The 198,661-nt window shown below is 62.3% G+C and carries 167 protein-coding genes, 1 tRNA gene and 1 riboswitch; of the genes, 99 read left to right on the plus strand and 69 right to left on the minus strand.

Features of this window, described 5'->3' with window-relative positions:
* Positions 1-44: 44 nt before the first annotated feature.
* From trpD to BV071_RS04020, 3 genes are read right to left on the minus strand one after another with little or no spacing between them, the layout of a single operon-like run.
* Entirely contained in the window at positions 45-1,091 is a 1,047-nt protein-coding gene (trpD, locus tag BV071_RS04010; protein WP_035602584.1) for an anthranilate phosphoribosyltransferase, read from the minus strand.
* 52 nt (positions 1,092-1,143) lie between these two features.
* Entirely contained in the window at positions 1,144-3,054 is a 1,911-nt protein-coding gene (locus tag BV071_RS04015) for a sodium:solute symporter family protein (RefSeq protein WP_265594053.1), read from the minus strand.
* Positions 3,055-3,114: 60 nt separating this feature from the next.
* Positions 3,115-3,696 (minus strand): thioredoxin family protein, encoded by a 582-nt coding sequence (locus BV071_RS04020; protein ID WP_035602586.1) that lies wholly within the window; start codon positions 3,694-3,696, stop codon positions 3,115-3,117.
* 211 nt (positions 3,697-3,907) lie between these two features.
* On the opposite strand from BV071_RS04020, the gene BV071_RS04025 reads away from it, so the two are divergent.
* Both BV071_RS04025 and moeB read left to right on the plus strand, forming a co-directional pair.
* Positions 3,908-5,365 carry a hypothetical protein gene (locus BV071_RS04025; RefSeq protein WP_265594054.1) on the plus strand — a complete coding sequence of 486 codons (1,458 nt, stop codon included), beginning with the start codon at positions 3,908-3,910 and terminating at the stop codon, positions 5,363-5,365.
* A gap of 49 nt (positions 5,366-5,414) precedes the next feature.
* Positions 5,415-6,548 carry a molybdopterin-synthase adenylyltransferase MoeB gene (gene moeB / locus BV071_RS04030; protein WP_035602593.1) on the plus strand — a complete coding sequence of 378 codons (1,134 nt, stop codon included), beginning with the start codon at positions 5,415-5,417 and terminating at the stop codon, positions 6,546-6,548.
* Here moeB and BV071_RS04035 read toward each other — a convergent pair.
* Positions 6,520-7,737, minus strand: a complete 1,218-nt coding sequence (locus tag BV071_RS04035; protein WP_075090838.1) for an FtsW/RodA/SpoVE family cell cycle protein — start codon at positions 7,735-7,737, stop codon at positions 6,520-6,522. The genes moeB and BV071_RS04035 overlap by 29 nt on opposite strands.
* A gap of 98 nt (positions 7,738-7,835) precedes the next feature.
* Between BV071_RS04035 and BV071_RS04040 the strand changes: the two genes are divergently transcribed.
* From BV071_RS04040 to BV071_RS04055, 4 genes are all read left to right on the plus strand, one after another.
* Positions 7,836-8,342 (plus strand): hypothetical protein, encoded by a 507-nt coding sequence (locus tag BV071_RS04040; protein WP_035602596.1) that lies wholly within the window; start codon positions 7,836-7,838, stop codon positions 8,340-8,342.
* A gap of 99 nt (positions 8,343-8,441) precedes the next feature.
* Positions 8,442-8,696 (plus strand): 30S ribosomal protein S16, encoded by a 255-nt coding sequence (gene rpsP, locus BV071_RS04045; RefSeq protein ID WP_035602599.1) that lies wholly within the window; start codon positions 8,442-8,444, stop codon positions 8,694-8,696.
* Positions 8,697-8,783: 87 nt separating this feature from the next.
* Entirely contained in the window at positions 8,784-9,860 is a 1,077-nt protein-coding gene (gene prfA / locus BV071_RS04050) for a peptide chain release factor 1 (RefSeq protein WP_035602602.1), read from the plus strand.
* Between the two features lie 95 nt (positions 9,861-9,955).
* Entirely contained in the window at positions 9,956-10,375 is a 420-nt protein-coding gene (locus BV071_RS04055; RefSeq protein WP_035602605.1) for a hypothetical protein, read from the plus strand.
* Between the two features lie 157 nt (positions 10,376-10,532).
* On the opposite strand, the gene folE2 is transcribed toward BV071_RS04055, so the two are convergent.
* The 4 genes from folE2 to BV071_RS32465 form a co-directional block, all read right to left on the minus strand.
* On the minus strand, positions 10,533-11,315 hold the full coding sequence (gene folE2, locus BV071_RS04060; RefSeq protein ID WP_035602608.1) for a GTP cyclohydrolase FolE2: 783 nt from the start codon (positions 11,313-11,315) through the stop codon (positions 10,533-10,535).
* Positions 11,316-11,399: 84 nt separating this feature from the next.
* A complete protein-coding gene (rpsR, locus tag BV071_RS04065; RefSeq protein ID WP_265594081.1) occupies positions 11,400-11,585 on the minus strand; it encodes a 30S ribosomal protein S18 in 186 nt (61 codons plus the stop codon).
* A 68-nt stretch (positions 11,586-11,653) separates the two neighbouring features.
* Entirely contained in the window at positions 11,654-11,827 is a 174-nt protein-coding gene (gene rpmG / locus BV071_RS04070) for a 50S ribosomal protein L33 (protein WP_035602614.1), read from the minus strand.
* Between the two features lie 29 nt (positions 11,828-11,856).
* Entirely contained in the window at positions 11,857-12,495 is a 639-nt protein-coding gene (locus BV071_RS32465; protein WP_052572867.1) for a TraR/DksA C4-type zinc finger protein, read from the minus strand.
* A gap of 249 nt (positions 12,496-12,744) precedes the next feature.
* On the opposite strand from BV071_RS32465, the gene scpB reads away from it, so the two are divergent.
* The 3 genes from scpB to BV071_RS04090 all read left to right on the plus strand — a co-directional run bounded on the left by scpB (position 12,745) and on the right by BV071_RS04090 (position 15,432).
* Positions 12,745-13,446: an SMC-Scp complex subunit ScpB gene (scpB, locus tag BV071_RS04080; RefSeq protein WP_052572868.1), complete on the plus strand. Its 702-nt coding sequence runs from the start codon at positions 12,745-12,747 to the stop codon at positions 13,444-13,446.
* A 100-nt stretch (positions 13,447-13,546) separates the two neighbouring features.
* Complete coding sequence (pheA, locus tag BV071_RS04085; protein ID WP_035602616.1) at positions 13,547-14,617, plus strand: prephenate dehydratase; 1,071 nt, start codon at positions 13,547-13,549, stop codon at positions 14,615-14,617.
* 302 nt (positions 14,618-14,919) lie between these two features.
* Positions 14,920-15,432 carry a hypothetical protein gene (locus BV071_RS04090; RefSeq protein WP_035602619.1) on the plus strand — a complete coding sequence of 171 codons (513 nt, stop codon included), beginning with the start codon at positions 14,920-14,922 and terminating at the stop codon, positions 15,430-15,432.
* An 18-nt stretch (positions 15,433-15,450) separates the two neighbouring features.
* Here the strand turns inward: BV071_RS04090 and hisD are convergent, their stop codons facing one another.
* The 5 genes from hisD to cyoE are packed head-to-tail and all read right to left on the minus strand — an operon-like array spanning position 15,451 to position 19,960.
* Positions 15,451-16,734 (minus strand): histidinol dehydrogenase, encoded by a 1,284-nt coding sequence (gene hisD / locus BV071_RS04095; RefSeq protein WP_035602621.1) that lies wholly within the window; start codon positions 16,732-16,734, stop codon positions 15,451-15,453.
* Positions 16,735-16,753: 19 nt separating this feature from the next.
* Entirely contained in the window at positions 16,754-17,368 is a 615-nt protein-coding gene (locus BV071_RS04100) for a DUF420 domain-containing protein (RefSeq protein WP_052572869.1), read from the minus strand.
* A gap of 16 nt (positions 17,369-17,384) precedes the next feature.
* Positions 17,385-18,167, minus strand: coding sequence for an SCO family protein (locus BV071_RS32470; protein WP_052572870.1), 783 nt, complete (start codon positions 18,165-18,167; stop codon positions 17,385-17,387).
* Positions 18,164-18,928, minus strand: coding sequence for a hypothetical protein (locus BV071_RS04110; protein ID WP_035602624.1), 765 nt, complete (start codon positions 18,926-18,928; stop codon positions 18,164-18,166). Before BV071_RS04110 ends, BV071_RS32470 begins: the two co-directional genes overlap by 4 nt.
* A 27-nt stretch (positions 18,929-18,955) precedes the next feature.
* On the minus strand, positions 18,956-19,960 hold the full coding sequence (cyoE, locus tag BV071_RS04115) for a heme o synthase (protein WP_081885777.1): 1,005 nt from the start codon (positions 19,958-19,960) through the stop codon (positions 18,956-18,958).
* Between the two features lie 836 nt (positions 19,961-20,796).
* Between cyoE and BV071_RS04120 the strand changes: the two genes are divergently transcribed.
* The gene (locus BV071_RS04120; protein WP_035602627.1) at positions 20,797-25,248 is read left to right on the plus strand and encodes a hypothetical protein; all 4,452 of its coding nucleotides are present in this window, start codon (positions 20,797-20,799) and stop codon (positions 25,246-25,248) included.
* 268 nt (positions 25,249-25,516) lie between these two features.
* Here the strand turns inward: BV071_RS04120 and eno are convergent, their stop codons facing one another.
* The 4 genes from eno to BV071_RS04140 form a co-directional block, all read right to left on the minus strand.
* Complete coding sequence (gene eno, locus BV071_RS04125) at positions 25,517-26,812, minus strand: phosphopyruvate hydratase (protein ID WP_035602630.1); 1,296 nt, start codon at positions 26,810-26,812, stop codon at positions 25,517-25,519.
* Positions 26,813-26,997: 185 nt separating this feature from the next.
* Positions 26,998-28,833, minus strand: coding sequence for a GreA/GreB family elongation factor (locus tag BV071_RS32475; protein ID WP_052572871.1), 1,836 nt, complete (start codon positions 28,831-28,833; stop codon positions 26,998-27,000).
* 57 nt (positions 28,834-28,890) lie between these two features.
* Positions 28,891-30,000, minus strand: coding sequence for a PDZ domain-containing protein (locus tag BV071_RS04135; RefSeq protein WP_035602634.1), 1,110 nt, complete (start codon positions 29,998-30,000; stop codon positions 28,891-28,893).
* Positions 29,987-30,517 carry a sigma-70 family RNA polymerase sigma factor gene (locus tag BV071_RS04140; RefSeq protein ID WP_035602637.1) on the minus strand — a complete coding sequence of 177 codons (531 nt, stop codon included), beginning with the start codon at positions 30,515-30,517 and terminating at the stop codon, positions 29,987-29,989. Before BV071_RS04140 ends, BV071_RS04135 begins: the two co-directional genes overlap by 14 nt.
* A gap of 238 nt (positions 30,518-30,755) precedes the next feature.
* Between BV071_RS04140 and msrA the strand changes: the two genes are divergently transcribed.
* Together msrA and BV071_RS04150 are read left to right on the plus strand one after the other, a co-directional pair.
* Positions 30,756-31,286, plus strand: a complete 531-nt coding sequence (gene msrA, locus BV071_RS04145) for a peptide-methionine (S)-S-oxide reductase MsrA (protein ID WP_343123398.1) — start codon at positions 30,756-30,758, stop codon at positions 31,284-31,286.
* Between the two features lie 106 nt (positions 31,287-31,392).
* On the plus strand, positions 31,393-32,010 hold the full coding sequence (locus BV071_RS04150; protein ID WP_035602641.1) for a hypothetical protein: 618 nt from the start codon (positions 31,393-31,395) through the stop codon (positions 32,008-32,010).
* Positions 32,011-32,014: 4 nt separating this feature from the next.
* On the opposite strand, the gene BV071_RS04155 is transcribed toward BV071_RS04150, so the two are convergent.
* A complete protein-coding gene (locus BV071_RS04155; protein ID WP_052572872.1) occupies positions 32,015-33,499 on the minus strand; it encodes an extracellular solute-binding protein in 1,485 nt (494 codons plus the stop codon).
* A gap of 132 nt (positions 33,500-33,631) precedes the next feature.
* On the opposite strand from BV071_RS04155, the gene BV071_RS04160 reads away from it, so the two are divergent.
* From BV071_RS04160 to BV071_RS04175, 4 genes are all read left to right on the plus strand, one after another.
* Positions 33,632-34,576, plus strand: a complete 945-nt coding sequence (locus tag BV071_RS04160) for a glycerophosphodiester phosphodiesterase family protein (RefSeq protein ID WP_052572873.1) — start codon at positions 33,632-33,634, stop codon at positions 34,574-34,576.
* Between the two features lie 92 nt (positions 34,577-34,668).
* The gene (locus BV071_RS04165; RefSeq protein ID WP_081885778.1) at positions 34,669-35,853 is read left to right on the plus strand and encodes a substrate-binding domain-containing protein; all 1,185 of its coding nucleotides are present in this window, start codon (positions 34,669-34,671) and stop codon (positions 35,851-35,853) included.
* Between the two features lie 124 nt (positions 35,854-35,977).
* The gene (locus BV071_RS04170; RefSeq protein WP_035602645.1) at positions 35,978-38,368 is read left to right on the plus strand and encodes a hypothetical protein; all 2,391 of its coding nucleotides are present in this window, start codon (positions 35,978-35,980) and stop codon (positions 38,366-38,368) included.
* Positions 38,369-38,738: 370 nt separating this feature from the next.
* Positions 38,739-40,253, plus strand: coding sequence for an alpha-amylase (locus BV071_RS04175; RefSeq protein ID WP_035602947.1), 1,515 nt, complete (start codon positions 38,739-38,741; stop codon positions 40,251-40,253).
* Positions 40,254-40,271: 18 nt separating this feature from the next.
* On the opposite strand, the gene BV071_RS04180 is transcribed toward BV071_RS04175, so the two are convergent.
* Entirely contained in the window at positions 40,272-41,321 is a 1,050-nt protein-coding gene (locus tag BV071_RS04180) for a hypothetical protein (protein WP_035602647.1), read from the minus strand.
* A gap of 146 nt (positions 41,322-41,467) precedes the next feature.
* Here BV071_RS04180 and BV071_RS04185 point away from each other — a divergent pair, with 146 nt between their 5' ends.
* The 4 genes from BV071_RS04185 (at position 41,468) to BV071_RS04200 (ending at position 47,009) form a co-directional block, all read left to right on the plus strand.
* The gene (locus tag BV071_RS04185) at positions 41,468-42,001 is read left to right on the plus strand and encodes a sigma-70 family RNA polymerase sigma factor (RefSeq protein ID WP_035602649.1); all 534 of its coding nucleotides are present in this window, start codon (positions 41,468-41,470) and stop codon (positions 41,999-42,001) included.
* Positions 41,998-43,566, plus strand: a complete 1,569-nt coding sequence (locus BV071_RS04190) for a LamG-like jellyroll fold domain-containing protein (protein WP_035602652.1) — start codon at positions 41,998-42,000, stop codon at positions 43,564-43,566. Before BV071_RS04185 ends, BV071_RS04190 begins: the two co-directional genes overlap by 4 nt.
* A 164-nt stretch (positions 43,567-43,730) precedes the next feature.
* Positions 43,731-44,507: a LamG-like jellyroll fold domain-containing protein gene (locus BV071_RS04195; RefSeq protein WP_035602655.1), complete on the plus strand. Its 777-nt coding sequence runs from the start codon at positions 43,731-43,733 to the stop codon at positions 44,505-44,507.
* A 54-nt stretch (positions 44,508-44,561) separates the two neighbouring features.
* The gene (locus tag BV071_RS04200; RefSeq protein ID WP_035602657.1) at positions 44,562-47,009 is read left to right on the plus strand and encodes a LamG-like jellyroll fold domain-containing protein; all 2,448 of its coding nucleotides are present in this window, start codon (positions 44,562-44,564) and stop codon (positions 47,007-47,009) included.
* Between the two features lie 41 nt (positions 47,010-47,050).
* On the opposite strand, the gene BV071_RS04205 is transcribed toward BV071_RS04200, so the two are convergent.
* Both BV071_RS04205 and BV071_RS04210 read right to left on the minus strand, forming a co-directional pair.
* Positions 47,051-47,743 (minus strand): NAD-dependent deacylase, encoded by a 693-nt coding sequence (locus tag BV071_RS04205; RefSeq protein WP_035602660.1) that lies wholly within the window; start codon positions 47,741-47,743, stop codon positions 47,051-47,053.
* Positions 47,744-47,755: 12 nt separating this feature from the next.
* The gene (locus tag BV071_RS04210; RefSeq protein WP_035602664.1) at positions 47,756-48,871 is read right to left on the minus strand and encodes an aldo/keto reductase; all 1,116 of its coding nucleotides are present in this window, start codon (positions 48,869-48,871) and stop codon (positions 47,756-47,758) included.
* A gap of 290 nt (positions 48,872-49,161) precedes the next feature.
* On the opposite strand from BV071_RS04210, the gene BV071_RS04215 reads away from it, so the two are divergent.
* From BV071_RS04215 to BV071_RS04290, 17 genes are all read left to right on the plus strand, one after another.
* Positions 49,162-49,959 (plus strand): hypothetical protein, encoded by a 798-nt coding sequence (locus tag BV071_RS04215; protein ID WP_035602667.1) that lies wholly within the window; start codon positions 49,162-49,164, stop codon positions 49,957-49,959.
* 3 nt (positions 49,960-49,962) lie between these two features.
* A complete protein-coding gene (locus BV071_RS04220; RefSeq protein WP_035602950.1) occupies positions 49,963-50,832 on the plus strand; it encodes a mechanosensitive ion channel family protein in 870 nt (289 codons plus the stop codon).
* Between the two features lie 107 nt (positions 50,833-50,939).
* A complete protein-coding gene (locus BV071_RS04225) occupies positions 50,940-53,363 on the plus strand; it encodes a ligase-associated DNA damage response DEXH box helicase (RefSeq protein ID WP_035602669.1) in 2,424 nt (807 codons plus the stop codon).
* Entirely contained in the window at positions 53,360-54,010 is a 651-nt protein-coding gene (gene pdeM, locus BV071_RS04230; RefSeq protein ID WP_052572875.1) for a ligase-associated DNA damage response endonuclease PdeM, read from the plus strand. Before BV071_RS04225 ends, pdeM begins: the two co-directional genes overlap by 4 nt.
* Before the next feature lie 109 nt (positions 54,011-54,119).
* Positions 54,120-56,930 carry a PSD1 and planctomycete cytochrome C domain-containing protein gene (locus tag BV071_RS04235; RefSeq protein WP_075090839.1) on the plus strand — a complete coding sequence of 937 codons (2,811 nt, stop codon included), beginning with the start codon at positions 54,120-54,122 and terminating at the stop codon, positions 56,928-56,930.
* Between the two features lie 204 nt (positions 56,931-57,134).
* Positions 57,135-57,437: a hypothetical protein gene (locus BV071_RS04240; protein ID WP_265594055.1), complete on the plus strand. Its 303-nt coding sequence runs from the start codon at positions 57,135-57,137 to the stop codon at positions 57,435-57,437.
* A 101-nt stretch (positions 57,438-57,538) separates the two neighbouring features.
* A complete protein-coding gene (locus BV071_RS04245) occupies positions 57,539-57,778 on the plus strand; it encodes a hypothetical protein (protein WP_265594056.1) in 240 nt (79 codons plus the stop codon).
* Positions 57,775-57,918, plus strand: coding sequence for a hypothetical protein (locus BV071_RS35150; protein ID WP_265594057.1), 144 nt, complete (start codon positions 57,775-57,777; stop codon positions 57,916-57,918). The genes BV071_RS04245 and BV071_RS35150 overlap by 4 nt, the downstream gene beginning before the upstream one ends.
* 76 nt (positions 57,919-57,994) lie before the next feature.
* Positions 57,995-60,595: a c-type cytochrome domain-containing protein gene (locus BV071_RS32480; protein WP_052572876.1), complete on the plus strand. Its 2,601-nt coding sequence runs from the start codon at positions 57,995-57,997 to the stop codon at positions 60,593-60,595.
* Between the two features lie 88 nt (positions 60,596-60,683).
* Complete coding sequence (locus BV071_RS04255) at positions 60,684-61,508, plus strand: alpha/beta hydrolase (RefSeq protein ID WP_052572877.1); 825 nt, start codon at positions 60,684-60,686, stop codon at positions 61,506-61,508.
* An 85-nt stretch (positions 61,509-61,593) separates the two neighbouring features.
* A complete protein-coding gene (locus tag BV071_RS04260) occupies positions 61,594-62,112 on the plus strand; it encodes a hypothetical protein (RefSeq protein ID WP_035602675.1) in 519 nt (172 codons plus the stop codon).
* 11 nt (positions 62,113-62,123) lie between these two features.
* Complete coding sequence (locus BV071_RS04265; RefSeq protein ID WP_265594058.1) at positions 62,124-62,672, plus strand: hypothetical protein; 549 nt, start codon at positions 62,124-62,126, stop codon at positions 62,670-62,672.
* Positions 62,673-62,769: 97 nt separating this feature from the next.
* Positions 62,770-62,884: riboswitch (TPP riboswitch) on the plus strand.
* 86 nt (positions 62,885-62,970) lie between these two features.
* Positions 62,971-64,956 (plus strand): phosphomethylpyrimidine synthase ThiC, encoded by a 1,986-nt coding sequence (gene thiC / locus BV071_RS04270; protein WP_035602681.1) that lies wholly within the window; start codon positions 62,971-62,973, stop codon positions 64,954-64,956.
* Between the two features lie 56 nt (positions 64,957-65,012).
* Positions 65,013-66,461, plus strand: a complete 1,449-nt coding sequence (locus BV071_RS04275; RefSeq protein WP_035602684.1) for an ATP-binding protein — start codon at positions 65,013-65,015, stop codon at positions 66,459-66,461.
* A gap of 43 nt (positions 66,462-66,504) precedes the next feature.
* Complete coding sequence (locus tag BV071_RS04280; protein WP_035602687.1) at positions 66,505-67,707, plus strand: hypothetical protein; 1,203 nt, start codon at positions 66,505-66,507, stop codon at positions 67,705-67,707.
* A 130-nt stretch (positions 67,708-67,837) separates the two neighbouring features.
* Positions 67,838-68,392: a zeta toxin family protein gene (locus tag BV071_RS04285; protein ID WP_035602689.1), complete on the plus strand. Its 555-nt coding sequence runs from the start codon at positions 67,838-67,840 to the stop codon at positions 68,390-68,392.
* A gap of 1 nt (position 68,393) precedes the next feature.
* Positions 68,394-68,576 (plus strand): hypothetical protein, encoded by a 183-nt coding sequence (locus BV071_RS04290; RefSeq protein WP_035602692.1) that lies wholly within the window; start codon positions 68,394-68,396, stop codon positions 68,574-68,576.
* A 93-nt stretch (positions 68,577-68,669) separates the two neighbouring features.
* Here BV071_RS04290 and BV071_RS04295 read toward each other — a convergent pair whose 3' ends face one another.
* Positions 68,670-69,257: a hypothetical protein gene (locus BV071_RS04295; RefSeq protein ID WP_265594059.1), complete on the minus strand. Its 588-nt coding sequence runs from the start codon at positions 69,255-69,257 to the stop codon at positions 68,670-68,672.
* Positions 69,258-69,521: 264 nt separating this feature from the next.
* Here BV071_RS04295 and BV071_RS04300 point away from each other — a divergent pair, with 264 nt between their 5' ends.
* From BV071_RS04300 to BV071_RS04315, 4 genes are all read left to right on the plus strand, one after another.
* Complete coding sequence (locus tag BV071_RS04300) at positions 69,522-70,763, plus strand: RNA polymerase sigma factor (protein WP_035602962.1); 1,242 nt, start codon at positions 69,522-69,524, stop codon at positions 70,761-70,763.
* A gap of 212 nt (positions 70,764-70,975) precedes the next feature.
* Positions 70,976-71,365 (plus strand): YciI family protein, encoded by a 390-nt coding sequence (locus tag BV071_RS04305; protein WP_035602965.1) that lies wholly within the window; start codon positions 70,976-70,978, stop codon positions 71,363-71,365.
* A gap of 36 nt (positions 71,366-71,401) precedes the next feature.
* On the plus strand, positions 71,402-71,800 hold the full coding sequence (locus BV071_RS04310; protein ID WP_035602698.1) for a YciI family protein: 399 nt from the start codon (positions 71,402-71,404) through the stop codon (positions 71,798-71,800).
* A gap of 38 nt (positions 71,801-71,838) precedes the next feature.
* Positions 71,839-72,231, plus strand: a complete 393-nt coding sequence (locus tag BV071_RS04315; RefSeq protein ID WP_035602710.1) for a YciI family protein — start codon at positions 71,839-71,841, stop codon at positions 72,229-72,231.
* 45 nt (positions 72,232-72,276) lie between these two features.
* Here BV071_RS04315 and BV071_RS04320 read toward each other — a convergent pair whose 3' ends face one another.
* Together BV071_RS04320 and BV071_RS04325 are read right to left on the minus strand one after the other, a co-directional pair.
* Entirely contained in the window at positions 72,277-73,014 is a 738-nt protein-coding gene (locus tag BV071_RS04320) for a hypothetical protein (RefSeq protein WP_035602713.1), read from the minus strand.
* A 107-nt stretch (positions 73,015-73,121) separates the two neighbouring features.
* Positions 73,122-73,358 carry a thioredoxin gene (locus tag BV071_RS04325; RefSeq protein ID WP_035602969.1) on the minus strand — a complete coding sequence of 79 codons (237 nt, stop codon included), beginning with the start codon at positions 73,356-73,358 and terminating at the stop codon, positions 73,122-73,124.
* Between the two features lie 165 nt (positions 73,359-73,523).
* On the opposite strand from BV071_RS04325, the gene BV071_RS04330 reads away from it, so the two are divergent.
* The 3 genes from BV071_RS04330 to BV071_RS04340 are packed head-to-tail and all read left to right on the plus strand — an operon-like array spanning position 73,524 to position 75,630.
* The gene (locus BV071_RS04330) at positions 73,524-73,865 is read left to right on the plus strand and encodes a helix-turn-helix domain-containing protein (protein ID WP_052572878.1); all 342 of its coding nucleotides are present in this window, start codon (positions 73,524-73,526) and stop codon (positions 73,863-73,865) included.
* Entirely contained in the window at positions 73,862-74,581 is a 720-nt protein-coding gene (locus BV071_RS04335; RefSeq protein ID WP_052572879.1) for an MOSC domain-containing protein, read from the plus strand. The genes BV071_RS04330 and BV071_RS04335 overlap by 4 nt, the downstream gene beginning before the upstream one ends.
* A gap of 38 nt (positions 74,582-74,619) precedes the next feature.
* Positions 74,620-75,630: an arabinan endo-1,5-alpha-L-arabinosidase gene (locus BV071_RS04340; RefSeq protein WP_035602715.1), complete on the plus strand. Its 1,011-nt coding sequence runs from the start codon at positions 74,620-74,622 to the stop codon at positions 75,628-75,630.
* A 16-nt stretch (positions 75,631-75,646) separates the two neighbouring features.
* On the opposite strand, the gene BV071_RS04345 is transcribed toward BV071_RS04340, so the two are convergent.
* The 3 genes from BV071_RS04345 to BV071_RS04355 all read right to left on the minus strand — a co-directional run bounded on the left by BV071_RS04345 (position 75,647) and on the right by BV071_RS04355 (position 79,971).
* Entirely contained in the window at positions 75,647-78,715 is a 3,069-nt protein-coding gene (locus BV071_RS04345; protein WP_052572880.1) for a hypothetical protein, read from the minus strand.
* A gap of 99 nt (positions 78,716-78,814) precedes the next feature.
* Complete coding sequence (locus BV071_RS04350; protein WP_035602717.1) at positions 78,815-79,285, minus strand: SRPBCC family protein; 471 nt, start codon at positions 79,283-79,285, stop codon at positions 78,815-78,817.
* Between the two features lie 104 nt (positions 79,286-79,389).
* Positions 79,390-79,971, minus strand: coding sequence for a 2'-5' RNA ligase family protein (locus BV071_RS04355; protein ID WP_035602720.1), 582 nt, complete (start codon positions 79,969-79,971; stop codon positions 79,390-79,392).
* A 115-nt stretch (positions 79,972-80,086) separates the two neighbouring features.
* On the opposite strand from BV071_RS04355, the gene BV071_RS04360 reads away from it, so the two are divergent.
* Positions 80,087-80,884 carry a hypothetical protein gene (locus tag BV071_RS04360; RefSeq protein ID WP_035602723.1) on the plus strand — a complete coding sequence of 266 codons (798 nt, stop codon included), beginning with the start codon at positions 80,087-80,089 and terminating at the stop codon, positions 80,882-80,884.
* Positions 80,885-81,109: 225 nt separating this feature from the next.
* Positions 81,110-84,028, plus strand: a complete 2,919-nt coding sequence (locus BV071_RS04365; protein WP_081885783.1) for a choice-of-anchor tandem repeat GloVer-containing protein — start codon at positions 81,110-81,112, stop codon at positions 84,026-84,028.
* Between the two features lie 76 nt (positions 84,029-84,104).
* Here BV071_RS04365 and BV071_RS04370 read toward each other — a convergent pair whose 3' ends face one another.
* The 3 genes from BV071_RS04370 to BV071_RS04380 form a co-directional block, all read right to left on the minus strand.
* The gene (locus BV071_RS04370; protein WP_035602729.1) at positions 84,105-84,446 is read right to left on the minus strand and encodes a zinc ribbon domain-containing protein YjdM; all 342 of its coding nucleotides are present in this window, start codon (positions 84,444-84,446) and stop codon (positions 84,105-84,107) included.
* Between the two features lie 33 nt (positions 84,447-84,479).
* The gene (locus BV071_RS04375) at positions 84,480-85,388 is read right to left on the minus strand and encodes a methyltransferase (protein WP_265594061.1); all 909 of its coding nucleotides are present in this window, start codon (positions 85,386-85,388) and stop codon (positions 84,480-84,482) included.
* A 62-nt stretch (positions 85,389-85,450) separates the two neighbouring features.
* On the minus strand, positions 85,451-85,942 hold the full coding sequence (locus tag BV071_RS04380; protein ID WP_035602979.1) for an LURP-one-related family protein: 492 nt from the start codon (positions 85,940-85,942) through the stop codon (positions 85,451-85,453).
* A gap of 149 nt (positions 85,943-86,091) precedes the next feature.
* On the opposite strand from BV071_RS04380, the gene BV071_RS04385 reads away from it, so the two are divergent.
* Complete coding sequence (locus BV071_RS04385; RefSeq protein WP_052572883.1) at positions 86,092-87,693, plus strand: glucan biosynthesis protein; 1,602 nt, start codon at positions 86,092-86,094, stop codon at positions 87,691-87,693.
* 58 nt (positions 87,694-87,751) lie between these two features.
* Here BV071_RS04385 and BV071_RS04390 read toward each other — a convergent pair whose 3' ends face one another.
* From BV071_RS04390 to BV071_RS04405, 5 genes are all read right to left on the minus strand, one after another.
* On the minus strand, positions 87,752-88,390 hold the full coding sequence (locus BV071_RS04390) for an HD domain-containing protein (RefSeq protein WP_035602732.1): 639 nt from the start codon (positions 88,388-88,390) through the stop codon (positions 87,752-87,754).
* A 57-nt stretch (positions 88,391-88,447) separates the two neighbouring features.
* Complete coding sequence (locus BV071_RS34685; RefSeq protein ID WP_052572884.1) at positions 88,448-88,786, minus strand: helix-turn-helix domain-containing protein; 339 nt, start codon at positions 88,784-88,786, stop codon at positions 88,448-88,450.
* A gap of 3 nt (positions 88,787-88,789) precedes the next feature.
* Positions 88,790-89,479: an AraC family transcriptional regulator gene (locus tag BV071_RS34690; protein WP_265594062.1), complete on the minus strand. Its 690-nt coding sequence runs from the start codon at positions 89,477-89,479 to the stop codon at positions 88,790-88,792.
* 63 nt (positions 89,480-89,542) lie between these two features.
* Entirely contained in the window at positions 89,543-92,047 is a 2,505-nt protein-coding gene (locus BV071_RS04400; RefSeq protein ID WP_265594063.1) for a choice-of-anchor tandem repeat NxxGxxAF-containing protein, read from the minus strand.
* 157 nt (positions 92,048-92,204) lie between these two features.
* Positions 92,205-92,816, minus strand: coding sequence for a lipocalin family protein (locus BV071_RS04405; RefSeq protein WP_052572886.1), 612 nt, complete (start codon positions 92,814-92,816; stop codon positions 92,205-92,207).
* Positions 92,817-93,069: 253 nt separating this feature from the next.
* On the opposite strand from BV071_RS04405, the gene BV071_RS32490 reads away from it, so the two are divergent.
* Positions 93,070-94,980 (plus strand): right-handed parallel beta-helix repeat-containing protein, encoded by a 1,911-nt coding sequence (locus BV071_RS32490; protein WP_265594064.1) that lies wholly within the window; start codon positions 93,070-93,072, stop codon positions 94,978-94,980.
* Positions 94,981-94,982: 2 nt separating this feature from the next.
* Here the strand turns inward: BV071_RS32490 and BV071_RS04415 are convergent, their stop codons facing one another.
* The gene (locus tag BV071_RS04415) at positions 94,983-95,678 is read right to left on the minus strand and encodes a pseudouridine synthase (protein ID WP_052572888.1); all 696 of its coding nucleotides are present in this window, start codon (positions 95,676-95,678) and stop codon (positions 94,983-94,985) included.
* A 40-nt stretch (positions 95,679-95,718) separates the two neighbouring features.
* Positions 95,719-96,165, minus strand: a complete 447-nt coding sequence (locus tag BV071_RS04420) for a VOC family protein (RefSeq protein WP_052572889.1) — start codon at positions 96,163-96,165, stop codon at positions 95,719-95,721.
* Between the two features lie 101 nt (positions 96,166-96,266).
* Between BV071_RS04420 and BV071_RS04425 the strand changes: the two genes are divergently transcribed.
* The 3 genes from BV071_RS04425 to BV071_RS04435 are packed head-to-tail and all read left to right on the plus strand — an operon-like array spanning position 96,267 to position 99,010.
* A complete protein-coding gene (locus tag BV071_RS04425; RefSeq protein ID WP_052572890.1) occupies positions 96,267-97,400 on the plus strand; it encodes a serine hydrolase domain-containing protein in 1,134 nt (377 codons plus the stop codon).
* A gap of 12 nt (positions 97,401-97,412) precedes the next feature.
* The gene (locus BV071_RS04430; RefSeq protein ID WP_035602738.1) at positions 97,413-98,456 is read left to right on the plus strand and encodes a hypothetical protein; all 1,044 of its coding nucleotides are present in this window, start codon (positions 97,413-97,415) and stop codon (positions 98,454-98,456) included.
* Between the two features lie 8 nt (positions 98,457-98,464).
* Complete coding sequence (locus tag BV071_RS04435) at positions 98,465-99,010, plus strand: YcxB family protein (RefSeq protein ID WP_035602741.1); 546 nt, start codon at positions 98,465-98,467, stop codon at positions 99,008-99,010.
* On the opposite strand, the gene BV071_RS04440 is transcribed toward BV071_RS04435, so the two are convergent.
* From BV071_RS04440 to BV071_RS04455, 4 genes are all read right to left on the minus strand, one after another.
* A complete protein-coding gene (locus BV071_RS04440; RefSeq protein ID WP_035602744.1) occupies positions 99,002-99,571 on the minus strand; it encodes a sugar O-acetyltransferase in 570 nt (189 codons plus the stop codon). The genes BV071_RS04435 and BV071_RS04440 overlap by 9 nt on opposite strands.
* Positions 99,572-99,624: 53 nt before the next feature.
* Complete coding sequence (locus tag BV071_RS36060) at positions 99,625-100,152, minus strand: SDR family oxidoreductase (RefSeq protein WP_035602747.1); 528 nt, start codon at positions 100,150-100,152, stop codon at positions 99,625-99,627.
* A 30-nt stretch (positions 100,153-100,182) separates the two neighbouring features.
* Entirely contained in the window at positions 100,183-102,279 is a 2,097-nt protein-coding gene (locus tag BV071_RS32495) for a PQQ-dependent sugar dehydrogenase (RefSeq protein WP_052572891.1), read from the minus strand.
* An 89-nt stretch (positions 102,280-102,368) separates the two neighbouring features.
* Entirely contained in the window at positions 102,369-103,604 is a 1,236-nt protein-coding gene (locus BV071_RS04455; protein ID WP_035602750.1) for a tetracycline resistance MFS efflux pump, read from the minus strand.
* Between the two features lie 89 nt (positions 103,605-103,693).
* Between BV071_RS04455 and blaOXA the strand changes: the two genes are divergently transcribed.
* A complete protein-coding gene (blaOXA, locus tag BV071_RS04460; RefSeq protein ID WP_035602753.1) occupies positions 103,694-104,497 on the plus strand; it encodes a class D beta-lactamase in 804 nt (267 codons plus the stop codon).
* 113 nt (positions 104,498-104,610) lie between these two features.
* Here blaOXA and BV071_RS04465 read toward each other — a convergent pair whose 3' ends face one another.
* Positions 104,611-104,835, minus strand: coding sequence for a hypothetical protein (locus tag BV071_RS04465; RefSeq protein WP_035602756.1), 225 nt, complete (start codon positions 104,833-104,835; stop codon positions 104,611-104,613).
* Between the two features lie 310 nt (positions 104,836-105,145).
* Positions 105,146-106,609: a PLP-dependent transferase gene (locus BV071_RS04470; RefSeq protein WP_265594065.1), complete on the minus strand. Its 1,464-nt coding sequence runs from the start codon at positions 106,607-106,609 to the stop codon at positions 105,146-105,148.
* A gap of 281 nt (positions 106,610-106,890) precedes the next feature.
* On the opposite strand from BV071_RS04470, the gene BV071_RS04475 reads away from it, so the two are divergent.
* The 6 genes from BV071_RS04475 (at position 106,891) to BV071_RS04500 (ending at position 120,458) form a co-directional block, all read left to right on the plus strand.
* Positions 106,891-110,337, plus strand: a complete 3,447-nt coding sequence (locus BV071_RS04475) for a hypothetical protein (protein WP_265594066.1) — start codon at positions 106,891-106,893, stop codon at positions 110,335-110,337.
* 73 nt (positions 110,338-110,410) lie between these two features.
* Positions 110,411-111,154, plus strand: a complete 744-nt coding sequence (locus BV071_RS04480) for a hypothetical protein (RefSeq protein ID WP_265594067.1) — start codon at positions 110,411-110,413, stop codon at positions 111,152-111,154.
* A 191-nt stretch (positions 111,155-111,345) separates the two neighbouring features.
* Complete coding sequence (locus tag BV071_RS32500; protein WP_052572892.1) at positions 111,346-112,917, plus strand: S8 family serine peptidase; 1,572 nt, start codon at positions 111,346-111,348, stop codon at positions 112,915-112,917.
* Complete coding sequence (locus BV071_RS04490; RefSeq protein WP_265594068.1) at positions 112,889-113,689, plus strand: hypothetical protein; 801 nt, start codon at positions 112,889-112,891, stop codon at positions 113,687-113,689. Before BV071_RS32500 ends, BV071_RS04490 begins: the two co-directional genes overlap by 29 nt.
* A gap of 114 nt (positions 113,690-113,803) precedes the next feature.
* Positions 113,804-116,590: a hypothetical protein gene (locus BV071_RS04495; RefSeq protein ID WP_035602764.1), complete on the plus strand. Its 2,787-nt coding sequence runs from the start codon at positions 113,804-113,806 to the stop codon at positions 116,588-116,590.
* Positions 116,591-116,930: 340 nt separating this feature from the next.
* Positions 116,931-120,458, plus strand: a complete 3,528-nt coding sequence (locus BV071_RS04500) for a hypothetical protein (RefSeq protein ID WP_265594069.1) — start codon at positions 116,931-116,933, stop codon at positions 120,456-120,458.
* 44 nt (positions 120,459-120,502) lie between these two features.
* On the opposite strand, the gene BV071_RS04505 is transcribed toward BV071_RS04500, so the two are convergent.
* Both BV071_RS04505 and BV071_RS04510 read right to left on the minus strand, forming a co-directional pair.
* Positions 120,503-121,426, minus strand: coding sequence for a squalene/phytoene synthase family protein (locus BV071_RS04505; RefSeq protein WP_052572893.1), 924 nt, complete (start codon positions 121,424-121,426; stop codon positions 120,503-120,505).
* 123 nt (positions 121,427-121,549) lie between these two features.
* Positions 121,550-124,093 (minus strand): hypothetical protein, encoded by a 2,544-nt coding sequence (locus BV071_RS04510; protein WP_035602767.1) that lies wholly within the window; start codon positions 124,091-124,093, stop codon positions 121,550-121,552.
* Positions 124,094-124,217: 124 nt separating this feature from the next.
* On the opposite strand from BV071_RS04510, the gene BV071_RS04515 reads away from it, so the two are divergent.
* Positions 124,218-125,549, plus strand: a complete 1,332-nt coding sequence (locus BV071_RS04515; RefSeq protein ID WP_035602769.1) for a DUF1501 domain-containing protein — start codon at positions 124,218-124,220, stop codon at positions 125,547-125,549.
* Positions 125,550-125,583: 34 nt separating this feature from the next.
* Entirely contained in the window at positions 125,584-127,998 is a 2,415-nt protein-coding gene (locus BV071_RS04520; RefSeq protein ID WP_035602772.1) for a hypothetical protein, read from the plus strand.
* Between the two features lie 174 nt (positions 127,999-128,172).
* Here the strand turns inward: BV071_RS04520 and BV071_RS04525 are convergent, their stop codons facing one another.
* The 4 genes from BV071_RS04525 to BV071_RS04540 all read right to left on the minus strand — a co-directional run bounded on the left by BV071_RS04525 (position 128,173) and on the right by BV071_RS04540 (position 134,062).
* Positions 128,173-129,738 carry a porin gene (locus tag BV071_RS04525; RefSeq protein ID WP_265594070.1) on the minus strand — a complete coding sequence of 522 codons (1,566 nt, stop codon included), beginning with the start codon at positions 129,736-129,738 and terminating at the stop codon, positions 128,173-128,175.
* A 32-nt stretch (positions 129,739-129,770) separates the two neighbouring features.
* Positions 129,771-130,538, minus strand: coding sequence for a DUF4956 domain-containing protein (locus BV071_RS04530; RefSeq protein WP_081885789.1), 768 nt, complete (start codon positions 130,536-130,538; stop codon positions 129,771-129,773).
* 44 nt (positions 130,539-130,582) lie between these two features.
* Positions 130,583-131,518, minus strand: coding sequence for a polyphosphate polymerase domain-containing protein (locus BV071_RS04535; protein ID WP_035602780.1), 936 nt, complete (start codon positions 131,516-131,518; stop codon positions 130,583-130,585).
* A 663-nt stretch (positions 131,519-132,181) separates the two neighbouring features.
* The gene (locus tag BV071_RS04540; RefSeq protein ID WP_035602783.1) at positions 132,182-134,062 is read right to left on the minus strand and encodes an ABC transporter ATP-binding protein; all 1,881 of its coding nucleotides are present in this window, start codon (positions 134,060-134,062) and stop codon (positions 132,182-132,184) included.
* Positions 134,063-134,335: 273 nt separating this feature from the next.
* Here BV071_RS04540 and BV071_RS04545 point away from each other — a divergent pair, with 273 nt between their 5' ends.
* Positions 134,336-134,737, plus strand: a complete 402-nt coding sequence (locus BV071_RS04545; protein WP_035602795.1) for a DUF2721 domain-containing protein — start codon at positions 134,336-134,338, stop codon at positions 134,735-134,737.
* A gap of 71 nt (positions 134,738-134,808) precedes the next feature.
* On the opposite strand, the gene BV071_RS04550 is transcribed toward BV071_RS04545, so the two are convergent.
* On the minus strand, positions 134,809-135,948 hold the full coding sequence (locus BV071_RS04550; RefSeq protein ID WP_052572896.1) for a glycoside hydrolase family 16 protein: 1,140 nt from the start codon (positions 135,946-135,948) through the stop codon (positions 134,809-134,811).
* Between the two features lie 85 nt (positions 135,949-136,033).
* On the opposite strand from BV071_RS04550, the gene BV071_RS04555 reads away from it, so the two are divergent.
* From BV071_RS04555 to BV071_RS04570, 4 genes are all read left to right on the plus strand, one after another.
* Complete coding sequence (locus tag BV071_RS04555; protein WP_265594071.1) at positions 136,034-137,002, plus strand: sugar phosphate isomerase/epimerase; 969 nt, start codon at positions 136,034-136,036, stop codon at positions 137,000-137,002.
* 90 nt (positions 137,003-137,092) lie between these two features.
* Positions 137,093-137,938 carry a PEP-CTERM sorting domain-containing protein gene (locus BV071_RS04560; RefSeq protein ID WP_035602800.1) on the plus strand — a complete coding sequence of 282 codons (846 nt, stop codon included), beginning with the start codon at positions 137,093-137,095 and terminating at the stop codon, positions 137,936-137,938.
* 78 nt (positions 137,939-138,016) lie between these two features.
* A complete protein-coding gene (locus tag BV071_RS04565; RefSeq protein ID WP_035602803.1) occupies positions 138,017-139,180 on the plus strand; it encodes a PQQ-dependent sugar dehydrogenase in 1,164 nt (387 codons plus the stop codon).
* Between the two features lie 314 nt (positions 139,181-139,494).
* Complete coding sequence (locus tag BV071_RS04570) at positions 139,495-141,261, plus strand: alkaline phosphatase (RefSeq protein WP_035602806.1); 1,767 nt, start codon at positions 139,495-139,497, stop codon at positions 141,259-141,261.
* Positions 141,262-141,355: 94 nt separating this feature from the next.
* Here the strand turns inward: BV071_RS04570 and BV071_RS04575 are convergent, their stop codons facing one another.
* Complete coding sequence (locus BV071_RS04575) at positions 141,356-141,694, minus strand: YegP family protein (RefSeq protein WP_035602809.1); 339 nt, start codon at positions 141,692-141,694, stop codon at positions 141,356-141,358.
* A gap of 178 nt (positions 141,695-141,872) precedes the next feature.
* Between BV071_RS04575 and BV071_RS04580 the strand changes: the two genes are divergently transcribed.
* From BV071_RS04580 to BV071_RS04615, 8 genes are read left to right on the plus strand one after another with little or no spacing between them, the layout of a single operon-like run.
* Positions 141,873-142,889, plus strand: a complete 1,017-nt coding sequence (locus BV071_RS04580; protein ID WP_052572897.1) for an AAA family ATPase — start codon at positions 141,873-141,875, stop codon at positions 142,887-142,889.
* Positions 142,890-142,898: 9 nt separating this feature from the next.
* Positions 142,899-144,716, plus strand: coding sequence for a hypothetical protein (locus BV071_RS04585; RefSeq protein WP_035602811.1), 1,818 nt, complete (start codon positions 142,899-142,901; stop codon positions 144,714-144,716).
* Positions 144,717-144,759: 43 nt separating this feature from the next.
* Entirely contained in the window at positions 144,760-145,788 is a 1,029-nt protein-coding gene (locus BV071_RS04590) for an ABC transporter ATP-binding protein (RefSeq protein WP_075090840.1), read from the plus strand.
* A gap of 3 nt (positions 145,789-145,791) precedes the next feature.
* Positions 145,792-147,366, plus strand: a complete 1,575-nt coding sequence (locus BV071_RS04595) for a hypothetical protein (protein WP_035602813.1) — start codon at positions 145,792-145,794, stop codon at positions 147,364-147,366.
* On the plus strand, positions 147,363-148,244 hold the full coding sequence (locus tag BV071_RS04600; RefSeq protein WP_052572898.1) for a DUF58 domain-containing protein: 882 nt from the start codon (positions 147,363-147,365) through the stop codon (positions 148,242-148,244). The genes BV071_RS04595 and BV071_RS04600 overlap by 4 nt, the downstream gene beginning before the upstream one ends.
* Before the next feature lie 18 nt (positions 148,245-148,262).
* Positions 148,263-150,101, plus strand: coding sequence for a BatA domain-containing protein (locus BV071_RS04605; protein WP_035602822.1), 1,839 nt, complete (start codon positions 148,263-148,265; stop codon positions 150,099-150,101).
* Entirely contained in the window at positions 150,098-150,508 is a 411-nt protein-coding gene (locus BV071_RS04610) for a hypothetical protein (RefSeq protein WP_035602824.1), read from the plus strand. The genes BV071_RS04605 and BV071_RS04610 overlap by 4 nt, the downstream gene beginning before the upstream one ends.
* Before the next feature lie 10 nt (positions 150,509-150,518).
* A complete protein-coding gene (locus tag BV071_RS04615; protein ID WP_052572899.1) occupies positions 150,519-153,236 on the plus strand; it encodes a VWA domain-containing protein in 2,718 nt (905 codons plus the stop codon).
* A 24-nt stretch (positions 153,237-153,260) separates the two neighbouring features.
* Here BV071_RS04615 and BV071_RS04620 read toward each other — a convergent pair whose 3' ends face one another.
* The 5 genes from BV071_RS04620 to BV071_RS04640 form a co-directional block, all read right to left on the minus strand.
* A complete protein-coding gene (locus tag BV071_RS04620; protein ID WP_035602826.1) occupies positions 153,261-154,154 on the minus strand; it encodes a carbohydrate kinase in 894 nt (297 codons plus the stop codon).
* A gap of 113 nt (positions 154,155-154,267) precedes the next feature.
* On the minus strand, positions 154,268-158,014 hold the full coding sequence (locus BV071_RS04625; protein ID WP_035602829.1) for an immunoglobulin domain-containing protein: 3,747 nt from the start codon (positions 158,012-158,014) through the stop codon (positions 154,268-154,270).
* Positions 158,015-158,249: 235 nt separating this feature from the next.
* Positions 158,250-159,941: a putative manganese-dependent inorganic diphosphatase gene (locus BV071_RS04630; protein WP_035602830.1), complete on the minus strand. Its 1,692-nt coding sequence runs from the start codon at positions 159,939-159,941 to the stop codon at positions 158,250-158,252.
* 33 nt (positions 159,942-159,974) lie between these two features.
* On the minus strand, positions 159,975-161,726 hold the full coding sequence (gene argS / locus BV071_RS04635) for an arginine--tRNA ligase (RefSeq protein WP_035602833.1): 1,752 nt from the start codon (positions 161,724-161,726) through the stop codon (positions 159,975-159,977).
* Between the two features lie 99 nt (positions 161,727-161,825).
* Complete coding sequence (locus BV071_RS04640; protein WP_035602835.1) at positions 161,826-162,311, minus strand: PTS sugar transporter subunit IIA; 486 nt, start codon at positions 162,309-162,311, stop codon at positions 161,826-161,828.
* A 219-nt stretch (positions 162,312-162,530) separates the two neighbouring features.
* On the opposite strand from BV071_RS04640, the gene BV071_RS04645 reads away from it, so the two are divergent.
* The 3 genes from BV071_RS04645 to ligA all read left to right on the plus strand — a co-directional run bounded on the left by BV071_RS04645 (position 162,531) and on the right by ligA (position 166,356).
* Positions 162,531-162,944: a hypothetical protein gene (locus BV071_RS04645; RefSeq protein ID WP_265594072.1), complete on the plus strand. Its 414-nt coding sequence runs from the start codon at positions 162,531-162,533 to the stop codon at positions 162,942-162,944.
* Positions 162,945-163,018: 74 nt separating this feature from the next.
* Positions 163,019-163,984 (plus strand): hypothetical protein, encoded by a 966-nt coding sequence (locus BV071_RS04650; protein ID WP_265594073.1) that lies wholly within the window; start codon positions 163,019-163,021, stop codon positions 163,982-163,984.
* A 95-nt stretch (positions 163,985-164,079) separates the two neighbouring features.
* On the plus strand, positions 164,080-166,356 hold the full coding sequence (ligA, locus tag BV071_RS04655; protein WP_052572900.1) for an NAD-dependent DNA ligase LigA: 2,277 nt from the start codon (positions 164,080-164,082) through the stop codon (positions 166,354-166,356).
* Here ligA and BV071_RS04660 read toward each other — a convergent pair whose 3' ends face one another.
* From BV071_RS04660 to BV071_RS04680, 5 genes are all read right to left on the minus strand, one after another.
* On the minus strand, positions 166,357-166,659 hold the full coding sequence (locus BV071_RS04660; RefSeq protein WP_035602841.1) for a hypothetical protein: 303 nt from the start codon (positions 166,657-166,659) through the stop codon (positions 166,357-166,359). It abuts the gene before it with no gap.
* Positions 166,659-168,320, minus strand: a complete 1,662-nt coding sequence (locus tag BV071_RS04665; protein WP_035602842.1) for a c-type cytochrome domain-containing protein — start codon at positions 168,318-168,320, stop codon at positions 166,659-166,661. The genes BV071_RS04660 and BV071_RS04665 overlap by 1 nt, the downstream gene beginning before the upstream one ends.
* Positions 168,321-168,377: 57 nt before the next feature.
* A complete protein-coding gene (locus BV071_RS04670) occupies positions 168,378-168,602 on the minus strand; it encodes a hypothetical protein (RefSeq protein WP_035602844.1) in 225 nt (74 codons plus the stop codon).
* A gap of 75 nt (positions 168,603-168,677) precedes the next feature.
* Complete coding sequence (locus tag BV071_RS04675) at positions 168,678-169,673, minus strand: alpha/beta fold hydrolase (RefSeq protein WP_035602846.1); 996 nt, start codon at positions 169,671-169,673, stop codon at positions 168,678-168,680.
* Between the two features lie 37 nt (positions 169,674-169,710).
* Positions 169,711-170,268 (minus strand): macro domain-containing protein, encoded by a 558-nt coding sequence (locus BV071_RS04680; protein WP_052572901.1) that lies wholly within the window; start codon positions 170,266-170,268, stop codon positions 169,711-169,713.
* A gap of 80 nt (positions 170,269-170,348) precedes the next feature.
* On the opposite strand from BV071_RS04680, the gene BV071_RS04685 reads away from it, so the two are divergent.
* Complete coding sequence (locus BV071_RS04685; RefSeq protein WP_035602851.1) at positions 170,349-170,627, plus strand: hypothetical protein; 279 nt, start codon at positions 170,349-170,351, stop codon at positions 170,625-170,627.
* Positions 170,628-170,641: 14 nt separating this feature from the next.
* On the opposite strand, the gene BV071_RS34185 is transcribed toward BV071_RS04685, so the two are convergent.
* The 3 genes from BV071_RS34185 to BV071_RS04700 all read right to left on the minus strand — a co-directional run bounded on the left by BV071_RS34185 (position 170,642) and on the right by BV071_RS04700 (position 173,097).
* Complete coding sequence (locus tag BV071_RS34185) at positions 170,642-171,004, minus strand: VOC family protein (protein WP_265594074.1); 363 nt, start codon at positions 171,002-171,004, stop codon at positions 170,642-170,644.
* Positions 171,005-171,122: 118 nt separating this feature from the next.
* A tRNA-Asn gene (locus BV071_RS04695) sits at positions 171,123-171,197 on the minus strand.
* A gap of 115 nt (positions 171,198-171,312) precedes the next feature.
* Entirely contained in the window at positions 171,313-173,097 is a 1,785-nt protein-coding gene (locus tag BV071_RS04700) for a hypothetical protein (protein WP_035602855.1), read from the minus strand.
* Between the two features lie 264 nt (positions 173,098-173,361).
* Here BV071_RS04700 and rplM point away from each other — a divergent pair, with 264 nt between their 5' ends.
* From rplM to BV071_RS04740, 8 genes are all read left to right on the plus strand, one after another.
* The gene (gene rplM, locus BV071_RS04705; protein ID WP_035602857.1) at positions 173,362-173,793 is read left to right on the plus strand and encodes a 50S ribosomal protein L13; all 432 of its coding nucleotides are present in this window, start codon (positions 173,362-173,364) and stop codon (positions 173,791-173,793) included.
* A gap of 33 nt (positions 173,794-173,826) precedes the next feature.
* A complete protein-coding gene (rpsI, locus tag BV071_RS04710) occupies positions 173,827-174,222 on the plus strand; it encodes a 30S ribosomal protein S9 (RefSeq protein WP_035602858.1) in 396 nt (131 codons plus the stop codon).
* Between the two features lie 267 nt (positions 174,223-174,489).
* Entirely contained in the window at positions 174,490-175,251 is a 762-nt protein-coding gene (locus tag BV071_RS04715) for an exodeoxyribonuclease III (RefSeq protein WP_035602860.1), read from the plus strand.
* A gap of 68 nt (positions 175,252-175,319) precedes the next feature.
* Complete coding sequence (locus tag BV071_RS04720; RefSeq protein ID WP_265594075.1) at positions 175,320-175,664, plus strand: hypothetical protein; 345 nt, start codon at positions 175,320-175,322, stop codon at positions 175,662-175,664.
* Positions 175,665-175,752: 88 nt separating this feature from the next.
* Positions 175,753-176,127 (plus strand): GntR family transcriptional regulator, encoded by a 375-nt coding sequence (locus BV071_RS32505; RefSeq protein ID WP_052572902.1) that lies wholly within the window; start codon positions 175,753-175,755, stop codon positions 176,125-176,127.
* Positions 176,124-177,035 (plus strand): ABC transporter ATP-binding protein, encoded by a 912-nt coding sequence (locus tag BV071_RS04730; RefSeq protein ID WP_035602868.1) that lies wholly within the window; start codon positions 176,124-176,126, stop codon positions 177,033-177,035. The genes BV071_RS32505 and BV071_RS04730 overlap by 4 nt, the downstream gene beginning before the upstream one ends.
* Before the next feature lie 12 nt (positions 177,036-177,047).
* Positions 177,048-179,627, plus strand: a complete 2,580-nt coding sequence (locus BV071_RS04735) for a hypothetical protein (protein ID WP_035602872.1) — start codon at positions 177,048-177,050, stop codon at positions 179,625-179,627.
* Between the two features lie 40 nt (positions 179,628-179,667).
* A complete protein-coding gene (locus BV071_RS04740; protein ID WP_035602875.1) occupies positions 179,668-181,581 on the plus strand; it encodes a hypothetical protein in 1,914 nt (637 codons plus the stop codon).
* Positions 181,582-181,640: 59 nt separating this feature from the next.
* Here BV071_RS04740 and frr read toward each other — a convergent pair whose 3' ends face one another.
* From frr to BV071_RS04755, 3 genes are all read right to left on the minus strand, one after another.
* The gene (frr, locus tag BV071_RS04745; RefSeq protein WP_035602878.1) at positions 181,641-182,207 is read right to left on the minus strand and encodes a ribosome recycling factor; all 567 of its coding nucleotides are present in this window, start codon (positions 182,205-182,207) and stop codon (positions 181,641-181,643) included.
* 49 nt (positions 182,208-182,256) lie between these two features.
* Entirely contained in the window at positions 182,257-183,012 is a 756-nt protein-coding gene (gene pyrH, locus BV071_RS04750) for a UMP kinase (RefSeq protein ID WP_035602880.1), read from the minus strand.
* 111 nt (positions 183,013-183,123) lie between these two features.
* Entirely contained in the window at positions 183,124-183,663 is a 540-nt protein-coding gene (locus tag BV071_RS04755) for a hypothetical protein (protein WP_035602883.1), read from the minus strand.
* 118 nt (positions 183,664-183,781) lie between these two features.
* Here BV071_RS04755 and BV071_RS04760 point away from each other — a divergent pair, with 118 nt between their 5' ends.
* Positions 183,782-184,033 (plus strand): hypothetical protein, encoded by a 252-nt coding sequence (locus BV071_RS04760; protein ID WP_265594076.1) that lies wholly within the window; start codon positions 183,782-183,784, stop codon positions 184,031-184,033.
* Between the two features lie 105 nt (positions 184,034-184,138).
* Here the strand turns inward: BV071_RS04760 and BV071_RS04765 are convergent, their stop codons facing one another.
* A complete protein-coding gene (locus BV071_RS04765; protein ID WP_265594077.1) occupies positions 184,139-184,498 on the minus strand; it encodes an arsenate reductase family protein in 360 nt (119 codons plus the stop codon).
* Between BV071_RS04765 and BV071_RS35170 the strand changes: the two genes are divergently transcribed.
* Together BV071_RS35170 and BV071_RS04775 are read left to right on the plus strand one after the other, a co-directional pair.
* Positions 184,497-185,021 carry a hypothetical protein gene (locus BV071_RS35170; protein WP_265594078.1) on the plus strand — a complete coding sequence of 175 codons (525 nt, stop codon included), beginning with the start codon at positions 184,497-184,499 and terminating at the stop codon, positions 185,019-185,021. The two genes, BV071_RS04765 and BV071_RS35170, sit on opposite strands and share 2 nt — an antisense overlap.
* Positions 185,022-185,245: 224 nt before the next feature.
* Entirely contained in the window at positions 185,246-185,704 is a 459-nt protein-coding gene (locus BV071_RS04775; RefSeq protein ID WP_035602889.1) for a hypothetical protein, read from the plus strand.
* A 20-nt stretch (positions 185,705-185,724) separates the two neighbouring features.
* On the opposite strand, the gene BV071_RS04780 is transcribed toward BV071_RS04775, so the two are convergent.
* Entirely contained in the window at positions 185,725-186,507 is a 783-nt protein-coding gene (locus tag BV071_RS04780; RefSeq protein ID WP_052572904.1) for a hypothetical protein, read from the minus strand.
* 243 nt (positions 186,508-186,750) lie between these two features.
* On the opposite strand from BV071_RS04780, the gene BV071_RS32515 reads away from it, so the two are divergent.
* From BV071_RS32515 to BV071_RS04835, 11 genes are all read left to right on the plus strand, one after another.
* Positions 186,751-187,404 (plus strand): DUF6304 family protein, encoded by a 654-nt coding sequence (locus BV071_RS32515; protein ID WP_265594079.1) that lies wholly within the window; start codon positions 186,751-186,753, stop codon positions 187,402-187,404.
* Between the two features lie 70 nt (positions 187,405-187,474).
* On the plus strand, positions 187,475-188,152 hold the full coding sequence (locus tag BV071_RS04790; protein ID WP_035602895.1) for a hypothetical protein: 678 nt from the start codon (positions 187,475-187,477) through the stop codon (positions 188,150-188,152).
* A gap of 135 nt (positions 188,153-188,287) precedes the next feature.
* Positions 188,288-188,689, plus strand: coding sequence for a hypothetical protein (locus BV071_RS04795; protein ID WP_035602897.1), 402 nt, complete (start codon positions 188,288-188,290; stop codon positions 188,687-188,689).
* 89 nt (positions 188,690-188,778) lie between these two features.
* Complete coding sequence (locus tag BV071_RS04800; protein ID WP_035602899.1) at positions 188,779-189,051, plus strand: hypothetical protein; 273 nt, start codon at positions 188,779-188,781, stop codon at positions 189,049-189,051.
* Positions 189,052-189,111: 60 nt separating this feature from the next.
* The gene (locus BV071_RS04805) at positions 189,112-189,723 is read left to right on the plus strand and encodes an MBL fold metallo-hydrolase (RefSeq protein ID WP_035602901.1); all 612 of its coding nucleotides are present in this window, start codon (positions 189,112-189,114) and stop codon (positions 189,721-189,723) included.
* Between the two features lie 121 nt (positions 189,724-189,844).
* Complete coding sequence (locus tag BV071_RS04810) at positions 189,845-192,496, plus strand: hypothetical protein (RefSeq protein ID WP_035602904.1); 2,652 nt, start codon at positions 189,845-189,847, stop codon at positions 192,494-192,496.
* A complete protein-coding gene (locus BV071_RS04815) occupies positions 192,493-193,143 on the plus strand; it encodes a hypothetical protein (protein WP_035602906.1) in 651 nt (216 codons plus the stop codon). Before BV071_RS04810 ends, BV071_RS04815 begins: the two co-directional genes overlap by 4 nt.
* Complete coding sequence (locus BV071_RS04820) at positions 193,143-194,171, plus strand: prenyltransferase/squalene oxidase repeat-containing protein (protein ID WP_265594080.1); 1,029 nt, start codon at positions 193,143-193,145, stop codon at positions 194,169-194,171. The genes BV071_RS04815 and BV071_RS04820 overlap by 1 nt, the downstream gene beginning before the upstream one ends.
* Positions 194,168-195,745 carry a hypothetical protein gene (locus tag BV071_RS04825; RefSeq protein WP_035602911.1) on the plus strand — a complete coding sequence of 526 codons (1,578 nt, stop codon included), beginning with the start codon at positions 194,168-194,170 and terminating at the stop codon, positions 195,743-195,745. Before BV071_RS04820 ends, BV071_RS04825 begins: the two co-directional genes overlap by 4 nt.
* A gap of 46 nt (positions 195,746-195,791) precedes the next feature.
* Entirely contained in the window at positions 195,792-197,117 is a 1,326-nt protein-coding gene (locus BV071_RS04830; protein WP_035602913.1) for a hypothetical protein, read from the plus strand.
* Positions 197,114-198,529 (plus strand): hypothetical protein, encoded by a 1,416-nt coding sequence (locus BV071_RS04835; protein ID WP_035602915.1) that lies wholly within the window; start codon positions 197,114-197,116, stop codon positions 198,527-198,529. The genes BV071_RS04830 and BV071_RS04835 overlap by 4 nt, the downstream gene beginning before the upstream one ends.
* Positions 198,530-198,661 lie beyond the last annotated feature (132 nt).

Raw genomic sequence — 198,661 nt, forward strand, 5'->3', positions numbered from 1 at the left:
TAAAACTACAGACAAACAGCCTACATGAAAGCCCGAGCTTCCGCTCAGCGCTTCGCCGCATCCTGCAACAAGCGCAGCCGATCCAGCGCGCTGCCATCATTGATCAGCTTGCGCGAGATCTCGATGCCATCGCCCACATCATCGGCGAGACCACAGCACGCGATCGCGGCACCGGCATTCAGCAGCACCATGTCGCGCTTCGGTCCGGTTTCCTTGCCGGAGAGAATCGCTTCCAGGATCGCCGCATTCACCTCGGCATCGCCGCCTTGCAGCTCCTCGACCTCGGCATGCTTCATGCCGAAGTCGCGCGGGCGCACTTCTTCGTCTTCCAAATCCTGATAGGCGCCGGCTTTGCAGATGCGGGTGGAGCCCAAGAGGCTCAATTCATCGACCGAGCGGCCATCACCGGTGGTACCATGCACCACCCATGCGCTCTCGCGTCCGAGACGCTGGAGGATCTCCGCGAAGGCCGGGCACATCTCACGCTCGACCACACCCACCAATTGGCACTGCGGCTTGGCCGGATTCATCAGCGGCCCGATCTTGTTGAAGATCGTGCGCACACCTTTTTCCGCGAGCTGTTTGCGGACACTCGCGACCGCCTTGAAGGCCGGATGATAGGCCGGCGCGAAGAGGAAACCGACGCCCGCCTTCTCCAAGCAGTCGCGGAAGCCCTCCGCAGGCAGATCAATGCGGATGCCCAGCGACTCCAGCACATCGGCACCACCGCTCTTGGAGGTGATGCCGCGGTTTCCGTGCTTGAGCACCACCGCGCCAGTCGCCGCCACCACGAACATCGCCGTGGTGGAGACATTGAAGAGATTCAACTTATCGCCACCGGTCCCGCAGACGTCGATCGTCGGGCCCTCGAGGTCCAACAGTCCGACGTGCGGGTCCACCGCGTGCTCCAGGAAGGCCTCGACGAAGCCAGCGATCTCGGCCGGTGTCTCGCCCTTGCGGGACAGATTCTCCAGCAGCGAGGCCTTTTTTTCGTCCGGAGCGTTCGGGTCGAGCAAGAGCTCGGCTGCAACCTGGATCTCCCGCGGTGAAAGTTCCTCTTTCCGTTCCAGATGGTGAATCAGCGCGTCCATGGTTCCCGCGGGTCTGCCCAACCCGGCGGGTATCCTATACCCCCGCAATCCATCATGTCCAGAGCTTGCGGATCACTTGGAGCAAGACGATGCCGCTCACCACAAAGACCCCGGTCAGAATCCATGCCATCGTCATTTCCCCGTAGAGGAACTTGCCGATCGCGAAAAGCGAGGACCAGATCACCGTGCAACCGGAAACCCAGCCGAGGGTGGCGAGGCCCATGTGGTCGCCGGATTCCTTCACGGTGCTCTCCGGCACGCCCGCCTCGCGGCGGATGGCATCCCAGCCGGGACCGGCGGGCTGCACTTTTTTGAAGAAGGACAGCAGGGTTGCGCGGTCGGTTTGAGGAGCGACGAAGGCGGCGACGAGCCAAGTGACGGAAGTCAGGGAAACACCAATGATGATTTCCTTGGCGAAGCCCATTTCCAGTCCGTTCTTCTTGGCGATGAAGAAACCGACCGCAATCAGGAAGGAGCTGATCATGGCGACGATCTCGCACCAAGCGTTGATGCGCCACCAGAACCAGCGCAGCATGTAGAGCAGGCCGGTGCCGGCTCCAATCTGGAGCAGGATCTGGAAGGCCTCTTGCGCCGAGGACATCACCGTGCTGAGCAAGGCTGCGATGACGTAGAGTAGCAGCGTGCAGATGCGGCCTACGCCCACGTAGTGCTTCTCGCTGCCCGTAGGATTGATGAAGCGGCGATAGAAATCATGAACCAGGTAGGAAGCGCCCCAGTTCAGGTGCGTTAGAATGGTCGAGGAATTGGCCGCGATCAGGCCGCCGACCATCAGGCCCATGAAGCCCACGGGCAGGAATTTCAGCATCGCCGGGAAGGCGCTGTCATGGCCGATCAGCCCCTGATCGGCAGTCGGGAAAGCTGCCTTAATCGAAGCGAGGTCCGGATAGATGATGATCGAGCAGAGCGCGGTGATGATCCACGGCCACGGGCGCAGCACGTAGTGAGCGATATTGAAGAACAAGGTGCCACCGAGGGAGTCCTTTTCCGACTTCGAAGCCAGCATCCGCTGGGCGATGTAGCTGCCGCCGCCAGGCTCCGCACCGGGATACCAGTTGGCCCACCAGCCGATGGCGATCGGGACGATGAAGATCATCAGCGCGAGGCTCCACATGTCGAAGTTCGGCAGGATATTGAGGATCGGCTGGCCGCTGCCATCGATGGCACTCATCACCGGTTGCGCTCCCGCCTCCGCGGGCATCACCACCTGCTGCTTGCTCAGAGTGGAGACCAGCTCCTGAAGCCCTGCAAAGGCGGTCTCCCCCACCCCCGTGCGCTTGGCCACTTCCCTGAGCGAGAAGTAGGCAGCGGCGAAAACGGCGGTCATCTTGATGAAGAACTGCACCATGTCGATGATCAGCACGCCCCACAGACCGGAGTGGGCGGCGAAGACGACGTTGAGCACGCCGCAGATCACGATGGTCTGCCAATAGGGCATGTCGAAGAGGATGTTGGCGATCTTGCAGGCCGCCAGCGTCACCATGCCCATGATGAAGCAGTTGAAGAACAGGCCCAGATAGACGGCGCGGAAACCCCGCACCACCGAGGCCGCCTTGCCGGAATAGCGGAGCTCGTAGAACTCAAGGTCGGTCATGACCCCCGAGCGACGCCACAGGCGGGCGAAGAAGAACACCGTCGAAACCCCGGTCAGCACGAAAGCCCACCACTGCCAGTTGCCGGCCACGCCGAATTTCCGCACCTGCTCCGTCACCCAGTTCGGCGTGTCCGACGAGAAGGTGGTCGCCACCATCGAAAGACCAGCGAGCCACCATGGTACCGATCGACCGGAAGCGAAGAACTCGGACGTGCTCTCCCCCGATTTCTTTCCGACAAACAAGGCCGGGACGAAGCAAACCAAGATCGAGGCGATGATGATCACCCAGTCGAGCGTCTTCAGCTCGATAGCTGCAAGGAGCGCTGGGTTCAGGAGGAAAGCGTGAGCCATGTGTGACAGGCTTGTTAGCCGAGCCGTCCCCGGCCCGGCAATGGTAAAAAGCGAAAGGTTTCAGGCAAAATACGGCGGTTCGCTGCCAGCCCGCCACTTGATGTTACAGCCACTGCTGGGAAATGGCCGGGCCGGAGGCTCCTTGCCTGCCAGCATATCGGTCACCGCAGCGCGCAAATCGTCACCGGTCGGTGTCTGGCCGCTTTTCGGCCGGGTGCCGTCGAATTGCCCCGCGTAGTAGAGCCGCAGCTCGCGGTCGAAGAGGAAGAAGTCCGGCGTGCAGGCGGCCCCGTAGGCCTTCGCCACCTCCTGCGTCTCGTCGAAGAGGTAGGGAAAGTCCCAGCAGTGCTCTGCCGCGAAGGTCGCCATTCGCTCCGGCGCGTCCTGGGGGTATTTCTCGATGTCATTCGAGCTGATCGCCACCGTATTCACCCCGTGGGACTCGATCTCCGCAGCCAAGGAGCCCAGCGCAGCGGCCAAATGGATCACATAGGGACAGTGATTGCAGGCGAAGACCACCAGCAGCCCCTCATGCCCCCGCAACCCGTGCAAGTCATGCATGCTCTCATCCGGCGCGGGCAATTGGAACTCGGGCGCGGCATCGCCGGGGCGGAGGGTAAAGGTGGAATGGACTTCTGCCATGACATTCCCTTTCCGGATTGAGCGGACGGGTCAAGACAAAGCCCCTCCGGGAATTTTTCCTCGTGCCTGCCTCCGACCAATCGCCTTTACCCGAAGATGTTAAATATTAAGCTCCGGCGCTCACCCGCACCCTAACATGTCAATCTCCTCTCCGCCGGCGGATCGCCGGAGCGCTTGTAACGCGCACCCTCTTGCCAAGCGCACCTTGTCGATGTTGCTGACATTCCTCTCGATCGCACTGTCACTGACTGGGAAATCCGCGCCGCCTCCGCCGGCGGCTCCACCGTTTCTGGTCGGAGGAATAAGCGCGACACCGATTGTAGTTCAGCCAGGCAGCAAACCGCTAGTAGCTTGGACTATCACGCTGCCGGAGAATGCAAACTCCGCCGTCTACACGTTTTACATCCGGCAGAAGCAATTGTGGAGCGGTTTTAACTGGGACTTTCCGGTAGAGCGCGAGGGAAAGACCCTATCCCCGCTCTCCCTCGATGTGACCGGCTCCACCTTTGAATTGCGGGCGGTCAAGGCAACCACGCCGCCTACCGAATACCTGTTAGACACCACCACCGTTGGAGCCTATCTACCCCTTGCTGCGGTGAGCATCCGCACGGAGGATCCCTATCCCACGGTGCGGAGAACCCGCGCGGACCGGCCGATTTTCGTGGATATCGATATCCATAACCTCATTTCCGATCCCGAGGTTCCGGAAACCTTGAAGGGGGTCACGCTGCAACGGCACGTGCAATCTTATGGCGCGAGCGGCACGGGAAATCCGCTCAACCGAGAGCTGGCCACTCTTCTTTCCCAAAGCAACATCACGTCCAACGGCGTGACAACCTTGTCCATTCCGGCGACTTTGATCCCAGGCGCGGACCCCAGTAAGGTGCGCGGCGAAGAGCGCTTCACCATCCTTTCCTTGGAGGGCTATCAGTCTGCCCCGGCCATCATCGACTCTCAGTTCGTCCAAGTGTGGCCGGTGGCCAATGGCAGCATCAGCGGATTTACCGCAGGTCAGAACCTCGGCGCGAACCTGCCGCAGCTTACCTTTCAACTGACCGACCTCTATCCCAGCTCCACGACCTGGGCACAGGTTTACAAGGGCACGCCAAAGCTCAACTTCACGGGCACCACGATTCCCGGCTCCAGCGTCGTGATCAATGGCGCCGTCCCGGTCAATCGCAGCATCATCCTCAGCAACTATGACTCGGTCTTCAATTCGGATGGCCTCTGGACCATGGAACTGCTCACCAAGACGCCCTTCGGCACGGATCGTCTGGCCTACGTGAGCTTCAATGTGCAACGCGGCATGACACTTGAGGCCTGGCGGCAAGTTCAATTCGGCGGTGTTCCCTACGGGACCTCGGATGAGGATGACTACGACGGCGACGGAATCGCCAACCTCATCGAGTTCGCCTTCGGCCTGGATCCGAAGCAAAATAGCGCCGGTCAGTTGCCCGTGCCGGAGCGCATCGGGGACCAGCTCACCATCCGCTTCACCCCGCCCGCAGGGATCAGCGGCGTTCTCCACGGCGTGGAATGGAGCAGCACGCTCGCGACTGACAGCTGGCTGCCACTGACGAATACCGGCGTGTCGCCCGAGCAGGTCTATAGCCTGCCCGTAAGCACCACTCCGCAGATCTTCCTGCGACTGACGGCCACGACGCCGTAGAACTCCTATCGGTTGCCATCGGCGTGGGGCCCGCTATTTTCACGGCGCGATGCCTGAGCTGCCTGAGCTGTCCACCGAAGAAATCCGCCGCTATGCCCGCCACCTTTCCGTGCCGGGCGTCGGAGTCGAAGGCCAGCGCAAGCTGAAGGCCTCCTCGGTGCTGATGATCGGCACCGGCGGCCTGGGCTCTCCCGCAGCTCTCTACTTAGCCGCAGCAGGCGTCGGCCGGATCGGCCTGATCGATCCGGATACGGTGGACCGCTCGAATCTTCAGCGGCAGATCCTGCACGGCGAATCCTGGGTCGGTAAGTCCAAGCTCGAGAGCGCTGCCGCCCGGATCCGCGAGGTGAACCCACACGTCGTCCTCGATCTGCACCCGGTCCGCTTCACCCCGGAGAACGCGCTCGATCTCGTCTCCCGCTACGACGTGGTGCTGGACGGCTGCGACAACTTCCCCACCCGCTTCCTTTCGAATGACGCCTGCTTCTTCCTGAAGAAGCCTTGTGTCTACGGCTCGATCTTCCGCTTCGATGGCCAGGTGACCGTCTTCGCCCCGCACCTCGACGGCCCCTGTTACCGCTGCATGCTCCCGGGTCTGCCAGCCCCCGGTTCAGCCCCCTCTTGTGAAGAAGCGGGCGTGCTCGGGGTGCTGCCCGGGGTGATCGGCTCGCTGCAAGCCATGGAGACGATCAAGCTCATGCTGGGCATCGGCGAGCCGCCCCTGGGCAAGCTCCTTTGCTACGACGCGCTGGCCACCAGCTTCCGGACCTTGCGTTTGCGGCGCGATCCGGCTTGCCGCCTGTGCGGGGATGCCCCATCGATCCGCTCCGTGAGCAATACCGAGACCACCGCCAGCGCCTCCTGCGAGCTGCCCGACCAAGACATCGCCGAAATCAGCGCCGCCGATCTGGCCACCCGTATCGACGCCGGAGAAGACCTTTTCATCGTCGATGTCCGCCAGCCGGAGGAGGAAGCGGAAGGCACCATCCCTGGTGCCCGCCTGATCCCTTTGGCCACCTTGTCGCAACGTCTTGCGGAGATCCCGGCCGACCGCGAAGTGCTGGTCCATTGCCGTTCCGGCGGCCGCTCCTCCCGCGCGGTGAAATTCCTGCGCGAGGCCGGCGTGCCCCGCGCGGTGAATGTCGCCGGTGGCATCAACGCATGGAACGCGCTGGACCGATGATCACCGGCGCGGCTGCCGGTTCTTCCTCGACCACGCGCCCGGCATCGCGGTGCACCCAGACACTTTGCACCAGGCCGAGCAGGAACATACAAATCACCACGAAGGTGCCGGAGTAGCTGATCAGTGGCAGCGGAATCCCGGTAATCGGCATCAGCAGCACACACATGCCGATGTTCTCGAAAATGTGCGCGAAGAGGATCGAGACCGCACCCCCGACCAGCAGTCGCCCCAGCGGATCCCGGGCATAGGTGCCGATGAAAAGACATAGCACCAGCAATAGAGCGAAGGAGCTCAGCAGCAGCAGACTGCCGCGGAAGCCCTGCTCCTCCGCGATCACCGCGAAAATGTAGTCATTGTGGGCCGTTTTCTGGGGAATGAAGCCCTTGGCATGGAGAGACCCCCGGCTGACATCCGCCATCCAGCCGGTGCCCAGCCAACCGGCCTTGCCGACGGCCACGGAAACACGGTGGGCGGCGTAGCCTTCGGCAAGGATGTCCACCTTCTCCTCATGGCCATGCAGCATGTTGAGGTAGGTCTCAATACGCTCGGGACCGCGCTTTGAGACCGCTGGCAGGGCGATAAAGTAGGCGATGGGAACCAACGCCACCCCCAGCAAGGCAAGGCTCGACAGGTAACGGAACGGAACCCCAGCAACCAGCAGCGAGACACCGGCCAAGGGCAGCCACACAATCGCGGAGCCCATGTCGCCCATCTTCATCACCACCAGGAAGGAAATTCCGGAAATCACTCCGATGATCGCGGTCTTGAGAAAAGGTTCCTCCAGGAGCCAGCCGATCTTGGGAATCAGGCGACCGAGACGAGGCAGATCCTGCAGCAGCCACGCGGTAAGCAAAAGCCCCCCAGCCAGAACGATCTGGGCCGGCTGGAAAGAAAAGGAGCCGAAGTCGACCTGTGCGACGTCGTTGACCTTCGTCATCAAGCCCAAGCCCACAATCCAAACGGGCAGTCCGACCCAGCGATACCAGCGGTAGTCGATGAGGGCGGTGCTGAAGTAGATGACCGAGCCGACCAAGATCCACATCCTTTGCCGCTCGGCATACCAAGCCCCGCCGTTTGGCAGGTGCCGGGCCGCGCTTTCGATACAGAAAACCCCGAAGGCCAGCAGGCCATACATGGTCAGGATCAACGGCCAGTTCAGGCCGAGTAATTTCCGGAAAAGCGGGGTCATTGGGCGACGTGCCGGATCATAGCGGGATCGCCCGAACTGACAAGCCGGGTCCCGCAAGCTTCTTGCGAATCTCCTGAAACCCCGCAAAGCTTCGCCTCATGCGCCGCCGTTTGGTCCCTATTGTCATCCTGCTCATCGTTGCCGCCGCCTTCGCCTGGTGGTGGAATCGGCCGGAGCGAGTCATCGCCCGGCGGGTGGCGAGCCTGTTCGAGGCTGCGAATATCCCGGGGGATATGAGCCCCATCGGCCGCGGCACCCGCGGCGAGGCCCTGGTGCCCTTTCTGACCAAGAAGATCAGCTTCAAGGGGCCAAACGCCGCCTCTCTCGGCGACGAAGACGAGCCCAAGACCCGGGAAGAAGTCTCCAGCCTCTATAGCTGGGTGGCCACCGCCTGCCGCAGTGCCACCGTCCAGGACCTGAAAGTGGAGGACGTGACCGTCTCCGGAGACGAAGCCACGGTGAACGCCACCATCGACGCCCTGATCGAGATGCCGAACCAAGAGCGGCCGGTCGACGGGATCCAGCATTTGGAGATGACTTGGGCGAAGGAGGAAGGAAAATGGAAGATGTCCGGGGCCAAATGGCGGGAGACTCCCAGAAATTGATGAAATTGGCCGGAGATTCTGCTTGGCAAGACACGGAGGCTCGTTCAGCTTCCCCGCCCCGCCACCCGGCGGAGTCTTTTCTCGAACGAATTCACGCACATGGCCGTCGCACTACGCCTCAACCGCCAGGGAACCAAGGACCGTCCCTACTACAAGATCGTTGCCGTCGACAGCCGCAAGCGCCGCGATGGTCGTTACATTGAGCAAGTCGGCACCTACGATCCGGGCAAGGAAGGCGTCAACTACACCGTTGACCTCGAAAAGGCCGACAAGTGGGTTGGCGTCGGCGCTCAGGTCTCCGAGACCGTGAACAGCATCATCCGCAAGGCCCGCACTGCAGCCTCCAAGGCTTAGTTCGCCAGCCCCTGATCTTTTTACGGCCGCAGCTCTCTCGGAGCTGCGGCTTTTTCGTACCCTCATCCCCCGCTCCATTCTTCATCCATGGACTACTCCGCCCTGATCGCCCAACGCCGCCGCCGTGCAGGCGAGATCGACGATATGATGGCGGACGCTTCCTTCTTCAATAATCCGAAGAAGGCCGGTGAGATCGTGCGCGAGCACCGCCGGATCAAGGAGACCCTTGAGCTGTGGGATCGACTGGAAACCGCCAAGCGCCAGCTCGAGGAGAACGAGGAACTGTCCCGCGGCGATGACGCCGAACTGGCGGAGATCGCGAAGGAGGAAATCCCCGCCCTGCTGGTGGAGATCCCCAAACTCACCGAGGAGATCCAGTACGCACTGCTCCCTGCTGATCCGAACGAGGATCGCGACGCGATCGTCGAAATCCGCGCAGGAGCCGGTGGCGATGAGGCCTCGCTCTTCGCCGCGGAACTACTGCGACTCTACCAGCGCTACGCGGAAGGCCGCGGCTGGAAGACCGAGCACCTTTCCAGCAGCCCTTCCGAAGTCGGCGGCTTCAAGGAAGTCTTCCTGCGGGTGACTGGCGATGAAGTCTTTCGCATTTTGAAGTACGAGTCAGGTGTGCACCGCGTGCAACGCGTGCCCGCCACCGAGACCCAAGGGCGCATTCACACCTCCACCGTGACCGTCGCCGTCATGCCTGAGGCGGAAGAAGTCGACGTCGAACTCAAGCCCGACGACCTGCGGATCGAAGTCTGCCGCGCGGGCGGCGCCGGTGGCCAGCACGTGAACCGGACCGAATCCGCAGTGCAGGTCTTCCACCTTCCCACCGGTCTCTATGTCCGCTGCGAAGATGGCCGCTCTCAAGGCCAGAACAAGGAGCGCGCCCTCCAGATCATGCGCTCACGGCTGTATGAGATGAAGCTGCGCGAGGAACAGGAGAAGCACAGCGCACACCGTCGTGCACAGATCGGCTCCGGCGACCGCTCCGAAAAGATCCGCACTTACAACTTCCCGCAAAGCCGGATCACGGATCACCGCATCGGCTTCACCTCCCACAATCTCTCGGGCGTGATGGCCGGGGATTTGAGCGAGCTTACCGGCGAACTGCAGAAGGCCGAGATGGCGGAGAGATTGAGCGAGGCGGGGGTGAAGTAAACGTTCAAGGGATCGTTTCCTTCGATGCTTCAACCAATGGAATCGATTGGAGGAAGTAGGCCCTCCGGAGCAGCATCATTGGTGCAAACAGCACCATGCCTGAGCAGCAGCCAGCAAAGCAGAAGCAACGCAAATTGGGACGTCTCGAATGGGCGATCATTCTGCTGCTTGCCATGGCCTTACTCCCTTGGAACTGGCTGACAGGTCCACATCGAAAATCTCTGATCCTACCTCGCGGCGAATTCAATACATCCTTCCCTGAGGGCCTTTACCCCAACCGAACGAAAGAGATCGAAGCTTGGTTTCGGAAGAAGCTTCCAGAAGGGACCTCAAAGAGCGATGCTGACACGATCCTTGCCCAGAGCTTCTCCAAAGCGATCACCAGCGGGAACCAGATTTCCATTGATGAAAGCAGCTCCCTAGGGGGCGGATATTACACCAAAATAACTCTCGTCTTCGATGCCCATGGCCGCCTCCAAGATGTGAAGGTGGAGCAGCATTGGGCCTACATGTGAATCCGCTGAGTTAGGGGCGATGAGTTCACGCCAGAAGCTGCGTTACCCAGCACTTCGGGCTGGGCTTCCATGAGTCGTCCTCTTCGGACCGAAAAGCATCGCGATACGCGCCGTTAGAGCAGCTTCGTCCGCACACGGCGTGTGCGGACCACCTCTGCTACCTCGGCTTCTCAATCACCGCATACGCGTTGTGATTGTGGATCGACTCGAAGTTCTCCGCCTCGACCTTGTACCACACGATGTCTTCGTGGGCGTTCGAGCGTGAAGCGACGTTGCGCACCAGGTCCTCCACGAAGACCGGGTTGTCGTAGGCACGCTCGGTCACGGCCTTTTCATCCGGCCGCTTGAGCAAGCTGTAGAGCTCGCAGCTTGCGGAGCGCTCGACCAACTGCACGAGATCCTCGATCCACACCGGCTCTTTGCAGCGCACGGAGTAGGTCACCACGCCACGCTGATTGTGCGCACCACGGTCACTGATCTGCTTGGAGCAAGGGCAGAGCGTCGCCACGGGAACCATCACGGTCACCACGAAATCCCAAGGGCCATCCTTGGTGGCTTCGACCTCAAAGCGCACCTCATAATCCATCAAGCCGACGCGCCCCGTGACCGGTGCCGGCTTCGAGCGGAAAAAGGGAAACTGGAATTCCACGTGCGCCTTCCGCGCATCCAGACGCTTCAGCAACTCACGCGGCAGGTTCGCCATGGTCCGCACATCAATGCAGGAGCCGTGGGAATTCAGCACTTCCACGAAGCGGCTCATGTGCGTGCCCTTGTAGTGGTGCGGCAGGTCCACCGCCAAGGCCACGGTCGCGACCGTGCGCTGGGTGGTACCCCCCTTGTCACTGACCTCCACAGGGAAGCGCAGGCCCTTCACGCCCACGCGATCGATCGCCAGGTTGCGATCATCCCGCTCATTCTGCGTATCCTTGAGTTCCTTCATCGCCGTTCTTGGAAACGACAGAAGCCCGCCCGGGATTCGGGCAGGCTTCCGTTAAAGCTTAGCTTACAGATAAACCCGTGCCGCTCAGGACATCAGGTTGACCGCGCGGGAGCGCTTGATGGAGCGCGTGATCTTGCGGTGCAGCTTGGCGGAAACGCCGGTCACACGGCGTGGCAGAATCTTGCCGGTCTCAGAAGTGAACTTCGAGAGCAGGTCGGGATTCTTGTAATTCACGTCACCGGCCGGAATATCGTGCCGGCGGGTGGTCATCTTGCGGTTCGACTTGCGGAAGCGAATCCGGCGCTCGACGGTCTTTGGTTCGGACATGGGAAGCTAGATTAGCGGAGTTCGCGGTGCACGGTGCGGCGTTGCAGGGAAGGATTGAACTTTACCTTCTCCAGACGGCCCGGTGTACGCAGGCTCTTCTTATTGCGCGTCGTCACGTAGCGCGAGGGCGGCTTGCCCAGCGCACGAGCTTCCGTGCATTCGATGATAATAATTTCGCGTGGCATTAGCGGGAAGTTGGGGCGCGAACGCTAATTTAGTCGTCGTCCTCGTCAAGCGAAACCGTCTCGGAATCGTCATCATCTTGATAATTTCCACCAGCGAAGCCGACTTCATTGGACGGACGGAAGCGGCGATTGCCGTATTCCTTCTCCCACTGGGCCTGGCATTCCACCGTCAGGCGGGCGAAGGGAATCGCCTCCAAGCGCGCCTGCGGGATGCTCTTGCCGGACATTTCGCAGACGCCGTAAACGCCGCGGTCAATGCGGCGCAGGGCCTGCTCGATCTCGTAAAGGGCGTCCTGTTCCTTGGCCAATACGCTCAAGGCGAAGTCGCGGTCGTAGGCATCGCTGCCGGCATCCCCTTGGTGCATGCCGCTGCCGGAGGCCTCGCTGCCTTCCGGGGCATTGCGAATCTCACCGGTCATGCCGGACATGGCGTCCACCAGCTCATCGCGCAGATCCAGCAGGCGCTGCTTCTGCTTGAGGGCGAAACCGCTGACCTTGACCGGGCCGGAGGGAACTTGGACCACGGCCGGGACTTCCTCTTCGACCTCGGGCTTGGCCTTGGCGGCAGGCGCAGGCTTCTTGGCCTCGGCTTTCGGGGCTGCGGCGGCGGGCTTCTTCTCGACTTTAGCGGGAGCCGCCTTCTTCGCGGGTTGCTTTTTCTCGGCCATGATAGGGATTACTGCTGGGGTCAGAAAGCTTTGGGTATCCGGATTGCTTCCGGAGTGCGGAATTTCGGGCGCGGTCGATTAGCGCCTTAGGGGTAGCTCTGCAAGGTGAAAGTTCACCCGGCTCCCCATATCTTCAACGACGGAATTCACGTAGGGCCAATTTCAAACGCAGAATTCCGGACATTGGCTTTTCCTGCCTTTCGGCACGCTTGAAATGGCAGGCGGGCCGCCTAAGCTCCGCCGCCCGCCATGGAACTTCCCTCGATTGTCGAAGCCCTGCTAACCGGTTCTGACGAACCCTTGCCCGCCGAGGAGCTCGCCCGCCTGATCCGCGCCCGGGTTGCGGAAGCGGAGGACTCCCGTGCCCGTAAGATCGAGGAAGGCGAAACCCCGGAAGAGCTGCCGGAATGGCTCACCAGTATGGCCGCCATTTCCGCGGAGCCCGTGATCGTGGCCATCGCCAAGCTCAACCACGACTATGAGACCACCGGCCGTGCCTTCGTCCTGATGGAGCGGGCCAAGGGCTGGAAGCTCTTCACCCGTCCGGCTTACGGCGAGTTCGTCCGCCAGCTCTTCCCCGGCCGCAAGCCGGAGCGTCTCAGCGGCCCGGCGATGGAAACCCTGGCGATCATCGCCTACCGCCAGCCCATCACCAAGGGCGCCATCGAGGCGGTCCGCGGCGTAGCCTGCGACGGCATGCTCCAAAAGCTGCTCGACCGCGAACTGGTCCGCATCGGCGGCCGTGCCGAGCTGCCCGGACGTCCCCTGCTCTACGAGACCACCGAGCTCTTCTACGAGCACTTCGGAATCCGTAGCATCGACGATCTGCCGAACGCCACCGAGCTGCGCCGCGTGAAGCTGCCTGAGGCACCCGCGGAAAGCACCGCGGCCGCTGAGTCCCAACTGGCCCTCAGCGCAACGGATGCAAAGCCGGCGGAAAATGCCGAATGACGAATTTCCGAATGTCGAATTGCTTCTAACAGTCCTCCCGCTCTCTCTTTTCCACACTTCATTCGGAATTCAGACCTTCTGAATTCGTCATTGGCATCCCATGAATCTCGACGACATCCGCAAGCAGATCGACGAAATCGACGGCAAGCTGCTATCCCTTCTCTCTGACCGCGCGGAACTCGTCCATCAGGTCGGCTTGGTCAAGAAACGCGACGGCCTGCAGATCTACGCACCTGAGCGCGAAGAAGCGCTGCTGCGCCGCCTGATCGAGCGCAACCAGGGCCGCCTGCCGGAGAAGTCGATCCGCGCGATCTACCGCGAGATCATGTCCGCGGCACTGGCCTTGGAGGATGACCTGAAGATCGCCTACCTCGGCCCCGAGGGCTCCTGGACCCATCAAGCGGCCATCAAGAAATTCGGTCACTCGGTCGCCTACACCCCGCTCCACAACTTCTCGGAAGTCTTCGACCACGTCGCCCGCCGCCGTGCCGACTATGGCGTGGTGCCGATCGAGAATTCCACTGAAGGTGCCGTCTCCCACACTCTCGATCTCTTCGTCGATTCCCCGCTCCAGATCTGTGCCCAGATCCTCCTTCGCATCGAAAACAGCCTGATGGCCTCGATCCCGCGCGAGCAGATCAAGACTCTCTACTCCCACCCGCAGGCCCTCGCCCAGTGCCGCGGCTGGATCTTGAAGCACTTCCCCGACGCCGACCTCGTCGAAGTCTCTTCCACCACCCGCGCCGCACAGCTCGCCAAGGAGTATGCCGAGCAGGGCGCGGCCGCCATTGGCAGCCCGCTCGGCGCCGAAATCTACGGCCTCAACGTGCTTGAGGAATCGATCCAGGACCGCGCCACCAATACCACGCGCTTCCTGGTGATCGGCGAGAAGACCTGCCCGCCAACCGGCAAGGACCGCACCTCGATCCTCTTCGCGATCCACGACCGACCCGGCTCGCTGGTCCGAGCGCTGCAAGCCTTCGATCAATTCCACGTCAACATGTCGAAGATCGAATCCCGCCCCTCCAAGCGGAAGGACTGGGAATACATCTTCTACGTCGACCTCTCCGGCCACTGCGAGGATGCGGAGGTCCGCAACGGCATCGAAGAACTCGAGAAGCATTGCTCGATGGTGAAGCTGCTGGGGTCATATCCGGATGCGGGGGAGTGAGCGCTTCCCCCAAAGTTACCCCTCTCCGATCCCGAAGGGATCACAGCGCGAGTAGCCGGGGGTTGAGCGCAGCGACACCTCCGGTAGGGTCTGCCTAGAGACGTCGATCCCGTAGGGATTGCAGCGGTCCACGCATCACCTCTCGGTGCCCGGCCCAAGATGTAAGTCCTGTGATTTCATCATCCAAAGAATTGAGGCCCATTCCCCGGGGCTAGGCTCCCCGGATCGAAGACCCGGCTCCATCGCAAGCAAATCCGTGTCCCAGCGGCTTTCTACGATGTCCAGCCATGAGCTCATCATCCATGAGAACCCTGATTTCCTGCCTTCTCCTTTCCCTTCTTTCCATCGCCCACGCCAGGTTCGCGCCCAGCTATACCTTCGAGGAACTGATGCAACGCTCCGATCTGGTGGTGATCATCGAGCATGAAAGCACCCGCCAAACGGATGAGCGCGACGAGGAACGCTACGGCAGCGGCCGTTTGACCACCGCCAAGATCCTCACCACGCTCAAAGGCGAGAGCAAGGAGACCAAGATTTCCATCCGCCACATCTACTACCCCAGAAATCCCAACTCACCCAACTCCGTCGAGTTCCCCGACACCAAGGAGCAGGTTCCTCTCTCAAGAGGAACCAAGACTACCTACGCCAATCCTCCCTGGCGTTATCTGGCATTTCTCAAGAAGGGGCCGGATGGAACCTACGTCCCTTCGGTCGATGCCTACGATTCCGCGCTCTGCTTCCTGAGCCTGGTTGACTCCGGCATCGTCGCTTGGTTGGCCGAGCCTCCGCCGAAGGCAGAGGACAAGGGAAAGTGAAGCTCTGGCGTAAGCAGACTACCTCTCGACCCGGATCGCCGTGGACCTTCCGTGCGCATCCAAGCCTTCGATCCGCGCGAACTCCTGCACCACCGGCAGTGACTTCCGCACCGCCTTCTTGTCGAGCTTCACGATGCTGGTGCGGCGCTGGAATTGATCCGCGCGCAGGCCGGAGAAGGAACGACCGCTGCCCCCGGTCGGCAAGGTGTGGCTCGGTCCGGCGAGGAAGTCGCCGACCGCCACTGGCGAGTCGTTGCCGAGATAGATCGCACCCGCGGTGCGGATCTGCGGCAGCCACTTCTTCTCCTCCGCGCAGATGAGGGACACGTGCTCCGCGGCGAAGTCATTCGAGATCTGCACCGCCTCGGCCATGCTCTTCACCTGCAAGAGGAAGGTCCCCTGCTTGAGCACCTCCTTGAGATACTTGGCGCGGCTCAAGGTCTGAAGTTGCTGGTCGATCGCCTTCACCACCTTGCCGAGCAGCGCCTTCGAGTCGGTCACGAAACCGATCACGCTATCGCCACCGTGCTCCGCCTGCGCGAGCAGGTCCGCGGCAATATAGTCGGCATTCCCGGTCTTGTCCGCGATGATCAGGATCTCGCTGGGTCCCGGCAACAGGTCGATCGACACCGCGCCGAAGAGCTGGCGCTTGGCCTCGACCACGAAGCGGTTGCCCGGTCCGAAGAGCCGGTCCACCGGACGCACGGTCTTGGTGCCCAGTGACAGCGCGGCAATCGCCTGCGCGCCACCGATCTTCAAAATCTCGGTCACGCCTGACGCCTTGAGCGCATAGAGCAGCTCGGGGTTGATCGTGCCATCCGCACCACAGGGCGTGGCCGCGATGATCTCCGGCACGCCGGCGGCACGGGCAAAGCCGGCCGTCATCAACGCGGTCGAGACCAGCGGAGCCTTGCCACCGGGCACATAGATACCCACGCGGTCGAAAGGCTGGAAGCGCTCCCCCACCCTCGCGCCTTCGGCATTGGTCATCGACCAATCCTTGCGCAGCCCGCGCTTCGCGAAGGCGGTGATGTTCTTCAAGCTCGCCGCCACTGCCTTGCGGGTGGACGGCGAGACCTTCACCGCGGCCAGTTCCTCCGCCGTGACGAAGAGCTGCTTCTCCTTCAGCACCGCATTGTCGAAGCGCTTGGCATAGGCCACCAGCGCCTTGTCCCCCTGCGAGGCCACTTCCGCGATGATCTCCGCCACCAGATCGCGCACGTCATGCGTCGGCAGCGCGCGGCGGTTCAGGCGCTTGACGAAGGACTCGTAGTCGGCGTCGCGATAGCTGAGGATCTTCATGAGAGGAAGCGGAAGTACGTCACTGATAGTACGGCTTGAGCATCAGGTAGCAGATCGGTCCCGTGACCGCCACGTAAAGCCACAGCGGAAAAACCCACTTGGCTAGCCGGCGGTGTGCGGAAAAGCGGTTCGTCCAAGCCGAGATGAAGGTGAAAAGGATGAAGGGCAAGCTGATCCCCGCCAGCGAAATGTGGGTGATCAGCAGGATCAGATAAACCGCCCGCTTGCCGCCGACTGCCGCCTTTTCCGCGGCGTCCACGATGCGGTCACCGTTCACGTCGCCGTAAAGCGTTTCACTCGTAGTGAAATGATAGGCCACGTAGCAGAGCAGGAAGAGCACCGAGAGCCCCATCGCCACCAGGATTGCCTTCCGGTGCAGGCTGATCTTGCCCTGCTTCACGGCGACCAGTGCCACCAGCAGCGAAACTGCCACCAGTGAGTTCAGCACGGCGTGCACCGGCGGCAGGAAGGCGAAGGACCAGCCCGCCGGCAACGGGATCTGCAGATTCGGCTGCCGCATCAGGCCGACCAAACCAAGCACCACCGCGGTGAGAATCCACGCGACGATCCCCAGCTTCTTCGACAGCGCTTCCTGCGGCGCGCGGGACAGCCACTCTTTCCTTTCGTCGCTCATCGCAGACATCCCACGCTTAGCGATTATCCCCCGCCACGGGCGCTCCGGCCGCTTCCTGCTGCACGGTATCGGCATCAGTATGCGCGGTCTCGTTCTTCTCAAGCTCCGCCTTGATGCGGTCCATCATATCTTTCTTGAGGCGCTCGTAGAGCTCCGGATCCTGCTTGCGCCCCTCATCGGAGGCCGCGTCGTAGAGCGGCCACTTGCCGATCACGTTCCACTCGCGATCCACCAGCATGATGCCCATGTCGTGCGCAAAGCGTCCATTCACCTGCTGGTCCACCGGATCCTTGCGCAGGCGCACGCCCATGAAACCAAGCTGCTTCTCCAGATAGTCATGCGTCTCCTTCTCATCCGGATGACTCATGAACCACCACTTCTCCGGATCGGCGCCCAAGACCTTCCCGTAATCCTGGAAAACCTCCCGAGTGTCGTTCTTCGGGTCCACCGAGATATTCACCATGTGGAAATCCGGGTGATCCTTGAAGGCGTGGTAAATCTCCGAGAGGTCCTTGCCATTGCGGATCCCGCAGTGCGGGCAGACCGCCAGGAACTCCGTGACCACCCACACCTTGCCCTTCAGGTCGGAAAGCTTCACTTCCTTGCCGGTCTGGTTCACGCCGCTGAGATCGTTCTTGATCTGGAAGAACTGCATCTCCTTCGGCGTGCCCACCTCCGTGAAATTCGGCACCGGTTGCTCCGGCACCTGCTTGCCGAGGTAGATCATCCCCCCGATGAAAGCGGCGGAGATCACGGCGACGCTGCCGTAGATCATGGCGATTTTACCGCGGTCGTTCATGGCTTGGTAACAGGTTTGGCGAGGAGGCCATCGATGACCTCCGTGAGCAGGTTCTCCAAATCGCGGGACACGCGGTTCGGGTCATCGGCGGGCGAGTGCTGGGCATCCCAGCTCGCCGCCTTTTCAAAGTTGAAGGGCGGATTGTTCCTCCGGGTCTCGCCCGCTTGGGTCGTGCCCTTGCGGATGTGGCGGTCGCGGTCGATCACCACCAGAGTCCCGTCATAGATCCATTCTCCGTCTTTGACATACGGGATGGTCTCCATCTTCAGGACGTTCTTCAGGAACTTGTGCACGCTTTCCTCGCGCGTCGCGGCCAGCCACCACTGCGGCAGCTCCGCGCCCAGTTCCTTGGCCTGGATGCCGAGCTTCTCGGGCGTCTCGTGATCGGGATCGATCGTCAGGCAGACGATGTGGAAATCGGGATTGCCCGCATAGTGCTTGGACAGCCGCTTGAGCACCTCGCGCGTCTGCGGCCAGCCCTCCGGCTTGCTGAAAAGCACCGGCGCGATCACATACACCTGCCCCTCCATGTCAGCCAGCGAGCCCTCGCTGCCGTCCTGCCGCCAGACCTTGAGGTTCTTCTCGATCCTGCCAACGTAAGATGGCGTGGCGTCCTTCGCGGCGTTTTTCGCAGCCTTGTTATAGGCCATCAGGATCAGCGCCCCGCCCAAAACGATGAGCGCGATCAGGATCAGCGCCGTATTCCGCAACTTGCGCGGATCACGCACGGCGGGTTCAAGCTTCTCGGCAGACGTACTCATGGGTGAGCAAAGGCGGCGGACCCTAGACTAGGCCCACGCGATGGCAAGCAATCCAAGCTCCAAGGGCAAATACAGCAGGGTGAAAAAGAAAAGCTGCCGGAACGAGGTCCGCAGGCCATCGCGCATGAAACGGATGCCCAGGGCCGCCATCAGGAGGCCCGCCAGAACCCCGCCACCGAGCGCGATATCGCCCTTCCAGCCGGGCGTCCAGCCCGCCAGCCAAGGCCAGACCGGGAGCGCCGCCAGCCCCAGCGCGAAAATCGCCGCCAGGAAGCCGCTCCGGCGCCCGCTCACGTCGCCGTCCGACCACATTTTATACCCGGCACCCTCGTATTCCTCCCGGCAGAGCCAGTTGATCGCCACGAAATGCGGGAGCTGCCACAGGAAGAGCAGCGAGAAAAGGAACCATGCCGGCCCATCCAGTTGCCCCCCGGCCGCCGTCCAGCCGATCATCGGCGGGATCGCCCCGGGGATCGCCCCCACCAGCGTATTGGTGCTGCTGAAGCGCTTCAGCGGCGTGTAGACGAAGACGTAAACCGCCACCGTGGCCGCAGCCAGCCAAGCTGGGACGGTGCCGACCTTCGCCGCAAGATGGATGATCCCGGCTGCGGAGAGGACCCAGCCGATCGCAAAGGCGACAAAAGGATCCATTCGCCGCGAGGGCAGCGGGCGGTTGGCCGTCCGCTTCATCCGCGCATCCAGATCCACTTCCATCACCTGATTGAAGGCCGCCGACCCGAAGGCCGCCGCGGCGGTCCCGAGCAAGGTTTGGAGCACCATCAGGAAATCGAAATGCCGCCCGCCGGAACGCGCCGCCAGCAGGAAGCCAAAGAAAGTCGTAATCAGGACGAAGACGTTTAGCCGCATCTTCGTCAGCACCAACAGGTCACGGCGCAGGCCGGGTGCTGCCTCAGCTTCCGCAACGGGACTCTCCGCCCCACCCGCCTCCGGCACGGCTGCAGGCGAGCTCGTCACCAGCGGGCCTGTTGGCGGCGGCGGTGGCGGGACTTCTTTGGGCAAATCGTCGTTCATCCGGAACGGCGGAAAGAGAGCGCCGAACGCCGAGCAAGGCACGGAAAATATCTAGCGGCGCTTTGCCCCGGGCCATGGCAGGCCGATTCCGCTCGGGGTGCCGCGAGCTTCGTTAGGCTCCCGGACGCTTCCGTCTCAGCAAGGAGCTGACACCTGTGAGCGACAATATGGCAAAAGACGATGCCTCCGGAACGGTATATTGGATCGCCAGCGTGGGGGCCGGGCCGCCGGGATAGTAGTGATCGCGGCTATAAAATTTCCTTCCATACCCAAATGAGTTCTGGCCGACAATGAATCCCGCATACCCATTGCCACCATTCACAAGTGCCTGGACAAAGGAAGTGACGTCAAAGTCGTCGGCGTATTTGCCACGATGGGCAGGTCGCCGAAATCCGACAGCGTGATTCGACAATCTTCGGCATATCCCGCAACGCTTTGGCCCGAGAACGGCCCGGGTTGCCGAGCGAGGCCTTCATTAGCGGTCATCTGGAGGATGAATGGTTAGATAAAGCGAGGCTCAGATATTTATGTAACCATTGTCTCGCTTCGAGACCATGGCATCATCACCCATTTGGTTCCACTACGGTGAACTGGCCTTTGTATCTCCTACGATCCGGGTCGGTGCGATGTAAAATCTACCTGATAATCAGGAAGCCATAAGTCGCCGACACAAATCTTGGCAAAGAGGTCCACGGTGCTAGGCTGGGCCCAAAATGAATATCGCTCCGAAATTTCCGGATTCGGCCTCTTCCCGGGGCGCTACGGTGGTTTCAGGAGCTTCTCTCAAACGTAAATTCCCAGCAGTCGCTGGAGTTCTACGGAGCTGGCTTGGTTTCATGGCCGCGCTGTCTTTTTGCTGCCTGATCCCATCGGCGGCGGGGCAGGTCCGCGCGCAGAAACGGATTGGCACCGCGGAGGAGTTTCTTTCGCCCACCTATCACCGGTATGCCACCAATGCCATAGGCGGTCTTACCGACGTAGGGGACGTTTATGCATACACCGCCTACGACTTGCCCCCGGGAGGGACCGGCATCACGGCTCTAGCGTGGCGCTGGACCCTCGATGACGGGGCCATCTACACGACGCCATCGGCAACCTACAGCACTCCCCTGTCAGCGCATGACCAGACCCCTTATCCTTATGCCAATGCCAGGCAGCATGGGATCGGGTTCTATTCCGTTGAGCCTGGCGGCCAGGCGCTGGCCTTTTCCTCGGACGACCGGACTGAGAGTCCCGGAGTGACGGGCCCTTTGAGCATGGACCCGATCACCACCAGTCGGACCACTGTCTGGACCGGCGGCCCGACAGGCTGGCTGTCTTTTGTAAATAACCCGGCATCCGCCTCCAATGGGCTGGAGTTTGACTTGGAAACCCACGACTATGACCGCATTTACCCCGGCGGGAATATTCTCGGGAACTCCCGGCGACAGCATGCGAAGGTCGTCAATTATGCGAGCAATGGCTCGTATTGGGAATGGCAGGCTCTCTCGCCGGTGCAACTGGTGGACTTCCTCTTGCCCTCCGCAGTCGGCACCCGCCAGTATTATGCGGGGCCTTCCGGCTACCCGGACGACCGGCTGATTGAGGCGGATATCAATCGGACCGGCAAAACCGTCGGCTTGGCGATGCGCTTGCTTCCTGACAATAGCGGGAAGCTGGAATGGAAGGGCGTCTATTGGCCAGTCCCGGGAAGTCCGTTTCTGATTGATCAGATCATCGGCATCCAAGCCTATCCGCAGCACATCACGGCTGCCGGGGAGATTTGCGGCGTTTTGCCTTCGCTCACCGGAGGTGTTGGCGGCGAGGGCAACCTGCGGGATGGTCGGCTCTTCGTCTGGCTGCCCAAAGCAAAATGGGGACTTCCCGCTGGACTCAACTGGCTCTCTCCCGCCGGAAGCCAGGCGCAATTTATCTGTGCGAACGACCGGGGCCTGCTCTTTTACCAGATCACCAGCCCCGCCGGGTCCACGGTGTATTACCAATGGTCGAGCGGGTCTCTGAGACAGTGGAGTTTCACTTCGACGACATGGTCGACCCTAATTCCGATCGGCCCTGTGAACAACAAGGGCGCGGTTGTCTGCGTGGGGCAGCGCGTGGATGACGGAACCGACGACTACGTGCTCAGCTACCCGGTGATCGATGTGGACCTTACCGTCGAACCCAAAGAGGTTGAAGTGGGAGATGAGTTTGAATTGGTCGCCACGGTGCAGAGCCGCTCCCAATACGATGTGCTGGGATTTGGGCAGACGGCCGTGCCAGAGATTTCCGGAGACCGGAATGCGACCATCAATGGCACTCCCACGCCCACTGCTCCGCGGACCCTGCCCGCAGGTGGCACGATGACGTACCGATGGCGGTGCCGAGCCACTCACTCTGGGGAGGCTCGCTTTTCCGCGGAACTCAAAGGGACGCCTTCCAATGACGCCACCACCGTCTACCGGACCCTCAACATGACTTCCGATGCGGTTACCATCAAGAAGCCGGAAATCATCGTCAACCTGGCCACGGATGAAGGCGATGCCGATGTGAGCGACGAGTGCGCCGATATCGATCTGCAAAAGACCGGGCGGCAGACCACGCTGCGGTCCGCCTTGCAATATGCCGCGACGACTCCGGCGGCCGACCGGGTCATCAAGTTTGACATTCCTGGCGGCACCGCACGCAGCGTGAAGATCCAATCGCCACTGCCGCAACTGCCGGACGAATGCGAAATCAATGGCAAGAACCCATCGGGTTCGATTACCGGGATCGATGGGAGCCTGCTGGCGAGGGGGCTGACCCTATTGACGGGCCAGTCAAAAAGCAAAGTGCGCAACCTTGCCTTCAATTCGCAGCCTTTGCGGAATAACACGGGCCTTTATTTTCTTGGTCCGGACAATGAGGTCACGGGCTGCCGCTTCGGTCAAAACGAGGACGGGGAACCGATATCACTGGATATCGCCATCCGTTGCGAGACCGGGCCCCAGCATCTCGGAGGAACGGGAGTTGGTGATGGCAATGAATTTCTCGACGGAACGTCGGGGATCATCCTCCAGCGGGCCGACCTCGGAGTGATCCATGGCATTGTCATTGAAGGCAACCATTTTGGCCGCAGCTCCCTTTCCTCAAAGTCAGGACCCGACAATGGAATCTTCCTGGGCAACGTGGCCGACTCCCGAATCGGCGGGCTGACAGTTAGTGCGCGCAACTACTTCATCGGATGCGGGAATGCGGGGATCGTGCTCGTCGGTCCCGGCGCGGCGGGAAATGATATTCAGGGCAATTGGTTTGGGCTCAAGGATGATGGCAACCTGCCCGATCTGGCAGCCTTCAATGGCAACGGTATCGGCCTTGGTTTCGGCGCGCATCACAACCGCATCGGAGGCTCCGGGGATTCCGCACGCAACATCATTTCCGGTTCGGAGGAGTGCGGGGTTGTTGTGACCCTCGGGGCACATGACAACATCATATCGGGAAACTGGATCGGTCTTAACAATTCCGGAGTGGGCGAGGGAGCGTCGAACAATGGCGTCGGGATCCAGCTCTTGGCCGGCTACAGCAACCGCATCGGCGGCTCTGGCACGGGCGAACGCAATGTCATCTCGGACAACCGGCTCACAGCCATCCAAGTGGGTCGCGATCCGAGGCAGACCTACAAAGATCCGGTCCAGAATCCTGGAAATGAGATCTGCCTGGATACCTCCATTCAGGGAAACTGGATCGGCACCGACCGTTCCGGCGCACAACCTGTGCCCAACGGCCGGAGTTGGAATGGCGGCGGCAGTGCGATCCAGGTGCTCAATTTCGCCAGCGGCACCGTCATCGGCGGCGAGGTACTTTCGAAGCGGAACGTGATCAGCGGAAACTTCGGCACCGGTATCGCTATAGCCGGAGACACGGGCACCACCACGGCGATCCTCGGCAACCGCATCGGCACTGCCGTGGACGGCCTTTCAGGGATTCCCAACCAGCAGGCAGGCATCGTGCTGCAAGGTTCATCTTCCATCACCATCGGCGGATTGAACCCGGGACAGGGCAACGAAATTGCCTATAACAAAGGACCAGGCATCGATTTCACGCGGATGAAAGCGCCGGCACCGGGCGTAATTCTGGCGGGCAATCTCATCTATGACAATGGCAGCTCCAAGAGCATTGTCCTGGCTTCAGGACACACGGCCAATGACGAGGGCGATGGAGATTCAGGACCAAACGGATTGCAGAATTGGCCGATACCGGTGGCGGCGGTCAATCAAGCATCCAACACGCTGATCGCCTTTGATCTCTCCAGTTTCGCCCGTGGAGTGCAGGTCCGCGTCGACGCCTACGCGGCCTCGGGAGGTGGCGGGAAATCCATCATCGGCACCAAGTCGGTCATCACCGGCTCCGATCCGGCGGATCGGTATGTGATCACGGGCACGCTTCAGTTTGCCGGAGCCCCAATCACACTGATGGCCACCACGCAGGATGGATCCTCCGAATTTTCTCCTTCCTTCAAGGTTGTATCAGGCTTGGATAGTGACGGCGATGGATTGCCGGATGCACTGGAAAGACAGGTGCCCATCACTTCCGGTAACGGTCCACGCGGTGTCCCTACCTTGGGCGACCGGAATGGCGACACCATCGCCGATGAAACCCAGGCCAATGTCGCATCGATCCAGGTGCCGGATGAAGGCGCGTGGATCACCATCGTTGCTCCCGCAGGCTTCCCGATCACGGGTGTTACCGGCCTCCGGAATATTGATGTGCCCAGCCTCCCGGCAGAAAATATGGTACAGCCAGGGGCCGTGCGGTTCACGCTGGGCGGAAACACCGGCATCTCCCAGCCCATGACATTGATCGTCCCGTCATGGGCCGAAAGCACCAAAATCTGGCTTCGCAATGGCGCGGCCTGGCAAGAACTCACCGGAGTGGTGGTGCAGCCTACCGGCAGCCTGACGGCCTTGGCCTTCACTCTGCCTCCCCGCGCTCCTGGCAGCCTCTGGCTGCTGGCAATCGGGCATGCCATTCCCAATCTTCCCCTACCCACACTTACCCTGCTGCCTCCCCAACTCCGGCCGGTCGAACGCGGCATCCCCACATCCTCCCTGAACCTGACTGGTGAGGGAGGCGCGGCCGATCCTCCCGTGTTAGACCTCGTGCAACCGCTTACCGTCAGCCGCCCTCCGGGTTCCAGCCTATGGACGCTGCAGACCTCTTCCGATATGATGGAATGGGAGAACATTCCATCTCCGGACCCGGCGGCGGCGGAATACCAACTGACCTGGCCACTGAACGCCGGTTCGAGGTTCTTCCGGTGGTTCGTGCCGTAAGGATTGATCCCGTGACCATATGGTCTGGATAATCTTTCGCACGCTGCCTTGGTCTCGCTCTGTGAGTGACTGGTCTTTTCGATTTCCGCGATGCCCGCGCAGATCACAACTCCCAGCTCAAGATCATAGGGGAGATATTCAAGAATCTGGCAGGGGTTAAGCCCTACCATTGCGAGGTGCCGGATTCTGATACGGGTTTCTTCCATACAAAAAGCCTCCCGGTCACCCGGGAGGCTTCTTGAAAGCAGGCGATGTTAGAACCGCGCGATTAGCGCAGCACCTTCATCTTACCGACACCGTAGACGGCGTCGTCGCCCAGCTCTTCCTCGATGCGGAGGAGCTGGTTGTATTTCGCGATTCTGTCCGAGCGGCTCATGGAGCCGGTCTTGATCTGGCCGCAGTTGGTGGCCACCGCGATGTCGGCGATGGTGTTGTCTTCGGTTTCACCGGAGCGGTGCGAGAGCACGGCGGTGTAGCCGTTCTCCTTGGCCATTTCCACGGCGTCGAAGGTCTCGGTCAGCGAACCGATCTGGTTCACCTTCACGAGGATCGAGTTGGCGGTCTGGGTGGTGATACCCTTCCAGAGGAACTCGACGTTGGTGACGAAGAGGTCGTCGCCGACGAGCTGGGTCTTGGCACCGAGCTTGTCGGTCAGGATCTTCCAGCCGGCCCAGTCGTTCTCCGCACAACCGTCTTCGATCGAGATGATCGGGTACTTGGCTTGCAGGCCGGCGTAGTAGGCGACGATTTCCTCGGCGCTCTTCACCGACTTGTCGGACTTTTTGAAGACGTAGGCGTTCTGCTTGGCATCCCAGAATTCGGATGCGGCGACGTCAAGCGCGATGGCGATGTCCTCGCCGAGCTTGTAGCCAGCCTTCTCGACCGCTTGGGCGATCACGGCGAGCGCGTCATCCGCAGAGGCGAGGTTCGGGGCGAAGCCGCCTTCGTCACCCACGGCGGTGGAAAGGCCACGGTCGTGTAGCACCTTCTTCAGCGAGTGGAAGATCTCCGCGCCATAGCGCAGGCCTTCGCGGAAGGTCGGCGCGCCGATCGGCATGATCATGAATTCCTGGAAGTCGATCGGGGCGTCCGAGTGGGCACCACCGTTGATGATGTTCATCATCGGCACCGGCAGGACCTTCGCGTTCGGGCCGCCGAGGTACTTGTAGAGCGGGATGTCGAGCTGGATTGCGGCGGCCTTGGCGGCAGCCATCGAGACGGCAAGGATCGCGTTGGCACCGATCGACGACTTGTTCTTGGTGCCGTCGATGGCGATCATCGCGGCGTCGATCGCGGCTTGCTCGGTGGCCTTCAGGCCGCAGAGCGCGGGGGCCAGCTTGCTGTTCACGTTGTCGACGGCGGTAAGCACGCCCTTGCCGAGGTAGCGGCCCTTGTCGCCGTCGCGGAGTTCGCAGGCTTCGTGCTCGCCGGTGGAAGCACCGCTGGGGACCGCGGCGCGGCCGACGGCACCGCCTTCAAGGTGAACGTCGACTTCGACGGTGGGATTACCGCGGGAGTCGATGACCTCGCGGCCGCGGATTTCAACGATGGTAGTGTAGTCCATATAGGGAGAAAAGTTCCAGATTCTAAGTAACGGGTTCGGCGGGTGCCGCGGCGGCGGGCCGGAAGATTGAAAGGCCAACCCGAAGTTTCAAATGCCAAAATCGACATGATGACTCCAGACTCCGGATTTCCGCGGCAATTCCTCGGAATCCGGAGTTTGGAAGGGGCGTATCCCCGCGGGAGATCTCAGGGATTCACCGCCACAATCGATTGCACCGTGTAGCTGTGCATGACCTCGGTCGCCGGGTCGCGGACCTGGACGCTGTCGCCCTGCTTCTTGTGGAGCAGCGCGGCACCGAGTTCGGAGAGGTAGGAAAGCTCGGCCTTCTCCGGATCGGAGTCCCAGGCACCCAGCACGGTGTAGGTGGCTTTCTTGCCCTCTTCGGTGACCAGCGCGACGATGGTGCCGACGTTCACCGCGGAAGTATCGGCGCCCTTGAAATCAGAGCCACGAGCGCGGGAGATGTCCCGTTGAAGCTCGGACTTGCGGTTGTTGAGATACTTCTGCTGATCCTTCGCCGACTTATACTCAAAGTTCTCGCGCAGATCGCCATACTCCTTGGCAATTTGGATATCCTTCGTATTCTGAGGGATACGGACCCGAATGATGTCGTCCAACTCGGCCTTCTTCCTCTCAAGGCTGGGCCATGAGACGAGCAGTTCCTGCTCCTTCTTGGCACCGTGACCGGCGACCAGCTCGCCGGTTTCCGGGCGCGCCTTGATCACCCGGGCGAGCAAAGACTTGCGGTCGAGATCGCTGAAGACCGGGCACTCCATCAGGCGGCGGCCGAAGTTGCGCGCCTCGTTGACGTCCATATGGGAGACGATGTCGCCTAGCAGATTCTTGTCTTCCGAAAGCAGGGTCTGCAGGCGGGTCGTCTTGCGCGGACCGTCGCTGAGATGGTCGGTTTCCAGCAGATTCAGGGTGCAGGCACCCACTTCGCCACTGAAGACATTGGCAGCTGCGCCATTGCGCTCGCGGCAGACCCAGATCAGCGCGTCGGTGCCGAGCGAACGGCGGGCCAGCGCGGACACGAGATGGGCCTCGAGCCTCTCGACCTTGCCCTTTTCGTCCAGCAACTTGGCGATCTCCGCGACCCCGCGGGAGCCCACCTTGTCGAAGATGTGCGTAAGAACGTCCACCCAGCGGTCGCCGAAGGCGGTGGGAAATTGCTCGTAGATGGCCCGCTGGCGGCCGGCAGAAAGCGCGGTCAGGGCATCCGACAGGCGATTTTCCTCCGAAGCCAACAGATCCGACAGCCGCAGCGATTCGGGCGGCAGCTCGATATCCTTGAAGGCCTTGATCAGCTCGTCGCGGGCGGAAAGTAGCTCCAAGGCTGGCCCAAGCGCGATCCGCACACTCTTGGCGGCAGAATCATTGATCCCCGAAAGCAAGCGCTGAAGGGCCTGCGGATTCTGTTTGAAGAGAGCTAGATCAACCGTGATCGCCTCCAGCGCCTTCGACATCGTCTTCAGGTCACGGGCTTGTTCGAAGTCCCCGACCAGCGCATCGGCCGGACTCAGGTCACCGGCGCGCAAGGACAGCGGCTCAGTGCGGCGGGTCGGCACGATCACGCGCTTGCTGTCACGCAGCGCGCGCTTGGCCGCGTCCCACCACTTGCGGAAATCATTCGCGGGCACCACGGCTCCAGTCAATTCGCGCTCCAGCGCGTCCACCGACATGGTGCCGCCGTGGCTCTCCAGCAGGTGGATCACCAGACCGACCGAGTCGGACTTCGCCAGGGCCCGCAGTTCTTCGAGTTGTTCGACCTTCTTGGCGCGGAAGTCACCGGCATCGAGAGGTTCGGTTCGCTGGATCGCGAACTGCAGGTCCATCACCTGGCCGCTGCTTTGTTCGAAGTCGATGGTGACCTTCTTGCCGGGTAGATCCCACTCCACGATCTTACCCGCCCCCCATGCCTTGTGCAGACAGAATTTTCCGGGGGCGAGTTGGTCGAGACGCCCCGCGACGGCTTGATTGATTCTTCCGGCGTCGAGCAGTTTCGCCAAATCAGGATGCATGCCGGGGAAAAATGAGAAGCGGGGCCGAAAAACGCAAGGCCCTTCCCGACCATTTCCTCACTTGTCGCCAATGTCTTGGCGAACTGGCAGCGACCGCGGGCGTGGCAAGCGGGAGTTATTCTCCCTTACCACATGAGTCAGACCGCGTTCCAGAGCCTCAACACGGGCCTGCCAGACGTCGGGAACCAAGAAGCCTCCCCTTTCGTCGCGGACCAAGCCTTCGTAAATCAGGGATCCGGAGTCCGAGACGATCCTTACTTCCGAGACGCCGCCGGCCTGCCAGAGGATCGCCTTGCCATCGGGCCTTTCGATCTCCGCGTGATCCTTACGGATCACCTTCATCGGCATATCCAGTTCCCCGTCCTTCGAGCGGGCAGAACCCAAGGCGAGGGTGTAGGCGCGCAATTCGTCGGGGAAGGCTCCCGCCACTACCGGCACGTCGAGGGCCTTGCCCGAACGGTAAATGCCGAGTTTCACCTCCTCCCCCTCTTGGTGGAGCTGAAGGAGAGTCAGGAACTGGGCCTTGTTGGCGAGCCACTGGTCGCCGATCTTCCAAAGGATGTCATTGGGCTTCACGCCCGCCTTGCCGTAGGGCCCTTCCGCCTCGACCGAGGTCACCAGGAAGCCGAATCCACGCGGCAGCTCCGGGACTTGGGCGCGGACCGCCTCATTCAGATCCCCCATCGCGAGGCCGAGCCCCTTGGTATCCGGACCGGAGCTGGCGACTACAGGCAGCTTGGCCTCTTCTTCCGGGGTATCATGCCCTTCGCCACGGCAGGTGACGACCACTTCGTAATCGGTTTTGAGATCCCGCACCCGGGCCTGATTGACGAAGGTGCTCGCCAAGGAAAGCACACCCGGCTCCTCCATCGGGGCGATCGGATTCGGAGAAACCGCCAGCGGGCCCAACACCGGACCTCTTTCGCCCGGTTGCGGCCCCGACGGAATCTGGAAGGCCATAGCCAGCACGGCAGCGGCACCCACCCCCAGCCCACCGATCCAGCCCCAAGGGAGGCGGCGGCTTGCGGGCATTTCCATTTCCAGCAGCGGGGCATTTCCCGCGGCCAGGTTGTCGATCAGGTCGTCCAGCGAGCGCTGGCCCTTCTCGCTGATAGCGGAGGGGACTAGAGCGGCGAGGGCCTTTTCGATATCCTCAGGCGATTCCATGTCGTTCTTCCTTCAATCGGCGCATGTCTTGCGCCAGTTGTTCGAGCGCGTAGCGGTAGCGCGACGCGGCAGTGTTCTGGGAGATGGCGAGGGCTTCGGAAATCTGTGCGAACGTGAGACCACCCCAGATCTTCATGGTGACCACTTCGCGGAGCTTCGGGCTGAGTTTCTGGACGGCATCGCGCAGGCGCACGGCGTCCTCGTCGTCCTCCACCGCCGGGTCCAGCCAGACGTCGGTGAAGTCATTCAGGTAGATGATGGATTCCTCCCGCTTGCGGCGGCGGCTTTCCGACCGGTGGTGGTTCAGGCCGCAGAAACGGATGGTGGAGAAGGCCAGCGGCAGGTCGGGGACTCCCCCGCCCTTGTCCTGCTGGTAGTTCCAGAGCCGCAGGACCGCCTCTTGGACCAAGTCCTCGGCATCTTCCCGACTTGGGGCCCAGCCGCGAGCAAACAGGAGAAGCCGGGGACCGAACTCGGCCAACCAAGCTTTCCATGCCGCGGAGTTACAGACCTTCATCCGGTGAGAAAATGCCTTCCCGGCGCTCGTTTGTCTCCAAAATCTTCAATCACCCGCCCCTTTACGCCGGGCCGATCCCATCTATCCTCTACCGGCACCGGGGGAATACGCCTCGCGACTGCCCGCTCCCACCGTCATGAAACGCCGTAACCTGCTCGCCCTGTTATTCTTGCTCCCCACCATCGCGTCCTGCGAACCCGAGAAAACCATGTCTGAAGACGCCAAGAAGCCTGCCCCGATGCCTAAAGTCCCCGAAGGAGCCGAGACCATCACCCTCGGCGCCGGCTGTTTCTGGTGCGTGGAGGCCGCCTTCAAGCAGCTCGACGGCGTCTATTCCGCGACATCCGGCTACATGGGCGGCACCACCGCAAATCCCACCTACGAGCAGGTCTGTGGGGGCTCGACCGGCCATGCCGAGGTGGTACAGGTGGTCTTCGACCCCAAGAAGGTCACTGGCGAGAAGGTTCTCGGCTGGTTCTGGGAACTGCACGACCCGACTAGCCTGAACAAGCAGGGTGCCGACGAGGGCACCCAGTACCGCTCCGCAATTTTCTACCACACCGACGCCCAGAAGACTCTCGCCGAAGCCTCCAAAAAAGCGGCCCAAGAGCACTTCGAAAAGCCGATCGTAACCGAGATCGTGAAGGCTGGGACTTTTTACCCGGCAGAGAACTACCACCAGGACTTCTACTTCCTGAACAAGAACAAGAACGGCTACTGCCGGATGGTGATCGAGCCGAAGCTCAAGAAGCTAAAGCTGGATCACTGAGCTTGCCAGCTCTGGCGCTCCCGGATTTCCAAGCAGGCGGCTCGATTCGAGCCGCCTGTCTCATTTGATATTTGAGCTTTCGCGGCTGCGATTTCACCTTTCGTGCATGTCCAAGTACGCCGGTGAGCAAGTCCTAGTCGTCCCCCGCCCCCTTTTCGAGGTGATCGGCTCCTTCCAGGGGATCCGCACCCACGGCGTGGAGGAGGCCATGGCGAAGCTGCTGGACCCGGAAAACCACTTCTTCATGGACCGCGCGACGGCCGAGGCGGACCCGACCCACAAGCAACTCATTCCCTACTGCTTGATCCGTTGCGGGACCTCGATCCTGACCTACACCCGCGGCAAGTCCGGCGGCGAAGACCGTCTGCACGCGCAGCGCTCGGTGGGCGTGGGCGGTCACATCAACCCGGTGGACACTGGCAACGGCCGGACCGGTCCGGATGCCTACCAAGCCGCGGTCGAGCGCGAGCTGGATGAAGAATTGATTTTCGATACCGCCCACACCAATCGGATCGCCGCTCTCTTGAACGACGACAGCAACGAGGTGGGTCGGGTGCATCTCGGGATCGTCCATGTGATCGACGTGGAGAACACCCGCATCAGCGCGCGCGAGGATGCCTTGGCGAACCTGGAGTTCATCGAGCTCGCCGAACTTCAGGGACCACTGCTGCCCCACTTGGAGACCTGGTCGCAGCATGTGATCCGGGACATCGCGAATTTGTGAGGCATCAAGGCTGCTCCGCGAGATTCGAGGCCCGCTGATAGTTCGCGCGGAAGATCTCCGAAAGCCGGGTCATCTCCCGGCCCGCCGCCACGGTGTCCTTCTTCGTGAAGAGCGGTACGATCTCGTTCATGAGGTGCTCGTAGCTTAGCGATGAGACATCGGAAAAGGCCACGAGCGCGGCGCGATCTGCGTCACCTCCGCCGCCGCGGTTCATGGCGAGCCACGCGGCCCTGAGTTCCTCGTGGGGGTCCATGCACATGGCGCGGAAGGTGGCGGTAATGGCAGGCAGGGCCCCGCGGGTCAGCTCCTCCCGATAGACGAAGTCCGCAGCTCCCTCAAAGGGCATGGCATCGTGATCGGAGAAGCGCTGGAGATTCTCCGGGGTATAGAGATCCCGTCTCACCGGCAGGCGGCGGAGGGCGACGTGCTGCGGGCCGCCGGGTTCGCCGGGCCGGAGGTTCCAGAGCAGCTGCCCTTCATCGGAAAGGCAGAAGCGGACGAACTCCTGGGCGATATCCGCATGCGGCGCGCCCTTGAGCACCGCAACGGGATCCACGCTGACAGAACCACCACCCTTCGGGGCGACCCAACGGAAGCGAGGACCGGTCCGGGAACTACGCAGCTTTTCCTCGAATGAGCGGCCATAGTAATCGATGCAGACTCCCGCAGCCGCATCCCCTTGGGCAACATCGTAGGGCACCCGGTTGGCGGAGTCCGTGAAGTAGCGGGTATTCGCCGCGAGCTTCTGGAGCAGCTTGAGGCTGCGCTGCCAACCTTCCTCGCGGGCAACGGGGTTGTCGCCCCGTTCGCGGAGCACACGCTGCATCTGCTCCTGGATGATCATCTCCAGTACCCGAGCCACGGATCCGCTCTTGGTGGGATCGGCGAAGGCAACTTGGCCTGCATAGGCGGGATTCGCGAGATCTTCCCAGCGCTCCGGCGGCTGAACTCCCAGCCCTTCCAGCACACCGGGATTGTAACAAATCCCGAGCTGGAACAGGCAAACCCCGACCCAAGTACGGCCTTCATCGTAGTATCGTTCCCCGGTGAATGTCTTCGGGATTACTTCTTCCCGGAACCACGAGGGGTTTGACGCAAAGACATCCAGGACTTCCAGCCGCTCGCGCGAGGACTGGAGAAGAAACTCCGGAGTTCCGCCTCCAAAAAGGACGTCGATTCCGGCCTCTTGCTTGCCGAGGGCTGCGGAAGCGGCGTAGGCGCTATCAAGCACCTTGCGGATATCCGCCGCCCCGCCGGGAGTCCGCCAATCGATGTAGAGGGTGCGACCGGTCTGCTTCTTCCAATGCCGCGCGAAGGCTGCGCCGAACTCCGCACGGATGGTATTCGTGTGGGGAGTGATGACCACCAGGCGGTCATCGCTATTCCCCGCCCCTGCCCCGCTACTCTTGCGCTGCAAGAGGATGGGTCCGGTAACCACCGCCACCAGCAGCAGGAGGATGAAGGCGAGGCGGCGCATGCCGAGGGACATGCCACGAGAGCAGGAAACTTTCAACGGCTCCGCATCCACTGCCGCGGAAGAACTTCGCAGTGACAAAAACGCCAACAAGTGTGGCCGGTCTCGCCATGGAGAAATTCGCCCGTCCTACAGAGTATTCTTGGAATGAATCCGGGAGGCGACAGCTCGACCGTGGCCCTCACCTTCGGGTCCACGGCCCCGGGCGCTATTTCCGCTGACCAGGGCATCGCGCGGATCCTCGGGAGATTTCACGATGCGAATGATCCTCACGTGCTGGTGGTGGCCCACCGCGGCGGCTATCTGTCGGAACGCGGGGAGATCCTGCCGGAAAACTCGATGCCCGCGATCGAGCGATCGATCGCAGGAGGGGCGGAGATTCTGGAGATCGATGTGCGACCTACCCGGGACGGGCATCTGGTACTGATGCATGACAAGACGGTAACCCGCACCACCACCGGTCGCGGAGCGGTGGCATCCCTCAGCTTGACCGAGATCCGGGCCCTACACCTGCGTGACGCCGATGGCGTAGCCACCAGCCTGCGGGTTCCCACCTTTGCCGAGGTGATGCTGCGGGCTAAAGGCGAGGTAATGGTCAATCTGGACAAGCTGGATTTTACGAATCCTGCGGTACTGGGCGAAGCCATCCGGGTGCTCCAAGACACTGACACACTAGACCATGCGCTCTTCAAGGGCTCCGCCCCCGCGAGTGCCGTGAAGGAGGCACTCAGTTCCCGCCCCGAGATCATCCACTACATGCCGGTATTCACGGACACTACAGACAAGATGGTGCTGTCCGTCATGGAGACCCTGCGACCTCCAGCGGTGGAGCTGATTTTTTCCAAGGCCTCGACGCCCATGCTCGGTCCCGAGGTCCTGGCCAAGGCCCGGCAATATGGCTGCCGGATTTGGGTGAACTCGCTGTGGCCACACCTCAACGGCGGGCACCATGACGCCATGGCGATCCGCGGGAATCCGGACTTGGCCTGGGGCTGGATCATCGGCAAGGGTGCCAAAATCATCCAGACGGACTATCCGGCGGAGCTGGCGGCTTATCTCCAGCGCTTGGGCAAGCAGGGCCAGCAAGGGTGACGGAATCGTTGGATTCGCGGGATCTGCAAACTTGCGCGGACATCTAGGGACGTTAGGCTGGAAACGGGTCCTACGACCCTGACCCTATCGGCATGGCTGCCCATTCCCCCGCCCCCTCGTCTGCTCCTGCCGTGGCTCTCGCGCTGGGACGCAGGACCTATCCGCGGCTGGGGATGCGCCGTGGGGTGGAGCGCTTCATCCGCGAGCACGCGCCAGCCTGGACGCTGATCCGCAAGACGAACTACACCCATCTGGATTGGCACGAGGCGATGGAATCGCAGCCGGATGCGCTGCTCGGTTTCTTCGAGGAAGCCGGGCAATTCGAATGGGTGAAGGGACGGCCGGGACTGGTCGCGGTGAATATGCACCGGGTTCCCGGCTGCGTGGGTATCCCCGAGGTGCTGGTCGATGACATCGAAGTCGGACGGGAGGCGGCGCGCCACTTGATGGCAAAGGGTTTCCTGAAATTCGGCTACTGCACCCATCTGCCCGACAAGGGATTCTCGATCGACCGACTGGAAGGCTTCCGGAGCGAACTGGAGAAGGCGGGGTCCACGGTGAAATTGCTGGAAATGGAGTTCAGCGATCCGCCGCGCTGCCCGGGCTTGCAGGCGTGGGTCAGCAAGTCGGACGAGACCCGGCCCGCGGTCTTTTGCTGCGACGATGCCTGCGCGACACTCCTGATCACGTGCTGCCGGGACAGCGATCTGCAAGTGCCCGGCGATCTGGCGGTGCTGGGCGCGGGAGACGATGACTTCCACGTAGAGAATGACAGCGTTACCCTGTCCTCGGTGCGCATCGACTTCGCAGGAGTGGGTTACCAAGCGGCGGCTCTCTTGACCGTCCTGATGGCTGGGAAAGCGGCCCCGGAGGAAGCTCTCCGGATTCCGCCACAAGGAATCTCCGAGCGCTCCAGCACCGCGAGCGGGCCAGAGCCCCCGGCACTGCGCCGCCTCTTCCGCCTGCTAGAAGAGCGGCATGCCGATCCGCATTTCAATCCGGAGGTGGCCGCGAGCCTCTGCCATGTGTCTGCCCGCACGCTGCGCCGCTACCTTCAAGAGAGCGGTCGGCCCTCGCTGGTGGAGCTACTTCGAGAGCGGCGACTGGAGACGGCTATGCAACGGCTTCTGGTGACGGACGAGCCTGTGGAGCGGGTCGCGGAGCATGCGGGATTCCTCGACTACACCACCTTCTTCAGAGCCTTCCGCAAGCGCTACGGGGTGAGTCCAACCGACCAGAGGCGGGAGGCCGCCCGGCGCCGGGCCGCGGCGGAATAGCGCGGGGTGTCCGCGATTGCATGATTCCGCGGCCAGTGCCGCCATTCTCGGGAGATGGGCAAGGGCTAGCGTGCGCAGGCCACCGGCGAGCTTCCGCACTGCCGGTCCGCTTCCCCAAGAAACCATGAAAGCCCTACCCGCGATCGCCGTGCTCGGCGGACTCCAATTCCTCGCCTCCCCCACGGCGCTAGCCGCCGGCCAAATCGTCTACGCCTTCTCTCCGGGAGACTTGGCGCAGTGGACCCAAGTCACGATCCCCGGCGGCAACAGCCTCGACCGCCGCTTCTACGCCACCAGTAGTAATTTCGGCAACCGCATCACTTGGGGCGATCCCAACGGTAACATCGGCGGTCTGGTGGTGACTTCCGCGGACAACATCGACTCCCGCGACGGTGCTCACAATACCGCGGTGCTGCGCTCGCCCACCTTCACGCTCAACGGCACGAATCCCGCCGCGGATCTCGGGACCCTCGCCCCCACCGAGATCAGCTTCAAGCTGCTCGCCGGGATGGGCTCAACGACGGGTCCGGCCAGTTTCTCAAGTCTGCCGGCAGTTTCGGTGAACAACGTGAACAATGTCGCGTGGGTGGGCGTGGCCCTGCACCGGGTGACGGACGATGCCTACCTCAAGTGGGGCCGCCGGACTTCGACCGCGCAAGGCAATGCCTGGGAAACGGTCACATGGAACGCAGCCGCGCTATCGGCTGCGGTGGCCAGTGATCCTCCGGGCACCCTCTACACGCTGGACCTGATCGACGCAGCACATGGCTCATGGGGCTGGCTCGCGATGGACTCGCTCACGATGATCGATGCGAACACTCTGGTGAATGTCTCGGTCAAGCCGCTGGACACCGTGGGCGCGGAGAGCGGAGCCGACCAGAATCTCTCGGTCCGCTTCAGCCGCACCGGCAATGTCACTCCGGCGCTGGCCGTGAACTTCACGCTGCAAGGCACGGCGGCTGAGTCCGCCGATTTCGATGCGCTGCCGAACTACGTGGGACCCGACTATGTGGTGAACTTCCCCGCCGGGGTGAGCTCAGTGGATGTACCGCTGCACATCATCCCGAATTCAGACCCGCAGTTGGACCGCTTCGTCCGCTTCAAGATCCTTGAGTCTAACAACTACTCCATCGCCGGTGCCACCGCCGACCTGTATATCCAGGATCTGCCTGCTCCGGGCTGCATGATCGCCGTGAGCGGACCGCTCAGCACCGGCAACTACCTGCCGATCCCGAATCCCTTTACGGAAGGCGCGGCGGGCAGCCTGTTCTTCTACGGCGAGGCGACTTACTCCGCTGGCTATCTGACACTCGGCATCCGCGGGGTGCCGCAGGACAACTCGGTCAATGGTGGCGTCGATATCGGCCGGAACAATGCCTCGGCGGGCGCGGCGATCTTCGACTATCTCGACAACAAGGGTGGTGCGAGTGCCACGGCACGCGCTCCGGGCAGCCCCGAGATCGGGATCCAGCCCGGGATCCGCTGCACCCTGATCGGCGAGATCGAAATGCACGCGGACAAGACCGGAACCCTGCGCGGCTGGGTCTGGGACGGGACCAACGGCACGCTCGACTACTCGGCTCCAAACATCGTGACCACCTTCTCCAGCGGCTTCACCGGGCTGGGCGAGCAGATCTACCTGCGACTCGATGCGGTCGGCAACCCGGGCAATACTTGGACCAACGCCCGCGCGGCATGGGTGGAAGGATCGGACCCGGTGGCCCGGGAAGCGGCCTTCCATGCGCTCGATCCCGCGCGGCCCTTCCTCTACGTCGATTCACCGGCTGGCGCCGGGGAGTATGGCCCGAACCAGCAGCTGGTGTTCAATGTCTTCCGCTCCGGTGCACCGGATGGAGCCTTGGAAGTCCCGCTGCAATTCTCCGGCACGGCCTCTGCGGCAGATTTCACCGCAGCGTTTCCGACCTCAGCCTCCTTCGCCAGCGGCCAATCCTCGGTCCAGTTCGGGCTGCCGATCGCGAGCGACTCAATCTACGAGGGCAACGAAAGCCTCGGCGTGGATCTGCAGAATACGACGCAGTGGCTGCTGCCCCTGACGGCATCCCCGGCGGGAACGGTGAACGATCGCCCTTTCCAAGGTTGGATGGCCACCTACCTGCCCGGAAACACAGGCGGCGCTGAGGATGATGCTGATCATGACTTCAGCCCGAACATCCTCGAATACTTCTCCGGAAGCTTGCCGAGCGATCCCCTCAGCCGGACCTTCGTCCAGCTCGCACCGGGGCAGAACACGACGCTGCGCTTCCAGCGCGATCCCCGCGCCAGCGATGTGGTGAAGCGGGTACTGTGGTCCACGGATCTGACGACTTGGCATGAGTCCGGGGAATCGGAGGGAGCTCTCAACGTCACCATCACGGAAACCGTGGCAGGAGTCTCGGAAAGCGGAATCGAGACGGTGGATTCCGCGGCCAGCTTCACCGGTGGCACTCCGCAGCGGATCTTCCTGCGTCTCTCCGTGGACCTATCTCCTGCAAATACGGTCTCACTCGTTAAATAAGGTCAGCGAGCGAATCCTAGCGGGACTTGACCCGGAGCCCGGCAGGGCTCCGGGTCAAGATCCGCACAGCTCCGAACCGACAGGACATCGGCACAATCGATCAAGCTCGGGAGAAGATCATCAAAGGCTCGTCATTGGCATAACTCTAGGCACCACCTAGCGGAGTAAAGCCAGCACAGAATCTTGTCGCATCCGGCGTTAGATTCCGCTATCGCGACTGGTGATGAAGACTGCCTTCCACAAGCTCAGGACTCAATTCCGCGATGTCTCGCCGAAACAGGGGCAAGCGGTCGGCAATCTTCATCGCTGGCTTGAAGAGCACGCCGCGGATGTGGCCGCGACCAAACCGGCGGCGGAGTTCAATGGCACGATGCTGCAGGGCTTTCACTGGTATACCGACGGCGACGGACAGCACTGGAAGCGGCTCGCGGAACTTGCTCCTTCTCTGGCAGCGGCGCACTTCACCGGGATCTGGTTTCCGCCAGCCTCCAAGGCCATGGGCGGGACCAATGATGTCGGTTACGGGATCTACGATCTCTTCGATCTCGGTGAATTTGTCCAAGGCGCGAACCCGAAGCCGGGCGGCGAGACGCGGACCAAGTACGGGACCCGTGAGGAATACATCGCCGCGGTCCACGCCTGCCGCGAGCACGGCATCGAGGTATATGCCGACGTCGTCTTCAACCACAAGATGGGCGGCGAGTTCGAGGAAGAGTATGAGGCCATCCCCTTCGACCCCGCGGACCGCAACCGCGCCCTGGACGGGGTCAACCTGATCAAGTCCTATACCGGCTTCGATTTCCCGGATCGCAAGGGCAAGTATTCGACGATGAAGTGGCGCTGGCAGCACTTCGGATCCGTGGATTACAACAGCCTGCGGCCGGAGTTCCGGGCGATATGGAGGAAGAAGGACAAGCCCTTCGACGAGGAGGTAGACCTTGAGAACGGCAACTACGACTTCCTGATGGGCTGCGACCTGGACGTGGATCATCCGGAGGTCCGCGGCGAACTGAAGTATTGGGGCAAGTGGATGCTGGATACCGCGCCGATCTGCGGCTTCCGGCTGGATGCGATCAAGCACATCGAGAGCGACTTCTTCGAGGAATGGCTGGACGAATTGGAAACCTCCTCGGGGCGGGATCTCTTCTGCGTAGGCGAGTATTGGACCCCGCGCATCGACACGCTGGTCTGGTATATCGGGAACACCGGCGGCCAACTGAATCTCTTCGACGCGCCGCTGCAACAGCACTTCCACTTGGCGAGCCAAGCCGGCGGCAACTTCGACATGGGACGGATCCTCGATGGAACCCTGATGAAGGAGTCGCCCATGCATGCGGTGACGCTGGTGGAGAATCACGACACCCAACCGTTGCAGGCGCTGGAAGCGGTGGTCGACCCCTGGTTCAAGCCGCTGGCCTACGCGATCATCCTCCTACGCTCCGAGGGCTACCCCTGTGTTTTCTGGGCCGACTACTTCGGCGCGGACTACACCGGCAAGGGCCGCGACGGGAATGATTACCACATCGTGCTGGCGAGCCATAAGCGGATCATCGATCTGCTGATGCTCGCCCGCTGGCACTTCGCGCACGGCCCGCAGTACAGCTATCTCGACCACTTCAACACGATCGGCTGGACCCGACTCGGGACCGAGCAGCATCCACATGCCATGGCCGTGATCCTGAGCGACGGCCCCGAAGGCAGCAAGTGGATGGAGGTCGGCAAGCGGGACACGGACTTCATGGACATCACCGGGCATGTGAGCGGCAAGATCCGGAGTAATGGGGATGGATGGGCCGAGTTCCGCTGCAATGGCGGATCCGTATCGGTCTGGGTGGAGGATCACGCGGAGCTGGCGGGGATGATCGCCGCTTTGCCCGGAGATTGAGCGAGTCGGCATTCCCGGCTACCAGCGTCCTCTGAGCAAGCGTTGCTGAATGACAGCAAGAACCTGATCTCGTTCCGGAAATCCGACCTGCAAAAGAAAGGCGTCCAAAGTTGAGAGCACGGTGTTGCCCTCTTGCGGCACGAAAATCCACCCCCGGATGCGGTTTCCCTCCACTAGGAGATTCCCGTCGACCACAATCGCATGCTCGAAGATACGACCTTGGAACCCATAGCGCCGGCCTAGCTCGAAAACCGAATTGGAATCGAATTTCCCGGTCGTCCCGACCAAAGGATTGGCCGCGATCCTATCCTTGATCTCCTCGCCGCTGGTCTCGTGATCCAGAATCAAATGGAAACGAGCCGCGTGCATGAGCTGACTGGGTGTCGTGACATCGGAACTGGAAATATTCGGCGCAATCCCGACCGTCTTCCAGAGATCAATCACATCGATGGCGTGATGGGTGCCGATCACTGGATCGAGATGCCGGGCGACCACGCTCGCCGCAACCAAGCGCTGGTGAGCACCAATATCCTCACAGCGGCGCACGACCACCGTGTCGCCTTCGATCAAGCGTTCGAGGTTTTCTCCCGCGAAAGTCTTGAGGACCGCCGCCGTGCCATGGGTATTGCAGGAAACGATCTGGACGAACCTAGCCCCTCTAACAGCCGCGGTATTGATCCCCGTCATGAAAGGGATGCCAAATCCCTTCTCGCTTCCCTGTGCACAGGCACCGATCAGACGCGGCAGACGCTCGTAGTAATGCTTGAGGGAAAGTGCGGTTCCGTTCTCCGCGCAGTCAAAGACGTAGTCCACATGGGATTCGATCTCGGACAGGAGAGTCATTCCTGCGATCCGCTCCCTAGAACAAAGGACCGCGCCGCGCTCCCGCAGGATATCGAGATCAGGAAGTTGCCAGGGCTGCAGGCGATTCTTGAGCACCCACAGGGTCCCAATCCCCAACAGGTCGCGATATTCCAGCAGAAGGTTAATGAGTGTACTCGCAATGTTTCCGGTCCCAACCACTAGAATATTCATGAATCTCCGCAAAGGCGACGCCCACTCCCACATCCCCGAACGAGAACATGATGAAGTTCTAACGAAAATTCCGGGCCCTGATCGGGCGTTTGAAAGGGGCTGGCGCACTTGACACGAAAAAATCGCCCCCGGGCTGCTAACCTTCCGCCGATTCCGGTATTCTCCAAGGAAGCCCAACCATGGAGCCGGATCCGGACATTCCCTTCGTCAAGCTACTCACGGAGCACCAGAGCGTGATCTGCTCCTTCGTGATCTCGCTGCTGCCGGGGGCGCCGGGGGTGGACGATGTAATCCAGGAGACGAACGCACTCCTATGGACAAAGCGCAGTCAGTTCGAGATAGGCACGAATTTCCGGGCCTGGGCACTGACGATCGCGCGCTTCCAGGTGATGGTGCACCTGCGCCTGTTGAAGAAGCGACGCTGGGTGACCTTGGACGATGACGTGGCCGAGTTGCTGGCAGACGAACTGGAGGAGCAAACCGATCCCGAGCTTACCGAAAGCCGGATCGAGGCGCTGAGCGCCTGCCTCGGCAAGCTGCGGCCCGAGGATCGGGAACTGCTGATGCAGCGCTACTGGCGGAAGATCCGCCTGCAGGATTTCGCGGTCAGCAGCGGGCGCTCGCTGAGCGGACTGAAGGTCCAACTTTTCCGGCTGCGGGCCGCACTGAAACGCTGTATCGAGGACCGGGTCGGCCGGAAATGCCTGCCATGAGTCTTCGCCGTTCCATCCCCCGCCGCCGTCTGGAACAGGTCCTGCAGGACCTGGAAGACGGGGCCTTGAGTGCCGAGGACCACTGGTGGCTGATGTCGCAGTTGCGCGAGAGCCCGGAGGTCCGCCGCGCCTATCGCGAGCACATGGCCTTCGCCGCCGCGCTGCACGGCTCCGCCGAGGCATGGGCACCGGAACATGATTACGAGGAAAAGGTTTTCCAGATTCCCCCACCCCCGCTGTGGCAGCGGCTGCCACGCAAAGCGATCTACGCCGCGGCCGCGCTCATCGCGCTGCTGGCGGTGGCGGCGAGTTTCCTGGCGATCCGCTCCTCGCGCCTGCCTCCGGTGAAGGTGACCGCTGGTGCCGAGACCCTGTGGGAATACACCAGCGGCGGGATTGGCCGGGATGGCGAGTTCCTGCCGGGCACGCGGCTGCTGGTGGATCGCGGCAGCTTGGAAATCGTGACGCGGACCCGCACTCGCATGTTTGTGGAAGGACCCGCCACGCTTGAGATCACCGATCCCGCGCAGGTGAGCCTCTCCAGCGGCAAAGCTTGGTTCGAGTCACCCGATGGCAGCCAGGACCTCACGGTGAATACCGAGCGCCTGCGCGCGAATGGCGCGGGGGCGCGCTTCGGGGTGGCAGTTTCCACTGCTGGTGACCGGATCCAAGTGGAGGCTGGCAATCTCCGCGTTGAATCAAAGTCGCCGGGAATTCCCGTTACCACTCTCGGCCCCGGCCAGGCCGCTACCTCCGATCTAGTAGGTCGCTCGAAACCCGCGCCGGTGGATCCCGGCTTATTCCTGGATGAGCTCTCCAGAGAGCCTGCCTATATCCATTGGACCTTCGACGAGGAGAGCTCTGGCGGCTTCCCGGCGAAGTCTGCGGGGATTGAGGCGGCGCCAATCCGGATCACCGGAGTGAAGGGCAAGGCTGTCACGCCGCAGCTGACCCCAGGCGCCTTCGGGTCGGGTCTCGATCTAACAGGCGGAGACTGTTTTGCTGAAAGCGACTTTCCCGGCATCTCCGGCAGCGGGCCGCGAAGCGTAGCCCTGTGGATCAAGGGTCGGCCGATCCCGCGCCGGGTCAATGCAAAGCGCGTGGACTACACGCCCTCCGTGGTGATGTGGGGCGACCAGTCGATCAATGGCGGCAGCTGGACCTTCCGGGCCCACTGCGTCACCGGGATCATCGGCACGCAGTGGGGCTCCAATGGCCTGCTCACAGCGGGCAAGATCGGCACGATGAGCGTGCTGGACGGCCAGTGGCATCACATCGCCAGCGTTTTCACCGGTGAAGTTACCGAGACCGGCGAGGTGGAAGTCCGCCACTACATCGATGGTCAGCGCGTATTCACCACCACCGCGGCCATGGATATCGGGGTGGATACACGGCTCGGTAGCGAACCAGCCAACCGCTTGAGGGTCGCCTGCGATAACCAGATGCCCGACGGGCCGGGCAATGTGCCGGTGTCGGTCGACGAGTTGTTCATCTTCCGCAGTGCCTTGAGCGACGAGCAAATCAAGACCCTGTATCAGGAGAACCGCTTCATGCTGCGGGAGTGAGACGACGGGAAGGCAGATTTGAAATCTGAGATTTCAGATTCCAAATCGAAAGGCAGCTCTGCCCCCTCTACGGAGAGCGAAATTTTTTCGCGGAATCCTGCTAACCGATTTGCGGTTTCTGCATTCCCTAGCACCGGCATGCCCAAAGCCGGTTCTCAAACCCGATGAAACCCCTCTTTCCCGGCCTGGCGGCCTTGGCTTTGCTCGCACCGCTGCACGCGGCTGTCTATGCCCACTATTCCTTTGATAGCGACTACTCGGATTCATCTGGGAATGGCCGCAATGGAACCCTGACCGATGTCGGGACACTCGGAAACAGCGGCATTACCAGCACCGCTGGCGAATACGTGTTCGGCGGCGGCGCGGTGAATTTCAGCGCGGACCGCGACTATGTGGACGTGCCGGCCGGCGCTTTCGGTTCGGGCAATGCCTACACCATCTCCTTCTGGGCCAAGAAAACCGCGGGCGATACCGGCACTGCGGCGGACTATGACATGGTGATCGGCGACCGCTCCCAGACGGGCTTTTTCATCGCACTGAATGACGTGACCGGCACCGGCTTGCGCTGGCGCAGCTCGGACAGCACGACGGCCCGCCAAGCCGACTTCACAGTGGCGAAAGACTACGCGTGGCACCAGTACGCCATCGTGGCCTCCGGGACGACGATCAGCTTGTATGTGGATGGCCAGTTCTCCAGCAGCGCCACCGGCAAGATGACCGGCTTCCAGTGGAATACAATCGGCGAGGCCTACCCGAACACCAACGACTTCGATTTCAACGGCCAGATCGATGAGGTGTGGATTTTCAATGAAGCCCTCAGCGCTCCCGCGATCACGAGTCTCTATCAGACCAATACGGTGCCGGAGCCTTCCTCCCTACTGCTCTGCGCAGGAGGCCTCGCCGTGGCCTGCTGCCGCCGCTCCCGCAAACGCCGGATCTAACACTTGTTCCCTTTTTAAATCCAAAATCAAGCAACCCAAGCCCTGACTTCTTCCGTGACCCGCCATCTTCTCCTGCCTTTCGCTCCCCTGCTCCTTTCCATCCCCGCCACCGCCGGGGTGTATGCGCACTACTCCTTCGACACCGATTACTCCGACACCTCCGGGAATGCCCACAATGGCACCCTGGTAGACAACGGCACTGTGGGAAACAGCGGGATCACCAGCACCGCCGGTGACTTCAAGTTCGGAGCTGGCGCCATGAACTTCCACGCCGATCGCGACTACATCGACCTCGGCGCCACGAAGGCCTTCGGCTCCGGCACTCCCTATACCATCGCCTTCTGGGCAAAGAAGGCTCCCGGCGACACCGGCGATGCCGCGACTTGGGACATGGTGATCGGCGACCGCTCCCAGACGGGCTTTTTCATCGCGCTGAACGATTCGAGCGGCGCCGGCCTGCGCTGGCGCAGCGTGGACAGCACGGCGGCGCGACAGGCCGACTTCACGCTGACCAAGGACTACCTCTGGCACCACTACGCCATCGTCGGCTCCGGCACCACCATCACCCTGTATGTGGATGGGCAGCTCTCTGGCACTCCCGCCACCGGCAAGCAGACCGGCTTCCAGTTCAATACGATCGGCGAGGCTTACCCCACCAACGACTTCGACTTCAACGGCCAGCTTGACGAGGTGTGGATCTTTGATGAGGCGCTCAATGCCGCTGCGGTGAGCGCCCTCTTCCAATCGAATGATGCGACTGCCGTCCCGCCCTATTCCGGATTCCACTATCGCTTCGATGGCGACTTCAATGACAGCGGGACCGGCGCAAACAACGCCACCGCTGCGGGTAACGCCACCATCACCACCGAGCCGGCCCTGCTGGTGACCGGCCCCGGCTCACTCTTGCTCGACGGCACGGATGCTTCGCTGGTGTCCCTCCCCTCCGCCGGAACCTACACTTCCGCGCATCCGTGGTCGGCCGCCTGGTGGGCACGCCGCGACGCCATCGGCAGCAATCACGGCATGGTGATGGGCACCGCTGAAAACACCGCTGACTTCATCTGGCTGAATGATTCCTTCACCGGCCTGCGCTTCCGCTCGTCGGACAACATCAACTTCGACTTCACGGTGGCGAAGGACAGCGATCTCCATCATTACACTCTGGTGGCGGACGGTGCAGGCAGCCTCTCACTGTATGTGGACGGCCAGCCCAGCGAGACGCTGACGGGCAATACCTCATTCAATGTGGACAGCATCGGCAAGGCCTACCCGACAACCTCGTTGCATTACAATTTCCAAGGCACGCTGGATGAGGTCCACCTGATGCCGCAGGCCATGACCGATCTCCAGGTCGCCACCATGTATGCGCAGGAGCATCCGGCGGTCGATCCCGCTGCGGTGAGCAAGGTGCGGATCGTGCTACTCGCGGGACAATCGAATGCCGATGGCCGGGCCACGATCGCCGACCTGCCTGCCGCCTTCCAAGTGCCGCAGGCCGATGTGGACTTCTACTACAAGGTGGAGGGCGGCTCCGGCACGCTCACCACCCTGCGCCCCGGGCTCAGCGAGACTTCCCAATTCGGCCCGGAGATCGTGATGGGTAACCGGCTTGCGGATCTCTATGCAAGCGAAGCGGGAACCCGCGTCGCGATCATCAAGTATGCCAATGGCGGCACCGACCTGAAGACCCAGTGGAAAGCTGGCGGCAATGCCACCACCACGGGCGATGGCCCGGAGTACGTGACCTTCCAGCAAACTGTCACTGCCGGCCGCGCGGCGCTCGCGGCGAAATACCCGGGTGCCACGCTAGAGCTCGACTCAATCGTCTGGATGCAGGGCGAGAGTGATGCGGTCGCGGCTTCGGCGGGCTCCTACCAGACCAACCTCATCACCTTCATCGCGGATGTGCGGGCGACCTATGGCAGCACGCTACCTTTCGTGATCGCACGCCTCGGAAGCCAACAAACGGCACTGGATAGCACCTATCTGAATCAAGTGCGTGCGGCGCAGGATGCCGTGGCACTGGCCGATCCGCGAACCGCGATCTTCTCCACCGATGGCTTTGGCATGAACGGCGACGGCTTGCACTTCAATGCCAGCGGCCAGCAAGCGATGGGCAGCGCCTTTGCAGAAGAGGCTGCCTACTACGACTGGATGATCTCCACTTTCTCCGCCGCCGACATCAATGCCGGCCTCGGCGAACCGGATGCCGACCAGGACAAGGATGGACAAAGCAACCGGACCGAGTTCCTGGGTGCCAGCAATCCTACCTCCAGCGATTCGCGCTTCACTGCTTCTGTCACGCGCACGGGTGCCAGCACCGCCAGCATCCTGTATCCCTCCTCATCATCCCGCTTCTATGCGGTGGAGCAATGGTCGGAAGGCAGCGGCTTGTGGGAAACAGCCCTGCCTTACGCCAAGGGACAGGAAGGACAAACCACCCGGGCTTTCAACTCTTCCACCGCGGCGGGCATCTACCGCGTGATTTCCAAGCTGCCGTGAGTAGTGGTCAGGCAGGGTAGATGCCATATGGGTTCATGGCGCTACCCTGCCAGAAGCCGCCTGACCCACTCAGGAACTACCTCTGAGGCCGGCCCCCGCAGGCACTCTTCAAACTCTGCCGACTTTGCTGTTTCGACCGTATTGATTTCCACGGTGCGTGCGCCATAGACCTTCGCCTTGATGGCAAAACGGGAGGCTGGCTCAACCACGCCCGAGGTGCCGATGGCCGCGAAGATCCCGGTATTCTCCAAAACCGCCTGAATCTGCTCCAGCCCGTAAGGCACTTCACCGAACCAGACAACGTCGGGCCGCATGCCCATTTCTCGCCCGCATTTGGAGCAAAGATCCTCCGGACTTAGGTCTTCATTGCAGGACGTGACCCAATTGCACCAGAGGCAGCGCTTCTTGAGCAGCTCGCCGTGCATGTGGACCAGTCGCCGGCTGCCCGCACGCTCATGCAGGTCATCGACGTTCTGGGTGACTAACAGAAAGTCATCGCCGAGTTCCCGCTCCAGTTCGGCGAGAGCGAAGTGGGCGGCATTCGGCAGCACCGTGGCCAACTGCTGTCGGCGCTGGTTGTAAAAACGGTTCACCAAACCCGGATTGCGGCCGAAGCCGATCCGGGTGGCAACCTGATCCACCGAATGCCCTTCCCAGAGTCCGTTGGAATCACGGAAGGTCCTGATCCCCGATTCCGCGGAAATCCCCGCACCGGTTAGAACCACGACCTTCATCGCCCGGCTTGGTCACCAGTTGTCGCCCAACCCGCGACGGCCGGCGAGAGCCAGCAGGTCATCGCGCATGGGCCATTCGTCGGGGCGCTCGCTGACCTGGTGACGCTTGCTGGCGCCCTTCAGCATCATGCAGCCGGTGTTGTCGCCGATCTGGCTAACCGCCGCGGATTCTTCCGCGCTGAGGCGGATGTCCGGTACGGCCGCGAAGTCACGGATCTGATCTTCAATCGAGCGGGCTCCCTCGCCGGCTTCCTGGATGAAAGTTGGTACCACGCTCTCGACCGCGGGCTGGCTGAGATTCCACACTGAAGCGAACTGGATCAGCGAGAGACCGTGCTTTTCGGCAATCGGCTTCATGCGCTCGATCTTGTCCAAACCATGATCGACCCAGCCTTCGGCGCGGTAGGAACGGTGATCGCCGGGCTTGAACTGGTGGCCCTTCTTCATGTCGCCATGGAAGAGGCCGCCGTAGTCGGCCACGCGGGTCAGGACCTTCACTCCCTTCTCCGCACAGACTGGCAGCACGTGACAGGAGGGCCAGGGCTCGAGCGGGTTGAGAATCAGCATCGCCCAGTCGATGTCGTCGCCGTAGCGCTCAAGGCAGTCGATGATATCCAGCGAGAAGCCGTTCGCTGGTCCCGGTGCGAGGCCGAGGCGCTCGGCCATGCCTTCCGACTTGAGGGCGCGCAGGCCATCCCAGACCGCATCGCTGGTGTAGCCGGTCTGGTCCGGATTGTGGAGCATCAGCAGGTCGAAGCGGTCGGTGCGGCAGCGCTCGAGCGACTTCTCGCAAGCCTTTCGCAGGTAGTCCCGGTAGTGGCTCGGCTGGTGCAGCTCGGGATCGGTGAAACGGGGGTAGCCCTTCGCGCCTTGGCGCTGGCCTTCGTAGAAATCGTGGCCGAGCATCCCGACGAGGCTGTATTCCTCGCGCGGCTTGTCGGCGAGGGCCTGCCCGAGCAGTTCATCCGCCTTGCCATTGCCATAGACGTCCGCGGTCACATAGGTGCGGATGCCGGCGTCCCAAGCGGTGGCGATGCAGGAGAGGAAGCGGTCCTCGGGAAGCGTTTCGCCGAAGTGCATGAAGCGCCCGGCGCTCCAGGTGCCGTAAGCCGTGGTGGTCAGATCCATGCGGAAATCTCTAGAGCGCCCGGCCCGCCCGGTCAACCGGCTCGCAAAATCCGCGCGACATCCGGGAAAAAATGCCGAATTCCGAAAAGGCAGGGATTTGAACAGGAGAAAGACAAGAGAAAGACAGGAGGAAGAATGAAAAGACCCTCTCCCTTAAATCTCTTAGCCTCAAAACTCCTGCCTTTCTCTTGTCTTTCTCCTGTTAAAAATCTCTTGGATCAGCGCCCGGAAATCCGGGTCTTCGGCATTCGCTATTGCGCCCTGCCCCGCCTCCAAGGTCTCCTAGCCCCATGGCCGCCACGGAACGCTGGCACGAACGGACCCTGCAGGATGGCGAATGGCTGCGCGCCGATTTCGGCAACCTGACCCTCGTGGTCCTGAGCGTCTTGGAGGAATGGCGGGTGGCGGCGCTCTACGGCGAGCAGCGGCGGGTGCTGGACAACCTGAACATGCCCCCGGACGAGCTGCCCTGGCAGCGCTGGGACCGCGGGGTGAAGGACGTGAAGCTGCAATTCCGCCCGGTTTTCCCCGACCGCCCCGTAATCGTGCGGCCGCGCTCGGCGCTGCACCTCTCACCCCGGGCGAAAGCGAATTTCTTCGTCGGGATCCCCGCCTTCATCGAGCTGAATGCCCACAGCGAAGGGGAATACGTGCGGCTGCATGCCTGGCCGAGCGACCCGCCCTCAAATACTTGGCACGGCACGCCGATCTCCGGGACCCTGTGCTACTCGGTGAAAACCCGCGCACGGCGGCAGTTCATCCCCGATGACTGGCAGGAGCTGTCGATCATTTCCACGGTCGAGATCGCCAACAGCGGCACCCATACCCTGCCCTTCGAGCGGCTCTTCTTCGAGACCGGCCACCTGGCGGTCTTCGAGCACCTTGGCCGCCTGTGGTCGAACCACGCGCGAATCCGCACGGGCGACAAGGACGACTCGCTGAGCGGCGTGGTCTTCGGCCAGAAGCCCTTCGGCGATGCGGCCAATGCAGTGGAGCTGACCCCGCCACGGTTGGGCCGGGTGCGGCGCAGCATGCTGAAGGAGGCTTTTTCCACTTTCCTCGGGGTCAGCCACCCCCACCTCACCTGATTGATGCTGGAATACCTCAACAACTTGTTCTGGAGCAGTCCGGTCTTGCAGAGAGCGGCACGGGTGCTGGTGATCCTGATCACCGGGGTCCCGATCGTGATGCTGGTCTCGCGGATCATCGCGGGAATCCTGCGCCGGCGACTGGGCCAGCAAGGGGGGGATTTGCTGGCAAAAATCGCCCGCTACGGGGGCTATTTACTGGTCCTCATCGCCATCCTGGAGGAGTTCGGCTTCAATCTCGGGGCGGTTCTAGGCGCGGCGGGAATCGCCGGCGTGGCGATCGGCTTCGCCTCCCAGACCTCCCTCTCGAACCTGATCTCAGGACTCTTCATCGTCGGCGAGCGGCCCTTTGAGAAGGGCGACATCATTGAGGTGGGGGCCTTCACCGGCACGGTCGAGGAGATCGGGCTGATGGCCCTGACCTTGCGGACCTTCGACAACCGCTCGGTGCGGATCCCGAATGAGACCCTGGTGAAGACCAATGTGGTCACCGTGACCCGCTATCCAATCCGGCGGGTCGATCTCACGGTGGGGGTTTCCTACAATGAGGCGATTGACCGGGTGATGAAGATCTTGCGCGAGGTCGCCGAACTTCATCCGGCGGTGCTGGACGAGCCTGAAGCGATGATCGTTTTCAACGGCTTCGGCGAATCCTCGCTGAACTTCATGATCGGCGCCTGGACCATCAAGCAGGACGTGCTGAAGGTGAAGAACGAGCTGCCGCTGCGGATCAAGGAAGCCTTCGACCGCGAGGGAATCGAGATGCCCTTCCCACACCGGGTGTTGGGCGGCGGCAGGGCAATGGAACCGATCCCGGTGGTGGTGATGGCGGAGAAGAAGCCTGTGGAGGGCAAGCCGCCGGGAGCTGCTTGAGCCCGCATCTCACCTGGCAGGGAAGCCGCGCGGAGCCGATTTTGCGGATCTGCTAGCGCAAATCTCCCTTTGCGTCCCCTACCCGGCAGGACGATAAACAGGCGCCCATGCCCGCCGCGCCGCTCCAACCCTTCTTCAAGTCCAAGGGTTGGAAGCCATTCGCTTTCCAGAAGGAGGTGTGGGCGGCCTATGCGGCGGGGAAGTCGGGCCTGCTACATGCGCCGACCGGTCAGGGCAAGACCCTGGCGGTCTGGTTAGGTCCAGTGGCGGAAGCGCTGGAGGAAGAGACCAAGCCACACACCTGTGGAGTGATCTGGCTGACGCCACTGCGGGCGCTGGCGCAGGATACATTGCGGGCCTTGCGGGAGCCGCTGGAGGCGCTGGCACCGAGCTTGCAGGTGGAGGCGCGGACCGGAGACACGTCTGCGGCAGTTAGAGCGCGGCTGCGGAAATCGCTGCCTTTCGGGCTGGTGACCACGCCGGAGAGCCTGTCGCTGATGCTGACGCATGAAGACACGCGGGAGAAGCTGGCGGGCTTGAAGGCCGTGATCGTGGACGAATGGCACGAGCTGTTAGGCAGCAAGCGCGGGGTCCAGGCGGAGCTTTGCCTGGCTCGGCTGCGGGCGTGGTTCCCGGCGCTGAAGATCTGGGGCCTGTCCGCCACCTTGGGAAATCTCGACGAGGCCCGGGCGGTGCTACTCGGTTCCCCGACCCCGCCGGATGCGGTGACAGTGGCGGCGGATCTCAAGAAGGAGATCAAGGTCGAGACGATCATCCCGAAGGAAATCGACCGCTTTCCTTGGTCCGGGCACATCGGGACCCGGCTCGCGCCGCAGGTGCTCAAGCAGCTCGACAAGGCGCGGACGACGCTGGTTTTCACCAACACTCGATCCCAGACAGAAATCTGGTACCAAGAGCTGCTGAGCTTGCGGCCGGAGTGGGTGGAGCAGATCGCGATGCACCACGGCTCGCTGGACCCGGCAGAGCGGATCAAGGTCGAGCAGGGGCTGCGGGATGGATCGCTGCGCTGCGTGGTATGTACTTCCTCGCTGGACCTCGGGGTGGACTTCTCACCCGTAGACCAAGTGATCCAGATCGGCTCGCCGAAGGGGATCGCGCGGATGCTGCAGCGGGCCGGACGCTCCGGGCACCAACCAGGAAAGACCTCGAAGATTTTCGGGGTGCCGACCTTCGCGATGGAGCTGGTCGAGTTCGCGGCGGTCCGGGACGCGGCGGAGGTCCGCCACCTCGAGGCCCGTCGGCCGCTCCAGAAGCCGCTCGACGTGCTAGTCCAGCACCTCGTGACCTGTGCGATCGGGGAGCCCTTCGAGGCGGAGGCGATGCGCCGCGAGATCCAGTCGGCCCACGCCTTCCGCGAGCTGAGCGACCCGGAGTGGGACTGGGCGCTCAGCTTCATCTCCAGTGGTGGCAAGGCACTTGCCAACTACCCGCGCTATCAGAAGGCCCGGCTTGTGGAGGGCCGCTATACGGTGGACGACAAGCGCCTGATCCAGCAGCACCGGCTCTCGATTGGAACGATTTCCTCCGACCTTAACATCAGCGTCCGCTTCGCCAGTGGGCAGACTTTAGGGACCGTCGAAGAAGGATTCATCGGACGTTTGAAACCCGGCAGCGTATTCGTCTTTGCCGGTCGCAAATTGGAACTGCTTCGCCTGCGGGACAAGGTGGCAACCGTTCGAGCATCGAAGGGCGACGCCAAGGGGAACATCGCGGTCTGGGGTGGCAGCAAGATGCCGCTCTCCACCGAGCTATCCCACGCCACCGCCGCCCGGCTCCGTGGTGAGGGCAAGGCAGCCCCGGAAATGAAGGCGGTGGCCCCGATCCTAGCGATCCAGAAGCGCTGGTCCGAACTGCCGGATGACCGGACACTCCTGATCGAACATGCCCGCTCGCGAGGAGAAGAACACTTGTTTGTTTTTCCGATGGCCGGGCGAGTCGTGCACGAGGGTATCGGCGCGCTGATGACCCATCGGATGAATCTGAAGGACAGCGTGACGATCACGCAGAACGACTACGGCTTCTGCCTCACTGCCCGCCGCGGCTTGAATCTCGACGAGCAATCCATTCGTTTGAATCTATCGATTGAGAACTTGTTGGGAGACGTGATTGCCTGCCTCAATACCCACGAGCTGGCGCGTCGGCAGTTCCGGGAAGTCGCTCGGGTAGCGGGGTTGATCCTGCAGAACCTCCCGGGGCGGGCCCAGCGCGGACAGCGTGAAGTGCAGGCCAGTTCCAGACTCCTGTTTGAAGTGCTGGAGCGCTACGATCCGGGCAACCTCCTCCTTCTCCAGTCCGAGCGTGAAATTCTAGAGAGACAATTTGAGTTCAGTAGCTTGCATGCAGTTTTGGCGGATATGGAAACAAGGCCCATACACTTGATTGAAACTGAGCATCTCACTCCAATGGCCTTCCCCTTGTGGGCGGAGCGATTGTCGGCAACCTTGTCACCCGGCGACGCGGCCACGCGACTCGAACAAATGATTCAAGAGCTCAACCAAGCAGCGAAATGAACATCGAACTCGGCAATCAAACGCTTAGACTCATTCCTGGTGGCGGAGTCCTTCTGGAGGACTCCACCCTAATCGTAGCGGACCTTCACCTCGGAAAAGCCACTGCGTTTCAAGCAAAGGGATTGGCGATTCCGGAAGGCGACAGTGAGGCCGATTTGGATCGGCTGAGCGCCTTGGTGAAATGGCACCAGGCGACGAAGCTGATCGTGAACGGAGACCTGTTTCACTCCCCCGCCGGGCTTACAGATGAAATCCAACGTTTGCTGGAAACATTTCTAAACAAGCTCCAAATTCCGGTTCAACTGATCTTGGGAAACCATGAGGCCAAGCTTCCATTTATCCCCCACGGACTGAACCCAGTCGCCGCCACCGAGCAGGCCGGGCTCCATATCGTCCACGATCCGAAGGACGCTCCAGCAAACGTTTCAAGCATTACCGCCCACTGGCATCCGGTGGTGAGGATCGCGGATGGAAAGCGGACCACGTTGCGCCTACCCTGCTTCCTGCGCCGAGGGGAGATACTGGTGTTGCCGGCTTTCGGGTCCTTCACGGGCGGACAGGTTCTGGATGTGGAGCCGGGCGATACCTACTTCGTGAGCCCCGGGGAGGAGGTCGTGCAGGTGCCAAGCGAGCTAGTGAGAGGATGACCGAGCCCCCGGCCAAGCAAAGCTGGAGCACCGAAGGGCACCCGGGAGGCACCGCCGGGAACATTTCAGAAATGAAAAGCGTTTCACCATTGCGTCGTAGTGAGGTCCTATGCGTCTTGCGATTCCCTTCCCTTTCCGGCTCAGCCTTGCCGCCTTGGCACTTGCGGGAAATGGCTGGGCGGCGGACAGCACCAGCTTCGATGCCGCCCGGAAGGTGCTGGAGTCGAAGTGCCTGTCTTGCCACTGCCCGGAGAAGACCAAGGGCGAGCTGCTGATGACCACCCGGGAGCAGTTTCTGAAGGGGGGCGAGGGCGGCGCGGCGATCCAGTTGGAGAAGCCTGCGGAGTCGGAAGTCCTGAAGCGGATCAAGCTGGACGAGGACGACGACGACGTGATGCCCCCGAAGGACGGGCCGCTCAAGAGCGAGGAGATTGCCGCCATCGAGGCATGGCTGACGGCCGGCGCGCCATGGCCAGAGGGCGTGGTGATGGCACCGCGAGCCAAGACCGCCCTTCCCGATTGGGACGCGCCGGCAGATCCGGCGATCGGCGCGATCGAACCTTTCCCGAAGACCGTGACGCTGGAGACGGCGGCCGACTTCCACAAGGTGCTGGTGATGGCCCGCTTCAAGGATGCCGCGACCCAGGACGTCACCCGGCAGGTCAAGGCGAGCATCGCCGATCCTAGCGTGGCGAAGCTGGAGGGCACCCTGCTGAAGCCACTCAAGGACGGCAGCACGACCCTGAATCTGGAATACCGGGGCCTGAAGGCGGAGGTCGCGGTGATTGTGAAGGATGCCAACAAGCCGCGGCCGGTTTCCTTCCAGCTCGATGTAATGCCGGTACTAACCTCCTCCGGTTGCAATACCGGTTCCTGCCACGGCTCGGCACGGGGGAAGGACGGCTTCCACCTGAGTCTTTTCGGCTTCGACCCACAGGGCGATCACTTCCGCCTGACCCGCGAGAACCCGGGCCGGCGCGTGAATCTGGCACTGCCGGAGGAGTCGCTGATGATCACCAAGTCGACCGGCGGGGTGCCGCACACCGGCGGCAAGCTCTTTGAGAAAGGCAGCGCTCCCTACGAGACCCTTGTCGCATGGATCCGCGATGGGGCGGAGTATGACCAAGGTGAGATCGCCAAGCCCACGGGGGTGACAATCGAGCCGCCGCAGGTGGTGCTCAAGGGCGAGGGCCTGGAGACACCCTATACGGTCAGGGCGACTTACTCCGACGGCACGGACCGCGACGTGACCACGCTTTCGTCCTTCTCGACTTCGAACGACAACTCGGTTTCGGTGAACAAGCGTAGCGGTCTCGCGACATCGAAGAACCGGGGCGAGGCCTTCCTGTTAGGCCGCTTCATGACCTTCACGGAGGTCTCGCAGTCGATCGTGATTCCGAAGGAGTCGAACTACACCCGACCAGAGCTGCCAGAGTTCAACTACATCGACAAGCTGGTCTACGACAAGCTGCACAAGCTGCGGATCATCCCTGCCCCGCTCTGCGACGATGAGACCTTCCTGCGGCGCGTCTTCATTGACGTGGTCGGCAAGCTGCCCGAACCCTCCGAGCGCGAGCAATTCCTGACCAGCACGGATCCGAAAAAGCGAGAGCAACTGGTGGACGAACTGATCGCCCGCAAGGAATTTTCCGAAATGTGGGTGATGAAGTGGGCGGAGCTACTCCAGATCCGGACCTTCAACAATGGGGGCCAGCAAGTTTCCTACAAGGCGGCGCTAGGCTACTACAATTGGCTGCGCGACCGGATCGCCAGCAACATGCCCTTCAACCAGGTGGTGAAGGAGATCCTATCCTCCGAGGGCGGCACCTTCTCCAGCCCGCCGACGAATTTCTTCCAGATCGAGCAGGACACGCTGAAGCTGACGGAGAACGTGGCGCAGGTCTTCATGGGCACACGGATCCAGTGCGCGCAGTGCCACAACCATCCCTTCGACCGCTGGACGATGGATGACTACTATGGCTTCGCCTCCTTCTTCGCGCAGGTGAAGCGCAAGCCCGCCGAGGACCCCCGTGAGCGCATCGTCTTTGATGGTGGCGGTGAGGTGAATCATCTGGTCACAAAGCAGCCGGTAAAGCCGCGCTTCCTGGGAGCGAAGACGCCGGACGACTTCGGTAAGAAGACGCGGCGCGAGGCGGTGGCGGAGTGGCTGAGCTCGAATGACAATCCCTGGTTCGCGCGGAACGTCTCTAACATCGTGTGGTCACACTTCTTCGGGGTAGGCATCACCGATCCGGTGGATGACATGCGGATCTCGAACCCGCCCTCGAATCCCGAGCTACTGGCCGCCCTCTCCAGCAAGTTCGTGGAATACAACTACGACGTGCGCAAGCTCGTGCGGGACATCTGCACCAGCCGCACCTACCAACTCTCCAGCGCGGTGAATGAGACCAACGAGACCGATAGCCGGAACTTCTCGCGCTCCCTGGTGCGCCGGGTGCGGGCGGAGGTGCTGCTCGACTGCATCTCGCAGGTGACGCAGACGCCGAACAAGTTCAAGGGTCTGCCGCTGGGCTCGCGCGCGGTGCAGATCGCGGATGGCAACACCTCGAACTACTTCCTTACCACCTTCGGTCGTGCGACCCGCGCCACAGTCTGCTCCTGCGAGGTGAAGATGGAGCCGAACCTCTCGCAGGCGCTGCATCTCCTTAATGGCGACGCCACGCATAACCGGATCCAGCAGGGCAAGGTGGTGCAGGCACTGGCAGAACAGAAGAAGAGCCCGGAGGAGATCATCAAACTGCTCTACCTGAAGACCCTGAACCGCGATCCGGTGCCGGAGGAGCAGACGAAGCTGATGGAGGCGGTCAACGAGGGGAAAGACGACAAGGAGAAGCAGGCGATCCTGAATGATGTGTTCTGGGCGCTGCTGAACTCGAAAGAGTTCATCTTTAACCATTGATTTCCCGGGAACCCACCTTAAGTAGCACACGACAACGGATTTCCAGTTTCGTTCAAAAATTAATTTTAAAAGATTGTCTACCTACGCGATCGCGGGTAGAAGGTGTCCATGCTGTCCCACCCAGCCAATGGCGATGAATCCGCAGTCGCCGCGGAGGATTCGTTGGAGCCCAACACCCGGGCAAATCGCAGGCGACAAGCAACCGTGGAAGAACTTCTGTCCCGCCTTGACCGGGAGTTTTTCCGCAACTGGTTCATCGACGGTCCCCGACTGTTGCTGAAGGGCAAGTTCAGCCGCCGTGCAGCGGTCTTCATGATCGTCGCAGCCCTTCCGGCAATCGCGGCGACCCTGTTCCTCACGGTTCCGGGGATGCTATTCCCAACGCCAGCGCACAACGCGTTCTTCTATTTCTGGAAGGGCGTGAATAGCGATATGGCCTCACTCATCCCGGTCGGTATTGGTCTTATTTCCTCGGTGTTCAGCCTCCGGCTGCCACTGGGTTCCTGACTCCCCTTTTTAGAGTGTGTTTCTTGGCTAGCCCGGCATCCGAAAAGATGCCGGGCTTCGCCTATAATGAACACGCCCACACGAATCGCATCCGACTCCCCATGTCCCGGCTCTACCAGCTCGTGCGGCTGATCCGCGCCCTGCTTATCATTGCGATGGTGCCTGCACTCTACTTCGGGGGCTTCGTCGCGAGCTGGGAAATGACCACGAATGGCCGCATCGACCTGAATTCCAAGCACGGCAGCTGGGTGCGCGAACTCTATGCACCGCTCTTCCGCCTGGATATGAACTCGCCGGGCTTCCATGAGTTCGTGAAGACGTGTGCCCGGACATTCTCTTGAAGCCCGGCTCCCGCTGGTGGGACCTCGACGAGAACAAGGTACGCAAGGCGATCCTGCTCAACGAATCCTACGTGATGCAGTTCTGGATCGAGCCGTCCGGTAGCAAGGGGGCCACTGTCTATTTTCACCAAAGCGACTGAGCGCTGGATGCGCGGTCATCCAATTTCGTTTCATTCGCGCAAGAAACGTCACGCATGGTGACGTATTGGGTCCCGAATGCGCCGGAAGATCGCTGCCACGACCGTTTTCTGGGTATCCCAGGCGTTCATCCTGAACGCCGCGGACAAGGTCACCTATGACGACCATGTCCTGCCGCTATTCCAGCAGACCTGCCTGAATTGCCATAATCCGGACAAGACCAAGGGCGGGCTCGACCTTTCAACTTACGCGGGCGCGATGAAGGGTGGCTCCGGCGGGAAGATCGCGGAGCCGGGCGATGCCGGCTCGAAGCTGATCGTGGTGGTGATGCAGACGGGCGATCCGAAGATGCCGCCGGAGGGCGAGAAGCTCGGCGGCTCGCAGATCGAGATCCTGAAGGCGTGGATCGAGGGCGGGCTGCTGGAGAACAAGAGCTCCTCCGCGCGCAAGCCCTCGAAGCCGAAGTTCGATACCTCGATCGCCTCGGCCGCAGACCAGAAGCCGGATGGGCCACCGCCGCTGCCACAGGACGTTTTGTTAGAGCCGCCGGTGCATGCCGCGCGGGCCTCCTCCGTTCATGCGATGGCCACCTCGCCGTGGGCGCCGCTGCTGGCGGTCACGGGTCAGAAGCAGGTGCTGCTTTTCGATACCAACACGCTGGAGCTCGCCGGGGTGCTACCCTTCCCCGAGGGCGAGCCGGTGGCGCTGGCCTTCACGCCGAATGCGCGCTACCTGATCGTTGGAGGCGGCGTGCCGGGGAAGTCGGGGCTAACGGTGACCTTCGACGTGGTGACCGGTGAGCGCATGCTGGTGGCGGGCAAGGAATTCGACAGCGTGCTGGCGGCTGACTTGAAGCCGGATCTTTCCATGGTGGCAACCGGCTCCCCTTCCCGCCTGATCAAGGTTTGGAAGGCGGAGGACGGCTCGCAACTGCGCTCAATCAAGAAGCATACCGACTGGGTGACCGCACTGGACTTCTCACCGGACGGGATCCTGCTCGCCACCGGTGACCGCAACGGGGGTGTGTGGGTGTGGGAGGCAGACAGCGGGAATGAATACCAGACCTTGCGTGCCCACCAGGCGGCGATCACGGCAACTTCCTTCCGGGCGGACTCGAATCTGTTAGCCAGTGCCTCGGAGGATGGCACGGTGCGCTTCTGGGAGATGAGCGGTGGCAGCGAGGTGAAGAAGCTCGATGCCCACGGCGGTGGCGTGCTGGCCTTTGCCTGGGCGCGCGATGGCTCCTTCATTACCTCAGGCCGCGACAAGAAGGTGAAGCTGTGGAAGGCGGACTTCAACCTGCTGCGCGAGTACAAGGACCTGCCGGACTTGCCGGTGGCGGTGGCGATCGACTCGGAGGGCAAGCGAGCCTTCGCGGCGGACTATCGCGGACAGGTCAGCGTATGGGACATCGCGAGTGGGAATCCGGTGGGGAATTTCGATGCCAATCCGCCGTCGATCGAGGGGCGCTTGGCCAAGCTGCGCGAGGAGATCGCGGCGCATCCACAGGCGTTGGCTGCGTCGGAAGGCGCGGCGAATGCGTCGAAGCAAAAGCTGGAGGAGGCCCGCAAGCAACTCGCCGATGCGCAGGCCGCGATCCAACAAGCAAAGGATGCGCAGGCGAATGCCAACAAGCTCAAGCAAGAGAGCGAGCAGAAGCTGGCGCAGCTGAATGGCGAGCTTCCCGGCAAGAAGGATGCTGCCAATCAGGCACGCGCCAAGCTCGACGAGGCGACGAAGGAGGTTGAGGCCAAGAAGGCTCTGATCACCACGGTGAGCGAGAAGATCGCGGCGACTGCCAAGGAGCAGGAAGGAGCTGCAGCGGAGCTCAAGCGCCTCGAAGAGGAATTGGCGAAGGCGCGCAACGAGAAGCGCGATAATGCGATCGCCGGACTCGAGGCCGGGGTGAATGGGCAGCGTCCGAAGCTGGAGACGGCCACTGCGAATCTGGAAGCCTCGCGCTCCGAGAAGGGTCGCGAGGAAGGGGCGCTCGGTGAGCTGGAGAATCGCAAGAAGGCTGCCGGTGATGAGTTTGCGAAGCTGGACGGTGAAGCTGCTGCCCTGGCGAAGGAAGCGGAGACCCTGCCGAAGACGATTGCCGATGCAGGCAAGACGGCCGGCGAGGCGGAGGCCGCGATCAAGCAGCGTGAAGCCGGGCTGAAGCCCGCCGAGGACGCGATCCCGCCGGTGGAGAAGGCAGCGAATGATGCTGTGGCCCAACTGGAGCAGGTGAAGCAAAAGCTCGCGGCGCTGCAAGCCAGCGAGCTGCGCTGGGCCGCCGCGGAGATTAACACACAGGCGATCAAGGCCAAGGCCGAGGCTGATAAGCAAGGGGCCGAGGCAGAGGGGTTGACCGCGGATTTTGAGGCGCTCAAGAAGGCCGCAGAGGAGCAGCCCGCCGCTCTCAACGAGGCCCGCAAGCAAGCAGGCGAGCTGGAGGCGAAGCATGTGGAGCTGGCCAAGGCTGCACCGGCTCCGGAGCCAAATGCGCTCGCCGAATCTGAGAAGGCCGTGGCCGCAGGAAAGGCGAAGGTAGCGGAGCTGGAGAAGAAGATTGCCGCGACCAAGGCGGAGTTGCCGGAGATGAAGGCGAAGATGGAGCAGGCAGTGCCGGCGGCACAGGCGCTGAAGGCGAAGGCAGAGGAGCTGAAGGCGAAGTATCTGGCGGCGAAGAAGTAAGGCTGCTCCTTTCGGTGCATGGGGAGGCGTTTTACCGTGCTGCTTGCGGGCAATCTGATGGACTTGCCGGGAGCCCGCCCCGCGATCCATGCCCACGCTCCAGCGCCCCAATACCCCCCTCTACTACGAGACCGCAGGCGATTCCGGCCCGCCGGTGCTGCTGATCCAGGGCGTGGGCGTCACCGGTGAGGGCTGGCGGCGGCAGGTCGATGCGCTGAGCCGGAATCATCGCACCTTGGTTTTCGACAACCGCGGGATCGGCCGCAGCCAACTTTGCAGCGGGCCGATCTCGATCGAGGCAATGGCGGAGGATGCGCGGGCGCTGATGGATGAAGTCGGCTGGGAGTCCGCGCATGTGGTCGGGCATTCGATGGGCGGGCTGATGGCACAGCAGATGGCGATCGATGCGCCGAAGCGAGTCCGCAGCCTGGCCTTTGTGTGCTCCTTTGCGCGTGGCGAGGAAGTGTCCCGGCTCACGCCGCGGGTGCTGTGGCTCGGGATGCGGTCGCGGATCGGCACACGGGCGATGCGGCGGAATGCCTTTCTGGAGATGCTCTATTCACGCGACTGCCTTGCGGCATCGGACCGCGCGGAGTTGGCAGCGGAGACCGCCCGCTTGGTCGGCCGTGATCTGGCGGATAGCCCGCCGATCCTGATGCAGCAGCTCAAGGCCTGCGGGCAGCACCAGCTCTACCCACGCCTCGGCGAGCTGGCGGGGATTCCTTCGCTGGTGATCAGCGCGGAGTTCGACCCAATCGCACTGCCCGCCTATGGGCGGAATCTGGCGGAGGCGATCCCCGGCGCGGAGTTCTCGCTGCATGCAGGCATGGCGCACGGCAATCTGCTGGAAGACCCGACGTGGCTGAATGAGCGCCTCACCCGGCACTTCGACACGGAGGGGAGAAGCAGCTGAATTCCTCCAATCTTCACACAGTGTCCTTTATGAGCAGGCGCGACCGTGGTTCACTGCCGCCGCTTGTCAGGAGCGCCCGCCGTCCATGAAGCATACCGGAATCCGGATTCCCGCTTTGATTGCATCCTTCGCGCTGACCGCGGTGGCAGCCGCGGCCGAGCTGGCTGAGGATATCCCCATGGAAGATGACTCCGCGCCGGGGCTATTCATCCTCCTCTTGTTCGTCTTGGCCGTGCTCTTCGTGCTGGCAGTTGTGGGCATCATCCTTGGGATCATTTGCATTGCCGCCACCGCGTTGTTCGTGGGGCTCGGCATCCTCTCATCTTCGGCGCTCGTTGGGATTTTCAAGCGGCGCTTCTCGGCAGGATTCCGGGCGCTGCACTATCAGATCTCGGCTCTGATTGCCCTGCCTTTCGGCATCGGTGTCGTCTGGCTCGGCTCCGCATTGTTCGAGTTCCAGCTCCGGGAGCGTGACCTGCTGATCTACGGGGCGCTCGCTGGCATCTTGGCGGGTATCGGCCTGGCTGTGGTGCTCGACCGGCTGATCCAGCTCGCCTACCGGCGCTTGGTCCCGCAAGCTGCGCCCTTGAAGGCACTACCCTAGCCCGCCCGCCGATGAACCCGCCTGACGAATCCCAAAAACCCGCGCCACGCCGGATGGCCCCGCCGCCAGCGATCTCCGCCCGCAGTACGGTGAGCGCGCACGGCAGCGGACGCTGGCGCATCAACAAGCAGCGCCAGTTGGAGATCGAGTCCGGCACCGTCCTGCCGGACATCTGCATCTACGGCAGTGATCCGGGCACGCCGGGGCAAAAGATCGCCTTGGTCCTGCCCTTCGACCGTCGCGACGGGCAGCCGCCGGAGGAGGTGCGGCTCACCGCCTACCAATCGTCGCAGCACACGCGGAAACTGAGGCTGATCAAGCGCGTGCTCGCGTTCACCCTTTCCCCGCTGATTGGCTACTTGGTCTGGCATTTCCTGGAGCCCTCCCCGCGCTACGTGATTATTTCCACGCTTCTGCCCTTCGGCGCGCTGATGGCATGGGAGGAAGGCCGAGGCTTGGCCGTGAGCCCCGCCCGCGAGCCGGGCTGGTGGGCCGTGGCGGGAGTCCATCCGAAGGCCATCGCGCGCCTGAACAAGGAGGCCGGGCAGGATCCCGCCTGAGCTAGCAGCCCGCCCGCCCCCGGAAAAGCGCGCTGCGAGCCGCCCGCCGGGTGTCCCAATTCCCGCTTGGCAGGGGCCGCATCCCATTTAGACTGCACCGACACGACAGGAGAGTTCCACGATCGCGGAACTGAGAACGGCCGGCGCGCGGCGAAAATCCTCCGAACCTGAAGCGGATCGCACCGCCCTAGGAAGTTCGTCCCAGACCGACCCTCTTTCCTTCCGGCCGCGCCATCCCAGCGCGGCTTTTTCGTTTTCAAATCATCCACTCTCAACTTTCCACCATCAACCGCTTCCCATGATCTCGCCCGAAGAAACCACCGGTGCCGCTGCTTCCACGCACGACGAATCCCGCGCCCAGCTCCCCGCTTCCACCCGCGTCTACGTCCAGGGTGAGCTCTTCCCGGAAGTCCGCGTGCCGATGCGTGAGATCGCGTTGAACGACACCAAGGCCTTCAACGGCCGGATCGAGAAGAACGAGCCGGTGCGGGTCTATGATTGCTCCGGTCCCTGGGGCGATCCGGCGTTCACCGGCACTTCCGATGAAGGCCTTCCGGCGCTGCGCCGCGACTGGATCTTGGCGCGTGGCGACGTGGAGGAATACGAAGGCCGCAAGGTCCAACCGCAGGACAATGGCTACCTGACCGAGAAGCACGTCGAGTTCGCCTCGAAGTCGGAGCGCGCGAACAAGTTCGTGGAGTTCCCGGGGCTGACCTCGGACCGTCGCAAGCCGTTGCGGGCCACGGGCAAGCCGGTGACGCAGAAGTGGTATGCGGACAATGGCATCATCACGCCGGAGATGGAGTTCATCGCGATCCGCGAGAACATGCGCCGCGCGAAGATCGCGGACATGAAGGAGGACATCGTCCGCAATCACCTGGACAAGCAGCACGCGGGCAGCACGCAGCTTTCTAACAGCCCCTACACGCCATCCATCTTCCAGCGCTTCCCGCAGCGGATCCCGGCGGAGATCACGCCGGAGTTCGTGCGCAGCGAGGTGGCCGCGGGCCGCGCGATCATCCCGCTGAATGTGAACCACCCGGAGTGCGAGCCGATGATCATCGGCCGGAACTTCCTGGTAAAGATCAATGCGAACATCGGTAACTCCGCCGTGGCCTCTTCCATCGAGGAGGAAGTGGAAAAGATGCGCTGGGCCACCAAGTGGGGCGCGGACACGGTGATGGACCTCTCCACCGGCAAGAACATCCACGCCACCCGCGAGTGGATCTTGCGGAACTCGCCGGTGCCGATCGGCACGGTGCCGATCTATCAGGCGCTGGAGAAGGTGAACGGCAAGGCCGAGGACCTCACCTGGGAGCTTTATCGCGACACGCTGATCGAGCAGGCCGAGCAGGGCGTGGACTACTTCACCATCCATGCCGGCGTGCTGCTGCGCTTCGTGCCGCTCACCGCCAGCCGCATGACCGGCATCGTCAGCCGTGGCGGCTCGATCATGGCGAAGTGGTGCCTCGCGCATCACAAGGAGAACTTCCTCTACACCCACTGGGACGAGATCTGCGACATCTGCGCCGCCTACGACGTGAGCTTCTCGATCGGCGACGGCCTGCGCCCGGGCTCGATCGCGGATGCGAATGACAAGGCGCAGTTCGGCGAGCTGGAAGTGCAGGGCGAGCTGACCACCCGCGCCTGGGCGAAGGGTTGCCAGGTCATGAACGAAGGCCCCGGCCACGTGCCGATGCACATGATCGAGGAGAACATGGCCAAGCAGCTCGAGTGGTGCCACGAGGCACCCTTCTACACGCTGGGGCCATTGACCACCGACATCGCGCCGGGCTACGACCACATCACCAGCGGGATCGGTGCCGCCATGATCGGCTGGTATGGCTGCGCCATGCTCTGCTACGTCACGCCGAAGGAACACCTCGGCCTGCCGAACAAGAAGGACGTGAAGGACGGCGTGATCACCTACAAGCTCGCCGCCCACGCCGCGGACATCGCGAAGGGCCACCCCGGCGCGCAGTATCGCGACAACGCGCTGAGCAAGGCGCGCTTCGAGTTCCGCTGGGAGGATCAGTTCAACCTCGGCCTGGACCCCGTGACCGCGCGGGAGTTCCACGATGAGACCCTGCCGCAGGATGGCGCGAAGACCGCGCACTTCTGCTCCATGTGTGGACCGCACTTCTGCTCAATGAAGATCAGCGAGGATGTGAGGCAGTATGCCGCAGAGCAAGGGATCGCGGAGGAGGAGGCGATTGCGAAGGGGATGGAGGAGAAGTCGAAAGAGTTTGTGGAGAAGGGGGCAGAGGTTTACACGCCGGCGTAAGTTCAGAGATTGACTACCCTCAGCACATGGGAGAGGAATCCAACAATTCCTCTCCCATGCACAGTGAAGTAAACGAGATACGGAACAAGCGCCTCAATTCTCCGTGGCCTAAATATCTCCGTTCCGTTACGCTCTCTGGCCTGCGGGGCTGGCAGGGACAAGAGGTCAGATTCGAATTCCCTATCTGTGCAATCGTAGGCGAAAACGGCTCCGGAAAATCCACTATCTTGAAGGCTGCGGCCGCAGCCTATTCAAATAACAAGGATCCTAAAGCGGCCTTTTCACTCTCCGATTTCTTCTTTGATACTGCTTGGGAGAAGGTCTCAAACGCGGAGATCACCTACAAAGTCGTCCAAGGGGGCGATGAGAGAACCTTCAGCGTAAGGAAGCCCTCTGAGCGATGGCGCCTACCATCCAAAAGGCGCCCTTCTCGCGAAGTAATCTGGCAAGACATATCGAGAGTCCTCCCTCTTGATGCAACCGCAGGCTACGCGGCAATTGCCAAACGAAACAGCATCGAAGTGTCAGCGGAGACGCTTGATGTTACTTTTTCCAAGTATTATTCGTCGATCCTCGGACGCCAATACGCGAAGGTTCGGGTCGCAACGAGTGACGCAGGAAAGAACAAGTCAGTAGGGGTTGTTGAGCAGGGAGGCGTCGAATACTCCCAGTATCACCAAGGGGCCGGTGAAGATGCGACCCTCGACCTAATGCGAATTCTTCAGGATGCCCCCCAAACATCCTTGGTCATCATCGACGAGATCGAAGCGTCATTGCACCCAAGGGCACAACGAAGGCTCATCCACTTCCTCCTGTGGCTCACCCGCACAAAGCAAATCCAGGTAATTCTTTCAACTCACAGCAGTTTCATTCTGGAGGAACTGCCTGAAGAGGCTCGGATTTTCCTGTCCCGGGGGACATCTGGCATCGAAGTTCTCTATGGAGTTTCTCCAAACTATGCGCTGAGCCGAATCGACGCCCTGAACAAACCGGACTTGTATCTCTTTACGGAAGACAAAGAGGCGGCAACGCTTACCACGGAGATCCTTAGACACCAACGGATGGATCTCAATCGCGTTTGCCCCATGCCGGTTGGTCCTGCCAACATGGTAGTGGCGCTTGGACGTCTCGCCTCCGACAACAAGCTCCCGATTAACGCACGTGGGGTGTTGGATGCGGATCAAGCACAGTCCCCTGGTTGCATACTTCTCCCAGGGACGCTCCCACCAGAGCGGCAGGTATTTGCTGACATCCAGGCCTCTGCGCTCGACTCTCTGTCCGTTCGTCTCGCCTTACCCCGAAGCGATGTCGCGAACGCGATTTCCAGCGCGATGACCCTTACAGATCATCACGAATGGATTGCAGCGGCATCAGCCGAACTGCACCAAAGCACGTCCTACCTTTGGACAACAATGGCACAAGTTTGGATAGCGGAATGCGTTGACGCCTCTGAACTGGCCCGAATAGGGAATGATATCTCTTCGTCTCTTCCAACCTCTGCGTAGGTTTCCTCAAAAAAATCCTCCCATCAAACATTCCTCACACCACATGGCCAAAACCAACACGAAGTACTCCCCTATTCTCTTCGTTGAACTCGCCCGCCCGGACTTGACGAAGCCATCTCTCCTCGACGCCTCCAAGTCATGGCTGCTAACTGGCGTGTCGAGCTACCATGACTTCCAAATTTATGGATTTGGAGATCCCAGCATGACCAAGCACGAAAGCCTCGGAAGAATCTTCGGCGACCTTGAGCCAGATGCTGAAGGGAATTTCATTCTGGAACTCGGGGTCACGCTTCCAGACATCCTCCCCAATTTGGAAGGAAATCCAGATTATACGGTGGAGGTAGCCCTCTCAAACGGCGACTTGAGATTATTGTCCATCTCCAATCGAATGATTCTTCTTCATTACGAGCGAGACGGCAAACAGCTTCATGCAATATTTCCCAACGAAAAGCTGGATGCAGTGAAGCAATCGGAGACTTTCAAAATCCCTCCTGCCGCATCACCCCAGCATCTTCGAACTACTGTAACTTCCAGATTTAAAATATCAGGAACAGATGCTGAGGACGCCTTAGAAAGGAACATTGAAATCTCCATCTTCAATTTCATGGAGAGCCTAAACAAGCTTCGATCTTCAATACAAACGCTTCCATCTCAAGATCTCTCCATCCTCTCCACGCGCTACGAAAGCCAATCATTTCCGTATTTCTACATGATTGTTCAGGGGGATCCACCTACCAATCTTCAGCACGGAAAAATATCCACTCACATTGGGAGGGTTGCCTTAATGGCAAACCCAATACCTGCGGATGAGAGTGACCTACTTTTGAGCTACCTCAACGGCACTCGGACCATCGACCCTGTGATGGAGACGATGGGCGCGGCGAAATCCAGTCTTGATTCAGGCCTATTGAACCATGCCCTGCTCATGATGGTGATCGCCGCCGAAATGGCCACCTCTCGCTACGTTAAGCAAAAGCTATTGGAGCGCGGAGTATCAAAATCAAAGTGGGATGAATCCAAGACTGATGTAACCTACTCACAAATGCTGAATCTACACCTTTTCGCATTGGCTCCCGCCTCTCTGAAGCCACACAGATCGTTGGTTGGAGAGATGAACAAAGCCCGGACCTTGAGAAATAAGCTAATGCACGAAGGCGAATTCGCGTCCAGCAAGGAAGATGTGCAATTATTATTTTCACAAACAACCCGCTTCCTCGACTATATCAGTAAAATTTCTCAAATCTGATAGACGGTCGGGCCAAGGGAATACTCAGTGCCGGCTCCGGGGAAAGGGCGCAGGCATCACGAAAAGGCTAGAGACCGGAGAAGGGCAAAACGGTCTTTTGTATTCCCATCTGTAGTACTAGCCTGTCGCCATGACCCCACCCGTGCTCTACCTCTTCGCCGGCAGCAACGGCGCGGGGAAGACCACCTTCGCGCGGGCCTATCTCACGCCGCTTCCCGGGCCGCCGCGCTTCCTGAATGCGGATGAGATGGCAAGGGGCCTCTCCCCTTTCGATCCGACTTCCGTCGCGCGGAAGGCGGGCAAGCTCTTGCTGGCTGAGATCGAGGAATGCATCGCAGCCCGGCGTTCCTTCGGCTTGGAGAGCACGCTGAGCGGCCGCTCGCAGCTCGGGGTGATCGAGCGGGCCAAGGCCCGCGGCTATCAGGTCGAGATCCACTATCTCTGGATCCCCGCCCCGGAACTCGCAATGCGCCGGATCTCCCAGCGGGTCATCAAGGGCGGTCACCACGTCCCGGATGCCGATGTGATCCGGCGCTACCAGCGCAGCCTGGACAATTTCGTGAAGCTCTACGCGCCACTCGCGGATGCCTGGGTGCTGTGGGACAACACCCTCAGCCCGCCGGCATTGCTATTGGAGTCGCCCGGCGCTAGCTTGGAGCAGCTCAAGGCCCGCTTGATCCCATGATATGAAATCGGTCGATCCACGCCCGTCTCCTTCACAGGAGACCTTGCTCCAGGCCCTCACCCCGGGCCAGCGCGGCTTGCTCGCGGCGCAGGCGATGGCCAAGACGCTGGAGGAAGAGCAGAAGCGCTGGGGACTGCCGCTGCTGACCTGGAAGGACGGCGAAGTGGTGGAGCTGAAGTCCTGATTTTTTCCAATCCATTCCAAAACCCTAGGGAGTTGGAATGGATTGGAAAAATGGGAAGCCTCCTGAACCTGTCTGACCGGCACTTCCCCCTGCTCAGGACTTCGTCATCGAAACGGCGAGCGTCTGGGTGTTGCGCATCAAGACCCGCTCCCCGGTGTGGTGCTTGGTGAGATCGATATCCTCGCGGATATCGAACTTGCCGCTGGATCCGTCCGAGAACTTGAGGGTGGCCTTGCGCCGCTTCGCGTCGATGGCGGTGACGGTGGCGACATACTGCGAGGTGCCGCTCGCTTTGGCGCCGGGCTTGGCACCGCGGCGTGCTCGCTCCCCAGTGACATAGGCGATCTCGTCGAGCTTCTCCCCCGGCTTGGCCATGCGGATGAGGAGGGTCTCACGGAGGACGACAGCGAGGTGGTCACCCACGTGGATCTGATTGAAATTCGCGACACCGGAATCGGCCTCGACGACGAAGTTCTCGCCATGCTTGGAGACGAGGCCGACCTGGCGCTTCGAGTAATCAATCGCGGTGACGGTGGCATCGAGGCGGGTGGTCTGGACATACTCGCCTCCGGGCACGCCTTGCTCGACCTTGGCGGTGGTAGCGGTATCGGTGGTGAGGGTGGTACAGGCGGGTGTGGCCGCGATGACGGCACAGCACAGGATCATTCGGGCGACTTTCATGACTTGCGTTTGGGATGCTTGGCCGACCCGGTCCGGTTTCGAACAACCCGACGCCAAAGCGGCTCCTATATCCTCAGCTCAACTGGAGAGTCCGGGCAATCCCAAAACGAGTTGGCATGGCGTGGCCGAATTTTCCATTCCATTCCAACTCCCTAGGGTTTTGGAATGGATTGGAAAATCGCAGCCGGGCTTTTGCATTGAGTTCCGGGCGGGATCTCCCCTTCCCTTTCCCCAATGCCGGGGAATGAGATCGCCATCGAGGAAGTGCGGGAACGCTTGGAGACGATCTACCACGCGGAGTCCGGGCGGATCCTGGCGACGCTGATCCGCTTGCTGAACGGCGACTTCGACCGGGCGGAGGATGCGATGCAGGATGCCTTCGCCGCGGCGCTGGAGAAGTGGCCGCGGGATGGGGTGCCGGAGAATGCCCGCGCCTGGCTGGTGACGACGGGGCGCAACAAGGCGATCGATGCGCTGCGGCGGCGGGCGCGCTTCGATGCGGCGCAGGAGAAGATCGCGCAGGAGTTGGAGGCCGGTGAACGCGAGGAGCAAGCGGCGGACAAGGAGCACGTGGGGCTGGAGGACGACAGCCTGCGCCTGATCTTCACCTGCTGCCATCCGGCGCTGGCGCAGGAGGCCCGGGTGGCGCTGACCCTGCGCGAGGTCTGCGGGCTGAAGACGGAGGAGATTGCCCGCGCCTTCCTGAGCGCCACGCCGGCGCTCGCGCAACGGATCGTGCGGGCCAAGGCGAAGATCCGCGACGCGCGGATTCCCTATCAGGTGCCTGCGGCGGAGGAGCTGCCGGAGCGTCTGGCCACGGTGCTGCAAGTCGTCTATCTGGTCTTCAACGAAGGCTACTACGCATCCTCCGGGGCCTCGCTGACGCGGGCGGATCTCTCCGGCGAGGCGATCCGGCTGGGGCGGCTGCTGCTAGAGCTGCTGCCGGAGCCGGAGGTGATGGGCCTGCTCGCGCTGATGCTCTTGCAGGAATCGCGGCGCGCGGCGCGGAGCACGGAGGAGGGTGAGATGATCTTGTTAGAGGACCAGGACCGCGCGCTGTGGGATCGGGCGAAGATCGCGGAAGGGATCGGGCTGGTCGAGCGGGCCCTGGTGTCGCGGCGCTTCGGTCCCTACAGCCTGCAAGCGGCGATCGCGGCGGTGCATGCGGAAGCGCCCGATGCCGCCGCGACCGATTGGCCGCAGATCGTGGCGCTCTACAGTGCGCTGCTGGAAATGGAGCCCTCGCCGGTGGTGGAGCTGAACCGCGCCGTAGCCGTGGCGATGTTCGATGGACCGGCGGCCGGGCTGAGCTTGATCGATGCCATCCTCGCGCGTGGTGAGCTGGCGGACTACCACTGGGTGCACTCGGTCCGGGCGGATTTGTACCGGCGGCTGGGTAAGGTGGCAGAGGCTCGGGCGGCCTATGGAAAGGCGCTGGCGCTCACCCAGCAAGAGCCGGAGCGGAGGTTCTTGGAGAAGCGTCTGCGAGAGCTGGAAGAGATTTAACCACGGATGAACACGGATTCTCACGGATGAAAGGCAAAGGGAGAGACCCGGTGCCATTCTTCATCCGTGGTTCATTCCCCTGCCCGCCGCAGGGCTCAGGAAATAATTTTCGGAAAAAGTGGAGCTCGCTGTCGATTTCGGCGGCTCCCGGTCGATCAGCTTATGAGACGGACAAGATCCGCGCCACCGAAACCACCAAGCAAGCCACTGCCATGAGATTCCTGATGATGATGATTCCCCGCGTTTACCAGCCCTCCACCCCGGAGGCCGAGAGGGCCGGAGAAGGCTTCACTCCGCCGCGGGAGGGCGTGCAGGAGATGATGAAATTCAACGAGGAACTGGCGAAGGCCGGGATGCTGGTCTCGCTCGACGGGCTGCATCCCCTGCTCAAGGGCGCACGCGTGGACTTCGCCAAGGGCAAGGGCAATCCCACTGTCCTCGATGGCCCCTTCATCGAGGCGAAGGAGGTGGTCGGCGGCTTCTGGGTCCTGGAGGCGGACTCCAAGGAGCAGGTCGTGGAATGGGCGCGACGCTGCCCGGCCGAGGCCGGCGATGTGCTCGAGATCCGGCAGATCTTCGCGCTGGAAGACTTCGCCCACTGAGATTCAACCCACACTAACAGAAAGGAACAACGCACGATGAAATTCCTGATGCTCATGATTCCACACGGCTACCAGCCCGGCACCCCGCCTGAAGAGCGGATCGGTGAGGACTTCATTCCCAAGGGCGAAGACCTCGAGAAGATGAAGAAGATGGGGCAATTCAATGACGACCTCGCGAAGGCCGCCAAGATCCTGGATATCGACGGGCTGGCACCGCTGACCAAGGGTGCGCGGGTCAGCTTCAAGGGCGGCAGCCCGAGCGTGACCGATGGCCCCTTCATCGAATCGAAGGAAGTGATCGGTGGCTACTGGCTCTTTGAAATCGGCTCGCGGGAGGAAGCGATCGAGTGGGCCCGCCGCGTGCCCGCCGAGCCGGGCGACGTGGTGGAGCTGCGCCCGATCTTCGAGTTCCCGGAGGGCACCTTCGCGGAATGACCCCATACGAGCACCCCATCTTCTAACCGATCCTATCCATGAAATACATCTGCCTGGGCTACATCGCCCCTAACAAATTCGAATCCCTGTCCGAAACCGATCGCAACGCGATAGTGGACGAATGCTTGAGCTACGACGACGAGCTGCGCGCGAACGGCAACTTCGCCGGCGGCGATGCGCTGCAACCGCCGCAAACCGCCACGACCCTGCGCTGGGTGAATGGCAAGGTCTCCATCACCGATGGCCCCTACGCCGAAACGAAGGAGCAGATCGGCGGCATCCTCATCCTTGAGGCTCGCGATCTGAACCATGCGATCCAGATCATGTCGAAGCACCCCGGTGTGAAGGCCGGGCCCTTTGAGATCCGCCCGGCTGCGGACCTGAGCGAGATGATGCGAGAGAGCGAGGCAAGGCGTGGTGGGAAAGCGTGAGGGCGCTGTGGCGGGGGCAAGAATGTCCCCGCACATTATGCTGCCTCACACGATCTTCGCCTCGAAGAGATCCTTACTGCCCTCGCGCGGCTTCCCATCCAGCTCGAACCACCGGCTGTCGTGGTTGCGCTGCTCGTTGTAAGGCGGGGTGAAGATGTCCACCAGTTGCGTGACCTTCCGCGCGGTCAGCGTGTGGATGTTTCGCGCCTTGGCGGTGAGCGTGGACAGATCGTTCTTCTGCAGCACCGTTTGCCCCACATGGCGGAGCAGGCAATGCCCCGCCTTCAACTCCTCTCCCTCAGGCTTCTCGATGAGATCGTAATTGGCGGTCTCGATCTCGCCTGAGGCGCAGAGGATCATCCCAGTCATGCCGGGGTGATCGTGCGGCTTGATCACCTGGCCAACATCGAATTGCACCAGACAGAGGCTGAAATCGACGCGTGTCTCCAGGTATTGGAAGTCGACATCGCCTTGCTTGAGCCGCGCATCGAGCTGCTCCATTGCCTTGCTCATCACCGGATCCTCCATGTGCAGGCGGCGGGCGAGCTTGCCGATGGATGCGACGTAGTCTTCCTGGTTCCAGGCATCGAGGTGCTGCTTGGCGGCCTCCTTCGCCACCGCCTCCAGGAAGGCCTCCCAATGCATCGCGCCGTCTTCCGGCAGCCTGCCGTCTTGGGCATTCGCACGGGTCGCCAGGGAGCAGAGCGAGGGCAAGGCCATCATGACCCCGAGGAAGCTCGGCAGGCCCATGCTCAGGAATTCGCGGCGGTCGTAGTCGTCCATGATGGGTGCTTGGCGAGGAGAGTGGCACCCATTCTCAAAAGGCGACCGGAAAAGCGAGGATCTTTGTGGCCCCGCTTCGCCGGCTGGGAAACGGAGCCACAAATCGATCAGCCCAGCGCCTCGATCGCAGCGCCGAAGTTGATGTGGAAGGGCTGGCCGCCGAGGACCAGCGCGGGCACCGACTTCACTCCCGCAGCCTTGGCCTCGGGCAAGCGGGCGGTTTGCTCGCCGAGGTGGACGATCTCAAGCTCATAGCGTGCGGGATCCAGCGCTTGGGCGACGCCTTGTTCGGCCTCCACGCAGACAGGGCAACCGGCATGGTAGAAGATGGCGGACGTTTTCATGATATTCTCGTGCTGTTCGGTTTGATGTTCGCGCCTCCGCATTCGTTCGGAGCGCGCCGCCATCATCCTCCCCTTCCCCGATCGCCCAAGAGGCCACCTTTCTGCGGGGTAGGCACCAAAAGGTTCCCTCTCGACAGCTTGCCGTGTGGCGGGTTCCATTGGGACATGCCAGCGGGAAAGCCGAAGTTCATCCCCCTGAAGGAGCGGACCGCCTATCACCGCTTCGAGGACGTGATCGGCTGCAAGTGGAGTTCCTCCGTGGTCGCTGCGGTGGCGCAGGGCGTCAAGCGGCCCGGCGAGCTGGAGCGCTTCATTCCGGGCATCTCCACGAAGGTGCTGAATGAGCGCCTGCGCAAGCTGGTGGACTTCGGCGTACTGAGCCGCACCGAGCATGCGGGCCTGCCGGCTCGGGTGGACTACGATCTAACAGAAGCAGGCACCAAGCTCGCCGCCTTGCTGGAGCAAGTCCGGCAGCTGAACCTCGATCACCCCGCCTCGCCATCATGAATCCCACCACTGCCTCCGCGAAGGTGCTGGCGCTGCACATCGGCAGGGCCCTCCACATCGAATCCACCTCGACCGGCGAATGGTGGGACAAGCCCTGGGACACCGGCTTCTACAAGCAGCCGCAAACGGGTCCCTGCTGGCTCGGCTACGAAGGCTTCCGCAGCGATGAACAGGCGGACCGCAGATACCACGGTGGCTCGGAGAAGGCCGTGTGCGTGTATCCCGCCGAGCACTACCCCTATTGGCGCGAGGCCTTGGAGTATCCCGATCTCCCGCATGGTGCCTTTGGCGAGAATCTCACCATCGAAGGCTTGCCCGAGACCGAGATCTGCATCGGCGACCGCTTCTCACTCGGCGAGGCAGTGGTGCAAGTCTCCCAACCTCGCCAACCCTGCTGGAAGCTCGCCCGCCGCTGGCAGGTGAAGGACCTGCCCCTGCAAGTGGAGCGCACCGGTTTCACCGGCTACTACTTCCGCGTGCTCCACCATGGTCATGTCCGCCCCGGCGACACGCTCGAACTCACCCAGCGCCCCTTCTTCGAATGGACCATCGCGCGCTGCAATGAGGTGATGCATCACGGGAAGGGCGGTCCCGGCGCCGCACGGGCCTTGGCGGAGTGCCCGCTGCTATCGAGCAGTTGGAAGGATGGCCTGTGGATGCGGGCGGAGAAGATGGCTGCTGGATCGCCTGGCAAGCGGAGGGAGCAGCCGGGGTAGCCTTGCTTCCGAGCGGGCAAGCTGGCTATCTTAACCCCATGAGCCGGATCGCAAGCACTCTCCTAGCTGCCTGTAGCCTCAACGCCGTGGCTTTGGCCGACGGGCCTGACAAATCAGCCCCCGGCGGCCCGCTGGAAGCCACCGCCAGCCGCGGCGTCACCGCCCGCGATCCCTCCACCATCGTCCGCGATGGTGATACCTTCTGGTGCTTCTACACTGGCCGCGGCACGCCGTCGCTGAAGTCGAAGGATCTGGTCACTTGGGAGCGTGGGCAGCGGGTCTTCGACAAAGCGCCAGAGTGGATTGCCAAGGTGGTGCCAAAGAACGACGGCGTCTATTGGGCGCCGGATCTCCTGAAGGTGGGCGACCAGTGGTTCCTCTACTACTCGGTCTCCAGCTTCGGTGCGATGCACTCGGCCATCGGCCTGGCGACCAATCCCACGCTCAATTCAGATGACCCGGCCTTCAAGTGGACCGATCAGGGCGTGGTGGTGGAATCGCAAGATGGCGGCGACTTCAATACCATCGATCCCGCGATCTTCCACGACGATGATGGCAAGCTCTGGCTCGCTTTCGGATCGCAATGGAGCGGCCTGAAGCTGGTCGAACTCGATCCAAAGACCGGCAAGCGCCTCAAGCCGGATGAGCCGATGACGCCCATCGCCGCTGGCCAATCGATCGAGGCTCCCTGGATCTACAAGCGCAAGGGCTTCTACTACCTCTTCCTCAACCGCGGCAATTGCTGCGCGGGCGACAAGAGCACCTACCACATCAAGGTGGGCCGCAGCGAAAGCATCAAGGGGCCCTACATCGCCAAGGATGAGGCCCTGATGATCGATGGCGGCGGCACCATGGTACTGGACATGAAGATCGGCCCCCTCACCGGCCCCGGCCACGCCGGCATTGTCGAGAAGGATGGCAAGAGCTGGTTCTCCTGCCACTTCGAGGCCGATGACCGCATGGGCGGCAAGGCGACCTTGGGCGTGATGGCGATCCAGTGGAGCGAAGACGGCTGGCCGGATGTCCAGCCGCCGGACAAGGCCAAGTGAGCGAAGCACGGCGTCCTCACTGATTGGTCGTCACGCCGATCAGATTCGTGACGCCGACACCCGTGCTGAAGCTATCGATGCCACCGAGGCCATTGATGATGACCCGGTCATTCGCCACCTCCGGCAGGAGGATGCCGACGGTGGCAGGAAGCCCGGTGACGGTGACATTCGGTGCGCTGGCCGTGAGCGAGACGAAATCCGCGGCAGCGGTTCCGTTGAGTGTGATGACATCGACCGCCCCATCCCCCGCCGTTCCACCAGAGGCGGCAAGATCGGCGACTACGTTGATGAGATCGGTACCACTGAGATCGTTGACCGTCACGTTATCGGCCCCACCAAAGGCATTCAGGTCCAGTATTTCAACGTCGTTGAGATCCATCACGATATTCCCCACATTCCGCGTAAAGCGAGCCCGCGCCCCATTCGCGGAAGCATCGAAGTTCTCGGCAATATTTGAGCCGTTGAAGAGCAAGGTGTCGCTGCCATCCTGCCCCTCCACGATATCGCTGCCGTCGCCGGGATCCCATTGGCAGATATCGTCGCCGCTTCCCAAGAAGATCGTGTCGTTGCCTTGGTTGCCGTCGATGAAGTCCTTGTCGTCACCGCCGAGCAGCACATCACTGCCATTGCTGCCCAGGATCGTATCCGCACCCGACCCGCCGTCCACCGTGATGTGGATCAGGGCCGCAAGGTTTCCCGTAGCACTGAAGGAATCGTCACCGCCATTCGCATTCAGGACAAGCTCCTCAGTCGAGCCAATATCAAGGCTGAAGGGCGCAGGATCGATCCGGTCGAAGCGCACCCGTGTGCCATTGGCGGTGGTGGTGAAGCTCTCGGTACCGTTGCCTCCATTCACCTCCACGGTGTCGGTTCCCGGGCCGCCTTCATTGAGATCCGTGTCGTCGCCAGGATTCCAGATGAGGCGGTCGGTATCGGCCTCGCCGAAGACCTGATCGTCGGCATCGCCACCGGTCAGGGTGTCATTGCCCGCACCACCGAAGAGAAGATCCGTTCCCCCTTTGCCGAGGACCGAGTCGTTCCCGCTACCGCCAAAGAGCAAGTCACCGCCCGAGCCTCCCGTGAGGGTATCGTTCCCCGCCCCACCGAAGAGGAACGCAGCAGGCAAGGCCCCATTCGTTTCCACCACACTGAGAGTGTCGTTGCCTCCCTTGCCGAAAACGCGGATCAGCGAAGTGTTCGCGACAGTTGCCCCGGGGATGGCGATGCCGTTTGAAAAGATCGCCCCGGCAGTATTCCGCGAGATCGTGATCGTATTGTCTGCGGCATCACCAGAGACCGTCACGATCCCTGAAGTAATGTTAGGCCCATCCTCGATCAGGATATTGTCGCCCACCCCGCCATCGAGCGTATCCGTACCGCCATTTCCGATCAGCACGTCATCGTTGTCTCCGCCGAGAAGCGTATCCACCTCGGCACTGCCGAGCAGGATGTCGTTTCCAACTCCTCCATCCACCACCAGACGCGGCCCTCCCACCGGCACAGCAGAGGCATCCACCACATCCTCCCCCGCGAGCGTTTGGATCCGGACAGTATCGAGGGAAGCCTCGAAGCCATCCACTACCACCTGCGCCGCCAGCCCCGATACAACCAGGTCCCCTGAGGACAGGATTGCTGTGACGACATCGTCCGAAGCAGAGCCATTGATGATTACATTGTCCACCACGCCATCCCCCACCCCGCCCGTGGCCGCGAGATCGGCGATGACGGTCGTGAGATCGGTGCCAGTAAGGTCATTCACCGTGAGGCTGTCCGCTCCGCCGAGCGCATTGAGGTCGAGCGTTTCGATGTCATCGAGGTCCATCACAATATTCGCCACATCACGGGTGAAAATCACCCTGCCCCCATTGGCCGAGACCGTGAGGTTCTCCGCGATGTTGGAACCATTGAAGTGGAGGCTGTCATTCCCGCTCTGGCCTTCCACCGTGTCGCTGCCATCACCGGGATCCCACTGGCAGACATCCTCGCCCGCGCCCATGAAGATTGCATCGTTGCCCTGGTTACCATCGATGAAGTCGTTGTCATCGCCGCCCAGCAGCACATCCGCGCCATTGCTACCCAAGATCGTATCGGCACCCGCACCGCCATCCACGGTGATCTGGATCAGCGCGGCCAAGTTGCCCGCCGCGCTGAAGCTATCGTCGCCGCCATTGGCATTCAGCACCAGCTTTTCAGAGGTGCCAATATCGAGCGTGAAGGGCGCGGGAGTCACCCGATCGAAACGTACGCGGACTCCATTGGCGGTGACGGTGAAGGTTTCCGCCCCATTGCCCCCGTTGATCTCGATGGTGTCGATATCGGCATCGCCTTCGTTCAGGTCGTTGTCGTCCCCCGGATTCCAAATCAGGCGGTCGTTGTTGTTGCCGCCGGAGACCAGATCATCGCCATCGCCACCGGTGAGGAGGTCATTGCCATCCCCGCCGAGCAGATTGTCCACGCCACCCTTACCGAAGAGAGCATCATCACCCGTGCCGCCATCCAGCAGATCGGCGCCGGAGCTCCCGGTGAGGGTGTCATTACCAGCTTCGCCGAAGAGCCGTGCCGCTGGAAGAGCTCCCAGGGATTCATCCAGCGTGAGATGGTCATCGCCATCCCTGCCAAAGATATCGATGCGGGCAGTATTGGCCACAGTGGAGCTGCCACCGGTGATCGTCACAGCACCGCCATTCACTCGCAGATTCCCCGCCGCATCACGGCTGATGGTGATGACATTGTCCTGATCCCCGCCGGTGACGTTGAGAACTCCCGAGCTTGTCACGAAGACCGCGGTAATGACATCGGGCGGCGGCGGCTTGAGGCGGAAGAAGGCCTGCGGTTTCCCCGTGATGGGAACCGTGACATTGATCGCAGCGTTCGCGCCGCTGATCGGCGCGCCGGTATCCACCCAAGTCCCGAGGGCCGTATTGGTCTGCAGTTGGTAGGAAACCCCGGTCGTCCCGAACCAAGAGACCACCATATTCGCCCCCGTTCCCCTGCTGATCCCGAGTTGCGGATTGGCTGCGGCAGCACTGCCGGCACACAGCACGGCCAGGGTGAAAAGGAGGCTTGGGCGAATCGTCGGGTGCATACGGATTCTCGCGGCTGTCCCGCCTATTCCTACAGCACTCTATCCATTTTTCCAAGTGCCAAGAAAACAGTCGGACAGCCCGCTTGCCGCCACCAGATTTCAGCCGTGATCTGGGATCTCAGGCTCGGTCAGCAGGGTCAGGAGCTGCAGCGATTCCTGCCAGCCCATGTAGCAGGCTTCCACCGGGATCATGGCCGGGATGCCTTCCTGCACTACATTCAGCTCCGTGCCACAGAATACTTCACGGAGCTCGACAGTGGTAATCATGGTGCCGGGGAGATTCGGATCGTCGAACTTGTCATCATAGCGAAGCCGCTTGTTAGGTTCGAGTTCGAGATACTTCCCGCCAAAGGAGTGGCCATTGCCGGTGCTGAAGTTGGTGAAGGACATCTGGAAGGTACCACCGACTTTCACGTCCATGTGGTGAACCTTGCAGGTGAAGCCGTGCGGCGGCAGCCACTTGGCCATCGCATCGGGATCGGTGAAAGCGCGGTAAACCCGCTCCGGCTTGGCGCGGAGCACACGGTGAAGGCGGACGGTTCCAGTGGTAGCGTTGGTTTCGGAGGACATGGCGGCGGTTTTGGTTTGGTGAGACGGTGTTTCATCATAGCGACGGACGGCAGCCGCGCGTCTGGACATTTTCCGGCGAAAAACTTTTCAGGGCTACTTCCTTTTCACCACCCCTCCCCATTCAAAGCCCAGCGCCCCAACTCTTCATAGCGGGTCAGCCCATGGAAGCTCCGGAGCAGCACGATCTCACCAACGTCCCACGAGAGCACATCAATCGGCTGGAAAGAAACACGTTTGACCGAGTAGCCCGTCGTGAGATGGGGATTAAATTTCTCCCGCTTCACATTCAGGCCTACCGCCTTTGCTTCATCGAAGGCCTCGTTGTAGCAGGCCTCGAACCCCGGCTGTTTCTGATCGTTTGCCAAAACCAAGGGAGCGGAGCGTCCCGGAGGTTTGAAGAAATGCCCGATTTGGTTGAGATTCCCTTGAAAGGGCGAAGTGCGGGCCGATGCAATCGCACACACACGCTTCACCCATTCCATCCCGTCGCCTTGTAGGTCCACATAGAGCCCGAAATAGACCAGGGTAACGTGAAATTGGCTTATGGGCCGCGGCTTCCCGTCCAGGCCATGATCGAGGTAGACCTTCCTCGTAATTTCGTCCGCACCTTGAACAACCTCTTCACTCGGAAGAATAGCCGAGAAGATGGTGTCATCGGCCTCTGAACGTTTCGAGGAGCTGGGCATGGCAATTGGAGCGGGCTTGGGATAAACTAGAACACCGTCGTCAGATACTTCAACTGCTAGAACAGATCTGAAGGCAGCCATCCCAAAAGCTGACTTTCGCACCCATCCCTCACTCATGCCATCACCCGCCTACCGCTCTGCCAGCCGCCACACGGGAAAATGGCTCCTGATCTGCCTGCTCGGCCTGGCGGGAATGCTCGCGCTGATGTTCTTCCTGAGCTCCCACCCGGTCACCAAAGGGCTGGGCCTGTGGATTTTCGCAATCGCGGTCTGGCCGTTCTTCATCTCGCTCGCCATCGCGGTCTTCCTGATGAGGAAGCTCCACCGCGACCGCCGCCAAGGGATCGCAAACAAGCTCCGCACGCTCGGCTACCAAGTCACACTGGAACCAACTGCCGAGGAGAAATCCGCATTCTTTCAAGGCCTCGAGGTCTTCAAGAATGCTACCGATCTCCGCAACGGTCCCGGGTGCCTCTGCTGGATCGCCACCCGCAGCACCTCCGGGGGCTGCTGCTACCTCTGCGAATACGAGTTCGTCACCGGCTCCGGCAAATCCACCCAGGAACACTACCGCACCTTGGTGGTCCTGCCAAAGAAATGGCCGGATGCTACCGTCGGTTGGCCGAATGCCTTCTTCATGTGGCGCTTGGGCAAGATCGCCCGCAAGCTGATGCGCCGGCAGGAGAACAAGGACCCTACCTTCGCGGATCTGGCCAAGGAGTGGTCGATCGATGGCGATACCGCCACCGGACAACACTTCCTGACACCGGAGGTCCGCGCCCAGCTTACCTCCGCGCCTCGGGGCGAGATCTGGTGCATCGGCGGCGATGTCCTGTGCTGCTGCTACCAGAATCCGATGGATGCAGAGAGTATCGGCAAGCTGTTAGAGCGTGCAAGGAGCATCGCGGGATAAAGCTTCGGCAGACGCAGCCGATATCCTCCCTCAACTCATCCGCGAGGCATCGTGTCCACCCGCGCGCGGCACCATTTTCGCCACAATCGGCACCACCGCACCCAAACACCTCAGCCTCAAAGAGGATACACAAAACAACACTCCACACACCCCTAAAATATCGACAACTCAAAATCATTTTAGCATATCTCCCAGCGCTACCCTAACACCAATCATCTCATCTCCATGAAACTCTCCTCGTTTCGTCCGCTCGTCTTGATGACCGCAGTCTCCCTATCGGGCGCAGTCACAATCCTCCCTACAGCCCACGCCCTGCCGCGCCTCGAGGCCTTGCATGCCTTCGAGCTTCACGGCATCTACCCGGACGGAAGCCTAGTGTCCGACGCGGCAGGAAACCTCTACGGAACCTCCGGTTACGGCGCCTACGGTTCCGGCACCATTTTCAAGATCGCGACTGATGGAACGATCACCACCCTCCACCATTTCGCGGTCTTCGATGGCGAGCTTCCGGGGACCTACCTGACTCCAGGCGCGGACGGAAACTTCTACGGAACCGCCATGCGTGGCGGAGCAAGTGGCGGCGGGACGATCTACCGGATCACCCCGGAAGGTGAGTTCACAATGCTGCACGAATTCAGTGGCGGGGCCGATGGTTTCGGGCCTGGCTTGGCGCTGCTCCGATCGCAGCAAGATGGCAACTTCTACGGCTGCACGATTGAAGGCGGAGCGAATGGACTGGGCACCTTCTTCCAGATCACGCCTGACGGTGTCCTGACGACGCTGCATGACTGGAGCCACGACGCCGTCGGCTGGGGTTCCTTGACCAATCCTATCCAGGGAACTGATGGGAACTTCTACGGCATCAACCGGGAGAACTCCGCGGGAAGCCCCGTGGTCTACCAAGTCACGCCTTCCGGCAACGCAAGCGTGGTCGCGAATTTCGCGGGTCTTCCGAACATCGCCTACGCCCAGCCGCAGAGCCTCATGCAGGCCTCGGACGGGAATTTCTACGGCGTGAACTATATCGGTGGCATTGGGACAAGTTGGCACCTCTTCAAAGTCGAAGCGGGCACAGTCTCGCGGATTGCCGAATTCGATCCGACGGTAAACGACCTCCCCACCGGTTTGCTGGTCGAAGGACCGGATGGCATGCTCTATGGCACCACGGGATATGGTGGTGCTTTCGGCGTCGGCACGATCTACCGCTGCGGGAAGTCGGGAGGCCTGAGCACATTCGCGAATTTGAATTCAGAATCCGGCGGAGCGGCCCATCCCTTCGGTGGCGTGATCCCGCAGCCGGATGGGACCTTCCTGGGTCTCAGCCGCTTTGGTGGCGCATTCAATTGCGGTTCGGCATTCCGCGTGAGCGCGACCGGTGAGATCACCGTGATCAGCAGCTTCAAACCCCTGCCGGACAATCAGCCCGCCTCCAAGCTCTTGCAGGCGAGCGATGGCAGCTTCTACGGAAGCACCCGCAGCAACGGAGATTTCGGCAATGCGATTTTCAGGTTCACGCCGCAGGGAGACTTCAACCTTTTCCCGGGCTCGCCTATCGACACAAATCACATCTACATGCCCTACGACTCCGGCTTGATAGAGGGAGAGGACGGGACCATCTTCGGTTTCGACACCGCTGGCGGGGAACAGAACCAAGGCCAGATCTACACCCTTGATGAAGCCTATCAACGCGTGGACTTCCTCACTCTCGGAGAGGGCGTCGGTAACCGGCTCAACGGCCTCACCAAGGGCCCGGACGGCAACTTCTACGGCACCACCCAATATGGTGGCAGCTTCTATGGCGGCACCGTCTTCAAGCTCGACCCTGCTGGAAACTTCACGGTGATCGCGGAGTTCGACGGGGAAACGTCCTCCTACCCGGCACCCGGCCTGGTTTATGGCTCGGACGGCAGTCTCTATGGCACCACGATTCACGGCGGGGCCGAGCAAACTGGCACGGTGTTCAAGGTCAGCCCCGAGGGAGTGCTCACCACCTTGGCTGAGTTCGGCAATACCGAGGAGGGTAGCAGACACCCGTCGACCGGCTTGATCGAAGCCTCCGATGGCAACTTCTACGGGGTGACGCCCGAGGGAGGCCCGACCAGCACCGGCACGATCTTCAAGGTCACACCCTCCGGTGAGATTACCACCTTGCATGCGTTCAGCCCTGGCGCTGATGCCTATCCCGTGGGGCAACTGGTGGAAGCTCCGGATGGAGCGCTTTATGGTGCCACGCGCGGCCTTCAATCGACTTGGCAAGAGGTGGGCAGCCTGTTCAGGATCACCAAGAATGGCGAGTTCTCCACCGTGCTCCAGTTCGACGGAATCCATGGTGCAAGTCCCTTGGCGGGTCTGACGGCCGCCAGCGATGGCTGCCTCTATGGCACCACCTCCTTTGGCGGCGTGACGGAAGACGGCAAGCCCGCCGGCGGTGGCTCGATCTTCCGCATCCTCTTCGGCGCGGAAATCGAAACCGAAGCCGCAACGGAGATTGCCGCTAGCACCGCAACCCTCCATGCGAGCGTGAACCCCGGCGGCTACCCGACCACGGTCAGCTTCCAGTATGGCACCAGCCCCGATCTCTCCAGTTTCACCACCGTCTCGGCGGCGACCGTCCCGGCAGGAACCGAGCCGGTGAATGTCCAGGTGCCCCTCAGCGGATTGGCCCCGGAAACAACCTACTACTTCCGTGCAGTCGCGGTGAATGACGAGACACCGGCTGAGCAAAGCGGTGCTATCGCCAGCTTCGTGACCACCGGATCTCCCGATATCTCCGTGGAGACCGGCAACGGCCGGGTCTTGTCAAATGGGGCCATCCTCAGCTTCGGACTGGTCAGAATCGCCAGCCCCGAAACCCTCACGCTCACCATCCGCAATACCAGCGGCACCGCGCCCCTCACGGGAGTCGCTGCCACCCTTAGTGGCGGCGGAGCAGGGCACTTCGCCATCACGGGCCTGCCCGCCTCGACTGTTCCGGGGAGCTCCAGCACGAGCTGCGCGGTCCGCTTCGCGCCGACCTCACCCGGCCTGAAATCCGCGAAGCTGACCATCACCAGCAGCGATCCGGACGAAAGCCCGCTGGAAGTGAACGTCTACGGTATCGCCTTGCCGAAGCTCCTCGGCGGGCTGCTGAAAGCGGCTCATTGATTTGCAAAGCAGGCAGGGGTCCGGCGATCTGGAGCCCTGCCTCGCAGTCGCCTTTCAAGGCGGCCCTATCCTTGCCTCAGGCATTCACTTTCTTCACGAAGCACGCCTTCAAGCCGATCGCGAGTCCGTCCATCTTGCAGGAGATCTCGTGATCGCCATCCCCCAGGCGGATGGCATTCGACTTCGTGCCGATCTTCAGGGTCTGCGAGGAGCCCTTCAGCTTGAGATCCTTGATCATCGCAACGACATCCCCATTCGCGAGGACGTGACCGTAGGCGTCCTTGACCACGCGGTCGGCAGCGGGCTCATCGGCCAGGGATTCCTTCGGCCACTCGTGCCCACAGGTCAGGCACTCGTAGTGATCCGAGTGGACCAAAACTTCAGACGACTCACAGATGGGACAAACCGGGGTGCTCATGAGGAACTAGAAGAGACGATTGGAGGTGGGAACTCAAGCCATCCTTGGCGCTTCATGCCCGCCGTGCGCCGCGCCATCTTCGAAACCGAAACCGCGTCGCACCGCCGCCATCTGCGCAGTGAGGCGGCCGCTCTGCTCGCGGACCGTGAAAGGCTCTTCTACCTCCATCGCCACGTCCCCCACTTCATCCCGGTGCCGGCAAGCGTAGAGCGAGAACAGAGGCGGCAAGCTCTCACGTGGAACCACATCCCGCAGCTTCACCGTGGCGAGCCCAGCAGCCGCGATGCCGTCCAGCGCCCGTTGCTTCTGCGGAAAGGGAAAACACAGCACGAACCAACCGCCGGGCGCGAGATGCTTCACCGCCGCCTTCGCATAGTCGGAGACATCCCCGCGCAACTCGAAGCGCGCATGTGCCTTCTGCGAGTCCTGCGGTACCACCCCGGCATTCGCCGGGAAGTAGGGCGGACTCCCTGTCACCAGTGGAAACTTGCGGCCCAGCGCCAACTCGCGCAGATCCCCGTGCGAGCAATCCACCCGCTCCCGGATCCCGTTCGCATCCAGATTTGATTGCAGTAGCCGATAGCTGATCTCCTGCGCCTCGACACAAGTGAGCCGCGCCACTGGGCCCATTCCCCACAGCGTCAGCAGCCCCACCGTGCCGATCCCGGTCCCAAGATCCAGATGCTCCGTCACCGGCGGCGAAACCTGCAGCGCATACCAAGCCGTCAGCACATCATCGATCGAGTGTCGGTGCCCGGCCTTGCGCTGCGCGATCAACCAGCCCGCCGCGCCACCGGCATCGTCCATAAGGGCACTACCTCCCGCTAGACCACGCGGTCCCGTTAGAGCATCCAGCGTGATCTTCTCGCCGAGTTCGCTCTCCAGTTGCTGGCGTTCGGACAGCCAGCGGGCCATGGCGGGAGTTTCGTTCGGTGACGGCATCGACGGGCGGCGATCTTTCACGCCGTCTCGCCCATGGGAAAGACTGAAATGTCCGACTGCCCTCAGTGCTTCTTCTCATCGTGGCAGACCATATCGATCACCACCGTAATTGCCAGTAGCAGCACCGGATCTTCGCTACCCCCGATCTCGATCCCGTAGCTGTCGCTGAAGGTGAACCACTCCTTGCTCACCCGCCCGACCGTTTGCCCGGACCACTTCAGTAGATACTCGTGGTCGAAGAAGTCACCGTCGGCCTCGTAGTCCTCTTCGCTGCCCGGACCATCCACCGTGAACTTGCAGTAGAAGAAGGTGAAGTGCTCCTTGGCCACCTCCACCACATCCCGCCCCGGGCGGTGGATCTCATACTTCGGCCCCCAGGAGAGGAGGCGTTGCTCGATGTAGGCCACCTCCCTGCCCTCCATGTCATGGATCGAGAGTTTGTCGCCGAAGCTGAAGACGCGCCCGTCCACGATGTAGCAGTCCCTGCCCTCGTCGTCGCGGATGGTGAAATCTTCCCCGAAACTCCAGAATTTCTGCCTGAGGGCGTAGCGCATGGCCGGGGATGTTAGGCGGATCTTTCCAGCGGTCGATGGGAAGACTCGGCCGGAATCGTAATCGCAAGGACCGGCAAGACGTCGCAGATCCTTGCCACGCAGGCTGTTGGGTGCGACAAAGGCCCCGGCCTGCCGCCACTGCTCCACCCATGAAATCCCGTCGCCACCTTCTGAGCGCCTCCTTGCTGCTTGGCTCCGCCCTTTCCGCTTGCCTGCCGGCCGCCGCCGAAACCGACTTCGACCGCCTCTGCGCCAAGGCGCGCGATCTCGCCGCCAAGCCCTACGCGCCCCACGGCGCCAAGCTCGACGACTTCTGGGCGAAGCTTACCTACGACCAGCACCGTGACATCCGCTTCAAGATGGAGTCCGGCCTGTGGTGGGGCGAGGGCCCCTTCTCGATCGACTTCTTCCACCCCGGCTGGACCGCCAAGAAGACCGTCTCGCTCTACGAAGTGAACAACGGCGAGGCCAAGCATCTGGACTTCGACACCTCGCTCTTCGACTACGGCAAGAACAAGATCCCCGCGGGCACCCCGCCGCCTCCCGGCTACGCCGGCTGGCGCGCGCGCACTCACCTGAACTCGGAGAAGTACATGGACGAGTTCCTGGTCTTCCTCGGGGCCAGCTACTTCCGCGCGATCCCGAAGGACGCGCCCTACGGCCTGTCCGCCCGCGGCCTCTCGATCAACAGCGGCCTGCCCGGTGTGGCGGAGGAATTCCCGGACTTCAGCGAGTTCCACCTCGATCACCCGGAGAAGGACGCCAAGTCCCTGACCGCCACCGCCCTGCTGGAAGGCGAGAGCGTCGCGGGAGCTTACAAGTTTACCGTCACACCCGGTGTGGAAACGGTGATGGACGTGGAGGCGGAGCTGACCCTGCGCCGCCCGGTCCAGCAGCTTGGCCTCGCCCCTTTCTCCAGCATGTTCTGGTTCGGCGAGAATACCCACCCGCGGCCCTACGACTTCCGTCCCGAGGTCCACGATAGCGACGGCTTCCTGATGGAGCTTGGCAGCGGCAACCTGCACTACCGCCCGCTGGAACACACCAAGGACCAGTTCCGCCACTGTGTCTTCACCATGGAGAAGCCGCGTTCTTGGGCCCTCGTCCAGCGCGACCGCTCCTTCGCATCCTATCAGGATGTGGAAGCGGGCTACCACAATCGCCCGAGCGTGAAGGTCGAGCCCATATCCGGCTTCGACAACGGCAAGCTCCACCTCATCGAGATGCCGACCATCGATGAGACCAATGACAACGTGATCCTCGTCTGGGAGCCGACTCCCGCGCCCGAAGTCGGCAAGCCTTTCCGCGTCCATTACAAGCTCAAGTGGGTCCGCGACCTGCCACCCTCCGGTCTCTTCGCCGTGCGCGCCACTCGCGCCGGCAATCCCGTGCAGAAGCCGGACGAGGTGCTGATGAGCATCGACTTCGCCAAGCCGCTCAACCCGGAGAAGAAGGTCGGCGACCCGAAATGGGACGACGCCTCGAAGTTCAAGCCGGTCGTCACCGTGAACCAAGCCGGGGTCAAGCTCCTGCACGTGGGCCTCACCGACCTGAGCATGCCGAATGTCGATGACGTTCCCGCCGGCATCGGCCGCAGCGACCAGCTCCACATGCCGCAGGTTCTCCGCGCCTTCTTCGTGCTCGATCCTTCGAAGGACGTGAACGACATCGACATGACCTGCGAGCTCCAGGACGAGAATGGCAAGGTCGTCTCCGAGCGCTGGATCTACCTCTGGAAGCGGACCCACTAGGATCACGCGAAGGAAGGCAAAAGGGTCCGCACAGTCTCCCGTGCGGACCGGGCGGGGTTCATTCCGCCCAAGGCGAGTTCTCGATCATCTCGACGAAGTTCGGCCTCTTGTAGCCCGGCAAGAGGCGCTCGCAGACATCGGCCTTGATATTGCCATAGCAGGTGAATGGCTTGTGCGAGATGCCATCGAAGAAAGCGTGCACGATCTCCTGCTTGAAGTTCGGCCTCGGGAAGGCCGCCACGATTTCCTCGCGCTGCTCCCGTGAGAGCTCCTCGTAGCCGACACCTACGACGTCGAGTTTGACGCCATTCGCCAGCAAGGCCACCTCCGCTTTCTTCCACTTCGTGATCCCCGGAGTGGTGTGCAGCGCGATGGCATCCCAGGCAATGTCCGCGGTCTGCTCTGGAATGCCGTGCTGCTGGAGAAAGGCCCGGGCCGCATTCGCACCGTCCACCTCGAAGCGCTCATCCGCGCTGCTATAGGGCGACACTAGCCCAAGATCGTGGAAAACTGCGCTGATGTAGAGCAATTCCGGATCATACTTCATTTTCTCCCGCTTCCCACGCAGGGCGGCAAAGATGAAGACGCGGAGGGAGTGGTTGTAGAGCAGCTCCGTCCCATGCTCCCGCAGCAGCTCCGTGGCTTCGGCGGCCAGCTTGCTGTCGGGGATGACGATGTCGGCAATTCGATGATTCATGGCGGCGCCAGCTTGCCACCGCAGCGCCCGGATTCCCCACGACAGTGATCCGACGATTTACGCCATTCCCTTGGCGCGCCCCTTGTCGGACGAGCTGCTTCCCGCACCTGAAGAGCGGAAGCGCGAACGATACTCCAGCGGAGTCGAGTCCAGCAAGCGGTGGAAGCTGCGCCCCATCACATCTGCGCTTTTGAAGCCACAGGCACAGGCGATCTCTTCGATGCTTTCCGTTGAACGCTCCAGCTTGCGCCGCACCGCTTCGATCCGGACTTCCTCCACGTAGTGTGCCGGGGACTTCCCGATCTCGCGGGAGAAGACCCGCTGGAAATTCCGTTCGCTCATGGCGACGCGGGCAGCCAAGGCGGGAATCGAAAGATCCGCATCGAGATGATCCAAGATTCACATTTGCAGATCCCGCAGCGGCCGGCTCTCGGCAGCTTGCTGCTGGAGCGAGACACTGAATTGCGCCTGGTTTCCCGGCCGGCATAGGAAGACCACCAGCTTGCGCGCAACCTCCAGCGCGAGGTCCCGCCCGTGATCCTCCTCCAAAAGCGCAAGGCAGAGATCGATACCCGAAGTCACTCCTGCGGAGCTGTAAAACTTGTCCTCGCGAATCCAAATGGGTACGGGGTCCACCTTCACCGCAGGAAAGCGCGAGGCGAGCTCCTTCGCAAAAGCCCAATGCGTGGTCGCGCGACGGCCATCCAGCAGCCCGGCATGCGCGAGCATGAAAGCCCCCGTGCAAATCGATCCAACCCGCCGGGAAGCCTCTGCCTGCCGCCGCAACCACGAGAGGACCGCTGCAGTGGGCACCTGAGTCTCCACGCCCGCACCTCCAGGGACGAGCAAGGTGTCGATCTCCCCTTTCACTCGCGAGTAGTGTTTCCCACCCGCGAAGGAAAGCCCCTGCATCCCCGCGATATTCGGCTCCCTGGAGGTCGTCACGATCTCGATCTGATAACGTCGTTCAGATGGCAGCAACCGGTTCGCCGAAGCGAACACATCCACAATGCCCACCAGATCCAGCTCCCGCACCGGCGGCATCACCAGAAGCACCAGACGACGATTCGGGGCATCCTTGCGTTTCATCGCGCCCCGAGCTTGCAGGGTGGACCGCAGCTTGTCGACGCCGCTGCAGTCCACCACAGATTCTCAGCGGGCTACCGTGACGCGATAGTATCCTCGGCTTGCCGCTGCTTCGCGGTCCAAGCTGATCTCCTTCTCGCTGCCATCACCTGCGATCCCGGAGCGGACGGTTTCCCATGAGCCGGGCGCGAGATTCTCGCTGAACTCAATGCTGTAGTTGTGCCCCGCCAAACTCGCGAAACGGATCGTCACTTTGCTGGAGTCCACTTCACTCACTACCGCCGCGAAGCGGTCCGCCCCATTGTTTGGATCCGTGCCCGCAAGGTATTCATCCAAGTTGGTCCTGCCGTCGCCATCAGCATCGGAGCCAGCTGCGGATCCGCTCGCCGCATTCCCGGTGGCCAAGCCGAAATGTTCCACCATCCAGGAGTCCGGGATGCCGTCCGCATCACTGTCAGCAGTGCTGTCGATGCGCTGGAAATCCGCCAGAACTACCGAATGCTCCCGGTAGGAAATCGCAAAAGAGGCGAGCCCGCTGGCAACCTGCACTCGGGTTCCGTTCGGCAGATTGCCAAACTGGCCGGTGATCTGGCCGGTGGCGGTAAGGAAAGGGATCTCGGCCCCCGCAGACAGATCCTGGATCGCGCTGCCCAAGAGTTGGACGTCCAAGGTTCCCGACAGGATCGCATCGCCTTCAATCTCGAGGACATCGTATTGTCCTGCCGCTTGGCCTGAGATTTCCACCTTCAGGCTACCAGCTTGGCTTTGGCCGTAATTCCCAACGATTCGGATGCGCCCGGCAGAATTTCCCGGGGAAACCAGGGAAGCGTTCGTCACCTTACCCTCAATGCTCCCCACACCAGCGAGTTTTCCGCCTTTCGCCACGGTCACCCCGTCCACCGCCGTGAACTTACCCGATCGCAGGGTAAAACCCGTAAGACCCGCACCTTCCGACTCCGAGCCAACCGTCAGGCTGCCGACCGTGGTATCCGCCAGCGGACCTAAGACCTCGATAGGATCAGGTGGAATGATGTCCACGTGGTTGTAATCTGACGGCACCAGGCTCGCGGTCCAATTGAAGGCGTCTCCCCACTCGCCTCCAATCAAGCCACGCCACTCCAAGCGCGGGGCGAAGAGCAAGATACTCGGTCCATTCGCGCCGCCGGAGAGCGATGCCTGGTAGGCCACTTGATTGAAACCGTTGAAGGCCTTCGGATCGACCCCGATGCTCTGAACAGTCCGCCCGTCCACGGTATCGCCGGCCTGCACCACCTTGATGACATCGATGCCATCCGTGAGGTAGATTCCCTGGAGGGTTTGGTTGCCGTTCAAACTCGCAGCAAAAAGGATCGTGCCGCTGTCATTGATGACCGGGAACTCGAATCCGGTGAAGGTATTCCCACCGGGAGCCGTGCTGCCGTTCTTGAGCAACAGATTCTGTGTACCGGCCTTGTAAGTGAACAGTCCCGACACCGCGGTCCCGCCACTGCAATAACCGATGTAGGCAACCTTGCCATCACCGTTGACCGAACTCGATTGACTGAAGGAGCTGTAGGTCCCCGCCCCGGAAGGGGCTGTCTGGCCGCTCAAAGCCGCCGGACTCAGGTTCGCGCTATTGCTACCTGTAAAGATGCCCCAGCCCACCTGTGTCTTGGCGCTGTTGACCAAGTTCGAATAGACCGTGTAGTTCCCGCTGGAATGTGTGCCCAGGATAAGACCACCGCCGCCGAAGAAATCCGGAGTACCCGGTGCCGGCTGGAGTGACCGGAAAAGCTGAGTGATCGACCCGGCAGCCTCGCGGCGGTAGGCGGCATAGTTGTAGCCGGTGCCATAAGCCGAGTCCTTGATCCAGGCACCGAAATGCAACTGCTCAGCCCCTTTCAACTGAGGGCTGCTGTTGAGAGTATCGATCTTCGAGGTCTCGCCGGGTGCTGGCTGCTGCGTACGGGCCACCTCCACCAGACTTCCATCCGGCTGGCTGAGGTAGACTGCATTGGAGCCGATGAGCGCACTGCCCGTGTTTTTGATGGCAGCCCAGAAGCTCACCTGCCCCAAATCGTTGATCCTTGGTTCGCCGAAGCTATTGAACTGCCCAACGCCACCTGGAACAGTCTGATCTTCGATGGCCACGACCCGCAGATTCAGCGGCGAGCTCCCGGCAACCAAAGCATCCCTCAACACACCCCCGGCATCCCGGATATTCACAATCGTCACGGTTTCACCGGCGTTGTTGGTCGCAATCTTGCCAAGCATTCCTTCAATGGTCCCAAAGCCAGGGACCACTGTCCCTTGTTTCAGGATCACACTCGTGCCGCTATGCCGCACCGCATACAAGGTATCGACGCCCGACGTGACCGACTTGGCCCGGTACGCCAAGCCACGTTCCGAAAGCGCGAAAATGCTCGCCCCGTGCATTGTATCTTGGCCGTCCGGCGTCTGCCCGCCCGGGGTGGCAATGATGTAAGTCTTATCCCCGCTATCGTCGTCGGAAGTCGCCGTTGCTGAAAGTATCGACGTGGGCAGAGCAAGGAGAGGAGCAAGCCGGCGGAATCGTCTGGAGGAACGCTTCATATAGGTTTTTCCAAGTAATGCGGATGATAGACAATCAAATCCCCATGAAGCGAGGAAGAAGTTATGAAGAATTCCGCCACCAGGAGCCCCCTCCAAAAGAAGATCGGAATCTGCATCAGGACATTCAACATCAATACAAAACGACCTGCATTGCTCCTTATCGCTTGGTCTTGCCTGGCCGTGCCGATGCCACTTGCACCGTCGCACGCCCACGGCTATCGATCTTTGTGTGTCCATCGATCGCCAGCGCCGACATATCAAATCCCTGCGCCGTGGCGATTGCCTTCATCGACTCAAAGTCCTTCGCCGCGATTTTCGGCGAACGAGCCAGGAACCACAGACTGCGGCGGTCCGGCGTGCCGACCACCGCGCGGCTGTAGTCCGGACTCACATCAATAATCCAATAGTTCCCTTCTGCCGGAACCGGTACTGCCTTCGAATACCAGTTGTTCGGAAAACTCACCTTCAGCCGATTCGCCTTGGCGTCCACCGGCGTCGCTATGCCCTCGATGCTTCGCGATGAGCCATCGCCGCGCAGACAGGTATTCACCACGCGGATCGTGCCATCCTTGTTCCGCGAATAGTCTGCCGTCGCCGAAACACAGCCGGTCTGAAACCACTTCGGATAGCGCGCGATCTCATACCACTTGCCAGTGTAGCGCTTCAGGTCGACCTTGGCCTCCGTGGCCAAAGGCTTGGCTGGAGACGTGCTGGTAGTGCAGGAGGCAAACAGCAACGGTAGGCCGAGGAGCGGAAGAAGCGCTTTCATCCTATCACATTAGCCCGCATCTCCAAGGATGTCCAAATGGCATTCAAGCGGATAAATCTCTGCGCCGCTCGATCGCCTCATGGTACGACATTGCGAACCATGATCGGCCGCAATCGCCACTGGCTGAGATGAGGACCTCCCTGACAAGCAGGGCTAGACGAGCTTTTCTCGCCAAGGCCGCTTCTAGCTCTTAGCGTGCCGCCCCATGATTCCGCGGCCTCGTGATGTTACGACTCTTGCCATGATGGTCGCGATGCCTACGACTTGCGCCATCGCCGCAGAGCGCCATGTCGCGATTACCGGCAACGATTCAAACCCCGGCTCCGAAGAGGCTCCGTGGCGCAGCGTGCAAAAATCCGCCAGCTTGGCCCTACCCGGCGATGTCGTCAATATTCACGCTGGCACCTACTCGGAGCGCGTCACCCTGAGCAACCGCGGCAGCACTTCGGGAGCTCCCATCACCTTCCGCAAATTCCCCGGCGATCCTGGCGCGGTGGTGATCTCCCAGAACGGCGTCATCCCGCCGAGCGGCCTGAGCGCTGTCCTCAAAATCGAGAGCTCCAATCGCATCATTCTCCAAGACCTCGAGATCGCGAATTACAAAACCGGCGGCACCGCCGCCGAGCAACGCGCACAGCTCCCTGCTGGCATCTACATCAATGGCAGCTCCAGCGAGATCTCCCTCTCTGGCTGCAAGATCCACGACATCTGGCAAAGCAGTCCAACCCTGAACAATTTCAATGCGAATGCTTTCGGCATCGCAGTCTACGGCGATACCGCTTCCCCGATTGGCAAGGTCACCATCGACGGCTGCGAAGTCTACGCCCTCCGCACCGGTGCCAGCGAATCGGTCGTGCTGAACGGCAACGTCACCAATTTCACCGTGACCAATAACACGGTGCACGACTGCAACAACATCGGCATCGACTTCATCGGCTTTGAAGGCACCGCTCCCACCGAGGCCCTCGACCAAGCCCGCAATGGCATCTGTCGCGGCAATACGGTCTATCGCATCGATTCGAAATTCAACCCGGCCTACGGCGGCAACTTCACTACCGGCGGCGGCAATGGCACCCGCAGCGCGCCCGGCATCTATGTCGATGGTGGCCGGGATATCCTGATTGAGCGCAACCACGTCTACGACTGCAACTACGCCGTCTCCGCCGGCAGCGAGAACACCGGCAAGCTCGTGAGCAACGTGATCGTCCGGAACAACATCCTCCACCACTGCCATGTCGGCGGCATCGTGATCGGCGGCTCCGGGTCCACCAATGGCGGCATTACCAACTCCTCCTTCACCAACAACACGATCTACGACAACGACACCGTGGCTCAAGGTGGCGGCCAGTTCTCGATCCAGAACCACGTCAGCTCCGTCACCATCCGCCGCAACCTGATGGCCTCAACAGCGCAGTTTGCGCAATTCATCCTCAAGGACAACAACACCGGCAGCCTGGCATCCGGCGCGATCGACTGGAACCTCTACAAGATCCCCGCCAGCGGTGACATCGAGTTCATCTGGAATGGCAGCGCCAAGTCCACCTTCGCCGCCTGGCAGACAGCCTCCGGCGACTCACATTCGACTCTAACAAGTGCTGCACTCGACCTCTCTGCAGCCGCGCCCACAGTCGCATCCGGTCCCTCGGACTTCATGCTCACTGCCACATCCCCTGCCAAGGACAGCGGCGACAGCGCAGCCCAGCCCTTCACCCCGGCAGAGGGTGAGAAGGACTATGGCGGCCAGAGCCGTGTCGCCGGGGGCCGCGTGGACATCGGTGCCGATGAATACCTCTCCAATCTCCAGAGCTGGCGCGACCAACACTTCGCCTTGCCCGATGGTGGCATCGGCGCAGGCTCCACGGATGACCCGGACCACGACGGGACCATGAACCTGATCGAATATTCGCAGGGCATGGACCCCACGCTCACCGACCACTCCCTCCTCCCGGCAACATCCTTCAACACCGGAATGATGCGCTTCACCTACCGGAAGTCCGCGCCCGAGCTGACCTACACCGTGGAGGCCGCCAGCAAGCTCACCACCTGGTCCCCCGCCCTCCCCGCCGAGCAGACCGGCACCAACGGCAATTTCTTCCGCGACTTCCCGATCGACAGCGCCACGAAGTTCGTCCGCCTCAAAGTCAGCTCACCTGTGGCCTGGTGAGCTCAAGCCACCTCCAGCTCCAGGCTTGGAAAGCACCGGCAAAAGTCCGGATCCGCCGGTGCTTCGATCCGCAGCATCTCTCCGCTATACGGATGCTCCAGCTCCAGCGCCTTTGCCTGCAGCAGCATCCGGGTCCCGGTGCCCAGCAGTTCGCCGAGTTCATTGCAGCGTTCGGCACCCGCATAGCGGTAGTCCCCCACAATCGCATGCCCGGTCATCTGCAAGTGCCGCCGGATCTGGTGATAGCGTCCGGTATGCGGCTTGGCCTCTAGCAAGGACAGCTCCAGTCCCGGCATCGCGCCAAAGCTTCCTGCTCCGGCATGCAGTTGGCGCTCGAAGGCAGTCTCGGCATGCAGCAGAGGCTCCTCAGGTGACTTCCGCAGCGGTGTATCGCAGACCCATTGCAGCGGAGCCGCGCCTTCCACCACCGCCAGATAGCTCTTCTGCACCCGCCGCAGCTCGAAGATCTGCTGGATCAGCGCACAGGTCTTGCGATCCAGCGCGAAGAGCAGCACCCCTGAAGTCGGCCGGTCGAGGCGGTGCACCACATGGACCTCGTGGCCCACCTCATCGCGCACCCGCTTCATGGCAATCCACTCGGGCCCCTCCTCGTCCCTACCGGCATGCACGATCATCCCCGCCGGCTTGTCGATGGCCACGAGGTATTCGTCCCGGTAGAGGTAGCGCAGTGGCTGCATGTTGTAACACAAGGGAAATGCCCGCCCGCCGCACCTAAAGTCAATCTTTCCCATCCATCGGAATCGCCTCCAGGAGGCTTTCCCACAGCCCCGGCGTCGCTAGCTCGACCGCGTGCCCGTCCGGATCGCGGAAATACAGGCTTGTCGCCCCGCCCGGCCAGTTCACCCGGCTCTCCAGCGGAATTCCCAGCTCCGCCAGCCGTTGTTCCCACACCGCCACCGGAGAATCCCCGGTGCCGAAGCATACGTGAAGCGGCCCCGCGCCATCGTGGCCGATGATCGTGCCGAAGCCCACATCCACGCTGGCCACGGAACGACCGCGCAGGAAGAGCAGGAGCACCTGCTCCGGCTTGAGCTGGATCGCACAAAATCGCTCGTCCCGACGAACAATCCGCCCGCCGAGCAGCTCCAGGTAAAAGTCCACCGCCCGCGCCAGATCATCCACATACAGGGCGCTCTCCGTGATGCCGCTTGTTCTCGGGACCATCCGGCAATGCTGCGCCCACCAGTGTCTCCCGGCAAGCCCCCACCGAATTTGTATGATAGGTCTCGTCCGCTATCCACGTTGCACACGAATCCCGCGCTCCCATGCCTAACCTGAGCCGTCGCCACTGCCTCCAGACCCTGGGCCTGACCCTTTCGGCCGCCGCCCTCCCCCGCGTGCTGCATGCCGCCGACGAACCGGTCCGCCCGGAGAAGGGCGAGCGTGACGCTATCGCCGCGATCGCCAAAGCCTTCATGGAGAAATACGAGGTGCCCGGCCTCTCCGTCGCTTTCGCCCACCGTGAGAAGCCCGCCTACAGCGTCGGCTTCGGCATGGCGGACGTGGATGCAAATGAAGCCATGGCCCCGGTCCACCGCTTCCGCATCGCCAGTGTCTCCAAGCCGATCACCTCGGTGGCCCTCTTCACCTTGGTCGAGCAAGGCAAGCTCAAGCTCAGCGACAAGGTCCTCGGCGAAGGCGGCATCCTTCACGAAGATTACGGCAAGGACGCACCCCCGGATGTGGCGTCCATCACCATCCACCACCTGCTCACCCATACCTGCGGCGGCTGGGGCAACAACAAGAGCGACCCGATGTTCGAGCACAAGAACCTCGACCATCACGATCTGATCGTCCGCACGCTCAAGGACCATCCGCTCGAGCACGCCCCCGGCACCAACTACTCCTATTCAAACTTCGGCTACTGCCTTCTGGGCCGCACCATCGAGAAGCTCACGGGCAAAACCTACGCCCAGTTCGTCGAGAACAGTGTCCTCGCCAAGAGCGGCATCACCGACATGAAGATCGCTGGCGATACCCGCGAACAGCGGATCGAGAACGAGGTCGTCTACTACGGCCGCAGTGGCGAAAACCCCTATGGCATGAATATCCGCCGTATGGACTCTCATGGCGGTTGGCTGGCCAGCCCATCCGATCTAGTAGAGTTCCTGATCCACACCGCAAATTCCGGAGCTGGGAATGTGCTGCGAGATGAGACGGTGAAGACCATGCTCACCGCCGGGCCGCCGAACCCCGGCTATGCCTGCGGCTGGTGCGTGAATCCCGTGCCGAATCGCTGGCACAACGGCAGCCTCCCCGGCACCTCGACCATCGCGGTGCGCACTGCCAGTGGCATGTGCTGGGCCGGCTTCACCAATGCCCGCGGTGAGGGCATCGACGGCGCGCTCGACCGAATGATGTGGGACATGGCCAAGGCCGTCCCCGCTTGGAAAGCCTGACCGCTTGCTTTTATGTTCACTCGCACCCTCTGCGCCCTCGGCGCATCCATTTTCGCTGCCAGCGCCGCGCCGGAAGCTTACAAGGACTCCAAGCCCCAGCGCTACGACCTGAAGGCCCGCGCGAGCGAGATCGACCCCGCTGCCAAGGAGCACCCGGAGATCTCCTTCGTCTTCGGTGATGCCGCCAAGCCGCAGGACCTCGAGCACGCCTGCGTGGACACCCGCGTGCCGGACCAAGGCAAGCTGGTGATCTGGCTGATGGGTCACAACCAGGGCCTCTTCGAGCACGTCTCGGGCTACGGCCTGCACGCGATCCAAGTCCACTACGCCAATGGCTGGTTCGCCAAGCTCTACTCCGGCAAGCCGCCGGAGGATGATCTTTTCCTTTCGAAGATCCGCCTCGAAGCCGCCACCGGCGAGGACCTCAGCGACAAGGTCAGCATCCCCAAGGCCGACAGCATCATGGGCCGCTCCCTGGCCCTCGTAAAGTGGCTCGACAAGGAGCAACCCCAGGGCCACTGGAAACAGTTCCTGACAGCCGATGGCAAGGACCTGCAGTGGGACAAGGTCATCCTGTCCGGCATCTCCCACGGCTCCACCACCGCCGCGCGCATGGCCAAGCAGATCAAGGTCGACCGCGTGGTGATGTTCTCCGGCCCCCGCGACCAATACGAGGCCTGGCAGGCCCTGCCCTCCGCCACCCCGGCCAACCGCTTTTTCGGCTTCAGCCACGTGCTCGATGACGGCTGGAGCGGCGACCACTACTGCCGCTCCTGGCAGATGCTCAAGCTTCAGGACTACGGCCCGATCGTGAACGTGGAGAACACTCCCTTCCCCTACGGCAATACCCGCCGCCTGGTGACCGATGCCGACGTGAAGAACGATCCGAAGCGCGCCCACGGTGCCGTCGTTCCCGGCGGCAGCGCCCCGAAGGATGGTGCCGGCAAATACATCCACGAGGAGGTCTGGAAATATCTCTTCACCCACCCGGTGGAGGAGGTCGGCAAGCCCGTGCCGGTGGATCCGGATTGCACGATGGACCAGCGCGGGAAATAAGCTCTGCCGTGACTAGCGAGATCGGCAGTGCGCAGGACCTGGAAGCGGAGGTAAATATCACCCGCCGCGACCTATGCTACCTCAATTGGTATCTCGTGGTCCGCAACAAGGTAATCTGGATAACCGGCATCATCCTGAGCTTCGCGCTCGTCTGGAATGCCTTGGCCGGGCGCAACCCCAATCATGACGTGGTGAAGACGGTCATCACGATCCTCATCGGGGGAATTCTGCTGATCTCCTTCGTGATGGTCACAGCCGGCTTCAGTGTGCTCGCGGCGATGCTCAGGGCAGGCCGCAGCGCCGGAGTCCTGGGTCGCCACATCTTCCGGATCAGCGAGGAAGGCTTGCGTGAGACCACCGACGTGAACGATTCGCTGATGAACTGGAAGGGCCTCTTCGCGATCAAGGACATCGGCTCCTATCTCCTGGTCTACCAGACCCCGGCCATGGTCCACGTCCTGCCGCGGCGTTGCTTTGCCGATGGCGGGGACTACATGATCTTTGAGGCAGCCCTGCGGGAAAGGCTGCGGATCGCCCGTGGCGAGTCACGCTGAGGGTAGCTCTCGGATCACCCGCGCCGGCACTCCCGCCACGACCATATTGTCCGGCACATCCTTGGTCACCACCGCCCCGGCGGCGATCACGACATTGTTTCCGATCCTCACGCCCGGATTGATCACCGCGTGTCCGCCGATCCAGACATTGTCCCCAATTGTCACCGGCTTGCCGAATTCCAATCCGCTGATCCGGGTCGGAGCATCCAGCGGATGCCCTGCCGTGAAGATCGAGACCCGCGGTGCGATGAAGCAATTGTGCCCGATCCTCACCTCGCAGACGTCGAGGATGATCAGGTCGTAGTTCGAGTAAAAGTTATCCCCGAGGTGGATGTTGTAGCCGTAGTCACAGCGGAAGCTTGGCTCCACGAAGGCATTCGTCCCACAGGACCCTAGCAGCTCACGCAGCGCCGCGTCGCGTTCCGCCATCTGTTCCTCGCTCGTCGCATTGAAGCGCCGGCAAAGTGCCTTCGCCCGCTGGCGCTCGCCGAACAACTCCTCGCCGAACGCTAGGTAGAGCTCGCCGGCCAGCATCTTCTCTTTCTCCGAACGCGGATCCATGCCCGAGTCTCCACCGAGGCCGCAGCCAGATCAAGCCGCTCGCGTCCCACTCACTACTCTACGTAGATCATCTTCCGGGTCATCCCGCCATCGATCACAAACTCCGCCCCCGTGATGAAGCCCGCCTCAGCGGACAAGAGGAAGGCCGCCGCCGCCGCGATATCCTCCGGCACGCCTACCCGTCCCGCCGGGTGCTGCGCATGATCGGCCTTCTTCAGCTTCTTGCCACTGACATCAATCCACCCCGGCGAGATGCAGTTCACCCGCACCTCGGGCCCCATGCTGATCGCCAGCGAATGCGTGAGCGCGATCAAGCCACCCTCACCTACCCCGGCATTCGAGACAATCGCATCGATCCGGCCCAAGTTCTTGCGGGTGGCTGCAACCAACTCTTTCAAGTCCGCCTCCTGCCGCACATCGCATCGCACCGGATGAATCCCCGCAACCTTGCGCGGTGAATTCAGATCCGCGGCCACCACCTGCCAGCCATCCTTCGCCAGCCGCTTGGTGATGCCCTCGCCAATCCCATTCCCCGCGCCGGTCACGATCGCGACGCGCTTGCTCCTGCTCTTCGGTGCCATCCACCGACATCGCCCCGGGCAGCGGACCCGTCAAGGCGTCCGCGTCTTCAGAATGCCCGCATCGATATACTGCCCGCCGCCATTCTGGTGGCAGTGGATCGCCAGCACATTCCGTCCCGGCTTCAGCATCACATCGCCATCGAGCTTTTCCTCCACGTACTCGCGGGTCCAGCCGGTGCGGGTCAGCACGCGGGCACCATTGAGGAAGACATCCACGTCCTCGTCATGATGCATCCGCAGCCACAGGGTGCCCGGGGCCATCGCCACATCCGGCGAAACGTCGAACTGCCGCCGCAGCCAGATATCCCCGCTGCGCCAATTGCTGCGGATATTGCCGCCCGGCGTGCCACTGCTGCCAAAGCCACCGGCCGCCACGCCCCATCCCGAATCATCGAACTCGCTTGCCGGCCATTCTTCCGGCGGCTGGCTCTCCGTCATGTGCCACATCACTGGCGAGCGCTCAGAGGTCTCGGCGATCACCCGTTGTTCCAGAGGCTTCGGATCGACCTTGTCCAACAGCAGGCGATAGATCATCCCGTTGTCGAAACAGACCATCTGCATCTCGCCATCCGAACTGCAGGTGAAGCCATTGATCCGCGACTCAGCCCGCCCGATCTCCACGACCTGCTGCAACTGCCGGTCCTGCTGGCGCAGCGCCCAGATCCGGCGGCTCTCATTGTCGCCGAAGATGTACCAGCCCTCAAGCTGCGGCGCCTTGCTACCACGATAGACCTGCCCGCCGGTCACGGAGGCCCCATAGCGCCGCGAATAGCTCAGCACCGGCGGCACGTAGGTCTCCCCCGCCCTGCGATAGCGCTCTGAGAAGGGCGAATGCCCTTCGTAGACATTCCAGCCGAGGTTCTCCCCGCGCCTCACGATGTCCACTTCCTCGATCCGGTCCTGCCCCACATCGCCCACCCACAGGTCCTTGGTCTTGGCATCCCATGCCAGGCGGAAGGGCTCGCGGAATCCACTGGCCCAGATCTCGGGCAACGCGCCTTCTTTGCCGACGAAGGGATTGCCCGCCGGGATCGCATAGGCCTTGCCGTCCTCGCGATGATCCACGTCGATCCGCATCAGCTTCCCTAACAGCATCCCCATGTCCTGCCCGTGCCCCTGTGGGTCGCGCTGCGGGCCGGTATCGCCCATGCCGAAGTAAAGATAGCGATCCGGCCCGAAGCCGATGCTGCCGCCATTGTGATCCTGCGTGACCGAGCGGATCTTGATGATCTGCCGCGGCGCCGCACCACTGTCCTCATCGCGGTCTGCCAGCATCGTGCGTTCGTCGATGATCGTCGAGATCACCCCGTTCTCCACCGTCTGATACTTCAGGTAGTAGCGGCGGTTCTTCGCGAAGTCTGGATGAAAATCCATGCCTAACAGACCCGTCGCTCCACCCCGCCGCACCACCGGACTGATGTCGAGGAAGAGCCGCCGGCTTTCCTTGCCCGCAGCATCCCGCTCCACCTTCTGAATCCTTCCCGCATGCTCCAGCACCAGAGCTGCACCCATTCCCTTGCCTGGAATCCATGCCAGCCAAGTCGGATGATCAAAAGGCTCGGTGAACAAAGGCTCGATTCCCGCTTGCACCGCGGCCACCGGAATCACGCTCGGACTTCCCGGCTGCCCCGCATCCACCTTCACACGCAGAGATTCCAGATAAGCAATCAAATCCCGGAAGCGCTCGATGCCCATCGCCTGCCCGAGACCCGTCGGCATCAGCGACACCTCGTCCGTGCGTCGGCTCTGGATCTCGTCCGCGGGGATCCTCTGCAGCTTTCCATCCACCGACATCAGGCTGAGCTCCTGCGGGCTCACTGATTTGATCACACCGCTGAAGCTCTCCCCTTTGCCCGTGGTCACGCTCGTCATCCCATAGCCCACCGCCACCGTGGCCGAGGGCTCCAATACCGCTCTCACCAAGTCCCGCCGCTCGAACTTGTCCCCGATGCTCCCGAGATCAGGCCCCACCTTCGAGCCGCTGCCGTCCACCGTGTGGCAGGTCGAGCAAAGGCTCGCCGCATCGTTGAAAACCGCGCGGCCCCGCTCGGCATCCCCGCCCTGCGCCAGCGCCTGACGTCCGAATTCAGCAAGGTCAGCGGACTGCCCGCAGGCGACCCCGCTCAAAATTCCACCTACTGCCAACGCCGAAAGAAACAAGTTTGACACGTCAAACCCATCTCCCCGAGCCGCCCTCACTGCAAGCCGGAAGCCCGTCAGGCATCTGCCACTTCCGCAGCGCGTGCCGGCCGCAAATGCAGGGCCCGCCACGCAAAGCCCGCTGCCAGCAGCGACACCACCGCCGCCCCGAAGAAAGGCAGCCCCGGCACGTGCACCGACCGCTCCTTGGCGATCGACCACGAGAACAAGGCCGTCCACAGGATCGGCGCGAGAATCCCGGCGACACTTGTGATGCTGTTCAAGGCGCCTTGCACCGCTCCCTGCTCATCCGCCGGCACCTGCTTCGAGATCAGCGATTGCACCGCCGGCGAGCCGATCCCCGCCAGCGAGCCTATCAGGATGATGCAATAGACCATCCATCCATACGGGGCCAAGCCGTAGCAGCACATCGCCACCGCCATCGCCAGCAGGCCCACAAACACGCCAGTGCGTTCCCCGATCTTCTTCAGCACCCGTCCCGCAAGGCCCCCCTGCACCAGCGCCGCCATGAAACCCACCAAGGCCAGCGACCAACCGACCTGCTTGCTCTCCCAGCCATAGCGCGAGCCGGTATAGAGCACCCACAGGGCTGGATAGATATTCCCCGCCACGGTGGTCAGGAAATGCGTGCCCGACAGCCCCAGCACGATCGGCCAGCGCGCCAAGGACCTGAGTGCCTTGATCGGATGCGCACTCGACCAAGTAAAGGGGCGCCGGTTCTCCTTGGCCAGCGACTCGGGCAGCACGAAGGCACCATAGAGCCAGTTCAGCAGTGTGATCGTAGCCGAAACCAGGAAGGGCGTGCGCAGCCCATGCGAGCCTAACAGACCACCCACCGCCGGACCGAAGATGAAGCCGAGGCCGAAAGCCGCGCCGATGATCCCGAAGCCCGCCGCGCGCTTTTCCGGCGGAGTCACGTCCGCGATGTAGGCGCTGGCTGCGGAGAAATTCGCCGCGGTGATGCCGGAGATGATCCGCGCCGCGTAGAGCCAGCCCATCGTGGGTGCCCACGCCAGCACCAGGTAATCAAGCCCCGATCCGAGCAGGGACATGAGGATCACCGGCCGCCGCCCGAAACGGTCCGAGAGGCTCCCCAGCACCGGAGAGAAGATGAACTGCATCAGCGCATACAACGCGCCGAGCAGGCCCACCGCGTGTGCGGCCTTCGAAACATCGCCTCCCTGCAACTGCTCCACCAGCTTCGGCAGCACCGGCACGATCACCCCGATGCCGAAGATATCCAGGAACAGCGTGATGAAGATGAAAACGATCGCGGGCTTCGGCCGGGCCATGGCGAGAGGCTGAACCCGCCGGACCGCGCGGCAATGCAAATCCGCGGCGGCTCTTGCGCACTCGAAAATCCCGGCCTAGCTGGATCGCCATGAATGCCGTCGCTCGCCTGCTCGCAATTGTTGCCCTCTGCATTGCTGCGGCATCGGCAGCCGAACCCCAGCTCCGCGAAATCCCGGGAGTCGGAGCCCAGTTCAACAAAGCCGACCTAACAGGCACCCTCGTGATCCTCGATCCGGCCGCGCAGACCGTCCAAGCATGGAACCCCGCTCGCGCGAAGGAGCGCTTTATCCCCGCCTCTACCTTCAAGATCGCCAATTCCTTGATCGGCTTGGACTGCGCCGCGGTGAAGAGCCTCGATGAAGTCCTGCCCTACGGCGGGAAACCGCAGATGATGAAGGAATGGGAGCACGACATGGCCCTGCCCGAAGCCATGAAGCTCTCCGCCGTGCCAATCTACCAGGAACTCGCCCGCCGCATCGGCGCGGAGCGCATGGCCGCCGGAGTGAAAGCCCTCAACTACGGCAACATGGACAGCAGCGGTGCCATCGACCGCTTCTGGCTCGATGGTCCCTTGAAGATCTCCGCACTGGAGCAAATCACCTTCATCCGCCGCCTGCTCGCCGATGAGCTGCCTTTTCGCAAGGAGACCATGCAGCAGGTCCGCGGCATCATCCCCACCGAGACCGCCGGCGATTCCGTCATCCACTTCAAGACCGGCTGGTGCACCGCTACCGAGCCGAACATCGGCTGGATGGTCGGTTGGATCGAACGCAATGGCAGCAAGTACCCCTTCGCCCTCAACATTGACATGAAGGAAATGAAGGATGCCCCAAAGCGCATGCTCCTCCTCAAGGCCTGCCTTGCAGACGCCAAGCTGCCCGATACCAAATAAGTGCAGCCCTCAAAAATTCTTCCCCGGCCGCTCAAGCGGCAGCCTCAACAAATAACCCAACCCCACGGACCGCCCTCCATCAGGGCGATCCAAGCCACTCAATCCCCGCCAGCTCAGGCGGCGATTTCGTAGTGCTCCGCGATTTGGCGGAAGATGCGGTCGCGGCGCTCACGCGCTTGGTCGACGTCGCGGGTCTTCAGCGAGAAGCGCAGGCGCTCGGCGGTTGCGTCCGGCTTGTGAACCGTCAGGTGGCACCACCACACGCCGCGATTGTTCCAAAGGTGGTGATTGGGGTTCTCCTGGTTAACTCGAAGCGCGAGCTTGGGTTTGCGTTTCATGCGTTCTTATGCCTTGGGATCGGGTTGAACATGCGCTTCTTCGTCGAAGAAAGTCGCTTTTTGGGACGCGGGTGTGCCGAATTCCAGCCGTTTATCCAGCGTACGCAAGGGAATTTGCTAATGTTACACCAAGTGTCATTTTTTAACCAATCAAGTGATCCCAGAACCTATGTTTTTACGTAGGATTGCCCTCACCCCCAGTCAAAAACGGCGTCAAAAGTGCGCCTCGGGAACCACGATTCTCGTCCCGGCGTGACGGCATTGGATCAATTCCATCGCCGATCGCGTCCCTTCCGGCCAAAAGTCACGCTCAGGCCAAATCCAAGGCAGCCGTAAAGTGAGCTAAAAGCACCTCAGTCTCCTCCGTACCGCAGGAAACCCGGATCAACTCCGGTGCCACACCGCAGCCTTCGGCCCAATCCAGCTCCTGATAGTGGGCCAGAAGCGTGTAGGGACAAGCCAAAGTGAAGGGCGTCCCGAAGCTCGGTCCCTTCGAGACCTTGAGCGCATCGAATACCTTTGGCGCCTTCTTCGGATTCTTCAGCACGAAGGACAGCAAGGGACCGTAGCCACCGCGCGGTGCCTTGATCCGGTCGTAGCTCTCCCGAGTGATCAGGCTGGGATGGTAGACCTCCGCCACAGCCGGGTGCTGGGCCAGCATTGCCGCCAGCGCTTCGCCATTGGCATTGTGCTGGGCCATCCGCGAGGGGAAGCCCTTGAGGTTGGAAAGCAGCACCTCTGCATCGCCCACATAGAGCGGCGAGCTGGACCCGCTTTCCTCCGCTAGCACCGTCTGCAACTGACCCGCGAAGGGTGAGTCAGGCCGCACCACTGCCATGCCCGCCATCACGTCACCGGTGCCGGACAGCCACTTGGTCAGACTGGTGGTCACCACGTCCGCATAGCGCAGCACGGATACATTCGAAGGCCCGACCGAGGAATCGTCGATCATCAGCGGTGTACCGCCTTCCGCACAGGCAGCAGCCAGTCGCGGAATATCCGCAGTGCGCAGCAAAGGATTGCTCGGTGCCTCGGTGAAGACACCGGCGAACTCGCCTTGGCGGATCCGCCGCAGCGCTTCGTCAAAGGACTCCCCTTCCGCTTGATTGAGGAAGACCACGCCGTTGCCGAAGAGTTCCTGGACCTTCAGCGCATCGACATAGGGAAACTCGATCTGAAGCGTCTTGCGGCCTTCCTTCACGCCCGGCAGCGAGCGCAGGATCCCGGTAATCGCCGCCATGCCGCTGTTGAAGACATGGACCTGCTTGGGGTCGACTCCCACGATCTTGCACAGTCGGCGCTGCAAGAGATGGGCCTTGTCACCGCTCCGAGCCTTGCCTGCGGCGATGATGTCCTCCGCCATGCGGCTGCTCACCAGTTCACCGGTGAAGCGCTGGTAATCCACCGCCACCTGCCGCGCCTTGATCGGCACCGCCAGCGCTTGCAGGCCTTGAAAGCCCGCATGCCGCACCGCGACCTCGCCGCGGGGCTCGATCCAGCGTTGCGCGCGCTGGGCTGCCAGCCGCGTCGGGAACAGGAAAACCGATTCGCCCTCACCGCCCACTTCCTCGTCGGCCATCGCCGTGAGACGGGCAACCAGCGGGTGACGGAAGAAGCGCGGGTAGCCCATGCGCATGCGCCGCACCACCTTGTCGCGCGCCTCCTCGTAGCCCAGCACCGACTTCCAGTCGGGTAAGCAAACGGAACACGCGTGGGGTGAATCAGGAATCGGCACCCCCAAGTCCTCCTCCTGCCAAGCAGGATATAACCTCATGTCACGCATGCGCGCCCTCTGCTTGGCGGTGGGGCGCGGCTTGGGCAAGTCGGATTCCCGGGAAATATCTCCCACTGCACCCGCTTGGCCCTCTTCACGCTTTGCTTTTGCGGCGATCGGCTCGCGGAAAGGCAGGTGAACAGCGCCCAATTACGCAGTTTGCACTCACAATTCCGCATTTTTCATCCTCGAATAGTAAACGAATGCGACAGATTCATCCATTCTGACTCCATTTGTATTCACTTGGAGTGGCACGGGCTTGATCGGGGTCATCAGGCGCGATGAATCCTACCAAGCTTCTCAAGAAACCACCTCTACGACTGCGGCCCCGCCATACCGAACGCGGCTTTGCCCTAGTCGTATCGCTCTCAATGATGGTCCTGCTGACCATTCTCGCCGTTGGACTGCTGACCTTGTCCTCGGTCTCGTTGCGGGGCAGCAGCCAGAGCGAGGCCCTGCAAGTGGCCCGTTCCAATGCCCGGCTGGCCCTTTCAATGGCCATCGGCCAGCTCCAGAAGACCGCCGGTACCGACCAGAAGATCACTGCGCCGGCCACCATCGCCAAGGACGGCGCACCGGCGTGGCTCGCGGGCGCATGGCACGGCAAACAGGCCACGGCTAACAATCCCGTTCCCACCAAGGATCAGGAATTCTTGGGCTATCTGGTTTCCGGAAACGAAACGAGTCCCAGCCGCAATCCCGGCAATCTTCCGGACACCTCCGAAACCGGTGCCGAGTTGCTGGCCCAAGGATCCCTGGGCAAGGACGCCCTTCCCGCCGAGTTCGTCCGCGCCAAGAAAGTCGAGACCGCCACCGCCAACAGCAAGGCCCCGAGCGGCCGCTACGCCTGGGCCGTGCTCGATGAAGGCGTGAAGGCAAAGATCGATCTCGTGCGCGAGGATCGCAAGGACCTCGGCAAAAGCGTTAACCAAGTCGCGGCCGGTGCCGCATCCCGCTTCGGCATGGAAGTCATCGATGGCTTTGAAGGCTTCGATTGGTTCAAGGGCACCGACCAGGCCAAGCTCTACACCCTGCCCACCGGCGACCTGATCGACAAGATGCCGGAACTGGCCAAGTACCAGCATGAAGTTACTACCGTCTCCCGTGGCCTGATGACTGACTCCGCCCGCGGCGGCCTCCGCAAGGACCTCAGTCTGCTTTTCTCCCGCTCGACACTCCCCGCGGCGTTCTCCGGCAAGCGCGTCTATGACGACAGCACGGTGCTCAGCGAAGTCTCCAACCCCTTTTGGGATCAGCTCCAGGAATACGCCAATCTCTACACCAAGGCCTCCGACCCGATCAAAGCCTCGGTGCCCACCGGTTATAGCTTCGTCAAATACGATCCCCGCGCCCGCGCCAACCGCGTGAGCCCCGCCGCCGCCAAAGGCCTAATCCTAATGCCAGTGGTCGCCAAGGTGCAGATGCAATTCTCGCTCGTCTGCAAGGATGCCCACGGCAACTGGGCCGGCGGCGTGGACCGCAAGACCGAGACGCCCGAGGACAATTTCATGATCTACATGATCTACTCCCCGATCGTCACGCTCTACAACCCCTACAGCCAAGCGATCAGCTTCGATGAACTGCGGATCGACTTCAAGGACCTGCCGATCGGCTTCCGTTTCTACCGCAATGGCCAGCCGCAAACCACCGGGCTCGCTCACTTCAATCAGCTCTACGTCAATCACGACTCCGACTCCAAGCAGGCGAAGACCTTCGGCATCAATGTCCGCAGCAGTTTCTCCCAGAGCAAGGTCGCCCCGGTGGTCCTGCAGCCAGGCGAGAACAAGGTCTTCGGCGAATCCGTCAGCGGCGATCTGAACTGGAACACCGGCTCCGGCGCCTTTTTCGACTACTACAATCAGGACGGCAAGGGCATGACGGCCGACCTGCCATTGGCTCCCGGCTATCCCTCGCAAGGCGTCGGCTTCTGGATCGACTGGCTGACTCCCGATCACATGCTCACCGAGTTCGACGACAAGCAAGGCATCCTGCCGGTCAAGAAGTCGGACACCATCGACGTCGGCTTCGGCCCGATGGCCTCGGAAGCTTCTAACAACCGCCTCTCGATCGAGATGACTCTGGTCCAAGGCACCAGCCGCAAGCGCTCGGGCAACCTCGACCTGGACTTCGTCAGCACGGACAAGCTCCGCAGCGCCATGAGCCGGAATTCCTCCTCCGCCTTCCCCGGCGGCGAGGAGCGCCTGGAGCGCCCCTACACCGGTGCGGAGATGTATCAGAGCCCGAACGACAAGCTGAAGGACTTCGTCAATGCCAAGGCCTTCGCCCAGTTCAGCTTCGCCGCGAAGACCACCCTCGATTCGGACACCCCGACCCGTCCTTGGGTTCAGGGTGGACAAGCCACCAGCTTGGTTGGCATCGACCTGGCGAAGGAGCCGATGGGCATCCATCCCTTCGAGGTCTCGATGAAGCGTCTTGCGCCGAGCTACAAGTTCCCGATCGACGCCATGAACCGCGGCAAGTTTTTCACCGGCGTGATGGAGAACACCGGCACCCGCATCGCCCCGCAGTTTGAAATCCCGCAAGTGCCGCTGGAAAGTATCGCACAACTGCGCCACGCCCAGCTCAGCAACCAAGGCTTCCTGCCCGGCGCCTCCTACACCGTCGGCGAGTCCTTCGCGAGCCCGATGATCCCCGCCGCTTCCGTAAGCTCCGCCAGCACCAAGGACTACAAGCTGTTAGACCACGCCTGGCTCGCGAATGCCGCGCTGTGGGACTCCTACTTCTTCTCCACTCTGGCACCGCACGGTGGAGCCCTCGATTCGAAGAGCCTCGACACCGTCGCCCAGGAATTCTTCAAGGGCGAAGAGCCGCTGCTGAACCCACGCTTCGTCGCCACCGGTAATACCGCCGCGGACAAGACAGTCGCGGAACTCACCGCAGAGGACGGCTATCAAACCAGCGCCGCCCACCTGATGGTCGACGGTGCCTTCAACGTCAATTCCACCTCGGTCAATGCCTGGGCCAGCCTGCTTGCTTCGCTCAATCAACAGGACATCGACTACAACAGTCTCACCGACGGCAAGGCCACTCCCACCACCGGCACCGAAGCCGCGGCCTCCTTCCCCTTCACCCGCATGCGCCGCGCCGGCGGACCTGCAGTGGAGAAGGCCAATGCCCTGCTCGGCCGCCACGCCCGCTGGACCGGCATGCGCACGCTGGATGAGAAGCAAATCCGCGAGCTCGCTGAGAACATCGTGAAGGAGGTTAAGCAACGCGGCCCCTTCCTCTCGCTGGCCGAGTTCGTCAACCGCCGTCCCGGCAGCAACAAGGACATGGCCCGCGAAGGCGCCCTGCAAACCGCGATCGACAAGACCGACATCAACAACCGCTTCGCCGCCGATTCCAAGAACTACACGGTGGCCGACCTCACCCCGGAAGCCTTCGCCTTCCCGGAAGCGATGACCGGCCCGAATGCCGCCGGGGCACCGGGCTTCCTCACGCAAGGCGACATCCTCTCCGCGGTCGGTCCCGTGGTCGCGGTCCGCTCGGATACCTTCCGGATCCGCGCCTATGGCGAAGCGCTCGACCCCGACAAGAAGGTCCTCGCCCGCGCTTGGTGCGAGGCCGTCGTCCAGCGGGTTCCGGATTTCATCGACACTCAGAACAAGCCCGAGACGGCAACTGCCGAACTCAACGAGATCAACCAACAATTCGGACGCCGCTTCGTGGTCAGCAGCTTCCGCTGGCTCGGCAAGGATGAGGTCTAACAAAACAGATTCGATGAACGGCAGGCCCGGCACCTGCTATCCCCTATGCCATCCGCTCATCACCTCACACTTCATGACCTTTCGCCGACTTCTCACCCTCGTTCTCGTTCTCGCCGCACCGCTGCCCCTCGCTGCTGAAGAAGCCCGCAAGATCACCCTCCGCACGCTCTGCTTCAGCCACGTAAACAACGTGAAGAAGCTCTACCTCCCCGCGGCGGAAGGCGGCGGTTTGGTCGAAGTCCCACTCTTCACCGAAGTCTTCTCCCTGCCGATCCAGGCAACAGTCACGGACAACAAAGCCAGCTTCTTCCTCAGCAGCACCCCGCCCACACCCGGCAAGCCCGCCCCCGCCCTCCCTGCGGTCAATGTCCCCGCCAGCGCGAAGGTCCTCTTCCTCTTCCTGCCGAATCCCGGCAAGCCCGAGGCGCCTTACCTCGTCGTCCCCATGGCCGATGACGAAAGCTCCTTCCCGCTCGGCACCACCAAGGCGATCAACCTCACCCCTGCGAATGTCCGCTTCGACCTCGGCGAACTCTCAGCCGACAAGGGTAAGCTCGTCGGCCCGGGTAAAACCGTGATCATCGAGGCGGTCCGCAAGGTGAACCATCTCAACCAGTACGACGCCAAAGTCCTCTTTGAAACCGCCCCGAAGGAGTTCACCGAGTTTTACAACTCCCGCTGGCGCTCCGTCTCCAAGAAGCGCGACATCGCCATCGTCTACATGGACCCGGTGTCCAAGATGCCCGCCGTGAATCTCTACGAGGACGCACCCACCCCGGCTCCCGCACCCGCCACGGCAACCGCTGGCGGTCAGTAGGCCGCCGGGCGCACAAAGGCCCTACCCCGCAGGACCTTCCTAGGAAGCCCGCCCAAGGGAGGGATGCGCCGGTCTCAAGCCAAGACCCGAATGCATCGGAATCGCCACTTTCCCCACCTTTTCCAGCGGCATGGGCCTCTGCCCTCAATTTTCCGCTACCGCGGAGCCTCCGGCGGGTTTATCAGGGGAACATGAAAAGCGGCGGCCAAAGGCTGGTCATTCTCATCGCGGTGCTCGCCAGCGGCCTGGCCGGCTGGTGGATCACCCGCACGGCAAGCCGCCAGGCGGAGTCTCCGCCGGTCGTGAGGGCCCCGCCTCCTCCACTCAAGCCGCTCTTCGATCCCGCCCCGCAGGAGAGTAAGACCGTCGCCAAGCGTCCCCCGGCCAAGATCCGCCGTGACGATGAGGCGGAAGCCGCCGGTGCCCTGAAGAACCAGCGCTCGCTGCGCTTCCAGGACCACGCGGCCATGGAGCGCTTCCTCGCCGCCGCCAAGGACAAGGGCATCGCCATCCTCGGCTCGATCGACAAGCTCAACGCCCTGCACGTCGGTTTCCTCTCGATCGATGACTTGAACGCGCTGCTCGATGGCAGCGAACAGAGCGGCTACATCTATCCGGTCTATCTGCCGACGCCGAAGACCGAGGAAGCCCAGCAGGGTGCCGTGGGCATGGGAGACCAGCTACTCGCCTGGCTAGGGGTCAAGGGCGACAATTCCGCCTTCGGCACGGGCGTGAAGGTCGGCATCCTCGACACCGGCTCTACCCTGCCGAATGCGACGAATACCTTCCTGGTCAACCCGCCCGCTGACGCAGCCACTTGGAACGGCCACGGCACCGCGGTGGCGGACTTGATCCGTCAGATCGCTCCTGCCGCCGAGCTGATGTCCTGGCGGGTGGCCGATGACAATGGCACCTCCAACAGCTTCCTTCTCGCCCAAGGCCTGATGGCCGCCATCGATGCCGGAGTGGACGTGGTCAACATCTCGATGGGCTCGTCCAGCAATTCGCCCATCCTCCGCGATGCCGTGCTCGCGGCCCAAGCCGCCGGTATCAAGATCTTCGCCTCCTCCGGCAATGACGGCTACGATCAGGTTTCCTACCCTGCCGCTTACGCGGGCGTGGTGGCCGTAGGTGCAGTGGATGCCAATGGCACTTACCTGAACTTCTCCAACAGGGGGTCCGAGATGATGGCTCCGGGGCTGGATCTGATCACGCAGTGGACCGGCGGCCAATCGGTCTATTTCACCGGCACCTCCGCGGCCTCTCCGATCGCCGCCGGCGTGGCGGTCGCCACCATGTCGCACGGTGGGACCAAGCTGACCGCGGATTCCGCTTACAACCTGATGATGTCGAATCTCAATGACGCCGGAGCGCCCGGCACGGATTCCGAATACGGCGTCGGCAATGTCGATCTCGGCCGGGTCTTCCAGTCCGGCACACCGGGCATCTATGATGCAGCGATTGCCGCAAACTACGTGACGACCACGCCGAACGGCCAGATGCAGCTTCAGGTCACCGTCCAGAACCGCGGCACAGCCATGATGGTCAACACCCCGGTGCAGGTGACCACTCCGGCCGGCACCAGCAACATGAACATCACCACCCTCAAGCCCGGTGATGTCACCACCTTCTCCCTGCCCTTCAATTTCGTCGATGGTGGCGCAAAGGTCCAATCGCAGGTGATGAATTCCAGTGGCAGCACTGACATCAAACCGTCTAACAATCGGCGCACCGATGTCTATGCTGCTCCCTCGACTCCTTAGTGCCAGCCTGGGTCTATTTCTGATTCTCGGATCCGCAGTGCGGGCGGAGGACATGCTGGAAGCGCCGAATCCCGGCGGACTGCCAGCCAACCAACTGAGCATCTCCGGGAATGCCTGCGGCCCTGCCGCACTGCTTTCTTCCTACCGCTGCGGCAATGCCACTTGGCAGAAGGCGGCAGCATCGCTGGCTGGCGGCAACGACCGGGAACAACTCGGGCGCTGGATCCGCGCTCATGGCCTCCGTCCTTCGGAGACCCTCAAGGGCCGCACCCGCTGGACCTCCGCCGGCATCAATGTGGAGGACCTCGTTACGGCTGCCAATGAGATGCACAAGCCGCTCTATCTGCCGGTCTTGGTTCACGATGGGCTCTTCGTGCAACGCGGGGAAAGGGGCGAGGATTTGCTGCGCCGCACTTGGAAGCGCCTCGATGCCTCCTTGGAAAAGGGCATACCACCGCTTCTCAGCATCCGCCGCCAGGTCTTGCGCAAGGGCCAATGGCAACCGGTCCAAGGGCACTTCGTTACCGTGACGGCCATCCCCGCCAAGCTGGCCAAGGGCGCGCACGCCTTTCCAGTCACCTACCTCGATTCATGGGGTGGCAAGCGCTGCGAAGGCTGGCTCAAGGTGCCGGACCAGCCGTTGTTAGCAGCGACCGCGGCTGCGAGCCCCTGTCTGCTCGCGGACTTTCCCGCAGCGAATGTAGGGAAAAAGGAAGTCCGGCGTGAGGAAAAAACCGCATTGGTCCCGGAGACCGTGATCGGACGCTGGTAAGTCTCCAAGTGCTCTAAAGTTAGATTGCCGGGGGCCAGGAAAAACACTAACGGATCTCGTCCCCGTTCGGTTTCACTTGGCGAATTTCGCCTCCCTCCCCTGCCCCCCGTTTCCATGAAACAGTCGGTTTTGCTCGCCGCCACGGCTCTCGTTTTCGCCTGCCCTCTTTCCGCGGAAACCGTGCCTCCCACGGTTCTCTCGGCGTCCGTCGCCCCCTCGCCCGTCGATGTGACCTCGGCCGCGCAAAACGTCACGGCCACCTTCCACATCACCGACGCTGGTAGCGGCGTGGACTACGGAAACGGCTATCTCTACGACCCATCGGGGAAATTCGTCACTCTGGTGTTCATCGGCAACGACGACCGAACCAGTGGCGATAGTCATGATGCCACTTACAGCGTGAACCTCACCGTCCCGCGTTATTCACAGCCCGGCCTCTGGCGGGTGGACGCCTTTTTCCGGGATCATGATGGAAACCAAGTCACCTTCGATCCGAACCAGACACCCTTTCCCGATCCCCAGGCTATGAAGTTCACCGTAGTGAACAGCGGCCCCGTCGACAACTCGACGCCAACCTTGGACAGCTCCTCGGTTTCTCCACCCGCGGTGGACACAAGCTCAGGCCCGGCGACAGTCACTTTCACGGTCGGCGTCTCGGACACCGTGAGCGGCTTCGACTTCGGATTTGTCAACCTGATCGACCCGGACGGCATCGGTCGCTACGAGATTTCTCCCTACTACGGCGACGGCTCGCGCACTTCCGGAGACGCCAATCACGGCGTGTACGTGACTTCAGTAAATCTACCCCAAAACAGCAAGGCGGGAACTTGGACTTACACCATCTCCGGCAAGGACAAGACCGGCAATGATTTCAATAGCGCGGTCCAAGGCAGCTTCACGGTTGCTTCAACTCCTCTCCCTCCGCCCCCCTCCAACTTCCTCGCCCAAGCGGTGGACGCGGTGCAATTCCCCTGGGCCTCGACTGGCGGCGGCTGGGTCATCCAGTCAAAGGATTCGTATGACAATACGGACGCAGCGGCCAGCCAGCCCCTCGCTGACGATGCTTCAACGACCATCCAAACGACCATCACTGGCCCCGGCGAGCTGTCCTTCCAATGGCGCGTCGATTCGGAGGAAGACGCCGATTTCCTGTCGGTTTCCGTCGATGGCGGGGAACCCGTGGAATCTATCAGCGGAGACACCGGGTGGCAGCAGGTGATCGTCAACCTGCCGCCGGGTGAGCACGCGGTGACATGGACCTATGCCAAGGACGGCAGCTTCGCGGATGGCGAGGACCGCGGCTGGCTGGACGAAGTGCGCTTCGTCGCGGATGACGATCTTGAGCTTCCGGTGCTCCAGTCGCTCGAAATTTCCCCGCGCCTGGCCGACATCTCCGATGGCGGCACGGATGTGGAATTCACCATCTCCGTTACGGATGACTTCAACGGCATCGCGGAAGGACGGATCGAACTCTTCGATCCTAACGGAAACCCGCAGGTCAGCACCAACTTCGACAACGGGTCGAACTCCGGTGACTCACTTGACGCCCACTGGCAATTGAGTCTGCCCCTCGCCGAAACCGCGGAGCACGGACTCTGGCGGGCGGAAATCACCCTCACGGAGGACGTCTCCAATGCGACTCGCCGCTACGGCAATGGCGCCGATCCTTTCCCGGCCAAGCGGATCGAGTATTTTTATGTCGGAAGTCCCGGTGACGGCGATCCGGATGTGCCGCTTCTCCAGGACATCTCTGTCACACCCGGTACGGTCGACATCACCAATGGCACCACTACGACAACCGTCACGCTACAGGTCACGGACAGCGTGAAGGGATTCTCCTACGGCGAGGCAATCGTCTACAACCCGGATGAAAACCGCACGGGCTACGTGCTTTTCGAAAGCCCCGATCGGGTGAGTGGCGATAAGTTCAACGGGATCTATGAGGTCCAAGTACCGATCCCCGCCTATGGCAAGCCGGGGACTTGGACCATCGGCGTCCGTTTGACCGATGAAGGTGGAAACTCGAAGGAATATCCCTACGATGTCGCCTACCCGGTCGATATCGACCCCAGCTTCCATGTGGTCAACTCCGGTGCCGTGGACCTCACCACGCCGGTGATCACCTCCATCGACATCTCACCGGGCACCGTGAACACCAGCGGCGGACCGGCCCAAGTTCAGGTCACCGTCTCCATCGGTGACGACCTCTCCGGAGTTCTCGAAGCGTACGCCTACTTCTTCGATCCGGCCGACGTCTTCCAAAACGACCTTTTTGTTAATATCTCCGACTACCGGCTCTCCGGGAATGATTCCGCGGGTGTCTATCAGTTTACAAAAACCCTGCCGCAAGGCAGCGCCCCCGGCCAGTGGCGGGTAGCCGTCTTCCTGAGGGACAAAGCCGGAAATGCCGTCTACTACGGCCAGGACGCCGCGCCATATCCGGAAGCGGGAGACGGCTATTTCACCATCGGCGGCGCCGTCCCCTCAGTGTTTGCTGCCTATGTTGCTGGCTTCGGGCTCACCGGAAACGACGCCCTACCCGCCGCGGATCCCGACCACGACGGCCTCAACAACGCCCTTGAAGCCCTGCTCGGCTCGAACCCCACGAATTCGGCCAGCGCTGGCGCCGGACTCATCTCGATCAGCCGTGACGCGACCCACTTTTATTTGAACTTCATGGTCTCCGCCGGCCTAACGGTCACCACCGACGGGAACTTCCTGAAACTCGGCAATGGCAGCGGAGGCGCACCTCTGAGCGTCGCGGGTCAGACCCAGACGAAGCTCACCGCGAATTGGAGCATGGTCCTGCCGGAACATGTCAGCGGTCGGAACTACCGGATCGGAATCCCGCTGTCCGGAAATGCCCAAGGCTTCGCGAGATTGTTTTTCGAAGGTCCGTGATGCAGATGCAGGAAGCTCGCGTCCCGCATCTGGTTAAGTTTTCCTAACCATCGTAGGAATGCAGCTGAACTCAGGGCCAACAAAGCTGTCCGACAAATCCAGGAATTTGCGTCTGCGCGCTGGAACCTCGTCTCCCCGTCCAGGGTAGGCCGCCGTTCCCCCAAACGGGTAGGTGCATCCATTATGTATTTACCCCGCCGCAAATTTGGTCTTTCTTTTGATAGATCGGCCCTGAACCCAATCGAGCCGGGACAACCCAAATTTCATCCCGACCTAAAATTTGAATGAACAATGTATTTACATTGGCATCATTCTAGTTTCTCTTCTCGAAGAACCCGTCATGAAACCCAACGTGTCTCCTCGTGAACTGCGCATTCGTGCAGGCACTCTCAAGAAAGCTCCAGGTTTTGCCCTGGTGATCTCACTCTCGCTGATGGTCCTGTTGACCATCCTCGCGGTCGGCTTGCTAAGCCTGTCAACCATCTCGATCCGCAGCGCCGGTCAAAGTGACTCCTTGTCGATCGCACGGGCCAATGCCCGCATGGCGCTGGCGCTGGCGATCGGCCAGTTGCAGAAGAGCGCGGGTCCTGACCAGCGGATCACCGCACCGGCGAATGCCGTGGACAGCAAGTTCCCGCCGGGTGTCACCGGTGCCTGGAAGTCCTGGCGCCCGCCGCAAGAGAGCCCGGACTATAAGAAGGAGCGCACCGACCGCTTCATGGGCTACCTGATGTCCAACCCGGATCCTTCCGCGAAGCCGGATCTCAGCACCTTGCCGAAAGCTGGAAGCGGCGGAGCCGCGGGTAGCGCGACCGAGCAGCTCTTGGTCGGCCCCGGCAGCGTGGGCCAAAATCAGACCGCTTCCGAGGTGCGCGCGCCGATGCTCTCCATGGCTGACGCCAAGGGAAAACCCGCTGGCGGCCTGGCATGGACGACCCTCGATGAAGGCGTGAAGGGCCGCATCGACCTGGCTCCTGCCGATCAGAGCAAGAATGCCGTCGGCGAGACGGTGGCGCGGATGGGTTCCCCCGCCCGCAACAAGGCCGGCAAGCTCAAGGGCATGGACTTCCTCGAAGCCAAGCAGGATGTGCTGGCCGAGAAGCTCCCGAAGCTGGTGAGCACCCGCGAAGTGGACCTCGCCGCCACTGAGAAGAAGGCCTTCGATCCTTATTTCAACGACTTCAGCGTGAGCTCGAACTCGCTGCAGACCGATACCGCCAACGGCGGTCTCAAGACCGACCTGAGCGTGCTCTTCGACACCGCGACGCTGCCTAGCGACTACTCGACCCGCCGCCTCTATTCCAACACCAACACGCCTCTCACTGGTGCGACCAACTCCGATCCGATGTGGGCTGCTTACCAGCACTACTATCGCCTCTATCAGCGCACCACCGCCAACGACAACCCGAAGGCTGGCCTGAAGGCCTACGTCTCGAACAGCTTCAAGCTGGCCCAAACCAGCGACGCGGCGCTGCGCGACGTGCGCTACGAGCCAAACCTCTCGACCCTGCGCGAGTCGCTGATCATGCCGACCCTGTCGAAGGTGGACGTTGTCTTCAGCCTGGTGGCGCGGGATCCACACGGACCTTGGGCGCCCCTGGCCACCGCGGGATACACCCGTGTGATCCACCTGATGTACCTGCCGGTGATCACGCTGCACAATCCGTACAACGTGCCGCTGCGCTTCACCGAAATTGAAGTGGAGTTCAAGGACCTGCCGATGGGCTTCCAATTCTACGTGAACGGCCAGCCCTGCACCGACAACATGGTGGCCTTCAACCAGCTCTACACCGGCAAGGAAGGCGGCAGCGAGTCGAAGATCTTCAAGGTCACGCTCACCGGCGACCTGAATTCGGCGAAGGAGATCATCATGGGCCCGGGCGAAACCCGGACCTTCGGCAAGCCCTTCCCGCCTGAGTGGACTTGGGCACAAGAAGTGGCCGCCAACGGTGACAAATTCTTCGACTGGCAGAACAACAAGACCGGTAACAGCAGCCGCGTCATTCCCGGCATGATCACCGGCCCCAACGACGGTGTTGGCTACGACCTCGACTGGGTCACCCCCGGCACCTCGACCGCCAAGCGCGCCGACTGGCTGCAAGCCCGCTCAAACAGCGGCATGCTGCCAGTGAAGCCGAACGAAACCGTTTCGGTCAAGTATGGTCCCAAGCAGCAGTTGAGCAGCCCGACCAACAAGTTTGCCGTGACGATGCGCGTGAAGAACGGCTCGACCGTGCGCGACTACGCCACCACCCAGGTCTTCTTCCAGAACGAGGCCAAGCTGAAAACCCTTCTTGAGGAAGGCACCTCGCCGCGCTTCCCCGAAACCCGCAGCTTCCCGGAGACCTATCCGAAGCCAACCGTGGAAGCTCCGGTTTCCACCGAGGCCCTCTACGAGGCCAACAGCACCCAGATCAAAAACTACAAGAAGGCCAAGCCCTTCGCGATCTTCAGCCTGAGCGGCAAGACGACGATGGAATCCTTCACCCGCTCGCGGCCCGCTGCGGATACGGGTGCGGCCGTCCAGATGGCGACCTGCGACTTCATCAGCAACCCGAGCCAAGGTGCCAACCCCTATGAGTTCATCCTGACACCGGTGCGCGCCGGCACGGCGGCGATCGAGGTGGATGGCGAGAAGGGCTACTTCTTCGGCGGGCACGGTGCGAATCGTGGTTCGACCTCGGGCACCTTCTACGAAATCCCGATGGCACCGCTCCAATCGGTCGCACAACTGCGCCACGCCAACGTCGGCCTGATGGGTGCGCCCCCCTACTTCACCTACACCGTGGGTGAGTCGCGGGCCCACCCTGCGCTGCCGCCCGCCTCCGCGCGCTTCAGCGCCGGTGCTGGCAAGACCTACCTCGACCACTCTTGGCTGGCCAATGACCAGCTCTGGGACCGCTACTTCTTCTCGACCCTCTCCACCCTGCAGGGCACCGGCTACACCGGCAGCGCGGCGAAGTCGCAAACCGATCTGGCCAATGACTTCTTCAACGGCAAGGCCCTGCTCCCGAACTCCCGCAATCTGGCCTGCCTGCGTCCAGGCATGCCAGCGGCCACCGCTGCGACGAACGCGCTCCAAACCGGCGGCCTGAAGTCTGCAGCCTACCTGATGACCCGCGGCGGCTTCAACGTGAACAGCACCTCGGAATCGGCTTGGATTGCCGTGCTTTCGGGAATGTCCGATGCTCCAGTGCCACTCGCCAATGGCTCGCTGGAAAGCACCGGCGACAACGTGCCGATCCTGCGCACCCGCCGCCCGACCCTGAGCGCCACCGGCGGTGGCACGCCGCGCGACCAGCTCTGGAACACCTACCGCAAGCTCAGCCCGAGCGAGGTGGAATCCTTGGCCAAGGAAATCGTCAAGCAGGTCCGCGAGCGCGGTCCTTTCCTCTCGATGTCCGACTTCGTCAACCGCCACCTGTCTGGCGATGACATGGGCAAGAAAGGCGCCTTGCAGGCGGCAATCGACCTCAGCGGGATCAATGGCATCGTCAACGGCAATGCCGTTAACATCGCCCCGGCCGACGTGGGAACCTACGGCTGGAAGAACGCTTCGGCGATCGTGAACACCAGCACTGGCACCGGCACCCCGGGAGACATCAGCCAGGGAGATGTGCTTACGGCGATCGGCAGCTTCGCAACGGTGCGCTCGGATACCTTCAAGATCCGCGCCTACGGTGAAGCCCGCGACCCGGATGGCAAGGTGACCGCCCGCGCCTGGTGTGAAGCAGTGGTGCAGCGCTATCCGGACTATGTGGACTCTGCGGATGCACCGGAACTGGTGGCGACCCAGCCGGCAAACATCGCCTTCGGCCGCCGTTTCCAGACGGTTTCCTTCCGCTGGATGAACCAGGACGAGGTCTGAACCGGCCTTTCCCGACTCAAACCGGGCCCTCAAAAGGCCCGGTTTTATGTTTTCTTCGGCCACCAGATGGCCTTCCAGAGCGAGCTTCTCACCGCACCACGGCTGACCTTGAGCTTCTGCTTGGGCAGCCCCTCGCTCTGGGCCAGCAGTGCAACGGTGTCCTCCCCGATCAAGGCGGGGAGCACCGAAGCGGCACGCAGGCGAAGATGCTGGAGACGCGACGCATAGCGACGACCGGATTCCAGCCACACCGAAGCATGGGTTAGCCAGTTGCGGCGGGCTGCGATGAGCTCCTCCCGATCGATGGGATTGGAGACAGGCAGGTAGCAACGCCCGTTGGCCAGATCCTCCGGCATGTCGCGCAAGATGTTCACCAGTTGGAGCCCCATGCCGTAGCGCACGCCGAGGGCATCGAGATCGTCCGGCTTCGAATCCGAGAACCTCTCGCCCATGGTGAGGAAGCCGATCCGGGTCCAGAAGCCACCGACGCAACCGGCCACGCGATAGCAGTAGTCCTCCAGTTCATCCTCCCCTTTCAAGACCTTCGGCTTTGCAGCCGTCGCTTCATCGAAGCGGATGAGATCGAGACGCTGGCCGCTGATGATGGTGCTGACCACATCGCGAACTGCATCGGCCTGAAGGGCATCAAGCGCAGCGAGGCCGTCGAAGCATTCGTCGAGGCGCTCCAGCAAGGTGCGCTCGGCTTCGTTGTCCTGGCGGGCGATGAAGTTCTTCAACTTGTCACGCCGCCACAGCGAGTCCTTGCCGATGAGCTTGGCGGCAAAGGCATCGAGCAGCTCAAGGCGATCGTCCACGGGAATGCCGGGAGTATCGGCCAGCGTGTCGCTGGCACGGGCGAGCAAGTAGCCGGTGCCGGTGGCCGGGCGCATCGGCTGCGGCAAGGCGCGCAAGCTCAAATAGAATGAGCGTGAGACGTCTTTGAGAACTTGCCGGTCAATGCGATCCACCGCCGGGGAAAGAGACTGAGCGGGCGGGAGCTAGCAAGCCTCAATGTGACACGGAACCGATGGTAGTAATACGTAAGCCACACACCTGGAAGCAATGTGCGGACGGATGAACACCCCTCACCTTCAAGGGCCCTTGAGCCGCTGTTGGCTCCAGACGAGGCATTCCTCATACTCCTCGTTTTGCGGGCGTTCGCGGTTGAGAATGGACCAGACGGCGACCGCTTCACCAAAGGCAGCTTGGGCCAGCTCAGGCTTCTTGGCGAGGCGTGCAGCGTGGCCGAGATCCCCCAACACATAGCCCAAGGAACGGCGGATCTGCTCGCTGCGGACGAGGCCGTAGTCAGAGCCGACCAATTTACGGAGCATCTCAGCGGAACGGGTCTGATAATCGATCGCCTGCTCCTGGCGATTGGCCGTAGCGAGAAGGAGCCCCTTCTGCCAAAACAGCAGGGCGAGACGATACCTGGCCACCGGATCACCCGCTTCATTCACGGCGATGCCTTCGATCATCTGGATGCCATCGTCCGTCAGGCGCAAGGCTTCCACGGCATCACCGCGGTCGCGGACAATGCGCGCGGTGATCCATCGCTGGGCAGCCAGCAGTGAGCGGACATCCGGGTCCTCCGGGCGCTGGGTTTTCACTTCCTCTAACAGCTTCACCGCCTGCCTGGAACTAGTCTCGGTTCCCGCAACATCGCCGGCAAGCAAGGCCGCCGCGGCGATCTCCCCATAGCAGCCCGCAAGATCGACACGGATGTCGAGATCGGCGGGATTCTCCCGGAGCATGTTCACCAGAATCTCGGCGGCCTTGGTGCGAGTGTCGCGGGCATCGCCCATCAGGCCGATGCCATCGAGGATGGTGGCGGAAGATAGGAAGCAAGTGGCCAGCTCGGACTGCAAAATGGTGGCATCCGGACGCTGGATGCTGAGGCGCTTGAGCACCTCGGTAGCGCGGATCAATCCATCCGCCGCCTCGGCATCCTTGCCGTTGGCGGCGAGAATGCGGGACTCGTGGAAGTCGAGGATGGCGAGCAGCTCCTGCACACGGTCGGCATCGACAGCGGCCTGCGGGATCGCTTCGAGCGCCTTGCGGGCAATCTTGAAGGCTGGCCCGGCACCATCGTCATTGCGCTCCTGGAGCAAGAGCGCGAGCAACAAGCGGTCGGTGGCGAGGCGCAGGTCGAGATCGGGCCCCGAAGGCAAATCGGGCGTGGCGGTCAGGGCTTCTTCAAGCCGCTGGGCTGCTTCCTTCGGCTCGCCCTTGGCTAGCGAGACCTCCGCGAGCTGGAGGCGGGCACGGGCTCGCTCCTCCTTGAGCTCGGGGATCTCGGCGGTCTTGATGATGAAATCCTGGAAGTAATCCTCCAAGCGCTTGAGGCGGCGCTCACGGCCATCGAGCGGCGGCAGATGGCGGTGGCCTTTCTCCATCGCCCAAGCGAAGAGGTGGTCGCCGATTTCCCGCGACTTCTCCAAGCGGGCAAGCCAGCGGTCCCGGTCGTACTGGAGATTGCGGCGCTCATTCTCGGAGGCTTCCTTGATCACGCCGAGTTCACTTTCCAGGGCGCTGCGGGCTTGCTCGGACTTGTCCAGCAGCCCCTCCATGTTGCTCACGTCACCCTTGCGGCCGGTCTCCTCCGCGGAGATCTCGGAACGCTTCATGTGATAGAGCACCGAGAGGATAGCCACCGTGCCGGCGAGAATCCCGGCGGCTACGTTCGCACGACCGGCACTACGACGGGCGCGGCGGTGCTGATCGAGCACGGCATCGCGCTGCTGCTCGGCGGCGAGCTCCTTGTCCGCGGCGTGGAAGAGCGCAAGCACGGCACCCGCATTGGCCGGACGCTGCTCGGGATCGAGCGAAAGGCAACGCTCAAGGATCCCGCGATAGGCTTCCTCCAAGGGATTCGCGGCGACGTCGCTCCACTTCACCAGCGGCTCGGTCTCCAGCGACTTGGCGATGCTGCGGAAGTTCGCGGCGATGCCATCGCGGCGGGTCTTGCCGGACTCCGGGGCCACGGAATCGAAAACCTTGGTGCAACGCGGGAAGGCACCGGTGAGCACGCGGAAGGAGATCACGCCAAAGGCGAAGACATCCCAGCGATAGCCGCGCTCCCGCAGATAGCCATCGGGCGCCCGGAGTTGGTCGGGCGGCTGATAGAGGATCGCATCGGTGTAATCGAGGCTCTCGATGCCGGGGACATTGCCGAGCGCCCAATCGGTGAGGACCAGCCGGTCTGCGTCGTCGAAGAAGATATTGCCGGGCTTGAGATTGGCATGGGCGACCTGGCGCTCGTGGAGGGCGGTGAGGGCGCGCAAAAGTTCGAGGACGACCGGCCAGGAATTCTCGCCCGGGAAGCGGTCGAGACGGTGCTGGAGCGAGCGGGGAATCCAGACGCCTTGAATCTCATCGCCGAGGAACTTGGTGATCCGGACGATCTGCTTGCCGCGGTAGTCGGCGGACAATTCCGGCAGCAGCCCGGCGGGCCAAGCGGGCTCCTCAGCGCGGAGCGCCATTTCCTCCAAAAGGGCACGATTGACCGCCGCGGGGTCGAAAATTTTGACAGCAACCTGCGCCCCGGAACTGTCGCGGGCACGGTAGACCCGGCCGCAGGCCCCTGCCCCGACGGGGCCGAAAACCTCCAGCGAGTTGACCTCGGGGGATTGCATGCCAAGAGGATGCAGAAATCCGGAGGGATCGCCAACCCTTCGTTCTCCCGGAATTTCGTTTCGCTGCGATGAAATATTCCTCACGGACTCCGTCGTAGATCCTCCCGATAACCGCCTTCCATCCATGAAACTGTTCTGCCCGGGCAATCCCCTGCATCGCTATGCTTCCCGCCGCGAGTTCCTGCATGTCGGCCTCGTCGGCGGCTTGGGACTGACCCTGCCGCAATTCCTCCTGCAGCAGGCGAAGGCCGAGCAGAAATTCTACGAGACCAAGGAAGGCGTAGCAAAGGGCATCATTCACATCTTCCTGCCGGGCGGGATGGCGCACCAGGAATCCTTCGACCCCAAGCCCTTTGCTCCGGCCGAGTACCGCGGCCCCTTTGGCGCGATCGATACCAAGATCCCCGGCGTCCAATTCGGCGAGAAGCTGCCGGAGCTGGCGCAGCTCGCGGACAAGATGACGATCATACGCTCGATGTCGCACGGTGAGGCGGCGCACGAGCGCGGCACGCACAACATGTTCACCGGCTACCGCCCGTCCCCGGCGCTGGAGTATCCCTCCTATGGCTCGGTGATTTCGCACGAGCTGGGCTCGCAGAACAACCTGCCGCCCTACGTGTGCGTGCCGAACATGCCGAACGAGTACGCGGGCTCCGGCTACCTGTCTTCCGCCTACGGGCCCTTCGCGCTGGGCGCGGATCCCTCTAACAAGAATTTCCAAGTGCGGGACCTGAACCTGCCCAATGGCTGTGATGAGTTCCGCTTCAGCCGCCGGCGCTCCTTGTTAGAGACGGTGGACTCACACTTCAGGGCGCTTGAGAAGAGCGACGCGATCGATGCGATGGATGCCTTCTACCAGCACGCCTACAAGCTGATCTCCTCCGAGTCCGCACGCGAGGCCTTCAACCTGGCGAAGGAAGACGACAAGCTGAAAGACGAGTACGGCCGCACCGATGCCGGGCAACGGATGCTGCTGGCACGGCGTTTGATTGAGGCGGGCACGCGCTTCGTCTCACTGACGGTCGGTGGCTGGGATCACCACGACAACATCAAGGGCCAGTTCGAGAACAACATGCCGAAGGTCGACAAGGCGATCGCGGCACTGATCCGCGACCTCGACCGCCGCGGGATGCTCGATTCCACCCTGGTGATGGTGACCTCTGAGTTCGGCCGCACGCCTAAGATCAACCCGACCGGCGGCCGCGACCACTGGCCGAGCGTCTTCTCGGTGGCGATGATCGGCGGCGGCTTCAAGCAAGGCTACGTCCACGGCTCCTCCGACGCCCTTGGCGGCGGGGTGGATACCGATGGCGTGACCGTGGAGGATCTCTCGGCGACAATCTACAACCAGATCGGGATCACCGGCGACAAGGAGCTGATGGCTCCGGGCGGACGGCCTATCGAGATTGTGGCGGACGGGCACGTGCTGGATGTGCTGCTCGCGAAGAAGGCCTAGCCGGAATGACGAATTCCGAATTTCCGACTGACGAATGAAGTCTTTAAGCGGAATCGCGTTGGTGTTGTTAGGCGGATCCGCGATGGCGGGTTTCACGCCGACCCTGAACTTGATCGAGCCACGGGGCGGGCAGCGCGGGGTGGAACTGGAGATGCAGTTCTACGGCGAAAGGCTCGACGGGATCCAGGAGGTGCTGGCCTACGATCCGGGAATCGAGTTCCGCAGCTTCACGGTGGAAAATGACAAGCACGCCTCCGCCAAAATTTTCATCAAGCCGGATGCCCCCTTGGGCGAGCACGGACTGCGGGTGCGGACCAGCGGCGGGGTGAGCTTCCTCCGCTCCTTCTTCGTCGGGCAGTTCCCGGTGGTCAATGAGGTGGATCCCAATGACAAGCCGGAACAGGCGCAGCGGGTGGAACTGAACACCACGGTGCAGGGTGTGGCGAAGCAGGAGGATGTGGACTACTATGTGTGTAGTCTCAAGAAGGGCCAGCGCTTCACCGCCGAGGTGGAGGCGATGCGACTGGGCCGGACGATGTTCGACTCTTACGTGGCGATCGTCGACCCCAAGGGCTTCGAGATCGCTTCCTGTGATGATGCGGCGCTGCTGCGTACGGACCCTTTTGTTTCCACGATCATCCCCGAGGACGGCGACTACTGCGTGCTAGTCCGGGAAGCGGCGTACGAAGGAAACGACAACTGCGAGTATCGCGTGAACATCGGGACCTTCCCGCGGCCGAAGGCAGTCTTCCCGACCGGCGCGAAGGCGGGCGAGACCGTGGAATTCAAGTTCATTGGCGATCCGGCCGGCGACTTCACCGAGAAGGTCACCATTCCGGCGGACGCGGGTGAGAGGTTCCCGCTCTTCCCGACGCGCGATGGCTTGCAAGCACCCTCTCCACACTGGATCAAGATTTCTCCCGCAGCCTCCGTGGTGGAGGCGGAGCCTAACAACGGCGCAAAGGAATCCACTCCCCTGCCCGACCAACCCTGCGTGGGCTATGGCATCATCGGCCAGAATGACGATGTGGACTTCTTCAGATTCAAGGCAGCAAAAGACGAGGAATTCACGATCCGGGTGCTAGCCCGCGAGCTGCGTTCGCCGCTGGATGCGGTGCTCTCGGTGCGCAACGAAAAGGGCGAGAATCTCGCGAACAACGACGACCAGGGCGGACTCGATCCGAAGATGCCGCTGTGGAAGGCACCGGCGGACGGAGAATATCACCTGGTGATCCGCGACCAACTGCGGCGCGGCGGACCGGACTATACCTACCGCGTGGAACTGGAGAAACGCAATGTAGGCATCAGCGCCTCGCTTCCAGTAGTCGAGCGGGACAATTCCCAGAAGTGGAAAATGATCACGGTGCCGCGCGGCAACCGTTACGCGGCGATGGTGAACATCGCCCGCGACAACATCGGCTGTGATGTCAGCCTGGAAGCGGAGAGCTTGCCAGCGGGCGTGACGATGAATGCGCCGGTGGTGAAGCGCTCGGTTACGGCGGTGCCGGTGATCTTCGAGGCCGCGGCTGACGCGCCGGTGGCAGGGAGCCTGTATCGCTTCAAGGTGAAGGCGCTGGAAGATCCGCGGAACATTGCGGGAATCCTGGAGGAGACCATCCACCACGTGGAGATCAATAACCAGGGTCCCTATCACTCGGCCAGCGCCGAGCGAATCCCGGTGGCGGTGATCGATGAGGCGCCCTACAAGCTGGAACTGGAGACGCCCGCGGTGCCGATCGTGAAGAACGGCACGATGCAGCTCAAGGTAAAGGCGCAGCGCAAGGAAGGTTATGCGGAGGCCATCACGCTGAGATTTTTGTGGAACCCACCGGGAATCGGTTCACCGGCGACGGTGACGATGAACGGCGATCAGAGCGAGGCTTTGTACGAGATCAACGCAAACGGCGATGCTCCTCCCGCCGAATGGCAGGTCTGCGTGCTTGGCGAGGCCAATACCCCGCAAGGACCGGTATTGGCCTCGACCTCACTGGTGCCGCTGCGGGTGGCCGATCCCTATCTAACGATGGCGATGGACATGGCCGCCACCGAGCAAGGCAAGGCAACGACCTTGATTTGCAAGATGGACTACCCGGCGAAGTTCGAGGGCAACGCGACGGCCGAGGTGTTCGGCCTCCCGCATGGCGCGACGACCGCGCCGGTGAGTTTCCCCCGTGGCCAGGCGCAGGTGAATTTCCCGGTGGAAATCGCCGGGGATGCCACGGTGGGCAAGCACACGGCGCTGTTCTGCCGGGTGACAGTGCCGGAGAAGGGCACAACGATTCTGCACCAGGTGGGGCAAGGCGGGACACTGCGGATCGATAAGCCGGCGGAGAATGCACCGGCTCCTCCGCCTCAACCGGTGGCGGTAGCTCAGGCTGCACCTGCAGCGCCAGCGGCTCCGGTGGAGAAGCCACTGTCGCGCTTGGAGCAGCTGAGACAGAAGAAGTAGGCGCTGCGTGGAGCGAGCTGCCAGAATGGCTTCGCTCTTCAGTCCAAGCCGGGCGGTGCCACGGCGGCCCCAAGGAGGCTACTCTTAGGGTCCGCGCGCAAACCCACCCGGGAAGCTTGGGGTGGAGTCAGTCGCTAGAACTGCTTCGTCCGCACACCGCCTGGGCAGACCGCCTTAGAACGCGCTGCGGAAGGCGATCTGGTAAGTCACAGCGCTAAGGTCGCTGTTGCGGGTGCTGAGCTCGTCGTAGGAGACGCCGCCCATGACCTTGAGCACATCCTTGCAGAAGTGGTAGTTCAGGCCGGCGTAGACGTAGTGGTGCTCGTTGCCGCGGCCGTTATCGACATCGACGGCGGGGTTCTCGTGATCGGCGCGGATGTAGCGGACCGGGAGTTGCAGGCCCTGGGATTCCGGCGCGCTCCAATACTCGAGTTGGACGACGGCTTGAAGCTTGTCCTCGATGATCCATACCCAGGGCATGACCACGAAGGAATGGAAGTCGCCGGCGCGGCGGGTGATCAGGAGGTTCGCTCCGCCGTTGTCGCCGTAGATGGCTTCCGCCATCACGCCCCAGCGCTTCTTCTCATAGACGGCCGAGAGCGATGCGGCCCAGCCGTAGCCGAGGGCATCGTCGGTGGGGTAAACGAAATCCTCGTCGAGATTGTTCTGGGCGTAGTCCAGATACATTGTGAAGTCCTTGTCCGGCTTCCACTCGAGGCTGCCGTAGAAGAATTGGCCGTCGTTCCAGCCACCGATGAAATCAGCGTCATCCTCCGCACTGAAGAGGCCGAGGGTGAATTCAAAGTCGCCCTTGTCCAGCTCGAGGGTCACACCGGTGGGGCGGCTCTGCGAGCCACCGAGCTTCTCGGCGATGGCGCTGCGCTCGATGGTGTAAGTATCGTCCGAGGACATGTGCTGCTCTTGGGACATTTTCAGCTTCATCCGCCCGTACTTGAGCTTGATGCCGTCGAGAGGGCCGGTGCCGAAGGCCTTGCCGATGTCGAATTGGAGTGAAGCCTCGTCGAAGCGGTCGTAGCCCCACTCCAAGTCGGTGAAGAGATCATTGCGGAAGCGATCATCCGCCACCAGGTTCACATTGATCTCCGCCTTGAAGTATTTGAGGAACTCGGTCTTAGTCTCCAAGCGAAGCCTACGGAATTCGTCGTAGTTGTCGTTGAACTCAAGGCCATTGACGTCCTCCCCTTCGACGTGGACGGCCTGGTAGTGGAAACGCCCGCCGATCTCGAAGGACTGGAACCAAGGGTTCTCCTCGTTGTGATAGAGACGCCCGGGGTGATCCTGCAGCCAGCTGCACCAATCACCCTCGTTCGAATGCTTGGGAGCCTCGGACTCCACGATCGCGCCCTTGGCGTCGGTCGTGGTCATCACCGGCTCGACACCAGCACCAGCGGCGACACCGGACTCCGCAGTGACGAACTCGTGGGGCTCGCCCTTGTGCTTGTCCTTATGCTTCTTGCCGTCCTTGTCCTTCTTCTTCCCGTCTTTGTGCTTATCCTTCTTTTCCCCGTCCTTGTACTTCTCGCCGTCCTTGTGCTTGTCCTTCTTTTCCCCGTCCTTCTTCTTTCCGTCTTTGTCCTTATCCTTCTTTTTCTTCTCGCCCTTCTCCTCTTTCTTGGGAGCGGCATCCGGGGCGGCCGCGGCCTCCTCCGCCGCGCGGGCGGCAGGCAGGATGGCGAGACTCAGGCAGGAACAAACGGCAAGGCGGGCAAGGGCTTTCATGGGGTTTTCGGGCAGCAGGCTGCGATGGCCGATCACATATCCAGCTCGTTGCCGGTCGGGGTCAGGATCACGCGGTTGTTGCCGCAGACATGGTGCAGGGCGTCCAGCAGCTTCGGCGTGCTGACACCGAGCTTGAGCTGCATGCCGTAGCGCAGCTCGGTCATCATGCCGGCTTGGGCCGAGGAGACGCTGACAAGCTGCACGCGGTCCGTGTGTTCATCAAAGACCGGCTTGAGCAGCTTTTCGAAATCCATGTCGCTGGTCATGCGCAGGGTCAGCATGTGCGAGGCGCGGCGGGGCGCGAAGGCATCCGTCTTGGTGAGGATCACCACTGCGGCACCGACAATGACGGTGATCACGATCGCCATGTCATACATGCGGGCACCGACCACCATGCCGATGGCCATGGCGAAGAAGACGAAGGCAAGGTCTCGCGACTGGCCGAGGGTTCGGCGGAAGCGGATTACCGAGAAGGCGGCGAACATACCGAAGGCGATCGCCTGGTTGCCCGCCACCACCATGATCAGAATCGTCGTGACGACGCCAATCATGACCAGGGTCTGGACGTAGTCTTGGGAATAGCGGGTACCCTTGTAGGTCTTCCGGTAGATCGTCGCGATCAGCAGGTTCAGCACGAGGCTGATCGCCATCGCGAAAGCGACCTCTTCGAAACCGGGCTTGGTCGGCACCCCGTCCTTCATCGTAGGACCGAAGAAGTTATCGAAAACGTGAAGTGCTTGAGGGGCGGTGTCGGCGGCAAGGCTAACAACAGAATCGGCTAGGGCGGCAAACGGGTACATGCGGATACTCGGAGAAGAAAAAGCAAACGATTACGAAGCTACGCCTAGCGTGCTTTCGCCGGGTGCAGGAGCGCGAGGAATTTCAGCGCCAGCACGCGGAAGATGCCGCCGGTCTTGGCCGGCTCCGGAATGCGGGCACGGCGCGGCAGCGCGGAAGTGGAAGGAGGCAATGGCCGGCCCTTGTCATCCACGGGATTCGGATTGTTTCGCACGATCCGCTCTGTGGGTGCCGGATTAGGGCGGGGCAATCTGCCCGTTTTGCCCTGAAATTCATACATTTCCAGCGCGGCGGTGTACTTGCTGAAACCCCGGGGCACCAAGTTATATTCGCCGATCAGGTTACGAAACCAGAAGGGCACGGGACCGATGGTCTTGACCTCCATGACCGCCGAGCCGGGCTCCAGCAGGGGCAGCTCGAAGTCAGGATCGTCCGGCGTGAGCGGGATCAGGCGGAAGCGGCAGCGGGGATCGATATCGAAGGTGATGCGGATAGTCCCGCTCGGACCGCTGTCGAAGGCGTAGCGGTGATAGCGGATCTGGACGACCGGCTTGCCACCGCGGACGTTCAAAAGATCGTTGATTTCGGCCCGCACGCGCTCATCGATCGCGCTGGGAGTGCCTTGCTGCGCGGGGATGTGGCCGGCGGAGAGCTGGGGCAGATCCTCGAGGCTAACCGGGATGCGGCGCTTGACGGTCACGCCGTCGAGCTTGTGCTTCACCTCGACAAAGGCGCTGGGCGGGATGGCACCGTCAGTACGGCCGTAGAGCCGGCTGCGGACGCGGCGGCGATTCGGCACGTCGAGCTGCTTCTGCCAGTAGCTGGTGCGCTCGTCGGTGTCGAAATACTCGGAAAGAATGGGATAGCCGTCCTCGGCACCGCGGTCGGCGACCATCAACTCGCCCACGCGGGCGCGAAGAACCCCCGCCAGATGGGGGGGCAGCACGAACTTGAATTCCCTGCGATTTTGATTGGCGTCCATTGCCGTGGGTGGAAACCGGACCGGGGTTTAGCGGACGCCGGGGAGCGTTTGCGCTGGGTGAAGGGTCGGCTTCATCGGTTTTGGGGAGAATAAACGAGGCGAGATTAACTGAAGATTAAGAACATAGAGCAGTGAGAGAATGAACGGACTAGGTTTCCGTAGGGGCAATCCCGCACGAGCACTGCAATAAACGTGACAATTTCGTTACAACTTAGGCCCGTCGATCAAAAATCATTCCAGACCGAGGCCAAAATTGCATTTTTTTGCCGGATGTATGGACAGGGTGAATCGGCCGGTCCATTTGACGCTTGGACGGCGCACCCGGGGGGAAGATCCGGGGGCACGGTGCGCGGCGCTCCAAAAGGGATCGCTGCGAGGGCTTCGGGAGACGCAGACAACAGGGTGCCTGCGCCAGACGGCGGGGGGAGGATTCTCATGCGCGGGGGAACGACGAGAGATTGGGGAACTCAGGAGGGAAAGCGCCGTGCGACCAGAAACGGACTAACGACGGGAGGCAACATATCCTGAAGGCGCGTTAGAACACAACTCCCGAAACGCCAGCCGGATACGATTCGGGATTTCCCCTACAAGCCGTAGGGCGAGGACCAAGCCGTGGCAGCGATAGCCAAGGAGTCCCTGCCCACGCCGCCAGGGCCCTCCCTGCTAGTGGCGCTGCATCTCCAGCAGCGCGCGGAACATCTCGTGCTTGGCCTCCAGTTCCTGGAAGGTGCCATCCCCCACAATCCGGCCCTGCTCGAAGACCAGGATACGGTCCGCGATGCGGATGGTGCTGAAGCGGTGCGCGATGATGAAGGTGGTCCGGCCCTTGGTCAGGTCCGCCAGTTCCTGCTGGATGAACGACTCCGCCTCGGAATCGAGGGCGGAGGTCGCCTCGTCCAGGATCAGGACCGGGGCGTTCTTCAGGAAGGCGCGGGCGATCGAGATGCGCTGCTTCTGGCCGCCGGAGAGCTGGGCCCCGCGCTCGCCGACTTGGGTGTCGTAGCCCTGCGGCTGCTGCATGATGAATTCGTGCGCATGCGCCTGGCGGGCGGCTTCCTTCACTTCTTCCTCGGTCGCATTCCTGCGGCCCAGGCGGATGTTCTCGAAGATGCTGGCGGCGAAGAGGACGGCCTCCTGCGGCACGATGGTGATGTGATCGCGCAGGTCCTTCAGCCGCAGCTCACGCAGGTCCACCCCATCCAGATGGATGGAGCCTTCGGAGGGATCGTAGAAACGCGGCAACAGGCTGGCGAAGGTGGTCTTGCCCGCCCCGGAGCGACCGACAAGCGCCACCACTTGGCCGGCGGGCACATCCAGGGAGATCTCGTGCAGGGCCGGCGTATCGCCATAGGCGAAGGAGACCTTCTCAAAGCGGACGGCCCCGCTCACCTTGTCGATCTGCACCGGATTCGGCGGATCGGTCGCTCCTTCGTCCGCATTCAGGATGGTCTCCAGGCGGTCCAGCGAGGCTTCGCCCTGCTTCATGCGGTTGTGGATTTCGCCGAGCTTCTTGAGCGGGTCGTAGCTCATGTAGAGCGCCATCACCAGCGGCAGGAATTGCTCCAGGCTGAAGCCACGAGTGGCCGCGTAGCCGAGTGCCGCCGCCACCACCGCCGCCGAGATCATCTCGATCGCCGGCGGGGACATGTAGCGGTATTTGATGACCTTCAGGTGGAACTTCGTCCAGCGGCCGATGCCATCCAGGAAGCGCTTGCCCATCATCTGCTCCAGATTGAAGGCGCGGATCTCGCGAGTGGCGCCCAGCGTCTCGGCCAGCACCGCGGAGTTGTCCCCGGCCTCGCGCTGCATGGCGGCGGCCTTGCGCATCAGGCGCTTGCCCAGCAGTCGCACCGGCAGCGCCGCCACCGGGATGCTGAGCAGGCAGATCAGCAGGAAGAAGGACTCCTTGTTCTTGTAGCTCTGGATGCCCAGGTAGGTAAGCGCGCCGATTAGGGTGAAGGGCTGCTTGATCAGGTCATTCGAGATGGTGGTGACCACGCCCTGAAGCATGTTCGAGTCCGAGATCACACGGCTGATCAGCTCGCCCGTGCGGCGCTGGGTGAAGAAGCTCAGCGGCAGCCGCTGCAATTTATCGAAGACCGATTGTTGGATCTCCCGCAGGACGTGCAAGCCTGCCGCGGTGACCAAGTAAGTATTCATGAACCCGGCGATGCCGCGCAGCAGGGCCACGATGGGAATAAGCGCGCAGGCAATCACCAGCGTGGCCATCCAGGCATGCTCCTTGCCGACATGCTCTTCCACCCAGAGCCGGGTCTTGTTGGTCCGCTCGAATTTCTCGATCGACTTCGGGAAGGCAGCCTCCATGAGCTTGTCCCCTTCCTCCTGGCTGCCCTTGGCCTCGCCCAGGACTTGTCGGACCTCCTCCACCCTCGGGCTGCCGAAGATCAGCGGGAAGACCTTCTCCACCAGCGCTGGCATGCCGTAGCCGCTGATGATGGCGAACAAAATGCCGGAAAGCACCCCCGCCAGGAAGGTGCCTTTCACTTGCGCGAGGTAGCCGAAATAGGGATAGAATCGCTTCATCCGTGGCGGCGGACATAGCCCCCACCCGGCCTGCCCGGCAAGCGCGGAACTATCCGCCGGCGGAGCGATTAAGCTTGCAAGCCAGGCGATTGCTGTCGGGGGACTGCGACCCGATGAAGACCACGAGGCCACCGAAAACCTGGCTGGCGATCAAGATGCCGCCCCTGCTCGAGTTCGAAAGTGAACCCGCTTGGTAGAGCCAAATTGGCGATGGCGCTATGGCGCGGGAGACGGGCGGTTGCCCTGCCCGGTGGGTGCCGCTAGATTGTCGCGGTGACGCTCGAAGTCTCCACCCCTGCCCTGCTGTTTCCGGCGATCAGCTTGCTATTCCTATCCTTCACCAACCGCTTCCTGCACCTGTCCGCACTGATCCGGCAGCTTCACAAGGACTGGCTGGAGCGGAGGGAGGATCTGCTGCGGGCACAGATCGATAACCTGAAGCGACGCCTGACCCTGATCCGATTGATGCAGTTGTTCGGGGCCTTCAGTCTATTCCTCTGTGTGAGCTCGATGGTGGCAGTGACCGCGGCAATGCAAGAAGTGGCGGTGCCGACCTTCACCGTGGCGCTGCTGCTGATGGGCTGTTCGCTGGCCTGCCTGTGCTACGAGGTCTGGATCTCGGGCGGGGCCTTGCGGATTCTGCTGAACGCGGTGGAGAAGGAAGAGGGCAAATGAAGAAGTGTCGCATGATCAGGGATCGATGGGCAGCGTGAGAACCACCATGATTGCCAGACCGACCTGGGATTTCACTTTTTAAGCGCTGAGCCGTCAGCAGCGTAGTTATCGGTGATGTTCTCGGTGATGACGCCGCGGACATCGCCTTCGTCATTGTATTGCCAGATCTTCACGGAGGCAAAGGAGGCGCTGGATTGCTTCCACGGCGCGGGACCACCCCAGCCGGGGAGCCAGATGCCGAGGTTCAATTGGGCGGCCATGGAGGGCACGAAGGTGGGGTTCTCACCGACTTTCTTGCCATCGAGGTAGTGAGTGGCGCGGTCGCCCGAGTAGATCGCGTAGCGGTCCTTGCCGAGGCGCTTGAGCGGATTGCCGAGGTAGCGGTTGAAGGGGATGGCCTTGTCTTGCACCCAGTGGAAGCCGTCCTTTTCGGCCACCTGCGCATCGGTTACGCCATCGATCGGGACGAGCTTGGTCCGCCACTCGGTGGTCAAGGTGTGGTACTGGCCATCGATCATCGGCTTCACCTCGAAGGTCCGGGGCTGATGCTTGTTTTGGAGGAAGGTATTGTACATCGCCTTGTCGAAGTCGCCGCCCTTGCCGAACTCGGGGAAGTCGAGTTCCGACCAGTATTCGTTCGCGCCTTCGCCGTAGGCCTTCAGGTTGGGATTGTAGAGCGGCTCGGTGGCATGGAAGGCATCCATGCCCTCCTTCGGCACGGAGACGTAGCGGTAGCCGTAGGTCCACACCGCCGGCACTGCGCCCTTCGGGCGGGTGGGATCTTCGGGACCGCCCTCGGCCTTGGCAGCGCCGCCGATCTTCATGATCACCTCGAAGCGGCCGGAGGCGAAGAACTCCCGGCTAACGACGAGGCCACCGACCCGGCTGCGTTCACCCTCGTAGCCCTGGAGCGGCCCATCGTAGAGGTCGCCGTGGGCCGTGCAGACCAGCACCGGCTGCTCCTTGCCGTTCACCCGGTCGCGGGCGATGGCCACGTTCTCCGGCGCGACGCCGTTGTTCCCCTGCCCCCATTTCTTGCGCGGGAGATACCAGCGGGCGGGATCGATCTTGCCGCTGCTCCAGTCCTCTTCGAGCGCCAGCTTGGCCCCCGCGGGCAGTGGCGGGAGCTGGGTTTCCTGCGCGGCGGCGGAGCAGGCCAGCAGGAGCAGAAAGAGGGCGGACTTGGGAACTTGCGGAAGAGAAGAGTTCATCGGGTATCGCAGACCATCTAGCAACACGGGGGCGGCCTGCCGCGCCACGGCAAGTGGTCGCTTCAGCCTACCGGTTTTTCCCGCCTTGGCACTTGGAACTTCGGACCCGGCCCGCCAACTTCCCCGCGTGCTCGCCTTCTCGACCTGCTGGAACAACTCGCGCCACCTGGATGGCGAGGAGATGATCGATGAGATCAACGAGCTCGGTTTCAACTGCCTGGAGCTGTCGCACGGGATGACCGTGACCAAACTCCCGGGGATCCGGAAGGCCTATGCTGCGGGCAAGTTCACCTGCTCCGGGGTGCACAACTACTTCCCCTCCCCGGTGGAGGTGATGATCGATGCGCCGGACGCTTACGAGTTCACCTCACACCGGCCCTTCGACCGGCAACGGGCGATGGAGATGACCTTCAAGACCCTGGAACTGGCAGCGGAGTTCAAGGCACACTACCTGGTGCTGCACATGGGCTCGGTGCCACTGGACACCAGGAAGTGGACCAAGCGGCTGACGGCGATGGTCGCGGAGCAGGGCCGGAATGGCGCGGACTACGCGGCAGAGAAAATCGCCTTCGTGAAGAAACGCGAGAAGATCGCGCCTCTCTACTATCACCGCGCGATCGAAGCGCTGGAGAAGATCGCGGAGAAGGCGGCCGAATATGGCGTGAAGCTGGCGGTGGAATCCCGCTCACGCTACGAGGACATGCCGAGCGAGCGCGAGATGGTGCTGCTTCAGACCCACTTCGCGGACAATCCCTGGGTGGGCTACTGGCACGACTTCGGGCACGTGCAGCTCAAGCACAACCTCGGCCTGCTGGACCACCCGGAATGGCTGCGGCGGATCTCGCCCCACCTGATCGGCGGCCACCTCCACGATGTGCAGTGGCCGCAGCGCGACCACCGCACCCCCTTCACCGGTGAGCTGGTTTACAAGGATCTCCTGCCCTATTTCCCGGCGGACTGCCCGATCGTCTGGGAGCTGAGCCCGACGCGGAAGACAGAGGAAATCCGCGACGCACTGGCGGTGTGGAAGCACACCTTCCCTGACAGGCTCTAAGTTGACCGGATATATTTCGGTTTAGTTGACTTTTTCAGGTTGATTAGTTCGGCAGAATGCCGTTTCTAGGGGCAACTTCCCCTAAAGTTCATGCACATCCCGCCACGTGTCGCCTGCGTGGTCGCGATCCTCCTCCCCGCGGCCCCTGCCTTCGGCCAAACCTACGATCTGGTCTTCAACGACCCGGTCCAGCAGACCAATGCCACGCATGCGGTGCTGGGCGATTATTATACCGGCACCACCTTCGACTTCCTCAACGTCGCTCCGGACTCGGGACAGTGGGTGGACATGCGGCTCACGATCACGGACATCACGACGCCGCGGTATGGCTACATGGGGAGCGTGCCCGACTACAGCGGAACCCCCGGCGTCTCAGGTGGAGACCTTGGGCTTGTCTATTCCTATCAAGGCGGCTCCGGCGGCGCTGGCAACTTTGGCCCCGGTAGTGCGACCTACAATCTGGAGTTCTTCCAAGGCGGCAGCAATTTCTCCAATCCCTTCGCGATTCCCGACTTCCGGATCATGCTCTACGAGGTGGACGGTGAGCCCACGCAGGACGAGGGAGTCATGGTCTTCGCCAATGATGGGCTGGTCAGCTACCAGCTCCCGACCTCCACGCAGATCTCGGCGACGGACCAAGGCGGCGGGCAGCTCCTCTTCAGCGCGCCGGGGATCGACACCCCGTTTACGGATCCGAGCGCCGCGTTCCTCCTCCGCTACCAAAACACGAGCGCGATCAGCTTGCAGGTGATCGCCAATACCTATAGCGGCAGCCCGAACAACAATGGTGTCCTCGTCGCCATCGATGGCGATCTGAGCACGATCCTTGGCGGCTCGCTCTCCGCCCCGGTTTTCGTGCCGGAACCCTCGGTAGCCGGTCTTGCCGTGCTGACAGCGGCGGGCGCGCTCTTCAGGCGCCGGCGTCAACGGCCTTGAAAAAGAGCCCCCAATCGTGTCGCGCACGAAAGTTCTAGCGGATTGCATCCGGTATCCGGGTCGCTAGATTCCCACACCATGCGCCACACGCTTCTCGCAGCCGCTACTTTCCTGTCCGTCGTCTCCCCCGCCCTCGCCAAGCCCGGCGTGGAGGTGGTGGCTACCGGTTTCAACCGCCCGCTGTGGGTGGGAGCTCCCAATCACGTAAAGGACCGGCTGTGGGTGATTGAGCAGGACGGGCGGATCTGGATCGTCAATTCCAAGACTGGCGAGAAACAGGCCGAGCCCTTCCTGGACATCACCGAGCAGGTGCGCCGCAAGGGCAACGAGGAGGGTCTGCTGGGCTTGGCCTTCGCACCGGACTTCGAGAAGTCGGGGCGCTTTTACGTGAACTTCGTGGACAAGCAGCAGAACACCCGGATCTCGCGCTTCACCTCCAAGGGTCCGGATTTCAAGACTGCGGACAAGGAGAGCCAGGAAGTGCTGCTGTCCTTCAAGCAGCCCTACGACAATCACAACGGCGGCTGCGTGATCTTCGGGCCGGATGGCATGCTCTACGTCGGCACGGGTGACGGTGGCGCGGGCGACGATCCGCAGGGCAACGGCCAGAAGACCGACACCTACCTCGGCAAGATGCTGCGCCTCGATGTTTCAGGCAAGAGCGGCTACGAGGTACCCAAGGACAATCCCTTCGTCGGCAAGAGCGAATACAAGCCGGAGATCTGGGCGGTGGGTCTGCGCAATCCCTGGCGCTTCTCCTTCGACCGCAAGACCGGCGACCTGTGGATCGGCGATGTGGGCCAGAACAAGTGGGAGGAAATCGACTTTGTGGCCAAGGGCAAGGGCGCGGCCTCGAACTTCGGCTGGCGCCTGCGCGAGGCGGACAAGCCGAATCCCAACAAGGGCATCGCCGGCGACAAGCCGGACAACAACGTGGAGCCGGTGTATGTCTATCAGCACGGCGGCGGCCCCAAGGACGGCCTCTCGGTCACCGGGGGCTATGTCTATCGCGGCCCGGTGAAGGAGTTGGAGGGTCGCTACATCTTCGCCGACTACCAGAACCGCCACGTCTGGTCCTTCGTTCTCAAGGGCGACAATGCGACCGACTTCCAGGATCACTCGGACGATTTCAAGACCGACAAGGTCAAGGTGGGCATGGTCTCGTCCTTTGGGGAAGATCCGGAAGGCAATCTCTACATCGTGGATCAGGCCGGGCCGATCTTCCGGGTCGTGGACAAGTAAGGCCAGCACAGCCTAACCAGGCTATCGCTCCGCGAAAACAAGCTTCAAAGCCCGCACCCAGTGCGGGCTTTTTCGTTTCTGGCGCGTGACAGCCCACCTAACAGAATTGTCACGTGGCAATGTCCTCACGGGATGCCGGTTTGCAGGATCCCGAGCCCCCGCCAAGATCGACAAACGCGCCCAAATATGAATGCAACCCGTTTAAAATAGGTTACTTAAATGTAACCGAAGGATGATTCCCGGAGGCATCATCCGGACCTGAGTTCGTGGGTGAACGGTCGCACAAAGACCGGATCCCAAACCATCGAACTCGCATGAAAAAACAACTGCTCGCACTCGCCTGCCTGACGGCCATCGCGCCGCTTCAGGCTGCTCCCGAAGTGAACATTGCCCTCCCCGAGCGTTTCCGCCTGCTCACCCGCCAGCTCTTCGACCTGCGTGTCGAGGCCAGCAATCTTGGCAACATCAATGCCACGCTGAAGCTGCGCGACGAACGCGGCAATGACATCACCAGCCAGTTCGGCACGCCGGAGGTCACGACCGACAACAACAACAACGCCGGCGATCTGGACAAGGCCTGGGTCTTCCGCGCGCAGACCTTCTCCTCTCTCGGCATCAAGACCATCGTTGCCGAAGTCAGCGACAGCAGCGGCCAAGGCAGCTTCACCCAGAAGATCGGGGTGCAGGAGTTCAAGAACAAGATCAACACCAAGGAGAACATCATCCTCTTCATCGGTGACGCGATGGGTGCCACCTACCGCGACGTGGGCCGGATCGTGGCGAAGAGCACCGGCGACGGCTTCCGCGAAGGCTTCTTCGACGAGAAGCAACAGATGGACCAGATGCCTTACAGCGGCATGGTGATGACCTACGCGCAGGATGCGGTCGTGCCGGATTCCGCCAACACCGGCACCGCCTGGGCCACCGGCAACAAGACGATCAATGGCGCGCTCAACACCTTCCCCGACAACAACGACTGGAAGACCGGCAATGCCTCCAAGCTCGACAATCCGCGCTATGAAACGCTGTGGAGCTACCTCAAGCGCCTGCACGGCTACAAGACCGGCATCGTCACCACCGCGGAAGTGACCGACGCGACCCCGGCTGCTGAAGGCGGCTACTCGATCCAGCGTGCCCTCAAGAAGGACATCGCGAAGCAGTATGTGGACGGCACTTTCTTCAGCGGCCCGTCCTTCGACGTGATCCTCGGCGGTGCCAAGGGTGACTTCGACGCGCGCACCGCGGCCAATGCCGGCGACACCCGCAACCTGATCAACGATCTCGTCGCGAAGGGCTTCACCCGCGTGGATGACCGCACCCAGCTCAATGCGCTAAGCACCCCGCCGGACAAGCTGATCGGCCTCTTCTCCACCGGTAACATGACGGTGACCTATGACAAGCTGGGCTACACCCGCCCGGCTGGTGAGACCTCGACGGTCAATGCCGCCTTCCCGAACCAGCCCTTCCTCGAGGAGATGACCGCGAAGGCGATCGCCACCCTGAGCAAGGACGACTCGCCCTTCATCCTGATGGTCGAGGGTGCCTCGATCGACAAGCAATCCCACGCCAACGATGCCGCCGGCACCCTGTGGGACGTGATCGAATTCGACAAGGCGATCGGCGTGGGCCGCGCATGGGCCAAGGCCAATCCGAAGCGCAAGACGCTGACGCTGGTCAGCGCTGACCACGACCAGTCGATGCACATCATCGGCGTGGTGGACACCAACGTACCGAATGCGACCCAAAACGTGCGCTCGGGCCAAGCCTACACTGGCCTGACCGGCGGCGTGACCGGCTTCCCGGACTACGCGCTCAACCCGGCCACCGGCTACCCGCTCAACACCAACCGCTACCGCGTGGCGGTCGGCTTCCGCACTGGAGATCACACCGGCTCGACGGTGCCGATCACGGCGGAAGGTGCCGGCGCGGCGCTCTTCAGTGGCGTATTCGACCAGACGGACATCTTCTTCAAGATGGCCAAGATGGTCGACAGCGACACCACCGAGATCGACAAGATCGAGAAGGAGAAGGCCAAGCTCCTCAACGAGATCATCGACCAGAACTACATCCTCGAGCATTGAAGAGCGCGAAAGTCCGGCACAGACCGGACTGACAGCCCCAATTACTCATCCATCGCCCCGCGGCCCCCAGGGTCGCGGGGCATTTCATTTGATGTCAGCCGGTAGTGTCCTTGATGGTGGTACTCGGGCTGTTCGTTTGCACCGAGGCGATCCCATTGTCCCGCGCGGCTTCCGAGGAATACATCTCGCTGGTGCCAATGATCTGGCCGTTTGAAGACTTGAGCACGAAGTAAGGCTGGGAGGAGGACGAACTCTTCTTCTCGTAGTTCTTGGCGTCGGGCCCGTTCTTTTGAACCGAGGCGATGCCGCCCTCCGCGCCGGATTTGGCGTCGTAGGACTGACTGACGAGGATCACCTCGTGGTTGCCGGCTTTCAGAGCAAAACTGAACTTCCCGGAGCTGCCCTTTTTCAACTCGTAATATCCAGAGGCCATCCTCCGCGTTTATACGGTTTCCTGGAGGGGCGCAAGGTTTTGTAAGGCGAGAAAGGGGGGGCCAAGGGTGTTCGGAAAATCACCGGCATTCCAAGAAAGCGGCGGATTTTTCATGGCAACTTCATGCGGTTTTCCGCTAGATCGCTGACGGTTGCTATCGATCGACCCCTGACTGCCCATGGAATACGCCTCCGAAACCGAAGTCGGCTCCGCCGGAAAGCACATCCGCTCGCTTTCCACTGCGCTCAATCAAGTGCTCTTCGGACAGGAAGAGCTCATTGATCTAGTGCTGACGGGGGTGCTGGCGCGTGGCCACATCCTGCTGGAAGGCCTGCCGGGCCTGGGCAAGACCGAGCTAGTGAAGGGCCTCTCGAAGAGCCTGCGCCTGGGCACCAAGCGGGTGCAATTTACTCCGGACCTGCTGCCGGGTGATATCACCGGCAACCCGGTCCTCCAGGAAGTGGACGGCCGCCGGGCCTTCGTCTTCCAGCCGGGACCGCTATTCACCAACATCGTGCTGGCGGACGAAATCAACCGCGCCTCGCCCAAGACCCAATCGGCCCTGCTGGAAGCGATGCAGGAGCGGCGGGTCACGGTGCTGGGCGAGACCCACGAGCTTCCCCGTCCCTTCTTCGTGCTGGCGACCCAGAACCCGATCGAACTGGAGGGCACCTACCCGCTACCGGAGGCACAGCTCGACCGTTTCCTGTTCAAGCTGGAAGTCACCCGCAACAGCGTGGAGACGCTGGAGCGGATCGTGAACCAGCGCGAACTCGGCACCGAGCCGGTGGTTGAGCCAATCATGGACGGTGCCACCCTGGATGAAGTGCTCGCCCTGGTGCGCCGGATTTACCTGCCGGACGTGGTGGGGAACTACATTGCGCGGCTGGTGGATGGCACGCATCCCGGGCAGAGCAATTCGGCCCGCGGGATCCGCTACGGCGCGAGTCCGCGCGCGGCGCTCTCGCTGGCCTCCGCGGCCAAGGCCCGGGCTCTGATGAACGAGCGCACGCATGCCTCCTTCGAGGACGTGCGTTTCGTGGCACCCTCGGTGCTGCGCCACCGAATCGTGCTGGAATACAACGCGCGGGTGGAAGGACTGACGAACAACGACATCGTGCGCAGTCTGATCGAAGAGATTCCCTTCCAAGGCGGAGCCACGCCCAAGACCCTGAAGCCGGTGACCACCGCTTGATTTCCGCTCATGCTCCCGCGTGCCCTTGCCCTCCTCTGTCTGTTAGCTGCGCCGCTGGCAGCCCAGGAAAACCTCTTCGGCCACCAGCCTGATCCCAAGTCAAAGACCCGGATCGAGGCCGAGGCCCTCTTCAGCCGGCCCGCGCCGGGAGGCTTCCTGCCGGTCCGGATCACGATCACGAATGCCAACGAGGCCGAAGGCAGCATCGAGCTGCGCTGCACTTCCTCCGATAGCGACTTCCGTGGGCAGGGCAGCGAGATGACTTCCTCCTTCAAGCTCTCCGCGCCGGCTGGCAAGACAACGCAGCAGGACGTACTGGTGCCCTGCAACACGCTGCTGAACTATAGCTCCGGGTCCAACGGCACCATCAATGTGGTGGTGAACATGTCCGGCTCCTTCGGCAGCTCCACGGGCAACCTTTCAGGCAACTACCAAGAGTCACAGGCGGCGCTGCTGATCAGTTCCACGCTCTTCTCCCCGAATGCATCGATGCTGGATTCGGAGGTCCAGAAGAGGATCCACGGTTACTCCGGCAGCTTCACCTTCGCAGGCAAGTTCGATCCGGGCAAGATGCCGGAAGACTGGCGGGCCTTCTCGGGCTACGACGGGGTGGCGCTGACCGACACCGACTGGAAGACGCTGAGCCCGGGCGCGCGGACCGCAATCCTTCGCTGGAACCGGCTCGGAGGCCGCCTGGTGATCCTGGCGGGCTCGGCAAACTCCGATCTCGGGACACTCGGGATCAGCACCAGCGGGGCTGGCTTACGCGGAGAGAACCGCAGCTTTGGCAGCGTGGTGATCGACCGGCTCGATAGCCCGACCGCCACCTTGGATGTTGCCGGCGCGAATGCGCTGATCGACCGCTTCAGCAACAAGGATGACAACCTGGATCCGGTGAACCACGCGATCCTGGATAACTTCAGTAAAAAGTGGGCACTGCACGAGGATTTCGATCCGAAGAGCTACAACTACGGGCTTTTCATTGTGATCCTGATCGCCTTCGGGATTCTGGTCGGACCGGTGAATCTTTTCGTCTTCGCAAAGTCCGGACGGCGGCACCGCCTGTTCATCACCACGCCGTTGATCGCGCTCGCTACCAGCGTGCTACTGGTGGCCCTGATCATCCTGATCGACGGATTCGGGGGACGCGGCATCCGGGTGGCGCTGATGGAGGTGCGGCCGGATGACGGCGAGAATTCCGCCTACATCTACCAAGAGCAGGTCAGCCGCACGGGTGTCCTGTTAGGCAGCAGCTTCACGTTGAACGAACCGGCGGCCATCACGCCGGTCCCCCTGAGCTCCCAATCGCAATGGAGCCGGCTGACGCCAGACAACAACGGCGGGGGGATGCGCTTCGAATCCAATTCCGGCGACGGCAAGCTGGAGGTGGAGGGTGACTGGTTCCAGAGCCGCTCCGAGCAGGGCCAGTACCTGCGGGCGGTCGTGCCGACGCGCGGCCGGCTGGAATTGAGGAATGGCAGCGGCAGCCCACCCTCGCTGGTCTCAACCTTCGACTTCAAGGTGGACAAGCTCTACTACACGGACAGTAGCGGGACAATTTGGTTTGGCGAGGGCATCGAGCCCGGCAAGCCCTTCACCTGCCGGGAGGTCCCGGTCACGGAGCTCAGATCCTTCGAGGCCTATGCCGGCACCAAGCTTTCTGTCCGCAGCAAGCAGGCGCTGGCAAAGCTGTCCCCGGATCCGGACAAGCGCGGCAACCGCCGCTTCATCGCCGTCACCGAAAGCGCGCCCGGCCTGGAGACCTTCAAGGGGATTACCTGGACCCGGACCTCGACCATCATCACCGGCCCTATCGCCACGCCCTGAGGCCCCTTTCCCATCCTTCCTCCGGCATCTCATGTCGCATCCCATGACTCCCAAGCCACCCGCCATCAAGGTTCACAACCTTTACCGATACTTCGGCCAGCTCAAGGCGGTGAACGGCATCAGCTTCGAGATCCCGCACGGCTCGGTCTGCGGCTTCGTGGGTGCCAACGGTGCCGGCAAGACAACGACCATGCGGATCCTGGCCTCTCTGGACTACCCGACGATGGGCGTGGCGGAGATCTGCGGGATCAACGTGGTGCATCACCCGGAGGAAGTCCGGCGGATGATCGGCTGGATGCCCGATCACTTCGGCAACTACGAGCACATGACCGTGCTTGAGTATCTGGACTTCTATGCCCGCGCCTTCGGCTACAAGGGCAAGGAGCGCAAGACGCGGGTGCAGGAGGTGATGGAATTCACCGATCTGGTGCCGCTGGCGGAGCGCTTCTCCAACAAGCTTTCCAAGGGCATGACCCAGCGGCTCTGCCTGGGCCGTGCCCTGCTGCACGACCCGCAGGTACTGATCATGGACGAGCCCGCGGCAGGTCTCGACCCCAAGGCACGGGTGGAACTCAAGCACCTGATCCGGGTGCTCGCGCAGGAGGGCAAGACCATCTTCATCTCCTCCCACATCCTTTCGGAGCTGGGCGAGATGTGCGATTCGCTGCTCTTCGTGAACGGCGGGCGGATCGTCCACCACGGCGATGCGGAGACACTCAAGCAGGGCACCGATGCGCATGGCGGGATGCTCTATGACATCCAGGTAATCGGTGATCCGCAAGCGGTGGCCGACTGGTGCGTGATCAACCCACACGTCGAGTTCCTGGAGTCACGCAAGGCTGGCGGCCGGATCCGCATCGAGGCCGACGATCCGGCGAAGGCGGCGGATGTGCTGCAGCGGATGATCAAGGACGGCCTGAAGGTGGTGGAATTCCACAAGGAGCAGCGCAACCTCGAGGACGCATTCATCGACATGCTCGGGCGGATCGACCGCGGTGAGGGTGCCCTGCCCACAGCTGCGGCGAAGCCACAGCAGATGCCAGCCTTCACTCCCAGCGAAAGCCCGAACTGAACCATGAGCACCGCTGCCGCCGTCTCCCCTGCTGCTCCGCCGCCGATGGACTCGCATGCCGCGGGCCGCTTCGACGACTTCAGCGACAGCCTCTCGCCGATGCTCGTGAAGGAGCTGCGGCAGGGGCTCCGGGCCAAGACCTTCGTGATCGTCTTCCTGGCACTGCAGGCCCTGCTGGCGGTAGTGCTGCTGACGGCGGTGGGGGCAGCCTCGCCGGAACGCGCCGGACAGAGCGTCAGCAGTACGATCTTCTTTTTCTTCTCCCTAGCGGTGCTGGTGGTCCAACCGCTGCGCGGCGTGGGTGCGCTGCACAATGAAATCAAGGGCAACACGATCGACCTGATGGTGCTGACCCGCTTGGGAGCCTGGCGCATCGTGCTGGGCAAGTGGGTGGCGATCGTCAGCCAGTCGGGGCTATTGCTCACGGCCATCGTGCCGTATTTGATTCTGCGCTACTTCTTCGGCGGGATGAATCTCTTCGCGGAGCTGCTCTTGCTGGCGCTAGTGTTCATGGGTTCCGCTGCCTTCACGGCCCTCACCGTCGGGCTCTCAGCGATCGGACCGATCCTGATCCGGGGCTTGGTACCCTTGGGCATTGCGGTAGGGGTCACCATCGGGATTTTCGAAATCATTTTCGACAGCGGTCTGCACGAATTGATCGAGTTCTGCAGCCTGCAGCGCACCGGCTCGATGTGGGTCTTGATGGCCGCCGTCCTCACCGGCAGCTACATCGGCTGGATCGCATTGGCCATGGGGACTGCCATGATTGCGCCGATGGCAGAGAATCACAGCACTCCGCGACGGGTGGTGGCGATAGCAGCGGTGGTGCTTCTCGGCTTGTTCGCATGGCGCGGCAAATTCGAGGACGAAGAGATCTGCAGCTTGCTGGCCCTGTATTGCGTGCCGGCGATTGCCGCCGCGCTCACGGAACGCTTGGAGCTTCTGCCGCCGATCTGCCGTCCCTTCTTGAAGTATGGCGCGGTCGGCAAGCTCGCCGGCCGGGTGTTCTATCCAGGCTGGCCCTCGGGGGTGCTGTTCACCGTCTTGCTGCTGGGAATCTCTGCCTGCGTCTATCTCTGGGTCCCGAGCGCACGTCCCGTCAGTTCCATCGATCCCTACCGGATCATGTCGCAGGACATCATGATGCTGGCAGTCGTCGGCACGATGCTACTGCCTGCCGTGGTACTGCGGATCTTCTCGAAGAAGGTGAAGCAGGACTTTGCCTTCTATCTACTGATCGCGGTGATCCTCGGCGCGATCACGCTGGGACTGGGGATGATCTCCGACGCCACGGACAAGGACAGCTATCTATGGCTGTTTTGCTGGGTGCCGCCGGTGAAGATGCTGCTGATCGAACTAGTCAAACACGACTACAAGGGCGGCTACGGCGCCGGAGCCGGCCCCAACTTCACCCCGGTGCTGATGACCGGACTCATCACCACGGGGATCTACCTCTTCCTGCTGCTGCTTTGCGCTTTCCGCCAGTTCCCGGTGCTGCGGGAGGTCGAGGACGAAGCCGAAGGGCTATCCTCGCCACGCTCCAATGACGAGGATTCCGCCGAGCCCATGACGCCATGACCCGCGACGAACTTTCCCGCTGTCACGCCCGGGCGCTTGCCGCCGCGGGACGCTTGAGATTGCCCCTACGTTCCCGGGTCTGGAAGGGCCAGGCCGGTGAGTTCCAGGGAGCTGGTGTGGGTTCCTCACTCGATTTCCAGGATCACCGCAACTACGTGCCCGGCGATGACCCGCGCCACATCAACTGGCAGGCCTATGCGCGCACCGGGCAGTATACGATGAAGCTCTACCGCGAAGAGGTGCGCCCGGTGGTGGATGTGGTGCTGGATGCTTCCGAGTCGATGTTCTTCGATCCGAAGAAGGCGGAACGTGCAGCCGAGTTGTTTTGCTTCGTGGTGGAGTCCGCGCGGCGATCCGGCGCGGCGACTTCCGTGCACCTGGTCCGCGGGGATGCAGTGCGGCCGATTCCATCCGAGACCGTAGCCGCCCATCGCTGGTTGGACGATGCGCGCTCGCTGAAGGGTAGCGATCCCTCCCTGCCGCCGGACCTTTCGCGGATCCCCTTCCGCGGCAATGCGATCCGGGTCCTGGTGTCCGACTTGCTCTTCCCGGGCGATCCTGACCCGGCGATCCGTCTGCTGTGCGCGCGCCAAGGCAGCCCGATCCTGCTGGTGCCCTTCCTTCAGTCCGAGGCCACTCCGGAGTGGACGGGCAACTACGAGTTCATCGATTCCGAGCGGAACTCGCGGCATCACCATCGAATCGAGCCTTCCGTGCTGCGCCGCTACAAGGAAAGCTACGCGAACCATTTCGCTCTGTGGAAGAACGCGGCGCGGCGACTGCAATGCAAGATGGCACGGGTGGCCTGTGATGCAGACTTGCAGACTTCGCTGTTTGCAGAGGCTCTACCGAGCGGAGCGCTGGAGACAGTGAATTGAAACGACTTTGATATCCCCGTGCTGACTCTAGCCAACCCTGCCGGCCTCTGGGCGCTCCTCGGGATTCCCGCGGTGCTGGCGATCCATTTCCTGCAACGCCAGGCAGTAATCCTGCCGATCTCCACGCTATTCCTGTTAGAAAAGACCCAGCGGGAGTCGGCGAGCGGCCGACGCTTCGACCGACTGATGAATTCGGTGCCGCTGTGGATGCAGTTACTGGGGGTGCTGCTGCTGACCTGGCTGCTGGCGGAGCCGCGCTACCAGAAGCCGCGCAGCACCCAGCGGGTGGCGATCGTGCTCGATTCCTCCGCCTCGATGGCGGTGGGCAAGGACAAGCTCAAGGAGAAGCTGGTGGCCACCCTGCCGGAGTTGCAGGGGCCCGCCGCCGCCCTGGAAATGACCGTGCTGGAAAGCACGCCGGGCAAGCCGCGGCTCTACGCTGGATCATCTCCGGAGGAATTCGCGCTGGTGCTTGACGGTTGGCAGCCGCGGGCTGGTCTGACCGATCCTTCTTACGCGTTGCGGCTCGCACGCTCGCTGGTCTCGCGCGAGGGCATCGTGGTCTATGTGACCGACACGCCGATGGAGACGCCGCCCTTCGACGCACGCATCCTCTCGCTGGGGAAGAAGATCGAGAATGTCGGCTTCACCGGCCTGAGCATCGGGGAAAAGGAAGGGGCCAAGGTCTGGCAGGCGGTCGTGCGCAACTACGGTTCGCAGCGTACTTCGCGAAGCTGGCAAATGGAGCTGCCGGATGGATCCAAGACCGAGCCGCACTCCTTCGAGATGGAGCCTGGCGGGATGATGACCCTGCAGTCCTCCTTCCCGGCCAATGCGGAACGGGTCCGCCTGATCCTCTCGCCCGACGAGTTCACGCTGGATGACAGCCTGCCAATGGTGGTGCCGAAGCCGAAGGCGCTGGCACTCTTCGCCGCGACGGGAGAGGCCTACGACGCGCTTTCCAAGAAACTGCAACGCTCGCTGGATGCGACCAGCGTGGTCAATGACACCGCCAGCGCGGACCTGACGATCCTCTCCTACGATCCGCTCGATCCGGTGACCGCCGCGGGCAACGCGATCGTCTTTGTGCGGGACGACACCCAAGGCGGCGCCTACCTCAAAGGCGGGATCGTTGCGGAGAAGCACCCGCTGATCGACGGGCTGAACTGGCAGTCCCTGCTGGTGCGCGAGACCATCCAGATCGAGTTCCGCGAGAGCGACACGCCGCTACTGACCCAAGGCAAGCGCAAGCTGATCTTCCTGCGTGAGATTCCCGCGACCGAGACCACGCCGGCCTCACGGCAACTCTGCTTCAACTTCGATCTACGGCTCTCCAACGCCGCGACCCAGCCAGCCTTCATCGTGATGCTGCACCGCTTCGCCGAGGAGCTGAGGGCCGCCAAGGTCGCACCGGCCAGCGACAATCTGGAAACCGGACAGGCAGTCCTCATCGCGGCCAAAACCGGTAGCGACGCAAAAGGCATCGAGATCCAGAAACTCGATCTGGCTGGCAAGGTGGTGTCCGCGGAGACCAAGGACAAGACCGCCCGGATCAACGTGAGCGCGCCGCTGGACGCCGGCTTCCTGCGGGTCCAGCAAGGAGAGATGGAGCTGATGGACGCGGCGGTTCACTTCGCGGACACGCGCGAGGCGGATTTCACCGCCTGTGCTGCGGCGAACACGATCGACAAGGGCTCCTCGGCGGCGATCGAACGCCACACCGATGAGGACCAGTGGTGGCGGGCTTGGTTCCTGTTGCTGCTGGCAGCACTGTTGATTTCCTGGCATTTCACGCGTGAACGGGAGGCGCGCAAGGCTCAGTCTTCCCCTGCCCCGCCGCAGGCGAACCCCGCATGAAGATTCCACCTGTCATCCGCTCCGGTCCGATCCTGCTCTGCCTGCTGCCTTTGCTGGCCAGCAGTTGCGCGGACACCAGGGCATGGCGCCACAAGGACCAGACGGTGACCGTGGCCAAGCGCTCCGGTCTCCGGGGCGGTGCGGCGATGAGCTACTGGCTGGTGGGCGCCAAGCCCGGGCAAGTGACCAATGCCGAGGATGTCTCGGTCTACCGCAAGACCAACGGTGCCGGTGCCACCCTAGTAAAATGCTCCGGCTTCGTCGATACCACCCGGCCATCACGGATCGAGCTGCGGCTGGCCGAGAAGCGTGGCGGACATTGGGAGCAGGCCTGGGTGAATGGCAGCCATAAGCTGAGCGACGAGAATGCGCCGCCGAAGCCCTTCTACCATTGGTTGATTCTCTGACTGACCTGACATGACTTTCGGTTCTCCAGAGTGGTTCCTGATCATCCCGGTCTGCATCTTCGCAGGGTGGTTCTGGAAGAGCCTGCGCCTGTGGTCGCCACTGCGCGCCTTGCTGATCCTCTTGGCCGCGTTCGGGTTGTCCGACCCGAAGATCAACGTCCAGGAAGACTCGATGGATCTGTGGGTCCTGCTCGATCGCTCTGAGTCGACCGAGGATCTGGTGGACAAAGGTCTGGAGGAGTGGAAGCGACTGCTGGAAGACGCCAAGCCCAACCGCAACGACAAGATCCACTACTTCGACTACGGCGGCGAGATCGTGGAGCAGGGCGGACAGGGCGTGAGCTTCAACCGCAAGCTCACGCGCACCGGCCTGGCGATCTCACACGTGGCCGCGCTGGCGAACTCGAAGCGGCCCTCGCGAGTGCTCGCCTTCACCGACGGCTATGCCACCGAGCCGCTGAATGAAGCGGCGGAGGAGCTCCAGGCGCGCGGCATCCCGCTCGACTTCCGCTTGGTGCGGGATGAGCAGGAGGACGACTTCCGCGTGGCACGACTCGAACTCCCTGAGCGGGTCCAGGCGGGGGAACCCTTCCTGATTTCAGCAACGGTCCGCGGCTCCTCGGATACCGAGGTGAAGCTGACCCTGCGGCGCAGCAAGCAGACCCTAACCGAGACCACGGTGAAGCTGCTCAATGGAGTCGGCCGGGTGGAATTCACCGACCGGATCCCGCGCGCGGGTGCCTTCCAGTATGAGGCGGAAGTTGGCCTCCTCAGCGGATCAACCTTCAAGGATGCCCATGCCGGGAATGACCGGGCTTCCCGCTGGATCGAGATCGCCGGCGGCCCCCGCGTACTGCTGGTCACGAAGTATACCGACGATCCGGTAGCCAAGGTGCTGGCCACGCAAGATTTCACGGTGGACGTGGCGACGCCCCAGGAACTCCAGCCGGGCCGCCTGAGCGGAGCACGGGCAGTGATCTTCAACAATGTGCCGGCCTTCGAGGTCCCGCAGGATTTCCTCAATGCCCTGGACTTCTTCGTGCGCGAGCAGGGCGGTGGCTTCCTGATGGCAGGTGGGAAGCAGTCCTTCGGTTCGGGCGGCTATTTCCAATCGTCGATCGATCCTCTGCTCCCCATCTCGATGGAACTGAAGACCGAGCACCGCAAGCTTGCGGTGGCGCTGGCGATCGTGCTGGACCGCTCGGGATCGATGGCGGTGAGTGTGACCGGTGGCGTGGGCGGCAAGGACTTGAAGAAGATGGATCTGGCGGATTCAGGTGCTGCCGCGGCAATCGGTCTGCTCGGGTCCCAGGACCGCGTCTGCGTGTTCGCCGTGGACAGCCAGCCGGAGAAGGTTGTGCCGATGACCCAGGTGAAAGCGAATGCGCCGAAGCTGCAGGCGACGGTGCGCAAGGTGCAATCGCAGGGTGGTGGTATCTTTGTTTATGAGGGCCTCAAGGCCGCTTGGGATGAACTGAAGGGCGTGGATGTGGGCACGCGCCACGTGATTCTTTTCAGCGACGCGAACGACTCCGAGGAACCCGGCGACTACAAGCGCTTGCTGACGGAGATGCAGAAGGAAGGAGCCACCGTTTCGGTGATCGGCCTGGGCACGCCGAAGGACCAGGATTCTGCCTTGCTCGAGGACATTGCGAAGCGTGGCGGCGGGCGTATCTTCTTCACTGACCGGCCGGTGGATATCCCGAAGATCTTCGCGCAGGAGACGGTGACGATCGCGCGCTCCGCCTTCATCGAAGAAGCGGTGGCAGCACAGCCAAGCGGACGGTGGGCGGAGATTTCGCCGAAGCCATTGCAGTGGCTGCCTCAGGTCGACGGCTATAATCTCTCCTACGCCCGCGAAGACGCCACGACCTCGCTGGTCAGCAAGGACGAGTATGTCGCACCACTGGTCGCCCATGCCCGCCGTGGACTGGGGCGCAGCGCGGCGGTTTCCTTCCCGCTCGGCGGTGAGTTCTCCCAGCAGATCCGCGACTGGAAGAGCTATGGCGACTTCGTGCAGACAATGACCCGATGGCTGATGGGCACGGACCTGCCACCGGGGATCGGGCTCAAGCATCGACTCGATGGGACGCGCCTGACGCTCGATCTACTCTACGATACAGAGGAGTGGTCGCAGCGGCTGACCGCAGCGCCACCAAAGCTGCGGATGATGGAGAGCAGCCCCGGTGCGGAACCATACGACGTTCCGTGGAAGCGGATCGCCCCCGGTCACTTCACCGTAACCCGCGATCTTGATGAAGGTGCCGTGGTGCGCGGTGCCATTCAAGTGGGCGAGCATGCCTTGCCCTTCGGCCCGATTACGGTGGGGTCATCGATCGAGTGGGCCTTCGAGCCGGAGCGGCTCGCCGAGCTGCGGACCGTCGCGGCCCAGACCAGTGGCCGCGAGCTGATCGATCTCTCGAAGGCGTGGCTGCGCCCACCGACCCGGCAGGATGTCTCCCTGCGGATGTGGATCACGCTGGCCATGCTGGTCTTCCTGGTGACAGAAGCGCTGATGACCCGCACCGGCTGGAAGCTGCCACTACCTGCCCTGCCCGCCTTCAAGGCGCGCGAGAAGGTGGTGAAGCCGAAAAAGGTGAAGGCGGTGAAGGCCGCCGAGCCTATGCCGGTCCACAAGGAAGACCAGCCGCTGGTAAGCGCGAAGCAGGAGGAACCGGAAGATACCGAGCGGCGTTCCCGCTACCAACGGGCGAAGGACCGGAAGTAGAGCGGAGTTCCGTTAGCACCAAAGCTAGCTTGCCACGGGAATGCTGACGGCACCGGGATGCATGCAGACCGAGGCAGCGGTCTCACAGGCGCGCCGGGCGATGTTCGTCAGGGGCTCGGCAGCCAACAGGCCGGTGATCAGAACTGCCGCAAAGGCATCCCCCGCCCCGACGGTATCTTGGACCACAACTGAAATGCCCGCTTGATCCACAGTCTCATCGCGCGTGACCAGAAGAGCCCCCTGCGCTCCGCGCGTCATGGCGATGCAAGCGAGGCCATAGTGATCCAACAATCCGGTCAGGATCACGCGGGGATCGGCCGTGGCCTTGATGCCGCACGCCATCGCCACTGCGGGTAGCTCCTCATCGCTGAGCTTAAGGACGCTGCACAGGGCGATGGATTCACGGATCAGCGCCTGATCAAAGAAAGGCGCGCGCAGGTTCACATCGAGCACGCGGGGAATCCCTCGGTCCTTGGCGATCGAGAGCAAGCGGCGGATCGCACCTCGCGAGATCTCTCCGCGCTGAGCGAGAGTCCCGAAGTAAATCGCATCCGCTTCCGCCACTGCTGATGCCAGTGGCTCTCCCCATTCAATGCCGTCCCATGCTACATTCTCGCAGATGGTGAGGGAGGGGCTACCGCTGGCATCGAGGCTGACGCCTACGGAGCCGGTAGGCAGTTGCGGATGTTCTTGAAGCAAGGCGGTGCTGACGCCTAACAGGGCTAGGATCTCCGCGGCCTCCCGGCCATTGGCATCGCGCCCGATCGCGCTGACGACATCGGCATGGGCACCAGCCGCCACGGCATGGCAGGCAAAATTCGCAGCCGCGCCACCGAAGCGTGGGCCGGTCTCGAAGAGATCCCAGAGGACCTCGCCCACGCTAAGTATCCGGCGCGCGGACTTGGCAGGAGTTTTCATGTAAGGGAAAAAATTCCCCGGGACGCTCTCGCGGACCGGGGAAGAAAGGCCCATCGCCATTCGCATCCGGCTGCAGTGGGACCGCAGCGACTGACGATGGGCCCAGACGCGATTCAGGGCATCGTCGCCTTCAGGCGGGCGAACAGCTTGCCGCCGCTTGCATTGGACGCGGGGATGTGGACGGTGACGGCATCGGGAGTGTTCTCCTCGCTGACCGAAACCGTGACTCCATTCGGATAGGAGCCACCGGCTTGGGTCACCGGGACGTCATTCCAGGTGGCACCCAGATTGGCCGACCATTGTGCCACCAGCGTGGTGGCCCCGATCGAGGCTTCCGCGCGATGGAAGTTCAAGGTCAGGCCATCGCCGGCACTGGCGCTCGTGGTGACGAGCGAAGATGGATCGCTTGCCAAGGGATCACCGCCAAGGATCCACTCGAGGCCATTGGAGATGCCGTCATGCTCCGGATCATCACTGAAGCCGGCTTCCTTGCCGGGTGAACCGTCGAGTCCCTTGGAGGAGGCCCAGGTCAGATAGGGGCTGCCGGAGACCATGGTGAGCTGTACCTGGGTGCTGGTGTAGTGGATGCTATAGGTGCTGCCACCCGCCACGACCGAGGCACCTTCGGGCAGACCGGCGAAGGTACCGGTCACCGAGCCGCCTTCTACGATCAACAGTTGATTGCCAATTGGGATCGCGCCAACGGTAGTCTCCGCGAGGTTGAGCGAGGCACCGCCGAGATTGATCGCGCCCAGTGAACTGAGCTGATCGACAAACTCCGCATCGCTATCGATCCCGATATTGAGCGCAGAGCCAGCGGCAAATGTCACGGAGGAGCCATACATCGTGCCGATGCTATTGTCCCCCGGCTCCAAGGCAGCTCCAGCCGCCACGGTGATAGCGGATTGGTCGTTGCCGACACCCGCCACCGTGCCTGCGCTCACCGTGGTCGTGCCGCTGTAGCTATTGAAGCCACCGAGGACCAGAGTGCCTGTGCCCGTCTTGCTCAGGCTGCCGGTTCCGCTGAGTTCACCGGAGAGGCCCACGCGATTGGCCGCGGTGTCGAAGGTCACGTTGCCAGCGCTGAGTTCCATCGCCAGCGACGAGTTCCAATTCGCCGACGCGTGGACCGAGCCACCGGCAAGCTTGATCTCATAGAGCAAGCTCTGGGAGGTGATGCCGCCCGCGCCGATGGTCAGATCCCCGGCCGTCAGGTGATAGATCCCGGTGCCATTTCCTTGCGATAGGTTCGCACCCAAATGCAACTGACCCAGGTTCACGGTGCCGCCGTTCTGATCGAACTGGCTTGTCACTGGACCGAGTGCGAGGGTTAGCCGCTTGCCGCTCATCTCCAGGGTTCCACCCGAAATGGTATAGCTGCCTGAGGTAGCCGGCGAGGTGCTGGCTCCAAGGTAGGCCTCGCCCCGATTCGGAGGATTGTAGGTGATGGTGCCACCGGTTTGGACAATTGCGCCCACGCCACCGTCACGACCGACAACCCAGGAATCCCCAAGCGATCCGGACACGGTCAGCGAGCCACCGGCCTGCATCGTCAGCGTCGAGTTCGCGCCGGGGAAATTTCCAACCCAGACGAAGGGACCCGTCCCAGTAATGGTGGTGGGCCCGGTAATCGTGAGGTTGCCATTGGTGCTCACCAAGCCGACCAGAGAATTCGTGCCGGAGAGATTGGTGGTGCCGCCGTTCGCATTCAGGCCGCCGCCCACGGAGACAGTACCGCTCAAGGCTAGCGTGCCATCGCTGATGGCCACTGCCGAGCTGAAGTTGGCCTTGCCTGCCAAGGTCAACGAGCCGGTGCCGGACTTGGTGAGGCCACCGGAGCACTGGATCGTGCCTGCGCCGCCCAAGGTGTAGTTCTTGGTGCCACTGTTCACGATCACCGTCCCGGTCGAGACGTTCACCGGAATGTTCACCGCGGGCGTGTCGGAGCCGGTATCGCTGAAGGTCACTGGATCGCCGTCCACGAAGGTGGTCGCACCGCTACCCGCGCTCCAGTTCGCAGTGGTCGTGTTCCAGTTGTTAGAGACTCCATCGCCGACCCAGGTCAGGTCGCGGCGACTGGTGCCGAAGACGACATCCGACCAGCTCTTGCCGACGCGGATCTCATCGTGCTTCACGGTGCGGCCGTTGTCGAAGGCCGCGATCGACAGGCCATCGAAGGACATGTCGGAAGCGGCAAGCTTCACAAAGGTGGGCGTACCCGGCTCGGTCGCCGAGATCGGATTCTGATAGACATACACGTCGTCGTTGCCCGGTTTGAAGTCGATACGCACGACGTAGAAGTTCACCCCGGTGCTGCCAGGACCGAATACCGACTGAGTCCCACCGGTGCGCAAGGCCACGGTCGGATTGCCGGTATCATTGCCCACACCGCCGATGCGTCCCGGGTCACCCAGGTCGTCGCGGTGGAACTCGAATTCGTAGAACTTCGTGGTGCCATCCGGCTGCTGCAGGAAGCTGATGTAGACCGTCTTGCCATCGGCTCCGATGTTGCCGCTGCCATCGATATAGCCGGCGGTGCCAAAGGGGCCACTGGGAGACACGTCCAGGGAACGTCCTTCGCGACGGCCATTGGTGGTAAAGGCGCTGTTCGCCAGCGATTGGGCATCGTAGCCGTTCGGAGCATTCGTGCCTGCCACCAGACTTCCGCTGACAACCGTGGTTCCCGCGCCATTCACGGCGGTCCACGGTGCGCCCCAGCCAAGGCCGCCAGCCTTAGTGGGCAGATTCGCCGGGCCCGCGTCATAGTCGAAGCCTTCATAGGCCATCAGCCCTGCGGTAGGCGCGACCACAGTGATCTGCGCATCACTGCTCGGCACCGAGCCCTGGCTGTTCGTCGCGACGACGTGATAGGCGCCGGCATCGCCGGCCTGGATATTGCTCAGGGTCAAGGTGGAGCCAGTTTGGCCGGAAAGCGGCGTCACGCCATGATACCACTGGTAGGTCGGCAAGGGCTGGCCGGTGGCGTCAGCCTGAAGCGTAACCGTTCCGCCGGTGAAGCTCTTGGAAGCAGCACGCGGCTGCTGCGTGATCACCGGCTGAGCGTTCGAAGGAACCACGACATCTGCCCAGCTTTCCCCGAGGCGCACTTCGTCGTGCGCGATGGTCCGGCCGTTGTTGAAGGCACCGAAGGAAATCCCATCGAAGGACATGTCCGCGGCACCGAGCTTCGTCAAGGTAGGCACACCGGGCTCAGTGAGCGAGATCGGGTTGCGATAGACATAGACGTCATCGTTGCCCGCCTTGAAGTCGATTCGCATCACATAGAAGTTCACGCCGGTATTGCCGGCACCGATCACGGTGTGCGTGCCGTTCGGCGCGCGCAGGTTCACGTTGTCACCGCCTTGGTCATTGCCGATTCCCCCGATGCGGCCGCCATCACCGAGGTCACCACGATGTAGCTCGAACTCATAGTAGGCACTGGTCCCGTTCGCTTGCTGGACGAAGCTGATATAGACGGTCTTGCCATCCGCGCCGATGCGGCCATTGGCATCCCGGTAGCCACGGGAGCCGAAAGGACCGGTGGCCGAGACATCAAGGGCACGGCCTACGCGGCGCTGGTTCGGCAGGAGGCAGGAATTGCCGATCGAGCGCACATCGTAGCCTGCCGGGGCGTTTGCTCCCGCGACCATGCTGCCCAAGGTAACATCGGCACTGCCGTTGTTCACGGTGGCCCAGGTGCCATTCCATCCCGAGCCGCCATACGAGGCGCTCAAGTTCGAGGTGCCGGTGGGATAGTTGAAGCCCTCATAGGCCATCTGGGCAGCCTGCAAGGAAACCGGAAGGAGGAGGCCGGCATAGACGACGGCAGCCCTGCCCCGCAAAGGAGACAATCGGATCATGGGTTCGGGAGTTGTAGTTGGGAGACGGGTTTCCGACATGGCTGGATCCCGGGGTTTGCGGGATCCATCACGCCAATCGGCTTCCTTCCACAAACGCGACCGCCTTCCCCGGCAACAACGCGAAAATGACAAGCCCGGAAGGGAGCTGTCATATCAGGTTGGCCAGCGATCATTACAGATCCTGACACCTCCCACACAGCGGTGCCGGGGCTTTCTAGCCCCTTGCCGCGGGTGTCTAACCTGCTCTCCGGAGTGCTTGGCAAACCGCCGGGAAGATCTGCTTCTTGCGGCTCACCACCCCCGGAGCATCATACAAGCTGGCATCGATGCGGGCATAGGGAATGTTCGAAACGAACTTCGGATCGCCCGCCGCGAGGACCAAGCTGTGGTGCTCCGCGATGTCGGTAATCACCAGCACGGCCAGTTCATAGCTATGGTCCTTTGCCAAATCGCGCAGGGCCTTTTCCAGCTCCTCGCGCCGTGGCTCGAAGCCTTGCAGGCCAAGCTCTTCCACCTGTGCAATGGTGACCTTGACGCCTTCGTCCACGAACTCCTTGCGGTCAGCATTCAGAATCGCATCCGGGGTGCCAGTCGCCAGCAGTGAGCCGACGGCGAAGAACTCTTTCTTGAAAGTCGCGGGGTCGATGCCCGCGAGGCCGCTGAGCCAGCCGAGCATCTCATGATCGAGCTCAGCGGTCGTCGGCGAGGTGAGGCAAAGCGTATCCGCAATGATACCGGCGCAGAGACAAAGCGCGGTGCCCTTGTCAGGCTCCAGGTAGCGATGGCGGAACTTGCGGGCGACCAAGGTGGAGGTCGAGCCCACCGGCTCATTGAGGAAGCGGATCGGCTCGCGCGAGACCAAGTCGCCTGCCAAGCGGTGATGGTCGATCACCTCCACGATCTCGGACTCTTCCACGCCGGTGACGGCTTGAGCGAATTCGTTGTGATCGACGAGCGCAAGACGGGTGCGTGGCGGATCGATGAGATCCGATTTGGAGAGCACACCGATCATGTTCTTGGAGATCGGATCCTCCACCGGGAAGAGATCCTGCTCCAAGTGAGCGAGGTTCTTGCGCAAGCGGCTCACCGGTTCATGCGCGGATACACTGCTGAAATTCTTCTCCATCACGTTGTGCACGGTGCGCGAGCAACGGATGAGAGTCGAGGAACTGGCGGTATCCTGCGAGCAGAGCAAGACGATGACGCCGCGCTTCTTCGCGAGCTCGCGCAGCGATGGCTCCACGCCGTTGCCGCCGGTCACTAGCAGCGCTCGGGCGCCATTCTCGATCGCGTAGTGCTGGACCACCGGACGATCGCCGCAGATCACGAGGAAGCGATTCACGTTGCCTTCCCTGCCCGCCTGCTTGAGGCGACGCTCGACGGTCGACTGCGAGGAAGCTCCGACCAAGAGGATCAATTCCTCTTCCTCATCGCCGACTGGCATCTCCGCGCCGACGCTCTCGGCCTGCAAGGTCACCGCGATTTTGGAAAGCGCGACATTCACGGTGCGGACCTGGATGCCGCTGGCATCGCCCGGCACCAGCAGCTCCAACAAATCGAGGTAGCGTAGGATGCCGTGGACATGACCATCGCCATCCACCACCGGCACGCAACGCACACCACTGGCCAACATGCGCCGGTAGGCAATGAAGAAGGTATCCGAAGGCGCGACCTGCACGACATCGCGCCGACAGATCATGCCAGCACTGGCCCTCACATCGGTGACCAAGGGCGGAGACTCGATGCCCGCCTGCTCCAGCACCCAGGCAGTGCGTGCCGGCACCTCGCCGCAGCGTGCGGCGATCGCGGCGGTTTCACCGGTGGCCCGCAGCAAGGCCGCATTCCCGATCGCGGAGCAGATCGCGTCCGTGTCGGGATTCTTGTGACCGATGACGTAGAAGGGCAGGCTGAAGCGAGTGGGTTCCATGGGCGACAGGGAGGGGAAGCAGAGATTAACCAGTTACATTTTTTCCGGGCAACGGATGCCGAGCAGGCCAAGGCCGTGAGTGAGGACTCGACTGGTCAGTTCACAAAGCACCAAGCGGCTGTTACGCACGGCAATCTCCGACTTCAGCACGGGACAAGCCTCGAAGAACGAGTGGTAGGCCCTGGCAAGCTCTAGCAGATAGGTCGCCAGCAGGTTCGGCCGATGGTCATCCAAGATCGTCGGCACCAACTCACCGTAGCGAGCAAGGTAGCGGGCGAGATGGATCTCGGCTTCTTCCACCAGAACAGGCTCTACTGCAGAGAGATCCACGTCGTCTTCCAATTTCCGGAAAATTGAGCGGCACCTCACAACGCTGTTCTGGATGTAAGGTGCGGTGTCGCCGTTCAAAGCCAGCATCTTCTGCAAGTCGAAGACATAGTCCGACAAGCGATGGTGTGAGAGCTCGGTGAACTTCACGGCGCTGATGCCAATGAGTTCCGACAACTCAGCCCGCTCTGCATCCGTGTCCACCCGGCTGCGCTCCGCCACGGCAGTGGCAGCAGCGGCGACAGCTTCGTCTAACACATCCGCAAGCTGCGGCAGATCCCCTGCCCTCGTCTTGAGTGGCTTGCCATCGGTGCCGAGGATGGTGCCGAAGGCAACGTGGCAGAGATCCATCTCGCCGTAGCCAAGACGCCCCGCGACAGCGAAGAGCTGGTTGAAATGCCCGGACTGGCGGTGATCGACCACATACCATGCCGCATCGGCATTCCATTCCTTGCGGCGGAACTCGAAGGTGGCGATGTCCGTTGTGGCGTAGTTGAAGGCGCCGTCGCTCTTGCGGACAATCATCGGGAAGTCAGTCCACTCGCCATCCTTGCGGATCAGGAAGGGATCCTTCGCTTGGTCGGCGGGCTCGCCGTTCGAGAAGATGCACAGCGCGCCCTCGCTCTCGCGGGCTACCCCGCTTTCCACCAAGCGATCCACCAGCGGTGCTAGAGCGTCATTGTAGGCGCTCTCACCAAGCCAATGATCGAAGCTGACATCGAGCCTATCGTAAATCTTATCCAGCCCCGTGCGGGAGAGCTCGATGCAGCGCTGCCAGATGGCGAAGTTCTCTTCATCGCCCTGTTGGAGCTTCACCAGCTCCTGGCGGCAGGCCTCGCGGATGCTTTCGTCCGCCTTGGAGGAATCGCTGGCGTGGCGATAGAGCCGCAGGAGTTCCTGCAAGGGATTCGCCAGCAGCGCCTGCTCATCGAGGCATTGCTTCCAAGCCCAAGTCACCATGCCGAACTGGGTACCCCAGTCGCCAATGTGGTTGTCGGTGATGACATGGTGGCCGAGGAAGCGCGCAATCCGGGAGAGCGCGTCGCCAATGATGGTCGAGCGGATGTGGCCGATGTGCATCGGCTTGGCGACATTCGGCGCGGAGAAGTCCACGACGATGGTCTTCGGCGCGTCTGTCTGCGGCACGCCGAGACGCGGGTCCGCCAGCTGGGCCTTGGCCTTCGCTGCGAAGGTTTCCGGAGAAATGCGGAAGTTGATGAATCCGGGACCGGCAATATCGGCCGCGCCGAGGCCGCCGAGGTCGAGGGCGGCGATGACCTGCTCCGCCAGCGCGCGCGGGTTGGTCTTGCGCTGCTTGGCCAGCGCCATGGCGGCGTTGCTCTGATAGTCGCCGAACCGCAGGTCGGCAGCCGCCACCACCGGGGCGGACACGGCTTCGCCGAGCACGGTCTGGAAGGCCGTGGCGAGCCGGGATTCAAGGTCCTGAATGAGAGTCATGGGAAATTCGTCGGGCGGGATTCACCGTCAAGTCGCTTGAAAGGCCAAGCGGGAAAGCCAAAAGAAAGAAAGACAGGGGGCCGGGGGCAACACGCCGCCTCAGGCAGTCCCGTTCGCCGCGGCCTTGGAAGGCTTGCCAGCGAAGATATCCAGGATCTCCTGATGCTGCGTGGCCTCGGCCAAACGTCGTCGCACCTCGACATTGGTGAACATCTTGGCGATGGCAGCAAGTGTCTGGAGATGAAGGTGATAGTCCTTCTTGGGAACCAGGAAGAGGATCACGAAATGAACCGGCTTCTGGTCAAGCGCCTCGAAGTCGATACCCGCCTGAGAGCGGCCAAAGACCGCCACCACCTTGTCCAACTGGTCCGAGAAGGCATGCGGGATCGCGACCCCGTGGCCGACCCCGGTACTGACCTGCTCCTCCCGGATCCGCAGGGCCTCCAGCACCTCGTCACGGAGGCTGGCATCCAAGGAAGTTGAGGCGACCAGATGATCGATGAGCTCGACGATGGCCGGCCAATGCTCCCCGGCGGTCATCTCAAGGATGATCCTGTCAGGAGTAAGGAGGTTCGCTAGCTTCATGTTTCAGGTGAAAGAATGCGCCCTTCGTAATCGGCGCGGGGGCCGGAGGTACTCATCGGTGTACTAATTTGCAAGTGGTTTTCCCAACCGGGATTGGCACTTGCGGACCAGGGCGCTGCCTCCTTAGCTTCGCCGCCTATGCGCTTGATCTCGCGCGGTTTCGTAATTTTGGGAGCGACGGTCCTCTGCCAATGCGGAGGAGTAAGCGGCAGCGGCAACATGGGAGGACCCACCGTGGAGGCGCGGAAGGCGGCGATCGCCTCCGAGCCGACGGGCGATTTCTTCTACGGTCGCCGCTATTATATCCAAAAGACCCGCTTCTGGGGCTACGTCCGCCGCCCCGGGCAGTCTTGGGACAAGTCGAAGCTGGTCATCATCAAGGAGGACCGGAAGAGGCAGCCGGACCGCCTCAATGAAAACGGCCCGGAGGGTCAGCGCTACGGCTACGACAACAACTACGAGTACAAGCTGCAGGGCTATTTCACCGGAGCTGAGAGCTACGACCCCAACAGCAACCAGTTCCTGCAAACCTTCATGCTGACCGGTTATGAGGTGGTGAACCGCAATCCGGGCTGGCTCTTCCGGCCGGATGACCGCTATGATCCCTATCGGATCACGGTTTACCCGCGCTGAGGAGCCTCCCCTGAAAACCCATGAGTTCACCTGACGAAGCGCCCCGCCCACCCTCGTCCCAATCTTCGCGAGGAATGGGCGACGCCCCCTCGCTGGGCCGGGTCTCACGGATGCGGCGTGACAGCCGCGCCCCCGAGGATCGCGCCAAGCCGGTGCCGAAAGCCGGTTCGATGCACAACTTCAAGATCACCCTGGCGATGGGGTTGACGGTGTTCCTCGTCTTCTGCGGCTTGGTCATGGCCGGTCTGGCAATCTACGGAGCCGTGGCTAGCAAGAAACCGGGCGCGAGCGCCGCCAGCCCGGCTGGCGGCCCCGCTGGGGCAGCAAAGATCTCCGCACCTCCGCCCGCCGAATTGGTCGACCGGGTTCGAGCGTTCTTGAGTGCCCGCACTCCGGAAGCACTGGCCCCGCTGATTCGCAAGAGCGATCAGGAACCCGCCGCAATCCTCGCCAAGCTCGCAAGGCTTGAAGAGGTGGACGGCAAGGTGGCGCGGGTGACCTACCTTCAACAAATCCGCAGCCGCTGCGCGCCGATCGAGGCGGTGCTGGTCCAGTTCGTCGGCATCCGCAACCGGCTGGCCCTGCTTTCTCCCGACGAGGAAGGCCATTGGCGGATCGACTTCGATGCCTTCGACCGCTACGCCAGTGCCCCGTGGGAGAAGATCGCATCCAAGGAGCCCGGGGAGTACAAGGTCCGGGTGGTCGTTTCCTACGACGCCTACTACAACGGCTTTTTCCGCGACGATAGCAAGTGGGTCTGCTTCCAGATGCAGTCGTCCGATTTGGAGGCCTCGATGTTTTGCTACGCGGCGCGCGGCAGCGATCAGCTGAAGGCCATGGAAGCTGTGCTGACCACCGTGGCGGAGGTCCCCAATGAAAGGGCCGGACGCACGGCGCAGCAGCGCATGGTGCTCCAAGTCCGCCATCCCGCGGATGCCAGCCCGAAACAATTCGAGATCGTGCAGGTGCTTTCCGACGAATGGGCGGAAGGAACCAAGGCTCTGGAGGAGATCATCCTGGAGCAGCCTGCCGCGGAGTGAGGGCGGCGGATTGACGAGAGGCCCGGCTTGAGGCCTCTTTGATAGCGGCACGCCATGCCAGCAGCCGCCTGCCCGATTGTCCGTCTTGTACGCCCATGAGCGATCTTTTCAATACCTGCCTCGCCGGCCCCGCCGAGCGCATCCGCTTCCTTCGTTCCGAGCTCGAGCGTCACAACCGCCTCTACTACACCGAGGCACAGCCGGAGATCTCCGATGCGGACTACGACAAGCTCTATCGGGAGCTAGAGGAGCTGGAGGCCAAGCATCCCGAGTTCGACGATCCGAACTCCCCCACCAAGCGCGTGGGTGGCGCGCCGCTCGATAGCTTCCAACAGGTTCGCCACCTGGTGCCGATGCTCAGTATCGACGACGTCTTCGAGCTGAAGGATGCCGAGGTGCCGCAAGCGGAGCTGATCGATTTCTACCGGAAGCTCCAAAAGAACCTCGGGCGCGACAAGGTGGCCGTCACCGTGGAGCCGAAGATCGATGGCGTGGCGGTCTCACTGGTCTATCGCAATGGCGAGCTGTCCTACGCCGCCACCCGCGGCGACGGGACAACCGGCGACGACATCACCAACAACGTGCGGACGATCCGCTCGGTGCCGCTGGCATTGGCCGATGGAGCCCCAGCCCTGCTGGAAGTGCGCGGGGAAATCTACATGCCGAACGAAGCCTTCGCGGCGATGAATGCGGAGCGCGAAGAGGCCGGCCTGCCGACCTTCGCGAACCCTCGCAATGCCAGCGCCGGCGCGCTCAAGCAGCTCGACCCGAAGCTGGTGGCCAAGCGTCCACTCGCCTTCCTGGCCCACGGCCTCGGTGCCTACGAGGGCCCGGAGCTGGAATCTGAGAAGTCCTTCCACGATTTGTTAGATAGCTTGGGGATTCCGCGGAACCGCCCAGTGTGGGTCTCCGCATCGCTGGAGGATCTGCTGGATCACGTCGCGCTCATTGATACGGAACGCCATGGACTCGGCTACGGCACCGATGGTGCCGTGGTGAAGGTGCTGGACCGGGCCGAGCGCAACAAGCTGGGCTACACCTCGCGGGCGCCGCGATGGGCTGCCGCCTACAAGTTCCTGCCAGAACAGAAGGAGACTCTGCTCAGGGACATCACCATCCAGGTCGGTCGCACCGGGGTGCTCACGCCGGTGGCCGAGCTGGAGCCGGTCTTCGTCTCCGGCACCACGGTTTCGCGGGCGACCTTGCACAATGAGGAGGAAATTCAGCGCAAGGACGTGCGGATCGGCGACACAGTGGTGATCGAGAAGGCCGGCGAGATCATCCCGGCGGTGGTGAAGGTGGTGTTAGAAAAACGCCCGGCAGACTCAAAGCCCTTCTCCCTGCTGGATCACGTCCACGGCGTCTGCCCCTCCTGCGGCGGTCCGGTGTCGAAGGAGGAAGGTTTCGTGGCCTGGCGTTGCACGAATTTCGAATGCCCCGCGCAGGCGGTCTCCAAGATCCGGCAGTTTGCCTCCCGCAAGGCGCTGGATATCGAAGCCGTCGGCGAGATTGTGGCGGACGCCTTGGTCAACCGCGGCGTATGCCGCACGCCGCTCGATCTCTTCACCCTCGATCAGGAAGGCCTAGCCACCCTCAATCTCGGCAGCGACGAGGAGCCGCGGCGCTTCGGCGAGAAGAACGCGGGCAAGGTCATCGAAGCCCTCGAGCAAGCCCGCCACAAGCCGCTCAACCGCTGGCTCTTCGCCATGGGCATCCGCCAAGTCGGCGAGTCCGCGGCCAAGGAACTGGCCCGGCTGCACGAATCGCTCAAGGAGCTCGCCCACATCACCGAGGGAGCTGTCGAATGTTCGCCCATCCTCAAGGCGATCCACGGCAGTGCCGTGAAGGAAGCCGAAGCGAAACGGATCTCTCCCAGCAACAAGGAGAACCCGCCGGCCAACGACGAGGAGAAGAAGGCGCGCAAGGAGGCCCACGCGGCCCTCAAAGCCGAGGCGACCGAACTGAAGAAGGGCATCGCGAGCTACAAGGTCTCCGCCGATGTGGGCCAAGTGGTGGCCGAGTCGGTGCTCACCTTCTTCGAGTCCGAGGCGGGCAAGCACGTGCTCGAGCGCATGGCCGAACTCGGGATCGATCCGAAGTCGGAGAACTACCTGCCCAAGCTGGAGGAGGCGGATCTCTCAGCACTGCCGCTTGCAGGCAAGACCTTCGTGATCACGGGCACCCTCTCCATGGACCGCGATGAGATGAAGCAATTCCTCGAGTCCAAGGGAGCCAAGGTCTCCGGCTCGATCTCGGCCAAGACCGATTACCTGCTCTGCGGCGAAGGCGGCGGCTCCAAGCGCGACAAGGCCGATAAGCTCGGCGTGAAGGTGATCGAGGAGGGCGACATCAAGGACCTGATTCCGGAATAATCAGGGCCGCTTCCGCTTACCTCTGAAACGGACACCTTCCAAGACCAGCTTGCCGACAAGAGCGCCGTCCGGGTCCTTGGAGCGGACTTGGACGGCCGCCTCCACCCCGAGAACCGTCTGATTCAGGGAGGCCATCCGCTCCTCCTCCGGAACCCCTGTCAGATAGGGTGGAACCAGTTCGGCGATTCGGACCTCTACCAGATCGGTGTAGTCCTGCCGGTTGTATTTCCCGACGTAAACGGGCTCCAGCAGGACGCGGTCCGCCCCGAGAACTTCAGCGATGCGTCCCCGGAGCCGGTCCATTACAGCCCCATCACCACCTCGCAGCCGGGCAGCTTCGCCTTGAGGGCATCCACACCCGCTTGGTCGACCTTGGTCTGCCAGAGGTAGAGCTTCTTGAGGTTCTTGAGGCCGGCCAGCTTGGCCACGCCGGTGTTGGTCACCTGGGTGCCGTAAAGGTTCAGGGACTCAAGGTTCGGCAGGCTCACGATCGCATCCAGACCCGCGTCGGTGACGGCGGTTTCAGACAAGCGCAGCGACTTCAGATCGACCGCATCCTTCAGGAGCTTCGCTCCGTTGTCGGTGACCGTGGAGGCGGACAGATCGAGCGAAACCAACGCGGGCACTACGGGTCCGAGCTTGGCGAGGTCGGCATCGCCGAATTCCTTGCGCATGCTCACCGCGGTGAAGGTCACGCCGCTGGAGGCCTGGGATTCGAAATTCAGGGCGGCGGGGAACTCCTTGCGCAGGCGCTCCACTTCGACCTTCACGGATTCGCGCTTGTTGGCCTCAGCCTTGACCTCGGCCTCGGCAGCCGCCTTCTGCTTGGCCAGATCCTCAGCCGGAACTACCTTGGCCAAGGCGGACTTGATTTCGTCGGTCGCCTGGAGATCCGCCAGCTTGGCGTCCTTGGAGGCACCGCCGTCGATCCACCACTTGATCAGCGCCACTTCGTGGGCTTCGAGACCCTTCTTGCCTTCGGGCGGCATGTGCTCGTCGTCATCGGCAGGAAGGTCGACGCGGACGATGATGTTGCTCTCCTTGGACTTGCCGTGGATGAGGCCTTCGCCCTCCTTGCCGCCCTTCACGAGCAGCTCATACTCGTCCATGCGGAACTTGCCCTTCTGCTTCTCGGCATTGTGGCAGGAATAGCACTTCTGCTCGAGAATCGGCGCGATGATGTCGGTGTAAACCACCTGCTCACCGGGTGCCTTCTTCACGGAGACGGAGACGGGAGTCGTAGCCGCCTTGTCGGGAGCCGGATCAGAGCCCTTCGCTGGAGCGCCCTTGCTGGCACCAGCATCCGCCACGACCGGAGCCGCCGCGTCATCATCCTTGTCGTCGGAAGACTTCGGCTTCTTCTCCTTCTTGATCGGCAGGCCAAGAGCTTCACGCACCGGATTCGGGGCGTATTGGGTCAGGTAGTCCTTGCCGTGGGTCAGCGAGGCGCCGTCATGGCTCGCGATGCCCATCACGACCGAACTGCCGAGCAGGACGGTCAGGTAGAGCCAATTCCCCTTCCCGCCCGCGACGTCCACCCAGACCTTCACGATGAAGGCGGCGACGGCACCACAGGCGAAGACGATGCCGCCGGTCAGGTGGTTCTGGCCCAGCTTTTCGTCATATTCGCCGGGCATGCTGTAGTAGAGGACAAAGCCGAGCAGCACCGCGACCACTGCGGAAGCGGCCGCAAAAAACACCGCCACCTGCGTCGAGGAAGTCTTCTTCTTGGAGAACAAACGGCCGATCTCCAGCGCGATCACCAGCAGCAGCATGCCGATCGGCAAATGCAGCACCACCGGGTGGAAGCGGCCGAAGAATTTGGCCATGTCAGGCAGGCCATCCGTAGGCGGCGAACCTGCCCAAGACGGGAGCATGGCGAGGGCCACAATCACCGCTACCCCCATGAGGGTGAGGAAGATAGGTCCGATAATGGAGCGTTCGGAAGAGTCAGTATGGGTCATCGGCGCGGGTCTTTACGCGGGTGCGGGGCGGTTTTTTCGTCAAAATTTCCCTGAATATCAAACATCAACAACCGGACCGGCCGGTTTTGGCTCGGTCTTGTACTTCTTGGGCAGGAAGGGAATGAAGCGGGTAAGATCCACCCCCAGCACCTGCATGGACTTGATGAAAACGATCAGTGCGGTCGCCTCATCCACAAAGGGTAGTGGATCCGGTAGCCACCCCAGAGCAATGAAGTAGACGCCCGAAGCGAGGGCAAAAAGGAAAGCGATCAGCTTTTTCACGTCCGGATCATACGCGAAAAGTCCGCGATTTCTACCAGCGTTAGAGGGCCGTGGGCTGTCCCCCTTTCTGCCTAGTCAGGGCGCCTTGGCCTTGGCGTTCACCTCCCACTTGTCCTCCGGCTTCAGCACGGACTTCGAGCCCTCTCCATTGAGCCATGCCTTGGCCGTGCTGTCGCCCTTGAGCTCCGCATCCCAAAAGGCGGTGGTCAGGGCGAGAATAGCGCGGTGGTAGCGCGGATCCGGAGTCGCTTCGCCCTTCAGCGGACGTTCGCCGAAGCTCATGTGGGTCGCCTTGTCGAAGACCACTTGCCATGCGGGGGCATTCACGATGGCAGGGAAAACCTTCAGCCGGTCCTCCGCCTTGCTATTACCGATCGGGCTATCATCGAGCGTGCCGGTCATCAGCAGGCAAGGAATCTTGATCGACGCAAAGGCCGTTGCCGGATCCCCCATCGTCGGCGGGCTGGGGCTCATCATCACCGCGGCATCGATCCGCTTTTCCTCGAAGGAGAAACGCCCTCGAGCGAGGCTCTGGCCAGCCACCGCCTGAGTGGTCTGGGCGCCAAAGGAGTGGCCGGACATCCCCAGGTGATCCAAGTCCAGGCGACCCTTGAGCGCGTGACCTTCAGAATCGTTCCAAGTGGCAAGGGCATCGATCACCACCGGGATATCCTTGCCGCGATCCATGTAATTCTCGAGCGAGGCGGCCTTCTTCAAATCGCCCATCTTCTCGGCCAGCGGAGCATCCTTCCAAACGCTCTCATCGCTGCCCGGATGCTGGACGAATACAACCGCATAGCCACGCTTCGCCCAATGGTTGCCGAGGTAGGGGTTATTATCCCGCGACCCGCCGAGGCCGTGGGAGAAGATCACCACCGGTGCCGGCTTCTCGCTGGCAGGCAGGTAGACGCGAATCGGCAAGGTGCGCTCGCGCTTGGCATCCTTCACCTCGAAGGTCTGCGACTCGATCTTGTCATCCGGAACCTTGAGCGGATCATAGGGCGCGGGATCCGCGGCAAAGAGCGTGCTCCCTGCGATGAGCACGCAGAGGAAGAGCGAGGAAAGCTTCATGCAGTCGCGAACCCCTGGCAGCCACGGAGGTTGCGCTCTAGGGCACCTCCAGCCTCGTCGAATCGCGATCCGGGCCGATCAAATTTGCATCGTGATGATCGCGATAGGCTCGGGCCATTTCTGACGCGGCGTCGCCAGCACCCACCGCACCGACACCCGTCCCCAAGCCGGGGCAATAGACCTGCCCAATCCGGCCACACTCAGCCCATGCCATACGGAGCACTGCCCGCATAGCCCGATAGGCATGCAGGGCAGTGACCTCTCCGGGCAAGGTCATGGTGGGAGCCACGAGCAGAAAGGGAATCCGATGGTGGCCCGTCGGCACCAACATGGCGGCACCAACCGGCAAGAGCCCTTCGGGACGGCCGCTAATCGCGTCCTGCACGATAACCTGGATCTGCGGCCCGAAGAAGCCGTAGAGCACGCTGTCAAAACCGCCGTCCATGAAGCCGTAGGAGTTTGCCGGCGAGACCACGCATTCCTCGGCGTGCGTCAAGAGATTCCCACAGCGAACCTCCACCTCACCGAAAGCCGCGAACGCCGTCTTCAAAGCAGCGGCGACATCGGGGTTGGAATCAATCAAGTGGAACTTCACGGAGAAGTGGATTCGGTCCCGGATTCATGCCCCAACAGCTTCCACTTGAAAAGCCACCTTACGCGCTTACCGGGCCTAGCATGCCCCAAACTGACGACAGCCGCATCCCCATCCGTGAAGGATACTACTTCCTCATCATCGTGCAGGGAGAAGAGGTGACGCACTACACCCCGGACTTCGGTCTATCTCATGCCGAGTTCGTGAAGCGTTCCACCGGCACACTGCCTGAAGGAGCTTGGGTCGGCTCGGCAACGAAGAACGACGGCCTACTCTCGGCGGTGAATTCCTTCACCTTCTACCACAACCAGCTCCCCGCACCGGAAGGCATGCAGCGGGCAGTATTGAAGAAGTTCCGTTGAGGCCTAACATAGGATTACTGCTTCATCGCAAAGCACAGCACATTGCCATCCGGATCGCGCACATGTAGCTCACGTGTCCCCCATGTCTGATCGGTAGGAGGCAACTGAACTACAGCGCCGCGAGCGGCGATCTCCTGATAGAGTTGATCGACGTCTTCGACCCAGAAGAAGGCCCCGGTCAGTCCGGCACGTTCGGGCTTGAAGGACTCTAGGTGGATCGACACGCCATCCCGCACCATACCGAGATAACAGGGATCCGCTCGCTGTGGATCGGGGCGATGAACAAAGCTCCGGGTGAAGCCAAGCACACGAGTGTAGTAATCCTCTGCCCTGCCGGAGTCAGTGATGGCAATCGTTGGGACGACGGAGCGAAGCATGGCGAACTGAACCAAGGACTATCATTCACAGGCGGCCGCCCTCCGCAAAGATCTGATCGATCACCCGGATACACAAAAGGCGCATCCTTTCAGGAAGCGCCTTCTTCGATCTTTGGTTTGGCTCCGGCGCTAGGGATCGAACCTAGGACCTAGTGGTTAACAGCCACCCGCTCTACCGCTGAGCTACGCCGGATTTTTAAAACCAACCCCGGGGACCGGGGCGGGCGGAAGATGGGACCAGTAGCGCGAAACGTGCAAGGGAAAAATGTCTCGTTTCGCCGAGGAATTTTCCTGAGCCCCGCAAGCACTCACTCCCTGCCGTAGCGCTCGCGGAATTGGCGCAGCAAGTCATCGATGCGATCCCCACCGGAATGAGCGGCTACCGGCTCGGGAGTTTCGGTGTCAGGTTCAGGATCGGAGTTTGGCCAAGACAGCGGTGGCGGCCCGGAACTTTCCGCGGCGGGTGCATCCACCGGTGTCAGTGCGGGCGGCTGCGGCGGCGTGGCATTGTTGGGAGCTTGGGCCATCTGCGGGTGCGCGGGAGTCGCTTCGTCGAGGTCATAGTCCAAGACCGTCGAGAAGGGCGAAACCCCGGGACGGCGGGCGGGCGGGCGGGCAGCGGCCGATACGGTTTCCGACGAGCTGAAATGGGAAGCCTCAGCAGCCAGACTCACTTCAGCGATCGGCTCCGCATGAAAAGCCGTAGCAGGAACCGAGAGGACAGGTTCAGGTGCAATTTCCGGCTCAAAAGTGGGGTCCACCATCGTGAACGGGCTCGCGGCGCCTCCTAGAGACGGCGGTGGATCGTTCACCGGGGGAACCGCGGTAGCCGCAAATACCTCGGCAGGTGCAGGCACCGATTCAGCGTGGGCTGGAGGAGCCACCGGCACCGTGGCTTCAGGCGGAGCCACCGGGGCTGGCCGTGGTGTTTCAACCTCCGAGGCACCGGCAGGAGCTTCCACCGGCACCACCGCAGGAACTGCCACTAGTAAAGGAGTCGCGGAAACTCCGGCATCTTCCTCCAGCTCTGCAGCGCGGCGCAGCACGCGGCGGGCATAGAATTCTCCGGGACTCAGGCTCAGGCGATGACCCAGCGCTCCCGCGCGACCGGGCATACGCGACTCCAGCAGTGCCACCGCAGCGGCCTGATCGAGCGGCTCCAGGCGGATCTCCACCTCGCCCAAGCGGTCCTGCAGACCGCCGCTGAGTGCCGGGCGGAAAGCACTCTCCCAAATATCGTCGTTCACCGAAACGACCACATCCACCCGCGGAGCATCCTGACGGACGGAGGCGAGGAAACTGGCAAAGCGCAGGGCAGCGGAAGTGTCCGCGTGCATTCCTTCCAAATCATCTGCCGCCACGACCACCCGGCCGATCAGCGAGAGCAGGGCCAGCAGGGCCCCGTAGCGCTCCACTCCGGCCTCCGAAGTCGAGGACTGGATGATCATCCCGGTGCGGCCGGGATGCTCCGGCACGGCGATCGAAAAGCGGAACAGCGAGGCCAGCCAAAAGGAGGACTCATTCAGCGAAGTGCCGGTACGGCGGCTGAGCTCGAGCGCGAGGCGCGGGCCCAACACTTCGAAATTCTCCTTCGTCCAGTGGGCGGTGACGGCTTGGGAATGGTGGAAATCGAAAGTTTCCACCGGCCGCTGGCGCAGTGCGGTCAGCGCCGCCTCGCGGTCTTGGCAGGGCACCTCGCCGGAACTCACCAGCGGCTGGAGCGCCAGCGAGAAGAGCCGCCGCGCTTGAAGATCCAGCGCAGTGAGCCCCCCACCCGCCGGAAGCTGCCGGGTCAGGCGGCGCAATGCGGCCTCGATCGCCGAGGGCGCATCCGTGCGGGAGCCATCCAAAGGATTGAGCGGCAGGAACTCATGGGTCGTCCCTAGACTCTGCTGGACCTGGGAGAGCAGATGCGTCTTGCCGAAGCCGGCGCGCGGCGCGCGCAGCAGGATACCGCGTCCCGGCGCATCCACCGGCGACTTCAGGATCCGCTCCATGCGGGCGGTGGCGGCCGCATTGACCGCGACGGCGTGCGGGGAGGACGGTTGACCGAGGGAATCGAAAAAAGGCTGGAGCGTGAGTTGATCTACCATTGGGGGATGACCGGATGTCGGAATGTTGAGTGGATCGGGACCCCCTCACAAGGAAAGAAAGGCAGGCGGCACCATGTACTTAGCAACTGGCGTGCCTCCCTTCTGGCATGACACCAGCACGACCGAAAACACCCCGGCAAAAAAAGGTCCGCAGTTCCGTCGGATTTCCGATTGACACCGTTTGGAGCGATCACTAGCTTGCGCGCCCCTCCGCCGCGAGACGCCGCACTGCGTGCCGTGGAGGGAGATTCCGGTTCAATTCTCATGAAGACGTTTTCCGCCAAGCCGACCGACATCGAGCGCAAATGGTATGTGATCGACGCCAAGGACAAGGTCCTGGGCCAAGTCGCGGTCGAAGCTGCCCGCCTCCTGCGCGGCAAGCACAAGCCGATTTTCACCCCGCACATCGACACCGGTGACTTCGTCATCGTGATCAATGCGGACAAAGTGGTGCTGACCGGCACCAAGGAAAACGACAAGATCTACTCCCGCTTCTCCGGCTACGTCGGTGGCCAGAAGGTGGAAACCCCGCGCATGGTCCGCAAGCGTCGCCCGGTGCTGCTGGTGGAATACGCCGTGTGGGGCATGATCCCGAAGAACCGCCTCGGCCGCGCCCAGTATGGCAAGCTGAAGGTTTACGCCGGTGACGAGCACCCGCACGAAGCCCAGCAGCCCGCTGCCTACGAAATCGCCTGAACCTTGGAAGGCTAGCCAGAACCCTCTCTTAAAATGAGCGAAGTCAAGAACCTCAGCGCTACCGGCCGTCGCAAGAACGCCGTCGCCCGCGTCCGCCTGACCGAAGGCAGCGGACAGATCGTGATCAATGGCCGTTCCTTTGAGGAATACCTGCCCACGCTGCCCCTCCAGAACACCGTTCTGGCGCCCTTCCAGCACGCCAATCTGCTCAACAAGTTCGACGTGGTCGTCACCGCTTCCGGCGGCGGCATCCACGGCCAGGCCGGCGCCATCCGCCTCGCGGTGGCCCGTGCGCTGACGATCTTCGAACCGGAGCTCCGCAAGGTGATCAAGCCACACGGCCTGCTCCGCCGCGACCCGCGCATGAAGGAACGCAAGAAGCCCGGCCGCCCCGGCGCCCGCAAGCGCTTCCAGTTCTCCAAGCGCTAATCGCTGCACTGGATTCTCCAAAAGCCGCACTCCGATCGGGGTGCGGCTTTTTTCGTTTGAGGTAGTCCGCTCAGTCCTCTGAGCGGACGAAGCAGTTGTGGTGGCGGAACTCATCTTGCGCCCCCCCCGGGTTACTCCCCTTCAAGAAAGGGTGACCCTCAAAGCCCCCCTGTTCGGACCAGCTTTTACTCACCACCAGAATTGCTCGCGCCGCTTGGACGAAGGCAGGGGTTGATATCCCCCGCCCTCTCCGTTTTGCTCTCCGGCATGAAGCTGATCTCTTGGAACGTGAATGGCATCCGCTCCGCACTGGGCAAGGGCCTCCCGGAATTCCTCGCCACCGAAAAGCCGGAGATCCTGGCGTTGCAGGAGACCAAGGCCCGGCCCGAACAGGTCAGCCTGCCGCTCGAATTCGGCGGCTACAAGTCGTTCTGGAACTCCGCGGAGAAGCCAGGCTACTCCGGCACCGTGGTCTTCACGCGGGATGAACCGCTGAATGTCCGCATCGGCATGGGCATAGACATCCACGACAAGGAAGGCCGCGTGCTGACCTTGGAGTATCCGGACTTCTTCCTGGTGAACGTCTACACGCCGAACTCACAGGACGAACTACGACGTTTGCCGTACCGGATGACTTGGGACGAAGCCTTCCGCCTCTACCTCGCTGCGCTGGAAAAGAGCGGCAAGCCGGTGATCTTCTGCGGTGACCTGAACGTGGCGCACCAGGAAATCGACATCGCACGGCCAAAGGACAACCGCAAGAGCGCCGGCTTCAGCGATGAGGAGCGCGCGGGCTTCGGGCTGCTGTTAGGCAGCGGCTTCAGCGATACCTTCCGGCATTTCTATCCGGACAAGAAGGATGCTTACTCTTGGTGGAGCATGCGTGGTGGGGCGCGGCAAAGGAATGTGGGCTGGAGGATCGACTACTTCGGGAGTTCGAAGGGGATCCAGGGACGGCTCAAGGATGCCTCGATCATGCCGCATGTGACGGGGTCCGATCATTGTCCGGTGGTGCTGACTTTGGGGTAGCCCCACTCCAATCACCTTGCCCGATTCCCATCGGCTCCACGGGGTCCCTTTGATAGGCTTCAGGTTGCATGCCGAGGGACTTTGAAGACTTGGCCCATCCGCCGGATGGAGGCGGCAAAGTGAAGTTGGTGCTGCTCGGGATTCTGCTGCCACTGGCCGCGGCCCTCTATGCTTGGCACGGCTGGCAATCCGGCAAGGTCTGGATGCCTGGCAAAAATGGCGGAGCGATCATCAGCGGCCCGGGCGCGCAGTGGCTGGCTCTGTCCTATCTCGGCGCTGGCTTGGCCGCTCACTTCCGCTGGTTCTGGGGCCTCCTTTGGATTTACCGCGTCTTCGAGTGGGGCACCACTGCCGCCATGATCCTGTGGATCGGCGGCTGTAGCGGGATGCTCTACCACGAGTTCTTTTACTGATCTCGCCGGTCCCGAAAAATTTCCCCTTGCCATCGCGCCACAACTGTATCAGTCATACTGATACAGTTGACACTGTGACGTGAACGCGATGCTTCCTTTCCGATTCCATCTGCTCGACGGCGTGCCGGTCTCTGACCAACTGGTCAAGGCGGTGCAGCGGGCAGTCCTCACCGGGGAGATGGGCCCGGGCGAACGCTTCCCCTCCGTGCGCGTGATCGCACAGGAGCTGAAGATCTCCCCCACCACCGCCCACAAGGCAGTGCTGGAACTGCGCGACGCCGGCTTCCTGGCCACCCGCCCGGGTGCCGGGATGGTGGTGGTGAAGCCGAGCGGTGCCACCCGTGACCAACTGCTGGCCCAACTTGCCCCGGCCTGCCGTGACCTGATCCGCCAGGCCTCCCTGCTCGGGCTGGGCCAAGACGAAACCCTTGAAGCGCTACGGCGCACATTCTCCGAACCATGAACTCCTTGTTAGAATTCCACGAGGTCAGCCGGAAGTACGGCCGGTCGAAGGCACTGGATGGCGCAAGCTTCCGGGTGCCCGCCGGTTCGATCACCGCCTTGCTCGGCCCGAACGGCGCGGGGAAATCCACCGCCCTCAAGATTGCCCTGAACCTGCTGCGCCCCTCCTCCGGCACGGTGCGGGTGCTCGGCGCCGATTCGCGCAAGCTCGGCCCTGCGGAGCTGGCGCGGATCGGCTACGTCGCGGACGGCATGGAACTCCCCGAGTGGATGACCGTGACGCAGTTCCTCGATTGGTGCCGGCCGCTCTATCCGAAGTGGGACAAGGATTTCGAGAGCGCGCTGTGCAAGCAGTTCGCCCTGCCCACCGACCGCAAGCTGCGCCACCTCTCACGCGGGCAGAAGATGAAGGCGGCGCTGGCCTCGGTGCTGTCCTACCGGCCCGAGCTGCTGGTGCTGGATGAGCCCTTCTCCGGGCTCGATCCACTGGTGCGGGATGAGTTCATCAGCGGCCTGTTAGAGCTGGCGGGCGACGAAGGTTTCTCGGTCGTGCTCTCCTCCCACGACATCGAGGAAGTCGACCGCCTGGCCGACCACGTGGTGATGATGAACCACGGCAAGGTGCTGCTCGACGAGAGCACGGAATCCCTGCTCGCCCGCCATCGCCGCGTGGAGGTGGTGCTGCCGGAGAGCTTCGGCGATCTGCCGGCGCTGCCGCCCACTTGGATCGCGGCGCAATCTTCCGGCCGGGTTCTGCGCTTCGCGGATACCGCGCATGAAGCCGCAAGCTTCGAGCAAGCGGCCGCCAAGGCCTTCCCCGGCTGCCCGCCTCCGGATGTGCAGCCTTACAGCCTGCGCGAGCTCTTCGTCACACTGGTCCGCGCAGGCAAGGCGGATGTGGGAATCTAACAAGATCGTATCATGAACTTCTGCATCGTGACCCACTTGTTGAAGACCGACCTGCGGCGCCTGCGCTGGCTGCTGCTCGTCTGCTGGGGCCTTCTGTTGCTGGCTTCCTGGCCCGCCTTGAGCTTCTCCGCGGCGCACTTCGACATGCCAATCTCGCCACGGGACCTGCTCCATGGCGGCAGCGGGGACAGCTCCATCACCGGGCTCCTGGAGAAACAAGGATTCTTCTCCACGGGGACGATCTGGGCATTCATCACCTTGGACCGGGTGGCCAGCTACTCGGCGCTGATCTTGGCCGGTTGTCTGGGCTTCCACAGTCGCGTGTGGTCGGAGGGCCGGCCGGTGCGGCGGCGGGAGAGCTTGCTGGCCAAGACTTGCGGCCTCCTGTTCTTTCTGATCCTGCCGCTCGCCCTTCTGGCCACCACGGTAGGGCTCCTGCAGGGCGTGCCCTGGACCCAGGCGCTGGCCATGGGGGCCACCCGTGCAAGCGTGAACCTGCCCGCCCTGCTTGGCGTCATGCTGTTCGGTGCCTACTGCGGGCGCTGGTGGACGTGGCTGGCTGGTATGTTCGGCATGTTCCTCATCTGCACGACACTCCCCATCGTCTTGCGGCTCAGCGCGGGGCCGGACTGGTTCTGGAGCCCGCTCCAGGAGATCCCCGCTTATGGGCTCCTCTATAGCCTCAAACCGTGGATCGCGGTGGCCGTGCTGACGATCCTGCTGCTGTGGGTGCGGAGGGACCTGCCCGGCTCGCGGAAGCTGGGCATCGCCCTGGCCGCTATCCTCGCTGCCAGCCAGCTCGCACTGTTCTTCCTACCTTCCAGCCCATACCCCGGCTACTACGGATTCAGTAATCCTCTCTCCCAATTGCCGGATTGGAGCAGGCAGCTACATCCGGAATTGGATGGCAAGAGCCTCGAAGCCTCAATTGACCAGGGTGTAAAGGGCCGCGGTAGTTATAGCAACTCGCTCCACAGCTTCAACGGCGAGTCTTACATGAACCTGCTGCTGCCCTGGAAAACGGGCGGCTTGCCGGCAGGCAGCTTTATCAACTGGAAGCCGGTGGGAAGCTCCGCCCTCAAGGTGGGTGACACGGTGGTAAGCCGCACCCCGGGCAATCGCGTGGCTGAGTTCTACCAAGGCGATACCGACGAGGCCGCCCTGAACGCCATGCTAAAGCCGGAGGGCGGCAAGCTCCGCTGGGACAGCCCCTCAAATCTGGTGGATAGCCGCCTTCTGGCAGAGGTTCTGACTCCAGTCGGAGACGGCATGGTTCCGGAGGCGAGCCTGGAGATGAATCTTGAGGGGACCGTCGTCCAGCTTGAGAAGATCGTCGACGTGCCTTTCGGCAGCCCCGTGACCGTGAAGGCAGATGGTGTGGAGCTCCACATCCGGCGTCTGGATATCGGGGCCTATATGCCCGTGGCCGACATTTGCTATGTCGCGCCCGGCGGTCAGAACGCGTGGGACTTGGCCATGCGCACGAATGAGTGGATCCCGGTCATCTACTTCCCCAAGCAGGCGATGGCGCGCCTGCCATGGTCCGCGCAATTCAGCACCATGCCCCTGACACCAGGTCTCACAGCCTTCCGGCAACTGTATCACACCGGGCAGACCTCGAGTAAAGGCCCCGATCTCAAAGGCTACGATGAAGCGCGCTTCATCCTGGTGAAGCGGCGTTATGTCGCCACGGCGAAGGCGGAGGTCCGCACGCCAACCTTGCCCTTCGTCCTGGAGGCAAACCACTACAACGATCCCGAAGCCCGCGACAGCTCCGATCCGCCGGCCTTCGACCGCCGCCCGGATCCTGCGACCACGACTGCCGCTCAATTCGAGCAATGGATGAAGGTGTCCTATTCGGACTTCGATCGAGATTGGGGCGGCAGAAACATCGCCGATTACGTGCCGCGCTACCTGGACCGTATTTTGCACCGCCGTTCTGGTGTCAGTCCGCCGTCCACTCCGGAAGGCCGTGCCATCGAACTCGCCTGCCCGGAAAGCCGCAAGCGCGAGGTCATCGACGCCCTGCTTGCGACGAATCGACGCAATGACGCGAACTGGATTCCCGATGTCCTGATCCGCCGCGGCTGGGTGACTGAGGCGAAGCCGGAGATCCTCCAAATGCTGGCCGATGGGCAAATGGAGCAAAACCTCTTCGCCCAACTCATGGTCGCAAATCTGGAGGATCCCCAGACCTATCCCGCGCTGTTGGGGGAGAGACAGTGGTTTGAGACTTATGAGAAGCTCCGCCTCTTGCCTGGCATCGAGCCGCTCCTGACCGAGACCGTGGCGAAGGCCTACCGCGAAGTGGACGAAGTGTATGCGGGCCGGCCGGCTGACGAGAGGTTCTACGGCTACCTTACCCCGGCGGCCCACGGCATGTCCGAGGCACTCGACCATCTGATCCAGGAGTGGGAGAAGATCGAACCAATCTACCGCCGGACCCGTGCCGATTACTTGCGCCAAGTGATCCAGCTTCCGGGCGAGCCGGACGACTGGCGATCCGTTCTGGGAGCTCTAACCGGCCGGAAGGCCGCTGACTTCCGCTATGATCCGCTGGCCCGCATGTGGATCCCCATCACCGCTCCCTGAGCGCCGCGACTCAAAGCCCACACCTCATGCCATGCCTGTCATGAAATCCTTCCTTCACGCCTTTCGCCTTACCTTTCGCCGCTTCCGCTGGGAGATCCTCGCGTTCTGGATTCTCAGCGCCTGGCTGGTGACCATGGCCATCACTCACCCGCCCTCTCTCGACATCCGGGCAAGAGGGCCGAGGATGATACCGCCGGACTTCGCCAAACTGGAAGTCCTCGCCGCTTGCTGGCTCGTCATCCGCCTCGCGCTGTCCGAGCCGGTCTTCCTGACCCAAGGCGGCTGGCGCACCCGGCCGATCTCGCGTTGGGTGGCTTGGGGAGCCTCCTTTGCGGTACTGGCCTTGGCCCTCTTGCCCGCGCTGCTGGTACGGGTGATTGCTCTCGTGGACTTGATCAAACCCGACGCCGCGGTGTGGAAGGATCTGTTCCAAGGCACCTTCCTCTGGGGCGCGCTGATCCCCGCGCTGGCAGCGATCGTGGTGCGACTGGCGGGCGGCTTGCTCTGGGGCCGTCAACCGGGACCCGCACGCCGCGTCGTCTGCGGCATCTTCGCAGTACTGGCCGTAGCGGCGTGGTTTCACCCGGCCACGGCGCGCTTCCTCTATGTCGGCGGAGATCGCGGCATCAGCTGGAGTGGCGGTGGAGGCATCATGAACTATTCCCCGGTGCTGCAGGGCTTGCGGGAGAAGCTACCCGCCGACGCGAAATTCCAAGGCTATGCCCATATGGGCTTGTGGGGGAAGGAGTCGGATGTTCCGCGTATGCGTGAGCTCTTCCGCGTGGCACCGGTCGTCGGCACCGTGATCCGGAGCAATGGCTTGGCGCTTGAGATCCTCCGGGTCGAACCGAAGGGCAAGGAAGTGGCAATCGATATCGAATTCACCGTGGCGCAAAGCGATCGCCGCAATCCAAAGGTTCCCATCCTGCTCCTGCACTTCCCCGGGAACAACTACTCTCTCCGCCAGAAGGTCGCTTCCGCCCAAGGCTCCTACTCGCTCTATGCCCTGCCCCTGATGAAGGCGCGCGCCGACGGCAGCTACGAGTCGCCTGAAGATTCTCCGGATTGGGACAAGCTCCTGCCGCAACTGGAACTGGTCGCCTTCAGCCCGGACGAGTCCCTGCCACGCATGCCCTACAAGATCAGTGAAGAGGATATCAAGGCCTCGAAACCCAGCTCCCCGCAGCGCCCGAAGAAGGAACTGCCGCCGGTGCAACCAGGTCTCGCCGGAGCGGTGACCGAGGTCTTCAACGGCCTGGATCACGAAGCCAGGCGGACGGGGCCGGAGCCCTTCGAGGAGAAGGCCAAGGCCATTCCCCGCGAGGGCATGCCGCATGTGCTGGCGCGCCACCCATGGTCGGATGCCTCCTGGGAATTCTTCGTCCAACCTTTCCTCCTCAAGCACGCGGACGAATCCGACAAGCCGGTCCTGTTGGAGCGCATGACAACCGAGCCGCGGCTTGGGGAGATCTTCATCGCCAAGTGCTGGAAGGCGGAGGCACTGCCCCTGCTCAAGCGCTTCGCCCATGACCGGCTGCCACTGGATACCGTATCCGTGACTGCCTTGTTAGAAGAGAAGGATCCGGCGCTGGCAGCGGATCTCGCGGCGCTGGCGCAGTGGCTGCCGGGCGACCTGAGCCCTCTCGAAGCGCGCCTGCGCGAGTATCCCGGCTTGGATTGGCCGGCCTTTGTCCGGCAAGGCTGGAAACTCCGGAAGTATGCCTATCGCATGAAAGTGGAGATCCCACCCTTCGACCTGTGGGCTGCGCAGGTGGGTGATGCCACCGCCTTCCAGTACGTCGCGGAGAAGGCGGCGCGCCATGAGAGCGGCTACGAGGAACGCCTGCGGAGCCTAGTCGCGGGACAGCCGCAGGATGCCGTCGCCTACGTGCGGACGAACCTCGGGAAGATGAAGTACGACGCAGCGACGAAGACTTGGAGCGGCGTGCCATAAGGAGCGGGGACATTCCTGTCCCCGGGCAGTCCCCGAGAGCGGCTTCCCTTACCAAAGGCTTACACCTTCATCACTTCCTTCTCCTTCGCCGCGGTCACCTCATCGATGACCTTGACGAACTTGTCGGTCAGCTTCTGGACCTCAGTCTCGTGGTCCTTCTGGCCGTCTTCGGTGAGCAGGTTGTCGTTCTTGAGCTTCTTGGCCATGTCCATGCCGTCCTTGCGGGCGGAGCGGACGCGGACCTTGGCTTCCTCGGCGAGCTGCTTGACCAGCTTCACCATCTGGATGCGGCGCTCTTCGGAAAGTTCGGGAATCGGGACGCGCAGCGAGATGCCAGCCGCGGCAGGATTCAGACCCAGGCGGGACTCGCGGATCGCGCGCTCCACGTCTTGCGTAGTGGCGGGGTCGAAGACCTTCACTTCCAGCAGGCGGGCCTCCGGCGCGGTGATCATCGCCAGCTGCTTGAGCTTCATCGTGCTGTCGTAGCTGCGCACATGCACGTCGATGTTCTCGATCAGGGCGGGAGTCGCCTTGCCGGTCCGCACGGTGGCGAACTCATGCTGGAGATACTCCACGGCTTTCTCCATGGAGTCTTCAGTTTCGAGAATAGCGGTTTCCGGGTCCATGGCGGGAGTGTCTGTGCGGGGAAAAGGGAAAGAAAAAGGAAAATCGCGATTAGGCCACGACAGTCTCGTCACCGGAGACCACGGTGCCGATCGGCTCGCCGCGCAGGGCCTTGGTGATATTCCCCGGAGGTGCGAGATCGAAGACCACGATCGGGATGTGGTTGTCCATGCACAGGCTGAAGGCCGTAGAATCCATCACCTTGAGCTGCTTGGTGATGCAGTCGTGGAAGCCGACGCGGGCGTAGCGCTTCGCATCCGGATTCTTCTTCGGGTCGGAGTCATAGACGCCGTCCACCATGGTTGCCTTGAAGACGACGTCCGCCCCCATCTCGCTCGCACGCAGGGCGGCGGTAGTATCGGTGGAGAAGAAGGGGCTGCCGGTGCCGGCGGCGAAGATCACCACCCGGCCATCCGCCAGGTGACGCTCGGCCTTCCGGCGGATGAAGGTCTCCGCGACGTTCTTCATCTCGATCGCGGACTGGACCACGCAGGTCACGCCGTGGTGCTCGAGAGAACCTTGGATTGCCAGCGAGTTCATCACCGTGGCCAGCATGCCCATGTAGTCCGCCGTGGCGCGGTCCATGCCGCGGGCGCTGGCTGCGGCTCCGCGCCAGAAATTCCCGCCGCCGACGACGATGCCGAGCTGCAAGTCGCCCGGTGCCAATGCTTCGCGGACTTCGCAGGCAATGCGCTCGACGATTTCCGGGGAAATATTGTCGGTGCTGCCGGGTTCCCGCAGGGCCTCCCCGCTGAGTTTGAGGATGGCTCTCTTGAAACTGCGGGCGGAAGACTCGGGGAAACTCATTCGATGCGTCGCGTTGCGCGATCCAAACAAGCGCGCACGGGGTTTGGAAAGGGAAAAGGCGGCATTTCGCTCAACCCCCGCCAGGCATTGCAGAAAGCCGCCTGCGGGACCTCAGCCTTCCCCTAGCGTATAGGTGGTCTCCAGCTCCTTGAGCGAGGCCGTGCCGTCGTTCACCCCTTCCAGCGTGATGGCGACCTTCAGGGCCTGCGACTGGGGCTTCTGGTACTCCTCCACGGTCTTGCGGATCGCCACCAGAGCCAGCTTCAGCACCTGCCGGGCGGTCAAGTCCACGCCCTCCGGGACCGCCAGATGGGCCACATTCAGGCGGACCTTCAAGCCCTCCTCCACCATCTCCGCGGTGATGCCGATGTTGCAGAGGACGAGCAGATTCACCTCGTCCACCTTGTAGCTCGGATTATTGCTGGGGAACTTGTGCGGCGAGCGGATCGCCTCCACCAGCACCTCGGGGAAAGCCCCGGTCAGGGCCATTGGGCGGCTCGCCACGGTCGCCTGCAGGGCCTCGCCGGTATCGGTGATGCCGTCGTCCACGTCCGTGCCGTGCATGCTCAGCGGCTCGAAGACCGGCACTACGGAAATCGTCGTCGCGGCAAGCGGCAGGCTCAGGGCCAGAAGGGCGAACAGCAGCTTCATGGGCAGGATACTCGCCGAAAACCCGGAGATATCGAGACCAAAGGGAAAACCCTTACGTAGATCCCTCCACAAGTGATGGCGTAATGGCGGGGGCCCGGCGGGGGGCTAAATTCAAGCCATGAGATCCCCCCACCTCATGCTAATTGTCGTGCCGCTGTGCCTCGCGCTCAGCAGTTGTAGTAAATCCCCCGGAGAAGCCTGCGATGAGCTGGGCAAGTCACTCGGCGAGGCCGCCGCGAAGGCCTCCGGCCGCGTGGTGAAGTCCGCGCAGGAAGCGAAGAAAAAAGCCGGTATCCCTTCCAGCGAAAGCGATTGGGACCCGGAGACCCAGCCCCTGCCGCCGGGGATGAAGGCGGTGCACCAGAAGTAGCGGCTCCTTCGTATGGAGGCGCGTTCGTGAGAACGCGGAGCTACGGGTGTCTTCCGCATCCTGGATTCCTTCCGCCCTGTCACCAGCGCGCCTACCTCTCCTTCGTCATTTCCCTCCCAGCTTCGCCTCCCACTCGGCTTCCTTGAAGCCGGCGAGGACCACACCATCGCCGATGACGAAGGGGCGCTTGACCAGGTTGCCATTGCCGGTGAGCAGCTCCACGGCCTCGCGGGTGCTCATGGCGGAGAGCTTGTCCTTCAGGCCGAGTTCGCGGTAGTCGCCGCCGGCGGTGTTGAAGAGCGGGCGGAGTTCGCCCTTGAAGGCATTCACGGCCATCAGGATCTCCTCCGCAGTCGGCGGAGTCTCGCGGATGGCCTTCACCTCGTGGGGCACGCCGCGGTTCTTGAGCCACTTGAGGGCCTTCTGGCAGGTATCGCAGCCCTTGTAGGCGTAAACGGTGAGCATGATGAAGGGATCTTGCCTCCCCCGCCCCGCCGCGCAAGGCTCGCCGCCCGATCCGATGATGAATGCGAAGCAGCGATTGCTGGAAACGGTGCAGACGGAGATCCGCAGCCGCTTGGACCGCCTGAGCCGCGCCGCCCGCGAGGCCCACGCCGCGGCCACCGATCCCGGCAGCAAGGCGGAAAGCAAGTACGACACCCGCAGTCTGGAAGCCTCCTACCTGGCCGCCGGGCAGGCCCGCCAGGTGGAGGACATGGCGCGCGATGCGGAGATCTTCGAGCAGCTCACGCTCCCGGAATTCGGCGTGGAAGATGAGATCGCCGCCGGTGCCCTGGTGGAGGTCGATATCGACGGCGAAAGCGCCTGGTACCTGCTCGTCCCCGGCGGCGGCGGCCTGACGGTGGAATGGGAGGACCGCGAGGTCACCCTGCTCACCCCTTCCAGCGCGCTCTACCGGACCCTGCTAGGCATGCGCATGGGCGAGAGCTCGGAGGATCCGGAGCTCTTCGTGAGCGAGGTGATGTAAGGAAAAGTCGGATTCTCGCCCGAGAGCTATCTTGTGCCCGAGCGCTTTCACAGCGCGTCGGAGTTGGGCGTTTGTGGATCCTCCATGGAGCCTGAGCTTCATGGAGGGGATGGATCAATTTCAGCATTGAATCCGCGCGTTGCAGCCTGTCGCATATGGGGTGCATCCAGTCCCACCCACATTGCGGGTCGGATGCGACGATTCCGGAAAGACCTCTCTCCACGATGAAGAAGAATCCCTATACCCAGTGGCAGATCCTGTGGCTGAGCGCGGGAATCTTCGCAATCCTATCGCTGCTGTGGGCGTGGACGGATTCCGTGAAGTATCAGCGCACGGCATTCTGGAGGTGCACGGGGAGCCGGTCCGTGGTGCTGATGCACCGCAACGGCGAGATCCGCATGGTATGGCCCGACTCAGCTTACCTGAACGGCGTGTCACCAGGCAGCGTGGGCGTCCAAAGCATCGAACTCTTCTCCTCAAATTACTGGGGCGGCGGTGGAATGTGGACCTTCGCGACCGGTCCCCGCTCCGAACGAGGCACCTCTCTCACCCCGGGTCTCCGCTTGCCATATTGGCTGCTGGTGAGTGGAGCTACGGCGATCGCACTGATGCTGCCATGGTGGTGGCGGCGGAAGTGGCAGACTGGGAACTTGCAAGAAGGCGAAGCCGTGCATCTCGCCTGAGCCACCGTCCGTCCATCTCCTTACCAGCCCTCTACTCCCTGCACCAATCGTGGTTCCTTCTTCGTATCCAGCCAGCGCAGGACTTCGCCCAGTTGATCCTCGGCCATCGCCGTGCAGCCGGAAGTCGGCACCCCCGCGCCCTTCCAGATGTGCAGGAAGATGCAGGACCCGGAACCGGCCATATTGTTAGGGTTGTGCGCCACGAAGGCCCCGCGGCGATACAGGCCCTCCTCCCTGACCATCGTCTCCGCGCTCTTCCAATCGCGGCTCACCGTGGTGGAGTCCACCACTTGGTTGTAGAACTTCGATTGCCCGTCATCGACGCCAAAGCAATCCGCCGTGAGCGGCCGGTAACTCAGCCGCAAGTCTCCAGCTGCAGGAGCATAGCCGAAGGCGAAAGGAATGCGGAATACTCCCGCCGGCGCGCAGCCATCGCCCTCCTTCTTGATCCGGAAACCAGCTGGTGGCTCGCCGCGATGCTCGCCGATTCCCCAAGCCAGCCCATTGCGCCCCACCGCCACCGGGATTGGGCCCTTCACCGTTTGCCAAGCAGCCTCTCCTCCACTCTTCCGCTCCATCAGCCACAGCTTGCCGGCAGGAGCCTTCTCCTCCGCCGTCAGCACCAGCAGCACCTGGCGGCAAGAGTCGGGCAATTCATGTGCCAGCCGCTGCGGCATCTTCACGGATGCTAAGCCTGCCGTGTCTTGCCCGTGACTCAGCTCGATCCCCCGCGCCCCCAGCAGGACCGCGAGCGACCCAAGCATCCACCAAGCGCGCTTCCGGGACATCATCGTGGAAGCCATGCTGCAATGCCACCGCCCCTTGGAGAATCAGAAAAGAAGATGACGGCGGTAAAACGGGATCGACGGAGACAACACCCCAACTTGCCGATCCGCGACCGCATGAGCGGGATGCTCAAGATTTCACCTTGGGCTCTCGCCCTGCCGCCTCTTCAAGGCTTTGGAAGTGGCAAGCCGACACCTACCTTCTTCAATACGCGAGATTCTTCGTTCTATCTTCCCCGCCTTCCGACATACTCGGCCGTGGTGACTATCTTCCCCGCCATCTTTCGTGACCAGCGCGGCGAGGAGCGCATCGAATTTCAATCCGCTGGCACCTCACTGGGCACGCTCATTCGTGGCGTGACATTTGAAGGCACCGACTTCGATAACCTCTCGCCGCTCACCTCCACCGACGGATTCGATCTCCTCCACGATTGTCTGTGCAGTTGCAGCTTTCAAGTCGAGATCCCCTTGCGCCTGCTGACGCCGGAAGGACTTCGCCATACCCGTCTCCATGCAGAGATCATCTTGGGAACCCCTAACGAACCCGGCGGACTCGACCAAGAAGTCATCCGCATGAAGCTCACCGAGCCCGAGTTCCAACTGGTCTCCAACGGAAGCTCCGGCTGGTTCGAGGGGGAACTGCTCCAACTGGTCGCGCAACTGCCCGCAGGCTTCAGCATCCAAGCCTGCATCACCTGCGGCCTCAGCGATTACAGTCCCTACGGTCACAGGATGTTTGGTGACCTGGCCTGCTTCCGTGACGCCGCGGAGGCCTATCGCGAAGTCCGCAGCAAGCTGGACATTTTCGCCATCTGGCACCGCTCAACCGAATCCGTCCAGGAAACCCACTACTGCCCCTCCTTCGAGTCCAGGCCGAAAGACCGGGGCTACCGTGGCTTGACCGATTTCCTCTAACTCACCCACCAGCGCCATCGATTGCCGCTTTAAGATTTGGAGGGGAGATGCTAGCGGTGGAAGCGCATCCATGAAACCCAGCCCTCGTCTCCTCACGGCTCTTGCACTCGCGCTCACCCTGCCGGCAATCCAAGCCCAAGAGACACCGAAAGAGCCCCAGCGCCCGGCGATGACTTCCAAGCTCCCGGTAGTCGCCGCAGACAAGCTCGAAGCCCGCTTGGAGAAAGTCCGCTTCGACTCGAAGTCCTCCACCATCGGACTCGAATTCGTGCTGACGAATCGCTCCGAGAAGGAAGCCATCCAACTTTGCGAACGCTGGAATAGCTGGGGCAGCAAGCAATGGAGCTTCACCGCCAAGACCGCGGCAGGCCAGGAGCTGGAATTCAGCAATGCGATCATGAATTGGTGGGCGAATTCCCCGACCTGCTTCACCATCGAGCCCGGCAAGGAGTTCCCCTGCCCCTGCACCTTGGCATTGTCGGACACCGCAGGAAACGTGATGCGCTCGCACACCGAATCCCTCTATCTTGCGTATCACGGTCCCGCTCCAGCGCCGCCCTACAAGCCCGGCTCCACCACCGACCGAGAGTTCCCAGCCCGGCCTACTTGGAGCTTTCCCCTGAAACTCACCGGCCACTTCAAGGCCGTCTTCAATCGCACCATCAATCACGACGGTAGCGACGGCATGACCAACTGGAAGGGCGAGATCAAAACGGCGGAGCTCACGGTGAAGGAGAAAGAAGAATGACGAATGCCGCGGGCTGGAAGAACGAGGGCTATCGCCAAATGCGGAGCGCGCCCCTTCTTGAATACACTTCATTCGCCAGCCTCCCCACGCATACCTTGCGTGAACTCGGGAAGATAATCTAACATCCCGCACCGCATGACCAAGGAACTCCTCTCCATCGAAAAAGACGACTACGAGACCGAGGTAAACCTCAAGATCCCCTCTTTCCAGAACTTCGGCGCGCGGATGGGTGCCTTGGAGCGCGAATCCTTCGAGGCGCAATTCGGCCCTCAAGGCAAGAACGCCACCAGCTCCGCCACGGACCAAGCCAAGGGCGCGGAGCCGCAAATGCCGGACCTCAATGCCGTGATGGCCGACATGATCAGCAAGCAGAAGGAGGCCATCAAGCAACTGCCCCCGGAATTCGCCGGACTCGGTGACGTGGTGTCAGGCTTCTTCGCCGGCATGGAAGATCTGAAGCTCGCGCCCCCACACTCCCGGTCTATGCGGAAGATGACTTCGAGTGCTACAACCACGACCTCCAGGCGCTGCGTGTAGTATGCCCCCAGGACACGGAATGGGACAGCAAGGCGGAAGCCCGGCTGGACCGCTTCCTCGCCGGGTGGCCCGAGATCCGACCGCGGGTCTTGGAAGCCCTCTGCAAGCGCTACGAGGAAATGTATCCCCAGTTCCAGCACTTCAACGATCCCATCCTCTACCCCGCACCGGGCGGACCGCAGCTCATGGATGACCGCGCCCGCATCACCGCCATCTACTTGCGGGAGGATGGCCTGATCGGACTCGCGGGCGCATGCACATGGGAAGACGAGCACGGCCTCGGCGTGCTGATCGAGGATAGCAGGGTCGTCGATTGCGGCTATTGCGATGTAGCCTACGACGAGCGATGGGCGGAGGAATGAAGGATTCCACTCCCCGCCCCGGCATTTGACACCCTGCCCCGCCCCGCGCTTCATCCGCGCATGCCTGATTGCTTCACCGGTGGTTTCGTCCAGACCAATGGCTACCTGATCGAAACCCCGGACGGCGGCCATGTGCTGATCGACGCCCCGATGGGCATCTCGCAATGGCTGGCCGAGCGGAATGTCCGCCCGCAGGCCCTGCTCCTGACCCACCAGCACTACGACCACGTCGAGGACGCCGCTGCCGTGGCCGGCATGGGGGTCCGGATCTACGCCTGGTCCCCCTATTCGCAGGATCTGACCCTCGAATCCATGGTCCGGAACTGGGGCATGCCGATTCAAGTCACGGAATACGCGGTGGACGAGCTTCTCGAGGGCCGTGACTCCTTGGAAATCGGCGGCTTGCGTCTGGAATTGGCCCACGTCCCCGGCCATTCCCCGGACAGCGTGACATTTTATCGCCCGGAAAGCGGCGAACTCTTCGGCGGGGACACCCTTTTCGAGGGCTCGATCGGCCGCGCCGACCTGCCGGGCGGGAACATGGCCCAGCTGGTGGATGGGATCCGCGCCAAGCTCTTCGTCCTCCCGGAAAGCACCCGCGTTTTCCCCGGTCACGGTCCGGTGACCACGATCGGCGCGGAACGTGCTGAAAACCCGTACGTCGGGGATTGAAGGCGGTACAATGAATTCGCGGTGAAGCTGGCTGCCGCGCGAGAAATCCGCTGGAAATCCAGCCACGGCCCTGCGAGTTTGGTAAAGCGGATGGAACAACCGACGTTTAAGGACAAACCTCATGGCTGAAGACCCCAAAACGCCGGTCGAAGTGCCGATCCCCGATTCGCTGCGCCAGCAGTTGACCGAGTTCCGCCGTCGGCTCTGGCGTGCCAAGATCGCAGAAGCGATTCTGGCCGGTTTCTTCGGCCTGCTATTCTCCTTCCTGCTGGTCTTCGCCTTGGACCGCGTATGGCAGACGCCCGGAATCCTGCGGCTGATCATCCTGCTGGCCGGCACCTCGCTGATGGCGGTCTTCGCGCCGATGTGGCTGCACCGCTGGGTCTGGAAACACCGCCGGGAGAGCCAACTCGCCCGCCTGATCGCCCGCCGCTACCCCGGACTGGGTGATCGCCTGCTCGGCGTGGTCGAGCTGCAAGGTCAGGTCGAAAATGCCGATACCCTCTCCCCACGCCTGCGCGCCGCCGCCATGGAGCGGGTGGCCGCGGAAGCAGAGAAGCGGAAGCTCGATGGCGCCCTGCCCGCCTCGCGCCAGAAATCCTGGTCGCTGGCCGTGCTGGTTGTGTTCCTCACCGCCGGGGCCGCCTTGGTCTTTGCCCCGAAGGCCGGCCTGAGTTCGCTCAAGCGCTGGCTGATGCCCCTTTCCGAATCGCCGCGCTACACCTTCACCATGCTGGAGAATGTGCCAGCCGAGCTACCGATCCCGCAGGGCGAGGCCTTCTCCATCACCCTCAAGCTGGCCAAGGACAGCGAGTGGCGTCCGGAGTCCGGCCAAGCCTGTTACGGCCGCCAGGATCCGGTGAGTGCCAATCTGGAGGATTCCTCCTACCGCTTCGATTTTCCGGCACAGCAAGACCCCGCCATGCTCAAGGTAGTGGTTGGCGATGCCAAGCACTCGATCCGCGTCACACCCACCCTGCGCCCGGCGATCCGCCGCGTCTTCGGGGTGATCCATCATCCGGAATACCTCCAACTGCCGGACCGCGAAGTGGACCTCGGTGCCGGAGTGCTCTCCGCCGTGCAGGGCAGCAAGGTGCAGGTCACCGTGGATGCCACCCGCGAACTCGCCAGCGCCCGTTTCGGTCCGCTGATCGCGACTGACGCCCACACCGGCGGCGAGGGCACCATGGAGACCCACGCCAATGATGCCCCAGTCGAGGGGCCCATGGAAACCCGGGCCACGACCGCCCGGACCCCGGGCCTTTTGATCGGCGAACAGGGCTTTTCCCTGCCCATCCAGTGGACCGATGTGCTCGGCCTCCAGGGTGAGTCCGGCTTCAAGGTCCGCGTCGATTCCCTGCCGGACGAAGCGCCCGGCGTTTACATCCAGGGTATCCCCCGCCAGCACGTGATCCTGCCGGAGGAGACCGTCGATTTCGAAGCGGTGTCGCAGGATGACTTCGGGATCCGCAAGGTCGGGATCGAGTGGCGCGGCGAATTCACCCGTGCCACCGATGAGACGCCCGCCAGCGGTGAACTTGACCTGGCCGCCGGTGCCCCGGACATGACCCGGCTCAGCTCGAATGCCGCCTTCTCCCCCGCCGCCTACGGCATCCAGCCGCAGAAGCTGACTCTGCGGGCATGGGCGGAGGACTACTTGCCCGGTCGCCCGCGCGCCTACTCCGAGCCAGTCACGCTCTTCGTACTGACCAAGGATGAGCACGCGCAGATGCTCAAGACGCAGTTCGACCGTGCGATCAGTGAGCTGGAAGACCTTGCCCGCCGCGAGCGCAATCTCTTCGAGGAAAACCAGCGCTTGGAGCGACTGAGCCCGGAGGAGCGCAAGAAGGAGGAGAACTCCAAGCGTCTGGAAGCGCAGAAGGATGCCGAACGGCAGCAGGCGGACCGCATGAAAGAGCTGTCCGAGAAGATGGAGCAGCTCTTCAAAAACAGCGCCCGCAACGACTCGATCGACAAGGAGACACTCAAGAAGATGGCGGAGGCCATGCAATCGATGAAGGAGCTCTCCAAGGATGACCTGCCCAAGGTCGAGGAGAAGCTCGGCGATGCGCAGGACCAGCGGAACACCGACGAGAAGTCCCAGGAGGACATGAAGGACGCGGTGGAGAAGCAGAAGCAAGCGCTTGAGAAGATGCAGCAGGCAGTGGACAAGGCGAACGACGCCAACCAGCGCTTCGAGGCCAGCACCTTCGTGAACCGCCTCAAGAAGGCCGCCTCCGAACAAGATGGCATCGGCTCCAGCGTCTGGGAAGCGATCGAGCGCACCGGTGGCCTGGCCCGTGACGAGATCGATCCCGCGGATGAGACCAAACTGGCCGAGACGATCCGCCAGCAGGCCAACACGACTTCCGACGTGCGCTGGATCCAGGAGGACCTGAACCACTTCTTCACCCGCACCAACAAGGAGGCCTACCGCAAGATCCTCGACGCGATGACCGAGTCGCGGATCGACCTCGCGCTGGAAGACCTGCGCGGTGAACTGGAGCAGAACCACGGCGCGGTCTCCCGTGGCGTCTCGGACCACTGGGCTGAGAAGCTCAAGGAGTGGGCCAAGATGCTCGAAGGCGAGCAGCAACAGGGCGGCGGCGGTGGCGGCGCAGGCTCGGCCGCCGGCGACCAGGACGAAGATTTCGAATTCATGCTGCGGGTCATGAAGATGATCCAGCAGGAGCAGGACATCCGCGCGCGCACCCGCGCCTTGGAGACCCTGCGCCGTTCCTACGAGGACCACCCCAGCAATCCCAAGCCATGAAGACGGCCACCCTTCTATTCATCGCCAGCGCCCTTGTGTGCGCCGCGGAGGAGCAAGACCTCGCCGGCAAGATCGCCACCCACCAGGAGGGCTCGCGCAAACTCGCGGAAACCCAGGACGAGCTCGCGGCGGACGTTCAGCAGCTCATCATCGAGCAGACCCAACCGAAGGTCATCGAACTGCTCACCGGTGTGAACGAGGCGATGGACGATGCCTCCGGCATGCTCATCGACTTCGACACGGGTGGCGTGACGATCGCCGCGGAGACCGACGTGATCGAAAAGATCTTCGAGGCCGCCAAGGAAAAGCAGAAGAGCAAGCAGCAGCAGCAAGGCCAGCAACCGCAAGAGGGCCAGGAGCCCGGCAGCGCGATGATGGACATGCTCCAGCGGATGATGGGCATGGATCCGGACGGCGACAAACCGGGCCAGCAGCAGCAGGGCCAGCAAGCCGGCGATCAGGGTGGCGAAGGCAAGACCGGCCTCTCCGACAGCAAGAATGGCGCCAACGGTGGCGGCACTGGCAGCGGCAAGCAGGAGGAACGCCGCGTGCCCAAGGCTTCCGGCACCGCCGGAGAATCGCTGCCGCGCGAATTCCAGGAAGCGCTCGATGCCTTTAACCGGGGAGCCGAGAAGCTCGCGAAGTAATGATGAGAATTTTCCAACTCCGGGCAGCGCGAGGCTTGTGGAATACCGCATTCCTCGGTCTCACCGCTCTCAGCTCCCTGCTTTCCGCCGCTTCTGCCCAAGACCTCCCCCGCCGTCCGGACGACCCGGTGCCCGCGCAGGTCGACACCATGTATGACCGCGGCCTCGCCTACCTGGCGAAGAACCAGAACGCGCAGGGCTACTGGAACGACAGCATGGGCAGTGAGCCCGGCGTCGTCGGCCTCTGCGTGGTCGCCTTCCTGGCCCACGGCGAGGACCCGAACCACGGCATGTATGCCGCCCAGATCACCAAGGGGATCGACTACCTGATCTCGCAACAGAACGCCACCAACGGTTACATCGGCAACAGCATGTACAACCACGGCTTCTCCACGCTCGCGCTGGCGGAGGCCTACGGTGCGGTGGACAATCCGAAGATCGCACCCGCGCTCAAGAAGTGCGTGGAGCTGATCCTGAGCGCGCAGAAGCGCAACAAGTCCAACGCCTGGCGCTACACTCCCGACAGCACGGATGCCGACACCACGGTCTCCGGTTGCCAGCTCGTGGCGCTCTTCGCCTCCCGCAACGCCGGGCTGCCGGTCCCGGATGACGCACTCAAGAAGGGCCTCGAGTACATGGCCAAGTGCCGTGGCAGCGACGGTGCCTATGGCTACACCTCCGCGGGCGGCGGCAAGCCGACCCTCACCGCCATCGGCGTGCTCTGCCTCTCGCTGGCCAAGGAGAAGGACGGCAAGGGCTACCAATCCTCGGTCGAGTATCTGAAGAACCAGCTTTCCTTCCGCGACCGCCACTACCCGTATTACTTCGAATATTACATGTCCCAGGCGCTCTTTCACGCCGACATGGACACTTGGAACGAGTGGAACTCGCGCAACATCCGCTACCTTTCCGTCTCGCAGTCCCGCGATGGCTCGTGGCCCGGCAACAAGGGCCAGTCCTTCAATACCGCGGGCTCGCTGCTCTCGCTTGCCCTGAACTACCGCTTCCTGCCCATCTACGAGAAATGATCCGCCCATTGGTCATTGCCACTCTGCTCACTGCGCCGCTGTTTGCGGGAGATGAGCCTGCCGCGAAGGACCATCTCCGCTTCACCAACGGCGACCAGTTGGAGGGCCACTTCGGCGGCTTCAGTTCCAGCGGCAAGATTACCTGGGAGCGCCCGGACATCGCCGCACCGATCGAACTCCAGCGCGAGAAGGTCCGCCAGATCGTGCTGCGCAACGCGCGCGCGATCTCCCCGATCACCGACCCCTGCCACGTTACGCTGGTGAATGGCGACCGCATCCCCGGCAAGATCGTCGCCGCGGACGAACACGAAGTGACCCTCGAGTCCAGCTCCGCCGGGGTCCTGACCCTGCCGCGCGATACCCTCGCCACCATCGCCCCGAATCCCTTCGGCGGTCGCCTGCTCTACGCCGGCCCCTTCGATGACAAGGGCTGGAAGATCGTCCCCGCGGACAAGCCGCCCGCAGGTGTCGATGCCTTCGCCGGCGACAATCCCGCTCCTGCTGTGGCCCCCAAGAAAACGGGCGACGAGAACAAGCCGGCATGGACCCATTCCGGTGCCGCCTGGTACTCGCGTGCCGGTGGTGACGCGCTGACCTACGATGCCGGCATGCCGGATCGAGCACTGCTGCGCTTCAAGCTCGGCTGGCGCTCGCGTCCGAGCATTGCGGTCGCCCTCCATGCCGATCTCCAGCCAGCCGGCCCCAAGGACAAGAAGAAGGCCGAAGGCGCGGATGAAGACCGGCCGCCGATCGGAGTGATGCCGAACTTTGCGCGCCTCTTCGGCACCTCCTACGTGCTCAATATCAACTCCGGCTACATCCACCTCCAGCGCACCGGCTTCGACGCCGATGGCAACCCGGAAGTCGAGCGCGTGCGGGTCCCTACCACCACCGTGCGGATGCCTGATACCGGCGAAGCCCTCTTCGAGATCCGCTGCGACCGCAAGGAAGGCAGCATCTCGGTCTACATCAATGGCGAGTTCGCCGTGCAATGGTACACCGCGGAGGAAGGTGAAGCGCCGGATCCAAAGGCTGGTCCCTCCTACAAGGCACCGGGCGGCGGCATCGGCTTTATTGTCCAAGGCGGCTCAGCCCAGCTCCGCTCCTCCGATACCCAGGTCCGCGTTTCCGACATCGTCGTCGCGGAGTGGAACGGCCTGACCGATTCCGCCCGCAGCATGGAGAGCGAGCAGCAGGACATCGTGCTGCTCACCAATGGCACCGACCGCTTCTCAGGCCGGATCCACGCGATCCACGAGGGGAATGTCGAGATCGCCGCCAAGTACGCCACCCTCAAGATCCCGATGGATGAAGTGGCGGAGATGCACTTCGCCCGCAGCGGTCGCCGCAAGATCGACAGCCCGGCCGAGTCGGAGTCGTCTAACAAATCGGAGATCACCGTCCACATGCAACCGGTGGGCCGCATCAGCGGAACTCCCCTTTCCTCGACGCAAGGACGCATCCAGCTTGAGTCGAAGCTCGCTGGAAAGATGGACATCGACCTGGCCCCTGCCATTGTCCTCGAATTCCAATCCGCCGGTGGCTTCCTCGACGAATGGGAAGACGATCTCTGACTGCTCTACTCCCGTGCAAAGACTGGCATCCATCCTTGCCGCCTGCTTGATCCCGGCCGCCGCCCTGGCGGACGAGGTGATCCTGACCGAGGGATCGCGCCTGGCCGGGACCGTCACCGCGATGGCGGATGACGGCCGGATCTCGCTGGCCAGCCCCCTCTCCTTCGAACCCTTCCAGCTCAAGGCCGACAGCATCCAACGCGTCCTCTTCGCCCAAGCCAAGGGTGCCAGCGACGAAAGCGACGCGATGATGGTCTTGTCCAATGGCGACCAATTCCCCTGCGAACTCCAGGGCATCGCCGACCAAACGGTGAAGATCCACACCGCCTTCGCCGGCGATCTCGACATCGCTCGCGACCGCGTGAATACCATCCAGCTCGGGGTGCGGCCGCGCAAAGTCCTCTACCGCGGACCGGAGAACGACAGCGGCTGGACCATGCGCAGCGGCTGGCGCTACGACTCGAAGCGCTTCATCGCCGAGGGCGGCGGCAGCATCGCCCGCAGCTTTGAGACACCCGGCTCCTTCGCGCTGCGCTTCACCGTCGCTTGGAAAACCATGCCGAATCTCCAGGTCTTCTTTGCCGACGACCTGCTGGAGACCACGGGCAAGGCCGACCGCTACCTCTTCTCCTACGATGGCTCGCAGAGTTTCCAGCTCAAGCGCCAACAGAGCGGCGACAGCTATCCTTACAAGGACATGAACAGCATCCGCCGCGATCCTTCCGAGTTTCCGGACTCGAAGGTCGAGGTAGAGCTCCGCGTGGACCGCAAGCTCGCGCTCGTGCACCTCTACATCAACGGCGAATTCGAGGGCAAGTTCTCCGATCCGCTCAAGGTCTCGCCCACCGGCAAGGGCGTGATGTTCCTCAGCAAGATCGGCGGCGACGACCAGATGGTGATCGACAACATCGAGGTCCGCGAGTGGGACGCCAGTTCCGACCGCCACCGTACCGAGAACCGCGGCGATGACACGCGCGACGTGATGATCACGCGCTCCTCGGATCGCGGGGCCGGGACCATCCTCGGCATGAAGGAAGGCAAGGAGGGACCGGTGATCCTGTTCCAGAGCCCTCACTATCCGGATCCGGTGGAGATGCCAGTCGCCAACGTTTCGACCCTCTTCTTTGCGAAGGCCGCCAATGCCCCTGCCCCGCCGCAGCTCCCGTGGATGCTCGGGCTGCGTGGCCGCGGCTTCCTGGCCGTCTCATCATGCAGCTTTTCCGGCGAGTCCCTGCTGGCGGAGCATCCACTGCTCGGCAAGCTGGAGATCCGGCGCGACGCGATCGCCCGCTTGGAACGCAAGGCCCTGACCAAGGAAGATGAAGAGGACCCCGGCAACAAACCCGGGGATGGAGAGGAGGACGAAGAATGAACACGCAGCGACGTCTTTGGATTTCCCTGCTGACCCTCGCGGGCAGCGCCGCCGCCGCTCCGCAAGCGGAGGTGCGCTGCACCGATGGCAGTGTCTTCAAGGGTACCCTGATGGAGATCGGCAGCGACCGCGCCATCATTGATGCCGACTTCTTCAGCAAGCCGGCACCCCTCAAGCTGGACCACGTCCTGGAGATCAATCTGCCCGCGGAGGGTGGTAAATTCACCGGCGACCACATCGCCAACGCCACCCTCAGCAACGGCGACACCCTGCGCGGCGAGCTGACCGGGGTGACGGACAGCGAAATCTCGCTACGCACTTGGTATGGCGCGGAGTTGAAGCTGCGCCGCACGATGGTGGACACCCTCGAGATCGAGGACCGTCCGGACATCCTCTACACCGGCCCGACCGGCCTCGAAGGGTGGTCCTTGGAGAAGAAGGACGGCTGGGCCTATGAGGACGGAGTCCTGCGCTCGAAGTCCGCCGGTGCCATCTCTCGCAAGATCGAACTCCCGGCAAAAGCTCACTTTGCCTTCGACGTCGCTTGGCGCTCAAACCCGCGCTTCCGCTTCCTCTTCTACAGCGACAACGCAGAGGCCAAGGAGCCGGAGAATTGTTACATTCTCAGCGTCGTCAGCGGCCGCTATGTGGAGCTGAAGAAGAAGCGTTCGGCACCAAGCATTTTCCAGCCGATTGGGACCCCGCAGCCGATCCCGGAATTCCTCAGCCGCGAGAAAGTCCGCTTCGACCTGCTGGTCGATCGCAAGACCGGCGTCATCCAGCTTCAGATCAATGGCCGCGTCGCCGTCGACTGGCTCGACCCGGATCCCCAGGGCGGCCGCATGGGCGGCGGCATCCATTTCGATGCTGCAGACTCCTCGCCGCTGAAGTTCTCGCGCATCGAGGTGAGTTCTTGGGACGGCGTCATCCAGGGCAAAGCCGAGCGCGAAGACGGTGGCGGCGGCGGATTCCTGGACGAGGAAGACGAACCGCAGGAGAAGAAGGCCGAACCGGATCCCGATCCGAACCGCATCCGCCTGCGCAACAGCGACCACGTGGAAGGCAAGATGCTGGGCATCGAAAATGGAAAGGTGAAGCTCCAGACCAAGTATGGTGAGATGAACCTGCCGGTCTCGCGGCTTCGCTCCTTCCCGCTCCGCACCAAGAAGGAACGGGATGATTTCACACTCGGCCTCTACGAGAAGCCGAAGCGCTACAATGGTGACATCCGCGCCTGGTTCACGGATGGGAGTCATGTGACCTTCCGCCTGGAGAGTGCCAACGGCGACCGGCTCAAGGGCTTCTCACAGCCGCTCGGGCAGGTGGATTTCGATGCGAAGGCATTCAGCCGGATTGAGTTCAATCTCTACGATCCTGATCTGGAAGCCCTCCGGACTTCCAGCGAGAGGTAAATAGGGAGCGTCTATGCATGGCTGCTGATTAAGGCCGATTCCGTGGAGTCTTCTTCGTCCCGACGGGACGGCTCAGAATGGTACTAACATAAGGCGGTCCGCCGTATGCCTACCCACTGGGAGCGCGGAGGC

The organism is Haloferula sp. BvORR071 (assembly GCF_000739615.1).
In the GTDB taxonomy this organism is placed as follows: domain Bacteria; phylum Verrucomicrobiota; class Verrucomicrobiia; order Verrucomicrobiales; family Akkermansiaceae; genus Haloferula.

Bases quoted from the DNA above. Each gene is read 5' to 3' on its own strand.
- BV071_RS04170 (WP_035602645.1), top strand. From the start codon at position 35,978: ATGAAAGCCCTACCCGCGATCGCCGTGCTCGGCGGACTCCAATTCCTC.
- BV071_RS04805 (WP_035602901.1), top strand. From the start codon at position 189,112: ATGCCTGATTGCTTCACCGGTGGTTTCGTCCAGACCAATGGCTACCTG.
- BV071_RS32505 (WP_052572902.1), top strand. From the start codon at position 175,753: ATGCTTCCTTTCCGATTCCATCTGCTCGACGGCGTGCCGGTCTCTGAC.
- BV071_RS04665 (WP_035602842.1), bottom strand. From the start codon at position 168,320: ATGACCCATACTGACTCTTCCGAACGCTCCATTATCGGACCTATCTTC.
- BV071_RS04825 (WP_035602911.1), top strand. From the start codon at position 194,168: ATGATCCGCCCATTGGTCATTGCCACTCTGCTCACTGCGCCGCTGTTT.
- BV071_RS04320 (WP_035602713.1), bottom strand. From the start codon at position 73,014: ATGGACGACTACGACCGCCGCGAATTCCTGAGCATGGGCCTGCCGAGC.
- moeB (WP_035602593.1), top strand. From the start codon at position 5,415: ATGCCTGAGCTGCCTGAGCTGTCCACCGAAGAAATCCGCCGCTATGCC.
- BV071_RS04020 (WP_035602586.1), bottom strand. From the start codon at position 3,696: ATGGCAGAAGTCCATTCCACCTTTACCCTCCGCCCCGGCGATGCCGCG.
- ligA (WP_052572900.1), top strand. From the start codon at position 164,080: ATGAGCGATCTTTTCAATACCTGCCTCGCCGGCCCCGCCGAGCGCATC.
- BV071_RS04290 (WP_035602692.1), top strand. From the start codon at position 68,394: ATGAAATCGGTCGATCCACGCCCGTCTCCTTCACAGGAGACCTTGCTC.
- BV071_RS04265 (WP_265594058.1), top strand. From the start codon at position 62,124: ATGAACCCGCCTGACGAATCCCAAAAACCCGCGCCACGCCGGATGGCC.
- BV071_RS04730 (WP_035602868.1), top strand. From the start codon at position 176,124: ATGAACTCCTTGTTAGAATTCCACGAGGTCAGCCGGAAGTACGGCCGG.
- BV071_RS04430 (WP_035602738.1), top strand. From the start codon at position 97,413: ATGTTCACTCGCACCCTCTGCGCCCTCGGCGCATCCATTTTCGCTGCC.
- hisD (WP_035602621.1), bottom strand. From the start codon at position 16,734: ATGAAGATCCTCAGCTATCGCGACGCCGACTACGAGTCCTTCGTCAAG.
- rplM (WP_035602857.1), top strand. From the start codon at position 173,362: ATGAAGACGTTTTCCGCCAAGCCGACCGACATCGAGCGCAAATGGTAT.
- pheA (WP_035602616.1), top strand. From the start codon at position 13,547: ATGAATCTCGACGACATCCGCAAGCAGATCGACGAAATCGACGGCAAG.
- BV071_RS04365 (WP_081885783.1), top strand. From the start codon at position 81,110: ATGAAACTCTCCTCGTTTCGTCCGCTCGTCTTGATGACCGCAGTCTCC.
- msrA (WP_343123398.1), top strand. From the start codon at position 30,756: ATGCCTAAAGTCCCCGAAGGAGCCGAGACCATCACCCTCGGCGCCGGC.
- BV071_RS04405 (WP_052572886.1), bottom strand. From the start codon at position 92,816: ATGAAAGCGCTTCTTCCGCTCCTCGGCCTACCGTTGCTGTTTGCCTCC.
- BV071_RS04580 (WP_052572897.1), top strand. From the start codon at position 141,873: ATGGAATACGCCTCCGAAACCGAAGTCGGCTCCGCCGGAAAGCACATC.
- scpB (WP_052572868.1), top strand. From the start codon at position 12,745: ATGGAACTTCCCTCGATTGTCGAAGCCCTGCTAACCGGTTCTGACGAA.
- BV071_RS04515 (WP_035602769.1), top strand. From the start codon at position 124,218: ATGAAACTGTTCTGCCCGGGCAATCCCCTGCATCGCTATGCTTCCCGC.
- BV071_RS04155 (WP_052572872.1), bottom strand. From the start codon at position 33,499: ATGTCCCTCGGCATGCGCCGCCTCGCCTTCATCCTCCTGCTGCTGGTG.
- rpsR (WP_265594081.1), bottom strand. From the start codon at position 11,585: ATGACCACCCGCCGGCACGATATTCCGGCCGGTGACGTGAATTACAAG.
- BV071_RS04820 (WP_265594080.1), top strand. From the start codon at position 193,143: ATGATGAGAATTTTCCAACTCCGGGCAGCGCGAGGCTTGTGGAATACC.
- BV071_RS04645 (WP_265594072.1), top strand. From the start codon at position 162,531: ATGGGAGGACCCACCGTGGAGGCGCGGAAGGCGGCGATCGCCTCCGAG.
- BV071_RS04225 (WP_035602669.1), top strand. From the start codon at position 50,940: ATGCCCGCCGCGCCGCTCCAACCCTTCTTCAAGTCCAAGGGTTGGAAG.
- eno (WP_035602630.1), bottom strand. From the start codon at position 26,812: ATGGACTACACTACCATCGTTGAAATCCGCGGCCGCGAGGTCATCGAC.
- BV071_RS04755 (WP_035602883.1), bottom strand. From the start codon at position 183,663: ATGAAGCTGCTGTTCGCCCTTCTGGCCCTGAGCCTGCCGCTTGCCGCG.
- BV071_RS04025 (WP_265594054.1), top strand. From the start codon at position 3,908: ATGTTGCTGACATTCCTCTCGATCGCACTGTCACTGACTGGGAAATCC.
- trpD (WP_035602584.1), bottom strand. From the start codon at position 1,091: ATGGACGCGCTGATTCACCATCTGGAACGGAAAGAGGAACTTTCACCG.
- BV071_RS04735 (WP_035602872.1), top strand. From the start codon at position 177,048: ATGAACTTCTGCATCGTGACCCACTTGTTGAAGACCGACCTGCGGCGC.
- BV071_RS04205 (WP_035602660.1), bottom strand. From the start codon at position 47,743: ATGAAGGTCGTGGTTCTAACCGGTGCGGGGATTTCCGCGGAATCGGGG.
- BV071_RS04490 (WP_265594068.1), top strand. From the start codon at position 112,889: ATGTCTATGCTGCTCCCTCGACTCCTTAGTGCCAGCCTGGGTCTATTT.
- BV071_RS04700 (WP_035602855.1), bottom strand. From the start codon at position 173,097: ATGGTAGATCAACTCACGCTCCAGCCTTTTTTCGATTCCCTCGGTCAA.
- BV071_RS04520 (WP_035602772.1), top strand. From the start codon at position 125,584: ATGAAGTCTTTAAGCGGAATCGCGTTGGTGTTGTTAGGCGGATCCGCG.
- BV071_RS32490 (WP_265594064.1), top strand. From the start codon at position 93,070: ATGCCTACGACTTGCGCCATCGCCGCAGAGCGCCATGTCGCGATTACC.
- BV071_RS04090 (WP_035602619.1), top strand. From the start codon at position 14,920: ATGAGAACCCTGATTTCCTGCCTTCTCCTTTCCCTTCTTTCCATCGCC.
- BV071_RS04260 (WP_035602675.1), top strand. From the start codon at position 61,594: ATGAAGCATACCGGAATCCGGATTCCCGCTTTGATTGCATCCTTCGCG.
- pdeM (WP_052572875.1), top strand. From the start codon at position 53,360: ATGAACATCGAACTCGGCAATCAAACGCTTAGACTCATTCCTGGTGGC.
- BV071_RS04480 (WP_265594067.1), top strand. From the start codon at position 110,411: ATGACCTTTCGCCGACTTCTCACCCTCGTTCTCGTTCTCGCCGCACCG.
- BV071_RS04650 (WP_265594073.1), top strand. From the start codon at position 163,019: ATGGGCGACGCCCCCTCGCTGGGCCGGGTCTCACGGATGCGGCGTGAC.
- BV071_RS04255 (WP_052572877.1), top strand. From the start codon at position 60,684: ATGCCCACGCTCCAGCGCCCCAATACCCCCCTCTACTACGAGACCGCA.
- BV071_RS04175 (WP_035602947.1), top strand. From the start codon at position 38,739: ATGCTGCAGGGCTTTCACTGGTATACCGACGGCGACGGACAGCACTGG.
- BV071_RS04600 (WP_052572898.1), top strand. From the start codon at position 147,363: ATGACCCGCGACGAACTTTCCCGCTGTCACGCCCGGGCGCTTGCCGCC.
- thiC (WP_035602681.1), top strand. From the start codon at position 62,971: ATGATCTCGCCCGAAGAAACCACCGGTGCCGCTGCTTCCACGCACGAC.
- BV071_RS04350 (WP_035602717.1), bottom strand. From the start codon at position 79,285: ATGTCCTCCGAAACCAACGCTACCACTGGAACCGTCCGCCTTCACCGT.
- BV071_RS04340 (WP_035602715.1), top strand. From the start codon at position 74,620: ATGAGCCGGATCGCAAGCACTCTCCTAGCTGCCTGTAGCCTCAACGCC.
- BV071_RS04180 (WP_035602647.1), bottom strand. From the start codon at position 41,321: ATGTGGGAGTGGGCGTCGCCTTTGCGGAGATTCATGAATATTCTAGTG.
- BV071_RS04335 (WP_052572879.1), top strand. From the start codon at position 73,862: ATGAATCCCACCACTGCCTCCGCGAAGGTGCTGGCGCTGCACATCGGC.
- BV071_RS04375 (WP_265594061.1), bottom strand. From the start codon at position 85,388: ATGCCGTCACCGAACGAAACTCCCGCCATGGCCCGCTGGCTGTCCGAA.
- BV071_RS04425 (WP_052572890.1), top strand. From the start codon at position 96,267: ATGCCTAACCTGAGCCGTCGCCACTGCCTCCAGACCCTGGGCCTGACC.
- BV071_RS04815 (WP_035602906.1), top strand. From the start codon at position 192,493: ATGAAGACGGCCACCCTTCTATTCATCGCCAGCGCCCTTGTGTGCGCC.
- BV071_RS04715 (WP_035602860.1), top strand. From the start codon at position 174,490: ATGAAGCTGATCTCTTGGAACGTGAATGGCATCCGCTCCGCACTGGGC.
- BV071_RS04245 (WP_265594056.1), top strand. From the start codon at position 57,539: ATGTCCCGGCTCTACCAGCTCGTGCGGCTGATCCGCGCCCTGCTTATC.
- BV071_RS04280 (WP_035602687.1), top strand. From the start codon at position 66,505: ATGGCCAAAACCAACACGAAGTACTCCCCTATTCTCTTCGTTGAACTC.
- BV071_RS04720 (WP_265594075.1), top strand. From the start codon at position 175,320: ATGCCGAGGGACTTTGAAGACTTGGCCCATCCGCCGGATGGAGGCGGC.
- BV071_RS32500 (WP_052572892.1), top strand. From the start codon at position 111,346: ATGAAAAGCGGCGGCCAAAGGCTGGTCATTCTCATCGCGGTGCTCGCC.
- BV071_RS04525 (WP_265594070.1), bottom strand. From the start codon at position 129,738: ATGAAAGCCCTTGCCCGCCTTGCCGTTTGTTCCTGCCTGAGTCTCGCC.
- BV071_RS04110 (WP_035602624.1), bottom strand. From the start codon at position 18,928: ATGAGTACGTCTGCCGAGAAGCTTGAACCCGCCGTGCGTGATCCGCGC.
- BV071_RS36060 (WP_035602747.1), bottom strand. From the start codon at position 100,152: ATGGCACCGAAGAGCAGGAGCAAGCGCGTCGCGATCGTGACCGGCGCG.
- BV071_RS04150 (WP_035602641.1), top strand. From the start codon at position 31,393: ATGTCCAAGTACGCCGGTGAGCAAGTCCTAGTCGTCCCCCGCCCCCTT.
- BV071_RS34690 (WP_265594062.1), bottom strand. From the start codon at position 89,479: ATGAAACGCAAGGATGCCCCGAATCGTCGTCTGGTGCTTCTGGTGATG.
- BV071_RS04415 (WP_052572888.1), bottom strand. From the start codon at position 95,678: ATGCAGCCACTGCGCTACCTCTACCGGGACGAATACCTCGTGGCCATC.
- BV071_RS04400 (WP_265594063.1), bottom strand. From the start codon at position 92,047: ATGAAGCGTTCCTCCAGACGATTCCGCCGGCTTGCTCCTCTCCTTGCT.
- BV071_RS04035 (WP_075090838.1), bottom strand. From the start codon at position 7,737: ATGACCCCGCTTTTCCGGAAATTACTCGGCCTGAACTGGCCGTTGATC.
- pyrH (WP_035602880.1), bottom strand. From the start codon at position 183,012: ATGAGTTTCCCCGAGTCTTCCGCCCGCAGTTTCAAGAGAGCCATCCTC.
- BV071_RS04795 (WP_035602897.1), top strand. From the start codon at position 188,288: ATGACCAAGGAACTCCTCTCCATCGAAAAAGACGACTACGAGACCGAG.
- BV071_RS04550 (WP_052572896.1), bottom strand. From the start codon at position 135,948: ATGAACTCTTCTCTTCCGCAAGTTCCCAAGTCCGCCCTCTTTCTGCTC.
- BV071_RS04615 (WP_052572899.1), top strand. From the start codon at position 150,519: ATGACTTTCGGTTCTCCAGAGTGGTTCCTGATCATCCCGGTCTGCATC.
- BV071_RS04810 (WP_035602904.1), top strand. From the start codon at position 189,845: ATGGCTGAAGACCCCAAAACGCCGGTCGAAGTGCCGATCCCCGATTCG.
- BV071_RS04370 (WP_035602729.1), bottom strand. From the start codon at position 84,446: ATGAGCACCCCGGTTTGTCCCATCTGTGAGTCGTCTGAAGTTTTGGTC.
- BV071_RS04465 (WP_035602756.1), bottom strand. From the start codon at position 104,835: ATGAAACGCAAACCCAAGCTCGCGCTTCGAGTTAACCAGGAGAACCCC.
- blaOXA (WP_035602753.1), top strand. From the start codon at position 103,694: ATGAATGCCGTCGCTCGCCTGCTCGCAATTGTTGCCCTCTGCATTGCT.
- BV071_RS04740 (WP_035602875.1), top strand. From the start codon at position 179,668: ATGAAATCCTTCCTTCACGCCTTTCGCCTTACCTTTCGCCGCTTCCGC.
- BV071_RS32475 (WP_052572871.1), bottom strand. From the start codon at position 28,833: ATGCATCCTGATTTGGCGAAACTGCTCGACGCCGGAAGAATCAATCAA.
- BV071_RS04585 (WP_035602811.1), top strand. From the start codon at position 142,899: ATGCTCCCGCGTGCCCTTGCCCTCCTCTGTCTGTTAGCTGCGCCGCTG.
- BV071_RS04535 (WP_035602780.1), bottom strand. From the start codon at position 131,518: ATGGACGCCAATCAAAATCGCAGGGAATTCAAGTTCGTGCTGCCCCCC.
- BV071_RS04835 (WP_035602915.1), top strand. From the start codon at position 197,114: ATGAACACGCAGCGACGTCTTTGGATTTCCCTGCTGACCCTCGCGGGC.
- BV071_RS04360 (WP_035602723.1), top strand. From the start codon at position 80,087: ATGCCATCACCCGCCTACCGCTCTGCCAGCCGCCACACGGGAAAATGG.
- BV071_RS04595 (WP_035602813.1), top strand. From the start codon at position 145,792: ATGAGCACCGCTGCCGCCGTCTCCCCTGCTGCTCCGCCGCCGATGGAC.
- BV071_RS04765 (WP_265594077.1), bottom strand. From the start codon at position 184,498: ATGCTCACCGTTTACGCCTACAAGGGCTGCGATACCTGCCAGAAGGCC.
- BV071_RS04305 (WP_035602965.1), top strand. From the start codon at position 70,976: ATGAGATTCCTGATGATGATGATTCCCCGCGTTTACCAGCCCTCCACC.
- BV071_RS04420 (WP_052572889.1), bottom strand. From the start codon at position 96,165: ATGGTCCCGAGAACAAGCGGCATCACGGAGAGCGCCCTGTATGTGGAT.
- BV071_RS04165 (WP_081885778.1), top strand. From the start codon at position 34,669: ATGGCTGCCCATTCCCCCGCCCCCTCGTCTGCTCCTGCCGTGGCTCTC.
- BV071_RS04570 (WP_035602806.1), top strand. From the start codon at position 139,495: ATGAAAAAACAACTGCTCGCACTCGCCTGCCTGACGGCCATCGCGCCG.
- BV071_RS04015 (WP_265594053.1), bottom strand. From the start codon at position 3,054: ATGGCTCACGCTTTCCTCCTGAACCCAGCGCTCCTTGCAGCTATCGAG.
- rpmG (WP_035602614.1), bottom strand. From the start codon at position 11,827: ATGCCACGCGAAATTATTATCATCGAATGCACGGAAGCTCGTGCGCTG.
- BV071_RS04575 (WP_035602809.1), bottom strand. From the start codon at position 141,694: ATGGCCTCTGGATATTACGAGTTGAAAAAGGGCAGCTCCGGGAAGTTC.
- BV071_RS04775 (WP_035602889.1), top strand. From the start codon at position 185,246: ATGAAGAAGAATCCCTATACCCAGTGGCAGATCCTGTGGCTGAGCGCG.
- BV071_RS04215 (WP_035602667.1), top strand. From the start codon at position 49,162: ATGGCCGCCACGGAACGCTGGCACGAACGGACCCTGCAGGATGGCGAA.
- BV071_RS04660 (WP_035602841.1), bottom strand. From the start codon at position 166,659: ATGGACCGGCTCCGGGGACGCATCGCTGAAGTTCTCGGGGCGGACCGC.
- BV071_RS04185 (WP_035602649.1), top strand. From the start codon at position 41,468: ATGGAGCCGGATCCGGACATTCCCTTCGTCAAGCTACTCACGGAGCAC.
- BV071_RS04190 (WP_035602652.1), top strand. From the start codon at position 41,998: ATGAGTCTTCGCCGTTCCATCCCCCGCCGCCGTCTGGAACAGGTCCTG.
- BV071_RS04210 (WP_035602664.1), bottom strand. From the start codon at position 48,871: ATGGATCTGACCACCACGGCTTACGGCACCTGGAGCGCCGGGCGCTTC.
- BV071_RS04235 (WP_075090839.1), top strand. From the start codon at position 54,120: ATGCGTCTTGCGATTCCCTTCCCTTTCCGGCTCAGCCTTGCCGCCTTG.
- BV071_RS04385 (WP_052572883.1), top strand. From the start codon at position 86,092: ATGAAATCCCGTCGCCACCTTCTGAGCGCCTCCTTGCTGCTTGGCTCC.
- BV071_RS04630 (WP_035602830.1), bottom strand. From the start codon at position 159,941: ATGGAACCCACTCGCTTCAGCCTGCCCTTCTACGTCATCGGTCACAAG.
- BV071_RS04440 (WP_035602744.1), bottom strand. From the start codon at position 99,571: ATGGATCCGCGTTCGGAGAAAGAGAAGATGCTGGCCGGCGAGCTCTAC.
- cyoE (WP_081885777.1), bottom strand. From the start codon at position 19,960: ATGAACGACGATTTGCCCAAAGAAGTCCCGCCACCGCCGCCGCCAACA.
- BV071_RS32480 (WP_052572876.1), top strand. From the start codon at position 57,995: ATGCGCCGGAAGATCGCTGCCACGACCGTTTTCTGGGTATCCCAGGCG.
- frr (WP_035602878.1), bottom strand. From the start codon at position 182,207: ATGGACCCGGAAACCGCTATTCTCGAAACTGAAGACTCCATGGAGAAA.
- BV071_RS04455 (WP_035602750.1), bottom strand. From the start codon at position 103,604: ATGGCCCGGCCGAAGCCCGCGATCGTTTTCATCTTCATCACGCTGTTC.
- BV071_RS04355 (WP_035602720.1), bottom strand. From the start codon at position 79,971: ATGCCCAGCTCCTCGAAACGTTCAGAGGCCGATGACACCATCTTCTCG.
- BV071_RS34185 (WP_265594074.1), bottom strand. From the start codon at position 171,004: ATGCTTCGCTCCGTCGTCCCAACGATTGCCATCACTGACTCCGGCAGG.
- BV071_RS04140 (WP_035602637.1), bottom strand. From the start codon at position 30,517: ATGAAGGTCTGTAACTCCGCGGCATGGAAAGCTTGGTTGGCCGAGTTC.
- argS (WP_035602833.1), bottom strand. From the start codon at position 161,726: ATGACTCTCATTCAGGACCTTGAATCCCGGCTCGCCACGGCCTTCCAG.
- BV071_RS04220 (WP_035602950.1), top strand. From the start codon at position 49,963: ATGCTGGAATACCTCAACAACTTGTTCTGGAGCAGTCCGGTCTTGCAG.
- BV071_RS04160 (WP_052572873.1), top strand. From the start codon at position 33,632: ATGAATCCGGGAGGCGACAGCTCGACCGTGGCCCTCACCTTCGGGTCC.
- BV071_RS04610 (WP_035602824.1), top strand. From the start codon at position 150,098: ATGAAGATTCCACCTGTCATCCGCTCCGGTCCGATCCTGCTCTGCCTG.
- BV071_RS04590 (WP_075090840.1), top strand. From the start codon at position 144,760: ATGACTCCCAAGCCACCCGCCATCAAGGTTCACAACCTTTACCGATAC.
- BV071_RS04390 (WP_035602732.1), bottom strand. From the start codon at position 88,390: ATGAATCATCGAATTGCCGACATCGTCATCCCCGACAGCAAGCTGGCC.
- BV071_RS04560 (WP_035602800.1), top strand. From the start codon at position 137,093: ATGCACATCCCGCCACGTGTCGCCTGCGTGGTCGCGATCCTCCTCCCC.
- BV071_RS04675 (WP_035602846.1), bottom strand. From the start codon at position 169,673: ATGAAGCTTTCCTCGCTCTTCCTCTGCGTGCTCATCGCAGGGAGCACG.
- BV071_RS04565 (WP_035602803.1), top strand. From the start codon at position 138,017: ATGCGCCACACGCTTCTCGCAGCCGCTACTTTCCTGTCCGTCGTCTCC.
- BV071_RS04790 (WP_035602895.1), top strand. From the start codon at position 187,475: ATGAAACCCAGCCCTCGTCTCCTCACGGCTCTTGCACTCGCGCTCACC.
- BV071_RS04380 (WP_035602979.1), bottom strand. From the start codon at position 85,942: ATGCGCTACGCCCTCAGGCAGAAATTCTGGAGTTTCGGGGAAGATTTC.
- BV071_RS04625 (WP_035602829.1), bottom strand. From the start codon at position 158,014: ATGATCCGATTGTCTCCTTTGCGGGGCAGGGCTGCCGTCGTCTATGCC.
- BV071_RS04120 (WP_035602627.1), top strand. From the start codon at position 20,797: ATGGCCGCGCTGTCTTTTTGCTGCCTGATCCCATCGGCGGCGGGGCAG.
- BV071_RS04040 (WP_035602596.1), top strand. From the start codon at position 7,836: ATGCGCCGCCGTTTGGTCCCTATTGTCATCCTGCTCATCGTTGCCGCC.
- BV071_RS04510 (WP_035602767.1), bottom strand. From the start codon at position 124,093: ATGCAATCCCCCGAGGTCAACTCGCTGGAGGTTTTCGGCCCCGTCGGG.
- BV071_RS04470 (WP_265594065.1), bottom strand. From the start codon at position 106,609: ATGAGGTTATATCCTGCTTGGCAGGAGGAGGACTTGGGGGTGCCGATT.
- BV071_RS32470 (WP_052572870.1), bottom strand. From the start codon at position 18,167: ATGAACGACCGCGGTAAAATCGCCATGATCTACGGCAGCGTCGCCGTG.
- BV071_RS04325 (WP_035602969.1), bottom strand. From the start codon at position 73,358: ATGAAAACGTCCGCCATCTTCTACCATGCCGGTTGCCCTGTCTGCGTG.
- BV071_RS04540 (WP_035602783.1), bottom strand. From the start codon at position 134,062: ATGAAGCGATTCTATCCCTATTTCGGCTACCTCGCGCAAGTGAAAGGC.
- BV071_RS04195 (WP_035602655.1), top strand. From the start codon at position 43,731: ATGAAACCCCTCTTTCCCGGCCTGGCGGCCTTGGCTTTGCTCGCACCG.
- prfA (WP_035602602.1), top strand. From the start codon at position 8,784: ATGGACTACTCCGCCCTGATCGCCCAACGCCGCCGCCGTGCAGGCGAG.
- BV071_RS04760 (WP_265594076.1), top strand. From the start codon at position 183,782: ATGAGATCCCCCCACCTCATGCTAATTGTCGTGCCGCTGTGCCTCGCG.
- BV071_RS04495 (WP_035602764.1), top strand. From the start codon at position 113,804: ATGAAACAGTCGGTTTTGCTCGCCGCCACGGCTCTCGTTTTCGCCTGC.
- BV071_RS04275 (WP_035602684.1), top strand. From the start codon at position 65,013: ATGCACAGTGAAGTAAACGAGATACGGAACAAGCGCCTCAATTCTCCG.
- BV071_RS04100 (WP_052572869.1), bottom strand. From the start codon at position 17,368: ATGAGCGACGAAAGGAAAGAGTGGCTGTCCCGCGCGCCGCAGGAAGCG.
- BV071_RS04640 (WP_035602835.1), bottom strand. From the start codon at position 162,311: ATGAAGCTAGCGAACCTCCTTACTCCTGACAGGATCATCCTTGAGATG.
- BV071_RS35170 (WP_265594078.1), top strand. From the start codon at position 184,497: ATGATGAAGGGATCTTGCCTCCCCCGCCCCGCCGCGCAAGGCTCGCCG.
- BV071_RS04345 (WP_052572880.1), bottom strand. From the start codon at position 78,715: ATGCACCCGACGATTCGCCCAAGCCTCCTTTTCACCCTGGCCGTGCTG.
- BV071_RS04295 (WP_265594059.1), bottom strand. From the start codon at position 69,257: ATGAAAGTCGCCCGAATGATCCTGTGCTGTGCCGTCATCGCGGCCACA.
- rpsP (WP_035602599.1), top strand. From the start codon at position 8,442: ATGGCCGTCGCACTACGCCTCAACCGCCAGGGAACCAAGGACCGTCCC.
- BV071_RS04330 (WP_052572878.1), top strand. From the start codon at position 73,524: ATGCCAGCGGGAAAGCCGAAGTTCATCCCCCTGAAGGAGCGGACCGCC.
- BV071_RS04500 (WP_265594069.1), top strand. From the start codon at position 116,931: ATGAAACCCAACGTGTCTCCTCGTGAACTGCGCATTCGTGCAGGCACT.
- BV071_RS04285 (WP_035602689.1), top strand. From the start codon at position 67,838: ATGACCCCACCCGTGCTCTACCTCTTCGCCGGCAGCAACGGCGCGGGG.
- BV071_RS04135 (WP_035602634.1), bottom strand. From the start codon at position 30,000: ATGGAATCGCCTGAGGATATCGAAAAGGCCCTCGCCGCTCTAGTCCCC.
- rpsI (WP_035602858.1), top strand. From the start codon at position 173,827: ATGAGCGAAGTCAAGAACCTCAGCGCTACCGGCCGTCGCAAGAACGCC.
- BV071_RS04310 (WP_035602698.1), top strand. From the start codon at position 71,402: ATGAAATTCCTGATGCTCATGATTCCACACGGCTACCAGCCCGGCACC.
- BV071_RS04315 (WP_035602710.1), top strand. From the start codon at position 71,839: ATGAAATACATCTGCCTGGGCTACATCGCCCCTAACAAATTCGAATCC.
- BV071_RS04475 (WP_265594066.1), top strand. From the start codon at position 106,891: ATGAATCCTACCAAGCTTCTCAAGAAACCACCTCTACGACTGCGGCCC.
- BV071_RS04685 (WP_035602851.1), top strand. From the start codon at position 170,349: ATGCCCCAAACTGACGACAGCCGCATCCCCATCCGTGAAGGATACTAC.
- folE2 (WP_035602608.1), bottom strand. From the start codon at position 11,315: ATGAAGGAACTCAAGGATACGCAGAATGAGCGGGATGATCGCAACCTG.
- BV071_RS32465 (WP_052572867.1), bottom strand. From the start codon at position 12,495: ATGGCCGAGAAAAAGCAACCCGCGAAGAAGGCGGCTCCCGCTAAAGTC.
- BV071_RS04530 (WP_081885789.1), bottom strand. From the start codon at position 130,538: ATGTACCCGTTTGCCGCCCTAGCCGATTCTGTTGTTAGCCTTGCCGCC.
- BV071_RS04620 (WP_035602826.1), bottom strand. From the start codon at position 154,154: ATGAAAACTCCTGCCAAGTCCGCGCGCCGGATACTTAGCGTGGGCGAG.
- BV071_RS04780 (WP_052572904.1), bottom strand. From the start codon at position 186,507: ATGGCTTCCACGATGATGTCCCGGAAGCGCGCTTGGTGGATGCTTGGG.
- BV071_RS04055 (WP_035602605.1), top strand. From the start codon at position 9,956: ATGCCTGAGCAGCAGCCAGCAAAGCAGAAGCAACGCAAATTGGGACGT.